This window comes from Bacillus cereus group sp. BfR-BA-01330, from assembly GCF_022663885.1.
Classification (GTDB): domain Bacteria; phylum Bacillota; class Bacilli; order Bacillales; family Bacillaceae_G; genus Bacillus_A; species Bacillus_A cereus.
In genome coordinates, this window is sequence record NZ_JAKUGK010000006.1 from 115,344 (window position 1) to 346,029 (window position 230,686).

Sequence of the window (230,686 nt, forward strand, 5' to 3'; positions counted from 1 at the left end):
CTCATACTGCTAAGTTTTTTAATTTACCAGTTATTTTAACAACAAGTTTTGAAAACGGGCCTAATGGACCTTTAATGCAAGAATTGGTTGATCTCTTTCCTCATGCACCAAAAATAGCTCGACCTGGACAAATTAACGCATGGGATAATGATGATTTTGTAAAAGCAATCGAAGAAACTGGAAAAAAACAACTTATCATCGCAGGCGTAGTTACGGACGTTTGTGTTGCTTTCCCGGCACTTTCCGCTATAAAAGCTGGATATGAAGTATTTGCTGTTACTGATGCTTCAGGAACTTTCAGTAAACAAGTTGCAGATGCTGCCAATACACGTATGGCACATAGTGGCGTGCAACTTATGAACTGGTTTAGCGTAGCTTGCGAATTACAACGCGATTGGCGCAACGATGTCGAAGGTTTTGGCAATTTGCTTGCTAGCAATCTTCCAGGCTATCAAAATATAATTGGAAGCTATAGAGGAGCTCAGCGAGATCTTAGTAAACAAAATGCATAAATGTATCTCAAGGAAATAGCTTTAAATCACCTTTTTTAAAGTAGATAGTATAAATTTAGTGCTGATTAAATCAGCACTAAATTTAAATTAAAAAGTATAGTAGAGCTTCAATTGACAGAAGATACATTACTTTCAATAAACAATTGAAAAAGGAGCGTTTTATTATGAGTAATTTAGAATTGTTAAATCCGGAGAACAGTGCCTTAATTTTAATTGATTTTCAACCTCAAATGACTTTTGGAGTTGCAAGTATTGATAGACAAACATTGATTAATAACGTTATGCTACTTGCTAAATCAGCAAAAACTTTTAACGTACCTACTATTCTTACTACAGTTGAAACACGCAGCTTTTCTGGTTATTTTTGGCCACAAATTCTTGATATATTCCCAAACCATGAAATTATAGAACGTAGTTCAATGAACTCTTGGGAAGATCCGAAATTTGTTGAGGCAGTTAAAGCAACCGGTAGAAAGAAATTAATATTTGCAGCACTTTGGACTGAAGTTTGCCTTGCATTCCCTGTGCTTGAAGCAATTAAAGCTGGCTATGAGGTATATGCAGTTGATGATGCTTCAGGTGGTACTAGTTTGACAGCACATAACGCTGCTATGCGTCGTGTAGAACAAGCTGGTGCAATTCCAGTGACAGCAATTCAAGTTTTACTTGAATACCAACGTGACTGGGCACACAAAGACACTTATGATGCTGTAATGGAGATTGTAAAGGAACACACTGGTGCTTATGGTCAAGGTGTAGAATACGCATATACTATGGTGCATGGCGCGCTTCCAAGCAGGAAAATATGAAACAAGAAGGAGTAGCTGTCGAAGAGACTTATACAGGGAACACGATGGATGCTGGCAATCCAGTAACAACGATTGTTACATGGGAAATTCAAGAAGGTAGAGAAAAACAGTTTGAAACATGGAGACATGAAATTGAGGCTGCGGCTACTAAATTCCCAGGACATTTAGGTGTAAATCTAATAGTCCCAAGTAACGAATCCAGAGAGTATACTGTTATTTTTCGCTTTGATACGTATGAGCATCTACGTACTTGGCAAGAATCAGATGTTCGCCGGGATTTGTTAAAAACGGCGGAGCAATTTCAAGCCACTAATCCAACTTACAAAACTGAAAGCAGTTTGGCTTATTGGTTTGTTACTCCGAAAACGCCAGTTCCACCGCCAAAATGGAAAATGTCTATCGTTACCCTTCTGGGTGTATGGCCTCTTAGCATGTTAGTTCCTAAAGTGATAGGACCTATTATAAAACATATGAATCCTATTATGTCAGCTTTTTTTGTTTCTGTATGTATAGTGTCCTTGCTATCATGGGTAGTCATGCCGATTTTCGGTAAATTATTTCATCCATGGTTACAAAATAATAGAAAGTAGACGAGGTGTGAACATGAGTTTACCGGATATGATCTTATATAACGGAAAAATTACTACCCTTGACCCTTCTCAGCCTGAGGTATCTGCTATCGCCATAACTGATGGTTTAGTCACTGCAGTAGGTGGAGATGAGCTTCTTAATAGTGCCACGGAAAAAACAAAAAAAATAGACCTTAAAAGAAAGAGAGCTATTCCAGGCCTGAATGACTCCCATATACACGTGATTCGTGGTGGTCTGCATTATAATATGGAATTACGTTGGGAAGGCGTGCCATCACTTTTTATTGCTCTAGAAATGCTCAAAGAACAGGCAAGGCGTACACCTGCTCCTCAGTGGGTAAGAGTAGTTGGAGGTTGGTCTGAATTTCAATTTAAAGAGAGACGGATGCCAACATTAGAAGAGATTAATGCTGTTTCTGAAGACACGCCTGTCTTTGTGCTACATCTTTACGATAGAGCACTTGTAAATCGTGCAGGGCTACGTGCACTGGGATACACGAAAGATACCCCAGACCCTCCAGGCTGTTTAATTCAGCGGGATAAAAGAGGTAATCCAACGGGCCTTTTAATTGCTAACCCTAACGCTTCTATTCTTTATTCAAGTTTGGGTAAAGCTCCAGTACTTAATCTTGACGACCAGATTAACTCAACTCGCCATTTTATGCGTGAATTAAATAGATTAGGTATTACAAGTGCCATCGACGCAGGTGGTGGTTTCCAAAATTACCCTGATGACTACAAAGTTGTTGAACATTTAGCCGAGAAGGAACAATTAACTTTGCGTATTGCTTATAATCTATTTACGCAAAATCCTAATCATGAATATGAAGACTTTGCTTCATGGGCAAAAATTGTTTCTCCCGGTCAAGGAAATGATAAGTATAAAATGAATGGTGCCGGAGAAATGTTAGTATTCTCGGCAGCCGATTTTGAAAAATTTCAAATGCCACGGCCCGAACTAGCTACAGTAATGGAAGCCGACTTAAAGAAAGTAATTTCTCTATTGGTGGAAAACCGTTGGCCATTCCGTTTACATGCAACTTATGACGAGTCAATCACACGTTTCTTAAATGTATTTGAGGAAGTTAACAGAGAAATTCCTTTTAATGGGCTACGCTGGTGGTTTGATCATGCAGAAACAATCTCAGATCGTAGTATGGAACGTGTTAAGGCTTTAAATGGCGGTATTGCCATCCAAGACCGCATGGCTTTTCAAGGTGAATACTTTGTTGACTTATACGGAAAGGAAGCTGCAAAGCATACTCCTCCGATTTATCGTATGTTAGACCTTGGTATACCTGTTGGCGCCGGTAGTGATGCAACCAGGGTTTCCAGCTATAACCCTTGGGTTGCTCTTTACTGGATGGTTGCTGGAAAAACCATTGGTGGGCTTTCCATATACGATAAAAAAAATAAACTTGATAGAAAAGTAGCCCTGGAATTATATTCAAAAGGAAGTGCGTGGTTCTCTGGCGATGAAGGTAAAAAAGGAACCCTGGCAGTAGGTCAGTTTGCTGATATTGCTGTATTGTCTGCTGACTACTTTACTGTGCCGGAAGAAGAAATCAAAGACCTCGAATCATTGCTCACCATTATGGGTGGGCAGGTTGTTTATGGAAATAATGAATTTAAAAACTTATCACCTGAATTGCCGCCAGCATCACCTGATTGGTCACCGACGGGCGTTTATGGTTATGGTGGTGCTAACCTAGCCAACACTATACTTTCTCACGATTCCCATGATAACAAGTTACATAGTTGTAGTAACCCTCTCCATCAACACACTCATACCGTAATAGGAAAAGATGGAACTAAATGGGGTATTGGTTGTACTTGCTTTGCTTTCTAAATCAAAACCACCGGTATAATGCCGGTGGTTTTCTTTCTACAATAAGGATATATAAATTCAAAATAGCAGTGTATATCCCTACATGGAATCTGTTACTATGCGATAAGACCGAAGAATTGATTGATTAACTTAACTTGTTTTTGATAGCCTTCTCTCCTTGCAAAGTCTGTCCTTTTTTCCTTAATTAAAAGTCAATGGTATCCCCCTTTTTGATCGACTACACCACACATATAAATCCACTGTCCTTCGACTTTAATATAGATTTTAATTTTTTCAATTGTTACACTAGGATCATTATTATTTCTATTACACTGATACTTTTTGCGAATCATTTAACTTCTGCATAAAGATACGTGCTGCAAAACTTAAAAATTTATCATCAAAGTGAATAAGATTAATATCTTGGCTTGGTGTTGGGTCAGTAATACGAACTATGCTCAAAGTATCATTATTAACAAAGTTAACCAGTGAAAGAGGTATTATGGCAACCCCATGTCCATTGTATACAAGGCTCAATAGAGAAATAGAAGATTTTGTTTCTATATTTGCTTCAGATAAAGATAACCCTAAACTCTCACAATATATCTTAATAGATTCACGACAACTACATGAAACCATTATCCTACTCAGCCCTACTAATTCTCGAAAAGAAACAAATGATTTTTCATTCAAAGGATGATTTTTGGGAATGACAAGGACGAGCTCTTCACTATACAAAAGGGTGTTTGTTAATGTGTCTGGAATTTGAGCACTACGTGTAATCCCGAAATCAATATTTTTGTCAACGATTTGATTTACAGCAACTTCAGATTCTATAATCTTTACTACGATGTTGGGATAATGTTGTTGAAACTTCATAATATAAGGTGTTAAATAAGTGAGATCCTCTAATAAACCTCCTATAGTAATTACACCTCTTTTTACACCCTTTAATTCAAAAATTTCATTATAAACGTCATCAAATTGTTGCATGATAAATTTTCCTTTATCAAATAGCAGCTTACCCGCTTCTGTCATTTTGATACCTCTTCCAACTCGATGAAACAAGGGTGTATCAAGTTCACCTTCTAAAACTCGTATTTGTTGACTTAAAGTCGGCTGTGAAATACCTAAAACTTCCGCAGCTTTAGTGAAACTATTATTATTACAAACTTGAATAAAATACTCTAAATGACGTAATTCCATTCTTGATACCCACTCTCCGCTTTATGAAAGATTTATAATTTAAAGGACGATATGTATACGTTAACATAACAACTTTATTTCATACTATACCAATTGAAATTACATGTTTTATTCATTTTGTATTATAATAAATTTACTACCATTTATTAATTTTTCCTCCTATTTATTTAATTTATATTTAATTAGGACATTACTAATTCGAGATATATTTCTAAAAATTTATAGTTCGAGTGCATAATACCCTAATTTTTTCAACTTTTCGATTATCATTTTTTTCTCAATATAGTCCAAACCACCAAATATTTGCCGAATCGCCTCTTTATGCTGAGGAAAAATAATATCCATCAATTCAATACCTTCTGAAGTAATTGACGCATACGTGACACGGCGGTCTTTAGGACATGGTTTTCGTATTAAGAACCGCTTCTTTTCCAACTTATCCACTACATACGTGATACTACTACTTGCAAGTAATATTTTGTCTCCAATTTTTTGTATAGGCTGATCGCCTTTACTATACAGTAGCTCAAGCACTGCAAATTCAGTTGGATTAAGTCCATAACTTTTTATATCCTCTTCAATACGCTTAGTAATTGACTGTACTGCCCTTGATAATATAACAAATAACTTTAAAGATAAGCTCTCATCGTTAATCACGCTCATAATTACCAATCCTTTACAAGTTATCTTGAATTCGAGATTCATTATATTATCGTCAAAATATTATGTCAATCATTCATTTTAGCTTTATCAATCCAATCATAATTTATTTCTCAACATATGACATATGGAATTAGAAGAAAACAATTGTTACTATATAAGTATCTCAATTACGTTATTTCTTTTAAAGAGAGCTTGTTTTTAATGGCAAGTTCTCTTTTGCCATATTCTAAATTGAATCCGGACAAATTTCAGAGTATATGATATAGTTTTTAAACAAAGATTAGAGCTCTCCTACAGGAAGGAGAGCTCTAATCTTTCATATAAATATTCACCATTTTTATCATTACGGGGACATCAAAACTTTAACTTGATGGGGATATGGTACTATCTCGATTAATAAATATTACAAATCATATATCTATCATATTTTTTATAAACAGGATTAATTAGATTTAAAAAAAGATTTCTTTTTCTTTACTCGTAATAAGTCACCTGTCCATCCTTTGAATCGCATATACATATACATCCCCCCTGTTGTGAAAATAATAAATAAGAGAGCGATTAAATAGCTATATTTCCATTCTAGTTCAGGCATGTATTTAAAATTCATACCCCATAATGCTCCTAAGGCTGTCAAAGGCGTACTCACAGCAGTTAATACAGTAAGAGCTTTCATAATTTCATTCCCACGATGAGAAGAAACAACTTCTTGCAAATGAATCATCGTGTCTAATTCTTCTTGGTACTCTTTAACGAGTTGTAATCCACGCTCTAATTTTACGCTTGTTTGTTTATAACAAAGGGTGTTTGTTAGTTTTTCTAACCAAGCTTCTTTTAGGCCTTGTAACACTTCTTGTATTAAGCGAAACACGTGTGTGTTCATAAATAATTCATGACGAATATGATAAATCCTTTCTAAAACTGCTATGTTATTATGATGATAAAAATCCCATAATACATTTCTGAAATTGTTTTCAAAGTAGTCAACCTTTCGCAAATAATGAGATATAAACATTGATAAGATAGCACATAATCCTTCAGCGGAACTATTACAATTTTTTGTACCCATAGGGAAATTATGTATTAATTTTTTGAAATCCTCTTCCTCTTTTTCCTGAACTGTTATCAGTATTCCATGAGCTACGAAATAATGAAGAAATTTTTGAATTTTGGCGTCCTTTTTATCTTGATCATATAAAAACGAACCATATACACAAGTTTGACTTGGTGATAACGTATAAACATATAATCCATTTTCACAAGGAGAACTTATTTTCTTTACAAATTGAGAGAAATAAGATGTTACATCACGAGGGATTATAGAAGAAAGTTTTTCAAGCTCACTAGTTTTCACATGATACCAACTCCATTTCGTCATTTTTATGCATTCCATATTATTCTTCCTTTCTAAATTGTTTTATGTTTAATCGAATCATAACCGTAATATGACATTTGTATGTAGGTATTCATGTCTTGGAGGAAAAGTTTTTAGATCATCTAAATTACAAAATAAATGACATAGGAGGCCTTATTCTTTTAAAAGGAAGACCCCCTATATTAGTTATTTTCATTCTCAATTTTAAACATTTCCTCTATACAAGCACTTTTTATCTTTTCTTATAAAGAATTTATTATATGTGGAAAAGAAGCTACATAATTTGGCACGTCTATTCAACGAACTCCATTTCAGTCGTTATTATAATTTGGATTCATATGCAGATTGATTGGTGATGTCGTCAAATACTTGACTCCCAATAATGTAGTATCCATGAAGTGCAGCCTCTTTCGAAGCGTCTACCATACGGAAAGAAGAAATTTCACTTTGCATTTTTTTAATTCGTTTTTTGTGGAGATCTACTATTCCTCCTGTCCAAATAATAGTATCATACTGTTCTAACGTAAATTGTTCTTGTAATACACGCACAACGTCTTGGAAGTGTGCATCCAACTCTTTTTGAATCAAAGTATGAACCTGACTTGTCTCAGGATTTTCTTCTCGACATTCATATCCTTTTTCTAATATGTTTGGCATGTCGTTAATATGCAATTGATTACTTTCACCCTCATGATTCTGCACGATATTCTTAATATTTTTCAAAGGCTTGCTACATCCTAGTTCCGTCTCATAATGATTTAAAATGAGATTCTGTTTCATATCTGTCATTTCTAATGTGCGAAATCCACCATCAATAATTAAGATGCGATCTCGTTCCTGAATGATTCCCTCTTTTAAGAAATAGGCATGTAAAGCGACCGGTTGCTGAAGAATCAAAGCATTTTCCACCGTAATATGAATAAATTTCCCATCAATTTGCACGGAAGTTTCTTTTTTTAGTGCACGTTGTAATTGCTCATGCTGACTACCAAAACAACTGATGGGAAGCCCGGTAACAACTAAAGGTAACACGACATTTTCTTTATAATCCTTTGCAATGCAACCAAATATTTGTTGTTTAAATCGTTCGCTTTCATAATAATTTTCTATTTCTTCGTCAAATGGAGGAAGAAATGAAGCGTCAGATTGATGTGCTTCATTTCCCATGTAGTATGCAAAGTCTAAGTCTATAAAACTTACCTTTGTTAAATCTTCACTTTCAGCATGATTAGGTACAGGGGCTAGTGTGGAAGCTTCACTCTTAACCGTCATCTCAGAATCTACATCCTGGCGATATGCCCTTTTGGTAAAGCCAATTCCTACATCAATTGCATACAGAGATTTCATACTTTTTTCCTCACTTTCTATTTTTAGAGTTACATCTAGGCACTCTCTTCTTTCCCTTCTTTCACATATTTCTTTTCATTTTTCGTTTTTTCCCCGTCTAAGTTCTTACTATTTTCATTTATTTCGTAATCCTTTTCATCTGTTTTCTTTTTGTTATTTTCGTTTTCTGTTAAGTCTTTAATGGTAGAAATGACAACTGGTGTGGCTGTAAGCAGTTGTGGTAATGTTTGTTTTGCAACATTAGCTGCAGTTACAGAAAATTGTTTACTTGTCTCAGTTACCTTCTCCAATGTTTCCTTTATGTTTCCTTCTTGTAGTTTTTCTTTTACGCTTTTTCCTTTTGTTTGTATAGCTTTCCGATTTTCTTTTTTTAATAGGGAGACTATGACTCCGGTCGTAATTCCAATTACAGTATATTTAAATATTGTATGTTTCATTTTTCTCATCCTTTTCTATTTTTATTTTCCTCCATGCTACAACCTAAAATAATTACCTTACCTATTTATCAGATGTTGCAATCTATTACAGAGAATGATAGTTTTGCGGCTGCCTAGCATTCGCCATTGGTACTTCAGCTGTTACTAGGAGTAAAATCTTCCCTTGATCTAGTTTTTCTTCATATAAGTTAGCTTCCTCCTTCGACAACCCCATTTCTTCCATTTGATTTCGAAGTTCGTCCCCTTTTTTGGAGAAAAAGTTGATAATACTTGTTCCCAATCCTTGTTCTTTTACTCCAATCGTATTTGTGTTTGTATCATCCGCAATCCTTTTTGTTATATGTTTTTCATGTGCTAAAACATAAATGTCATCGTGGCGAACCCCTTGCAATTCTAGCTCTTTTACTTTCATAACTACTTCCTGTTCATTTTGATATTCATAAACTACCGTTTTTCTTTCATTCGTATGCATGGTATCTTTCCTCCTTTAGATTTTTTATTTTTTATTTAGTTGTTATGTAATATGTAATACACCTATTTTAAAGATGTTAAACCTAAATTTTCAAAAAATTTCATACAATAGGTTATTCATGTTTTTAATATCAAAGAAATGTCACAAGAACTTTGCTTTGATAAAAGCGCTCCAAATAACGATTTGTTTGGAAGGTAAGCCCATTGTTTTATAGAAATCATAGAAAAATAAAAAAGCACTCCTTTTTAAAGAGTGCTTTTAAAAAACATATAACCTAATCAAAATATTTCTATTTTGATTACGGAAAGAAAGTTTTTATTAAAACATATGGTTGCTAATTTAATTGCGATCTGCCTTGCACCCAAGCAGCAATATCATTTATAACATACTCAGGGATATTAGCAGGACTATAATATTCATTTGGCTTACTTATTTCCCCTTCACCCTCTGTAAAGAAATGATTTAACTTTGGATATAGTCGATAATCTACGTTATCTCGTTCTTTTAATTGTTCTTTCCAAAGAGGAATTTCAATTTTTGATTGAACTTGATAGTCTCTTTCTCCTTGAATAATAAGAAGCGGTGTCTTTTGTTCTTTTGACATTTCTGCCGCTTTAATTTTCCGTATAGAATCCCAAAATACTGCTGACCCTAAGTAAAAATCTTTTGGGGGATTCTGACCAGAGAAGTTGGGATCATTTAATAATTCAAATTGCGATTTGTAGAATTTATATTGATCCAGGTTCATTGCTCCAATAGAGAAAAGGTACTCAAATTGATCTAAAACAACGTCTTGGATCGTACGAGCTGGCCCTCCCATTACAATTGCTCCAGCAATATTTTTATTTTGGTCTTTTTCAATCATTTTCGGAAGCATCATTCCACCTTGACTATGACCCAAAATATAAATTTGATTTTTATTTATTAGAGGCTCATTTTTAAGAAATTGAGTTACAAGAAGAGCATCATCTGTTGTCTCTTTATCAACTGTATAAAAGGGACTGAATTGTGTTTTCAACCCATGTTCATAAGTTCTTTTATTATAGCGAAGGACAGCAATTCCCTTCGATGCAAGACCTTCAGCTAAATCGCGAAATGGTTTTAAAGCAAACGCTGTTTCATCCTGATCAGTTGCTCCTGATCCTTGAACAAGAATAACCGCTGGAAAAGGACCCTTTCCTTTTGGAACCGACAATGTTCCTGGTAATGGAAATGCACCACTTCCAACTACTACTTCTTTATCAACAAATGACTCAGGCTTACTATATGATGGACGCTCTGCAACAGGACTAAACGACATGCTGAGTTGAAAATCGTCTATTTTTCCAGATGGATCTAGTTTAATTAGTAAAGGTACAGTCATTTTTTCAAAAACTAATTGAATCTCCACATTTGTATGAACAGGATTTGTCTCTTTTTGTGTAACCTCTCCAATTTCTATAAAAGAACCTGCTTGTAATTGCACTGGGAGTCCCTCCCAATAGCTTTTCAGCCATTCTTCGGATATTATTTTCTGTAATGACCTTGAGGTTAAATCAAATGCAGATTTATAATCTTCACTATTCATATGGCGAATAAATGAAAGAGTAGTAGATATAATAGGATTTTCATCATCACTATTGTCTACTTTTTTTATAGTTGTGTTTGCTTCCTTTAATTTCGAACTAAATTGGTAGTTAAACGGATAGTTATATGTATCAGGATATAAGCTTGTTTTCAATACTTCCGTATTCCGTCCCTCATACAAACTTGAAGAACTCGTAAAATTTTCAGGTGAAATTACTTCCTCCGCATATGAGACTGAAGGAATTGCTATTGTAAAAATTGCACTGATAAGTAATAACTTATTACTTATTCTTCTTTTCTTACCCATACCTATTGATTCTCCCTTCAAAATTTAAAATTTCTAATACAATATGCCAACTATAAGGAAAATAAAAATTACCAAAGAGATTAATAATCTATTTTACGATCCCCCTCTCAAGTTAAAAATCTATCATTAACAAACTTCAATAAAAAACACCTTCCCCCTCTTTTTTTATTGTTGGATTTTCCAATGACCTAGAAGCACAGCACGAAATTACATGTAACCGACCCATGAGATTCTCTGTTTCAAAAGAAAAAAGCACCCCACTAGATGCTTTCTTTAATTGTTCTCACTATCATTTATTCAGGTAATTCTCTTATTACTATAAGATAAATTCATTCTATTTCCTAAACCTCACTTATTTCTTAATTCACTCATACCAATATAAAACCTAATAACCTACCATCAAAAAATAAAGAAAATAGGTTATTTGGCTATTCATTTCGTAAACTTAATGCTCAAATTAGTTTTTTTCACAAAGTTAAACTTTATTAAGAAAAACTTAAAGAATTTCCCTCTATATTCATAAGAACTTTTTTCTATACTCAAAAATGTAAATAGACAAAAGGAGAAACGATCATGAAGAAATTTGTAATTTGCATACTAGGAATAGGCCTCCCTATATACTTACTACCTTTCATATTACGTGGAGATTTAGACAGATTTAATCCGATTGCTGAAGAAAAAAATGTATATGCCGTTGCGAAAGGATATGGTGTTCCAGATTATCATCATAAAGGAAAAGCTATGTACTCACTAAAAGCTGTTGACGAATTAAGTAATGAAAAAGAATATACAGTTGGAACGAACACGCCTAATGATTTTATAAGAAAAACATACTTAAAAATTCATGTGAAAGGAAAATATGTGTATTCTTACGATATTATTTCTAAAGAGGATATTCCGGAGAAAATAAGGGGACAATTGGAGATAGCAAATAAATAAAAGAGCCACTTCGTACGATTTGGCTCTTTATTCTCTCTCCCATCTACCGCTAGGAGAATTCTTTCGGTAGATTTATTAAATTCGTTATCATTGTTTCAATAACCATTCTTCAATTACTTTCACTGTTTCATCTCGTTGTGCTTTTGGCGTAATTAAACTCGCATTATCACCTTTTTGCTCACCGTACATGCCAAAATTAGCATGATTCCCCCCTTTTATCATGTGCATAGTACTATTCTTTGACATTAACTTTTTATTGTTCTCTATTTTTTCTACAGTTGCTAAAGCATCTACTTCCCCGTAAATTGATAACATTGGAATCGATTTGGCAGAGAAATCATCTGCAGGATAAGAACCTAAGAAAATAATTCCGTCTACCTTTTCTTCATGTTGAAAGGCATACCTAGAAATCATAGCTCCGCCCATTGAATGCCCAGCAACATACCATTTTTGAACTTCAGGGTACTTTTCAATTACACTATCTACCTCATTTATTCCAAGTATCGCTAAGTTTAATGGTAACTTAGGCATTACTACAAAATGCCCATCTTTTGCAAGTGCTTCCCCTAAGTAACTATAAGCCTCGGCTTCTACTTTAGCTCCTTGATAAAAAATAACCCCTATATTTGCATCTTTCTCTCCAAAAGCTATATAATCTTCATCTTTTTTATCATCTACTAAAGACAAAGCCTCTTTCGTTGGTTTATAAGTAAACTGAGACCAAGTTAAAAAAGTAATACTTCCGATGAGTAAAATACCTAGTAAAGAGTACAGAACAATTTTTATCCATTTCTTCACATATATGACCTCCCTATGATGTGTATATTCTATACTTTAGATTACCATTAATAAACGTAAAAACTCGAGCATTTTCATTGTGCTCAAGTTTTCATTTACGTCTTTAATTTATACTATAAATTGTCCAAGATAAATATGTAGCAAATGTAGCCCATAAAAAATATGGGATTAGCAACCATGCCGATACTTTAGATAAATTGGAAGAAAACATAATGAGAAGTAACGTAGTAATAGTGACTAATAAACAATCTACTGTTGCTAAAAACAAATTCTTTTGGCTAAATTGAAAGTAGCTGAACGCTTGATTGAATATATAATTTAAAAGGAATAAAAACCAAAATGTTTTTGGCTTGAATCCATAGTTGTTGTAAATAATTGCAACTGATAATGCAATAAGTCCAAATAATACAGCCCATATCATTCCGATTGTCATACCAGATGGTGTCCAAGACGGCTTTTCTAACGCATCATACCAAGTACGATCAATAGGGAATAAAACACTAGAAACATAAAACAAACCATATGTTAGTAAAAATACTATAATACTAGATTTTTTCATAAACATTCTCCTTTTTACTAGAAGACTATAGAAACTTTATATGATTAGTATGTCCTTGTAATGGATAAAATTCTAATATTAAAATTCAAAATACATATTGTTTAACCTATTTCATACAAATTCTTTCATACTTTTATATGCACAAAGGGCTCTCTCCCGTGCTGCCTTATGATCAACAATCGGAAAAGGATATGTATCCCCAAGTTTTATATTGGATTTTTGTAAAATATGCTCAGGTGCTTCCAAAGGCTTATGTATATATTTGTTTGGGATATCTCTTAATTCTGGTACCCATCTTCTTATATACTCTCCATTTTTATCAAACTTTTCTCCTTGTGTGATTGGGTTAAAAATACGAAAGTACGGTGATGCATCTGCTCCACTTCCAGCAACCCATTGCCATCCCATTGTATTATTTGCAATATCAGCATCTAGTAGTGTATCCATAAACCATTTTGCTCCTTCTTGCCACGGAATTAACAAATGCTTTACAAGAAAAGAGGCTACAGCCATTCTTGCCCGGTTATGCATAAAACCTGTTTGCCATAGTTCTCGCATTCCCGCATCAATAAACGGATAACCCGTTTTCCCCTTTTGCCATACTCTTAATAACTCCTCTTCCTTATCCCACGGGAAATTTTCAAAGCTCTTATTAAGAGGTTTATATACTGTAAATGGATAATGATATAGTAAATAATAAGAAAACTCTCGCCAAATTAATTGACGTATAAAGCTATTAACTTGTTTTTCAAAAAGACTACATTGTCTTTCGGTACTTTTATTTATTAAGTAATGAAACATTAGCTTTACTGATATTTGACCAAATGAAAGATACGGTGCCAACATCGAATGGACATTTTGACCTGGAAAATCTCTTCCTTCACTATAAGAGACTAATTTACTAGAGAAAAATTTCTTGAATGTTTTATATGCCCCTTCTTCTGTCGGATCCCATATTACTTCCATATGAGATGTCCACGGTATAGTCGGCAACAATTGTAATTCTGAAACAGATAAGCTTGCTGGTAAAGAGTTTCCCCACTTTATACTCTGCACTCTGCTAAAAGGTTTAGGTATTACCTGCTTTTGAAATGCATTGTAAAAAGGCGTAAACACCTTATATTCAGTGTTATCTTTCTTTTTAATAATCCACGGTTCTAATAATAAATGCGAATTAAATTCTTTACAGATAATACCTTTATCCTCTAACATCATTTTCATTTTTTGATTAGATTGTAATCTGTCCGGATCATAACAAATATTCCAATATACAGCCGTTATATCTAATTGCTCTATGAGAGAAAGTATTTCTTCCTCCGTACGTCCTTTACGAATTATTAAAGTAGAGCCCAATGCCTCAAGTTGCTTCTTTACATCTATTACAGCATGGTGCAACCACCACTTTGACGCACTTCCTATTGAAAAAGTTTCATCTTGTATATATACAGGAAGAACCTCACCAGACTGAACAGCCTCAAATAGAGCTGGGTTATCATATAAACGAAAATCTTTTTGAAACATAACAATAATTTTATTTTGCATGGCTATCCTTTCTAATTCTTAAAGCACAATTCATTCTTTATTAGAACAAATACTTCTGTTATTTTTAAATGATTATAAGAATCATTTTTTGTAATTGCAAACAAACTCTTCTATCTTTAATGGATTTTTCCAACTCTTAATAAAGATAAAAATATAATGCACTTTGTACTTATCTTAAACTCTTATAAAATAAAAAAGAAAATGGAGAGAAAGATGAAAAAACAATTTTATAAACAATCAAACTTAAATACATCTATAGATTCAACAATCCTGTGGACTTTTCAAAACCAAAATGCCATAAATACACTTTTGAATGAAGGTAAGCTTATAGCCGATCCTATTTTGTTAGTAAAGAAGATTGCACAGCATATAAATACATTGTAAGACACATGAAACAGAAAGGTATTGAATTTATTATAGATTTACCCATTTGGGCATGGCATTCATGCAATGGTTACCAAAAGAAGCCTACTTATGAGACTGCAAGAGAATTACTATCAGATATTCAATTAGAGAAAGAAATATACCTCATCGAATTCACATGTCCTAATTTTTTATTCATGTTAACAAACTATAGCGGATGGTGCGACATTTATTTTAAACTTACTGGCAATCCTAAAGCAAGTGTAACAAATGATGAAGAAAAATACTTATTTAATCTTTACCCTACCATTGAGGAAGAATGGGAATATCATCATATCCAAGCAACTCTACCCTACCTAAAAAAAGAATGGATTATACAAATAACTGAACTTAGTAAAATGAATGGATTTAACAAATAATATTGTTTATGAATGCTTTATTTAAGCATTCATAAACATAACAAATAGTCACATGAAACTAATACATTTAAAATAGCTTTTTTATAATGGAATCCTAAATATGCTCCTTACTACTATGATTTTGTATACATGCAGTTTACTCATTTAGTTTTGGTCTAGTTTGTAAATATAAATTCAAATCTGGACTTGAACCGTTAATAATTATATCTCGAACAATTTTAGAAAGTACCATACTATAAACTAATCCATTATCTCCATACGCATAGATAAAGTGACAATTTGGAAACTCTTCATACATTCCAATTATAGGTAAACCATCATGAGTACCACCATAAAAAGCACTTAAATAAAATTCAGGTTCAACTGTTATATTGGGAAAGAGCTTATTAAATTCATTTACTAATTTCTCTTTTTTATGGATTAATTTTGAATCTCTTTCTTGAGCAATGTTTGTATCTTCATCTAACCCACCTATAATAATCCTGTTATCTGCAGTAGTTCTCATATAAATATATGGTCTCGCAGTTTCCCAAATGAGAGTACGTTTATACCAAGAAGATAAATCTTCTACAGGATTAGTAACAACTGCATATGAGCTAATCAGTGTAGCGTTCTTTTCCTTTTTAAATTCCAACCCTTCATATCCTGCAGCCACAATTACTTTATTGGCAGTAATAGAATTGCCCCCCTTTGTATAAAAGATAGCACATTCTTTCTCTAACTTTTTGCCAACAATCTCTGTATCTTCATAAATTTGAACTCCTTTATTAGCAGCTTGTTCTAATAAACTATGTGTAAATTTATAAGGATTTATTTCACCATCATTATACGTATAAATAGCTGCACGTTTTTTAAATGGATATCTCTGTCCAATTTGTTTTTCTGATAACCAAGCCGCTTTAAAATCATGCTTATGTAAATAATACAGTTCCTTTTCTAATTTCTTTATATCCTCTTCATAACTTGCATAATATAAGCTGTCACGTCGTTTAAAGTCAGAGCAATAAGGCAAGTTTTGATCAGCATATTCAATATCATTAATAGCTTGTTCACATAATTTCATATGCTTAACTGCATACTCTTCCCCAAATGTATTTACCAGTTCAAAAAACATCTTATCACCTAAATATTGAATAAGTGCTGTATTTGTAAGGTTACTTCCATGTCCTACCTTTCTTTTATCAACGATAACAATATTTAAATCTGATTCACTCAAATAGTATGCTGATTGAGCACCCGAACTTCCTGCTCCTATTATTAGTACGTCACATTTTATATCTTCGTCCAAACGAGGATAAGAAGGTGTATTAGAAAAAGTCGTGTTCCAATATAATTTCCCTTTCTGTAAATCCATTTTAATTGCACCGTCCTAAATAAAATAGTTATATCCCCATCGGTATCTCCAAATCATTCTTACTATATACTTCTTATCAAAATTATCTTGCTATCATGAATAAAGGTTTTCATAAACCTAAAAGCCTTGTCTTAAAAATTTTTTTCGAAAAAACGTCAAATAATTTTTTATTTTTATTATAAAAAGAGCAAAAGATCTCCATTTATAGAAGATTTCTTTTACTCTTTTTAAAGGAAACAACTCCAAATATTTAACATATTATAGTATCTACCAAATAAAAGTTGCTTATCTATCGATAACTTACACATAAGAATGCATTTGTTTCACTACTTTATTAACAGAAACTTTAACAACCGTTTCTTTTTCCCCTGTTCTATCAATCTTGAAACCATGAACTTTAACATCAGACGGTACTAGTGGATGATGACAAATCATATCTATACTCTTCTCAATATTTTCACTAACATTTTCTTTTCCACTTAGCCATTCATCAAGGCTACCACTTGAAAATTCAGGCATGCAATTTTCAAAGAGATAGTCTAGTTCCCTGTTATTTTTTATGGAATCACGTTGAATTTGTAGATTAACTACATCAGTTTCTTTATCCTCTATTCCTACAACAAAAATTTCTTCAACATTTTCTTGATAAATAGCAATAATAATAGATCTCATTATATCTCCATAAGGATGTACAATTACAGAATCGTAGCTGTGTATAGTCAACATGTTTTCTTGTTGAATGTTAGTTACTTGTTGGATAATAGGCTCTATTTCATGTTTAATGTCTGTTAACAATAAAACTTTTTTATTCTTTGAATTCATATGGAGCACTCCTTCTTCATTATTGTATTTATGAAACTTTTAAGCTAGTAACAATAGTTGATAATTCATTACATGATTGTTACCAGTTTTTCCAGTGTCCCTCTGGATCAACACTTGCAAGTCTAACCCATCCATTTTGAACTTTTTCTCGAAATGTGAAATCATTATTTAGCAAACGTTCTATATATTGACTAGGCGCTTGAATTACAATTAGTAAACGAAGTGGTGAATGATACGTCTCACTATCTGACTGCATAACGGATTGCCAAGGTAAGCCTGGCAACAAATCACTTGCATTTCCCTGCATAACACCTAGACCCGCGGTTACAGTTTGGGTTGTTTTGTTTCCACTACCATAATAATGAGGAGCTACAGTTGAAGCGTAATATTGTAGATTTATCCACTGAGCTACTGTTCCTGGTCCTGCAATAATGTTAGCTAATATATCGCCACTTTCATCCTGTTTCCAATCATAATTATGAAGGAAAGCCCTACCTTCTAAGTCACAATCCTGAGTTAATTCTCGTTGCCCGATAATAAAAGATGCATTACGAGCTAATCCCCATTCTGGACGTATTTCACTCCAATCTTCTGCAAATCGATGTGCCTCTTTACTCGCATTTTTTATTTTCGTTTTAAAATTTGGTAATTGCGTTAAACGCTCTCTATTTGCATGTTGGCTCACATTTGGCATAATCGATTCGATACAATCAAATGCTTCTTGCGCAGTTTCCGAAAGTTCTGGGACGTAAATCCATTCCAATTCGTCCACTGTTGTTTTATGTTCAGCTGCTGCAAAAATGGTATCCTCAGGAATTTTAATACCTTCCGCAAACAACGCCTCTCTCACTTCTGGGAGATTACATAAAGTAGCAAAAACTCTTGCATTGAATCCTCCTGCTGCTCCGCCACAAGCACCACACTCAAGTGCTGCAGCATAAGGATTGTTCGTACTTTGACTACTATGTCCGCACATTACAACTAAAGGAGCAAATTTTTCTGTCAGTCCCACCATTTTTAAAGCTTGACGCACATAGTTCACTTTTTCTTCTTTCGTAAAACCGATAGGTATCTCGCCCTTTGTGTCATGAACATGATTAAGCGAGAATGTTGTATCAGGTTTTTGTAACATAGTTTTACGAAGGTTACGAATGAAACCACCAACTCCTCTTGGGACAAAGCTTCTTGTCACCATCTGTAGACCAAGTAAAGGACCACTTAACTCAGGTAGCGCCATACTTGTCAGTACGTTCTGTTTCATCGTTTTAAACGTATAACGTACCGAACTGCCTACCCTCTTACGTTGCTCATAAGATTTAAGTTCATTTTCATTTGTGAGCTCTTTTATTTGATGTTTCGGTTTGAGTATAACTGGCAAAGAAGGATGGTTGTTATTACTACCTAGTTCACTAGTTGCAATTGGTAACCCAAAGAAACCAGCTATTCCAAATGTTTCAAACGGACCTAATTTTTCAAGGTGGCGACGAAACGGTTCTGAACGTACATCAATACAGAATGCTAATTGAGCTAATACACGCTTTTTATCATTGGTTGCACGTTGTGTAGAAGCAATCTTCTCCCTTAATTGCTCTGCATGCGTTTGTTCCCAAGCTTCCAGCCAAAGTTTCTTGCGAATATTTTCATCAAAACGATAAGCGAATACTAATAATTCACTTTGTTCAGTAGCAGGCATTTGTAACCATTCCCGTGTTGAAATATTCCCCCAATAAATCCAAGAAGCTATAAGTGGGACGATCGAAACTTTTTTCTCAACCTTTTGATTTTTTAAAGGTAAATAAGGTTTTACAATAGCCAGCTCCATAGAAATTCGAACTGCTAAATATTCTATGAGAAGTTCCTGTTCCTGAATTGATTGTTGTGAGCGCCATCGTATCATTCCTGCCCACCCAGGCAAAGAAAGTAAGTGCCCTTCAAGGTAAGATTGTATGTTAGATTCAGAAATTCCTAGTTCAGATAATGCTCTCGCTAAAGCTACTTCGGCATCTTGTGGCCAATTTTTTAAAACTTTACGCTCATTTTTACTGAGCGCTGGATCAAATTTAATAAGGTGTTGCCATGCGCGATAAAAACCTTTCTCTCGATTTGGCATCGTCCAATTTGATCCGGATTCATCAAGATATAATTTACACCATTTAATGATATGATAATTAAGAACATCAGATAGGTTTTCACTATTTTGACTCTCTATAAGCGAACTTATTGGCTGCATAACAGAGGCTTGCATACTTGCTGTATTTATATAATTCATTTCTTCTGCCAATTTATTTACTTCTGGCGATGATAATAGACTAGAAGGTAATTTTTCTAACTTTAAAGCTGCTTGGCAAAATCGCTCTGCTTTCTCTCGCGGAATATGAAAAGATTGTGAATCCAGCCAACGAGACAAACTCATTTGTAAAAATGATTCCTCAATCTCACCTTTCGCTTTTGCCAAATGAATCATGGAGGCACTAGGATAAATATCCACATTACGAGCTTCTTTTAACCAATTTGCGACTTGTTCAAATGATTGCTTTTCAAGTCCCATCCAAGGGTGGTGAGCTGCAAACGTAGAGATAGGCCAAAGTGGCGCAATAACTCGGCTAGCAGATGCAACTAAATCATTTATATTATTTTCTTGCATATCAATGTTTGTATCTTTCTTTAATATTGACGGTATGCTCATCACGAATTACCTCCCTTTGATACATGATGTTTCAGATAGCTTGGGTGACTTTCTACTGACTTTCGTCTCGCCTCACCTACTCGAACTAACCAAAGATAAAGTACAGCGAATAAAGTAGAAGATTGGTGACGAGTAACGAAAGTACTAATAACACTACTAAATAGTAAAATACATATAACAAAGATAACGGCTGGAGCTGAAGGTTGAACACTTTGATAAATATCAGTATGCAACCATTTATAAAGAGAATTATGAACGGTAAAGTAAATGAGAGAAAATCCAATCAAAACAATTACGCCAGCAATTCGTCCCATTCTTCCCTCTCCAAAAACAACAAGCTGTTTCCATGAAAAGTATAGTGACCAGCCTAAGATTAACGCACTAACTAGTTGATACCCCTCTCCAGAAGTCATAAACCAGAAAGTAATTGCTATAAATAATCCTAAAACACGCCCAACTATAATCCATAAATTGGACATCTTTTCATTAGACTGATTCACTACCCCAAAACGTTGCACGGAAGAACCAGCTTGTAAAAATAGTGTAGCTTTAAACAAACCATGTAAAATTAAATGAATAATAGCCGCTAAATAGGCGCCTAATGCACATTGAATAAGCATAAATCCCATTTGTGCAATAGTTGAACCTACTAGCTGACGTTTATAATCAACTTGGACTAAACTAATTCCTGTACCTATTAAGATAGAAATACTAGAGAAAATTAGTAAAATTATTTGTGCAATATCATCATGAAAAAGAGGTGAAAATCTAGTTAACATGATACCACCAGCATTTACTAAACCCGCATGCATAATAGCTGAAACAGGAGTTGGAGCAACAGCAGACTCAATTAACCATCTTTGAAAAGGCCATTGTGCTGCTGGAATCATCACCGCTAATATAATTAATAAGTTAATTCCTGTTCTCTCCAATGTTCCATGTAGCACTACATTTTCATTCGTTAAAACTGATGTTAACTGCCACTGTCCTGTTACTTGAAAAAGCCAAATGATAGCTGATAGTAAGGCAATCCAACTTATTGTAAATAGGTAGCCAGAGATTTTAGTTGCTTCACTAACTACTTTCCACCCTTTATTTAGCCCTATAAGTAGAACCAATCCTATAAGCGTTGCTCCCCAACAAATGAGCATTAAGCGAAGATCATCACTTAACCATGCAACCGAAGATACACCTGTAGTAAATGTAAAAAGTGCAAAGTATTTTCGATATGAGCGATCTCCCATTAAATAACGTACAGAGAAACGCTGAATGATTAAACCAATTGTAAGAACAAAGAAAGCCATTAACCAAGCTAAAGTATCTAGATGCCAAGGCCCCACAACTCTATCTCCATTGTTATTAACAAGTGCGAGTAAAGAAACCAATGAAGGTAAAGCAGCGATACCAATATGGATATGAACAAAACGTAAAGGTATCCTTGCATTTAAAAACAATAATCCACTTAGCCAAGAAGCACTAAGCGCCATAAAAAATAAAGTTAACAGTGTTGATGAACTCAGCGAAATTAACATGTTAAATACTCCCTTCTAAGCGAAAATAGCCTATAAAAATTCCTTTTCATTACGATAGTTTTTTTAATTTCAATTTTCATTCACTCTTTTTAGTACATCGTTTTTTCCCATAAAAAAAACCGACAACTTCCATAATTCAATGATTTTATATCATCATTGAATTATGGAGATTGTCGGTTTCACTTCAACTAACTTCAATAAAGTTTTTTGAAGAGCTCCCATTTTATAGAGGATAGTAATGTATGTATTACTCCTATTAAAAATAACAGTATATCTCTGATCTCCTAGATTATGCAATCAATATATCAATTTATGTTATGCGCTATCTTTCAATTAAGAAACTTTTTCATTTAGTCAATATTACATATTAAAAAAATGCTAAAGCCTTAATTATAGCAAACAGTTAAAATAAGCATCTATTAATTTTTTAAAACAATTATAAGATAAACTATATTAAGCAGTTTGTCAATTTATTTATCAGTTTTTTTGAGCGTTATTCCAATTAAAATTCAGTATACGTAAATAATTTCAAGTTATTAATTATTATCATGTTAATAAATTTAAATAAAGCGCAAAACTTTTAGGTTTCTTAATTATCTCCCACTAACCCTACAGTGGTTTTAATTTTCAAAATTTTTCCTCAAGATTATGAAACAATTTAAAAATCATTACTCGTTCACCAGTACGGGAGCTTATATCCGTATGAAAACTTTTCACTTTTTCTCCAGTTAATTCTAGTATAATCTCTTTCAAATCTTCAATTCCAGATTCAACTAGCTCCGAACGATTTTTCTTTATCGTTAGCATACCGTCTTTTGTTTCGCAAACCGTATATTCAGCCGGCGTTAAAATACCTTGTAAATTTACGATAATCATATCCCGTAATATATCTGTCTTAACGGATATAGACCCGCGTCCTAGGTAGTCCTTTTCCCAGTGAGTAATTGCTTTGCTTATCTCTGATTCAATAGAGCCTTTTGAGTTTTTCATCTTTGTATCCTCCTTCAATAAAATGTAATTACATTTATAATTACAATAACAATATAATAATCTGGATTGATTTTATTTTCAATTATTGAGAAGAATTTATAGGAATCGTTGTCATGTATCCTTTAGTATTAAGGTGAATTTTTATATTGTAATATACATTTTTTGATTATCCCCCGACAAAATACTCTTACTATAAAGAGTCTGTTGCATAGATTTCAAAAAGGACATTCCGGAGAAAATAAGAAATCGACTTTTGGCTTAGTTATTGATTTAGTAATGGAAAACACCTTTTTAAAATAATTATGTTTATACTATAGACGTTGATCTTTCTGGAAGTTTAGTTGAAAATGATCCGCTTCATTGTATACCCCGAATTCATATCCTTTTTCCTTATAAAATTTAATAATTTCCGGAAGCGCTTGTAATGTCTGTAGTTTTTCATGCATTAGAACTACTTCCATATCTTCTGTTGTTGTACGCTTTACATTTTCTATAATTTGCTGTGGGTTACCTTTTAATTTCCAATCATTTGAATCTATCGTCCAATCCCAAACTTTTATTCCTGCTTCTACAATTTTGTTACGAATGTCCTGCCCCTTTAATCCTGGTGCAGATCCATATGGCGGACGAACTAATTTAGGAGTTGTACCCGTAATATTATGAATAAGAGCTAACGTTTCTTTCATCTCCGTTACAAATTGTCCTTTTTTGTATAGCTTATCACTATTATGTGTCATACTATGTGCACCAATATAATGCCCTTCTTTTACTGCTCGCTTTACGTTTTCCTGAAAACCTGTATTTTGTAAATTGCTACCTTGCATAAAAAATGTCGAGGCGACATTTTGCTCTTTTAGTACATCTAAAAATTTCCCAGTTAGTTCGCTAGGACCATCATCGAATGTTAAATAAACAACCTTTCCCACCGGTTTTCCATCAGGTCTTTTCTGTTTTGCTGGTGGTGTTTCTTTTTTATTTTCTTGTTGTTGCGTGTTAACTTGATTACTACTTTCGTTAGCTATTCCCTTCGCTGGGATAGAGTTCCATTTTCCTATTAAAAAGAAGGTGAAAAAGGTCGTGGCTAAAACAACTCCTAGAGATATTATTACCTTAGTTAGTCGACTTGTTTTTTTCTTACTTTGTGATTCTTTCATTATTTTTCGATCCTTTCCCTATTAATTTTTATATTCATTATTTATACAGCTGAGCATTAACTCCAGCTGATGTTTACAATAAATAGATTAATAGATGAAGGTGAAGATAAAATGCAGATAATGTCGAATTTAGTTAAAGAATAACGTATGGCATCCACTCTTTAAAAAAATATTTGTTTCTCTACTACAGTTAAATTTAAAAACTGGATATACATCCAAAATAAAAGATACTACTCTTTCTAAACAATATTTTCATATCAAGATAACAACATGCTGGTATAAAGATAAAATACAAAGATAGCCGTACTATTGAAATTCTATTATAATTTTGTAATTGGAATTCATTTGAACCAAATGAAGAACTAGAAGAAATATTATTATGTGGAGGTGCCCCGATGAACCTTGTAATTAGAGAGTTAGAAACAAATGATTTAGATAATCTCCCGGAGATTGATGACAGTTTTATAGTGAATGCTCGGTTAATTCTTTCTCTTTCCAATGGAAATAAACGTATAGAATATACAGTAGAAGACGTTCCGAGTTATGAAAAAAGTTATTTACAAAATCAAGATGATAATGAAGAACTGGCTTACAATGAATATATAAATAAACCTAATCAAGTCATTTACATAGCACTGTTACATAACCAAATCATTGGATTAATGGTATTGAAAAAGAATTGGAACCACTATGCTTACATAGAAGATATAACGGTAGATAAAAAATATCGTACACTCGGAGTTGGTAAAAGATTAGTTGATCAAGCAAAGCAGTGGGCAAAAAAAGGCAATATGCCAGGTATCATGCTTGAAACGCAAAATAATAATGTCGCAGCATGTAAGTTCTATGAAAAATGCGGATTTGTAATTGGTGGGTGTGATTTTCTTGTTTATAAAGGTTTGGATATTGAAAATGATGAAGTTGCAATTTATTGGTATTTGCATTTCAAATGAAACTGTTTTTAACATTAAACAAAGTCAAAATAAAAACCCCAATCTCTCTATATTAAAATTGAGAAACTGGGGTTAAGTTATTTAACCATATTTTTTATTTAAAACAAATAACTAATTAATAATCCTGCTGATAATAAGAAGCCAAAAATCGTATTTGTCATCGCTGTTGATTTCATTGCGATGCGCATATACCCAGGATCCTTTGCCCCTTTTTGGAAACTTTGAATCGCAGAAATTGGCTTTCTCAAACCTAGGAACATAACTAATGCCCAAGGGCTTATATAACCCATTAATACAATTACGGCAATCCATAAATACGCAATGAAAAAGGCTACCGCTAGTGTTACCACAGCTTTCTCTCTCCCAAGGAGGATTACTAATGTCTTTCTTCCACCTTTAATATCTTCTTCGATATCTCTGATGTTATTCGACATATTGATTGCACCGACTAAAATTCCAATTGGAATGGAAATCAATACACTTTCAATCGTTATCGTATTCGTTTGAATAAAGAAAGCAATGAGTACAAAACATGTCCCCATTAACAACCCAGAAACTAATTCTCCAAACGGGGTGTACGCAATTGGTAGTGGACCACCTGTATATAAATAGCCAACTGCCATCCCAATTAAACCAATAACCACTAACCACCAACTACTATTCATACAAATATAAATGCCAATAAAAGCTGCTACGACATATAATAAAAGCGCAACTGTTAACACATTTTTTGGCTTCAATCCATGACGGACAATTCCGCCACCGATGCCAACGGATTCAGCGGTATCTAATCCACGTTTGAAATCATAGTACTCATTAAATAAGTTCGTTGCTATTTGCAGCGCTAAACATGCAAGCATCATCGCAATAAATAAAAGCCAATCAATTTTGGCAACATAAAGTGATGCCACTGTCCCTAAAATTACAGGAGAAAACGTCGCCGTTAATGTATGTGGGCGCGTCATCTTCCATATTAATTTAGCGGAACTAATTTCCTTTTCATTCCCCATAACTCTGTTCAATCTCCCTACATTTTAAGTATAAATTACTAGCAGTATCTTTCTATCTATTTCCTGCCACGCATCCATTCATTATAGCAATAAATGATTATCCTTTCTAACAAATCAACTTTTAATAAAGTAAAATTTATAAAATGAAACTTTACCATCTTCACATAATATTCTGTATTACTCCTAAGAGTGGTTTTAAAGCGATGCGATAAGTAAATGAAATACATAATAAAAAAGAGCCAATCTCCAACACAATAGAAGATTGGCTCTTTCCTTTATTTATTCCCCAATTTCAGAAAATCGTTTTATACGTTCACCAATTTCATCACGAACACGTTGAAATTCAGACCATTCTTTTCCTGCCGGGTCATCAAATCCCCAGTGAACACGATTTACGTGCGAAGGTGTCGAAGGACAAACAGAATCCGCATGACTACAAAGCGTAACGACTAAATCAGCATTATTTAAAATGTTTGCATCAATTATATCTGATGTTTGATTTGTTATATAGATATTCACTTCATTCATTGCTTTAATTGCGTTTGGATTCACTCCGTGTGCTTCGATTCCTGCAGAATATACATTCCACTTATCTCCTAAATATTGTTTGCCCCATGCTTCTGCCATTTGGCTTCTGCATGAATTTCCTGTACATAAGAAATAGATTGTCTTTTTATTTTCCATGTTGTTTTCCGCCTTTGTTTTTAAATTATACTGGTTGGTCATTAAAATATTTACGCTTAAACCAAAAAGCGACGTTTACAAGTGCAATCATGACAGGGACTTCAACTAACGGTCCGATAACAGCTGCGAATGCTGCGCCTGAATGAATACCAAACACACCAACCGCTACAGCAATCGCTAACTCAAAGTTATTACTACCTGCTGTAAATGCTAACGTTGTAGTCACCGAATAGTTTGCACCAATGTTTCTTCCCATAAAGAAAGAAACAAAAAACATTACAATAAAATAGATTAATAACGGAATCGCTATTCTTACCACATCTAATGGTACGCTAACAATCATCTCCCCTTTTAAAGAGAACATAATGATGATCGTAAATAGCAATGCAAGTAATGTAAGTGGACTAATTTTCGGTATAAACACCTTTTCATACCACTGTCTTCCTTTTAACTTAACGAGTACAAAGCGTGTCAACATACCTGCTATAAAAGGAATTCCTAAATAGATACATACTGATTTTGCTACTTCTATCATTGTAATATCGACAATAGCACCTTCAATCCCTAACCATTCTGGAATTACAGTTACAAATACGTATGCATAAACTGAGAAAAAGAGCATTTGGAATACCGAATTAAAAGCAACTAAACCTGCCGCATACTCTTTATCTCCATCGGCAAGATCGTTCCAAACAATGACCATTGCAATACAGCGTGCTAACCCAATCATAATGAGACCAACCATGTATTCTGGTTTATCAGGAAGAAAAATAATTGCTAACACAAACATAAGTACCGGACCAATAATCCAGTTTTGTACTAAAGATAGAACTAACACTTTTACATCTTTAAATACTCGGCCCATTTCCTCATAGCGAACTTTCGCTAATGGTGGATACATCATTACAATTAAACCAACAGCAAGTGGAATAGACGTCGTTCCAACCTGTAATGTATTTAGTCCGTCTACTACACTAGGAAACACAAACCCTAAACCAATCCCAACAGCCATTGCTAGAAAGATCCATAGTGTTAAATATCGGTCTAGAAAGGATAAACGTTTCATTTTATTTTCCAGCTCCTATTAACAACAAGAATTTTTTTCTACTACGGTAGGAGTCGTACAACAAGATGGATCTTCTATTTTATGAACATCACTATCTGCTTTTGTATAAAAGAACTCCCACTCATTACCATCGGGATCCGTTAGCCAAAACTTATCTTGTACTGCATAGCAACAAGTCGTATCCATCTCATCACGCGCGAAGAAACCTTCTTTTTCTAATCGTTCTTTATGCAATGTAATTTCTTCAGCTGTATCCACTTGGAAACCAAAATGATTTACCTGATTTCCCTTCACTTCATCTCGCACGTTCAGCGTGAAATTAAGTCCTGGCGTCTCTAATAAAAATTTTGCATAATCTGTTTTCACTTTAACTGGTGATACACCAAATACCTTTTCATAAAATTCAATAGACTTCTCTAAATTCGTAACGTTTATACCGATGTGAACATATCTCATACCTTATTCCTCCTCTTTATATATCATTAATCAATTTTTTTTGATTAATAACTCAAAATTTTAACAGCAACTACCTTTCCCTGTTTTTCTAAAGATACAGCACAATTCTTCTGATAATAAATTATTCACTTCCGCATCATTTAAATCATAATAACTCCACGTACCTTTTGTTTCTTTTACAATTAAACCCGCATCTAATAAAATCTTTAAATGATAGGACAACTTAGATTGCGTCATTTCAAAAACTTCTGTTAAATCACATACACACGTCTGGCCCCGCTGGCAAAGTTCATACATGATTTCTAAACGTTTTTGATCAGCCAACGCTTTAAACTTTTTCTCATAGAGCTGAAAATCTTGTACCACTGTAGTTCACTTCCCTTCATCAACTTTTTTTGATATTTATAGTATATACGCTAGTGAGTTCATTATGCAACTTATTAATCAAGTTTTTTTGATTTAGAAAAACTACGGTTCTTTTTACAACTTAATAGTTACAACATTTCCGAGAAATGGAGTCTCTATAACTATTTTAAATTTTAATTTGATCATTATAGAGTAGTGCCCCATCACCCTCAATCTAAGAAAAACAAATACCCCAAAATGAGAAAAATCGATATAACTCTTTCGCAAATAAAGATAACTCTTGTTTTTGGTACATATTCATAAAAAGCACGTCACCCTTTCTCATTAACATAAGAGAATAGTAACGTGCTTTTAATTTCAAAAATAGTCTAAGATGGTTGTGGGACGGGACCCCCATAAGAACGTTATCTAAGATTGTATGAGAGGTGTTAGTTCCATTCCAATGGCCTCAGCCGGCGATTAACTCAAATACCGATTTCGGATGACCCCCATGTGATGAAGCTCGTGTCCTGCGACGCCGTACGCGAGGGCGCGCGCCGTAATGCTTAGGTTGTTGGCTGTGCCCTTACGATTCCATGCCTCCGCCGGTAGCCCGCGCAGCAATGTAACCGTTGATTGCCGTACGGCCCGGTAGTCTTCGGCCAATTGCGCGGTTGTCCAGCTTCCGAAAGGAGGTATGAACAATTCCTGATCGAAACCAGTCAGAGGTGTCTGGTCCCCTCTTGCGAACCGGAGCAGGCGGTAGGTCATGACGCGTTCCGCGTCTGCAATGTGGCCCACGACTTCTTTCAGCGTCCATTTCCCTTCCGCATACCGATATGCGGCCTGGCTTTCGGTCAACGATGCCAGGAGCTCGGTCATTTGCTTTTCCTGGGCGAGCAGAATGTCGATGATGTTACCGTCCGGCACCAAACGGATATATTCGCCGGAGCTTCCGGCGTATTCTTCTTCTGACGGTCTTTGATTCATGCGTAGTCACCTCATTATGTAGATATAGAAAATTATAGCACTCGTCTATGTCTAATAAATTCGCGAAATAATAGAACTTTCCTTCTAATAATTGAGGATAAGCAACTATTTAGTTGGTCGGTCTCCACACTATCCTGATTCGTTAGCACAATAAGCAATTCTAATCAATAATGCATAAAAATTAGAAGTTATACAATATTTCAAAGTTATTAATATATATTGAGTTATTCCGAAACATATATTAATACATTTTGTCGAAACTATTAAAAAGGGAGAATTTCTCTAGCTGGAGAATTAATAATTGTGTTACCAATATGTAAAAATCTCAATTTAAAATTAAAGGAGAATAAAATGGGACAAATAATTGTATCGATGTACCTCTCACTAGATGGTGTCATGGAGGAACCAGCTTGGACTGCTCCATATTTCAATGAAGAAGTAGCAAAGTTTCAATCCGATTTACTGTTTGAAAGTGAAGCGCTTCTACTAGGGCGAGTAACCTATCAAGGTTTTGCAGCTGCCTGGCCTTCTATGACTGATGAAGAGGGTTTTGCTGATAAAATGAACAGCATGCCTAAATTTGTTGCTTCAACAACTTTGGAAGAAACCGAATGGAATGCAAACCTTATCAAGGGGAATATTGTAGAAGAAATATCGAAACTGAAGGAACAGCCCGGTCAGAACCTTTTAATTTATGGTAGTGGTGAGCTTATACAGACATTGATGCAACACGACCTCATTGATGAATATCATTTTATGGTCAATCCTGTTATCGTGGGAAGCGGAAAGCATCTCTTTAAAACCGGAAACGATACAAAGGCTTTAAAACTGATCGAAACAAGAACGACTGGTTCAGGTGTCGTTATTCTTTCCTATCAGCCGGAGAAAAAAGAATAATTATTGATAAATTATATAAAAAAAGATTGACTCTTTCAGATCAGGAAAAGTTAAAAATAACTTCCAATAACGAGAATAATGTAAATAAGCTGTCCATGTAGACAGCTTATCGTTTTTTTGCTTAGCGTGCAAAATTCGCGTCTTGTTCGCGGGACTCCAAACAGTATGATTTTATTTCAAAGACACAACGATCTTACTACACACTTTTTATTTATCCCACACTCTCATTTGCTAGTATTACTATTTTTTATTACTAATGTTGCCGTTTCACTCGGGTGGCTAAGAGGAAAATGATGGCCATATGGAACAAAATCAACCTTACCAAGATGCGATGGAGCAGAATAGGCTCTGTCATAATCCCCCCAAATAATGTGAAGATTATACTTTGTTACTTCATTGAAATCACCTTGATCGTTTTTCAGTAGTAAACTGTTAAGCTGAACCGTAGTATTTAAAATTCTAGGAGAAGTAAAACTTTTACTTATCTTTTCAATATAATGTTCAGGGATGCTCTCCGTACTTTCAAACAAACCATTACTTAATAAATAACGCCCTATCAAATTAGTAGTTGCTAATTTTAATGTCCATTTGTTCATAACTTGAGGAACATTTAGCGATTTAGCATTTTTTTTAGCAACAGGTGGCTGAAGTAAAGTGATTGAATACTTCTTATCTATGTACTCTTGTACCAATGCTTCCAGAAGAATAAACGCACCGAATGAATGTCCAATTAGATGCGCACCATTCGTAGCTTTCTCCAATAACTTTTTCACTACATTCAAATAGATATTTAGAAGATTTTTCTCTTGTTTAAAAGGAGACCGTCCCAAACCTGGAAGATCCAAGATCCATACAGGTTGACCAGTTTTTTCATGAAGCTCTTGTGCTAAAGGAAATAAATCCTCTCCATCACTCAATAAACCATGTAATAAAATAAACGGTTTACCCTTTCCTTGTAATTGGTAAAGGGTAGTGTTATCGCATAATATTCGTTTAAATAAATGATTATGCCGGCCATTTTGATACATTATTCGATAATCCAGATCAGCTACTACGGCAGGGAAAAATTTCATTACACTCGTCTTCTTAAACCAATCTCCTCCCATAATTTTTTTCGCTGAAACATTTGAAAATTTTTGTTTTGTAATAAAATTCAGTCCATCAGAAGGAATTTTTGTTATTTTACTTCCTCCACTATTCATAATTGCTTTCATAAATGGCATTGGAACAGAGATTTTTGGTGCCCTCATATTCATACTTTCCGACATAATACTTAATAATTCAGCAATGTTTTGATCGTGCTGTTTGTCTTCAACAAGTGTATATGTTTGAATAGTCGGTTGCTCCAATCTGAAAACCTGCACAATAAACTTCGCAAGCTCATCGTTTGAAATAAGTGGTAACCTATATCCCTTACCTCCAGGAATCACTGGCATGAGCCCTCTTCGCATACTCATCACAAGCAAACCTAATCCTGCTATCTGCTCTGTACTCCCTGTTTTACTACTACCGACTACAGTTGGCGGATTAATTACAGAAAGCGGATAACCTACTGCTGATGCCTGCTGACGGATATAAAGATCTGCTAAAAATTTTGTTCTCTCATATGGATTTTTTATTTTCAAATAATTGTTTCCTTCTTTAAACACATCAATTGCAATCTTGCTATTTTTATCATCAAAGGGACTCATATAACCTACAACATGAATAAATTGTTGCAAACCCTTCAATTGATGAATACTTTTAGCTAATTCACTAATATGTTTGGCGCCATTTAAAAATACGGAAGCTGCCTCTTTACTTGTCGCTTGAATATCCATGGGGCCTCCTGCATGAATAATCACATCCGTTTTCAATACCCTCTCCTTATCTTCAGCACTTAGACCTAAATCTATTTTCGTCAAATCACCTTCAATAAAGTGCATAACTTCCTTTTTTAAGATGCCTCTTTCTTGAAAAAGGCGTGTTACTTTATTTTTCGACCTCACTAAAAGAAGAATTTTAACATCCTCTTTGGCTAATTCTTTTACTAATTGTTTTCCAATAAAGCCTGTTCCACCAGTTAAAAATACTGTTCTCATATAAAATCCCCCTTTTAGTACTACTTAGTACTAATTTGATGTAAAAAAAATGCTTCTTTTATCGAAGCAATTTTAAAAAATGATCTGCTGTTTTCGTGATTACAGTTGCATCCTTCAATGTTTCTGAAATAAATAACGCTCCTTCAAGATTTGTAATAAAAAGTGATGCAACCTCATCAATATTAATCGTATTTCTGAATTCTCCATTCTCTACCCCTTGTTTAAGTAATAGAGAAACTTTCTTTTGTAATCCTGTAAAAAAAAGACCTATTTTTTCTTTTATTTGCGTGGCCTGTTTAGGACTTTGAATATAAAGAGTAATAAATGGACAGCTCCCCTTATACTCCCTCGACTGAACTCCTTGTGATAATTGCTTTAAAAACAGTTGGATACGATCTTCAACTAAAAATTGGTTCTGAGAAAGTATGTCATCAATTGCAGATTGATACATTTCAATCCAATAATCAACGACCCCTTCTAATAATACTTCCTTATTAGAAAAGTGATAATACACATTAGACTTTGAAACTTTGCTTACACGTACTAATTCATCCATACTTGTATAAGCAAACCCTTTTTCTAAAAATAATGTTGCAGCTACTTCAATCACACGTTTTTGATTCATTAATTTTACCTTTGTCATAACTAGAACTATATAGTACTAATTTAAACATTGCAAGTATTTATGTTAATTTTTAAAAAAGTTTGATTAAAAAAGTTCCACTAACATTGATTTTACTGCAAAAAAATCTTATTTTGAATAAAGTTGAACTGGACCCCGAAATTGTTAATTCACTATCGTCTAATAGAGATCACCATACATACCCATCAACTTAAGAAAAAGAAATGTCCCCTAAACGAAAAAATGAGCGGCTTCTCAGAATAGCTATCTGTAGAAAAAGAATTTTTTAATTTAGGGATATATGAAAGTATTAGCTTGATGGTGATGTGGCGGTACCTCAAATAAAGAAATTTTAAACATCTTAATCTGCCTTTCCTTTATGTAAATATGGGAATAATGAAATTACCCCAAGGATAGCTAAACAAGCTCCAATCCATAGAGGAGATACAAAACCATATCCTTTACTGATCCCAAGACCACCTAGTGACGAACCAATAACAATACCTAGCGTAATAAAAGAACTATGAACGGTATTTATCATTATTCCATTACTAGCTGTTTTCATCACCCTCGCAACCATAGCTGGATTCAATGCTACACCAGTTAAACCAATAAAAATCGTAGAAATCACTGCAATGTATTTATTCTCTGCACTTAAAGCAAATAAAGACAACGCTATGATTAATATAATTAATCCACCCATAAGTATTTTCATTGTAAATTTATCAGCGAACTTGCCAATTATTATATTCCCAATTACGGTCGCACTACCATAGAGAGCAAGTAAATATGGAATACTTGCACTTGAAAAGCCTGTGACATTTGTAAAGATTGGAGTGAAATAACTAAATGCTGCAAACGTACCACCAATAATGAACATACTTGTTACGTACGCTGCCCAAAGATGAATATTCTTAAATCGCAGAAGTTCGTCTTTCCAATTTAATTGCTCTTTATTTGAAGATGATGGTAACAACCGTTGAATCATAATCCCTGATACTAGCACAAGAACAGAAACAGCCCCAAAACTAATACGCCAGCCAAAATATTGCGAAATAACGGTTGTTATAGGTAAACCTAATACAGTTGCGAACATTAAACCTGCAAGTACAATTGATGCAGCTTTTCCCCTTGAATCAGAGTGAACCAATGTCGCAGAAAAGGAAATCGCAACTCCAAAAGCTGAAGCTGAAGCAATACCAGTTATAATACGTGAAATCATCATAATATCATAGTTCCAAGCAATAGCTCCGAGCGATTGACCAATTAAAAATATGAACATTAAAAACAATAATGCTTGTTTGCTGTGCATTCGTAAGAGGATTGCAGTTAAAATGGGGCCTCCTATTACCATTGCTCCTGCATAAGCTGAAATTAAATACCCAATAGATGATACAGGAACCTGAAATGCAAGAGCAAGTTCATTCATCATACCTGCAACCATAAATTCTGATGTAGTCATACAAAAGATTGCTAAAGCTAATAAATAAATAATCGATGGCATAAAAACACTCCTTATTCATTATTGTAATGATCGGTACAAAAATAGTCCGAAAAAAGAGCGCACTAAGCGCCACAAATAGACTCTATTGTTCCTTTGATAACTTGTTCAGACAACATCCGATTTTGCATCGATACATTAAGAACACGGAATCCGTAATAACTGCTTAAAAGCAGACTAGCTAATTCCTCAGCTGATTGCTTCTTTAAAATTTCACCTGTTTGCAATCCTTCCTCCATCACTGTTTCAATAGCTTGTTTAAGAAGTTCAACATGCTTCGAGAAAATTTCTTGTACCATTAAATCGTTTTTAGCACGTTCTATACTGGCATTAATCAATAAACATCCTTTTTGATCCATATTCTCAAAGTCTTCTTTCAATGCCCATTCAAAAAAATTACTTAATCGTTCTTTAACTGGAATTGGAGTATGTAACAATTTCCTTTGTTCCCTAATCCCAATTTCATGGTAGCGTTCTAATACTTGTTTATACAGTTCATGTTTACTACCGAAAGTATTGTATAAACTTCCTTTTCCAAGTCCTGTATCACTGCATAAATCTTGTGTAGAACACCCTTCATATCCTCTTAACCAAAATGTTTTCATTGCAACATCTACAATTGAGGAATAATCAAACTCTCGAGGTCTGCCGCGTTTATTCAATCGTATCCTCCTCTCATTTTAAAGATAACATGAATAGAATACCCTTTTTGTACCATGCGGTCAATAATTTTGTTTTATTGTTACTGTAAAATAAAATTTGATTATTTTAGATTACGAATAATGAAAAATAGCCCCCTTATTCAAATTGCCTAGCGAAAAAATCACGTTTTAATAGACTTCTTTATCATCCCTACCTTTCTATAAATTACTAGTTATGAAACGAGGATCGTTTCATAACTAGTAATTTACTTGATTATCTTGATGGGTATGGAGTAGTGCCCCTATAAACAAAACCCACCAGAAACATCTAAAATCTGCCCCGTTACCCAGCGGCTATCAGAAGAAGCAAGGAATGCTACTGCATCTGCAATATCTTCAACTTGCCCTATTCGTCCGAACACAGATGAATTCGTAGCAAAATTCCGTATTTCTGAATCATCTAGCAATTTCGCATTCATATCTGTCTTCGTATATCCAGGCATAATTGTATTCACTGTTATACCTCTTTCTCCAAGATGTTTAGCTAGAGGAAGTGTCATCGTATTTAGTGCACCTTTACTTAAACCGTATGCAATGGACCCTGTAAAACCAAGTCTTACTTCCGCTGATGAAATGTTAATAACGCGCCCTTCTACTCGTAGTAACGGTAATGTTTGCTGAATTAAAAAGAATGGCGCCTTAATATTTACGGCCATAATTTCATCAAAAACTTCTTCTGTCGTATTTTCAATCGTCCCTTGTGTACCTATCCCTGCATTGTTTACTAAAATATCAATCTCTGATGTACCAACTTTTATTTGTAATTCATGCTTTAACTGTTCTACTAGCTTTTTGACACCATCAATTGAATTGAGTTCAGCTTCAATTAAGAACGCTTTTCCTCCGTTAGATTCAATCTCACTAATCGTTTCATCTGCAGCTGTTTTATTTCGACCGTAGTGAATCGCAACTAATGCTCCATCTTTCGCCAATCTCATCGCAATCGCACGGCCAATTCCGCGACTCGCTCCTGTTACTAATGCTACTTTTCCATTAAGATTCTTCATTTCTTCCATCCTTCCTAAATTTCCGTTTGATGAATGCTATACTTATATTTTCATGCAAAAACCAATCATTTTAAATATAGATTTATAGGTAATTTAGTTCGTTCACTTATGATATTATAGTTATAATTTGCGATTTACTTTAGAAAACAAAATAAGGAGGCTACACAATGCAAAACGCCGTAAAACTGGATGAAATCGATCATAAAATTATGAACTTGTTGTATGAAAATGCGAGAATTTCTGTTTCAGAAATAGGTCGAATTATATCCATGACGCAACCTGCTGTAAAAGAACGTATTAACAAGCTTGAAGATCAAGGAGTTATAGCGGCTTATCGAACGAAATTTGAGCCTGCAAAAATTAATAAAAACATTCAAGCATTCATCATGTTTAAAACGAGCCAATGCTCTGATTTTATCCAGTATTGTAATGCAGCTCCTGAAGTAACAGATTTATTTCGAATTAGTGGGGAATTTAATTATATGATGAAGGTCATGAGCGATTCGATGGATTCTCTCGCTACATTTTTAGACTCTTTAATGCAATTTGGCTTGTCATCTCCTTTAATTGTTTTAAAGAGTGAGTTTGAGGAGAAATTGTCGTTCTAATAATGGATACGTATTATCCTCCGCTAACAGTAAAAGCTTTTCCTTTATGAGAAAATCCAACAAAATTAATGATTATTAAACAAAAAAGAACATTGATATTTCAATGTTCTTTTTTATATCTCTACTTATTAATTAGATTGCTATTCGAAAAAAGTACCTTAATCCCCTTACCCTTGATTCCTCTGCGCCTCTCTAAACTCCTCCTTCACCTTCTCTAACAACCCTTCTTCCGTAATTAATCGATACGCCGTATTTGCTAATGCTTTTGCCGATGTAATTAATGCTTTATCTCCAAGTTCTGAACGTGCTGCTTCTCTAAATTCATTCGTATGTGCAATTAAATCATCTGGTCCGATTTTAATGTACGGATGAATTGTCGGTACGACTTGACTTACGTTTCCTGCGTCGGTTGAACCGATCCCTACTCTTTCTTTACGATTCACATCTTCACCTAATAGTTCTAGTTCTTCCGCTACGATATCGTTATATGTTTTTGTTACGAGTAATTCATCGATTTCATTTTGGAATTGATGAATTTTTACTTTTGTACCTGTTGCTAACGCTGCTCCCTCAGCAATGTTTTTTACTTTTTCTGTTACTTCTGCACATCTTTTTCGCGTTGCTGCGCGGATGAAGAATCTTGCTGCGGCATAGTCAGGAATAATATTAGGTGCTTTTCCTCCCTCTGTAATGACGCCATGAATTCTCACGTCTGACGGAAGTTGTTGGCGAAGTGCATTAATACCGTTATAAAGCTGAATAACCGCATCTAATGCGTTAATCCCTTCTTCTGGCGAAGCTGCAGCGTGAGCTGTTTTTCCGTAAAAATGAAAATCAAGTGGATCGACTGCTAGTGAAGGACTCGTTGTTGCTGTCTTTCCGCTCGGATGAATCATAAGCGCTGCATCAATATTTTTAAATAAGCCTGCCTTTACATAACTCGATTTTGCGCTACCGTTCGGTCCTCCTTCTTCAGCTGGTGTTCCGAAAACGACAACTTCCCCGCCAATTTCTTCAAGCGTTTCTGATAATGCGATCGCTGCTGCAACGCTAATTGTGCCAATTAAATTGTGACCACACGCATGGCCAAGTCCTGGTAAAGCGTCATACTCAGCTAAAAATGCGATTGCTGGTCCTTGTTTTCCAGAGCTTTTTCGCGCGATAAATCCCGTTTCATGTCCAGCTATATTGTGCTGCAACTGAAACCCTGCACTACCTAGTAATAAACTTAACGTTCTTGATGCGTAAAACTCTTGGTTTCCAATCTCCGGATTCGCATGAATATCATGACTTGTTTCTATGTACTTTTCCTTATTTCTTTCGATACTCTCTTCAATTGTTTTTCTTTGTGACGCTACTCCTGTCGCTCCCATTTTTCTTCCTCCTTTTATTTTCACGTAAAAAAGCCTCTTTCTAAAAGATAGAAAGAGGCTTCTGTATATACAATCAAAATGAGCTTCTTTCTTATCTTTCAAGTTACCTTGCTGGAATTGGCACAGTATTCATAACGAATCCGCTGCCGAGGTATCATAGGGCCAGTCCCTCCACCTCTCGTGATAAGAATTTTCATAAAATTATATTAAATTATTTTTTATTCTAAGTTCATTCCAAGTAAAAGTCAAGGAATTCCTATCCGAATTTACCGAATATCTAAAAATCCTTTTAATACACCAATTGTCTCAGGTGCTTGCAGTCTTGCACATACGTACGGAAATTCCATACTACCTTCAAACATCATTTGAGATGTAAGCGGTGCGCCTGCCCAGAAGATTTCATCATCAATTACGATAAACGGGAATGCTTTATTTTGTCTTTGTAACTTTACATTTTTCAGTGGAACTGGTCCATCACTATACACTGTTATTTGCGCATTTGTACGCATTAACGCTTGCCATACTCGCTTATCCACTTGTTTTGTACTTGGAAGTGAAATAATAACTTTTCGTTTTGCGGCTAAAATATCTTTTAATAGCCCTTTCGGCTCTTCAAGATTCATTTCCATAAACCAGCGTAAACGTTTCGAAATTTTCCGTTCCCACAATTGTCTTGATGTCGTGCGATCATACACATCTCCGTGACGTTCTATATGAGCTGTTAATTGTGATAACGCTTGTTTTCTCGAAAGGTTTTTACGCATATAATGGCAATCTGATAATTGAATGAACTTCCCTCTCGCCCTTGTCACTGCTACATTGACGAGGCGATGGTTTTTATGGTCAAAGAATAATACGCCAGGTCGTTCTTGCGGATAACTGTCAACCGTATCAAAGATCATCATATCTCTTTCAGAACCTTGGAACTTATGAACTGTCGCCGCTAAAACTGGTATGTTTTGATATTTCGTTCTCTGCAACATTTCTCTAATACACGTCGATAAAAAGCGTGACTGCGCCCTGTAAGGTGTCACAATACCAATTGATTGAACACCGTCTAACAATCCGATTAACATCATTTGCATTGCTACTAAACCAGACATAATGTTAAAACGTGAACCAGAAGCAGCATCTTTTAACGAAAAAGCTCCCATTTGGCTCGTATCAAATAAAACACTCGCTTCATTTGCAAACGGCTGCAATTGCGCAAGTTCTTTACGCTCTGAAACAGACGGATGATCGTATACTCTATTTTTATAAATAAACGAATTCGTAAACTTCGATATATCCGCATGCATACGTCTTTGTTCCTGCAACATAAATAGGTTTGGGTGTGCTTCTGATTTATTAACAGACTCAACAATTCCAGCATGGTAAAACATATCTTCCCCAAGCCATTTGCGAACAAGTTCATGATTTGCCATCGCAATTGGAGGTAACTGTAAAAAGTCACCGCAAACGACGATACGTTTCCCAAGTGAAGCAGCTAATGCAATTTGCGGAACGAACGCCATACTCACCTCATCTACGACAACTAAATCAAATGTACGCTCATAAATTAGCGCATCAATGGCACATTTCGATAAAGTTGCGCCGATTACTTTCGCATTTTCAATATATTCTTTTTCTACTTCTTTAATTTTAGCCTTTTGCTTTCGAAGATCACTTTCAATCTCCTGCATACGCTTCTTATCAGAGGACGTTGCCTTATACGATAAGATTTTTTCACGAAGCTCTTGGCGTGTTTCTTCCAAGTAGAGTCTTTCCTCACCCCATGATCCGTTCGTCGTTTCAACTAACTTAGATGCAAGTAACGTTTCATGATTTCGTATATGTTCATGTTGACTATAACCGTAACGAACAATTTCGCCAGGCGTCCATTTCTTTTTCTTCTCAATTTGCTTCGTTACTTCACTCATTAATACGTCTACTGCCGCATTACTATGAGCTAACACAAGTACCGATTTTCCTTTTTGATAATGGGCCGAAATAATACGTGATAAATTGTAAGACTTCCCTGTTCCCGGCGGTCCCCATACGTACGTTGTCGGATTATAAAACGCGCGATATGCCAGTTCATTTTTTGGATTTTTCATCTTCTCAATATGTTTCGGGCTGCTCGTCCCATCAACAAGACGCTTTATACGATTACGTTTCAGCTTATCTTTACGTGCTTCTTTCAATCGCTCTTGCAGTTGCTCTAAAAGTTGCCACGGTTCACTGTATAAAACCGCTTCTCTTATTTCACCTTGTATATAATCATTTAATTTCAGTTCTATTTCTAATCCATGTACAGATAATACTTCTCCTGTCGCTTCCTCACCATCGAACTCAATTCGAATCGGTGAACCTTCAGGTAAGCTTACTTCCGAAATAAGCTGAAATACGTATACTGTACTTTCATAATCTGTATATAAAAAACGACCATTCATGATAGAAATTTTACTACCACCTATCGTTTTCCAATGTTTAATTTCATATGCTAATGCATAATGCCACTCTTTCATCGTTTCCGATAATGAAGGAGTTTGAGTAGTTGTATTCATCGTATAATCTCCTTCCTTCTCCCCAAACATACTTTCTCACTATACCATATAACACGCTAAAATTTGTAAGGTTTTTATCTTGCTTATTTTCTTAATTTTCAATAATATATTGTGTATAATTTTCAGAAAGAAGGAATCTACATGCCAGTTAGAAGAATAGAACACGTTGGACTTATGGTTGCAAACTTAGAAGCATCTATCTCATTTTATGAAGAAGTAGTCGGCTTACAGCTCCTTAAACGTATGGGGCACCCGAACCCAGACTTAAAACTCGCTTTTTTAGGTGTGGAAGAATCGAAGGAAACGATACTCGAACTCATTGAAGGTTATAACTCTTCTCTTCCGGCAGAAGGAAAAGTACATCACATTTGCTTTAAGGTAGACTCATTAGAGGATGAAATTGAAAGAATACAAAAACACGGCGTAACCTTTTTACTAGGAGAAGAAATCGAAACATTACCAGATGGAACACGTTACATATTCTTCGCTGGCCCTGATGGAGAGTGGATTGAGTTTTTTGAGACGGAGAGATAAAGTGAAACTTTAGTCAGCCCACAATAAACGGGATAATAACTTTATGATTCACATAAGGAGTAGAAACTGATGAATACAGTTTTTATTATCGTTTTTTGGGTACTTATACTATTTCCACTTCTTAATATAATTCTGATAAAGAAGTGGAATATAAGTCCCATTGATCTCATGGGGGTATTTGGCAATTTAAAAATGCTGTTTACTTATAGCACTTTTACGAATGCAAAAATAGCCAAAATACGCAAGCAGTTTCGCATAAAAACTTGCATATTTTAGGCTGTTTAATTGTACTCCTTATTTTGTTAAAGTTACCCGTCAGTTCAATTCCAAAGATCTCAGCTGACGATTAACTCAAGTACCGATTTCGGATGACCCTCATGTGATGAAGTTCGTGTTCTGTATCCGCTACACTATCTGTAGCAACAGTTGCTACCTCATTTTCTTCAACACTTGACAAGGTAAAACCTTCTTTTCAAATTCAAAGAAAAGTTTTTATTTTTCAGCATAAAGCATTATAACTCAACTGTTTTCATACAAAATTTTATGCAAAAAAAGAAAAGCGAGGCTCCCTCATATCCCCGCTACATCAATGATGTATAAAATCCTATATAAGAGATACATAGACCAAAAAACAAGATCCCCTGTACATACAAGGATTCTATGAAATTATTTGCTATCGATAATGGGACGTTATGTTAACTATATACGAATATCATATTCATCCAAAATTGCCCTTATTGATGGTACAATTAAAGTCTTGGAGGGGGATTATGGGAATTATTTTATATTTTGCATTTTATTTTGGAGTACTGTTTCTTATAATTGGTACTGCATTAGTTTTATTTATTATGGCTGCATTACCAAAAATCTGGAGTAAAAATCTATCATTCGTAATGATCGGTTTAGGGATAAATATACTTACTATTCCGTTGTCTTTTTTTATAGGTGGGATGGCAACAGATTCTCCTGATAGTACTAGGTTAGATTTTTGGAAAGGATTTTTCTTTATTCAAAAAATACCGCTCTTTTTACTGAGTTTTTTATTATTTTTAACTGTGGTGTTGTGGTTTATTCGTAAGAACAAGAAAAAAGTAAACATATAGAATTTCAAAACGACTTCCAATAACAAGAATTATGTAAATAAGCTGTCCATGTGGACAGCTTATTGTTTTTTTTGCTTAGCGTGCAAAATTCGAGTCTTGTTGGCGGTACCCCATCGCTATCAAGCTAAGTTCATACAACATCAAAGTCATTACAGCTCCATGAGTGCCTAATACTACTTTCCTTTTAAACATATAATTACATTTCTATTATTTATTTTACCACTTGTACAGATGCTGGTTTCCACCCTTGATTCTCTACCCAATCAATATTAACCTTATATTTTTTATTACTTTGTTTATCTCGTACATTACCGTAGGCTTTATTATTACCATTATTTCCAATAAAATCGAAAATCAATTGGCTCTCTGGAACATCAACAGCATAAGAGATTGCTTTTTTCATCTCACTCCAATCTACTGTTCCTTCTTTAAATTTCATATCAGGTTTTGCTCCTTGCTCTGTACCAATTGGCTTCCATGAAGGATTAGTTTGAGGATCCTTTTCTTGAGATACCGTTTTTTCTTCCTCTTTATTTTCAGTTCCGTTCGTTTTTACCGATTTTTCTACTTTTTGTTTCCCTTCTAACTGTGCTGCTTCTTTATCTTCGCTTTTCTTTTCTTCTATCTTTGCTATTTCTTTATCTTCAGTTTTCTTCTCTTCTAACTTTGTTGCTTCTTTATCTTCAGTTTTCTTCTCTTCTAACTTTGTTGCTTCTTTATCTTCAGTTTTCTTCTCTTCTATCTTTGTTGCTTCTTTATCTTCAGTTTTCTTCTCTTCTATCTTTGCTGTTTCTTTATCTTCAGTTTTCTTCTCTTCTATCTTTGTTACTTTCTTTTCTTGAGCAATTGCTTTCGTTGATGTATTAGAAGGGGTAAACAATTGGTATGTCACTATACCAACTGTCACTAATACCAAAGTAAATGCAATATTAAAAATTGCCTTTTGACGACGATTCTGTTGTTTTTCTTGAAATCTGCTTACTTGTCCCATTCTTCAAACCTCCGTGTTTACTTTCTCCTCTACTCTTTATGTATTATCCCTAAAATTCTTAATATTTTTATTAAACAATAGAAATAAACTACACTTTCCATACAGGATTTCATATCATAATAAAATTTGTGTTTTTTCAAGTATCTGACATATGTTATTCAAAATAGTTTAATACATTAAAAATTGATAAGCTTCTGCAATTAAGAAACCTTCAATTTTATTCAAAGGTGATTCCAATTACGTCCACATTAGATCTCCTGTAGAAAGCTTTTTAACAATTAAACCTCTTCTTCCCTTATTAATAATTTTAAAATTAAATTTCCCTCTATAGTATAATAAAGATGTTTCGTTTTCTAATGGGGTATGTCGTAAAATCAAAAGAGATTTTATCTCTTTTACCTTCTTTTCAGAGTAAAGTTCACCACTAGGAAATTCTATTATTCCTAATGTAATCTTTAATTCGCTCTCATCAAAAGCCCACTCTTTATTAAGTTCTCTTATCTTTTGTATAAAGCTTCTTTTAGTTTGTCCTATATAGAGCAATGTTACATTCTTAGCATATACTCTAGAGATTGCAAATATCCCCTTCTTAGAAGCTTCTTCCCTATTATAAAAGTCATTTATACTATACATGCCATACCACTTAATATGTACTGTTTCTATGAATCTCACCTCGTTTTTAGACAATATTATAATTTCTGAATGTTCAAATTACTATAGGTACATATGCTTGATTACTTGAATTATAAATTGTGCTTTTCAATAATACATTTTATTATTACTAATTTCAATAATGAAGAAAAAATACAATATTATAGTTTAATTACAAAGCTGTATAAAAACAAAGTGATGTCGTGCCACATATTTTCTTTTTTTACAATTTCAAACTATCGTGAACAAAATTTTAAAATTTATGGAATAAAAATATAATGTGTATGTACATACATTTCTATTAATTGAAGAAAAAGAGTAGAAATTTAATCTCTCTACCCTGTTAAAATTATTCAACTCCCAAAAAACTGTACATCTTCTAGAGATACTAATTTTCTAGTTTTGATGTTTTTATAGTGCTTGAGCGTGATATTATTCAAGTTTTTTCATTGATAATGCATAAATACAAACAAAACCAGTAATACATCTTTTCTGTGCCGTACTGGTTTTGTTTAGATCATCTTAAATTGTAGCTAGTTCACCGAGATTGCAAATTCCGATTTCGGTGCCCCAGCGAATACGATTGTTCCGTTCTTCGGCAGTTTCGCCTTGTTATTGCCACTCACGATGCTAAAGTTGATGCAAACTCCCTTCTCATCATACACCGCAAACGAACCCTTTGGTGGCAACGTCACGGTCATTCTTTTCTCTGTTGCCGCTTGTGGAATTGTAAACCATTTCGCATGCCCATTTGCATCCAACGTAACTTTGGATGATTGGCCTATATCAATTGGTTTTACATTTGATTCACTTACGTATAACAATCCAGCCATCTCCATATATTCATTGCCGCCTTCTGTATAGAAATGCGTTTCCGTCGTATCACGACCATTCATCACGGGTACTTGGATCTGATGCACCGCGGTGTTCGGACCTGTAATTTTTCTGCCATCCCAATAGCCTGCTGGGCCTTCCTTGCGAGTAATTTGAGTACTAAGATGTTTCGACTGAACAAGATATTGAATAGAACTAAATTTCTCGTTTACACGATAAAACTTGACACCTTCCCTCTTTGCCCATGCAGCAGCGGTTTTCTTCGAAAGCACGTTATCTTCTAGTTTCTCAGCTAAATAGTGGGTCATCACACTTTGCCCTAAACCTGGATGAGATTTATATGCGCTCTCCTTCAAATAAGTTCTTCCATTCTTCTCGGTTACGAAGTTGAGCTTGGAAGTACCCCCCTCATTAATAAAGCTTCCATCAGCAGTATATACATATTTTTCTTCTGGATTAGATGGTAAGAATAGTTCACCGTTCTTCGTAATTTCAATCTTGAAATGAGTTTCGCTATTACCATAAAATCCAGCTTTCTTTGCTACGCCTTGAGGCATTTTGACTTTGACCGGCTTACCAAAGGATTTGTTCGGCTTGATTTCCTTAATAGTACCTTTTTCTTTAAGCGTAGCGAGCAGCAATTCAGTTGCCATTAGCTGATTTGTAGAGCTCCGTCCACCAGATGTCAATACAGCCGCTGCTATTTTCTGTTCCGGAAGCACGACTAATATAGCATGTTGCAATGCCGTATCGCCGCCCTTAGCCAAAGCTTTGATCCCATATTCACTGAATGGGTATAGTTTCACACTATCCCAGCCAAGACCATAGTTAAAAATATTCTCGCCAGCCCCCGGCCACATTCCTTTTTTATATTCCTCTTGCTCCATTTCCTTAACTACCTTATCAGAGAGGATTCCTTTTCCCTGTCCCATAAATAGTTGTGAGAATCGCACCATATCTTCTGCCGTGGAAGATATACCTCCCGTACCAATAACATTCACCGATTCAATTGGAAGTTGCCCTTGGTACGCCGGGTAATATAGTCCAGCCCGATTTTCATCCCTCCATTTGTCCTGCGGCGTTTTCGTATGATTCATTTTTAAAGGCCCTGTAAAGTTTTGATGTAGAAATTCAGTAAAGCTCATACCACTAACTCTTTCCACCAAAATTTCGGCCAGCGTAAAACCATCGTTACAGTATACCGAGAAAGCACCAGGGTCCGCCTTCAAGTTTTGATTTGACAATTGCTGTAACAAGGTATCATGGGCATAGGTATCATTATCGTTAAATAAAAATGCATTACCTAACGTAGAACCTTGCAATCCAGAGGAGTGATTCAATAACATACGCGGTGTAATACGTTTGTATCGACCGTCCTTCATCTTAAAATCAGGAACATAGCGGACAACAGGAGCATCCAAATCGACTTTTCCTTCATCGACCAATTTCATTACAGCCGTTGTTGCATACATTTTACTAACTGAACCAATCCCGTATAAAGTATCTTTGGTTAGCGGCTTTTCCCCTTCCATATCGTTCTTGCCAGCCTGACCAGACAAAATAAGTTTTCCATTATCAATTAGTGCATACTGCACGCTAGCTGCCCCATGGGACTTCGTAAGTAGCTCCGCTTTCTCTGCTGCAATCTTCTTCAGTTCCTGACTAGCTACTTCTTCACCAGTTACAACAGTAGTCTTACTTTCAGAAAATGCTTTCGCTCCTGTTGGTAGAATCATAGTTACCGCTAATGCAGTGGCTAACACACCAGTTAGCTTATTTTTCATCACGGAATTACCTCCTTAAATAATTGATCGTTTTCATCATTCCTTTGTTTAACTATGAAACTATGATAAATTTTACCCGTTTTTACTTTTAGACTACTTGCTAAATTCAGCAAGTAAAATATTTTTAAAAGGATCAGGAGTATCAGCTTTAAGGCTGTTCAAATTGACTGCCAATGTATGCTTGCCTCCAAGTGTGCCTCCAGCAAAAGTTAAAAAGCCAGGAATGGTTCCTCCATGCCCCCATATCGATTCACCGTTTGAAAGCTTCATTTTGAAAATTCCAAGCCCGGAATCACCAAGCTCATCTACTCCTGTAGGGACTGTTGTAAGCATTTGCTTTAGTTGCTGTTCTTTCAATAACTTGCCCCCAAGTAAATAAGAAAAGAATTTGTTTAAATCATCAGCTGTAGAAATCATATCTCCGGCCGAGCTCCCCATACTTGGGTTATAATAAGTAACATCTTTTGGCTCACTTGCTCCGTCTAATTGGATATATCCACGGGCATGCTTGGTTCCTGGAATGACGCTTGAATTTCCAGGTAAGAATGTATTCGCTAATTCAAGTGGTTCAATAATTCGATTTTCAATCTCTTCCGCATAGCTGTTCCCAGTTACTTTTTCAATAAGAATTCCTAGTAATACATATCCTGTATTTGAATACGACCAGCTCTTTCCTGGGGCAAAATCTGGAGGCATGGATATTCCCATCTTTACTAATCCTTCAGCAGTATAAGATTTTTTTGTATCCATCATATTAAAATCCTTTGACCTTGTGTAATTAGCGATACCACTTGTGTGATTCAATAATTGCCGGATAGTAATCTGTTTATCATCATATCCATTTCCTTGAATGACACCAGGCAACCATTTTTCAATAGAATCGTCTAAATTCAAGCGGTTTTCTCCTGCTAATTGAAGTACAACTGTTGCAGTGAACGTCTTTGTCACGCTGCCAATTCGAAATCGAAAATCTGTTTTCATTGGTTTCTTGGTACTTAGATCCGCTACACCAGCCGCATAACTCCATGTTTTTCCACCCTTAGAAGTTTTAGCAAGTATCCCTGGATATCCAAGTTTCAAGGTATCCTGCATGGCCTCTTTGACGGAATTTCGATCTCTTTGGTTGCTTGTTTGTAACGAACTAGATACATTTTGAATGGACTCCGCTTTTACACTTGAGGTTGGAGTTGTATAAAACAGGGAACCTCCAGTTATTAAAAGGGCTAAACCTGTACATGTAATTTGACGATGCTTTTTCATCAAAATAATCCTCTCCCCTATTCATATTGTATAAATGGTTATTTGCTGTTTGGAACTAATCACACAGCTTTCTTCTTACCCCACTGCAAAAGGACGACATTGAATCTGTAATGTCTCTTTTCCTCCAAACAAGTCTTATTAATTGATTTGTTTTTTATAGAAATATATAGTATTTTTCTCCTCTCACTCTTCTTTACATTTTCATCTTACACAAGGAAAATCTCTTTTTTCTTACCTCTTCCTTACAAATTCCTTACGTTCAAAATCACTTTTATAATTGATTATTTTTTATGCGAGTCCCCTCACCATCAATTTAAGAATTAAAAAAAGAAGGGGATTATCCCCCTCCTTTTTACGCTTGCTCCGACTTTCGAAATTATTTAATATACCCACGATTCAGTTCCGTTAACTTTTCATTGATGTTAAAAATTTTCACTCTAATATCTTTTACACCAGCTGCTTCAAGTCTGCTCTTGTGCATTTCCGCGTATTTTTCAGCATCTTGTTTTTCTTCAAATACATAAATGCCTCCAGCTTCTTTTGTTTCTTCATTCTCAGTCCATATTTTCCAATGGAATCCTTCTTCTTCGTTAATACTTTTTGCTAAATCCCAAAATCCTTTTTCCATTTCTTCACCAAAAGGACCTTCAAACGGAAAATCGACTTGTAATAAATATGCCATTTTCACTCACTCCTATTTTTAATATAAAATTCTTGCCATTCTTTTACTGATTATGATCCGAATGATCGTAATGTCTAAATTCGTATTGCTATTATTATTCAAGCACTAATTTGAGAATCCCCTTATTTGTAACATAATCACATAATGATAGTAACTTGAACGCATAAAGTGAAAGTTTAATAGTTTTCAGTTATGTTTAAAAAATGTGATACAAACTTATCCCTAAACTAAGGACAAACAAAACAAGTGCAGGTATTGCTTTCTTAAAGGGATCTCTCGCTAATACAATTAGAGTTAATGCGGCTGCAAGCATCGTACCAGCTAATAACAATCCTGCCCATAAAGCTATTACTGGAATCCAGATTCCTATCAACATTCCAATCGCTCCTACAATCTCAAAAGCTCCAGTTAAGAAATTAAAAAACGAAGGTAAACCAAATCGTTTGAACTCATCTGCCATTTTCCCGGATATAATTTTCGTTCCTGTCATTAAAAAGAACAGAGACAACACTACTTTTACAATATTGATGAAAATTAAAATAGTAATCACACCTCTCTTATTATTTGGTAAAAACTCAGTATTGTTCAGATAATAGTCACTACCTTTATCCTATTTCCTGAGATTACCCGTATGGAAGTCGCTTCAATTTACATTACCCTTTTCAATATTAAAGGGCTGAAAATTATATGCTATAGCATATATAATACAAAAATTTGACTGGTACTAGGCAAAAAAGTGAACCTGAATCAGATATCATACAAAATAAAGCTATCTTCCCATTCCTCAAAACAAACAAAAAATTATGTGCTATAGCATATATAATACCTAAAACAAAGTTTGTTCCTTATGAATAGCATAGCATCAATAAGGAACAAATATTAATAGCGTGTATCATACAATTTGTTTAATAACGATTGTAATACTTTAATTTCTTCCTCGCTCAAATTACTCGTAACGAAATGGTGAGCGTCTTTCACTACAGGCAAGATTGTTTTCTTTAACTCGTCACCTTTTTCAGTTAAAAAAAGGTTATGTGAACGCCTATCTTGGTCATTCAAAGCCTTCTTTACAATCCCTTTTCTCTCCATTGACTGTATCATTCTAACAACAGTAGTTTGATCTTTATCAATAGCTTCCGCCAACTCTTTTTGAGTAGTGCTCCTTTGGCTACAAAGAACACTAATAATCCCCCACTGCTCTGGCGTAACTCCATACGGCTTTAATTTCTTCGTAAAATAATTGGTCATTTTCACGTCAGTACGGTGAACAAGATAGCCTATTAAATCATGTAAGTTCATATATCACCTCTATAAATTAAGATATAAAAGGATATAGCATACCAGTCAATCATTCACAATGAATGTATTTGTTTCACCATATATATGCTATGGCACATATATTAAAGTAGATTATTTTAATTGTCAAATGATTTACCTATTATTTTTCGAAAACAAAATCGCACCCTTAGATTATAGCAGGAATAACTAATCTGACGTATTTCTCTGGCGATTTCTCCCCTGTCGTTTTATGATATTCTAATAACATTTGATAAAATATGGTATCTACAGACTGTCAAACACCTTTCAAGATACCTCGTCCAGTTCTTGCTGTTACAAGATAAACAGCATATAATCAGTTAACCACCCACATTAGCAACGAAAACATAAAGAAAAGGCATTCCAAATATGAAACACCTTCTTTCGTTTTATAAAACCATCCACTTAAATCTATTTTACAAATATAACATTCAACACGCTGAAATCTTCTATTTAACGTAATCACTCATTTAACTAAAAAACTTAGTTAATTGCACAATGCTCTTCTCACTTTTCTTGCAAAATTTAGTGGATCATCAACGTCTTCGATATTAACGTAAATCAAATTTGGATCATCACATAACCACTCATTGTGTATAGACGAAACGATTATTCCTTGTTTAATAATTGTCACCACAAATTCAGTGACTTCTTTTTGTAAGAGTGCTACTCGGCCTAGGCATAATGCCCGTCCAGTTTTATTGTCTCGTGATTCGAATGAAAAGGAAGTTGTTACTCTAAAACGTTTTCCTAAGATTGTTGCTCGTATTTCATCCCTGTTTATTGTTGCCACGCATTTCCCACCGGCGAATCCTTCTTGCCCGCCGATAATTCTTGCAAACTGTTGACAAATTAATTCATCATTAAACGCCATACCTTTAATCATCCCCCCTTTTACTGTTAGGTTATGAATGAATACATAGGTCTGAAACGGTAATGAATCTAATCTATAAAAAAATGATGGCAATCTACCGAGAGCTATTAGCTCAATTATTCTTGATCGTATGAATTGTTATCAGAGTTTAAATGGTGCAGAATTTTCATTTTATGTTTAATGGGCATTGGAGACTGAAAGCAAAACTCAGCTATTATATGGTAAGACATTTTTAAAAAGCATAAAAAAGACACCCTAAGGTGCTATCCTCCGACTTGAGAATCGTATCTATGTATGGAGAAATTTAGAAAAGACAAATACAAAAGAGAAGATTCTAACTATAATTTATAGAACTCTTATGCCATGAATTACTTACATATTTCCTTATTTACCAGAAGAAGAATCTCAGTTACATTATTTTCTGAACAGTCTCGTTAAAGCCATCCCAAGAAATCCAATGCCCATTCCTATTAGCCATCCAGTTTGGGCATTACCTAACATAGATCCCACTCCTCCACCAAGAAACATACAGCCAACGAATACTAATCCTCCAATTCCCCAATTCGGCCGTTCCATAATTCAATCACATCCTTTCAATAAAACATATGCGATTAGCTCCCTCAACTTTCTTCTATAGGATAGTTCATTATTTTGCTTAGGTTTAGCGCTATCAGGGAATTCGAAAATTTCTCTTTTTTATATAGACCATTCATTTGCCACATTTCTGTTTACTTATATTTTTTAAAAGAAGGTTTCCATTCTGTTAAATCCTGATAAACAAACGTTATATTGTTACATATTTCCTCTACAACTTCGTACATACGTTTCATATCACTAGTCGTAAATAATATAGATCCTTTGCGTTGAGTGCTATCTACAATAGGTGGTATGATGTCTCCCTCTTTTAGTAATAGATCAATTAATACGACCTCGGATATGTTACTTAACTCCTTATACTTGATTTCTTTTAAGCAACCTGGTTTTGGAATCAAGCTTAAAGACATAGCATGACATTTTGAAGATACACATCTAAATTCATCTATAGTCTCAGTAGCTAACGCATCATAATAGTATCCAAATTGGGATATGCCGGTTGTTAGTTCCACCATCTTCCAGATATTACCACCACCTATCCTAACTTGAGATTCTATAATTATCGGCTTATTTTTTTTGTCTATCTTTACTTCTGTATGAGTAATGCCGTTTTCCATTTGCATGTCGTCCAAAAATAGCATTACTTTTTCCATAATTAATTGTTTTTGAGATTCATCTATAGGTGCTGGCATAATAGTATAGTTTATTATAAACGTACCTTCTTTAAATACTTCAGCTGATATCGCTAGTATAGAATGTTTTTTGTTATAAGAAACGGCTTCGACCGTATAAACTACATCACCTTCAATGTACTCTTCCACTAAAACAGGTAGTTGAATACCATTTTCTTCAAAAAATACCTCTACGTCATCTCCCGTGTCTAGCTTAGATACACCTTTACCACCTGCGCCAATCGGGGGCTTTATTATAATACTATCTTTTTTGTTCAAAAATTCATTAATGTCTTCAATAGTATTGCAAACTGTCGAATCTATCGAAAAGTCTTTACCTGCTAGCATTTCACGCATCATGTCTTTATTGCGGGTTATCATATTAGCATTGTAAGAAGGCCCTTTAACATTAAAAATCTTTGCAATTATGCAAGCTGTATCTAATGCTGTTTCGTTGAAAGATACAACCACATCAAATGGTTTCTCTTTGAATAATTCTTCAGCATAGTATATAGACAAGGGTATATTTGTCGTGTCTAATTCTTTTTTATAGAAACATTTTTCTAAGATAGTCCCATCAAAATATATGTGTTTAGCGTACGATCCTATGTACGAAACAATATAGCCACTGTCTAATGCATCTTGTATAGGCTTTGTCCATCCCCCTATAAATAAAATGTGGGGTTTATTTTCTATGTCAGTTCCTTTTAATACCTTATGCATCACAATCATCTCCTCTAAAATGAACTCGTATATTCAATATCATTTCCTTTTGATACGCCACGTCTTAACAACGCCACTAAACAAAATGTTGTTCCGAATCCCCCTATGAATAACGTAGTTTGAAGCCCAAATATTGAAACTAAAAATGCACTAGCAAAACTTCCTAATGCCCAAGCCCCCCAATTCAGCGTACGTTGTACAGCATTTACTCGGCCTAGCATGTGACTTGGTGAGGCAAGTTGTCGTATGGTTGCAGCGTAAGGGCCAAATACACCTTCTCCCATACCATGTATGATACTTGCAGCTACTATACCGATAATGGTTCCCATATATCCCATTATCGGTATAAAGGCCAAACCAGTAACTGATACAGTAGCGCTATAAATAAGCATTTTTGTATTATTAATTTGTTGACTTTTTTTCATGAGTATCGTGTTACCTATTAAAAATCCCACCGCTGCTGAGCCTACAACAAACCCTATTTCAAGTTCAGATAGACCCATTACCTTATACAGGAATATTACTAAAATACTATTTAGTATGTATTTAAAAAAACCGTAAACAGCGCCACAGGTTACAATTGGTTCTAATACAGGGTGTTTTTTAAAATATACCAAGCCTTCATATATGTTTTGGTATATGGATTTTATATTTACGTCTTTTAAAGAGCCCTCTGTATGCGGTTTAAACTTGGAAATAAATAATACAAATGCAAAACAAACAAAATACGTTACTGCGTCAATAGTAAAAGAGCCTGTTAATCCAAATAGAGTAATGATGATTCCTGCTAGCATAGGACCAATTACTACAGAAAGAGACTCCGAAAGTGCTAGTTGAGCATTTCCTTTTTTTAAATAGTCTTTATCTGTTACTATTTCAGGTAAGAAAGAAGGAATGGCAATGTTGTAAAACGTGGTGAATATCCCATTTAAAAACATGATAAATACCAGTAAAGGGAACGTTATAATATTTGTTACAGTCAGTATGAATACTGATAAAAACAATACTCCTTGACATAAACTACAAATTAGCAAGACATTTTTCCTATGAAAAATGTCTATTAAAGCACCGGCTACTAACCCGAAAATTAGGTAGGGTACAAATATAATCCCACGAAGCATGGCAGCATTTGCCTCGCTTGTTTGTAGCACCTCTAATGCAAAAAGAGGCAAAGCTACCATTGTAAGCTGGGTACCTAACAAACTTATAGACTGTCCTAGCCAAAGCTTGTGAAAATTAAAACGTTTGCTATCTTTCATAATATCCCCCCACTAAATTCATATTTATAAATTATCAAGTTAACGATATAAATAAGAACAGGAAAAGCCTATCTTTCAACTAATGTCTGTACCACATAAAAATTCGAAGCCTAATATAAAAGCGATTTTAGTTTCAAAATGAAGACTTGATCTTTAAAGCTCTCTTGGCTATTAAAAAGCTCATTTTCCGATTTTATGTCACTTTGAATCACCTCCAGCATCAGTATAACCTTGAAGGCACGCTGTTGTACGCATTTTGGAATGTAACAGCAAGATATCAAAGTTACGATGACAAGTTTTTATGTAATTATACGTAATCAAATCTGCACGATTTGAGGAAAAGAACAATCTGTGAATCTAAGGTATCAAGTTTGAATTCAACTCGTCACAAATATACACTTGGATTGGAACGATACTTTTATAGCGGTGATATATCAAGTTACCCTTTCCTAGGATTCTTCAGAAAGAACAGCGTATTTTTTCATATTAGGTGTTATTTTGTTTTGTTAGTTTAATAGCGATGTAGCACTCCCCTTTCAAAATAGTAAAGTATAAACATGAAAAAACTCCAAACAAATTTTGTTCGGAGTTTTTTCAAATACGCGATATTTATTTAATCTTCATTATCAATTTCTATTGTACCTGTCCTTGCACTAACTTTTAAAATATTTAACAGATTATCAGGTGTCTTGATTTCCACTTCATATTCAAATTTTGATTGTGCTAAGTTGTCATCTTCTAATTCGAATTCTTTTTTCACATTCATAATTTCTCCATTTGTATGAGCTAAAGAAATTTCACGAACTTGTTTCTCTGTGTAGTTTTCATTCTTTTTTGCATAATTGTAACCCATGCCATAATATCCACTAATAATAGCAATACCACTTACTAAAATAGCAATTACACTTATAATTATTTTCTTTTTATGTTTTAACATTTTCATCCACTCCTTAATGATTAATCATCTATTCCAAATCTTGCTTCAAGTGCATTTTCTGCTTGCTCTAATTGATCTTCCAGTATATCGTGTTCTTTTTCTTGCGTTTGATATTGCTCAACAGTTATCGTTCCAGCGTGATAATCTGCTTCTAGCTGATTATCAGATAGATCTATCTTGTCATCCAATTGGTCAATTTCTTTTTTTGCTGCTAAGTACGTATTTAAGTTATCTTCTTTTGCTCCAACTGGTTTCGTGTTATTTGCCTTTTCTACAATAGATGAGACTTCGTTTTTGAAATCTTGTATTTGTTTCTTATCATTTGTAGCAGCTTGTGTTTTGTTTGGTTCTTGTTGTAGTTGAGCGACTTCTTTTTGTAATTTATCATTTTCCACTTTCAGTTGTTGTACTTCTGTATTGTTATCAACTTGAGTAGAACAAGCTGTTAAGAATAAACAGGACATTGCTCCAATCAGCATCCATTTTCCCATTCTGTTTTCCTCCCTTTACATGTGCACCTTATCCTTGCCTTTATATTACTGAACAAACATTAAAGGAAGATTAATGTACAAAAAAATAAAGTGAAGGCTTTTACAGGCAGTTAATCCCTACCTCCCTCGCATTCACCGAATTTTGAGGGAGGAGTCTTACTGCCCGTTAATGCGGGATAAAATGATATAATTAACTAGTTTCTAATCTTTTTTTAATGTTTTGGAATTATAGTGATACATATTAATAAGAAGAAAAGGAGAATGTTAATGCGAGTTCTTATCGTCGAAGATGAACAAGACTTACAAAATATATTGGTGAAACGATTAAATGCAGAACATTATAGTGTCGATGCATGTGGGAATGGAGAAGATGCCCTGGATTATATAAACATGGCTACCTACGATTTGATTGTCCTTGACATTATGATTCCCGGAATAGATGGTTTACACGTATTACAAAGATTACGCGCGGACAATAATGCAACTCCTGTCTTGCTTCTTACAGCTAAAGATACAATTGATGATCGTGTAACAGGACTCGACTTAGGTGCAGATGATTATTTAGTAAAGCCGTTTGCTTTTGATGAACTGTTAGCAAGAATTCGAGTGTTAATGCGAAGAAAAACAGGAAATACATCGAATGTGTTTGAAATCGCTGACCTAGTGGTAGATTGCAATATGCATAAAGTAACAAGAGGAGACCAAGTTATCACTCTTTCCAGTAAAGAATTTGCTATTTTAGAATATATGATTCGTAATAAAGAAGTTGTGCTGACACGAGATAAAATTGAGCAACATGTGTGGAATTACGACTATGAAGGCGGATCGAATATTATTGATGTTTACGTCCGCTATCTGCGTAAAAAAATTGATAGCCAGTTTGAAACAAAGTTAATTCATACAGTGCGCGGAACTGGTTACGTATTGCGAGTAGAATCATGAAAAGACTATCAATAAAAATGAGAGTGACCCTGTGGTATACGGGGCTAATTGTAATTATTATGGCACTCGTGTTAGCTTTTATTTTAACTTCTTCAGATAAAATTTTGCTTTTTAATATGAAAGATCAATTAAAGAGCACAGTAAAAGAAAGCATGGAAGATATCGAATATAAGCATGGGCAGTTAAAGATTGACGATGATTTTGAAACCTTAGAAGATGGAGTAAATATTAGTATTTATAGTAAACAAGGTGAGCTGTTGGTAGGACATAGTCCAACAAGCTTTAATAAAAAGATATCGCTTAAATCCGATGAAATACAAACCATTAAAGACGGCAATAAAGAATGGATAGTATATGATTTTCTCCATAATGCAGGCGGCGATGAGCAAGTCTGGGTTCGTGGAATAATGACTATGAACCAATTATCCTCAACGATAAATACGCTTATCGTGGTAACAATCATCTCATTCCCATTACTTATTCTTATTGCGGCATTCGGGGGATATTTTATCACGCAAAGAGCTTTTCGACCTGTGCAACAAATGAGTGATTCAGCTAGTAAAATTGGTGATGGTAAAGACCTTTCGAAGAGAATTAATTTACAAGGTTCACCGAAAGACGAAATATATCATTTAGCACAAACCTTTGACAAAATGTTTGTGCGATTGGAGACATCATTCGAAAGTGAAAAACAATTTACATCTGACGCATCTCATGAATTAAGAACACCAACATCTGTTATTATTTCACAATGCGAATACGCTTTATCGCAGAGGAATCACCCGAAAGAAATGGAAGAATCGTTAGAAGTAATTTTAAAGCAATCACGTAAAATGTCCGCTCTAATCTCTCAACTCTTATTATTAGCAAGAGCTGACCAAGGAAATCATAATACTTTCCAATTTGAATGTATCAATATGAGTGAATTAACGGAAATCGTTGTAGAAGAGCTTTCATTAATGGTTCAAGAAGCTTCGATTGATATAACAACTAATATAGAGGAAGACCTATTTATTAAAGCAGATCAAACATTGATGATGCGTTTATTAATGAATTTACTAACGAATGCGATTGCTTATAGTAAAGCGAGCGGAACTGTGCATATGCAACTATTCCGTGATGAAACCAACATAATAGGTAAAGTCTCCGATAATGGCATCGGCATCAGCGAGCAACATATTACTAAAATATGGGACCGCTTCTATCGAGTTGACGCAGCACGAACATCTTCAAACATCGGAAACACAGGTTTAGGATTGTCGATGGTAAAATGGATTGTCGAACTACATGGAGGAGAAATTACGGTTGAAAGTAAATTAGGAGAAGGCAGTACTTTTACATTTAAACTACCAATTGAAAAAAGAGCATAATTTATACGTGTCTGTCGCTTCAGAATAAAGATTGATTCAAAGGCTCTCAACAATCCTTATGTAAAAATAACTGACGCATTTTAAACATCATCGATTTTATCATTTTGGACAACCTATTCTGTTAAATTAATATACATGCGAAAAAACTATCAAAATAAAACCCCAGAAATCCAATGGTCTCTGGGGCTTCATTATATATTTAGCTCTTTTTGCTTTTTGTTTTGTTTATGTCTATACAGTAACTTTCGACTTATTAGAGAAATCACTAATAAGGTCAGAATTAATAAGATAAGTTGCATAAATGATAAATCAAAATATTTAGCACCTGTAACGATTAAAAGTGTAGAAATCGTGCCTTTTACAACGAAAAAAATAATAACCCATAATCCGCCTTTTTTCCAGTTCATTTTATATTACCCTTTCCTACGTTTAAATTCTTAAAATATTTAATGATAGTTCGTAAATATGACAACTTAATAGAAATCTATTATATTAACAAAAAATTCATGTCTAATTAAATGCGACGATTCTATATTAAGTGAAAATGATATTCATTGTCAATTTTATTGATTATTTGAATACTTATACTTAATCTCTTTCTACTTTGTTTCTTATAAGCAATACACTCTTGTATTCAAACAAAAACACCTCCATTGCATTTGCACACTTAGTATGCGAATGCAAGAGGTGTTTATTCATATACCATCAGATAAGATTTCCTGCTTTGTTTATTTCTTGATACGTAGCTATTTTCTAGTACACGATAACTGGATCATACGTGTTCAAACTATCATATACAGTTTTTGCAACATTAGGAAGAAGGTTCACACATCCACCTGACCCTCCTGTTAAATAAGCATTATTTCCCCAGTCTTTCCGCCAGCCGGCATCGTGGAATCCTTGACCACTATTTGTGAATGGAACCCAGTAATCTACTTTAACCGCATAATCAGCTTTTCCTACTGCGTTACCTCTTAGCGTATATGGTGTTCGTTTATATAGGACGTACCACACACCTGGTGATGTATCTTCACCAGTACTATGTTTACCAGTTACTACATTTGTTGTAACAACTAATTTTCCATCTTTGTAAATCCAAATTTGTTGCTCTGCAATTGAAACTTCCGCATACGTGTCTCCGATGCCATTATTCGCTGTTGTTTTATAACCGATACCTTCCTTCTCCCAACCATTTCCGTGAATATTAGAAGCAGAAAGCGCCTTTTCGCCTTTCTCAAAGGCTTGTTGAACTTGTTTAGTTTCTTTTTCAACATCTAGTGCCCAGCCGTAGCCTTGCCCTTTTACTGATATGACTGAACCGGAATGCGTTTTAAATGAGAAATCTTTATTTAATGTTGATTTGGCATTATTAATTTCAGTAATTTTCTTCTTAATGTCACTCGCATCAATTGTAACTTTCATATCCTTTGACATAGAGGCATTTTGAATTAAATCTTTCGCTTTTAAAGGATAAACTTCATCCTGCACTTTATACTCAACAGACTGCCCAAGAAGATTCTGTAGTGCTTTCTCCTCTTTTTTGACAATCGGATCGTCTTCTTTAATAGGTTTTATGTATGCAGACTTCAGATGAATTTCGCTTTTAGATTTTTGCTTATCGTAATCTTTCAGTAGACTAGTAACGTCATACTGTTTTCCTTCAACACTTTTCGAAATAACAATTTTCCCTTGTTCTAGCTTCGCCATAGCATCTTGAGGCGCTTTTAATTTTTCATTCATAGAGATGAGCGTTTCTTCTACAAGTTTTTTCATCGTTTCACTACGATACTGATCTGCCTTCTCTGGTAGTAATGAATAATTTTCTCCCTTTGAGGAAGGGAAAAATGTCCACTGACTTTTTAATAGTTTCTTAACTTGAGGCAAATCTTTTTCCGTAAGTTCCGTTTTTGTATCTTTTTCATCTAAAATTTGTTGTTGATCAACATAGACTTTGTTTGCTAGTCCAGATGTCTTTAATTTTTGTATTGCCTGATTAGCGCTCAGACCACCAACTTTTGTGTCATTAATTGTAACATTCGAATTGAAGTGAGTTGCCTGATAATAACTCATTCCCCCAATAAGAAGTGCAATTACACCAATACCCGCTGCGATAAACTTCCAATTTGTATAACGTTTTTTTGATCTTACTCGTTTTTGATCAATTTCTTCAACTGATTCATTTGTTGTATTGTTGTTCATCAATCTTTCCCCCGTATGCATTAACGTCAAACGATTTTCAACTAAAATCATAGACTAGTGTACCTTATTTTTCCTAAAATTTCATTATTTCCGACCACATTTTATCGCAATTTAATGATTTAATTTAGATTTTTTAATAGTACGATGCATTGAACAGCCCTTTACAAGTCATAAAGTGAAACTTAAATTAACCGTCACACCAAGATATTTAGCTTAATATTCTAGGGGGAAATTTTTCTCTTTACGTAAAATACGAATTATATTATCCATTTTCATGAACATCAATCCCTAATTTTGTCAAAAAAACAAACGATAGTCCTTCTACATTTTTGATAAAAGGACTATCGTTTTTTCAGTTAGAGTATTTGTATAATCGTTTAACTTTTTATTTCCTGAAGGTCTAATGTGATGAAGATGATGAAATTTCATCTCATAGCCTTTAAATGAAAAACATTATTTTTTTATGACAATCAAGTTTATTTTTATAAATTAAACCCTTAGCTTGATGCCTTCCATATATCCAGCAGCCTAAGATTAAGTAAGAGTCTGTTCAACTAGATTTTTTCTAATATTTTTAGGAGCATCTTATTTCAGCCTCGTCATATTACACTAATTGAATTTAAAACAAATCCGTATGCTATTTAGTAAAATTTACGATTCGAGACATAATTATTGCAGTAGCCAAGATAATAATAGCGGTTATCAAACCAGATTCTCCAATCCAAATCTCAGTTTGATCTCCTGTACTTGCACGTGCGAAAGGTCCTTGAATAACGGCATTCCAAGTAGTATGAATGATAACCGAAGGCCAAACGCTACCTGTGATAAGTCGTAAATAAGCTGTAATATAACTGAATGGCACAATACAAAAATAGATGCCAAGTACTGAAAGTAGGGCAGATGTTCCTTCTACATATAGACCAGCAATAACAATTGGAACATGCCACGTTGCCCAAATCAATCCGCTAATAAGGATTGGGCGTGAAAACTCTGCATCGATTAGTCTTGTAAGCATATAACCTCGCCAACCCATTTCTTCTCCCATAACTGGAATTAAGTTAAGCAAGCTACCTAATACTCCGCTCAATACTACTATAAAAATGAAACTTAATGGTATCGGTAGATACTGAAATCCAAGTATATTGTAAATAGTTTCTAGCATACCACCTTGCGGGGGCTGAAACCTCGCAATTCCGCTCAACCAGGCGATAGAATAAGTAATTCCACAAATAATCATAGGTATTAGCAGAGCAAAACCAATCCCCTTCCATATCTTTAAGTTACCGAGACTAAAAGATACATCTTTAAACCCTTCTTTCAATATTATGCGAGTCAAAATAGAAGAAAATGCCGGGGTAAACATATATACCACAATAAGCGGCATACTTTTAGTAATCATTACTAGTACATTTAGGATAATAGAAGTAATAGTTAAGATACTTAGAAAAAGTTGAAGTCCTATTTTAGCACGATGGATTTTATCTTTATTGTGGAACGATTTTGCGTGTAATAACATTGTAATCCGCCCTTCCCCTTTTATTCATTTGTTTATCAAATTTACTTCCTGTCATTTCAACAGCTACAACTTAGAATAAAAATATTTTGACATACAGATCATTCATCTTTAAAATCCCTCCCAAATTCATAATCTAGTCTTACTTGCGATTCAACAATTTAATTATTATTTATAAACTGTCATAGCCGATAGTACAAAAGTGTAATGATTAACCTATGACTTGTGTCAATTAATCTTATGACAATATGTAACTAGAAAATATGATATGGAATAAATAACAATTAAATTAAGGCAATTGATTCGTGCAAGTACATGAATCAATCTTGTTTATAAAAATAATTCAATTGAGGTGGGCAAAAATGAATAAGAAAATAATGATTGCAATGGTTAGTACAGCTTTATTAGTCACAGGATGCGCGGAAGTAGGAAACGCTCAAACTGTAGCAGTCGAAAATTCAGGTCAATCAGTCCAAAAAAATATAGTTAAATCAATACAATCACAGGCTAACCCATTAAAAACGATAGAGCCGTCAAAACCATTTGAAGATTTAAAACCACTTAAGAAAATGATTGGGAACGCGCAATATGTAGGATTAGGAGAGAATACTCATGGAAGCTCTGAAATTTTTACTATGAAGTTTCGCCTTGTGAAATATTTGGTTACTGAAATGGGTTTTACGAATTTTGCAATGGAAGAAGATTGGGGAAACGGCTTAAAACTAAATGAATATATCCAAACAGGAAAAGGAAACCCTAGGGAATTTTTAAAATTGTTATATCCTACTGATGAAATTATAGCCATGATTGAGTGGATGAAAGATTATAATGCTGATCCATCCAATAAAAAAAAGATCCAATTTATTGGGCTCGACTTAAAGACATTGGACCAAGGTAGCTTTAATAAAGTAATTGATTATGTAAGGCTCCATCGACCAGATTTGCTGGCAGAAGTAGAAGAAAATTATAAAGAATTGTCTTCTTTTACTGGAAGTATACAGGAATATATGAAACTTGCTCCTGAAAGAAAAGAGAAGTTTAAAGCAAACGCTGAGAGAGTAGCCCGATTACTAAAAGATGAGAATGAGCAAGCCAACACAGAAATAATTCCATCCGAGTACATCTGGGCGAAAGCAGCGGCAAGTGCAATAGAGAAATTTACCACAATGCTACTCCCTAACGACTATCCAAGTATAATAAAACTACATGAACAATACTTGGCCGATCATGCAATGTGGGCACAAGAGACATTTGGTGGTAAAACGATGGTATGGGCACACAATATTCATATAGCTAAAGGAATTATCGATGAGAAATTATACCCTTATGTTGCGGGGCAGTTTTTGAAGGAACGTTTAGACAATAATTATGTCACAATTGGTAGTTCAACTACGGAGGGGAATTTTACCTTATACAGCGAATATGATCCTTCCACTGGAGGTAAGATTACAACCGACACTATTCCACAAGATGTAAAAAGTTTCAATTATACTCTCGGAAAAGTGCCATATAAAATGTTTTTATTGGATAACCGTCACCTTAAAGGACAAGCAGAAAAATGGGTTAAAGCAAAAAGACCATTACTAAGTATAGGGGGACAAATCCTCCCGAACAGTTCGGTGTATTTTGATACTTCATTGCTTGAGCAATTTGATATTATTTTTCATATTCGAAAAACAAGTCCATCTCATATTAAATAAAAGTACAAAGCAATCCCGTTCTTGCAGATGTAAGAACGGGATTGTTTTGTGAGGATTAATAAAGTGAAACTTTAATCAGCAGGTTTTTGTTCATCCCCCACTGATTATTAGCCTTCACCAATCGTGCGTTTACCGGCAGCCCGCCCCCCACCTAACGCTGAATTTTGAGGTGGGAGTCTTACTGCCCAGTAAATAGCGGGATAAAAGCATCTTTTTTAACCAGAAGTAAGCTGCTCTCCCCTTTTTAACATCATTTAGAACTGTCATATGACACTTTTACACTAGTGAGAATGACAAAAAAAGCAGTATGATTCGGTTATTACACAGATAGGAGCGATGAACTTTATGAAATCAAGATTCATCCAGAATGGTTATTTTTTATTGCTAACTTTCGGTACAGGATTGTTTTATTTTTGTTTTTACCTAATAGCTCTGCTATTTAGTTTAACCCTTTCATTTACTGTTGTTGGGATTCCATTAATTATGCGCGTACTACAGACTACCACACCCTTTATCCAATTCGAGCGCATACAGACGAAAATTTATACAGATATTTCAACAGACTCTTACGATAGAAGTATAACAATGGATACATCGAACTGGTCTCAGGTGAAATTAGTGCTAACAGATCGTCGCACTTGGTGTGCTGTCTATTGGCTAATGCAGAAATTTACGATTGGCATTTTCAGTCTCATTAGTGCAATCATTTTTTACGTAATGCCACTTATGTTCCTGTTGGCACCACTACTGTATCGATACATCGATATGAATATTATATTTATACAAATAGATACTTTTGCCAAGTCACTCTTTGTAATGTTTATGGGTATAGTATTTACCGCCATAAGTATTAGAATAGTCGATGGTTTGACAAAGAAAATTGGGGGCTATACACGTAGTATGATTCGGCAACTAAATCAATAGAAGTTTGCAGTCTGTGAGTAGTATCGTAGTTTTAAATTAAAAAGTATAATAAGGCAGGAAGGATTAAATTATTATGTAGGAAGTAAAATGGTAGGCTATTTAGGGGGTAAAGGACTTGTTAGATATGGTTAAGTATTGGTTTTGGTATGATTGGATTATGTTAGGGGTACGCCTACTTGCTAGTGTGTCTATCATTCTAGCTACATTAAATTTTCAGGATGGTTTAACATTACCACTTTGGATTATTATTCTTTGGGAAATTATTGCCTTCTCTGTTCCATGGGTAGCCTTACTATTCAATTATAAATATTATTTGTTCACAGAAATACTGCTATATGGTGGACTATGTATATATTTAACCCTATTATTTCCAGAAGCTTACAACACATTTCTTATATCGGTGTTTCTAATTGCTGCGAATAGTAAGCATTTGTCCTATTATTGGACAGCTCCAATAACGGTTTTTATAACAACTGGAATTTTCTATGCGGTTGCGCCAAGTAATAGCTATTGGATTATGGTCACCTATTATGGATTCGCATATGTAATGGGCTTCGCTTTTCATTTATTAATCGTCAATCATAAACAAAATGAATCAATTCGTAAACAAAACGCGGTACTTGAGCAATATATGTCTCAGATTGAACGCATTACACTGGCGGAAGAACGAAACAGACTGTCGAGTGAGCTTCATGATACAGTTGGTCACGCTTATACTTCTATTATTATGGGGATGGAAACGTTGCGCACCGAACTTGCTACTGAAATGGGTATACAGAGGCTAGATTCTCTGCTTGAAATGGGACGTAAAAGCATCGAGGACGTGAGAGGTTACCTACATCAAATGGAGTCTCCTTGTCAATCGCCTTCCTTAATTCAATCTCTCCAAAATCTTGGAGCCGAATTTCAGGAGCACGCTCTGGTTAATGTAAGTTTTCGGGCATACGGAGAGGAATATGAATTGTCTCGGCAAGCGAAGATAGCGTTCATTCGTTGCTTACAAGAGTCCCTTACGAATGCAGTACGTCATGGTCAGGGAACTGAAATTATAGTTTCATTGCAGTTTGAACAACAATATACGAGATTAGAAGTTCAAGATAATGGAAAAGGAAATGTAGAATGGCAAGAAGGCTTCGGTATGAATGCGATGAAAGAACGAGCAATGAATTTGCAAGGTCAATTGTCTGTATATACAAAGCCAGATGAAGGAATGCTTGTTACATGTACCATACCGCGACAAACTGAAATAAAAGATGGACTTATTCGTTTGTTAATTGTAGACGACCAGCCGTTTGTTCGGGAAAGTTTGAGGACACTACTCGATAGATATGAAGATTTAAATGTAGTCGGTTTGGCCGAGGATGGCAATGAAGCCATCGATTTGTGTGGGCGCCTTCAACCTCATGTTATACTTATGGATTTAGATATGCAACACATGGATGGAGTCGAAGCAACCAAAAAGATTAAGCAACAATGGCCACATATCCGCATATTGATTTTTACCACTTTTCAGGATACCGAACAGGCGTTGGAATCGCTTCGCAACGGTGCGGATGGTTTTTTACTCAAATCTATTGAAACATTGGAGCTAGCTAATACGATCCGACTTATTCACAAAGGTGGGACACTGATTGATCAGGGAATGTCTCACAAAATATTTGAAAAGTTTGATGCGCAAAAAGAGACACCACAATCAAAAGCAACCGCTTATGAGCTAACAGCTAGGGAGATAGAAATATTGCAACTAGTAGCCAAGGGACTTCGATACACTACCATAGCATCAAGGTTATATTTATCGAATGGTACGGTCAGAAATTATGCTTCCACAGCTTATACAAAGCTAGGAGTCCGCAACAAAGAAGAAGCTGTGCAAAAGGCTCTAGAAATTGGAATTATTGAATAAGAAAAATGTTTTTTTGTTTCTCTACAGCAAGGTAAAATGTAGTTACAAGGTACAGTAGAAGATAAAGTGAAACTTTAATCAGTGGGGTTTGTTCATCCCCCACTGATTATGAGCCCTCACCAATCGTGCTGCCCGTTAATGCGGGATAAACAACATCATTACATTAATCTTTTTTAGGGAGTACAATTCCTTTAAATAATTGAACAGTAATCCAGTAATACATCGAGTAAATTACTACAAAAATAACAAGTGGTAACCAAATGCGAGAGTACGGATCGATTACAAGAGGGCTAAACATGTTCATACCAACTAATATATGAGTAATCCCTACAATTGCTGGGAATAAGAATATGAAGAATAACTCTTTATAAATCGATTTTGTTAATAACTCTCGGCGAACACCAATTTTATGAAGCATTTGATAACGTGTTACATCTTTTGATGCTCCCGACAGAACTTTAAACATTAAGCAGCTTGCCATCATTGCTAAAAATGCAATTCCAACGAAGAAACCCATAAACATTAGTCCGCTGGCAAAATCATGACTCATAATATATGTTTGATACTTACTACCCAATTCTTCCGCTTTCACATTTTTATATTTTGCTATCTGTAATTCATCAAGTTTTTTCCATTCTTTTATGTATGATCCAAAATCATCTGTTTTCCCCATAAACACAATACTTTCTTTCCCCTTCAATCCATTGTATATGTTATAATCTACAATTTTTATTTCATAATCAGGATATAAATAATTGGGCTGGATCGTTCTGAAAACCTGAATCCATTGTTTTGTGTCTGTCTCTCCTTCAGCCCGTTTTATTGAAAATGCACCAATTGGTATTTCCTCTGAAGCTTTCTCTATTTTCATACCTTGCAAGAAAGGGCGATTTTTCTCTACATCTTCTTTAAGATAATAAACATATCTATCATCAACTTTGTAATGATATTCAAGTTTTTCTTGAAATAAGATACTACCCAAAATTGTCTTTTCTTCCACTGTTGGATTATGAATGACTGAATCGTAAATTTGTATTTGATCTGTAATTTTTAGGATGTTGTTTTTAAATGCCATACCACAAGCAATTCCACCAGCACCAAGAGCCACTAAAATTGCTACTGTTGCAAGCACATTTGTTAGACTATTAATGCGGAAATTTAATTGTGCAAAAGTAAAAGCATTGAGGCCTTTTTCACTACGTTTTTTATTACTCTTTAGCTTGTTAATCATAACTGGAAGAAGTGATCCAAATATAAGGTAAGTACCAACAGTTGCTGAGATTAATCCAACAGCCATTAATCCCAAAACAATTAGCGAATTTGCATATGATATATAAATAAGTGATGCATAACCAATACCCAATAAAAGAATACCAAGGAATGCAACTACAACTGTCATTTTTCCTTTTATGGCAACACGTTCTGTTTGTTCATCAGCATGTACAAGTTGCAGTACAGAAATACGAGATAATTTAATACTATTCATAATTGCAGATAATACAAAGAGTGCAAAGAAGAAGATGCAAGTAATAGCTATAGATGGCAGATAAAAAGCTTTATAACCTTCGCCAGCAAACTCGAGTTGTTTCATTAATAGCTGACCGATACCTTCTGCAAGTCCTACACCAATTGTAATTCCAATCAAAAGAGAGGTGGCACCTAATATGATTGTTTCAATGAACATAAGTAAGGTAACTTTATGCTTTTTTGCTCCTAACATCATATACATACCAAATTCTTTTTGACGAAGAGCTGATAAGAAAGAGTTTGCATATAAAATATAGAAAAATGTGATAATCGCTAACAAAACGGAACCAATTTTAAAGACAGCCACAATATCCCTAATAGAAGAGTTAGATTCAAGGAACGTTTTATTGGATGCTAGCGTTTGAAACATATAAAAAGTTGAAATAGAGACAATAAGACCAACAAGTAAAACAATGTAATCTTGCAACTTACTTTTTAGGCCTGACATAGAAAGCTTAAATAACATGATTGAACTTCCTTCCTTACGCTTTTTGTGTGCCTAAGTTTGCAAGCACATCTAAAATTTCTTTATAGAATTCTTCACGGGTACTACCGCGATGAATTTCTTTATATAACTCACCATCTTGAATGAATAAAATACGTTGACAGTAACTTGCGCTGTAAGGATCATGCGTAACCATCATAATGGATACACCTTGCTCTTTATTTAAGCTTGTCATGGCATTAAGTAAACTCGTTGCATTTTTAGAATCTAGAGCTCCAGTCGGCTCATCTCCCAAAATAATTGCTGGTTCATGAACTAACGCACGTGCTGCTGCGGAACGTTGCTTTTGTCCACCAGATACTTCAGAAGGATATTTTTGAAGTATCGCTGTAATGCCTAACATATCAGCTATTTTTTCTACTTTCTTTCCAATATTACGAGATGAAACACCTTGAAGTGAAAGTGGGAGTGCGATATTTTCATAGATAGATAAATTTTCCAATAAGTTAAAGTCTTGGAAAATGAATCCTAACTTTTGTGAACGAAAATCAGAAAGTTCCCCCTGCTTCATCCTCGTAATATCCGTTCCTGCAATTTCAACAACGCCGCCTGTCGCTTTATCTAACGTTGAAATTACATTTAATAATGTTGTTTTACCAGAACCAGAAGGCCCCATAATACCAACAAACTCTCCCTCTTGAATTGAGAATGATACACCTTTTAATGCGTGTGATTGATTCTCACCTTTTTTACCGTACAATTTTTGAATGTTTTTTACATCTACAACTGGCTTTATCATTTATATCCTCCTACATTTTTTTATTTCATTACAATAAGCTACTAAATTTGTTTACTACTAACAAAATAGACATGTTACCTCCACACTTAAGCTACAATGAAATCTTTCCTTTTATCTTCTTTGCTCACCTCATCACTTTGAATACACCCATGATAAACTATGAAAATTAGGAAACACCCCGTAAAATCCTTAAGATTTCTTAAGTTTTAAAAAAAGCTTATGGAACCTGTAGTTCCATAAGCTTTCTATCTAATTGAATGTTCAACAATAAAAGACATCCAACCATCTTTATATTCTGCATGTATATTACCATGATGAAGTTCAACAATTCTTTTTGAAATAGCAAGTCCCAGTCCATTTCCCTGGTCATCTTTTCTTGCCTTGTCCCCCCTGAAAAACCTTTCAAACAATTTATTTGGATCGCTAACAGGCGGTTTCTCGACTTTATTTGATACTTTCAACATTGCCTTGTTACCTATTAGTTCAAGACATATAGATAATTCGGATGGTTTCATGCTGTACTTTATCGCATTCATAAAAAGATTTTCATAAACACGTACCATTTTTTCTACATCTATGAAGATAGGTATTGTTTCTTGCGTAATTGATTTTTGAACGATTAAACTTTCCTTTTCAAATATAGGTATGTATTCTCCAACTATTTGTTCCAACAAACCTGATAAATCAACTTCATTAAGGTTTAACTTAGCATCTATACCTGATAAACGAGTATACTCAAACAGCTCATCAATTAAATATTTCAGTCTCTGTGACTTTGAATACGTGGTTTCAAGGTATTCCTGTAATTGTATGTTACTGTTGTATTGCCCTCTTTTTAATAAATCTATATAGCCAATAATAGATGTTAAAGGTGTGCGTAAATCATGAGATACATTGGTGATAAGTTCATTTTTTGTACGTTCTAATTGTCTTTCTTGTTCAAATGTATTCTCCAATTCCTTGGACATATAGTTGATATTTTGAGCAAGTTGGGTCAATTCGTCCTTCCCCTTAATCCCAATTGTTAAACCCAGTTTTCCATTTGCAATATCATTCACATTTTCCGAAATGAGCTTCAAATATACTATTTTCTTTCGAACCAATAGCAAAAAGATTACTATAAAGTTTAAGATTGCGAACGTAAATAAGAACAACATTGCGAGTCTCACTTCAAACATGCCAAAATCTTCGTGTTTTATAAAAAATGGATCTATGACGTATTGCACAATGAGGATTGTTAAACCAAATGAAATAAAAAAACTAATTGCAACAGCACCAAGAAGTTTTATAATAATCTTATTTCTGAAACTAACATTCTTCATATTTTATACCCAATTCCCCAAACAGTTTTAATATAAATGGGATGTTTAGAATCTTCTTCAATTTTGTCTCTTATTTTTGTAATATGCACCATGACGGTATTATCTGATTTATAAAAAACCTCTTTCCAAACTGCTTCATATATTTTTGCTACACTCAGGACAATCCCTTTGTTGCGGGCGAGTAGTTCGAGAATAGCAAACTCTTTTGGAGTTAACCTTGTTTCTTTTCCCCTTACCCATACTTGACGAGTATCTGTATTCACGGTTAAGTCACCAATTTCTAGAATACTTTTATTATGTTCTATGGACGTATTGTATTTTTTGAACCTTCTTAATTGGGATTTTACCCTAGCAATTAATTCTAGTGGGTTAAACGGTTTTGATAAATAATCGTCTGCACCAGAGGCTAGGCCCTGAATTTTGTCTATATCCTCAGATTTTGCAGATAGCATAATGATAGGCATATTGCGATCTTCCCTAATTTTCATACATGCTTCAATGCCATCCATATTCGGCATCATAATATCTAAAATAATCAAATCAAAGTCCTTTTCTTCTAACAGTTGTAAAGCTTGTATAGCATCTTCTGCCTTTTGAGTTTTTAGGCCTTCATTTTCCAGATATACCGAGATAAGATTTCTAATCTCTTTATCATCATCAACAATAAGAATTTTCGACTCCATTTTATTCCTCCACATTAAATGCAATAAGTATTCAATAAAGCATATATTTGTTGTTACTTAGTTAATAAACTTAATAGAGATGGTTTCTATCTTCTTTCTTTACTTAAGACGATCTTTTGTAAAATACACAAAAAGACCGTCACAGTATTGTGACGAAAAAACAAGAAAATTTCAATAACTAATACTATTATTATTTATTTTTAGCTTTTAAGACACCCAGCGCTATTTTGGTTGCTTCTGCAATAAGCTTATCATCGTATTTAGCATCCTCTTTATCATGATTAGAAAGTATCGCAAGAATAATTGGCTTTTTATTTGGTGGCCAAATAATTGCGATATCATTTCTGGTTCCATAAGATCCCGAGCCCGTCTTATCAGCTACTTCCCATCCTCCTGAAACTCCAGCACGAATTAAGTTGTCTCCCGTAGTATTCCTTTTCATCCAATCTATTAATAAATCCCGTTTCTCAGTTGAAAGTACATCTCCTAGCGCAAAAGCCTGAAGACTAGTAGCTAATGCCTTTGGGGTACTAGTATCATGTACGTCTCCTGGATGCACTTCGTTTAACTCTGGTTCAAAACGTTCAGGATTTGTAACGGTATCTCCTATTTCTCTCAGTGATTTTTTGAATTCACTAGGTCCACCTAATTGTTTAAGAATAAGATTTTGCGCAGTATTATCACTATATCGAAGGGAAGCATCTGCAAGCTCTTTCAGAGTCATACCCCTATCAACATACTTTTCTGTAATTGGATTGTAATTAACAAGATCTTCACGAGTATACAAAACTCTTTGATTTAGATCTTCTATTGATTTCTTTTGTAAAAGTACTCCCACAGCTAAAGCTTTGTGGGTAGATGCGTATGCAAACCGTTTATCTGATTGATACGTAACGGTTTGATTCGTATCGGTGTCCAATGCATAAATACCGAGTTTAGCATCAAATTCTTTTTCAAGTTTAGCAAAAGAATCATTACCAGTAGTTTCTTGTTTGGTTTGATTTGTTTGTTTTGTTTGTTTAGGTAATTCAGACTGAGTATTGCCATCGGAACAGCCTATAAGCGTTGCACATGAAAGAAATACTACAGGTACCATCTTTTTGTAATGTAAAATGTTAAAAAACTTGTTTAAGACTATCATACATTTTCAACCTCTTTCAAGAATATATAGTTTTTCTAGGTGTTATACATATCGATACAATTAAAGAGTGTATCGGATATCACTCTTCTTGCATCTCACTTTTCATCAAATGATTGAACTATCATGAACACCTGTTTTATACGTATACTTAATAGACAACCTAAGTAACAAGTTTGTTCCATTTTTATCAGTAGTCGTATCTAGAAACCTAAAAAAGTCCATTTAGAAGATCTAAATGGACTTTTTCACTCATATAATCCTATCTATAGTTAAACGAATAAGATTAAATACATTTAAATTTTCTTGTTTTATCTACTAAACTGTTTAGGCATTTCTTTAACGTGCTCATCATCATCACGCCAATCATAGGTTTCTTTCTGTGAAATATCTAAAGTTTGATCTCCAATTCTAACAATATTCTTATTTACCCATTCAATATATGGATCGGTATCTGGATAATTCCAATATATATTTTTCTCTGAATCTGTATCAAGGTTAACTAATTCACCCCTAACAGCATCCGCACTTAATGATCCTGCATTATGAAAATAAGTCTTGATGAGATATTTTCCATCTGGAGATTTCACTGTTCGAATTAATTCCCCTTTTGGAACACCTTGCAAACTAAAAAGTTTCCAATATCCAAATCCAATTATAATTACTAACATAGTAAGTATAGTTAGTAATACTTTTCTTTTTGTTTTTTTAATTTCACCTTTTGTATTTATAATACTCATTCAACTCCATTCCATAATATATCAAAAATAAAAATCCTCCGTTAATACGGGATAAATATGAAAATTCCCATTTAGGAAAACTTTAAAAAATCAGACAGTATACTTGAATTGCTCTCCGCAAGAGAATATACTAATAAAGCAGGCTATGACGTTCCTTCCTTCTAACTTCTTTGGCGAAATAGGGATGTTACTTTCCTGCTAAACACATAGGCTATGACAATTCTTCCTTCTTTGTAGAAATTTCAAATTGTTTTAGAGTTGTCAATTTCCTATGAAAATAATTAGACTATAAAACCTCTTTCTTCTTTGGGATTGAATAAACTTTAGTTTATCAACCATTGATGTAGAGGTTTTCTTTTCTTAATTAACAAATTACCACTTAACAACTAAATGTTATACCCCTAATTTTTCACTAAAAAATAGCTATGTACCCTCTGTGCATTTTTCTACAATTAGTGTGTTTATACATATAAAAATAAAAATCTACCACTGAAAGGAGGACAGTCAGACTATTCCCCTCTTTTATAAGGCGTGAATAGCTGGCGTTCTCATGAAAAATTCTATTTACATAAGAAGAAGTTTGAAAGTAATTATAAAAAGAGAAGAAAATAAACTACCGAACATGTATTTAGCCACTGCTTTAAAAAACTTGGAAAGTTTAGGATTTACTTTTTCTGAGCCTTTAATAGAAGAGTTGCAAACACTTTCGGTTGATGCATTCACATCGTTTTACAAAGAGTTGGTAAAACATTTAAAAGAAATGGTTGGTGCACATATTCAGTTTACTCCTATGTATCCAAACTTTCCGCAACAAATGATGGATTTAAGTGACGCTGATTTATACATCAATGCCGTTATTCATTATGTGACGTTGTGCCTACCTGTATCAAAAGTAGAAGAACGACTTCCTCTTTTAGATAGCGTTGATTTGAAAGTTATTGACTTAGGAAGTGAAGAAGATTTCAATCAAATGATTTCTCAATTGATTCGTGCAAACAGCTCTATTTCCTCAACTGATAAGACAGATGTAGAATGGGCTATTACACACACTGAAGATGTTTCATGTTTTCTACCTAATGTAATTCCTCATAAGGAAAATATGTCTTTTATAATTGGGGTTTTATTAATAAACAGAAAAATATCAGCCGATGCTGCTGCAAAGTATTTTAAAACAGCAACTGATGTTCTTCGCCTTGCAGTTGCTTTATCTGAAGGTGATGTGAGTTTAGCATCCTCCGTTCGATTCAAGAAGTTTAACCGAGTAGAAAGACGCTTCCTTTTAGGATTGTTAGAGCAATGCGGAAACATTACCGAAGATATGATTCGATACAAAAAACGTTGGATTCGTTTAGGTGAAATTCTTCATCCAGCAGAATATCATACTCGTTTCCCAAAAACCCACCGAGCATTTGAGATTCTTCGCAACAACATTAAAGTTGAAACATTTAATGGAAAAATAGAAGCAGCTTTGTTGAATCGTGATATCATGACAGCGAAAAATCTTTTAAAAACTCGCCCGGGGGAATTTGCCAGACGCTTGGATCATTTAATCCGTTTATGTAGTGATACATCAACAGATGTTTTCAATATTCTCGAAGAGTTTCTAAGTATAATAGGAAATGTTTCTACTCCTGTATTACTTCAACTCACGGCTCATTTTAAGCATCGAAATGATAAAAATGAATTTCGCACCTTTTTTCCAAAGGGAAATGTAGCAAAAGCTATAGGTATTGAAAATACACTTCCATTTATCTCAGAGGATATTTGTTTAATGATTGTAAAAATGTGTGAAGATACTTTAAAAAATCGCTTCGCAGAACTTCCAAGTCTCGGAAAAGTATTTTTGGATGAACAGTTAAAAAATCACTTAGTTCCCTTCTCTCAACGTTCAGCCAGCAAAGCGCTTCGCACATTATCTCGAGGAAGTAAAGTAGATTTGCCAGAAGGAGATACGATTCGTTTTTTCCTATGGTGGAAAGAAGGCTATGTGAATGGACAACATACAGGACGTGTTGACATTGATTTGTCTGCTGCAATGTACGACGAAGATTGGCAATACAAAGAACATGTATCCTTCACGAACTTACGTTCAAAAAATTTCAAAGCCTACCATAGCGGAGATATTACTTCTGCACCAAAGGGAGCATCTGAATTCATTGATTTCGATATTCCGTCTGTGCTGAAATATGGTGGACGCTATGTAGTTATGACTTTGCTTTCTTACACAGACCAACCATATAAAGATTTACCAGAATGCTTTACTGGTTGGATGGTTCGTCAATATCCTGGTTCAGGTGAAATATTTGAACCTTCTACTGTTCAAGATAAAGTGGATATTACTGCCGACACCCAAATCTCTATTCCAGTTATTTTAGACTTAAAGGAACGAAAATTGATTTGGACAGATTTGTCTCTTACAAGAGATCTAACTTATGATAATACCATCGAAGCTAATCAAAAAGGTATGATACTAGTTGGAAAGGCTTTAACTAATTTAGTTAAACCGAATTTATATGACTTGTTCCGATTACATATTGAAGCTAGAGGTGAACTCGTTCAAGACATCGAAGAAGCAGAAACTATTTTCTCTTTGAATAAAGGGATTACTCCTTTCGATATCGAAAAAATAATATCTGATTTTATAGCTGACTCAAAAGGCTAACTACATTACAAACATTGATAATGTGTGGAAAATATCGATGTATAATGTCTATGTGAAACAGGACCTGATAGATGTATATCAGGTCCTGTTTTTTATTTAGTAGATACTAAATAATCTGGTTAATCACTATTCATCTAAATACACTATACTAATAAAGTGAAATTTATTCGAAAGAAATTCATTAGTTAATACGTAACTAATTAAGAAACATTCATATACCAGCCCAAACATCTTTTCCATATCGCCCTTCATCTTGCACACGATCCAACCAATTTCTTGCTTCTTGTTCACTGACTTCATGAATTTCTTGATATGCTTGACAAAGGGTATCTTCTACATCCGGAGCCATTTTACTTCCATCACCACATATATAAAGATGAGCTCCATTATCTAATAACGAAATTAAATTGATTCTATCTTGTTTTATCAAATGCTGTACATATGTTTTTGGATGTCCCTCTAGACGAGAAAAAGCTGTGTGTAAAGAGATTAATCCATCTCTTTCATCATTTTCTAGTTCTGTACGATAGAGATAATCTTTTTCAGGATGACGACAACCAAAATATAGATGCGCTTGTCCTAAGTTCATACCTTTTTGCTTTTGAACACGACGCGCTTGCAAGAATCCACGGAATGGTGCAATTCCAGTACCTGGCCCAACCATAATAATTGGTGTTTCTGGATCTTTAGGTAATTCAAAGTTTGATTGTGGCGTTCGAATGAAACAGATAATCTCATCTTTATTATGACGCTGAGCTAAGTAATTAGAAGCGACTCCTTCATATGTCCCTTCCCCACTCCATGCAGGCGCATTAACAACACCGACCGTAATGCTCAGACGATTGTGTGCAACGAGTGGAGAGCTTGAAATAGAATAGTAACGCGGTTTGAGCGCAGGAAGAAGTTCTAAAAAGCGTTCAAATCGAATTTCACAAGCCTCATACCTTTCAAGAAGGTCCAACATTGAAATCCGTTTCTTTAATATTTGTTCATGATAAACTCCTTCTTCTAATAATGCTTCCAATTCTTTTTTATGAGGAGGACATGCTGTGAATGTTACCATTTCTCGTATTTGTGCTCGAGTGGCTGCTTCTTGAACTTCAACACTATAACTAAGAAGGTCCAATAAACTAACAGGACTGTCTAGAGGTATGTGATTTATACTTCGTCCACTTGCACTCAGTATAACTTGATCCTTCCCATTTAATCCAAAACGTTTTAAAATTCGGTTGATATTTTTCTCGCTATTAACTGGCAACACTCCAAGGTGGTCTCCTTCTTTATATGTAGCGCCTTCTGGCAAAGATACCTCGATATGTCGTGTACTTCTATCACTGCTGGATGATTGGAGTTCACGATTTTCTAGTATAGATGCATAAACTGCTTCATATGTTCGTGCAAGAGGAGATCCTCCAAGACGACTGACAAATTGCAGACTCAAAGTACTGCGCTCTTTTTCCATATTTTTGTTGAGCTCCAATCCAAATGCCTTCATCGCATCAGACCACATGCTTTGTTTCCATTGCTCAAGCTGTTCCTCGAAATCACCACTTGCATCTGCTTCTCCGCGTTTAGAAAATCTTGTTGCTCCTTTTTGAGCCATTTGCTCATCAATGTATCTTGGAATCCGTTGGTAGGTACTAGCCCAATTATGATCTCCACAACCAAAAACTGCGTATTGAACCCCTTTTAGCTCATCTGGTTTTAGTTCCTCCAACCATTGCACAAACTGCCCTGCATTACTTGGCGGTTTTCCATTATAAGAAGAAGTTACAATAAGTACCGCTCCTTCTTTTGGCAAATTTCCAATTCGATCGTTAAGAGCTACCACTTCCGTTCGAACTCCTTCTAAACTAGCTGTATCTGCTAATTCTCTTGCAATACCTTCTGCAACACCTGTATCCGAGCCGTACAGAACAAGAAGTGAAAGATTATCGGCCCCAATAATAGAAGGTGTCTTCTGGACGTGCTGCTTAATTTCATCGTTTTTCAGCTTGTCCTCTGTAGATGCAAGAACAGTAGGATGACTAATAGTTTGTTTTCGGGGTAGAATCCTAATCTTAAAATCACCGGGCTTTAGCGTTAATGTTTGTTTTACGTCCAGCTGATAGTTTTGATAATCAATTAATTCAAAATGTTGAAGAAGCATTCCCATTACAAGAGTGGCTTCATGAAGTGCAAATTGCATACCGATACATGCTCTCTGGCCATTTCCAAATGGCTTATAAGCATGATGAGGAACCTTATCTAGCTCTTCAAATCGTTCAGGTTGGAATTCTTCCACATTGTCTCCCCATGCATCTTTATCCCTATGTAGCTGTGGAATAAGAACAGAAATACGATCTTCTCCTTTCTTAATTGGGTATTTCCCGCCAATCACTGTATCTTCTTTTGCATAGAGACTGAATGCTGGAGCGGTAGGCCATAGACGTAGCGATTCATTTAAAATCATCCGTATATACTTCAGTTTCATAACTTGTTGGTATGTTGGAGTAGGATCTGTCAAAACACGGTCTACTTCTTCATAGGCTTTTTTCAACTTATCCGGATTCTTTAATAAAAAGTAAATTGCAAAAGATAACAATCCACTTGTTGTCTCATGCCCAGCTATTAAAAAAGTGATAATTTGGAAACGAATGTTTTCATCATCTAATTTTTCACCAGTTTCCGGATCCTGCACATTTAACATACGGGAAAGTAAATCATTTTCTTCCTGATTCCCATTACTTTTACGTTCAGCAATAATATTATCTACTAAAGAAAACATAGATTGAATATCATGCTGAAATTGACGTTTCGTTCTCCACATGAGTTTATCTTCTATATCCAGCCTCTGTAATTGGTGCATCGCCTCATCTAGAGCACGGGTCATGCTAGTAATAAAAGGATGAGGTGTCTCACGATAAAAGCTATTGAAGCGGTAATTAAAACCACATAGACCAATTGTATCTAACGTAAGACGTGTCATATCCTCCGGAACATCTACGTTTTCATTCGGATTAAGCCGTGCCCATTTTTGAACGAGTTGTACAGCAATATCGACCATCATGGCATGGTAATCTTTCATTGCCCGTTGGCTGAATGTAGGCATCAAAATATTATGAGCTTTTTTCCAGTTAGGCTCGTGAGTCTCGCTAGTAAATAATCCGTCTCCAGCAAAGGCACGAACTTTTGCTAAAGCACCCTCTATACTTTTATCGAACCGTGTTTCGTCACAGACTTCTGCTACCAATTCATGTCCAGAAACGACAATGATGGTATCACTTAAAGTTTGAATTTGAAAAATGGGACCATACTCTTCCGCTATCTTGATAAAGGATAGGGTCGGTTTATCTTTATCGATTAATGGGAGATTACCCAGCGGTCCATATGTTTTCGGCTGAGGAATGGCAGATACTTTTTTTTCCATTTAAAACACCCTTTCAAAAAAGCATGAAATAACATATCCCATTTAATAAAGAGGAAATAGCAACTAATCGCCTGGGATAAAGATATGTAATTGATTACCTTATTTTATCTTTTCCCTAACTATTCATGATTATGATATTGCGTATAAGCTTGGCAATTAGATTTATAACTTGTAGAAAAATACTAAATTAAAATGAAGCGAATAAATATAGTTGGAGCCTTTTAATGTTGGTATTAAAAGATAATCTAAACTTGTAATGTTTATGAGAACTTGCAAACGGATCTCATCTCTTGTATTTGTTCATAAAAATGATTATTTTGATTCATTTTCTTCTAAAACACCCCAAAATAGAGAAGTTGACGAGCTTAAGATTGTAGTATTTGAAAAATCAGTGGTTTAGTTAAACCAATACAATAAGCAATATACCGCGTTACTAATGAAAGAGGACCTGATATGAACATCAGGTCCTCTTTCACTATATAATTATGTCACTGCTTCTTTCAGTTCTTTTCCCATTTTAAATACCAGCGCCTTAGTAGCAAAAATTTGTATTTCTTTTAGTTTATCTAATCAGCAAACAACTTGTAGGAATCATTATCTAACGTTTTATTCTTCTCTACCGATTTAACTTCTCGACGGCTTCCGCACTTGTATCTACACGTTTAACGAAAAAAACTAATAGTAGTGCAACAACATTCATGCCAAGCGCTACATAGAATGAATATTGAATTCCGGATAATAAAGCCTTCTGAGTTACTATTGCCTTCGTAGTTTCTGTGAAGGTTGTTGGATCTATATGAGACATTAAACTTTCAGCTTTTGTTTTTGTTACAGAATTCATAATCGTAACAAGAATAGCAGTACCAATGGAACCGGACACTTGTTGAGCTGTATTATTAACAGCTGTACCGTGCGGATTTAAGCGAGTTGGCAATTGATTAAGACCATTTGTCATAAGTGGCATCATCACCATCGCCATCCCAAACATCCGCAGTGTATAAATAAGAATAATATGTGTATGACTAGAGTCAATTTGCAGACTTGCCAACATATAAGTTGAAACAGCTGTAATGGAAAGCCCTACTATGCCAAGAATCCGAGGACCATATTTATCAAATAGTTTACCTGTAATTGGTGACATAATCCCCATTATTACCGCACCTGGAAGCATCATCAGCCCAGAGCTCAGCGGCGAAATACCACGGACGTTTTGTACATAAGCTGGTGTTAAAATCATACCCGAAAACATGGCCACCGCGTTGACAATTGCAATTACAGACGCAAGTGCAAACATTGGGTACTTGTAAACACGTAAATCCAATAACGGCTCATCCATTTTTAATTGACGGATAATGAAAGCAATTAAGGCAATAGCGCCTATGATTAAGGCTGTTAAGACAACTTTATTCGTCCAGCCATCGGAGCTTGCAGAACTGAATCCATATAACAAACCGCCAAAACCGACAGAAGATAATAGTAATGAGAGATAATCAAGTTTTGTATTTTTATTTTGTTTCATGACATTCTCAGATTTCCAAATCCCTAACAGTAAGCTAATGATTGCTAACGGTAAAATCATTTCAAACAGCAAACGCCAGTCATAATACTCTACAATATAACCTGATAGTGTCGGCCCAATTGCTGGAGCTGTAATCATAACTAGTCCAAAAATCCCCATTGCTGTTCCCCTTTTTTCTCTTGGAAAGCTTACTAGCATAATATTCATTAACAAAGGTCCCATAACTGAAGAGCCTGCCGCTTGAACCATCCGACCAGTAAGTAATAAACCAAAGTTCGGTGCTACAGCCGCTAAGGCAGTACCAAGAATAAAAATCACCATAGATGTAATAAATAGGCTCCTATTTGAAAAACGCGTTATTAAAAATGCTGAGGCCGGAATTAATATACCACTTACAAGCATATACCCTGTAGAAAGCCACTGGATCGTTGAATAATCTTGAATGTTTAAATCTTTCATTATTGATGGCAAGGCTACATTTAAAAGGGAGTTATTTAGAAATGAAACAAATGCCCCAATAAAAAGGATTACAAGCATTACATATGGTGGTTTTCTTTTATGTAATGTTTCACTCATATATTTAATTGCCCCTTCATTATAAATTTCATTGATTCGTTTAAATCGTTTACATATTTGCACAAGAAAACATTACCCTTGCAGTATTTTGCCAAACTCTTCGAATGGATATTCTCTTTTTAGCAATTCCACTTGCTCAACATACCATATTAAAATCTTTTTCTTGATGAAACCTTTATAAAAACGTTTGTTAACGGAATTTAAATTAGGCTGAAATACACAAAATAAGCAACTGAAAATCCCCTTCTAAAATAAAGTGAAACTTTAAATCAATGGGAATTTTACAGGCAGCGAGAAAAATCAAAAAGACCACGCACCCATTCCTTTAAATACAGGCTTGTAGATCTAGTTATGTAACCATCCATAAAAAGGAATATTACATAGGCTAAGTCTAACATTACATTTTTAAAGTGAGGAGAATAAGCGTATGGACCAATATTGGTATTTGAATTCAAAGGGAAACGGGGAACAATATACTAACCAAATTTCATTATATTCACAGCCCGAAATAACTACGTCTGAGGTAATGAATGATTTAAAGCTTCCTGAGAATTGGAGTTACCGAGTCTATCCAGTTAGTTGGGATTCATCAGCCAATTATACGGGGTTCAATCCCCAACCTCCTCCCTTCTCTTTGGGGCAGCAGCCAATTAATTATGCAGGGATAATACCACAAGGTCACCCTGCTAATTGGACTCCATTACCAGGTCATGCAGGTTTTAATTTTCAAAAACCTCCCTTCCCCTGGGCGCAACCATTCAATCATACAGGGATGTTCGCACAAGGTCATCTTGCAGCTTTACTATCGCCGCCAGCCAAGCCTTTTCATTTCAATACCAATAACTCGGGTGTTTTTGGAAACCCTCCAGGATGGGGTGGTCCGTGGGCCCCAATAGGATGGGGAAATAACGGAGGTAACGGTCAGCTAGGACTGCTTGGAAACTTACTTACAGCAGGAAAAGGCACCATGAGTGGAATAGGAATGATCAGTAGTTTAATCGGGATGGGGAAGTTCTTCTTTTAGTTAATTAAAGTGATAGAATTGGTCCGCAGCTCAAATAGTCCAGTATATAACAAAAAAGCATTGGATACCCAATGCTTTTTACACTTACGCAAATAGAGAAGTATTCGCATATAAAGCTGGTGAACCACCTGAATGTACGAATAAAATATTGTCTTCCTTATTAAAATTACCTTTTCTAATTAAGTCGATTAATCCCGCTACTGCCTTACCTGTATACACTGGATCAAGTAAAATACCTTCTGTTTTCGCAAGTAACTGAACTGCCTCTACCATTTCCGGCGTTGGTAACGCATAGCCTGGTCCTACATATTCATCAAAGCACGTAACAGCGTCGCGCGAGATAAAGTTTGGAATACCAACATGTGCTGAAGTTTCATCTACAAGTTTTGCTACTTTCTCTTCTTGCTCAGCTTTTCCTCTACTTACGTTAATTCCAATTACAGGAATATGGCTTTGTGTTCCAGAAAAACCAGTAATTAAACCAGCATGCATACCGCCGCTACCACTTACACAAACAACTGAACTGAAATCAATTCCTTGCTCAAATGATTGCGCCATAATTTCTTGCGCACAAGCAACGTATCCCATAGCGCCTGTAGGGTTTGATCCACCAACTGGAATTACATATGGTGTATTTCCTTTTTCACTTACTTCTTTTGCTACTTTATGCATTTCTTCCATCAGGTCTGCTCCGTTCGGTACAACAATGACGTTTTCAGCACCTAATAAGTGATATAAGAAATAGTTTCCGTTAAAGTCTCTCTTCTCTTCTGGCTCAAGCCCTTCCTCTAATACAAGAATACATTTCATTTTTTCTTTTACCGCAGCAGCAAGTGTCAGGCGGCAATGATTTGACTGAATACCACCAGCTGTAATTAACGTATCTGCACCATTTTCCTGTGCATCTGCAACTAGAAATTCTAACTTTCTCGTCTTATTGCCACCGGCTGTTAAACCAAGTAAATCATCTCGTTTAAAATAAATAGTCGGACCACCAAGTGCTTCAGAAAAGTTGTTTAACTTTTCAATTGGTGTATATGATTCTGTATATTTTTTCCTCGGGAATTTAGCTAAATTCATTGTAACGCTCCTTTTGTACTTCTTTCACAATATATGTAACGTTACTATTATTACACGTAAAAATGGTGAAGTCATCTTTCTCGGTTAAAAATGTATTAGAATTTCATTTTGATAAGTAAAACCGTATTAATGATTTTAACTTAATTATGGTACATGAAATTTATATCAACGATTTTTTAAATATATCGTTCATTACTTACAATATATCAACGATTTTTCAAATATATCGATCGTAACTTGCAGTATATCAACGATTTTCTTAATATATCGATCTATCGACAAAAAACGACAGACAGGCAACCCCTTTCTCATCAACAAAAAAGAGCCCACACATTCAAATGCAGACTCCCTCCAATCACTTATTTACCGAAAAACGAAGTAACTGCGTTAATCCCGGCTCTAAATTCATTTCACCTTTGTGGCGTACGTATACGACTTTATCTCCATCAAATTTCGGAGGATTTGCTTTACTATACGTATGCCACTCATTCGTTCCTTCTATAGTGTACTCCATATATTCAGTTGCACCGACAATTATATTTTTACTATCATCTGCCGTTACATTTGGTGCCATCTGCGCAATTTTTGAATCACTAATTAATAACTTCTTTATATCCTTATCACGTTTGTAATCGTAAGCTGTCACAATTACATCGTTACCATATGCTTTCACTTGTAACCCTTGTTTAAATGAATAGCCATCTGGAGCAGTTTTCTCTCCTCCATTTGGTCCTGCTGACATCCAGCCTGTTTCAATCCCGCCCGTATTTACAACAGTGAAACCTTTTTCATCTCCGCCAGTAATTTTCTTTTTACCAGCCCAGTCAGGTAAGTTTAAATCCCAATGCGTATGACTCGTGAAGAAAACAACTTGCGGATAGTCTTTTAATATATCGTACAATTTATCGACGTTTAAATAATCTTGTAAGTACGGCGATTGCCTTGATCCAGATACTGTATCAGGTAAAACGTGATGAGAGAAAATAAAGATTGGCTTATTTTTATCTTTTTGACTGTACTCTTCTAAATTTTGTTTTAACCAACCTAATTGCTCATCACTCATATATACTTCGTCCCACATTTTTGAATCGTGGTATTTCATATATTTTTCCGTTCCTAAAAATAGAAGCGGATAACCGTCTAATTCTTTTTTATGATATACCTTTTCTTGTCCACTAAATTTCAGATAGCGGTTAAATAAAGTTTCCTCATTTACACCATTTGGCCATGTACTTTGAGAGAGTTTTCCATCTGCTGTCCATTTACCAGCATAAAACTCATGATTCCCAACAGTAGACCATACATTTTCTGGATGCTTATTTTTATTTAACACACGCTTTACATCATCATATTGTGACTGTTGTCCAGTCGGCGTTATATCCCCATTCATAATAAGCGCTCTAGAAAGTGGCGTCACTTTGTTCATATCTTTTAGCACATGATCAAAATCCCCTAAATCCCCTTGAATATCACTAATAACGTTAAAAGTTGTAGCTGATTTTCGGACTTGCTCTTTCCCTTCCGCATGCACTGAAAACGTCGGTAATAATGCAGTCATAACTGCTAACGAAGCAACCGTCTTTTTCATACAAATTCTCCCCCTAATAATAGAATGTACAAACTGACATATTCTGCTTTCTCTTAGGTGCTTGTCCAATTCACATTATAGGGGGCGATTGTAAAGATTAATGGAATAAAAAATTAAGTGTTTTTTAAGAGATTTTGTCTTTTTTACATACTCCATAGCGCTACCTTTTCAAGTATCCTATTAATATTAAATGAATGTAAAGTTACACGATAAATCTCTTGGTTTGGTATGTTGTATTTTAATCTATTTTACACTCTCTCAATAAAGCGCTTTACCCCTTCAAATTTTCTTCATTTAATCTGAATAACTCTTGTAAAATAAAATGTCCATTTTTTCTTATCAGTACATCATCAAACCAAATTTCACCACCTCCATACCCTTGTTTTTGAATGTTTACTAAATCCCAATGTATCGATATTCCCGTTGTCTGCATCATATAATAAATCTCGCATATTATTCATGGATGTAGTATATAAGGATTAAAAACTAGAGCATACTCTACAACTAGATAGATTTATTAAATGAAATAATTTTCCTACAGGGAGAAAAAATATTTTACACTGAATTTTCTGTTTATTTACCCCTTTAAGTTATATAATTAAGTAGTAATATACTTCACAAAAAAAGGATGGTGCCATGTATATGCAAAAGGAAGAATGGGTTCAAAGATTAAAAGAGGGTCGATATTATGTAACTTCTTATGAAAGTATCATGAAAAAGATACACAAACGTCCTAGCCGTATACCTGGGATATTAATTGCATTCGTATTATTGATGATTTTACCAGGAGGATTATTTAGTTATAATGATACAAGTAGTATGTTTATTATGTGGGTTTTTTTAATTGTATTTGTTGCTGCGTGGCCATCTATAATACACGTGTTTAGAAAATTTACTGCTTCTAAATATGACCCTCAAATTCAAGAATATGATCAAAAATTTCAAAGTAGTATACCAATCCCAATTAAGTATTTTTCAGTCAAAAAAATTGATGCATGTATAGTAGCGCTAGAAAGCGGAGCAGCAGATGATTTAAAAGAAGCTTTAGCAATCTGGCAAGTTACTGAAACAAGTACAGTGCAGCATACTTTGTTAGAAGAACAAAATACTCTTTTGAAACAGCAAATACGTACAACAAAACAGGCTGCAAATGCGGCAAGGGATGCGGCAGATGCTGTAGATCAACTCCGCCGTTAGTAATAGAAAACATAAAAAAAGATTCCTTCTGACAGTAGCACTCTACCATACTTTCTAACTCAGGACTTTTCACGTTGGTTAAAAGTCCTGAATCCGGTTATATCATTAGAAAAAAGACACAGAGATTCCTCTCCATGCCCACAAATCATCTACCTCTTCACCGCATGCACATAATGCACCGTCTCAAAAGCTTCTAAATAATCATTTCGTCCTTCAAAATAGAATGTATTTATGTCTTCTGGTGATAAATGCTCATAAATGAGTAAGCCCGCCTTCTCTAACAGTGCTTCCATTTCAGTATAAGAATAACATGATTTCATCGGTTCTCCGCCTACCGCAGCCATTTTCACCATAATTTCAACTCGATTGGACAGTCCCTTTTCCGTAAACAAATTTTCATCGGGATAATCAAAAACGATAGAACTACCTGCCGGAACCATCTCGAATAAACATTCTAATAAACTAGCAAGTTCCTCTTTCGTTAAATAGTACGTAACACCTAAAAGGCTAAAGAAAGTCTTTTTATGTTCAAATCCTTCATTGCGTAACTGTTCATAGGAAAATCCTTTCGTAAAATCCATTGAAACAAAATGAAGGTTTTTTGGAACTTCAAGTTCTACTTCTTTTATTCTTTCCTTCTTAAACGCCTGTGTAGAAGGATGATCCACTTCAAATATTTCTATTTTATTTTCTAATTCTCGGTGTCTAAAACTGAACGTATCTAAGCCTGCACCGAGTATGACGTATTGTTTCGCTCCTAATGTAATTTCATGTAGTAATACTCTTTCACAATATGCGGCACGTGCTAAAGGTGTTGGCGATAACTGAACTTGCGTAATCCATTTTAATATTTCTTTTGGATTATCTTGAAACTGCTCTGCAATGTCTGTATTGAAAAAGTGAATCCCTTGAACCATGTTCGTTTCAATATTGTTACGTTCTTTTTGTGAAATGAAATCTTTAGCTACATAATCATCAAAGATTTTAGGATTATCAAATTCACTATGATACGCCCTTCCGAAAGCTGATACTAACGACGTTACACTTGCTTCACCTTGTTTCACGCACATACACTCTCCTTCATTTTCACAACAAAAATAGGGTTCCCCTGGCCAGGAGAACCCTATTATACACCTTATTTTTATATTGGTAAATTATAGCACAAATAAGTTTTTTTGTCAAGTTTCCAGCCTACTAACGCTCCAACAATTTGTGTAATCTCTAGCAGGAAGATTTCGATCTACACCGAATATTCCAGTTCATAACAATACAAATGGAGGGCGTCATGAAAAGATTAGTCATCATTACAGTTGGAAAAACACACAGTGGAAAAACTACATTTGCAAGAGCATTAGAAAAAGAGTTACCCCACTCTTTCGTTATGGATCAAGATAATCAAGCTGAATTTATTAACACACATTATGAAAAATTACAGCCGACAGAAGGATCAAATACACTAAAGCACAGTCTTTCAAAATTCATTGTTGATTATGCGAAAGAACATACAAATTTACACCTTATTATTTGTAACTCCAATCGCAGTAAAAACGGAAGGTTCTATTTACTAAACGAATTATTTCCACAGAATGAATATGTACGCATATTAGTTCACTTTGACATCCCAGATGATGTACTTTACGAAAGAGTGGCTAGAAGCACGCGAAGTACGAATATTTTTAGAGGTGGATATTCTAGTTTCAAAGAAGTACTTGATCGACAACAAACTGAATCACTTCACGATGATGTGGTAGATCCTATAGAAAACGAGGCTGATTATTTGTTTGTTATTCGTAACAGTAAGGATGTAAACTCTACTATATTAAAAATTGTCCATCTTGCTAAAGAGTTCTCCCCTATCCGAAATAAGAGATTATAAAAATTACATAATCATAGATTATTATGCAAATACTTCCTCTAGACGGCGTAGATGGTATATAATGATGGAAGAATCTACTTCTATATGCTCATTTTTACACAAAATAGCTCATGCATATGAAAGAAAAGAGGTACAAAAATATGAAAACAAAACAAACAATCGCTGCGTCTACACTAGCTTTAGCAATGATTGCTGGCGCAAACTCTGCTCAGGCGGAAGTAAATGATGCTACTCCTCAGCAAAGTACGGGAGATCGATTAGCTGAAATTAAGCAACATAAACAAGAGTTAGATGCGAAATTACAGCAACACAAAGAAAACGTGGATCAAACATTAAATGAACTTAACAAAGTTAAGGAAAATGTTGATACGAAGGTGAATGAACTACATGAACGTAAACAAGTTGCTGATGAAAAAATTAACGAGATTAAACAACATAAACAAGAGTTAGATGCAAAACTTCAGCAAGACAAACAAATCGCCGAAGATAAAATCGCTGAAATTAAAGAGCATAAAAAACAAGTAGAAGATAAAGTTGCTGAAGTAAAAGAGCATAAACAAAATATCGATAACAAAGTGAATGAGATTAAAGAACATAAACAAACTGTCGATGAAAAAGTGAATGAAATGAAGCAACATAAAGAGAACATTGATCAAAAGGTTAATGAACTTAAGGAAGTTAAAAAACAAGTAGATGAAAAATTAGCTGAGTTAAAGAAAGCGAAACAAACTGCTGAAGACAAACTCGCTGAACTAAAAGAAAACAAGCCGAATACTGGTAACACGTTAGAGGAACTTAAGAAAATTAAAGGCAATTTAGACAGTCTTTCCGCTAACTTAGAACTAGCTAAACAAGATGTAAAAAACAAACTAGCTGAATTACAAAAGGCTAGAGAAGATTTACTAAATAAAATTAACGAAATTAAACAATCGAAACAAACTGTTTCAGACGATTTAACAAAGAAAAAACAAGACTTAGATATTAAAATCAACGACTTTAAGCATACTGAGAAAAAAATTGACGACAAATTAGCTGAGTTACATACAACGAAGCAAAATGTTGATAACAAGATTAATGAAGTATCACAGTCTAAACAAACGCAAGCAGATAATGGTACTAAAAACAATAACGCTAAAGAACTTCCTAACGCTGGTAGCGAGCAATCAAACAATATGGCTCTAGGAATGCTATCTGTATTAGGCGGGATTTTATTACTTACTCGTAATAAAATTAAAACGTTATTCTCTAAATAAATCCATTAAAAAAAGGAAAACCGCACATACATGTACGGTTTTCCTTTTTTTATATTAACTGTCCATCTCGAAGCGTCAATATACGATCACATACATCAAGCATTCTTTCATCATGTGTAATCATAATTGCTGCTTTTTGGCTCTCTTTCACTTCACGTTTCATCATTTCAACAACTTCACGTGCGCGTTTTGAGTCTAAGCTTGCCGTTGGCTCATCCGCTAATATTAAATCTGGGTTGTTCATGAACGCACGAGCAATTGCTACCCTTTGTTTTTCCCCACCAGATAGTTGATTTGGATAATGATTTTTTCTTTCTCCTAATCCAAATGCCGCTAATAAATGATCCGCACGCTTTTCTGATTCTTGTTTAATTTCTTTTTTTAACTTAGCAATGTAAAGTAATTGTTCTTTCACATTTAAATATGGAACAAGATTTGCGAACTGGAAAATGAAGCCGATTTTTTTCAAACGAATGTCTGTCATTTCCTTTTCTGATAGCTTCGTAATATTTTGCTCACGAATGTAAATATCCCCTTTTGACGGTGATAATAGTGCACCCGCGATTGATAATAATGTACTTTTCCCTGATCCAGAAGGACCGACGATTCCGATAAATTCTCCGGCTTTCACATCAAGCGATATCGGATGAAGGGCTGTTACTTCCGTATTCCCTTCTCCGTACACTTTACTTACTTTGTCTAATTTTAATAATGAAGTCATTACATCCCGCCTCCAATTGCTTCTAGCGCATCAACTTTTAATACTTGGTATAACGAAATAAGTGTTCCTAAAATACTAATGACGATAAAGATTGCGGCATATTGTGCAATCATCGGTGTTGTTAATAAGAACGGCATACCTGCTGGTAAAATTTGTTCTAATCCTTGTACAAGAACGATACTAATTACCATCGCAACGACTGATAAGAATAACGCCTGTACGACTAAACTATTTGCTAAATACGAGTTCTTCGTACCAATTGCTTTTAATACGCCTAATTGCTGTGTTTTTTGCAGTGTAATAACGTAGAAGAATACACCGATTAATAACGCAGCGATAACAAGTAAGAACGCAATGATCATCGTTAATGTTCCTTGCTCTTCTTTAAATCCTGGAATACTTTGCAGTACTTCTTTTTTATCGATAACGTGAGCATTTTTAATTTCTTTATCTGTGTTAAGTGCAATTGCACTATAATCTTTTTGGTTTGGTTGTGAAATAGATCCCCATACGTCTTCATTTACATAAACGACTGGTGTATGGCTAAACATTTGATCTTTCGTAAATCCGACGATTGTAAATTCTTTCTTTGAAACAGGATCGATAATTGTATCTCCAATATCGATTCCCTTCTCTTTAATCGATTCATCAGCAACCATCTCGTTGTTTGCTGTACCTAATTTCTCACCTTTTACAATGTTCGGTTCTAAAAATGAATCTCGTTCGCTTGAGAAAATAGCGATATCAACCTTTTTCGAGCTATCTTTCTTTTCATACGTTGAAACTTTCACACGAAACGGAACTGCCTCTTTCTCACCTACTTGATTTACTACGTTATCTACATCGTCTTTCTTAATTTGTGAACGAAGTAATTTATTTTCCGCATCATCTGCTAAAACGAACTTATTTGCCCCCATATTTTGAATCGATGAAGCATTATCATATGATAATCCATTTGCTAATCCTGAAATAACAAGGACTAAAAATGATAATAACACCATAATCAATCCGATTAATCCGTATCGTAATTTTGATTGTTTTAATTCACGCAGAGCTAAAAACATTTCGCTCGCTCCTTCCTCTTTCTTTCTATGCACTTATCATAAAAAAGAAATATGAACGGAATATGAACAGAAGATTACAGAGATTAAGATTAAATTTTCAGAAAGTATTGAAAATAATTGAGATCCTTGATACAATTCAGTCAAATAATATTGACCGAGTAATTTTATTCAAGGAGTTGATCATTTTGAAGCCCGTATTAACACTAACTACTTATAGCCAACTAAAAGCATTAAGCGATCCATTACGTGCCGAAATGATGATACGTCTATGCGAACGTCCTTATACTGGACAATTACTATCTGAGAAATTCGGCATTTCAAGGGCGAAAATTCATTATCATTTAAAAGAATTAGAAAAGAATGGTCTTATAGAGATCGTTTATACAGAAGAAAAGAATGGGATTGTTCAAAAGTTTTATCAATCTGTCGCGAAAGGCTTCACCCCTGCCGCAGATCTATTACCTCATTTAGAAATATTAAGCGAATCAGGTCGCCAAATCTTTTTACAAATGATAGAAAGAACGAAAAGCCAAATTCTCGCTGCACCAGAAGAAGCTTTTACATTACGAAATGCAAGTGAAGATCCAGCTAAGTGGAATTACGTTTCATCCTGCTGGGAGTTTGATGCTACGCCAGAACAATTTCAAGTGTGGGTGAAAAAGTTTCATCAATTGATGGCTGAATTAAACGAAATTACAAAAGGTGCAGATAAAGATCCGAATAGTAAACCTTATTATATTTCTACTACTGCACTTCAAATCGCTGAGAGAACAATGCAGCAATTTATTAAAGAAGAAGAAAAATCGTAATACGATTTTTTTTACCGAGACGGTCAATTTTATTTTACCGAATAAATTTCTTATAAAGGAGTAGATTAAATGAACATATTAAAAAACCGGAATTTCCTCTTATTATTTTTAGGGAGAATTTTTACAAACATAGGAGATAGCTTGTATTATGTAGCAGCGATGTGGCTCGTATACAAATTAAGTGGTAATCCTTTTTATTCTGGATTGGCTGGTTCCCTTACGTTATTACCTTCTGCACTACAATTTCTTACTGGTCCATTCGTTGATAGATGGTCCATTAAAAACATTCTCGTCATCACACAAGTTCTGCAATGCATTCTTATTTTAATCATTCCTATTACACACTACTTCGACCTACTAACAGTCCACCTACTACTCATCATCATGCCTATCGTAGCCTTTATTGAACAATTCGCCTATCCCGCACAATCAAAAGCTTTACCACTTCTACTGCATAAAACACAATTATTAAAAGGAAATTCACTCTTCTCATTTGCATATCAAGGCATTGATTTAATTTGTACGACGCTTTCTGGAATATTAGTAGCACTATTTGGCGCGATCACTTTATATGTAATTGACTCTTTCACATTTGCGATTACTGCCCTTTTGTTCTTTTCATTGAAAATACCAAAGCAAACCGAAACGGGCACATCACTTTCAACTAAACAATATTTCTCTGATTTAAAAGAAGGTTTTTCAATTGTCTTCCGTTCCTTAATGGGCGTATTCTTAATCGGTTCCGTTGTCGCTAATTTTTCAATCGGTATGACGATGGCAATACTCCCTTCTTTCGCTGATTCTTTAGGCGGTGTAAAATTATATGGTTTCTTTTTAGCCGCTATATCCGCCGGTTGTTTAATTGGAGCACTATTCAGTTCATGGGTTGGTAAACATAATGTTGGCCGTGTCTCCATTATTAGCTTTGCGACTGGCGCTTTCTTTTGGTTTCTCTCTACAGTTGTACCGTTTCAATGGTTATCCATTTTTTTATTCGGCTTAGCTTGGATACCAATTGGTGCGACCAACATATTATTTGCGACTATTGGTCAAATTGTAATTCCAAACCAATATCTTGGGCGTATCAATTCAGTCACACGAAGCATGGGCACAATTGCTATGCCACTCGGCTCTTTAATTGGCGGATACACTGCGAATGTATATAGTAGCCAACTCATTTTCGCGCTTGCTAGCATTGGGATTTTATTCATTTCCCTCGTATGGCTACTTCATCCGAAATTACGGGCTTTTCCAAAAGCTGATGAAATTACAGCGGATACTTTTGAGCTTCGGTTTAAAGAAGAGTGCGGGAAAGGTGCGGCTTTATAACAGAACAAACATAACCCCGTTCTAAATTGGGGACGGGGTTAAAAATATAATTATTTCATTTTGGATGTAAAATATTTCACTAAAAATATAACAATAAAGTCGTTTGAATATCTAAAATTTATTCAACAATAGCACCAACTAAAAGGTGCCGTTAACGCTTTGATGGCCATGCCCCCTGCATTTTCCTTAATTGAATAATTTGGCCTGTATGATAAGCATCATGAAGCATGATGTCCAGTAATTTACCTTCAAGTGAATTTTGTTCAAGCTCTCTTTCAGAAATTGCACTTAATACCTGTCTTAAATTACGCTGAGCATGTTCAGAGCGTTCAACGACTTCCTTCCATTCCGTATCATTATTAGATTGCTTAGTAAGATAAAAGGTGTCATTACCGTCAAGATTATGTGTCCATTCACGTCCTTCCAAGTTTGCAGCAAGTCTTTCTTTGTAATAAGTGAGATGATTAACATTCTCCCAAATGGTATTCGTTGTCTCTCCAGCTGGTTTCCACATAGCCTGTTCAGCTGTAAGTCCTTCTATAGCATGTTTAAACGGTGCATACCAACTCTCTTTATCGAATGTTGAATCTAGTGTGTTTAATAACAAGTCAATTCGTTTCAAAGTAATTTCCTCCCTACACAGTTCAAGTTTTAATACACTTCCTCTAACTCTGTAGAGATTCTACATTTTTAAATAAACTTCCTCCTAATCCCACTCCATAAACTCATCCGATTATGCAATTAAAATGACTCATATTTTTTCATTTTACACGTATACTAGCGACAAAAAAAGAAGAGCTGTTCCCAAACAGCCTCTTTCATCTATTTAGGAAGTTCAACCCGAACAGTCGTCCCTTCCCCTTTCGTGCTATATACCGAAACGGTCCCTTTATGCAGTTCAACAATCTTCTGCACGATTGATAATCCTAAACCGCTACCTTCTACGTTTCTTGCCCTTGCTGTATCTACTTTGTAAAAACGATCAAAAATACGATCCATTTCTTCTTTTTCCATACCAATTCCGTTATCCGATATAGAGATAATGACACTAGACTCTAACTCTTCGACAAAAAACTCAATCGTTCCACCATCGTTTGAAAACTTGATGCTATTCGTGAAAATGTTACTCCATACTTGATGAAGTAAGTTTTCATCACCTTTTATAGTGATATCCGGCACATCAAATTCAACGGCAATATCTTTCTCGCGCCATTTCCACTCAAGCATAAAAATGACGTCTTTAATTTGCTTCTGCAGATTGAATTCTCTTATTTGTAGAACCTTTTCCTCTTTATCTAATGAAGCGAGCGTAAGTAACTGTTTACATAAACTAGACATCCGCTTACTTTCGCCTTCAATAATTTGTAAGTAATGGTTTCTTTCTTCCTCACTCATCTTTTCTGTTTGCAATGTTTTCGAAAAACCTTGTATAGAAGAAAGCGGCGACTGGAATTCATGTGAAACGTTCGAAACAAATTCTTGTCTCATTTCATCTAGTTCTTTAATACTTTTCGTCATCTTTTGGAAGCTTGTAGATAACGTTCCTATTTCATCTTTTCGTTTTACGTCTAATTCAATTTTATATTCCCCACTCGCAATTTTTTGCGTAGCCTTCGTAAATTTACGGATTGGGCGAACGATATAACCTGCTGCAATCGCTATAAAGATAATACTTAATAGTACGATAAACCCAAGTAATACCGCTAAGAAAATTCGCATCTCGCCAAATTGGTTCTGAATGTCAGGACGAATAAATAACGCGTACTGTTTATCACCGTGCTTTACCGGTACACCAACACTATTTATTAATTCATTATCGAAAAATCCTGTAATAAAAAGACGCGTTGGATACGTAGAAACACCATTAAACGTTTCTCCTTGCAATACTTTATGAACAGTAGCATCGCTAATAGACGTCTTACGAAACGCATTACCAATACGCTTCCCATTCTTTTGATCATCGACAATATAAATTTCATACCCTAACTTTGCAATAGAATGCAAATACGTCTCTTGATTTTCTTCACTTTGCTTTTCATATAACGATTTAACTTCTTCCGCATACTTTAAAATCTTTTCACTATTATACGGTTTTAACTTCACTTGATAATATACGTTCGTTAATAAAAAGCCGATAATACTACTAAGTAGCATAATGCCGACCGTCATAAATACAAATCTAGAATATAGTGATTTCATCTTATTTCAACTCCAACTTATATCCGAGTCCGCGTACTGTCGTAATTTGAAAATCATCCGTTCGTTTTGAGAAACGATCTCGGAGCCTTTTCACATGAACATCAACTGTTCGTTCATCCCCTTCAAAATCCATTCCCCATACTAGTTCAATTAACTCTTCTCTTGAAAATGTTCTTCCAGGATAACTAGCAAGTTGTGATAATAGCTCAAATTCCTTTAAAGGAAGCAAAATTGTTTGACCGTTACACTTTACTTCTACACCTTTTCGATCAATTGTCGTTCCGTGCAACGTAATAATATCTGCACTCAGCATTTGATAACGACGTAATAAAGCTTTCATACGGAAAATGACTTCAGCTGGCTCAAATGGTTTTACGATATAATCGTCTGTACCAGAAATGAATCCTTTTTCTTTATCCACTAACTGGTCTTTCGCAGTTAATAAAATAACAGGAATATCATGATACTTCCGAATTTCTTCACATAACGTATACCCATCAACAAACGGCATCATAATGTCTACAATCGCAAGATGAATGTTTTCCTTCTCTAATACGTCTTGCGCTACCTTTCCATCTTCCGCCTCAAAAACTTTAAACCCCTCTTTTTGTAAATGATAATGCAATAACTCTCTAATATGTTTATCGTCATCAGCTAATAAAATATGTATCATCTTCATTAAACCCTCTCTCTTTCATCCTTCTACATCACTACATTAAGAAACAATTGGATTTTTTGCAAGAAAAAGAAAAAGAATCTATTTTGAAAAAAGATTATTCAAAATAGATTCTCACGTTTTAGTATTAAGATTATTTTAATCAAAAACAATTTTTAAGCCTTCGAAATATCAACAAATCCTTCTCCGAACACATCACGAACATCGTGTATAGCGATGAAGGCAGCCGGATCTGTAGTTTGAACAATCCGCTTTAGCTTCACTACTTCTTGCTTATTAATAACAACATAAAGAATTTCCTTCGGAGTTTTCGTGTAATAGCCATGACCTGAGTACACAGTAACCCCTCTGCCCATTAAGGTAGTTACCTTCCCGGCAATTTCATTCGGATTATCAGAAATAATCGTAATGGCTTTCTTCGGATTTAAACCTTCAATTACAAACTCCATCACTTTCGTTGCTACATATAGCATAATAATTGTTATCATCAGTTTTTCTGCACCAATGATGAAATAAGATGAAAACGCAACGATTAAATCGAAGAACAATAGACCATAGCTAATACTCCAGCCTAAATACTTATGGGTCATTCTCGCTAAAATCGTAGTACCTGCAGTTGTTCCGCCAACACGAATGATTAGACCAATCCCACATCCAATAAATATACCTCCGAAAATGGCATTTACGAGCATTTCATCCGAAGCAATCGTCCAGCCTTCTGTTAAATGAAGAAATAGTGAGTTCGTAACTACAGCGATAATCGTATAAATTGTTGTGATCTTATTTAAAAATTTATAACCGGCTATTAACAAAATCGCATTTAAAATTAAGTTAACTAAGCCCGGTGACCATTCAAATAAATAGTACGTAATAATCGTGATACCTGTTACCCCGCCCTCACCAAACTCGTTCGGGATAACAAATAAATTGACACCTAACGCAAAAAGAAATGCACCGATAATAATAAAAATAATGTCTGTCGTTCTTTTTTTCATACCGTACCTCACTTCTTATGTAAATATTTATTCTGTCATAAACTCTCACCATTATATCGTGGAATATTCAAATCGAACAGTGGTTTGTTTTTATTTTAATATAAGATAAAAAATCAACATTATTTATTATGTACTGCAAATAAAGTTTTGATTTCACCCGTAATTTACTCTTAAAAAGAAATGCTGAACATTGACTTGCACAAATTTCAAATAAAAAAGTACCCATCTAATTGTCATACGCAATGAGAATTAGATGGGTACTGCATGATACATTTAGTTTTTACATGTATTGTTTGGAGAAAATTGCAAATAACGACTTATACTCGCCTTATTAAGACCAAATCCATACATCATCATTATTTTCAACGTTCGTCTTTGCTTCATGAACTTTTTCAATATGGTCAACTGTGTTCCAGTTAATAGAACTTCCGCCCCACCCTACATACTTCATATCAATTTTCACTTTCTCACCCACATTAAATACTTGTCCCTTTGTTAAGAAAACATCAATAATATCTTTCTTCCCATTTAACGATGGATACTCAACTACAACATATTTAGTAGCACTGTCTCCCTCATCTTCCATCGTTCCTACTTTTGATACTTCTCCAATTACATAATTAGGTGAGCCATCTTCTTTCATGTGCATACCTAACTTGTTTGTTGTATTTTCAACTGCAGTTGCAACCATATATTCTGTAAAATTACGCATCATAGATCCAGTAGCTTTTACTTCATCTCCTACTTTCACGTTTGAAAGTGAATCAATATACACACTAACAGGTTCCTCATATTGCTTAGATTTTACAACAATCACACCGTTATCTACTTCTACTACTCGTCCTTCTAACGTCGAGAAATTCGATTCAATAGAAGCTGCACTCGCTTTTGTTAGTTCTAATCCTGGTAAATTTGTTCCTGATAATGCTGCGATTCCTAAAGCACCTGCTAAAATTATTTTTTTCATACCCATATGTAACATCTCCATTCATGATGATTTTATTTTTTTGATTGGTATCGACCAACCTGTAATCATTATAGTTACAGGTTATAAAAATAACAACCGTTTTCCTCATGCAATGATGCATACTTTGATTTTCAAATATAAATCGGTTATTCCTATATTCAACACTAAGACTGAATTCTTGAATCCCAGCAGGTAAACGGATTGATGATGAAGAAACTAATGTCATACATCATGTTTTTCAATGATACAGTTTGTATAATCGTAGTCCATTACATTCTGCAGCAGCGGAGTTAACATGTTAATAAAACCAAAGAGGTTACAAGCAGGAGACACCGTGACAACAGTAAGTCCTTCATGGGGAGGCGCAGGTGATTCTGAGATAAGATAACGATATGACAGGGCTCAAATAAATAAAAACACTCCTATAAGATATGACTGTGAATTAGTACTTTTTAAATGATATGGAGATTACTTATCTAATGATAAAGGGGGATTTACGTGTATGGAAGTAACATTTACAGTAAGTAAATGGGATGAAAAACTAATTGATGATACTAGAAAAGATTTCCCTATTAATATTGCCCATGTTGAATATGATATTGATGGAGAATTAAAAGGAAAAGCTTTTGTTGAATACTTATTATATTATCTAGACTCAAATATAAATGATGGTCACTTGGCTACGGCTAAAATTTCTGGATTTTTACACTTTGAAGGAATTTATAAGGGGCAACAAGGGACATTCACAGCTATAGAGCAAGGAATATTTGATAAAGGAAATTTAGATTCCCCAGGAACAATTATTAAAGCTACCGGTAACTTAGAAAACCTGAGAGGATCCTATAATTATCAGTTTACAAGTCAAACTAGTAAACTAATTTTAGAGTTTGAATTTTAGTAAAATATCCTATAATTTAGTGGAAAGGACATTTCTTGTAATACTAGGAATGCCCTTTTTGTTGACGAGCTTATTCAACTATTTTCTAATAGTTAAGAAAAGAACAGAGTATACGTTATGGAGGGAATTAAAACGCTAAGCCTGGGAGGCATCGGGGGCCCACTTATTCATTACTTTTCCTACCAATCAAAGAATAATGCCTGAAAAGCTTCCCTGCATTACTTCTTTTCCAAGTTGATTCATACATATAAACATCGTAATTATCTTTGGACGTTTTTTCATCAGGTTCTAATTGTTCAATGCTTACGTCACAACGAATGGTTACTATTAATTGGTGACTTTCTATTAAATGAAAATCGCCTCTTATAGAGCGCAGTTTTACTTATGTTCATTCTTATGCAAATTCTGAAGCATATTCTTCGTATGTCTTTAATGTATTAAGCAATCGAGCTGATTCAATCATGATTTCGTTCGATGAATCAGTTACACAAATGACAATAAATCGATTATCATCTCTATCTCCAAACAACCCTTCTGATTCAAGTTCCATTAACACATTTAACGTTTCTTTCAACAGTGTATGTACTCGTATGTTAAAGTCATCTTCGACGATATTATGATATTTCTTAATAATTTTGTTCACTTCATCAAACGTTCCAAAATCGTTCCATTCGCTCCACTCAACAGCTCCGTATCTATAATAATTGTATAAAGGGTCCGATTTATTAACTTTGATTAGTCTTTCTTTATTTGCCACTGGTCCAATGCTATTGACACAATCGTCTGTTAATATGGAGTACCCGTATATTGTGTCAACACCGCATCTTGTTAAAAGTTCGTTATAATGACAACGAATTGCATTTTTCAATTCAACATAAAAACTTTTTTGCAGCTGCATTTTCATCGTATTTCCTCCATTTTTTTTGTAGCGACCTGTTGTTACATATTTCAATCTTAACATTAAAATCAACATTAAACGTTTACTGAGCCAAAATAAGAAAAACCGAAACTAAAAATCATTTCGGTTTTTCTAACTAAAGAAGTCTATTTATTTTAAAGAATGAACAAACAACCCACTACGCAGTTTCGGTTCAAACCACGTTGATTTTGGCGGCATGACTTCTCCGGCATCTGCGATTGCTAATAAATCTTCCATAGATGTCGGATATAATGCGAATGCTGCTTTGTATTCGCCGCTGTTCACAAGGCGTTCTAGTTCTTCTAATCCGCGGATTCCTCCGACAAAATCGATACGTGAATCAGAACGCGGATCATGTATTTCAAGTACTTGGCTTAATAAATGATCTTGCAGGATAGATACATCTAAACCTCTAACAAGATCATTCGCATCAAATGTTTCTTCTTTCACAGTAAGCTTATACCACTTCTCATTTACATACATACCAAATGTTTTTGGCTCATTTGGTTTATACGGAGAAACAGGTGCTTCTTCTACATAAAAGTACTGCGTAATTTGATTTAAAAACTGTTCCTCTGATAAGCCATTTAAATCTTTCACAACTCGGTTATAGTCCCAAATCGCTAATTCATCATGAGGGAATAGAACCGATAAGAAGAAATTAAATTCCTCTTCTCCTGTGTAATTTGGATATTGTTCTCTTCGCATAAGTCCTACTTTTGCAGCTGATGCAGAACGGTGATGCCCATCTGCAATATAAAGATTAGGAATATCTTCAAATGCGTTTACTAAAGTCGTAATTACATCTTCATCTGCAATCTTCCACGCAACATGCTTAACACCGTCTTCTGCTGTAAATGTATAAATTGGCGCATGTTCTTCTTTCCAGCTTCTAATTAAATGCTTTACTTCATCTTTTGTACGGTACGTTAAAAAGATTGGGCCTGTATTGGCGTCACACACATCTACGTGGCGAATACGATCTAGTTCTTTTTCATGACGTGTTCTTTCATGTTTTTTAATTGTATCATCTTCATACTCATCAATAGATGTACAAACAACAAGACCTGACTGCGTTCTTCCTTGCATCGTCAGTTCATAAATATATAGCGCTGGCTCTTCATCTTGTATGAACACTTCTTCTCGTATAAATTGCTTTAAATTGTCACCCGCTTTTTCATACACGCGATCATCATACGGTGACAGTTCAGGATCTAAATCAATTTCTGCTTTATCAACATGCAAGAAAGAATATGGATTCCCTTTTACAACTTCCCTTGCCTCTTCACTATTTAATACGTCATACGGTAAAGCTGCCACTTGTGCCGCTTTTTCCTCTACTGGACGAATGGCCCGAAACGGTCGTATTTTTGCCACATTCCTCTCTCCTTTACACAATCATTCGAACGGCTACAACACCTGTAATTTTGCTTATATTTTCTACAATATTCTCTTTTATTATATCATCAATTCCGTTATCGATATCAATCATTGTGTATGCCCAAGAATGTTTACTACGATTAATCATATCGGCAATATTAATATGATGTTCCGCTAAGCATCCTGTAATTTGCCCTACCATATTCGGGACGTTTTGATGCATAATTGTAATTCGTTTCTTTCCGATATACGGCAATTCTACGTTTGGATAGTTTACTGAATTACGAATATTTCCTGTCTCTAAATATTCACGTAATTGACGTGCTGCCATTACTGCACAATTTTCTTCTGATTCAGACGTAGATGCGCCAAGGTGAGGCGTCGCTGTTACATTTTTCATCTTTATTACATTTTCATTTGGGAAGTCCGTTACGTAATGTGTAATAATATCTTCTTCTAATGCCTTTTGAAGAACCTTTTCATCTACAAGTTCTCCTCTAGAGAAATTAAATAGACGCATCCCTCTTTTCATCTTCTCTACAGCGTGTTCCCCAATAATCCCCTTCGTTTGATTCGTAAGAGGAATATGCAGTGTAATATAATCACACGTTGCAAAAATTTCATCAAGGCTAAATGCTCTTTGCACATGTGTAGAAAGACGCCAAGCTGTTTCAACTGAAATATAAGGATCATATCCGATAACATCCATCCCTAACGCTAACGCATCGTTCGCAACTAAAGCACCGATTGCGCCAAGTCCGATAACACCTAGACGTTTCCCTGCAATTTCTGATCCAACGAATTGTTTTTTTCCTGATTCAACAAGCTGTGGTACTTCTTCACCCTCTAAGTTTTTCGTCCAACTTACACCATTAATAATGTTACGTGAAGACATAATAAGACTGGCAATAATGAGTTCCTTTACAGCGTTTGCATTTGCCCCCGGCGTGTTAAATACTACAATTCCTTTTTCTGTACATCGCTCGACAGGAATATTATTTACACCAGCGCCAGCTCTTGCAATCGCCTTTAAGTCTTTTGAAAACTCTTCTTGATGTAAAGAGTAGCTACGAAGCAAAATTCCATCTGGATGATTGATTCTATCTCCTACTTCATAACGTTCTTCAGTAAAAACTTGCAAACCTTTTTCTGCAATTTGATTTAACGTTTGAACACGAAACATATCCCCATCTCCCTATCTATTCTCAAGCTCAAATTCCTTCATATAATTTACTAATTGCTGTACGCCTTGTACTGGCATCGCATTGTAAATACTAGCGCGCATACCACCGACTGATCGATGTCCTTTTAACGTAACAAGGCCGCGTTCCTTCGCTTTTTGTAAAAACTCATTGTTAAGTTCTTCTGACGGTGTTGTAAATGGAATGTTCATAAGTGATCGATACGCAGGATCAACTGGTGAAGTAAACAATTTTGATTCATCTAAGAAATTATAAAGAAGTGAAGATTTCATTCTATTTTGTTCTTCAATCGCAGATACTCCGCCTTGCTCTTTCAACCACTCTAGTACAAGTTTTGTTACGTAAATACTAAAGGATGGCGGTGTATTATATAAGGAGTTATTTTTACTGTAAGTTTCATAATTTAACATTGTCGGACAAGAGCGATCTGCTCCCCCAATTAAATCTCTTTTTATAATAGCAATCGTTAAGCCCGCAGGTCCTAAATTCTTTTGCGCCCCCGCGTATATAAGACCAAACTTCGAAACATCATATTGTTCTGACAAAATATTTGAAGACATATCCGCAACGAGCGGCACTCTTTCTATATGTGGAATATCCACATATTTTGTCCCCTCAATTGTATTATTCGTTGTAATATGTACATAATCTAGTTTTTCATCGCTTAGTAAACCGTCCAGTTTAGGAATCGTAGTAAACTTCTCTTGCTCGGAAGAAGCAATTACTTGTACTTCCCCAACTTTTTCGGCTTCTTGCAGTGCCTTTTTAGACCATGAGCCAGTTAGTACGTATCCAGCTTTTTTATACGTATTCATTAAGTTCAACGGTATCATAGAGAATTGTAATGATGCACCGCCTTGTAAAAATAAAACTTCATACTCATCAGGGATGCTCATTAATTCACGAAGTAAGTTACTCGCTTCCTCTATAATACTTTGAAAATAAGAAGATCGATGACTCATTTCCATAATAGACATGCCTGTCCCGTTATAATTTACAAGCTCCTTTTGCACTTTCTCTAAAACTGGCAAAGGGAGTATTGATGGTCCTGCTGAAAAATTATAGACTCTCTCCATTACCCTCATAACCTCCCTATTTCTCATTTTTATTAATTTTTAAACTTTCTGAATTATAACCTAAAATATAATATACGGTCAATTTGTTTTCTATTATTAGGTCGCAAGACGCGATGGAATCGCTTGCAAGTGCAGACTTTTTTATGGACATATAAAAAAGTGTTAAGTACATAATCGTACTTAACACTCTAATAATGAAAGAATAATAGCTAGTCGTTCGTAAAGAACCGATCAAAAATTTGATAAATAGCAGAAAGACCAATGAGCCAATAAATAGTGTCCACAAGCGCCGGCATAGAACCAAACCATTTCTCAACTACATTGTAATCTAACGCTACCAATAACCAATTCAAACCGCCAAGAATCACCAAAATTACTGTAAGGTAAGACAAAAATTTCATTATGATTGCCCCCTAGGTGATAAGATGGTGAAAGGCCTTTCACTAAAAATATATGTAGTAAACTTTAAAACTTACCTATTTTATAAAAATTATTTTCGGTACCACCCGTTAATAACTGTCTCTGCTTCTTTACTATGTATTTGATACGCATGTGTACTATCATTAGAGCCAATAAACCAAATTGAAAAACCTTTAAAATATGGTTTCGATTCTAATACATCTCGGTAAGCACGCCATCCATTTAATTGTACATCTTTCGAAAACACATTTGAAACATCTGGATTCCATGGATTTTGTAATCCAAGTTCACGTGCTGGAACGTTAAATCCACCGAAGTAAACTGGCTTTCCTGTTGCATTATGTAATTGTTCCAATTGCTGAACAACATTTTGCCCACGATTATATACTGTTGTCGCAAATAAACTTTGCTTCACTTCTTCATATGTTGGATTTCTTTTTCCTGAAACTTCAAACCAACTGTCTATGCTAACAATATCCACCTTTTTTAAATACGGGCGATTGATTTTCTCTTTAAACTTCGCTTCATAAGAAGGGTCCCAGCTTGCTGTTAACCACCAGTTCATTTGATACAAAACATTTCCTTGATACTGATTACGAACAAAATCAATTGTATCGCTCCAGTATCCTTCTGCATACTCCATATTCACGAAATTAGAAGCAATCTTTAGTCCATACACATTGTATTTACTTGTAATGGAATTAAAAATATCTTGCAGAATAACCGTCTTCCAATTCCAGAAGAAATCATTAATGTTACTTGGGTTCCATTCTGTCTCTCCAACATTCCCCTGCTGAATATACGGGAACGGTTCCACTATAACTTGAATATTACGCTTTAATAATTCTTGAATTAAAATAATAGCTTGTTGCTTTTGCGCTTGATTAATTACCATGTTAGTAGAAGTCACATTTGGGATATCTACTTGAATCGGTACATTTACTGTATTTAAATTTAAGCGCTCTACATCCGCTAATACTTTCGCTACATTTCCAACTTCCCATACTGTTACGTTTCCTGATTTGATTTTTCCAGATTGAACAGTATTTACATCTGCCTGTACATTTCCTTGAAAACAAAAAGAAAACAACATAAGAAACACTCCTAAAAAACTTATTAAACTCTTATTTTTCTTCACAACTTTCCCCCTATAATTTTTGGCTTTCTTGATTATTTTATACAACGTTTCATATATATTCCACAAAAAATCCAATAAATTTTTATTGATAAAAATGCTATTCATCCTTTATTCACATCTTACTCATACTAAGCTCCTAAAAATAGTAAGATAAATAAAAAAGGAACGGATTTCCGCTCCTTTTTTATCTTTTTACAATTATCAATCCATTTCCCTTTTAGGCTCTACCAACATGATATGGGATTCCTTTTCAGTGAAAGGTTTATGCTCAACGCCTCTCGGGACAATAAACATCTCGCCTTTAGAAATTTTCACCTGTCCATCACGAAAATCGATGAACATCTCCCCTTCAAGCACAATAAATAGCTTATCTGTATTAGGATGCTCATGCCATATAAAATCTCCATTAGCTTTAAAAAGCTGAATTTGATCGTCATTCATTTCACCAATCACTTGTGGATACCAATAATCGTTAATTTTAGATAACTCGTCATTTAGTTTAATAGGTTGGTAATGGATAATAATCCCTCCTCACTTTCAAATTCCACTATATTACAGTAATATAAGTAAAAAAGTCGTTATTACGCTTAAAAAGAAAATGCTCCGGCCAGAACTTTTCATTCAGATAGTACAAAGGAGTGATTTCAATGAAAGTACTTTCAATCCAATGTTTCCTTTAACTCTCCATAAGTATAGAACAGTGATTTTCAAATAAGAATGGACCCATGTTGACATTAGTATGGATTATTGATGAACTTCTCGCGATATTTAGTAGGCGAAATGCCAACTCGCTTCTTGAAAACTCTACTAAAATAAAAAGGGTCTGCGATTCCAACAGCCTGCGCAATTTGTTGTACAGGCACATCACTTGTACATAACATTTTTTGAGCCATCTTTATACGATAGTTCAATAAATATTCTGCTGCCCCCATACCTGCATGCTTTCTAAACACGTAAGAAAGACGATTTCGATTAACATTATTTTGTTCTGTAAGTGTATGAATTGTAATATCTTTATAATAGTATTTACGAACGTAACTAGATATTCGTTCGAATAAAGTATGCGACTCATAATTGCTTTCTCTATTGAAAACACTTAATAAAGCTTCATTCAACGCTTCGCGAAACAGCATTTCGGTCTGAAACATCGAAATGCCTCCACGCTGATTATATACATCCCAAAGACGCATAAGTAATTCGACAAGACGAGGAGATTGTCCTGTTAATAATTCAAAATGCTGATGAGTAAAGCCAGAGTCTTCTCGTTCTGAATTGCTTATCCGATATAAAACAAGAATATATTCCCAGTTTATTTCACCAAGCATTTTATGGGCTAATGTCATTTTTGCACCCCCATGTATAACTTTTCCTGGGGAAAGAGTATACGGCGTACCATTAAATTGAAATTGCGTCTTCCCTGTAATTGGAAATACAAATCCTGGGAAAGAATCTGTAGACTCAGCAAAAGGCACACCTGGATTTTTAGCATAACGATATACTCCTTCTACTCGGAAAGGAGTATTGGCAAGATACTCTGCTAACTCATTCACGTCTAACTTCACAATACACGCCTCATTTCAATAATAGTTTTCTTGTAATTCGCGAGATTAATTGGTGTACATTCTGGGAAACGCTAAACTAAAAATAGTACATACAACTTAACAAAATCTGATTATTAACCTATAAATATATTGTTTTTCATTTATTGACCAAAGTATCCTCCCTATATTATTGATAATGATTTTCATTGTAGTTTGATAAAAAAACATTTGTCAAGTTGGCTGGCCTAGAAAAATGATGAAACAAGGGGGATAGAGGAACAGTTCTGTTGCAAATAATACCTAGTCTTTGTTAACTAATTCCCCTCAAAACTGGAATGATCATGTTAATAGTTGTAATGACTTTATTAGTTACAGCACTTACAGCATGTGGAAATAATCGTAATCCTGAAGAAGTTGCTACAGCGTATTTCGAAGATGGAAACAGCCTACTATCAAATTAAATGATAGTAGGCTGGCTGTTAAAATTATTTAAGAACTGGGTTATGTTCTAAATGATAAGCTTTCATTATCAAAAAGAGTATTACTAGTTCCCTCCACAAACAAAAACACCCTATCACTTCGGTTCTAAATTTAGCACCTTCCCCTCTATCCCCTCCGTATTCAATGTAGTCGTATGATACGTGCCATTTACCCAATCATCTATTTGATCATGATACCAATCGCTTCTAAAATGGCCCGACTGTCCTGGCCCTACGATATGATAACCGTTTGACATATCTTTCGTATCAATAATGAATCTCCAAGACGCCCCGTGATTTACAATGCCGTTTTCGCCGTAACTCGCTGCTTGCACGGTAACTTGGCTCCCACCAATCGGAACTGGTTTCTTACGATTAAAAGCGAGTAATGCTAACATACTCGATGATTTCGAAATTGGATGTGTAAAAGCGAGTTGATGGTAATCGCCCCACCTCCACTCTCCAATATCGGGTCCATATTCCTTCTGCAATTTCTTCATTACATTCTCGTACGATGTATGCACAACTTTTGTGAAACCTCCGTACTTCGTAAACCAAACGCTATTTTCTCCCGCTACTTCTTTTCGAATCAATTCATCAACAACTTGTGACTTCCCTTCAAATAACTCCATTACATCTTTCGGTATTTCTTTTGAAAATAACGTATTTGAAATCTCTTTCATTAACAAATGGAATATTAATGGTGCTGCTTCATCTTTACTATCGTAAAAATTCCACTTTGTTAATTGGTCTACGCCTTCTTTCTCTACCTCATTTAAAGATGCTTTATTTAACTCTTTTAAAAATATAGGAGTAAACTCTTTCCCATATAAATTCTTTTGATCCATCTGTAACTCTTCTAAATCTTTCACCGTATACTTTTCCTTCTCTTGCAAAAATTCTTGAATACGCATTTGCCTATATGGCTGCGCCCACGTATTGCTAATATGATACGGATAATCATCATCAACAATTTTATTATTCGCAGTTGAAATAAACCCTTGTTTTGGATTAATTACTTTTGGAAGTTGATCAAACGGGATATACCCTTCCCATTCATATTCATCTGTCCATCCTGGAACAGGTAAGCTACCATCACCTTTTTTACGCACTGGTATATTTCCATTCGCTTTATAAGCAATTGTGCCGTCGTTTGATGCAAACACAAAGTTTTGGGTTGGTGTATGAAAATCTTGAAGAGCGGTTTCAAACTCATTCCAGTCTTTTGCTTTGTTCATATTTAATACAGCTTTTAACTCAGCTGACGGTTCTAAAGCTGTCCACTTTAAAGAGAATACTGTTTTCGTTTTCTCCTTCCCCTTATCCGCAAACTCTGAAATTACTGGTCCATGCCTCGTAATCGTAACGTTATAAGGAATTGTCTTCCCGCCTTTTACTTTAATAGACTCGTCTACAACGGTAGCTTTCTCCCATTTATCGTTATACAGAAATTCATTTTCATTATTAGGATTTCTCTTCTCAATATATAAATCTTGCACATCAGGCCCTGTATTCGTAACACCCCACGCTATTTTGTCATTGTGTCCTAATATAACACCTGGTACTCCAGCGAAAATAACGCCACTCACATTTAAACCTTTCATTTCAAGTCTCGTTTGATACCAAATAGAAGGCGTCGCAAGAGATAAATGAGGATCATCTGCTAAAATTGGCTTACCTGACGCACTCTTCTCACCGCTCACAACCCAGTTATTACTACCGTTAAACTCCGGCGGAATTATCGTTTTTGAAAAACTTTGTGCTACGTCCACATTTGTATTTTTCAGTTCAGCTAGAAATCTAGGAGCATCTTTCGGATATGCAGGAAATAGCTCATTCGCTTGCTCTTTCGGAAGATTTTTCAGCGCCCAATATCGAAATGCCTGTCCGTGCCAATGTCCTCCTAAGTCAAACGCCATATACTTCCCAATCGTTAAAGTATCAACAATTGACCACTCAGCAGGTTCATAACCTAATATAGTAAACTCAACTGGTAATTTCTTTTCCTTTTTCGCCTCACGTATAAAAGCGTTCACCCCATCAGCAAATGACTGCAGGGCATCTTTCGCTTCTCCATTATATTGACTAACTGAAGCTTCGGCCGCTCGCCGTAAACCGAGTGTTCGAAACAATTTATCTCGGTCAACAGCTGCTTCCCCAACAACTTCACTTAACATACCAGAAGCTTGTCTTCTACTTAAGTCCATTTGAAACAAACGATCTTGCGCTTGCACATATCCTTGTGAAAAATATAAATCATGTGCAGTTTCCGATCTAATATGCGGTACACCTTTACTATCACGCTTCACCGTAACAGCCTGTTGTAAATCCTCTAGCTTTATCGTTCCATCTATCTTTGGCATAGATTTCAGCGTATATATGTTCAAAAAAATCGCAGCGGAAATAACTAACAAAAGAACGATACTACTAGCCCAAATAAAAATTCTTTTTCCCCTTTTTCGTTTCTTCTTTATAACGACTTCCATATAACCACCCCTTTCTCACACTATTCGCTTCTATAGTAAAAGAACCTTTTAGACTAGAAAAAATCCTTATCCAAACTATGGATCATACGAACCAAATACTTCTCTCCTATGCATTCCTTCACTAAAATCTACTCGTCCTTTCTTACACCAATTCCTCAAAATCCCCTTCACATAAGCTAACGTTTTCTTATTATTTTCAAACGCAATTTTAAGTGCCTCTAACACTTTCTCTCCAGAAAGTCTTTGTATCCAATTCTTCAATTCCTTCACAATATATGGGGATAAACTACTAATATTTTGTTCATAAAACTTATAAACTTCACTATTTGGAACGTCCTCTTCTATGGTTTCCACCTCTATCTCTTCCGCTTCTTCTTTCTCTTCAATAACTACTTGTGAACTACTATTATCCTCTTCTTTTGGCATACCAAAATGCTGCAGTACTAATGGAATCTTGTATTCTTTTTCAAGGCATTTACGTAAAAATATATGTATGAACTCATTACTTTTTATAGTCTTTAACTCACGTAATACGCACTTCTCCACATTCGTATTTGAAATAGGGTTATAGTGTAACCAATTTATTATGAATACCTCTTTCGTTTCCGTATCATATAGAATCTTTCCATACTCAACAAACCTGTTTAGCAACTTCTCAACAGTCTCCATACTATAACCTGTTTCAAGCTCTGCCACACGCTTCGGTAATATGTAGATACCACATTGCTTCGTTTTCGTACCAGTTAACAAATATATGTAAAAATAACGCTCCTCTGGCGTTAAATCTAATATGAATTCATCTTGCCAAAAGTTCACCTGCACATTACGGTATACCGCCATATGTTTCCCTCCACTCTTTGCTAGTAAATAGGAAAATTTTAATCCTTCATTATAAAGATAGGAATGCGGGAATGGTTTTAGCATTCGAATTACAATTTTTTTACTACTACAACGCCGGTTTCATTTTTTCGCGCTTGTTTTGTTCTTGTAGTTGTTTTTGTTTTTGCTTTTGTTTTTTCTTAGTGATTTATTACTTGGTAGGGGCTTATGAGGGGCTTGGAAGGGCATTCTACATTACAATCTATCAAATACAATTATTCTTCCTACTAAATAGGAGCTATTCCAAATTATTATTTTGGATAGCTCCTTTCAAATTCTTCTTATTTTTTACTTCTACCAATGTCAGCTTCTACATACAATTTCTTCTGCTATTTGCGGGCAGTAAAACTCTCATTTCAAAATTTGGTGAATAAACTGCTTGATTGCAATGCGAGTGGCCCTCACTGATTAAAGTTTCATTTTATTTTTGCATTGAATCTAACATCTTCACAATAAAGGCAGCCGCCTGACCACGAGTTGCTGTGCCTCGAGGATCAAACTCATTATTTCCAATACCATTAACTACCTTTAAACTGTATAATCGTTGAACCGATTCTTTGTATGTTATTAAATGCTTATCTGTAAATGGTAATGCTACTAACTCACCTGTAATTCCTTTATATCGTAATGCTTTGTCAATCATAATAGATACTTCTTCACGAGTAATTGGTGCGTTAGGATCAAAAATCCCTTCACCACGACCATTAATAATTCCTGCACTTGCACAACGTTTAATACCGTCATGAAGTGATGGATGTGCCTCATTAATATCTACAAATGACTTATTTCCCTCTGGTAGTTTAAGAGCATTCGAGATTAATTTCGCAAACTCCGCTCTCGTTACATTTCGATATGGAGCAAATACACCATTGCCTTCGCCTTGCATAATACCTAGACTGTTTAATTTACGAATATGCCCTTCAAACCATCCACCTGTAATATCATCTTTTGTTTTTTGTACTTCTTCCTTAGGCTTTTGTACTTCTTCCTTTGGTACATTGTAGTTAATTTTAATCCAACTTGGGTCATAGAAAATCCATTCTCCATTACCTACTTTATACCAACCATTTTTAACCGCTAATACTTTGTAACGATCTCCGTTTGAAGCTTTACGTACAACACGATGTTCAATGCCCGCATCACTACGTACATTGATGCCACTACCATTTACCACTAGTTCCATGCTAGGTTCAGCTGGATTATTTTCATTTGGATTAAATGAGTCATTTTTATCTTGTAAAGGCGTATCAATCTGCGCATTTATATTTGCATACCACTGAATTCCTTGTACGAAACCAGCCCAATTACCTCGTGAAATTAAAATGTCAGGACATTTTTTCCCACTCCATTGTTGATGCTTGTATATATGATCTGCACCAATTCCTTCTTTGTTCATTAAATAACCTGCAAGTCGTTTTGCATTTTCTAACGCTTTATTGTAATCACCGTCTTGGTTAACCGCAATCTCGATACCGATAGACTCCCTGTTTCCTGAACCATCTCCATCTCCTGCATGCCAACCATTTTCGTTTGTTGGTAAGTGTTGATAAATTTGTTTATCATCTACAGTAAAATGCCATGAAGCTGTTCGGAAAGTGCCTTCAGTTGCTTGCTTGTATAAATATTTCGCATGATTTTCAGCATTAGCACCAGCGGCTGTATTTGCGGTCTCATGGATTGTAATGTAACGTGCTTTCATCGGATTCGCAGGACGAATATCAGGATTTCCTGCTGGAACAATCCACTCCACAAATGGAACTCCTGCAAGTGTTCCATATTTCTTCGTACTCTGTGCACTATATTGAATACCTCTTGGCTTTGCAACAGGTTTCATTTGACGATCAGATCCATCATTTCGACCATCTACAGATTCAAATGCCTTTTCAATGTTTGAAATAGCTTCCTTTTCTGCTACTTGTCCCTTCTTAGCATCCTGCATTTTGTTTAATTCTTCTGTTTCATCATGTTTATGCTTATATTCTTCTAAAAGCATTTTTTCATTTTCAGATACTTCTGCTTCGTTAATTTGTACATGATCAGGAACTTCCAACTTGAAATTAGAATAATTTAATCCGCTCGTTCCGTGTTCTCCTTGGGCAATATTAAGTTGATCAGTTTGAGATTTGTTGATCTCTTCTGCTGATGCTGATAAAGGTACGCTCCCTAAAATCACTAGACTTGTTGATAGTGCGATTACTTGTTGTTTGATTGTCTTATTCATTATTATAATAGATACATACACATTCCCGCCGTGTATGTATCTCAACCTCCCTTTATTGTCACATTAATTTTTTAAAATATGAATCTACTATGTACTTTTAATGCATTTTCTTTTTATTCATATATTTAAATTATCATATTTTATACCCATTAAGAAAATATTTATATGTCATCCCTACAGATGAATTTCATCTAACATACTTTTTATAAAATTCATCAACAAACATTATTTTACAACTAATTACAAATACCGTCAAAATAATCAATTTAAACTTAGACAAATAACTGGCATACAATTTCATAATAAGAGATCCTATACTATCGAAATACATCTATTACAAATTCCCTTTAACGTTTTCAACAATCTCATTTATCGTATTCCGATCAAACTTATCACTAATTTCATATGACTCACGATCTCCTACGAATTGCACGCCTACGATATCATTGCGATCCTTACCGTATTGCACTTCAATAATAGATCCTCGCTCTATTTGTTTCCAAATGAGACCTGCTTCATCTTTATTATCTAAAATAATGCAGTCTTCAATATTTTCATCAATCCCAATTAATTTATTATCATCCATATATCCAATCTCGTATTGTTGCCGTTCTTTCGCTTTGCCACTTACTAATATACCTTTGCTACCATATGAGTAATCCATATAGTCCTTTTTCTCCGTTTGTACCGCTTTCGGCTTTTGTGCTTCAGTTTTTTCAGCAGTCCCACAACCTGTAATAAGACTGATTGGGATAACCACTATTAATACTAATCTAGTAAATTTCTTTATCATTTGTAACCAACCTCATATATTTAATGCAAAACTCCATTTATTACTCTATTAAAGAATAACATGATATTAAGTAAACAGAACGAAAGATAACATATTCTTTACATACCCACTCTTTAATGAAGGACTAGGCCATTTAAACCTAGTCCTACATAACTTTAACTTTGCTTCACATACTTAATTGTATGAAATGACGTCTCATTAAATAATTGCAAGTTTTCCCCATCATAATCTTGAACTTTATATGCTATTTTCTTTTTTTGAATTGTATCTTCTACACCGTCTACTAAACGTTTATTGAGATGTAAATAGATTGTAAAAGCTTCCTTATCATATTCCCAAGTGCCTTCAATATAATTCTTTTTATTTGGATACTCACCTTTACCATACGTTTCAAATGTCTTATCACCTTTTAGAATAAGTGACATAATGAAACCGTCTGTTCCTTTGAATCCCCAATTACCGATTAATTCCGTACCATCTTTCACATTCTTCATAACGTTATCCGTATTAATTCCAGCTTTCTTATCTAACTCTTTCAAATCTTTCACAGATACTGTACCGTCACCGATTTTAATATCCCCTTCAAGATCTTTGAATGCCTTAAGCCAGTAAATATCTCCTTCTTTCACTAACTTTTCGGATTTCTCCATTAACTCTTTATCAGTCTTATCGCCTTTTTCTCTTTTTTCTTTTCGGGTGAATACTTCATTTATTAAAGAAAAAGACTCTCTAAAATAACCAATTGCTTTTTCAAAATCCTTTTGTTGATTTACATACTCTGCAGGGGGATCTATCGACTCAAATTTATCTAACACTTTATTTAATTCTTTCACACTATCTACTATATCTGATTTCTTTTTCTTACCGTCAAAAACCTCTCTTGTAATATTGTTATGCTCCGCAAACAACTTATCAAACTCTACCCCTAATTTATACACTTTATTAGGATAGTCTTCCTTTGAAACTTTTTCTTTCTTACTATTAGACTTCGATTCTTTTACTTTAGACTCTTCCGTTTTCTCCTGTTTAGAAGTGTTCGTTTTCTCAGAAACTCCACAACCAAATAACAACATGACCGGAACTGCTACCCCTAGTAGTTTCTTTGCATTCATGACTGATTTCTCCTTCTACTTGAATAGATTACTCTTACTATACCCATCCTCTTTTTTTATCTTGTAATTAAAGTTACAACTGCAATAACTCCTAAAATTGGTCCCCAATATTCCATTTTTATAAAAAATAGCGAGTGTTTTTTGTTAAACATAACTTTTTCACCAGTTTCGGCATCTATATAAACTTTACCATCTGGCTTATTAATATATTTACCTAAATACCAAGACATAACCCCTGATATAATAAACATTACCGCCATTGGCCAACTATGGTCTTGAAAATATGTAGCGTCCCCCGTTATAGATCCAAAGATAGCCTTACCCAAAAGAGTATTAATAATTACAATAATTGCGACTAAAAAACCCCAACCAGACCAAATAATCATTTATTTCTCCTCCTAAAGCATACAACTTTGTGCTTTATGTTAATTTGAACTGCAAACGAAAACGTTTAAAAAACCGAATATTCAGACGTTAATAATTATATTTAGCTTACATTCGATTCTAACTTTAATGTTCTAAATGCAAATGAACCAGATATAATTTGTAAAATTGTCGGAATAAGTAAAAAGAATAATGACATAAATAACATAACTATAGGAATCACAATCATACAAACTCCATAAACTTTATTATTAACCTTGTTTACTAAACACGATAAAATGAACAACCCTATTTGAACCGTTAAAATAATAGAGTAATAAGCTAAAAGTTCGTAATCAACACCTTCCATAATATTAAACGCTACAACTATTAATATTATAGAAATAATAATTCCCAAAATGCCACCAATTAAACCTAATACAAATTCAGGCGTTCTTTTCAATTCAATCCCCCTTTTTTGAAAAACTAACAACTTGTATATTTTTCCCATTCACCATCATACCAAATATTTATTGGAAAAACTATACAAATCATTTTTATTCTACTGTACTTTACTTCTAACTATAGATAACTTGTAGCAGTTACAAAATTAAAACCTTCACAATTACTTACTGAATTGTCATATTGAAAATTATAAATTAAAACGATAGAATTATAGGATTTATTTAATTTAACTACTTCCTTAATTCGAGAAAGTATTTTATCATCATATGAACATCCCGTTAATAACATAGAAATGTCATCACTCGCTTCTTCTAACACTTCCTTTTCAATAAAATCTTCATCTACATCAATCATATCAATATTAAAATCAACAAAAAATCTTGCTGGTATAGAGTCTCCTTCTTCATCATACGTAACATCTATATATGTATCCAACTGATCTTGCGTTTGCATATTACCGAACCATATTGAAACCATTCCGTGTACTTCCATTAATAGCGTCCTCCATTATGAATATATATTCTCATTCAACTTACGCTTTAAAATTCATGATTTTTATAAAAACCATTTCTTCTTTCCTTTCAGTCAAATAGGATTATTCGGAAATTCATTGTCATACTTATGAATTAGCGCTTTATCATTTTCATCAATTGGTACTTCACCTAAGTATTTATGTTTCCAAATAATCATCTGATCACTAAAACTATATTCTGTATCGAACCAATTTGTATAATCGAAATGCATGTTAAATTCCCCACTATGTTCCAGAGACATTGTAAAAGAGTACCAAAGCTCTTGCTGATTATCTTTGAAAACATTTCTTAATTCCTTACTCAATTTATATAAAAAATCTTCTTTCCTTTCAAACTCCTCTTCATCAACTTCGTATTTAAAAGGAATTTCTACACTATACTTATAATTTTCTTTATTTCTGAAGTTGTTATAGAAAAAGTAAGTTCCCCCTCCATCTTCTGATATTTGTGCATAAAAATAAAATTTCTCCCATTCTTCTGGAATCATGGCATGAACCGTTTCCGCTATCTCTCTATATAATCGATTCAATTTTATTTCCAATTAAATTCCCCCTATTTAATTTTCATCACTTATTTTTTCTATATTATACCATTCTTTTAATTAGCTCTTTATTTCATCTACAATTCAAACCAAGTTTCGATACTTTTAGAAAGTAGACATACCTTTTGAATACAATTAGTATTAACATATGAAATACGAAAAGCTTAAAAAGGCTTTCACATGAAGAAAGGAAGTTGCAAAACTATGGATCTTAAAACAGTTATGCAAGAACTTGAAGCTCTAGGTAAGGAACGAACGAAAAAAATATACATATCTAACGGTGCGCATGAGCCAGTATTCGGAGTAGCTACAGGTGCCATGAAACCAATCGCTAAAAAAATAAAATTAAATCAAGAATTAGCTGAAGAACTTTATGCCACAGGCAACTACGATGCTATGTACTTTGCAGGTATTATTGCCGATCCAAAAGCTATGAGTGAGTCTGATTTTGATCGCTGGATAGACGGGGCATATTTTTATATGCTATCTGATTATGTGGTGGCAGTAACTTTATCGGAGTCAAATATCGCACAAGATGTTGCTGATAAATGGATTGCAAGTGGGGACGAGCTTAAAATGTCTGCCGGCTGGAGTTGCTACTGTTGGCTATTAGGAAATCGCAAAGACAATGAATTTTCCGAAAGTAAAATTTCCGATATGCTTGAAATGGTGAAAGATACAATTCATCATTCTCCAGAACGAACAAAATCCGCTATGAATAATTTCCTAAACACCGTGGCAATTTCATATGTACCACTACACGAAAAGGCAGTTGAGACTGCAAAAGAAGTTGGTATAGTTGAAATCAAACGTGATAAGAAAAAAAGCAGTTTGTTAAATGCTACAGAGAGTATTCAGAAAGAACTTGATAGAGGAAGACTTGGTTTTAAGCGTAAGTATGTAAGGTGTTAAAAAAGATTCGTATTAGGGTGTCAATCTGATAAAGATTGATACCTTTTTCATTCAGGTTATATATCCCCTCATTTACTTTTAACTTATATTAAAAAATAATATCCTGATAACCTACTTCCATTACCTTTTCATTTAATAATCGAACTCCTACACCATTTTCTATATCCCACGTACAATTAAATGTAATTCCAACCTCTCGCCCTTCCGTAATATCTGCATACGGAACAACAATACCCTCTAAACCGATCATCTCTAGTATTTGATCAGTTGTTTCAACTAATGGATAATTTTCTTGCACTCCAATATCATATCCCAATTCACATCTCCTTTGTTTGTAATAGCCTAATATAGACTGTAGTAAACTTGTTTGTACCTCTTCCCAATTTTTTATTAATGATTGATACGCTACATACTGCCCTTCATCAAACATCTCATCTTCTTCACCATCTATCATCAAATCAATCTCAGTTACATTGCCTATAAAAGTTATAAGCATACGCTTACCCCAAGCATAATTATATTCAATCTCTCCAAAAACTGAATCGTTCATTGTCATTTATCCGTCACTCCTCTCGCACTTATTACTAAGGTGGCCCTGCTTATTGTTAACTCCCATCAACACTTAACATTTGAAATATTCTTTCAAAAACATATAAAACGTTGGCCAACTCTCCTTTAATTCTCCATTTAAAAGTAATTCATCTCCACCTTCAAAATTTACTGAGTAAACTTTATCAGTTACACTATCAAGGACCAATGCAGCATTTGCTGTCATTTCCGTTAAAACTAAATACTTATTAGGAAATCCATGTTCCTTTCGAGCAATAATTGTGTAATATTCAATATTATTCTCTTCATCTATAATATCAAGTAATTCATAAGGAACGTGCTCGTCCCAAAAAGGTCCTGCAAATCGATAATAAAACTCTCTAAATGTATTAGACACTTCTACACCTAACCTATTTATTACTTCATTCACCTGACCTTTATCTTCCCGTTTATATATATCTTCTTCCAAGACTTCTTCTAAACGATTTGGCAAAGCATGCATTTGTATCCCTCCTTTACAAGGTTTATCCATGTGTTTATGAAATGAATTTGCAGCTTCCTGCAAACTACCTGTACGGCATAGAACCAATAAATGTAACCTCTAAACCATCAAACATATCCTCTCTTTTCACTTCATTATATTTAAAATCATAAAGAACAATAGCAAAGTTAATATCGTTCGCTAAACTATCTCCATTTACTAGCTTTTTTATTTTAGGAATAATTCGTTCACTATAAGAAAAATCATTTAAAATATGTTCAATTTCCCTTTTATTATTCTTATAAAAACAAATTTCAATATTATCTTCATCATAATAACCGAATTCAAAGCTCGTCCCAAACTTTGAATGAACTGAATCACCATCTATCGTGTAATCTATATCGACATACTCCTCAAGATTTTGGAGTGATTTAGAAATTCCAAACCAAACTGAAGCCATTCCACTATATTCCACTTTTCCACGCCCCTCTAGCCGGTCTATAATTCATATAAACATTCTTCACTTTACTATTTTTGTAATCTCAAACTAGAAATCAACTCATTTAAACTATTCGAAACCTCTATAAACAACCACGTTCGAAATCCTCGAATTCGTTCTTTCCACTTACATTATTTAAAACAAATAGTGAACCATTTCTTTCTACCACTATAGGAACCTTATCTTGTCCCTTAATAACTCGTGATTAAGTCTTCACCCTCATATCTAGGGTCTTTCTCCACTTTACCATCTTTTGTTTTGATGACTTTTAGTCTACCTAACCACTCTGCTCCGTTATATGTCTCTTCACTTACCCATACATTATGCTTTTTACCGTCTACCTCAACTACTAATGTTGGGTGTGTAAATATGAATTCCTCCTCTACATGCCTACCTACAATTTCTGCATGTAATGATGTACCTTCTTCAACTAGTTTACTATTCTGATACCCTTCGATAATAGATAATCCAATAAATACAAAGAATATCAGTCCAAATACGGTCACTTTCTTCTTTGTACTCCATTTATTCTTTTCTTTCACTTCTAATTATTCATATAAGCTCTCAATTTCCATACACCAAAAAGAACCCTTTTCCATACACTTATCATCAATTTTTTTCACTTCTTCCTTCAACCAACTTATTGTACAATCTGGTATATTATTATCGATAAAGGCATCCTCACCATTTATCATTTATCTCTACTGCCTTATCAATCATTTTTGAATATACTAATAAACATGCTGCAAATTGTTGTATAGAAGAATTCATAAACACTTCTTTATACGCATCACTATTATTTAGAAATACTATTTTTTCTTGTTTTTCAATTATACAAATTGGATCTCCAGAACTTGTTGTTCCTAAATACCAATATTTTCGAAACTCTTCTGGCATATGAAATACATTTATAATAGACCTTACGAAAGACTGAGATGAAGTAAATTCTAAATATGGTGGCGGTGTTTCTGGCAAGCCTCCTATAGACAAAAATCGTTTCACTTCAGCTGAAAAGTTTTTGTTTATTAATTCTTTTTCAGGAAATGTAATGAGTGGGCCATCTTTATTAACATCCCATTTCTCCCGAAAATCCTCTGGTAATATCATTTTTTCACCTTCTTGATGTGTTTATGTCTTTTAAGATTTAATTGGGCTACTAGATGTATTTTTATTTTTCCCACACTAAAAATACCATCTAGTATTATCTACACTTATTCACTAAAACTCCCTAGTTCTTCTGTCCAAAAACATCCTTCCGTTAAAGCAACTGCATCAATTTCTTGAAGTGCACTAGAAATCCACTCCACCAAATCTTCAGGTATATTTTTTTCAATATAAGCCTTTCTTCCATTGGCAGCCTTTACTTCTTTTATAAATTCCACATAGACAAGTAAAGATTCTGCAAACTTCTCTATCGTACTATTTATAAGAACGACTTTATTTTCATTGTCATAATCTATATATACGAGTTGTGATTTAGATTCATCAATACAGATTGGATTCCCACTACCAGTAAATCCAAAATATATAAACTTATCATACATCGTACCTAATTCATTTTGTATCTTGCTCAACCTTATCCCGCCACCGTTATCCGCAGATTCAAATGTAAGAAATGGAGGAGCAGACTCGGGAAAACCTGCTTTAATTAAGAAGTCTTTCGTTTCTTTCGAGAAGGAAAACGAGTGAATGATTTTTTCATTATAATGAATTAAACCGTATATTTCTTCATTCCAATTCACTAAAAAATCTTGTGGTGAGATCATTTTATCCTCCTGTATATCATACACTCTGTATTCGATTTTACTCGTATATTGCTTTCTTATACGACTACATGTCCATAAAAATACTTTTTACCAATCTTCCATTCTTTCTTTGTTAAAACATCGATATATGACATCAACTCTCTATTTTTTTCATTTGTTATTATCGTATCGTATTGAATAGGACATTTGATTCCACTCCAAATTGATAAAACGGAAGGTATAGTAACAACATTATAAGTAGTTCTATCTCTTAAAGAACTCATAACTTCCGAAACTAACTCCTTTGCCAAATCTCCAGGAAAAGATAGTCTATTACGATAATAGTATTCTTGCGTATCGTTATTTTCGATAAATTTAGAATAAGCTTCATTAAATTCTTCTAACGATACTTCATAATACTCGTCCTTAATTCCAAGCATCCATGAAAGTTCATTTCTTATAGCTTTTTCAACAAAGGTATCTTCCCACTCTTCTAGTAATGCTAAAAGATATGGTACTACATGATATGAAAGAGTTTCACTAGCACTTACTACAAAATTATGAACTCCATCCTCTGAAGCACTTGAAAGGAATTTCAAATTATTCGTTTCTAATAAATCATCATGAGTAGCTACTGAACAAAATAGTCTAGTGCATAAATGCAAAACAAGCTCATTTCGAGTACTATTCATAAGTTCAATTAGTAACCCCTTTACGGAGAAATCACCTAACTTTAACAATTCGTTAATTAAAATAAAGGATTCTGTCTCTGTTGCACTATCCCTTAAGTTAGACTTAAGAGTTTCAATTGTATGATTAGAAACTTTTCCATACCAAATATCTTTTTTTAAATGCTCTAAGTCCATCATTCTCTCTCCTTTTATTGCTGCTTACATTTATACGAACCATTTCATATGAATAATATTATTAATCATGTAACTTATTTAAAAACTCCGTAAAATTATTAGCAATATGGTATACATTTTCTCTTGCTCTTTCCTCTGCTTCCTCAGCCGTAATCCCTTCACTTTCCATCAATGTTTCCTTTTCCCATGCCCCCTCATGTTCCCAAAAGACGACAATTGGATCTTCTTTATGATTTTTATAATCAAAGCAGATTAAACTTCCTGCTGGGTCAAATGCGAATGGCACCAATTCATTTGGTAGAGTAGAAATATACTGGTTATATACTTTAACGATATATTCTCTACTATCTACATCATAAGAAAGTAAAGTTCCAAATGCCTTTGTTATCGTATCTATTTCAAATTTATAAGGTAATACAGCTGAACCATTATTATTTGTAGCACATTCTACATAGTCACTTGGAAATATATACCCTATCCCTTTTCCCACATTGTCTATATATTCTGCTGAAACTGTCTCATCCGGTACTGGCCATGTTAAATCATTTCTCATTTAACTTCACCTCCTAACAAATCACATCACGTTTATCCGAAATAACTAATTGCATCATCAACCAACCATGCCAGTCGTATGTCTTCTTTTCTAATCGTTTCATTGTTATGTAAGTCTTTTCTTTCCACGCAATCAAATCAATTGACGCAGTCCACAAAATGTTGTCACCGCCTTTTGATGCACCGATTCCTAATGCCCCTGTGACAGCTGCTATTTCAATCACATTTTCTGAGAATCTATTTTCAAATCTACTTATTTCACTTGATTTACTCAATTTCGAATACATTCCTTTCATAGCCCACAGGCATAAGTACTTTGTGAGTTTTCCTGTTTTATTATAATTGGTCATGGTAACGCCTATATAGAATTATAGCTATAATTCTATATAGGCTTTTTTTCACCTGGAATTTTAAATTTATTTACATCATATTCTTTAATTATATATACTTTTATAGCTTCAAAATCTTTACCAAAAGCAAGAAATGGATTTTTTAAGAAATATATTATTTCTTCGTCGTCATAAATTCGGGCTTTAATTATTTCTTTGTCCGAGTGAAACGATAAATTGACTCCTTTGTAAAAATATTCGTAGTATCCTTCTTCATCCTGCTCACTCTTATCTTCAAAAGGAACAGATTCAATATAATATATATTCCCATTTACATTTATTGATTTCATACAGCATGACTTCCTTTTCAAGAATATTCATAAGAAATTAAATAGTCTCTGTCAATCATACCAAAAATAAGGGATTTACTTTTAGAATTTATAAAAAATATATAGGATTAAATTTAAATCTTTATATTTTTTTTCATATTACTTCATTATCTCTGTACAATTGTGTAATGTGTCACAGAAGTAGACATATTGCAATGAGTCGCAGTGAAGTGGGATATCCCTTGAGAATATAAAATAAGAAGATTAATCTAGAAAGACTATCTAGTTCGATCTTCTTTTATTGAATTTTTAATTAATGCATTTTCACCCTTAAAATAATATAATCAACGGGTGGATTATTATTTACATCCTCAACACTGGGTCTAATTTTAAAGTCAAATTCATTTGTTATATTTTTCAATGAATAAAGGTTTGTTCTATCTACACTTGTACGGGGCAATATATCCGAAAACGTAAAACGCATGAAGAATATGTTGCGGAAATATTAGAAAAACGCAGGTACGATATGCCGCAGAGTTTTTAGAAGTTCATAGCGATAATATTGAAGTTATAGAAACATACAAAGGCGCTAGAAATACCACAGAACACAAATGTAACTCATATAAAAATATATGGGAGGCAGCACCAACAAAGATTTTAAAAGGAAAGGGAGAGAAACATTATGTCAAAGTTATTACGTGAATTATCTAAACCGGATAGTGAGGCTCTGCGTTCCGAAGCACTAGAACAGTTGAAAGTTACTTCAGGTAAAATTGTCGCTTGTGATCCTCTTATTTTTAATGAAAATCACTTCGAACAAACAATTCAGCCAGGTACATATCCAATTGTTGCTTGGTGGCATAAGGAAGATGGAGTCATTGCTGGTGCTGAATTGAAATTGTCGGAGTCAAAAGCGGTAGGATGGAAGATGGCAACAAAACCAGGACAAAATGTCAGTGAACTGGAAGACGGATATATTTTTGGTTACCCAGTTGATACAGGCTTAGGCTGCTTTGCAGATGTTGAAGCAATTGGTAAGTTAGAAGAAATAGAAGACAGGTTACAACAAGAACTAGGAGAAGAATTTACTAGTTTGTATGATGATCTTATAGATGACATACTAACAGAACATAATGAAGATTGGGGAAATTGCGTGGTGTGTGAGGAAACAGGAAGTAATATCATTATATTCCGTTCAGGTTATGGAGATGGATTTTATCCTTCCTATTGGGGAATCGATGAAGCAGGAAAAATTGTTTCACTTGTTACTGATTTTCAAGTGCTACATGAGGAAAATTGAGGACAACATCAATAATGATATAAAAGTCAATATTTTTTTCTTTTACAGCGTCTAATATTTGCAAATAACTCGTGGGATAATCTCCTTATATACTACTGGTTCTAATAAATAGGGTTATATTCTTAAGTGAATATAACCCGTCATTAATTCTAGTTGTATATTAACAGTTTTTTATTTAAATAATTTATTAACTCTACTGATGTAGAGTTAACGTCAAGTAACCCCAAAACATACATAATGGTTGATTTTAGAGTTACTAGTGCACTGTTTTATCACGATACAGGTGAACTTCACATACTCTACGCTCCGAAATTACTTTTCTATAATTTCCTGACGGTTATATTCTACCTTCACTGTTTCACAGTTCCTCCAATGAGTAGGAGCAAATTTTTCATTTGACTCCAATACATCTAAAAGACGATTTAATATCTCTTCTTCGTTAAATGCTACTGTAGGATACATTGCGATTGTAAAATTATTCGGTTTCATTTTAATCTCCACTTTATTAGGATCAAGGTTATGTAACTATTTTCATTTATCACTGCCAGATAAGTTTGAATCCTTTCCCACTATTAATCATGTAACTTATTTAAAAGCTCCGTAAAATTATTAGCAATATAGCTTTCATACATCCTCCCTCAAAAAAAATCCCCACACTTATGTAAAAATAATCTTTCAACACAAATATGAGGACTTACTTATTTCATTACTATACTTTATACATTTTATTCGTTAAAATCTTCTTCTTTCAATTTATATACTCTATCTCTTTTCTCATCATTTTTGACAAAAATAAGCTTTTCTTCTTTAACAAAACCTTCTAATAGTAAGCATACTTGCCCATATGCTTTAGGCTTATTCGTTGTGAATCTCTCATCTGATATTTTAACAGCTCGTATTAATTGTTCGCATAACTCAAGTGCACTTATTTCTTCAGAATTAATTAACTCTAAAATATCCTTTTGTAAGGGCGATAAAGGTACGGGGATCTCAGCTACCTCCACCTTTTCTAGTTTGTTTTCTTCTTCAAATAAATCTTCGAATGAAATTTGATTCATACTTCTTTTCCTTTCTAACGATTGATTTGTATACCATGAACTGAATCCTATAGCGTATTTATTATTATGTATTACTTGCCTTTTTTCATAAATCTCAAACTCATGTACATCGTTTCATATAGTATATTTCGATTATACCAAATATACGTTCTATTTTCTATTGTAGAATTCGTTATAATAGGAATAAAATTATATACCTCCTGTAAAAAAATAGAAATATTATCTATAAATTTCTATAATAAAATAGCAAGAGTAAAATTTTATTATAGAAAGGTTCTGGTAACATGTTAGGTATTAATGTCGAAAAAACAAAAGATGAACTAATTATTTCATGGCAATTCTCTAAAATTCATATTCCATTATGTGAAATCACTGAGGTAATGGAAGATAATACATATGCTGGTGTTGAAGAAAAAAGCGCAATCCGAATTGGAACAGCATATGGTACAACTGATCGTATTTTAATTAAGACAGTAAAGCAAAATTATTTACTATTCACTACTAATAAAGTATCCATTTTAAATAAAATAAAAGCTTAATTGTTTTTCTTCCTATATTTAAACGTTAAACACCTACATTCTATTATAGGAAACGCTACAAAAGGTTCGTTGATTACTCCTGCTCCTAATTCGGAAGCATATGGTGAAACTATATAACACAAACACCCTAGCTCTTCGCTAGGGTGTTCTTAGTTTTATCTATAATACAGTAGTTCTACAAGTCTTATTTATTTTTATGAACTTCTTGTAATTGACTAAGAACCTCATTGGCAGTCCTCTCAAATCTTTTAGGGTTATCAGCAATAATTTCATTAAGTAAATTAATTATCATTAGTTGTATATCATGATTCATTCCTACAAGTACTTTAGCATACTCACTTCTATATAAATCATTATTTAAAATTCTTATGTTTAGTAGCATTGCCCACTCTTTTGCACTCTCAACCATTTTTGGTAAAGCTTTAGGCATCTCCGTTAAATATTTTTCCATTTCAAAACTTTCAATAAAATGAACTAGACCAAACATAACCTCTTCCGCTTGTGTTTCATCCTCAAATACTATACACAACTCTTGAATAAGTTCCTTATCAGTACAATCTGCTAAGTTTTCTAATACACTGTCAAACTCTTCACATTCCGATTGATTTTTTAAAAATCTACAACTATATAATCTCTTAACCTCAGATTGATAGTCCATATAAATTTCTCCTTTTAAATGAATTGGATAATTAAATTAATATGATCCTAAGTTTTCAACCTTTATAATCCGCTTAACCCAAGAAAAGGAACAAACCTGAAACATTCATTATATGTAGGGGTTCCACGCTTTTCTATTACCTCAATATATGACCTCAAGTGTACATTTTTAAATATTCAGCAATTTTCCGTCCTCTTTCAGTAGCAAATTCATAAGCTCCCATATCTTTTATAATCTTTCATAGTATCCCCTGTATACTTTACAGTAATATCAATACCATTCTTTACAATATTAAAATGCCTATCATAAATTGCTGAGAATAGTGAATTTCTATTTGGATCACTAACATCTAATATTGCACCATTATCAAATAAGTACTCAACAATAGCCATCTCACCAAAAACTGCATCATTTATAATCATTTTTAACTCTCTCCATTTAATCTCTTGAATCAATATCGATTTCTCTATTCGTATGAAAGCTACCCTCTAACATTAACTGTTTTTTCCAGTCACTTCTATACTCAGTATAGTACTATCAATTGCTAATTTTTCAATGAGTTTTTTCGCCTTCCCGTATGGAAATCTCTCTACTAATATATAAGGAAAATTTTTTGAACCCTTTAACAAATCAATTGCGGAAATCTCAAGCCCTAATACGTTCTTTATTCTTATTAAATCTTTCAAACCTTCATTAGGAGTTTTCACTAAAACTATATTACAAATATCAGATGACTTATGTATTGTTTTCTGTTCTATTTCACTTACACAACCACTATTCACCCATTTTTTAAAATCAGCGGTAATTACAGTAGCATGGCTTGGATTCATGTCCCCAGAATCAATTACTACCACCTCTTTTTCCTCTGCATGTTGAGCCATTAAAAATACATTACCACCACCGTCATCACCAATTGAGACATACCCCCTCGCATACTCATCTACCTCCCAAACCTCGTTCCTCTCTGCAATATGCTCCGTACCATAAATAAGTAACCCACCACCGATTGAAAAGCCATTTGTACATCTCAATAATCCCTTATATACATTAAGTAATGTAACATTCATACGATTTTCTACTGCTTGAATTTCAATATCATTCGCTGCTGACTTTTCTATTAAATCTGGAATATTAAATAGATTAATCATTTAATAATCCCTCCTAAACGATCAAGATATTTAAACGTATCGCCTGTCATCTCTCTATAATCGTTTCACAATAGAGTTTATGAAATTCATAAAGTATGTCGGTATGTAAGCCTTCATTTTTCATTTGGTAAGTAGACAATCATTTTCCCTTTCATGTACTCACCTTTCCATCCACAAGGCCATCCTCCCATTTTATATACCTTAAATACCTTTTCATAAAAATTATCCACTTTTCCATTTACTAAACGATTTAGTGCACACATCTCAAGGTCTCTTTCTACTTCTTCAAGAATATTTATATGGTCAATAGAAATAAATTCCTGATAATAATTATAGTTATCAGAAAAAACTTCATATAACATCTCTTTTTTTGATTCCATAGTAGGATTATAAGTTCCTTCTAATAATTTTGCACTTTCATCCGATTTCATATCATCCCAAATGATTTGGGTAACATCCAAATCTTGAGACCAAGCCAATTCCTGTGCTTTATCAAAATCATGAGTCATTTCAATGTCATGTAATAATTCATGTAACTTTATATCATTCCTATCAAATAAGCTTCTCTTTTGTATATACTCGATAACTTCCTCAACTAACTTAGTATTTTCACCATACTTCATCCCTGTAGCCACCTTTCGCGTCCGTCGTCCTTCATTCCCCTTCTCCATACCGTATTCACTTATGGATATTCTTTTGGATTTCATTGATTTTTTGTAAGTATCTTTACTCATGCAGAGCTACCTCGAAACCCCAATGCCCTCGCTTTGAAATAAAGTCTAATCAAAAACAACTCTTAATCCTAAGTTTTACGATAAATAAAAAGAATCCATTTTGAAAAAAGATTGATCAAAATGGATTCTTCTTCAGCAGATTTTTGTTTGGGCTTTATAAAAAATCCAAGCATTTTCTGCCTGTATCGCTCCATTATCGTGCCTGGTTATTCTCTCTAAAGTGAAGAGGCACTATTAAACTTTCTTAATATACTCATACACTTCTTTAGGTTTTATATTAAGCATGTGGGCAATTTCCGTTATTTTCTTTCCTTCTTCCTTCATCTTTTTTACTTTTTTCTCCATTGTTTGCTCGTATTCTTCTGCAATATCAAATAACGGACTTAATAAAGAGTGCCATATTTCAAAATCAGTAAATTTATTTCTTTTCAAAAACTCATTTAACAATATATCCAATTCTTTAGTTAGTATCATTCTTTTACCTTCTAACACTTGTTTCTCAGTTAGAAAATCACCTATATCTTTCATAAAATTAATAAATGATTCCATGGAATCTGCAAGAAAATCGCCACCACTCCAACTATCCATTCCGTGCATGAGTGAAGATATAGGGTATCCTTCCTCACTTAAGTCAATAATAATTGGATCTCCACACATAGTTTCATATGCAATAACAATCCAATTTGCATCCCAAGTATCTTCCTCATCGGTTACAAGGGAGTTTCCATCGGTGTCAATGCTGTATCCTACTTGAAATTCATCTAATTGCTCAAAAGAAGATACATCAAAATTTACATACTCTCTAATTTTTTTATATTCTAAGTTAATAAGTTCTAAATTTTTCTTTATCTCTACTTTTTGATGATAAGAATTAAATTGTATCATTGTCATTTTTACTACATCCCTATTCATACTTTATATGTATTCTTTTGTATCTGGTTGTTTACTAACAAACTAAGCCAAGAATATTAATAATAGATATTGTTATTTTTTCTTTGCTGTATTCCCTATAGTTATTAGAAAACAAATTACAATGAAACTATAACACCAAATTCTCTACATGTTCTCAAATGTCTAATAAGATATTCACACCAACATTATTTACTAATAACTCGGTTAAAGATGGTGCAATTTTAACTGCATCCTCCATGTCCAAATTTCCAAAACTGTTATAGTATATACCAAAACCATCTTTACCTTGTAGATAAATTAATGCACCCCCACCTTCATCATCACCAATTGCGAGTGAATGAAGAAGGTAATTCTGCACTTTATAAGCTTCATTCATTTCTATGCAGTCCGAAGCTCCCCATATCCTAATATACATTTGGTCATTAACATTAATTTCAACATTTGAAGCTAGCTGAAGCATTTCTATATATTCTGTAGGTACATCTATTACTGAGAAATACTGAAGCGCTTTAATTTCTTTTTCTTTCGAAGGAGGTTCTTTTGTATCAACAGTATACATAGCACTGATATTATGTAGTATGTTCATTTTAATTTTGACTTTCTATTAATCATGTAACTTACTTAAGAACTCTGTAAACGTATTAGCAACAAAAAATACATTTTCTCTTGCCAGTTCTTCTACTTGTGCTTCTGTTAAACCTTCTTGATGCATTAACATTTCTTTCTCGCCAGCATTCTCATGTTCCCAAAAAACTACAATTGGGTTTTCTGTATTATTTTTATAATCTAAACAAATTAAATTTCCAGCTGGATCAATTGCAATAGGGAATACTTTTTGCGGAAGCGTAGGTTTGTATATTTCATACTTTTTAACAATGTACTCACTACTTTCCTCATCAAAACTAAATAAACTACCAAAGCAACGCTCTACATTGCCTACATTAAATTCTTCTGGTAATACACTCGCACCTCCATTTATTTTTACACAATCAATATAATCTTGAGGTAACTGGAAGCCTAATTGTAATCCAATTTCTTTAATCTTAGTTTCTGATACTTCTGCATCAGCATATTCCCACTCTAAATCTTTTCTCATCTAATACCCTCTCCCCATAATTTATTTCCACCAAGATGGTTAACCCCATGAATATCTGTTAATACTAATTGCATCTTTCCAGGAACCTGATGATGGTGCCAAGTAAGCCCCTTTATTCTTGCTCTCCCCTTTTCAATCTGATTAAGCTGTTGTGGAGTAAAAAGTTCCCTTGATACTTTACCTTCTTCAATTGCCTTTTTTAATATCCTTGTACACTCTTTAAACTGATCTGTATCTTTCATAACATAATATTCTTCCTTTAATTTTAACGCAAATTTTAAGTTATCTCCTTTAAAAATAGGAAAACCTAACACATCATAGCCTACACCCTGCACATGTGTTCCTCCTGCCAATCCTTTATTAATTATATTATTTTTAGGTGAAGCGTTTAAAAAGTCATCAACATATCCTACTACTGATTTAAACTCTTCAACACTATCATACCCAAATTCTTTGATAGTAGTATCATCTACTTGTTTTAAGAAATCTTCAACACTATCATATCCCTTAGGCACAATTGATCTATTAATCAAATTTCCGTCTTTATCGTAATTATTTTTAATTACTTCGTCAATTTCAGATCTATGAACAGCGTTACCCGTACCCTTAACCCCTCCACTCTCCAAATTCGAGATCCTACTCTGAATACTCGCCTTTGAGGCGTCATGGGCTTCTTGGAATTTCCCGCTATAGTTTGTTCCAGTTCTAGCGACACTTCCATCTGGCAGTATTTCTACACCTTTAGCGAATGGGGTTACGGAGTCCGCACCTTTTGCTAGTTTAATTTCAATTATATAATACTAGGAATTTATGTTAGCCTTAATTCATAAAAAATTACTTTTTATAAATTTAACCCAAGTTTCTCGTTACCACATTTCTATATTATAACATTAACTCAATCGTATCTTTTAAAGCTTCATTTACATTAATAGCCTTTTAAATAAAAAAACTGAAAGAGGATTAATCCACCTTCCAGTTTCTTCTTTCATTATTCTATCAGCCCCATAAATTGAGTAATTAAATAAACATGCTCGATAAGTTTGACTTTTTGTAAGTTTTCTACTTTTTCTGGTCCACCTAGTGCAAGTAAAGGTGTGTAACCAAAACATTCATCTATTTCAAGCTTTCCGTATTTATTTAATGCCTGCTGATAATGCTTCCAATCCAATACTTTCTCTAAAAAATAATCATCTTTCGTATTTTTAAAGAAAAACTTGAATTTTCCAGCTACTACATCTACCGTACCTTTTCGATACTTAAGTAATAATAAATAGTTATTTTCCCACACAAGAATATCTCCCATACCTGTTGTAAAAATTGGGATAGCTTCTTCATAACGGACATAACTTTCCTTTAATATATCTAAATATTTTTCTGGGTTTATTGCTCTTAAGTATCCATTTAACATACTCCCAAACCCATAGCATTTCCATAAATCTATTATTTGATCTGGAACTTTCCCTGTATACTTTTCAATGACCTCTGTTGATGGTTTTTCGAAAGATATAAAATCATTTATATTTTCCATAGTATCCCCCTACTCCGATTTCAATCTAACATTAAGATATGTCAATTTTTTTCTTCCTCTGATAAGGTGTCAGCAACTCGTCTAATTTCCTTATCCACATTACCAATCCTGCTTTTCCACTGCGAACCTATTGATGAATTAATTCTAGAATCACCCATGCCAGTTATTTTTAATGGATTTCCACCCGCAATTTGATCTGGGTCATGTAATGCAGCTTTATCCTTTATCCACTTTAAAGCTTGCTCTTCTGCTTCCCTAAATGAAAAACCTTCTTCCATAAATTCATCAATCTTATCTTGCACAGCTTGTTTTCGTGTTAATCTTTGAGCTGAATTTGCTTGTTTTGATCTCCCATATTTAAAAAATTGGTTCCGATTCTAAATAAACTCATAAACTGTCAATTTTCCCAGTCCATCTTCTTGGTTTTTTAATTGTCGTATAATCTCATCTTCATTATGTTTCCGATTATGTTTAAATTCGATTCCAATTTCGTCAGTACGCGAGCTATTATTACCCACTCCGCTAGTTTTATTACTTCCTTCTAATTTACTATGCCCATGAGCAAGTTGATAAGCGTCATCCTTAGTTACCGTACTTGCCTTTGAAAACTTTCCAGTTACTTCTCCAACAGTTGAAGGAAGCTTCACTCCTATTCCAGTATCCACCATCCTAACCGTTACTGGAATAGGAGTATTTTTCATAGCATCTAGTGCATTCTTTAAAGTCTTATTTTCCCTAGGCGATTGTACCACATTATTTCAACGCTAAAACACAAAAAAGCACTTGTTGCCTCAAATAGACAATCAAGTGCTTTAAGTTTCATCTGTTTTTAAGCAGCATAAATTTGTAAGTTTTGTAGTAACAGTATGACACCTTTTATATGTGGTAACAACTACTACGTTAAAACTTACGAGTTTGTACGAGTTCGTTAGTTTAATATATATTCCATGTGTTTATATTCAGCACCCAGTAAAATGTCATCTCGCCAAAGCTCGTACTTCTTTTTCTTTTCTATCATTGTACATAGTACTCCATGATGGTACAACCATCATGGAGTTTACTCTTCAAAATAGCCATTTCTTTTTCTACCCACTTCTCATATATGCTTATGCATGTTTACGTTAAACCACTATAAACTTTTATCATATATGGTATTGCACTCAATTTTTTGTATCTTCAAGATTTTTAAGATGCTTTTCTAAGTATTTTTTCCCTGAATTACTTTTAGGCATAAGACCAAGATGTTCATATTCCCAAATAATCATTCTCTCGTGGGAATTTTCATCTGAAAGGTCATCATAATTAAAGTCAATATTAAACTTTCCTGTATTATCAAAAATCATAGTGAAATTTGTCCAAGCTTCTTGATCATTATCAATAAACTCTTTCTTCATTCTCTTAATACAATCTAACAAACGATGCCACTTCTTAAAATATTCTTCTTCTGGGACATTAAAGAGTTCAAAAATACTATGACTGTAAATAGGAGTACTATTCTCTTCAGGGTAGTAATAAAAATATGATTCTTGAGCACCTTCCCCAACCTCACCATACAGGTAAACCTTAAACCACTTCTCTGGAATTGTATCAATTACAACCTCTGCTATTTCATTGTATAACTTGCTTAATTTTTCATCATTCATCTAATTTTCCTCCTGGTACATTATCAAAATTCTTTAATCTCCATCTATCTTCATCACCAATTTTATATCTAATAACAAAACTGTCTGGACGTTTTGAATTCCCGCTATAATTCGGCGTTATTTTCACCCTAACTTTATCACCATCATTAAGAGCATTAGCCCATTCATTCTCTAGTTTTTTCCATTCTCCTCTGTTTAAGTTACTATTCATTGGAACTAAATTATCCATATTACCAGAGCCTTTAAATATAGTTGCAATTAAATGTCCGCCGTCATCATCATCCAAACGGTCATTCCCACCTACCACTCTCTGAGCGTAGTTATTCCGCTTACCATCACCTAATTGAAGGCTACCCTCGCAACTTGCAACACGCCCTTGACTATCTGTTGTATATGTATATCCTTCTTTACTTGTATACTCAACATTTGGCTTTAATATCTTTTTACGTTTTTCCCTAGCATATTGTTCTCCATAGTTTACTTTTACAGGTCCTTCACCCGTACCCTTACTAGCAAGAGAAGCCTCTACACCCTTAATCTTATCATCTATAATCTTATTACTTTCTGTATGATGCTTATTCACCCAGCTTTGGAAATCTGTACCACCTTGTTTAGATAATAGTAAGCCATTTCCGTCAACTTCAAAACTTGCCGATTTGGCTGTCCTATCATCTATGCTTTTGGCTATTTTTTCGCCAAGTTGATACATCTTTTCATTTCCGGATTTCTCCATTTTAAGGCTTGCTAGTTTCAAACGGTCAAGCATAATAGCTTTATTATCACGCAATGATTGTACCACATTTTTACCCAAATTTGGATTAAAACCAGGCATTCCTTCTTTGAATTTTAATAATTTCGCTAAATCAGCTAATTCACTCGTGCCTTTGAATGCTTTTACTCCTTTTCCTACCGCTCCCACAACTGGGATTGCATCTAATCCGCCAAAAATGATGTTTCCTACCCGCTCTTCTTGGCTCAATTTCCGGTGTGTTCCCCAGTCTTCTCCGTCGATACCACTTTTTATTTGTACAGCGCCGTATACTACTGCGGCAGCGGCCCCGAGTGGTGGACAAAGGATTGTTGTGATGATGATTCCTACGCCTATTCCTATGTCTCGCACCATTTCTAGTTTTTTCTGTTCATCTTCTATCGATTTGTATTCAAATCCTCGTGTGGATGGGACTACTTTCTTGTATTCTTCATAATTTAATTTTGCATCTGGATTTTGTTTTTTTAGTTCTTCGTACTCCGCTCTCAGTACGTTATCAAATGCAGGTGAATCTTTAAAAATATCTTCTACTGTTATTTTATCTTTCTTCTTCTGTATTGTTTGTGGTACACTTCCGTAGCCTGCATGCGCACCTGGTAATACTGTCGTTGTTGTAGAGCCAATTCGGTTATTTGTTTCAAAACTGAGAATAGATGTATCTCTCATTTTTTGAGCGAATTTATCCATTTCTACTAAAAAAGGTTTATCTATATGTTCAGAGACTAATCGACCTGCTTCTCCGCAATATTTTTGTAATGTCGAATAGCTATCAAGTAATTCCCCGATTTTTTGCGATTGATCTTTAGGATTAAAATGTATACTACCATCCGAGTCTAAATCTCGTATTCTTCCATCAATTCTTTTTAATGATTCATTTGCTTCCCGTAATTTCATGAGTGCATCTTTTGTAATTCGATTCATACCATCCCCCATGTTTTGCCATGGTTCAGGTCTATATTTCACATCCATCTCGTTTTCATCCCCCCAGCCGTATGGTGATTTCTACAACTTACTTAATATTTCACGTAATTGTTCGTCCTTTTCAAGCATTTCTACACATACATTCCCTACAACTGTCGCTGACCTAGAATAGTGTTCAGCCAATTCTAGTGTTTTGTGTAATATATCAGGATATTTTTCAATTACTCTCATCGCTTCACCTTTTTGATAAAAATCACAGCTTAATAAACTCTCAATATTCGTTCCAATGACGTCTACATGGATTTTATATATATTTTCTAACTTCATTACTATATCTAGTAGTTCTTGAAAATTAACTAATACTTCTTCTCCACCACCAGAACCACTATCTCCCATTGATACTTGCATTATTGAATACCTCCTAACGAGAATTGTCTCGGGTCAATTAACTTTTTATATGGCATTTTTAACACGTCATACAATTTCTTATTAACCGCATAGAGGCTCACCCAGTCATATCGATTACGATCTACATCTATTTGAACGAAATCTTCTCCTTCAGTGAAATATAAGAAACATTCCCATTTTCCTCCTCTATTACTTCGAGGCCTCGTATACGTTTCTATCGCTATAACGTTTTTATTTGATAAATCTTTTTCCTCAAATGTTTGTTGTTCTTCTTCTGTCATTCTCTTTGAGAAAAATGTATCTTCTATTTCCCTCGGTTCTCTCAATAAGAAAGGGATGCGTGTTAATAAGGAAAAATATACGTCTGGCTTTGGTATGTAGTCGATCTCGTATTTTTTATTTGGTTCTATTTCCGTTAATACAGCCACTCGGTCTTTATCCTCTTTCAAAAAGCCAATTAATACATTATTCATTCTCGTGTATTCATGACAACTTTCATATTCCTTTAATAGTTCAATTATTTGAAAAGCTGCAGGGGTAATTCCATTTTCACTTGTAAGTAGGCCTTTTTCTTTTAAACTCGTAGTTGCTTTCGTGACACATTCTGCATCAAGTAAAATAATTGCGTCACGGTTTGGCAATCCAAATATATCGGTAACCCCAGCTGCACCTGCGAGAACATATAATTCAGCAGGTGCAAAACTCATTTCTTTCCCCATTCTTTTATCCCTCGTTTCTCCATCACAGTTGTTTTATCGCCCTTACTTCCGATTTATCTCCGTACGTTTGAATGCTTTTATCTAACTCTTTCAAAGCTTTCGTATGTCCTTCAAATGCCTCTACCATTTCTGAATTATATTGAATGATCAAATCAAGATAACTTAAAAAGGCATCTCTCGTTTTTCCATTCCATTTCGCACCTGTGACATATGCTTTTAAGTCTTTCGCTTGGTTTAAAGAATCCTTCATACCATTTTCAATGTTTTGTGCGTAAGAAATGGCACTTGCGGTGTTACTTCCTATAATTTCAACCTCTTTACCACTCATGTTGGTTCCCTCCATTCTTTGTATGCTTAATGGATAAAGTTTTCAAATTCCTTTTTCTTTTCTTCAAAAGCCTTGGTCGCTGCAGCGTATGCTGACGCTTTCTCCGATTCTGCTTTCGCTTTATATTCCAAATACTTTGCATAAGCTGTACTTTTCGCAGATCCAATATCGCTTAATGCACTTTTAAAATAGGATAATACTGTATTTAAGTCTTCATCCTTTTCATGACGTTTTTGTTCAAATTCAACTGCCGGAATTTTATTAGCTTCTAAGCCATTACTTTTACTCTCATACTCTCTCTTCGCTGATTCAGCCTCTTGAATGAATTGCTTTAACTCTCTTTCTTTATCTTTTAAATAATCATGTAAATCATCATACCGATCTCGTTTCCTCGCACTTTCTGTAAAACCAGACGCATTTAAAAAAGCATTGTACAATTCATCTAACATCTTTCTCCCCCTTTAGCACAATAACTATGTAGTTAAATTCGTATATTTAAACATGAATATTCATTACATTAAGAATTAACAAATAATTATTTTTACATATTGCTATTTTATCAAAGGGATTTTAACATTTCCATATTTTATGAATGGCTTTCGCATTTTTCTTCAATAAAGTGAAACTTTAATCAATATGACTATGTATTTATGTGCAGAAATAATAAAAAACACTGCCAGGCGCAGTGTTTTTTATTACTACCTTCTATCCAATTCATTCATATTAAATTCTTGCTTGAGAGTAAGACCCATTCTTTCTTATTTCATCAACAACTATTTCTGGATAATCCCAATGAAGCGTACGAGTAGACTCCCGGATTCGTTTTACTATTCCTTGGGCTGTTTTATTTTTATATTCATTCCAATATTTTGGCTCAGTCGCTCTTAAAAGAACGATAGAAAAAGGATCTGATATGAATATCAGATCCTTAACTTTAATTTCTTAATACATACATCTTTTTACACGATAACTGGTTCATACGTGCTCAAATTATCATACTCAGTTTTTACAATACTAGGCGGAAGGTTAACACATCCTCAGATTCACCTTTTCCTGTAGCAGTGCATAATGTTTAATAAAATTAAAGCATATTTTTACTTACCAGACTTAATTTTTTCGTTATATTCTTCTAAAGTTAACCCTTTTTCTTTTAGATAAACAGCAACTTCTTTTCCTACATAACGATAGTGCCATGGCTCATACTTAATGCCAGTAATATTCTCTTTATCTTTTGGATAGCGGAGAGTAAATCCATATTCTGCAGCATTCTTATCTAACCATTTGAATGCATCGGTAGTTTCAAATTTTGCATTTAAATCTTCTACAGTATTCTGCCATTCAACTGAAATAATGTCTAACGCTAATCCAGTATGATGTTCACTTGCACCAGGATACTGAAGATATTCCAATGCCTTAGCACTAGCCTCTTTATCCGACAAGCCTTGAGATTTATAGCTTTTAACTGAAGCATCATAATAAGTTTGTTGTAATTTTATAGCTCGATAACCTGATCTTAAATAAAGATTGATTCCCTCTTTTTTTGCAGCTGCTACCATATCCTGATAGGAAGTTGCAATTCTACTATCTATTTTCATATTTGGCTTCGCATTTTGGGTGATACTTGTTAATTCAATTCCTAGTTCCTTTGATAACATATGCTCTCTATTTACAAGGATAATTCTCCAATCATTAACATCAGAGATAGGTAAAACATCTTTTTTCTTCGCATGTATTTCATTTTTATTTTTATCGTTATTATTAGTAGTTGCCTGAGATGTTTGCTTTCCACTACAAGCAGCCAGACTCCATCCCATTGCCAATACCAATGCTAAAATTATAAATTTTTTAATTGTATCTCATTCCCTTTTTGTTTATTAATCTTTATACCAATTTCCCAACACGTCTCTAGGAATCTCCTTGAAATCCTTCAAAGAAACCGGGCCGACAAATTTTTTAATTCCATGTTTTTTAGAATTTTCATCCGAATAATCTTTTAAAAATTGAATTTTAAATTGTTTCTTACCATCAGCATAGTCGGTTACTGTCGGTACGATTGCCGCTTGTCGTATACCAAAAGTTTTATCTTCATACTTAACAAATTGTACATAAGATAATCCTCCAACCAATGTTTCTAGTTTTTCTTGCGCAGAAATAAGATTTCCAAGAGAATAATAGATTAGCGTTTCATGTCCATCTTTATTTTGTTTCCACTCAATTGGTTGAATTACATGTGGATGATTTCCAATTACTACATCTACACCTAAATCTGTTAAATATTGAGCAACTTCTTTTTGTTGCTTTGAAGGTGTTGAGGTATATTCTACTCCCCAATGCACCATAACAATCACCATATCAGAGCTACTCTTCGCCTTTTCCACATCATTTTGTATCTCTTTTTTATCAATTAAATTTAAAGCCCAAGACTTATCAGCTGGAATTTTAATTCCATTCGTACCATATGTATAATTTAGTAACGCAAAACGAATACCATTTTTTGTAATCGTTTTTATTTCATTACGCTCGTTTTGACTCTCATTAATACCTACCGGGATAACATCCGGATATTTCTTCCAGTATTCTCTTGTATTCGCAACACCTTTAATACCCATATCCATAGCGTGATTTGTCGCTTGCGTCACTATATTGAATCCAGTGTCCACTAAAGATTGGCCTACTTCTTCAGGTGTATTGAAAGTCGGATATCCTTGTACTTTTAAATTATTTCCGGCAATCGGAGTCTCCTGGTTCACGATAGCAAGATCACTTGATTTAACAGCTTTTTTGATATTTTCATAAATATAATTATAATCATATGAACCGTCTTTTTGTTTGCCATCTTTAATTACTGCGTCATGATATAAATTATCACCCGTTGCTATTAAATTCACAACCGATTGTACTTTTTTATCTTCCGTAAAATTAGGAGACTGTTGGATAGGACTTTTATCTACCCAATTTGGTGCTTTTAATGATGTATCTATATTGGATTCAGCCGGTGGTAATGAAGCTTTAGATGTCTTAACATCAGTATTACCACAAGCGGTTAAAAGCACTAAAAAAATAAGACATACTAAAAAAAACTTTTTACTTCTCTGTAAAGTATCTAACATGTGATCCTCTTTTCTGTTTTATTCCTTATAACTAGTTCTAACAAATCATTCTTTACAACAACGTATTTTGGTTTTACCCTTAATTATGGAAGGACACTCTATTACACCTGCTTCGGAATATACTAATAATTGTTTTCCGCTTTCTAGCAATCTATCGATTCCATCAGAAGTGATAGATTGCTAGAAAAACATGATCCATCAGGATGTCGACTAGTTTGATATACCTATTCCAATTGCAGTAACTCGTTTAATATTTAAACAAGATAGGAGAATCGTTCATATAGCCTCTTCTCTCGCTTTATGTTTAAGGTGCCTCCAAAAAAAGGGATCGTTGCTGTACCCCTTTACATAGTGCGAAATTTTTGCAACTAATTTCTTTCATTCAAGCGACAAACATTATACCGATAACAATAAGTAAGACCCAAGAACTTATTTTACCAATATACGAAAAAAGTAGCAATCTTTTGTCCCATATAAAGAAGCCCATTAGGAGAAATGAACGAGAGATTCATTCTATTCAATTCCTGCATTGATTAATAAAAAAACAAGCCACCCAACTATTGGATGGCTCTATACTATAAAGAGAATTTGTTATTGGATTACTTCAATTTCCCTTCAAAAACAATCTTCCTACCGCACGGTTCAACTACTGTTTTACCGTCTTTTTTTACTTCATGAAAGATTGGCTCTTCCATACGACGAGACGGAGCGTAGCCTTCTTGTTCCATACGTGCTAAGCAGTCTGTAATTGTTTCATTTTCAAGTACTTCAAATTTCTTTTTATTAGGTTGTTTTGTCATGCCCTAACCTACTTTCTATTTTTCTTGATGCAAATTGATTTTTCATGTAGACCATATATAACATTGCGAGAATTCCCATTATAATCATAACCGCAATAAAAAAGCTTGTATACTGTATTTTTTCTATAAATACGCCGCCTAATACAGGTCCCATAATACTTCCTAAACTAAAAGCGATTCCGGATAATATATTACCTGCCGGTAGTAAATGTCTCGGTAATAAATCAGTCATAAATCCAAGCCCTAAAGAGAAGCACGATCCAATAACCATACCCGCTAAAAGCATGCAGGCAAAGACGATCCAGTAATATTGATCAAATACGGCGGCAAGTAGAAAAATGCCCGTACTTATGCTAAACGTCCACGTTAATATACGGTCCCTTCCGTATTTATCACTCAATATACCGAGCGGAATTTGTGTAATAATACCCCCAACTGCAAATGCTGGTAATAAGAAGGATACATCTGAAACAGACCACCCTTTACGAAGTGCGTATACTGGTAAGTTACTGTTTAACATTGCTTCAAGTACGCCATATGCAAGTGGTCCCAGCAGTGCAATCCATCCTAATCCAACAACTTGTTTATAACGAGAAAATGATGATTCACTCTTCACTTCTCTTTCATCTTGCGCTGGGAATGCATTTTTTGTTGGAAGTAGTAAAAGCCAACCTATTAAACAAAGTATAGTAGATATAATAAATGGTGTCGCAAGACCGTACTGCACAGTGCTTGCTAAATACGGACCAACAGCAAAACCAATTCCGAAGAATACACCGTATATCGATACTTGTCTCCCTATTTTACTTGGGTCTGATGTTGTCGTGATCCATGTTTGTGTTCCGACATGAAGCATATGATCTCCAACTCCAACTAGAAATCTAAGGATAAACCATACCCAAAATGAAAATGTTTGTGTAAAAAAGAATAATGAAATAATAACGAGAAACCCACCTATAACAATAATCGGCTTCATTCCAAACCTTTGCATCGGTTTTTCAAGAAACGGCGAAATAACTAATATCCCAATGTACAATGCCGTCGCATGAATACCATTAATACTTGAACTAACCCCTTCTTGTTCAAAAATCATTGCAATGGCCGGTAAGAGCATTCCTTGTGATAAACCCGAGATTGCTACAATCCCAACCATAATCCAAAAAGTAAAACGCATTGACATCCCTTTCCCTCTCCTTCTCACGCTTCCACTTTTCATTATAAACCGTTTCTGCAAATGCGTGTACGAATATTCGCAATAAAAAACAAGCTAAAAGAATGAATCTTTTAGCTTGTTACCTTATCCTTCCCAAACTTGTGCTTTCACATTGTTATGAAATTGCTTAAAGTATGGATGTTTATAAAAAGCAGTTTCATATAAGTATTGCTGTGCGTTAGCGATTGGTGGCTGCGGATATTGCATTTGTAAAGGAACTACAGCTGGCGAAACTTGCATATACAGCGGTTTTATCATCATTTTTGTATATGCGTAATGATTATATGGCGAATAAGCGATGAAAAATGGTTGATGCATTGATAATCTCCCCTTTAACATACAAATGTTATAGTATATGCAATACTGCTCATTTCGGGGATTATTTCTGTTCTAACCAATTCTCTACATGTTTTATAAATACATCTAAACAATCAATAAACGGCGAGTGTCCGCAATCTTCTAATACCTTCAACTCTGCATTTGGCAAATGTTTCGCTAATTCCTCACCGACTACTTGCGGAACGACATAATCTCTATCTCCTTGTATGACGAGTGTTGGCGCTTTAATACGATGAATTTGTTTACTTCCCTCTACAACCCCATTATGTTCATCTGAAATATTAAATGTAATGAGCGCATAATTCACATCTACGAAATTACGTTGCGTTAACATATCATCTAAATACTTTTCATAACGGTCCGGTTCAGGTTGATTATGTGTATATATTAATAAATTCCATACTGTACGGTAATATAGTTTGTTCATATTTTTTATCGCGTCTAATACTGGAGCAATTTGTACTGGATCTTGCGCAATTTCTTCTTTCGTCTTTACTAAACTTGATACAATTGGCTGCCCATTCGTATCTTTTTTAAAGATTGGGTAACCTTTCATTCCTACTGATTCTACTAAAATTAACTTTTCTACAAAAGTTGGGTGATTCGCTGTAAATTGCATCGCAACGCCACCGCCCATTGACCAGCCCATTAAGGAGAATTTCTCTAGCTTTAACTCGTCGATAAATAATTTTACATCGTCTGCAAAGTCTTGTAATGAATCTATCGACTGATTATACGTTGATTGTCCAAACCCTCTTAAATCAAGAGCGTAAATATGGTATTGATTTTGCAACTTTTCAATGACTAAATCCCAATGTTGTGACGATGTCATGTTCCCGTGAATGAGTACAAGAATATCTGTATTTCGCCTTCCAACTTCCTGATATGCAATCGTTTCTCCGTTCGATAGTGAAACAAACTCCATTGTTGCAGGCTTAATCATCACAAGTTCCCCCATTCTATTTAATAGAAAGAAAATTCTTTACTTAATTAAAGAATAGCACGTAGAATATACGTTCGCAACATAAAACCTATAAGAATTTTTTACATAAATCAACATGTCTATTACTAGACAATTATTATAAAAAAGTATATAGTTAGCTAGGTAACTAATTTGAAAGGATCAAAATACATGGACGAAAAACAACATTTTTTTCACATCGTCAGCCAGACTTCTCGAAAGTTTACGAAGAAATTTAATGAACGTGTATCTCCAACAGGGTTATTTAGTGCGCAATGGGCTGTTATTTTCCGCATTAATCAAACTGGTTCTTGTACGCAAACAGAATTGTGCCAGTATTTAAATGTTGAATCACCAACGATGACTCGTACGTTAACACGTATGGAAACGATGGGATGGATTATTCGTACAGAAGGTAAAGATCGCCGCGAGAAGCTCATTTCTTTATCCGAAACAGCGATAAAGATGATTCCAGTATGGCAAGAAGAAGTTGATACTTTCGAAGAAAAAACGCTAGAAGGTATTAATGAAGATGATTTACATCAAGCATTTCAAGTGTTACAACAAATTATTAAAAATTTAGATTAAATTGGAGGGATGACGATGCAAAGTGAGAAACTTTGGACGAAGGATTTCCTCGGAACTTGTTTTAGTAGTCTATTTCTTTTCTTAACATTTTACATGCTTATGACTACTCTGCCTGTCTATGTCATAGACGGCCTAAAAGGAAAACCTGAGGAAATTGGTTTAGTTGCAACTGTGTTTCTTATTTCTTCTGTTTTATGTAGACCATTCACAGGAAAATGGCTCGATGATTTAGGAAGAAAGAAAATATTATTTATTTCACTTTCATTATTTTTAGCCGCTACTGTTATGTATTTCGGTGCGCAAAGTTTATTCTTATTACTTGCCCTTCGCTTCTTGCACGGTATTGGGTTCGGGATGGCAACGACAGCTACTGGTACGATTGTAACTGATGTTGCGCCAGCTCATCGACGAGGCGAAGCGCTTGCATATTTCGGCGTATTTATGAGTCTGCCGATGGTAATTGGTCCTTTTTTAGGTTTAACAATTATTTCTCATTTTTCGTTTACAGTATTATTTATCGTTTGTTCCGTATTTTCATTACTTGCATTTTTATTAGGACTACTTGTAGATATTCCGCACGAAGCACCTGTTAGCAAACAAAAACGTGAAAAAATGAAATGGAAAGACTTAATCGAACCATCTTCTATTCCGATTGCACTTACAGGATTTGTTTTAGCCTTTTCTTATAGTGGTATTTTATCCTTTATTCCTATTTATGCAAAAGAACTCGGTTTAAGTGAAATTGCAAGTTACTTCTTTATTTTATACGCACTTGTTGTTGTCATTTCTCGTCCATTTACAGGAAAGATTTTTGATCGCTTCGGTGAAAATGTACTTGTTTACCCTGCTATCATTATTTTCACAATCGGAATGTTCATATTAAGCCAAGCACAAACTTCATTTTGGTTCCTTGGCGCAGGTATGCTAATCGGTTTAGGTTACGGAACATTAATTCCGAGTTTCCAAACGATTGCGATTTCTGCCGCTCCAAACCATAGACGTGGTTCTGCGACAGCTACGTATTTCTCATTCTTTGATAGTGGTATTGGTTTTGGTTCTTTCATTTTAGGTATTGTCGCAGCGAAATCCAGTTATCATAATATGTATTTTATCGCAGCTATTATCGTTGCGTTCACTTTACTTTTATATTATGGATTACACGGACGAAAACAAAAATTCAAGAAACAACCTACAGACGGAAAAATTTCCGCTTAACGTTAATAAGGAAAGTAAACTTCCCCGTTTACTTTCCTTATTTTGTATTTCTTTCAAGACGAGCGTATACTTATAGTAGAAATAAAAAGGAGGGCCATATATGAAACTAAAAAAATCTCCCCTACTCTTACTTATACTAACATTCATATTTGTAATTACAGGGCTTGGGTTTACTTACTTCAAACAAAATAAAACGACCCCAACAAAACATAATGTGACAAAAGAAAACTGGTTAAATGACCCTTACTTACGTTGGTCGTATACCCATATGAAAGAATTCACTTTAGTTAATAACGTAAAAAACAACCCTGACCAAATTGCTCACTTCCCTTCCGCATTGCAAAACTTAGATGATTTTGCTGTAGAGCGTAGATTCGGAAATACAACTCCTCTAAAAAAACTTTTAGACGATAACAAAACAGATGCTTTTGTCGTTGTACATAATGGACAACTTGTTTATGAACGATATTTCAATGGGTATAAACAGAATGAACCTCATGGTATGGCATCATTAGCAAAAGTCTTTACCGGGGCAATTATACAATCTCTCGCTGAAGAAAAACGTATTGACTTAGAAAAAACAGCTGACACTTACATAAAAGAATTAAAAAACACACCGTTCGGTAATGCCACACTTCAGCAATTAATGGACATGCAAGTTTCAGCTGAATATCCTACTCATGGATATGAGCAACCTGGGCTAGAAAATCAAGATGCACAATTATATTTAGCTAGCAATATTTTACCCCGCGGCAAAAATTACGACGGTCCGATGAAAATTTATGATATGTTACGGGAAGCCGAAGAAACTGCACCGCCTGGTTCTTCCTTTTCTTACAATAACGGATCAACAGAAACGCTCGCTTGGATTATTAGAACTATTACTGGTAAATCACTAGCTGAAAATGTAAGCGAACGAATTTGGTCTCAAATTGGTATGGAAGAAAACGCGTATTACGTTACAGATGAAACAAAAGTAGAACAAGCTAGTGCTGGATTAAATGCAACTGCTAGAGATATGGCGAGATTCGGACAATTACTATTAAACAATGGGGAATATAACGGAAAACACATTCTCCCTTCTTCTATTACTGAAGATATAAAAAATGTCCAAGAAGGTGAACTTGCAATTGGCCCTGGAGCTTCCATTTCTTATCATAATCAATGGTGGATTCCGCACAATGAACAAGGTGCTTTTGAAGTGTTAGGTAGTTACGGACAAACACTTTACATCGATCCGAAAGCAAATATGGTAATCGTTCATTTCTCTTCTAACGCAACGCCAAGTAATGAAATACATTCGGTTTATTCAAATATGTATATTGATATTGCACATTATTTAGAAAAGCTTCCACAGTAGTGGAAGCTTTTTCTTATTTCGGTGTTTTATTTGAATCCATTATATTATTCCAGGTTTAAAAGCATTCGTAAATCTACTATCCTCATCATAATTATTCATAATTAAACTTTCTATTAGCAATCCAATAAAAAGTTACGAAGAGTGTCAATAAAATCCAAATAATCGTTAGTAACACATTGGCTATTGTGTTTGAATTTACTAATCACGTAATGAATGTTTCCATCATAAAAGAGTTTGATTATTTTTGTGACCTCTCCTCCATTAAAGCGCTCATTTGCTACAGTTTAATTTTCATTATGCTGTTTTGCCGAGTCCAATGCTTTTTTTAGTTCGTCCGGTTTTTGAGTACCTATTACAACTGAATTATATATCAACTTTAACTCTATGCCTTTCTTTCCATTCATGTTATAGACTTTTTCACCCTTAAAATTAAAACGAATTCCCCATCCTCCAAATCTTTTTAACGGACTGTAAGTAATACTTTCATAGTTACGTATATCTTTGAGGAGATACCCCCTATATTGAAAATGAAAAGGTACAAAACGAACATAAAGACCTTTTCCACGAACCTCAATAATTAGCTTCAATACCCCAAGCATTAATATAGGAGAAGCAATCCCAAAAACTAACCACAAGACAATTAATGCACCATTAGGAGCTGGTTTATCTCCAAACGGAATATCAAAGATAATTTGTTGAATAAATCCATACCACATCAGTATGGCGATCCCTAATATGAGTATCCATATCCAAATTTGTTGTGGCCGCTGAACCTCACGAAAGATAACTTGCTCTTGTTGTTTCATTAGCAATTCCACCTCCTAAATGGCTTATTTATTTGATTTCAACACATTTTATTCAACAATCTGGACTGATTGCTAAACAACAAAAAAATTGTACAAAAATTCCGTTCTGGGGTTGGTATAAGATTTTAACTTGATAGGCATGGAGATACTACCATTACTTCAACAATTCGAGTATCCAAAATTTAAATTAAATCTGAATTAACTAAAGCCGACAGCAATTGGATAATATTCATACTCTGACTGGCTGTCGGCTTTAATTTTAAAGTTTAATTAAAAAAATTTTTCTTATTATTTTTGATATAGTTAACGACAATTACAAAATAAGTAACAGCTATGAGATTAATTATACTTAATATTAGACCTGATGGATTGGACCAAGGAAGTACAAAAAGCCAAAATACTACCAAAATCGAACTCATTACATATAACCATTTGAATTGATCTGTCATTTTTAATTCCCCCCTTTTCCCTTCTTTGATGATTTTATCTTTCAAGAAATCATCTCCTTTAATTAATTCGTCAATGCTAATATTGAATAAATCACTTAATGTAATAAGTGTTTCAATATTCGGATAGCCTTTTTCAAGCTCCCATTTAGAAATTGATTGTCTGCTTATGTTTAATTTAAGAGCTAGTTCTTCTTGTGATAAGTTATGCTTTAAACGTTCTTCTTTTAGCTTTTTATAAAATTCCATGATTTTCAACTCCTATAATTTTATTTTTACTATAGATTATAAAAATTCATAAGAATAGAGAAGTAGAATGATGTAACCTAAGAGTAGCAAATGTTTGAAACCGGTGGTTGCATTATACTTCGATGCAAATGAAATAACATTTTTATATATAAGGACAATAATCGTAAATTTCAGAATTTTCTATATGTTTAAAGGTTATCTCCCAAACAACCTCGAATAATTGTAATACATATACATAAGGAGGTTGATCTATTTTGTTTCGTTCCTTTACAAATGGTTGCGTCGCCTTAGTGCAACGCTTCTTACCAGAACCGTTTATTTTATCATGTTTACTAACTGTTTTCGTTATCTTCTTTGGTATGTTTGCGACTCACCAAACACCTGTAGAAATGATTAATCACTGGGGTAATGGAATTTGGGGACTCCTCGCCTTTTCTATGCAAATGGCACTTGTACTCGTGACTGGATCTGCTTTAGCAAATGCTCCTCTTATTAAAAAAGGATTAACGAAAGCTGCCAGACTACCAAAAACAACTGGACAAGGCATTATTGCCATTTCAATTGTAAGTTTACTCGGTGCATACATAAACTGGGGCTTTGGAATTGTTGTATCTGTTTTATACGCAAAAGAAGTGGCAAGGCAGCTGGACGGATTAGATTATAGACTAGCAATCGCCTCTTCTTACTCTGGATTTCTCATTTGGCATGCCGGTCTTTCTGCCTCTATTCCTCTTACGTTAGCAACAGGCGGTGAAACGTTAATTAAAACGACTGCTGGAAGTATTAAAGAGGCGATTCCAATAACAGAAACGTTATTCTCACCATACGCTCTCGTTCCAGTTATTATTTTTCTCATTACGATGCCTCTCATTAATAAAGCGATGCATCCAGATGAAAAACATACGATTACAGTAGATCCTAGCGTTTTCCATGAAGAAGCTGCTGCTCAAGAAGTAGAAAAAAATACGTTCGCTGAAAAGATGGAAAATAGCATTATTATTACACTTTGCGTTGGATTGTTAGGTCTCATTTATATTTTCAATTACTTTTATACGAAAGGTTTTAACCTTACTCTCGATATCGTGATTTTTATGTTATTAATTGCAGGTCTTATTTTCCACCGTACTCCGATTCAGTATATTCGTGCTTTTTCAGACTCTACGAAAAGTGCTTCTGGCATTTTACTTCAATTTCCGTTTTACGCAGGAATTATGGGCATGATGATTGGAGCAAATAGTGAAGGACTTTCACTTGGAGGAGCTATTTCTAATTTCTTTATTAGCATTTCAAATGAAACGACTTTTCCGCTCTTTACATTTTTAAGTGCTGGCATTGTTAACATTTTCGTTCCATCTGGCGGCGGTCAATGGGCTGTGCAAGCACCAATTATGATTCCAGCTGGCGCTGAACTTGGTGTACCTGCTGCAAAAACAGCAATGGCAATTGCATGGGGCGATGCTTGGACGAATTTAATTCAACCTTTCTGGGCATTACCAGCATTAGCGATAGCTGGTTTAGGTGCTCGTGACATTATGGGATTTTGTGTTGTGAACTTACTATATGCGGGTTTTATCATTAGTCTATGTTTCTTATTTATTTAAACAAAAAGCTAGTTTTATACTAGCTTTTTTACATAATAAATCACTTATTTCCCACGCAATTTATAATCTTCTCCCACTCTGATTCCGTAAGATGTAATGACTCAAATGCAAAAAAATCTTCGCAAATTTTTCCGATCAGGTGTGGATGTTCCCTCAAAAAATTCCACTGTAACGCTTTAGGAAGAAAATATGTTTCATATTCTTTACTTCCCCTTACTACCTGATCAACTTCTCTTTCACAAATTCCTCTTATTAAATAATCATTTCTTAACTCTATTTGAATTTGCTGAAATGTTTCGCTGCATTTTTTCAATTGAAGTAAACACGTAACATACTTCCGAAAAAGTTCGCCATCATACTGAACACAGTTTATAATACGATCGACTTCATTCATAATGCACGAGCCTTTTCTTCTATTTGTAATAACCATTTCTCACGCTTTGATACTTTACTCGTTTTCACAGATTGAAACACTGACCGTTTTATATCGCGAATGCCACAAAAACGTAAAATACCTCTCTTCATCATAATCCAATCTGCTGATCGATATAACAATGCGACGTACCATAGAGGCGAGTCTAACGTATTAATAACCCATGCTTTTTTCCCTTGCAATAATCCTTTCGGCAGAGCCCCTTCATATTTATAAGCAAATCCAGCTACGAAAATACGATCGATAAATCCTTTTAAAATTGCTGGCATCCCCCACCACCATATTGGATAGATGAATAGAAGTGTATCTGCTTCTTCTACTAACGTTCTATACCGAGCTGTTTCCTCTTCATTTACTAAATCGCGTCTTTTCTTCTCTTCATTAAATACGAGGACTGGATCAAATTGTTCTTTGTATAAATCAAGTACGGTAACTGAATGATTTGTTTCCTGTAGTCCTTTTTGCACATGATTGAAAATCGCCGCGTTAAAACTTGAAGGGTTAGGATGAGCATATATAATTAGTACGTTCACTACAAAACAACTCCCTCTATACGTTAAAGTTTCTCCTTCTTTAATAACTTCTCTACAATTTGTACGTTTTTCGAACTTTGCAACAATCGATTTAATAATATAAGTAACTCTTCTTTTTCTAAATCTTTCAGTTTCTCTTTAACTGCACTCTCACCAGCACCTTGAATATCATAAACAACTGCCACCATATGTTTACAATAATTTTCATAGGGACACTCACAGTTACTTTCTGAAAAATCTTCGAGATCGATAACTACTTCATAATTCCCTGCATTTCCAGTAACGAAAGCAAACACTTTTTTATCTTGTATTTCAACATCTTCTACATGCCCATCTTCATAATATTCATATCCCTTATCTACAATGTACTTTGGGATCCATTTCGTTATATCTTTTAATAAGTAAGCGTACATAATTGTACCCCTTCCTTTAATTCCCTTTTGACTTCAAAAATCCTGCATGTTATTCTAATTACTGTTAAGTAGCAAGTCTACGTGACAAAACGACTGACACCTATTCGGCGAAGGTGTCTCTTTTCATTTGCAGCCGATATGAATTGCCTCTTTCAGGCACATTCAATTTTTGACACTACACACTCAACACCATTCCCTGTATCAGGCTGCTTTAGCAGTCTTTTACTCTACATACTCCGTTATTTTAAGAAAAAAAGAGAGCTTAGCTCCCTTTTCTCGCCTTATACAATACCCCTTTTTCAGCATAGAGATATTCATCAGCTAATGTAATTTTCCCATCCAGTTTTAGTTCGTCTAATAATCTTGATAAATAAAATTGATGCAACATCTTTTTCGTGAATTTTCCTTCATGATGCGAAACGATATGTTCTTGAATATCTAACAATGATATCGGCTTATCTTGCTCTATCATATATTCATAAACTGTACTACGCAGTTTTACGTATTTTTCGAGTGTCACAGTAATGCGCAACCCCTTTCTTCTTAATATAAATTTTCGTAATCGGTTTTTTTGCAATAAAAAAACCTCTCCGATAAGAAGAAGTTACGTATATATCTTCGTCTTATCTCCCAGAACAAATATGTTCTGCTGGAATTAGCACCTGCATCGCGGTTGCTGGGTTTCATCGGGCCAGTCCCTCCACCTCTCTGGATAAGAAAATATTCACTTAATTCTTACTATACGTAATTCCACTTCAATTGTCAAACAAATATAATAAATATAACAAATTATATTTTCTTCCTTACTGTTCATACTACCCATATACGAACATGCAAGGAGGATTATGAAATGCATCAAAATGCTCGCGGATATGTACAAGATTCTTTTCAATCATTACAAGAAGCTAAAAATTGTTTAGAAGAAGCGCTCGAAACAGTTGAAAAAGATTTTAATCGCGCTCGTATTGAACAATCACTTTATGCTGTTGAACAAGCTATTCAACGTTGCGAGTACACCGTTCACATTTTAGAAAAAGATTAAAAACTTCCCATCAATTGATGGGAAGTTTTTTCAAATGGCATACTTCATAATTATTGCCGGTATGATTAAAAAATATACAGAATTAGCAATTTCTAAAATTCCTACTTTTATAATAGAAATTTTTTTGCCATACAACACAATTGCTCGAATGACACTTGGTATAAAAATAAGAGAACACCACGGATTAATCACAAATATGATTATCGTTAATACGATATGATATCCCCAAGATATAAGACGATACTTCGGGTTATTTTTTTCACGAATCATCGTTTTCACATAGAACGTACTACCTAAAAAGTATAAAAATGAAATAAGCGCAATGAATAATGCTGTATGATCGATTTGCTTCATTGAAAAGTAATAACTAATTAACCCACCGATACAAAACACAATAATCGCACAAATATCATTTAATAGTGCTCTTTCATTTTTTTGACGAGCGTAATACATATTCACTATAAATAATGGAATCATTACTATTACGAATAAAAGAATTCGCCACTCATATAATAAAGAAATCATCCCAAATAGGAACGCAATAAGAAAATAAATAATGGCAACTTGTAAAAACTCTTTTTTTCGTCTTTGCTTTATGTACGTAAGAAATGGGTACGTAGCTAAATAGATAAAGAACCACGCTAAAAACAATGGAATATGATAAATAGTAGGTTTCCCAAGTATGACACTTAATAAAAAAGGAATAACAAGCATGGCCCATGCACCATGTTGCTTCGGAATAACTAACTTCATTAACTATACACCTCCCTTTTGAAAAAAGTTCTCACCTACAATTATACAAATAATTTTATATAATAGCGGATGCATATTGAATCGATTTTTTGACAAAAAAATGCTCCTTACATTATGTAAGAAGCATGAAAGAGGCAAACGAATATGTAAGTCGCGACCCTACCTTATATGAGTATGCTTTTCTATGTCACGTTATGCTCATCTAATATACCGTATTTCTTTTTAAATCTTGTAAGAATTGTAATCCATGAAGTACTAAATAGTAATAAGAAAATAACATTCGAAATCGCATGGCTCAAATCAAAGTAAAAACTTGCGATATAATACGAAATGACAGTTTCCCATGTTGCTTCTCGTATAAAACCGAGAAGGCCCCAGAAATTCATAATCCAGCCAAATAAAAAACCAACAATTACTCCGTAAAGAAGTCTCCCCCATAGCTTTTTCATAAAAAATGTATTACGAAGTAAACCTGCTATAAAACCAATCATGCCCCACGAAAACATTTGCCACGGTGTCCATGGACCTTGCCCCAAAAAAATATTAGATACGATTGCTGCTGTAGCACCAATCATAAAACCAGTTTCACTTCCAAATACAATTGCAGAAACGATAATGACAAAAGAAGTTGGTTGTACACTTGGTAAAATAGAAAATGGCACCCGGCTTACTGCTGCAATTGCCGCTAATACAGCAACGAGAACAATTTCACGTGAAACAAACGCCTTTCTTTCAAAACGGATATAGAAAGGTAACATAATAACCGCTAATATAAACAAACTACTTAACATATAATAACCATCCATAACAAGTGTCGTAAAAAGCAATGTGCCGATTATTACTGCAAAGATACATATTATGAATGCAACATATCGTTTGGACAAGCTTCGTACACATCCTCCCACGTTAATGCATATGGCAAGTCTTTTCGAATGAATCGATTAATAGATGTTGTATAAAAGAAGTTGCCGCTAAAAAATTCTTTCGGTGCATCATTCATAATGACTGTTCCATCAAATAACATCATACATTGATCCACGTATTTCGCTGCAAACTCAATATCATGCGTTGCCATTACAATTGTCGTACCTTCTTTTTGTAGCTTCCTAAATAGCTCTCCTACTCTTTCTTTCTTCCATGGATCTAATCCCTTTGTCGGTTCATCCAGTAATAATAAAGTCGGCTTTGATAACAACGTCGTACATAACGCAAGTAATTGTTGCTCTCCTCCGCTACAATCGTGCGGATGGCGTTCTTTAAGCGAGTACAACCAAAACTGTTTTAGCGTATCTTCTGCTATTTCTTTTCCTTGTTCTCCATATAATTCACGCGCACGTTCATAAACCTCGTCCCATACTGTATCAAATGTAAAATGGTAATACGGATGCTGCGATACATACCCAATACTTTTAAACCGTTCTTTCGAATCGATTTTATGTACCACTTTTCCGTTCCACTTTACTTTTCCTCTTCTCGCTTTTTGTAATCCTGCTAAAATCGTTAACAGTGTAGACTTACCTGTACCGTTCTTCCCAACGAGCGCTACCCATTTTCCTTTTTCAATCGAAACTGATAAATCACGTAAAATAAGCGGACTATTTTTTTCATATTGGAACGAAATATGCTCTGCGCTTAAAATTACCTCTTGCTTTTCACTTTGTGCTATTGGGTCATTTACATATGATATCGCTGCAAAATCATTCATTTTCATTTGCGCCTCTCGCACTGTAAACGGAATATCTCTCACATTCCACTCTAAAAATAGCCTTGGAATTTGCGGAATAAATGGACGGAATGTTTCTACTCCCCACATATCCGTAATAACAATTTTAGGACTACCATCATACATAATACGGCCATTATCCATACAAACAACGCGTGTTGCAAGCGGGATAACTTCATCTAAACGATGTTCACTTAAAATAATCGTAATTCCAAGTTCTTCATTAATCCGTTTTAATAATCCTAAAAACTCTTTTGCAGCGATTGGATCTAACTGCGCTGTCGGTTCATCTAATAATAGCAATTTCGGCTGCATAACTAATACCGCAGCTAAATTGACAAGCTGCTTCTGCCCACCAGATAACGTGTGAACAGATTGATGCAATAAATCTTGAAATCCTAAAAAGCTAATAAGCTCTGCTATTCTTTTTTGAATAATATGTGATGGTAATCCGATATTTTCTAAAGAAAATGCTAATTCTTGAATCACTGTATCCATAACAATCTGGTTTTCTGGGTTTTGAAATACCATCCCAATTTCTTGGGCAGATAACAAATCAGCTACTTCCTCTATTAAAACACCCTCATAAAATATCTCTCCAGAACGCGTACCAATTGGAAGTAACTCCTTTTTAAAATGTTTTAATAACGTCGTCTTCCCAGATCCCGATCCTCCAGCAAGTGCAATAAACTCACCTTTTTGAACAGAAAGAGAAATATGCTGTAACGCTTTTTTATTTTCATCAGCATATACAAATGATAAATTGTTTATTTCTGCATGCGCCACCATATCCATTCCCTTCCTTCCATCATAATTGGTAAACTAATAAACAGTGTAAATAATACAAACATCATTCCATCGTATTGCTGGAATAAAATAGATTCGACTTTCGGATAAATAATCAATTTCCCTCCGCCATAATTACTACATACAATAGCAGCTATAAATAAAATGATTAAATAATTGAGCGTATACCAATCGCGCCTTTCCATTCTATAGCGAATATACGTCGTACGCTTCGTTACACCAAATCCACGAGCTTGCATAGAATCTGCCGTTTGCAGTGCATCTTCTAATGAACAAATTAATAATACTTGCAGCAATTGCATACCATTTTTGACGCGTTCAATTATCGAACCTGAATCTACCTGCACACCTTTCGTTTTTTGGACGAGTGTGATTTTCTTTAATCGTCTTATAAACAAAGGAACAAATCTCACTGTAATCATCGTTAACAATGCAACTTTCGGTGAAATTCTTGAAAACAAATATAAAAATTTATGACTGGAAATAATATCATTGTATGACGCAAACGTAAACATAACTGCAACGAGTAATAACCCCATTACTATTCCAAACATAATCGCCTCAAGCTTAATACGGCTATCACCTAACCAAAATAACGTAGTTCGACCTCTATGCGTTAATAACGAATTAAATAAAATTACCATAAAAAAGAAAACAATTGTGCTCGGTAACATCTTTCTTATCTTTTCGCTATTTCCTTGCATCACATTTAACATAATAATTAATACTATTGCTCCAATTAAAAAAAGAGGATGAAGACACATCGTACATAGTATCATCACCCCGATATAATAGAAAAAATTCACAAAAGGATGTAAAGAAGAAAAACTTATTTTCATAGCCCTTTACCGAATGCCTTTCTTATTGTAATACGTATACCCACTCAATTGTATCTCCTGGTTTTACCGTAGCTACACCAGCACTATGGTTTGGAAAAGCACCGTTCACACGATATTTCCATCCACTAGTATCCGTAATATCTTTTTCATATAAATCATTAATACCTTTTACATAAATACTATCTCTAGATCCGCTTGCATCAACATCTAATCCTGTACGTTGTAATACTTTATACACAGTATCGCCATCTTGTACATCCATCTTTTTCGCACCCATTATATATCCGTTATTTCCTTTTACCGAGATTGTTACTTGTTTTGCTTGTGGTTTCGGTACTGGTACTGGATCTGTTTTTGGTGGTTCAGGTTTTGGTACTGCCGGAGTCGGTATCGTTTTCTCCGCTTTATTCGGATCAACTTTTTGCTCCTGCTTCGGTGTTTCTTTCGGCTGGTTCACAACCTTTGCTTCTTCTTTTACTTCTGGTGCTTTCGGTTGTTGTTTCTCTTCTTGTACTTGTTGCTGCTCTGGTTGCTTATTTACAGCAGGTTGCTCTTTCGGTTGTTCCTGTTGTTTCTCTTCTTTCTTTACCTCTGGTTGTGCCTGCGGCTTTTCCTCTTTCGGCTTCTCTTCTACTTTTTGTTCTTGTTTCTCTTTCTGTTCTTCTTGCTGCTTTTGCTCTGATTCAGCTTGCTTTTCTTCTGCTTTTTCTTCTGGCTTCGCTTCATCTTTTTGTTCTTCTTGTTTCGCTACCTCTTCTTGCTTCGGTTCTACCTTCTTTTCAGGCTTTACAGCTGCCTCTTCACATCCGGCAAGTAGCCCGAGCGAAAGCAGTAAAGAAATGAACCATTTCACCTTACTCATCCTATCTCTCACCTTTCATACGAAAATTAGGAGCAAATAATTGCTCCTAATTTTTTGTTAAGCTGCTTTACGTCTCCATAATACATATGCAGAAGCAATACATAATACACCCATACCTACTTCTGTTGCTGCACTATGAGAAGATGCTCCTGTTTTTGGTAGACTGTTACCGTTTCCGATTTTTTTATTCTTAACCGGTTCGTTATCTACAACTACTTTTAGATTTTCATCTTTTGTTTCTTGTTGTACTTGTTTTTGTTCTTTCGGTTCTTCAGTAACTTCTTTTTCTACTACATTATTTTCTGGTTCAACGACCTTTTCTGGCTCTTCAATCGGTTTTGGCTTAATTACATTACCAGCGTCTACATTAGACCAATCATAAATAGATTTTCCCATTTCCTTAAATTGAAGTAATGCTAAAAGAGCCTGTTCTGTAGCCATTCCGTTACCATTTTGATCACTTGGTAACCATTTAAATTCACCATTTGAAAGTTGATATGATAATAGGTTTTGCATTGCCTTATGAAGACGATTTTGATCTACATCTTTAACAAGCGATAATCCAATAATTGCTTGCGCAGTACTATTTGAATTTTCTTGTCCATCAGCTGAAAAACCACCATTTTGCAGCTGTTCGTTATATAAATATGCAACAGCTTTTTGTATAGCTGGTTTCACATCTGATCGCTCTTGATAAGGAGCTAATGCTGATAAAACCATACCTGTTACATCAACGCTACTAGCACTATCTTTACTACCTGAACTATTATAAGTCCATCCACCGTCTGTATGCTGATTATTTAACAGTGCTTCAACTAAAGCAACTCTGTTCCATTTTGATTCAACTGGAATCTCATACTTCTTCGTATCAAATGCAAGTAAAGCAAATGCATAACCTGTAACAGAATTCACTTTATCTGACTCATACAATTTTTGAACTAAATTATGTCCACCTACATTTTTAGGGTCTGCACTCATTGCATTCATCATAATAATTGTTCTAGCTAAATCTGTCGCTGAAAAACGATTAATGCGCTTTTCTACTTTTTCAGTTACTGACTTAACATAATTTAATTTTGCCTCAATTGGCACATTCTTTCCAGAACGAGAAAGCGCTACAGCTACCCAGTCACTTTCAATTCCATCTTGTAACATCTTATCTGATGTTTTAGAAATGGCTTCGTTTAATTGTGCACTTGGATCTTGAATGTTCTCTTGCTTTGGTTGTTCTGGTTTTTTACTATCTTGGTCACCTTGGTTTTTCACATCTAGCGTTTTACCTTCTTGGTCACCTTGGTTTTTCACATCTGGCGTTTTACCTTCTTGATCACCTTGGTTTTTCACATCTGGCGTTTTACCTTCTTGGTCACCTTGGTTTTTCACATCTGGCGTTTTATCATCTTGACCTTCTGATTTTGGTTCTTCTGTTTTGCCACCGTTAGGTTCTTCTGTTTTACACGTCCCGAACTTATCTAACGTTTCTTTCAATGTTTCCTGGCTTATATTGCTCCAGTCTGAAACAAAGCGAAAGACAACAACATCTCCAGATTTTAATTTATAACTATCTGCTCCGACTTCTGCAGACTTATCATTTACATCATACAGCCAAGCACTTGTAGCCCCGGCCATTAAACCATCGATGCCTTTTACATATGTTCCAAACGACATCGTTTCAGATTCTACCTTGTCCCCCATGACCTTTTGCAGCAAACTTAAAGCTGTTTCCCCATCTTTAATTTGCTCTTCTTTCGGACATAACATAATGCCCTTTTGTGATTCCCCAATAATTGCAAGTTTTGCTGTATTTCCTTCAGCAAACGTAATATGTACTGTATTCGCAAAAGAAACAAATACAAGTGTCACTGCCATTAACGACGTAAGCAGCCACTTTTTCAACATTGCCATCCCAAAATTTCCTCCCTTACTACCATTTACACAAAAAAAGGCCCTTCAAGGGCGTGCGATTGACACTCTCTTTTTGTAAGTGTCGAACAAAAATGTACAACACCTCCTACCCGCATCATTCGCGGCTATATTTGTATAGGAAAAATAATTTTGTTTATGAACGTATCATTGTGATAACATTCACTTTTCTTGGCACAACTTACTCCCATTTAAGTTATCGTAAAACGATAAACCTATACATTCTGTAAATTTTAAATTTCTGTATTATTTTACTATTGACAAAGAATTTTGTCCATGCTTTATCGGATTTATTTTCTAAGAATAATAACTTATTAACTCTTAACGATGTAAACTCTTTTCACTAATAATGACGCCATCTTCATCCGCATAAACATATTCATTTGGATTCCATTCTACTTGTCCAAAGTGCAATGAAATATTTCGTTCTCCTTTTCCTTCTTTCACACTTCTATTTGGCATCGTTCCTAACGCTAAAATACCAATATTAATATTCTTTAGTTCACTAGAATCACGAACATACCCATTCACAATAATTCCTGCTAGCTTTCTTTCTTCCGCAATAGCTGCCAAATTATCACCGAGTAAAGCACAATTCGTAGACGCTCCGCCATCAACAACTAATACTGTTCCTTCTGGTAATGTTTGCAATCCTTCCTTCACTAGTACATTATCATCTTTCACTTTTACAGTTGCAATTTTCCCGTGGAATTGTTCTTTCTTCCCAAAAGACCGAAAAGACTGGCGACATATTTGTAATTCCGTTTCAAATTCATCACATAGATCTGTAGTTTTCCACATCTTGTTCCCTCTTTTCCTTTTTCTTTCTACATAACATATTCTTGGCTTATTATCGTTTCCCTGTCTAATATTGCAATAATTTGTACGTGCGGGAAAAGGATACAAAAACTATTGCCTTAAGAAGCTACCTTTATTATAATCTATTTCACAGATTAAATTCAGAATATTAAAAATTAACCAAGTGAAGAAGGAGGGATTTTATGCAAATACCAACTGAGGCAAAAAAACAACCTAGTAAACCAAAGTTTAAAATGCCTGATGCGTACGTACTGCTATTTTTTATTGCCTTACTTTGCGCCATTGCTACTTATTTCGTTCCTGCTGGAGAATTTAAAAGGGTTACAAACGGGACCGTTACAACGACAATACCAGGTAGCTACCATTCTGTTCCGCAATCACCTGTAGGATTTGTTTCTTTTTTTACCGCTATTGAAAAAGGAATGACACTTGCTGCTCCTATTATCTTTCTAATTTTATTTACAGGCGGTGCCATTGCCATTCTTGAAAAAACAGGTGCCCTTGACGGTTTAATCTATCATGTTATTAACAAATTTCGTAATCAGCAATTACTTTTCATATGTATTGTCGCCGCACTCTTTTCCATTCTCGGAACGACTGGCATTATCGTTAACTCAGTTATCGGCTTTATCCCTATCGGCATCATCGTTGCCCGCACATTAAAATGGGACGCTATCGTTGGCGTAGCAATTATTTATTTAGGCACTTATGCTGGTTTTAATGCTACTATTTTATCCCCCTCACCTTTAGGTATTTCACAAAAGATCGCAGAACTTCCGATGTTTTCGGGAATTGGTTTACGCACAGCAATTTATATATCTTTTTTACTTGCTACCATTCTATATATAAATTGGTATGTAAAGCGCTTGAAAAAATCGAATAAAGGAAGCATCCTTGGCGACAACTGGTTTCCAAGTAACGCTCTTTCAAGCGAAAAAGAAGCAGAGAAAAAGGAAGTTCCTTGGACGATACGTCATAAATTAATTTTACTCGTTTCAGCTTTATCATTAATTGCATTTTTAATAGGCGCTTTTCTTCTGCATTGGACGGACGCAGAAATGACCGCTACTTTTATTTTCATAGCAATTACAGCCGGAATAATAGGTGGCATGAAAGCAAACGATATCGCATCCACTTTTCTAACTGGCTGCCAAAACCTTATCTATGGTGCTTTAATTGTCGGAATGGCTCGCTGTATTTCAGTCATTTTAGAACAAGGCAAATTACTTGATACTATCGTTAACCAGCTCGCACAGTCTCTTGAAGGACAAAGCCCTGTATTTGGCGTTATCGGTATGTACGTAAGTAGTGCTGCATTACATTTCCTTATTTCATCCGGGACAGGAGAATCGGTTATTTTTATTCCGATATTAGCTCCATTAGCTGATTTCATGCACATTACACGCCAAGTTACAGTACAGGCTGTTATGCTCGGAGAAGGTGTAGTAAACTGCTTAAATCCAACTTCCGGTGTTTTAATGGGCGTTCTCGCAGCAAGCGGGATTTCTTATGGAAAATGGATTCGTTTCATGGCTCCACTTGCACTCATTTGGTTTATCATTGGACTTGTTTTTCTTATTGTTGGGGTGAATATTGAGTGGGGACCTTACTAAATACTTAACTAGATAAATAAGTACTATCGTTCCATATAAATATCTATTCTATTTCCCTCACTAGTCCTATAAAAATCATTTATTCTAGTAAAAATATAAGAAGGGATTGATCATAATGATCAATCCCTTTTATCAAAATATAATACCTTTAAAAATCTTAGTTCCAGATTTTATTTACCCATTCTGGATGATCAATAAAAGGGTTGCGGTTATGTTGATATTTTGTAAAAATCACTTCATTACGCTTTCGCTCTAAATCATCGACCGGGTCTTGTTCATTCCATTTTAATAAGACAGATAGTTTCCCCATGTATGGATCTTTATTGTTATTCACTTTTTCATTTAGTTCTAAATCTATTTCGCCGTTGTCTCCCTCGTAACGAACAGCCATATAAAACAGCATTCTAGCAATATCTCCTTTTACACTATCACGAGGTTCCCAAGAATCACTATCATATTTACATTCTGTCGCCTCAGAATGATTCACACCACCATTATCAAAATCTAGATTTCCACGTGAACTATTTACAGATACATCCGTCGCTCTTAAATGATGTAGATCTGTTCCAGGTCCTGCAGTCGTTCCAAAGTTACCGTGAGATTTTGCCCAAACATGCTCTCGGTTCCAGTTATTTACTCCTGATCCATTCGTAAGTTTCCCTTGCGAACGACCAGTATATAAGAGTATCACATTATTTTTATTATTTGGGTCCTCATCAGTATCTCTTAGCGCTTCCCAAACCGCACTGTATGATAGCTTTGTATGATTATCAATAATATTATGCAGTTCCTTCTTTAATTCTAAACCCGTTTTTCCTATTGCGTTATTATAATATGTATCGTCATAATTTTTTACAATAATCTCCTGTGCTGATGCAGGAGCTACTTCACCGTGTATAGTATCTGTGAATGATAGCGATGCAGAACCTAAAATAAAAAATGAAGATAGTGTAACCATAGCAATCTTTGTATTTCGAAACTTCATATACCCATTCCCCTTTAAAATATAATTTAAAGCTATTAACTAAAAAGTGCTTTCTAACCCCCAAAACCTTTTAGAAACCCCTACCCCTTTTCTGTTTATTTAATACAAGACTCTATCCAGTCTGTATCACTTCTAAACTTTTTATTTATTCACATTCCAAACAATTTCACTTTTTACAAGGAATATCCTTTTCTTATAAAGATTATTAACATATTCTTTACAACTAAAAAGTAGTTTAATATTAACTTATAAATTTAAATTTATTTATGCAATAATGCATATTTGATAAATACTTTAAAAAACAGTTTAAATAAAATGCATTCAAAGAAAACCGTGCCACAAAACAGATACGGTCTAAGACAGAAATAATAAAAATCAAGATGCTAGCTCGACTTTTCCTTTTTCCATAACTGTCTTTATTTTTGTGTAAAACCTTTCTTTCTCTGAATAATACGTACAAAAATAGATTGGATACCATGTAGGCACCAATCTATTTTAATTAAAGAAACTGTGTCAATTCTGAGTTCACAATACGTTGTGCAGTAATGATAACACTGTCAGCTGTTAGTCCATAAACACTATATAGTCCACCAGGTTGATTAGGAACAATTTGAACTTCATATTCAAATGCTTGTCCAAGAGCAGGATGAACTAAACTTAGAGTTGCAAAAGTAGAAGCATTAGAATTTACATTGAAGTTTACCTGTTCAATTAATACTAATGAACCGTCAAGTCTAAAAACTCTAGCTACTCCAGTAAGTGGGCCCGCAGTACGGTTAAGGATTTTCACCCTAACTCTATTTGCATTAGCAGGTTGATTTCCTACGTTTTCAATTGGTCCTGTAGTAAGAGCCATATAACATCACCTCCATTATATTATTATTATATTCAATGATGAACATTAATGTTATAGTCTAATTACCTAATTTATTTAAAATAAAAAGAAGCTCCAAATTCTATTATATTTAAGTCATAGATATTAAACTTAATAAAATCAAAGGCAGGAACATATTTGATATGTTCCTGCCTTTTTATTGTGGGATACCGATAAATAGCCCTCTAGCTAAGATTTTAAAGTGCTACAAAATCAAAAATTTTATCTCACCAAAGTTTTCTACGAGAATCCAGTGAACAGCTTATTTACATAATTTTTGTTCTCAGAAGTTGATCTTGTAGCGCTCTTTCTCGTAATTCACTATGTTTTCCAAAGAAAATAGTGAAAAACAGGGCGGTGAATACATTTACAAAATGACAAAACTGTAAGAATACACGAATGTTTGTAAGAAAGTTCGATGTTTTCTTTTTCCTTTTTTTATTATAGTGAAAAAGAAGAACAAAATATTCTCTTATGTAGGAAAGGAAGATAATAATGATCGATCTATTAAATAAATGGATGTTAGAAAGTACAGCCAATTTTAATATCGTTGTAGGACTTACAGCACTTCTATTTTTGGGTTCAGTAATTGCACTTATTATTATTTACAAAAAAATTGGTAAACCGGTTGAAAGAACAAATGCTATTTATTTAAAAATTACTTCTCGTATGTTTACTACTCAAATTCTAATGAATGCTATATTTATTTCTTTAGTTGGTAAAGATATTGAGAATTTCCGTCAAATCTTTATATTATTTGAAGCTTTTGTATTCTTTATTGGAGCTATTTATTCGTTTAAATTATATAGACAGGAGTACAAATGATTCACTTATAAGAAACAATAAAAAACAGTAGTGATTTTACATTACTGTTTTTTATTGTTCATTTTTAATTGTAAACTTTTCATTTTTAGTTAACTGTATATTCTATACATATGAGGTTAACATAACCCATCATTAGCGTTAGCGAGGAAAAAGGACAACCCTGCTCTCACAAGTGAACCCTTTTTTAGTTCTATGAATCTATACATATTATATACATTCCTATCCTAACGTGGTTTTAGTGCTCTTGTTTGTTACTGGATTAGCCAAAAAACTGTATAAAATCTTGCATACTATTAGCGTGTTTTTTCAAAAATACTGGCATCCCCCAATTGGTGCTTTCTATGGATATTTCTTGACTCCTCATTAAAACACTCTCCTGTTCTTTGTCTATCTTTAAGAATAAACCCTGCTTGTTTATTTCAAGTTCTTGCATCGAGGTTTTACCTTCTCCCAAAGCCAAACAAACAATTCAGATTACATGCCTATATCAAACTAAACATTCAATCTTTATCCAGTTTGTAAATAAAAAAGGACAATCAGCCCTCACCAATCGGGCTTTTACGGGCAGTTGATCCCCACCTAATTTCTTTGCTTCCGCTGAATTTTGAGATGAGGGTCTTACCGCCCGGCAAATAGTGGGATAAAACTAGAACTTCTTTTCCTATGTATCATTATTTCGTAATTTCACCAAACTGCGCTCTCGTCACTTTCGCCAAGTCATCTACTTTAAGCTCAATTTGTATACCGATTTTCCCTCCACTTACAATCATCGTTTCAAGTGATTGGGCGCTTTCATCGATACATGTAGAAAATAACTTTTTCATTCCGACTGGCGAACAACCGCCGCGAATATATCCTGAAACTTTCGTAATATCTTTTACAGGAATCATTTCAATTTTCTTTTCACTTACTGCTTTTGCGGCAGCTTTTAAATTTAGTTCCTCATCTACCGGAATAATAAACACATGATAATTTTTACTATTCCCTTGAGCGATTAACGTTTTATATACTTCTCTCACTTCTCGTCCAATTTTCTCGGCTACTGATACGCCATCAATTTTCCCATCGTCTGGATCATATGACATCATCGAATATTCAATTTTTTCTTTATCTAATATTCGCATCGCATTTGTTTTATCTTTTTTCATAGTGATCTCCTTAAAAGGTTATTTCATATTATTAAGTTTTATTATACACCCTTTTCCATTTCTCCTACATAACTTCACGTATATTTCAAAACTAAAAATATTGATAATTCAAAAATCATCTGATATAATTTGGAAAAACTTACGTTAAGGAGAGATTTGCAATGCTAAACTTTAATACTTCTTTCCAACTTCATCATCAAACGTAACGCCGTGTATCCGAAGAAAAATTTTTCTTCGTGGGTACAGGGCTTTTCCTGTTGACCCACGAAGCGTTCATAAAGCTATGTGGGTATTTTTATACCTGCATAGCTTTTTTTAATTTGAAAAAGGAGTGATTATGATAGAAATGAGAAATGTAAAAGGAACGAAAGACTATTTACCAGAGGAGCAAGTGCTGCGAAATAAAATTAAAAGAGCATGTGAGGATACGTTTGAACGTTATGGCTGTAAACCGTTAGAGACACCAACGTTAAATATGTATGAGCTTATGTCATACAAGTACGGCGGTGGTGATGAAATATTAAAAGAAATATATACACTTCAGGATCAAGGAAAACGCGAGCTCGCCTTACGATACGATTTAACTATTCCATTCGCAAAGGTTGTGGCAATGAATCCGAACCTCCGCCTCCCTTTTAAACGTTATGAGATTGGGAAAGTATTTCGAGATGGGCCAATTAAACAAGGAAGATTTCGTGAATTTATACAATGCGACGTTGATATCGTCGGTGTTGAGTCTGTCATGGCAGAAGCTGAACTTATGGCTATGGCGTTTGAGCTGTTCCGAACGTTAAACTTAGAGATAACGATCCAATATAATAACCGAAAATTGTTAAATGGTATTCTTCAGGCCATTAACATCCCTACTGAGTTAACAAGTGACGTCATTTTATCATTAGATAAAATCGAAAAGATTGGGATTGATGGTGTACGAAAAGATGTATTAGAGCGCGGAATTTCTGAAGAAATGGCTGATACGATATGTAATACCGTATTATCTTGTCTAAAGCTTACTATCGCTGACTTTAAAGAAGCTTTCAATAATCCACTCGTTGCCGATGGAGTAAACGAACTACAACAATTACAGCAATATTTAATCGCCCTTGGAATAAATGAAAATACGATATTCAACCCGTTTTTAGCGCGAGGACTCACAATGTATACAGGTACTGTATATGAAATCTTTTTAAAAGATAGATCGATTACATCTAGCATCGGTAGCGGCGGCCGTTACGATAACATTATCGGAGCATTCCGTGGTGATAATATGAACTATCCAACAGTCGGTATTTCATTCGGTTTAGACGTTATTTATACAGCACTATCGCAGAAAGAAACAATCTCATCTACAGCGGATCTATTTATCATCCCACTCGGGACAGAGTTACAATGCTTACAAATTGCCCAGCAATTACGTTCTACCACTTCCTTAAAAGTCGAACTAGAACTAGCAGGACGCAAATTAAAACGTGCCCTTAATTATGCCAATAAAGAGAATATCCCTTATGTGCTTATTATTGGGGAAAACGAACTTAGTACAAACACTGTTGTGTTGCGGAATATGAAGGAAGGTAGTGAGGTGAAGGTTCCGATTTCTTCTTTAAGTAATTATTTATAATACGAACCACCCTCGTTTGGGTGGTTTTTCTATTTTATAGATACCTAACAATTAGTTTACATAAAATTATTATAATCTATTAAAAATACAAATAAACAATATCCAATTACCTATTATTTTTGGTAATATATAGATACGAATTGTTTTAGGAGGATTAACTTTGAAAACCTACATTCAAGCACTAAAGTGGACTACAGGGATCTATCATCTTTTATTACTTCCTTGTTATTATGTATTTCCAAGTCTTGTTAACCTATATGGGTTACCTTTACTACTATTGATTGTTTTACATATCAATACTATTTTATTAGCTAAAAAAGAAGGCATGAATACGTACCCTCATTATATCGGTATTATCGTTACTCTAGTTGCCTTCTTTCCTTATATAGACATCTTTCTACATATGATAGCAGCCATTTTCCTTTTATTAGATGCTGCTTCTACGAATGCAAAAGAAGTGTATGATTCATAACAGGATGAAATGAAACTTTAATCAGTAGAGTTTTGAAGTCGGTTAGCAAATTGCAAAACTTACACAATAACTTCATTGCTAACACCCAAAAAGGATTTACTTTTTAAGTAAATCCTTTTTTAAATTCCCCTCCTTACTCCAGAATAATAAAAGAATATTCTGTTTATTTTTTATAAATTTCTAAATATTTATAATACATTCGAATTAACATACATTTTAGTTATGTAAAAAATCTAAGTTTTAAGGAGATGAATCCATGCTGAAAAAGTTGGTAGCAGGTGCATTATTAACTGTTTCGTCGTTAACTGGAGGAATGGGATTAGTATCAGCTAGTACCGAAAAAGATTATACGATTTCCTCTTTCGAATATGTAACTGTAGATGAAAAGACTGTTGATTCGTTTAACAAATTGAGTGCTCCATCAAAGGAAGACGTAAAAATAACGTTAGTTCTACCGAAACAAAATCAAAATGGAGACTGGTTATCTTATGGATTTTCGAGCAAAGAAAGTTTAGAGTCTTTTATTGAAAAAGATAAACAAAGGTTGAATCATTCAATCACTCCCCTTGGTGTTGGAGGAAGCGGACCTGGTAGTACAGACTTCTATAAACTCACAAATCAAGGTAGCGAGTATTTTTCACTAAGTAGCGGTTATAAAAACTTGTCTGCTAGTTGGCAAAATCAAATTGTTTCTGTACGTACAGCAGCTCCTACTGCTAGCTATTCAACAACACTATGGGAACGTACTTCAACTGACGGATATGGAAAAGGTGTTGTTTTTAAACATGCTGATTGGTATGGTCAAACTGCAAACTTAAATAACTTTCCAACTTCAGCAGTTGAAGTTAAAAAGTAAAAAATATAGAAATAAAAGGTGTTTTCACGTATGAAAGCACCTTTTATTTCTACAATTATTTCTTCTATAACAATTTCAACTCTTAATTATTATTTTTCGTATTCCTACTCTCCAAAACTTTCTCCATATTATGAGTTGCCCATTCCATCATTAATAGAATCACTGGACGTAGTGATTCACCAAGCTCAGTTAACGAATATTCTACTTTAGGTGGCACTTCACGGTATACTTCACGATGTATGATGCCATCTGCTTCAAGTTCTCTCAGCTGAAGTGTTAACATTCTTTGTGTGATATTAGGTTTTAATCTTTTTAATTCATTAAACCTCTTTGTACCATCTAATAAATGATACAAAATTACCCCTTTCCATTTCCCTCCAATCACCTCAACCATAGCTTCAACTGGACAAGAATATTTATTTAAAAATGGGTAATTTATATTATTTTCGTTTGGACAATCCATAATAAATCCCTTCCCTTAACATTAGTATCTTTTTTGATACTATACCACATAAATGTGCGTACTTGTATCTATGTTACTTTAAAAATATAATTTACTTACAAAAATAAATTCATGAAAAGAGGAACTTTTATGACAAATACAAACGAAATTACAAAAGAAAAGATTATGGAGGCTTTTCATTTCAGACATGCATGTAAAGAATTCGATCCTATGCACAAAATTTCAGAAGAGGATTTCAAATTCATTTTAGAAACAGGCAGATTATCTCCTTCTTCTTTTGGATATGAGCCTTGGAAATTTATTGTCGTACAAAATAAAGAATTAAGAGAAAAACTACAACCGTATTCATGGGGCGCTGGTGGGCAACTTGCAACAGCTAGTCATTTTGTTATTGTTCTTTCAAGAAACATTAAAGATATGCATTATGATGCAGAGTATATTAAATATATGATGAACGATATTATTGGATTGCCTGAAGACACTCAAAAAATTAGATATGAATTCTTCAAAAAGTTCCAGGAAACAGATTTTAACTTATTACAATCCGATCGTGCTGTATTTGATTGGGCATCTAAACAAACTTATATTGCTTTAGGTAATATGATGACGAGCGCAGCTCAAATCGGTATTGATTCTTGTCCAATAGAAGGATTTGATAAAGAGGAAGTAGATTCTTTACTTCGTCAAGAAGGCATTATACAAGACGATAACTTTGAAGTATCAGTTATGGGTGCCTTTGGTTACCGTAAAGAAGAGCCAAAGCGTGATAAAACAAGACAGACTATGGATACAATTGTTGAATGGATTAAGTAATATAGCACAGACAAATAATGCTCCTAATAGCTGTATACTCATACTAAAGAAGAATGAATTGTTTTCTTACGTATGAATTTGGTTTTTTATGGAAAGATATGTTAGTATGTATACAGTTTGAGTGCTCTATTTTTTAGAGTCGAACAGGAGGAGAATGAATATGTCTGATATTGAAGTTGGCGAAGTGTTTACTCTTAGTGATGAGAATAACGAAGAGCAAGAAGTAGAAGTACTTGGAGCGATGGATGTCGAAGGTGCAGAATATATTGCAGTTGCCTTTGTTGAAGATATCCAAACAGAAACTGAGGAAGACATTGATATTTTCTTTTTAAAAGTAGAAGAAGATAATGAGTTTTCATACATTGAAAATGATGAAGAGTTTGATAAAGTATCTGCTGCGTTTGAAAAGATTTTGGATGAGCAAGAGCAAGAATAGTATGAATGAAAAACACGAGGGCGGATGCATATCCGCCCTCGTGTTTTTATTCATCACTCATTCAGTGATTTATGCAGTAACTCCAGTACATCTTTCATCGCAAAAGGTCCATCTTTTTTAACATGTTCCGCAAATTCTGAAACGAGGCGTAATGTTCTCACACTTTCGATTGGATGTTCTCCTGATGCACTTTCAGCTGAAAGCATAACTGCATTCGTCCCGTCCAGTACAGCTTGAAACACATCAGTCACCTCTGCCCTTGTTGGAATAGAATGATCTACCATAGATTGAAGCATTTGTGTTGCTGTAATGACATATGTATTCGTTCGATTACATTCCTGAATCATCATTTTCTGTAAAAGCGGAATGCATTGATACGGTAACTCTACTCCTAAATCGCCCCTTGCAATCATAATTCCATCTGCTTCTTTACATATATCTTGAAAATTCTCGATTGCTTCCATCGTTTCTATTTTTGCAATTACATTAGGTGACGTTTCTTTATATTGTTGTATAAAATCTCGTATTTCTTTTATATGACTAGGTTTTCTTACGAAAGAACAAGCGATAAAATCAACATTCTCTTCTAAAAGAAACTGAATATCTTTTTTATCTTTCTCTGTAATAGCTGGTAAACGAACAGCCGCATCTGGTAAATTAACTCCTTTATGAGATGAGATATTGCCACCTGTTTTTACCTTCGTTTCTATTTTATCCGTACTTATCTTTTCAACAATTAATTCAACTTCTCCATCATTAATTAAAATTCTACTGCCTACTTTCACATCATTCGCAATTCCTTCATAATCAACGCTTGCTTCTGTATTACTCCCTGTAACTGGTTGTGTATGTAAAATAAAAGAATCTCCTGCCTGAAGTGTAATTTGCTCTCCCTTCACTTCACCTAATCTTATTTTAGGACCTTGTACATCACCCAAAAATTTAATAGAGTCATCTAATAATTTCACTAAACGAATGATGTCTTTATGACTTTCATGCGTGCCATGCGATAAATTCAGTCGAACAATTTTCATACCATTCTTTATTAACTGTGCTAATGTTTCTTTATTATTACTTGCGGGTCCAATTGTACAAATTCGATCGATTGTCATTTTTGTCACCATCCTTTTTTTAATAAGTTTCCCATATGAACTTAAAAATAACAGAGATTCTGACATGAATAGATTTAAATTTACATAAATTTCATAAAATTAAACCTGTATCCCTTGCTGGCTAAGCATTAGAAGATATATTCGCTTTTTTGCAAATGAAGACATGTTGAATCGAAAGTAAAAGAAAAGTTAAGTATGGGATAAACCATTGAGAGTTTCGAAATTTTCATATATTGTATGAATTGAGTTCGAACTCAAAAATTTAAAAAGGTGGGAAAATTAGTGAATATGAAAAAATCTTTATCGGTGACAACTTTAGGGTTAGCGGTTTTAGGTTTTGGTTTTACTAATAACGCAAGTGCTTCAGAGGTCGATACTGTAGACAAGCAGCCCGTTTTAGTTGACTTTGATACAATTCAATCAACAAAAACATCTAGTGTTCCTAGTTTGACTGTTGCAGTTGCACCTAAGAATGACTCTAACATTAGCGTATATACTCCCTTTTTTGGTAACCCATATGCAGTTGCTAAATCGAATTCAACTACGACCGAAGACTATGTTTATGCAAAAGCAAGAACTTTCAATGGCGATGGCTCATTAGTGAATACGAAAAGTAATAGTGCAAAAAAATCATCCTTTGTAAGTGCTACAGCGACCAACACAAGCATTTATTATGGAGATGATTACGCTATCGGTAATCATACCTATAAATTAAGTGGTTATAATGATGTGAATCACGAAACAAAAGCTTTCTGGTAAGAAAGAGAAAAAAGATATGCATCTTGCATATCTTTTTTCTCTAATATTTTACATATATTGAGGTGCTATTTATGAAACAAATATATATTATTAGCGGTGTTTTACTTATTTCATTACTTACAATTTATATTTTGTTCAATACTTCATTCATACAACCTCATCCACCTTCCATAGAAAATAAACGAGAGCAACAAACCAATACTATTTCTTACGGATTGAAGGATAATCAAGGCCAACATATTAACAATGGTAGTACAATTACTAGTGAGGATAATAAAATTAATGTAACATTATCATTCGTACATACTATTAATGAAAACCGAAAATATGGATTAATTGTTCTAGAAGATTACGAACAAAAACCTTTTAAAATAGAAGATACTACTACTGAAATATCACACTATTTTTTTGATATGAAACCAAACAGTTCAATGACTACGAAAATCTCTTTACACACTTCTCCTAATGCAAGTGAATTAACCTTTTTAATAATTAAAAAACCTGAATACAAATTAAAAGATAATAACTTAAATAAAGCAGCTATTTTAGAAGATATTCTAAGTATGCGATATTCAATGCATCCTCTTCAGAAAGAAAACGAAAAAATAAAACTCTCCCTTATAGATTCAGATGCTATTCTAAAAGATGGTCTTTACGAACCGTGAAGAGAACTTACAAACTGTCTTCTTTGAAAAGGAAGGCAAGCAATTAATTTTATCAAACGGTAATGAAACAAATGATGAAATGACTTACGCAATCGTGGCTTTTAAAGATTGGAAACAAGTTGAAATATTTAACAATAGAAAAGTCGTTTATACTAAGGTTGCACCTGAAACGAGGCAAATCTTTAATTTCACATTGCCTTCAGTGGATCAGGAAAGTAATTTGCAACTCGTCGCTTTTCCATTTCCTTATAAAGTTAGCGAAGAAGATTATATCAGTCAACAAGCATTCAGTTCCTTTCGCATCGTAATTGAAAATGAAAATAAATAAGTTATACTATGCACATTACAACAACCTAAAAAAGGCCTACTCACACGAGTAGGCTTTTGAAACTATGAAAGTTTCGTCAATAACTGATTTAAATCTTTTTTCGTTTTCATCGTTAATGATTTCATTTTATTAATATCGATTTTTTCTTTCTCCGCTCCTACAATTAACGGATACATACTTTGACCGATTGTTTTAGAATCCGTCGGATGTGATGCTTCTAGCTCTTTTTCAATCACATCCCACTTTTCATTAATTTGTTTGCCAAGCTTATTCACTGTTTCCAATTTTGGATTAGCAGCTAACTGCTTGTCCAAGCTATCAATTAATGCTACAACTTCTTTAACATTCGTTTTCACAGCAACACTTTTCTTCGGATCTTTCGTTGTCTTTCCGTTATTGTTTGTGCTTGTACTTGTGCTTTGATCTGTTGTTTTCCCGCTAGTCGTTTGATCATTCGTTTTTCCTGTCGTCTCTTTTTCTTTTGTTTTTACATTTTCGTTTTGAGTTGACGTTTTGCCGTTACTTTCTGTCCCTGATGATTCTTTCGTATTTTTTGCATCCTTATCTGTTTTTTCATTTGAAGAAGTATTTGTTTCTTTTTCAGTATCTTTCGTTGTTTTTGACGCTTCATCTGCACTTGTCGTTTTTGCTTCTCCATCATTTTGCGCAGTTACTTGCTCTTTCTTTTCCGTTTCTTTATCTGCTGAAGGACTACAAGCTGCCATAGTAAGCATTGTACCAATTGTTATCGATGCGATAGCGACCTTTTTCATTTTCATATAAATCCCCCTATGTTTTACATAATTTATCCTCCCCTTTACGATTCGATTCCCCCTTAAAAAATCCCTTTTCATACGAATTATCATCTTTCCGACAGTAATCTTCATAATAATACGTACAAAAACTGATAAACTCATTTTAATATTCGAGTTTCTTCTACTTCATTTTTCTACTCGCAAGTAAAAGAAAAAGAGTATATTGTCACATTAAGAATTACTATCTTCATATGACGATATACTCTTCTATCAAATTTTTATCTTTCTTGACATTTTATTTATACAAAAAAATAAAATTTTCTTTCGTTTTTTGTTTCTCAACATTTGTTAACATAATATTTTTATGAATAACCACCATTCGAGTGAATGACTTGCCCAGTAACCCATTTCGCTTCTTCACTTACTAAAAAAGAAATTAAGCGCGCAGCATCCACCGGCTCTCCTACTTTACCTTGCGGGAACTTCCATACTAAATGATGCTTCAGCTCCTCTGTAATCCATCCTGTATTCGTCGGTCCTGGATCAACAGCATTAACAGTAATCCCCTTCTCCATCGCTACTGGTGCTACTGACTTTGTAAATGCTTCAATTGCCCCTTTCGTTGCTGCATATGCTAGTTCATCTGGCATTGGCCCTACTGACTGTCCTGAAGTAAGATTAATAATACTCCCGCCCGTTTTAAGTGAATAATGGTTTATAAACAATGAACTTAATAGCATAGTAGCCCGAACATTAACTGTATAATGTTTATCCAATTGCTCTACATCTAATTCCTCAATCCTCGTATGAGTAGAATATACTGCATTATTAACTAGAATAGATGGATCACCTAACCGTTCTGATACCATATAAAACAAACGATTTGGCGAATAAGACTGCGATAAATTGATTTCTGCCATTTCACATCGAACATCGTAACTTTCAATTTCCTTTTTCAGCAAAAAGGGTTCTTGATCACTCATTCCCCATGGCATCGCTTTATCATACTTTGGCCAGTACGTGAAAAAAATGTCTATCCCCTTTTGAGCAAGCACCTTGCATACAGCTGCACCAATTCCATTCAGACGAGTTGCCCCTGTTACAATTGCTATTTTCTTCACCTTTTTCTCCTCCATCTATACACAGATCCCCTGCATGAATACAGAGGATCTATCTTTTTATTGAATATTTGACAGTATACGTTCAGCACCTAATTTTAACATTTTAATAAAGATATAATTTACAATCGTAAACATTACAAATAAAACGATAAACATAACCCACAGTCCGACATGAAGGAAGAAGTATAATACACTTACTCCCCCCACAATAATTAAAGCTATTAAAATATTAGCTAAAAAATTCCATAAAGTTGTATATCGACTTTTAAATAATTTCTGCTCTGTATCCCAATGAATATCTGCAGTTTGCGCGTCCCAGCGTGTTCCGATTAAATTAATTAATAACAACCCGTTCGCACTTAGTAAAAACCACAGTATCATAAAGACTGGAGAAATCCCAGCTACAACTGCCATCGTAATACCGAATACTGCTAAAATGATCACATTAATTAACCAAGCAGTGATTGCTTTCGCAAAAAAGATATCCGAAGCCTTTACTGGTAAATAACGATTCACAAACCAAGAGCTTCCATCTCGTGAAAATGACGTTGTTGCAATGACGTTACTCCCCATTAAAAATAACGATGCACAAAGGCCAACACCAATTGCAAATCCCGTTGTCTCTGGATTGTTAATATACTCTGTAATAAACTTTAAATTTCCATCTTGCACAAATAAAATAAAGAACAACATAATTGGCATAACGAAAGTTTGTACAATGCAATTTAAGAAAAATTGTGGTGTACGGAATAACGTTTTAAATTCTTTTTTCACATACGCTTTTAAATGCGAACTTTGTACTGTTGATTTCTGTAAACCTTCCGCCGAAATAACTTGTTTCTTTGCTGTACTCGTTGAAAGTCCAATAACCCCTTTTAAATATGTACGCTCTGCTATGTAATAAAACAACACAAAGAAGACAAATGAAATAACTGCAAAGATTATTACATATAAAGGTCCCTTCCAATTTGCATTTTCTACTAATGCTACTGCTCCAAAATATGTAGTTGGAAAATAGTTTGTCATTTGTACTAAAAGAGAAGACTGGTTGTTTGCAAGGTAATCCGCAATTGCATCTTCAGAAAACGAACTTTTATTTTTCCACTGCAAAAATACGTTAATTCCTACAATAAATAGTATACTTACGATTCCAATAAATATATTTCCTCGGTCTTTATTTTTCGCTATATTTGTATACCTCATAATAACTGTCATCAGTAACGAAGCTAGTACTAACGGCACAATTGGGAAGAGTAAGTAAATGAAAATCATATATATGTAATATGTAATAAATGCTCCACTTTTTAAACCGTACGTAATAAAGATCGGTAATAAAATAAATGAACTCATTACGTATTGTGTAATTAATACTGTTAAAAATTTGGCTGAAATAATTTGCGCTGGTTTTAATGGTAATGGTAATAACATTTCAATGTCATTGCTGTAGTAAAATACAGTTAAAATGTTCGTAATACTCATTAAAAATACCCATATACTCGCAATCGCAAGTCCCATTGCGATAATCATTCCTGGATCTTGCCCTAAATGTATCATTCCCTCATACATTGCATGCGTGATAGAACCAAACAGTAAAAAGCCGACAAATAAAATAGCTGCAAATGAAAATACATACGCCCATCGCTTCTTCTTATCTGTTATAAAATCTGCGTAATTTAACTTTAATAGTACCTTCGTTAACGTCCAAATTTTACTCATTGCCCGTCATCTCCAAGAACATTTTTTCAAGTGATTCATTGGATTTAAAATGATCTCTCATTTCATCTAAATTTCCTTTAAACTGCAAATTCCCCTTATTAATAATAGCAACCCGGTCACATATTTTTTCCGCTACTTCTAATACGTGTGTAGAGAAAAATACAATCTTTCCTTTATCCGCATGCTCTCTCATCATTTCTTTTAAAATATATGCAGATTTCGGATCAAGCCCAGTTAATGGTTCATCTAAAATCCATACATCTGGCTCATGTACGAGCACACCAATAATAACGATTTTTTGTCTCATACCGTGCGAATAACTTTGAATTTGATCAGATAAAGCATTATAAAGATCAAACTTCTTCGCTAAAGACTCTATTCGTTCTTGTCGTACTTCTTTCGGCACTTCATACATATCGGCCATAAAGTTTAAATATTCAATTCCTTTTAATCGTAAAAACATATCTGGACTATCTGGTACATAACCAAACGTCTTCTTCGCTTCCATCGGCTCTTCCATAATATTTTTTCCGTTAATCGTAATAGTCCCTTTGTCCACCCCGTGAATACCAGTAATCATCTTAATTGTCGTGGATTTACCCGCACCATTCGGTCCTAAAAATCCAAAGATTTCGCCGCTAGGTACAGATAAACTTAAGTCTTTTACTGCATAGGTAGACCCATTATAACTTTTTGACACATTCGTAATTTCAATCATTCCATCCAATCCTTTCCTTAATTACCAAATAACTATATTGATATTATAGCATAGTTCTATTTTAAGATTTTTACATTTTTCAGTATATTTAACCTTTAAAATAAATATACACCCCTAATCCAACAACTAAAACGACAGCTAGTATAATATAAATCATTGTTAAGCGTTTAATATTCCCCTTTGTCGCTTTGCTATAATTTGCATCACCATTCCGCCCAATTAACACCGTCGCAATGACAGTAATCACTACAAGTAATACAACGATCATGATCCAAGTTAGCATTTCTTCCTCCCCCTCCTTACAACCATTTTACAATATTATCCTCTTTATTTCGCAGCATATTTCCTCTTTTTACTATTATTATGAAGCAAACTGGAAAACTATTATTACCATTCCTATCCAATTGTGATATGTTTGTAACATAACGTGACTTATTTCTAACAACGTAAGGAGGACCTATCATGAAAACAACTTGGATAAAATATTTAGGATTTCTCGGTTTCTTCGGTTTCCTCGGATTTTTTTATGAAAAAGGATTGTTTACTATGTTCTGTTTCTTCTCCTTTTTCACATCGTATAGAACAGTTCAACACGATGAACTGTTTGAACAAATTGTCAATAAATCGTGCCGCAATGCATTTATCGTTACATTACTAACTACTGCTATCATTATATTTATTGAAATGTTATTTCCAAACTCTACGCTACAAGAGATTGATATCGCTCTTATTTTCGGCACACTCATTCTTACATTCGGTTTTTCTATGTTCTTTTATGATAAACCTGTTGATGAAATGGAAGATGCACCATGGCGTTCGTAACGAAGATAAAAGAATACCGCGCAAAATTGAACATGACACAAGAAGATTTAGCGAAGAGCGTTAGTGTGCGACGTGAAACAATTAGTCATCTCGAAAAAGGTAAATACAATCCTTCCTTACAACTTGCTCACGATATAGCGAAGGCACTACATAGTACGATTGATGAGATTTTTATTTTTGAGGATAAATAAAAAATACCGTCATTCTTTCCAAGAAGAATGACGGTATTTCTCATTGATTATCCATATAAAACCGCATGAAATACGCCTAATAGTAAGTATTGATCCTGCATGTAATCTTCATCATATACATTCATCTCAATGTAATACATATCTTCCTCAAGACGAATATTCCAATCTGCAATTACATAGCCCTTTCGTAATAACTTTCCCATTCCAAATGAAGTTTTATGAACAACATATTCTTCTGCCTTATATGTAAAGGTAAATAAGAAATTTGCATCCAATAACTTTCCGTCACATACAAGTATTTCATGCTCTGCATCATGATTATCTTTGTACGTTACTAAAATCCTTCTTTGGCGCTGCCTACTTACATCCTTTGCAATGACGCGAATATTGTCCTTACTATCCTTTATTTCATAAATAATATTACTACCAATTTTCGGAATAAAATCCAGCACTCTCATCAGCGTATTTTTATAATAGCCCCTTACTACACCTACTTGCTCACTTCCATTATAAACCTCTATCGGTGTCGTATCTGCTTTGCTATCACACGGTCGTTTGTAAGAGAGCTGCATCATTCGCTCTCCTCTTAAGTACTGATCAAACGTCACAGGATATTCTATCATGCGCAGTTCTTTATTTAACTCATACAAATAGCGTTGAACACTCTCTATTAATGTTGTAGTAGCTATACGCTCTTGAAGTTCAAATTCTTGCCAGCTGGAAAAAACATTCCATTGATTATGATCCTCTTCATAGAAGAAACCAAGAATTACCTCTTCACGGTCAGCCGTTTCATATTTCATAGGCACGTTCTGCCCATGTTGCACTTGTTCCATCCACTGTCCTAAATAAATGCCCAGCTCTGCAACCTTCATACATGATTTTTGAAAAAATACGCTGTCACTCGCGCAAATCGTTACATCTCCTTCGATAAAGCCCTTTGAATAAGCATCATACCGTGGCTCATCCTTCTGCGGGAGATTCTTGTCTAACTCAAATAAAAACGTTAACATTCTTTATTCACCTCTAGTTGTTACACTAATCATACATGACATCGCATCACGCTAGGAAACTATTTATATACGCATATTTAATTCACGCATTATAACACGTGAATGACCTTGTATAGTAGCTCTATTTTTTTGTTCTATATCTTAGTATATAAATTTATATGAGCGATTTTTCAAATATATCTATCGCAACTTACAATATATCAACGATTTTTCAAATATATCTATCACAACTTACAATATATCAACGATTTTTTCAATATATCGATTTTTCGACAAATATCAGCACAATTAAAATGAAGCTACCTTTTCTTCCGCCACTTCTACAATTTCTAAAATTTGTAGAAGACTCTCCATTTCATAAGTCGGATTAACACTCGTCTTATTCTCTTTCAAACTCGGATTATACCAACACGTATCAATGCCGTAATCTTCTCCGCCTTTCATATCAGAAGTTAACGAATCTCCAACCATGAGTACGCTTGATTTATCTGTAATCCCAAACTTTTCAAACGCATAATCAAAAATCTCACGTGCTGGTTTTTGATGACCAACTTCTTCAGAAATAATAATGTGATCAAAGAAATTACATAAAGGCGAATTTCCGATTCTTGATTGTTGCACCTTCGTATATCCATTCGTAATAATACCTAACTTGCAATCTTGTAGATTTTCACATAATTGTACTGCGCCTTCTATAAGATGTACTTCTTTCCCTAAGTTTTCAAGATATACATCACTAAATTGCTGTGCATCTACGTCTATATTATGAAGTGCAAATAATTGTCTAAATCGATCTACTGCTAATTCACTTAGCGTAATCATTTTATTTTCTAAATCTCTCCATAATCCATTACTAATCTCTTTATAGCTTGCAAGATAATCATTATACCCTGTAGGCATATCAAACTGTACAAACGCATTATGTAATGCGTGTCTTTCCGTTTCAGGAAAATCTAATAATGTATCATCTACGTCGAATAATATAACTTTGTATTTCATGATGTTCTCCTCAATTCCTATTTTAAAAGCTTCGTTCTCATTGCTTATAAATTTTTATATATTTCGTGATGAAGCGCTTTAACCCGCTCTTTATAGAATACACCTTTATCTTTTATTTTCAAATGTGCTATAAATAAGTTTGCTAGCATGACCGCAGTATCTAGTCTATAAAATAAACTAACAATATGAGGAGTAACATTAAAGATACTATCATTCTTATATCCATCTTTAAATTCATCCCAACTAACCTCATTTGTTTCAGCTATTCTCATAAGCTCCAACAATGGATGACCAATTAAAGCGTTATCCCAATCAACTATTGCTTTAACTTCTCCATTATACCCGATTAAATTGGCTGGTCGAATGTCCATATGTAATAAACATTTTACATGATCTGCTGTACTAAGAATATATTCAATTGTTTTTGTATTCGGAAGATTAATTTTACAGTCCGTGATTGTATTAAACCCTTCTATCCGTTTCACAATTCGTTCTGCTATATACTTACTAATGGGCTCTCTAATATTTTGTTTGTAATACAAACCATCAATTGGCATACTATGAAGCTTGCTCACTAACTCCCCTATTTTGCATGCGGAAATTGGCGTACGATCAGCATACACACAATCCGAAATTAAAAAATCAAGTTCGGTTGAAAGATGCAATCCGTGCATCCTTGGTACTGGAATGCCTTTTGAATGACAATACTTAGACAGCTCCGCTTCCTTTTGCAACGAAATCCGACTGTTAAATAAGTCTTCATTTATATTTTCCACTTCTCTTTCCCACGGTACTCGAAATGCTAAAGACCCCTTTTCTGAATCTCCTTGAAAAACAATATTTTGCACTCCCGTTCCAATCACCTTTAAATCTTGAATAGCTAGTTCCTTATACTCTTGACTTAGTATTGTTGCCAGCTTTTCTCTTAACCCCTCTGCTTTTACACGTGTATAAATCATTTTATCCCCCGATTCTTAAGTTCTTTTCATCCATTTTCTCCTCGGTGCACAACATCCTCATTAACAAAATTATAGCAACAATAGTAAAAGGAGGCTAATCCGCTCAGCCTCCTTCTCATTATTAATCTTCTAGCAATAACTCTTTCATTTCCTCTAACGACTCTTTCGTAAAGCCAAGAGCCCTTTCAGCGTATGCTTCAACTGATCCGTATTGCTTTTGAATTTCACCAATCGCAGCTTGCAAGTATTCAGCACGTGCTTCAAACATTGCACCTAATATCGCTCTGCTCTCATCGTTTTGTAATTTCGCACCTAAAAAGGCCATCATTTTTTCATTTAGCTTTTCACGGAATCCGTTACTTAGTAAGTAGTCTTCCATTACTGTTTTTTCTGGTACACCTAGTAAAAGTAGTAATAATGCTGAACCAAATCCAGTACGATCTTTTCCAGCTGTACAGTGGTTTACTAACGGTAAGTTTTCCGGGTTTTGCGCTAAGTTTAAGAAACTCACGAATGCCTCGTTGCCACTTACGAAATCTTGATTCATTTTCACAAGATACTCACCTGGTTTTCCTAACATAGAAAGGTCACCAACTTGGAAAAACTCATTTATATTTAAGTCTTTCGCTAAGTCTTGCATAACTGGTAAGCACACTTGACGAGCACCTGTAATCTCAGGATTTGGCTTATGCTTTACCTCAAAGTCTGTACGATAGTCACAAATTAACTTTAAACCACACTTTTGTAAATAGTCGATATCCCACTCTGTTAGTCCTGCTAATTCTTCAGAACGGTATAATTTGCCCCATTTCACTTTACGTCCATCTGTCGTTTCATATCCACCCATATCACGGAAGTTAAACGCACCTTGTAATGGCAATCTACGCTCAGCTACTGTTACTGCTTGTCCATTACTTCCTACTAATCTAAAATATGGACGTTCATTTTCACTCGGGTTCTCAATTGTATATGATAATTCTCCATTTACCGTTGCAAGTAATTCTCCAGTTTCTTCAATATGTTCTGGTGAAGTACTCCAATAAATACAAACTTCTTCTATATTATTTTCCCATTTTATTTGTAACGTATTATCTTCATTTCTCTCTACAGTTGCTTGTAGCCAATTTCTTTGCTGCTCCATTCTTTCACCAACGCTTTCTCTTATAATTGAATCTTACCCTATTGTATTATGGGAATATCCATTTTGTCGTTCTCATTTTTCTTTTTATCTTACAAACAGGCGAAAAGTTCTTTTACTTGTTCAAAATTTGTACATGGATTACCGCGAAATACGTATGCGATTTGTTCATTACCTAAATCTTCGTATACAACTGTTCCGCGATTAGGGTGCGAATAAAACTCTAACCCGTTTATAATTTGTTTTGGGCCATAGTTCATTGTCCATGAAGAAATAGGATAATACGCTTTGTTTTTATGTCTACAAACCCAAAGTGCATATAGTTTATTAACTTCGTCCCAGTATACATACTGCGTTTCGTCATTTCCGAAACCGACCGATTCAAGTTTCCAATTTAGTTTTTCATGAATTAACAAATTTACATAGGATACGTCATCTGGAGCATTCCACTCTCTACATCTTCCTATCTCACCCATTTCACTTCTCTTCGCTTGAAAGCTTAATAAGTGAAATGATGTATGTAATATCGTTTTCCCAAGCTCCATATTTACTGGTTGTAATTCAAATAGAAATCGTTCCATTTCGTCTTGGTTTACATATCCATGATCAACAGAAATTTCAACTTGTGTTTTCCATATAGATGTAACGTAACTTTCTTTTCCTTTATAATTTATACCTTTCCAATACACAAGCCCTTTATATTGAAAACAATCTCCTTTTGCTTGAGAAATACAGCTATCCGGAAATACTGGTTCCATTATATCGAGAAAAAATTCCTTTACTCGAAACATCCCAGTTGGAGTAACAACCTGAAACCAAAAAGTTCCCCACTTTTCACCTTCATAACGTTCTGAAACTTTTTCAACATTCCAGCCTTCTAACAATACATTTGGATACAGTAACACGAATGAATGCATGGATTGCTTTAACATATATAGTCCCCTCCCGCTATACGAGTTCGAGAGTATACATCATTCATCCTCCTAAAACTTTCTCACATATCTCTCAGTTGAACTAAACAACTGACATCCGTTCTTTTCAAAAACATCCTTCATCCACTCATTTTGCATATTTGTCTCACCAATATAATAAGATGCACCTATTTCCTTTAAGACAAACATCGCACCTGCAAATAATGCGGCTTCATATCCCTTATTACGCACATTTGGAGTAACTGCGAAGTACATAAGTTTTCCTTCTTCTAACGTACCTCTTTCAATATGCGGGATTACAATTCCTATCGGCTTTTCATCGACACTCGCTGTTAAGCAATGTTCTTTCCATTGCTCACCAATTTCTTGTAGCATCATATGCACAAATTGATCATGAGCGACTGGTTCTCCCGTCGCTTCATTCCACAGTGAATAAAAAGCCTCTTCTCCAACTTCTTCAATAAGCTTAAAATCAATTTCACTTTCTACATCTTCTACTTCGTATATATCTTTAAATACAATCATGTTTTCCGTAACATATTCAAATGAATACGTTTCAAAACATTTTTTATACACATCATAATTTGGACTTTTTGAAGAGATTTCAAAATGTAGTTTTTCTAATCCATCTTTTTTAGCTTCAGCAACGCAATATTGCATCATTTCCTCTAATTGCTCTTCTGTAAAAATCTCTGCATTATTTTCTTTTATCATAATAGAAGAAGCACTTCTTCTTATTTTAAAATGTTTTTCTAACTGTTCTATCGTCGTCATATTCTTCCCTCATCTATATCATACTCGAATTTCTAATCGTTCTCCTTGCATGAGCAGGATTGTCCTTGAATATATAGAATACTAGAAAAGATCGCATCTTTAAAGCGCGGAGGAGGTTCTCCATTGGATATTACAGCATTGCAACAACAGTTAGAGCTTATACAACAAAATGACTACACGCAACTGCAACATATAGACGTAAATGAGTTAACTTTGAACATGCTTCAGTATATCGGAACGACTGATAGCTACGTTCGTTACCAACTTATATATAAATGTTTTGCGCATTTCATTCATCATGAATTCCTTATGGACGATCAACTGAAATTACTTCTGCAAACTTGTTTAAGTGATGAGTATTTATATTATGACATTTACTCCCCACATACAGATGGGGTTTTCACACGTTCTTACACTGTTTCGTTAATTGCGTTAATACTCCAATTCGCTAATTCGCACTACTTTTGTACAGAGGAGGATATCGAAGAAATAAAAAATAAACTCATTATATACACAAACTTAGAAACGGATTTTCGGGGCTATATTGAAAATAAAGGATGGGCTCATTGTCTTGCTCATGTATCTGATGCCTTTACTGAAATTGTTCATAATACGTATACAACTTTTGAATGGTACGAAGAATTAATTCATTGTTTATTAAATAAAATCTTTATTCCATCTGACCTTTTTCATAATAACGAAGATGAACGCATCGTTACTCCATTACTAGCAATGCTGTATCATGATTTTCCTCAGAACGATTTAATTTCTATTATTCATAAAAAAATAAAAAGGCTTCCTCAAATTAGAAAACGCCTTTCGCTTAATGAGTATTGTATTTTATGTGCCAATATTAAAACCTTTTTACGCACATTATTTTTCAGAACGAAAGATGACCATAACTTAGCCTTTACAGCACGTAAAACAGAAAGAATGTTAAAAGAACTTCCTAACTATTATTAAATACAAGGAGCAATGACATGGGTTATATTGAAGATATGAGAAATCTAGTAGGAAATCATCCACTTATTCTAATAGGATCACACGCCATTATATTAAATGAAAAAGATGAAGTATTGCTGCAGCTCCGTACAGATTTTAACCGCTGGGGCATTATTGGCGGTGCCTTAGAATATAACGAAACGTTAGAAGATGCTTTAAAACGAGAAGTGTTTGAAGAAACTGGACTTATTATTAAAAATCCAGAACTATTCCGTACATACTCAGGACCAGATTTCTTTCAAATCTATCCAAATGGCGATCAAGTACACGGCGTACTCGTTGTTTATATTTGCCGAGAATTTTATGGTGAACTTGTATGCGATCAAAGTGAATCAAAAGAACTACGATTCTTTTCACTTGATGAATTACCTAATAATCTTCCTCCTGTTATCGAGAAGATTATTATAGATTATCTAAAAAAATAAGGGAACGCTTAACGTTCCCTCTCAAATCCAATCCGTTTTTTAATTTCTGCTAAATTTATCTTCGCAATAGCGCGTGCCTTCTCAGCACCGTTTTCTAATGCTTCATATAATAAATCCGGCTCATTCATATACATTGCGTACTTTTCACGAGGTCCAGCTAACTCTCGATCTACAACGCGAAACAACGCTTTTTTCACATCGCCCCATCCGATTCCAGTCTCATATTTTTCACGTAATGACTGTACTTCGTCTTCTGTCGCAAATTCTTTATAAATTGTAAATAAGGTTTCTAGTTCTTTCGGTTCATTTGGAAGTGAAGAATCTGTTTTGATTTTAAATATTAATTTTCGTAGTTTTTCTTGCTCTGCAAATAATGGGATTACATTTCCGTAACTTTTACTCATTTTCCTTCCATCAAGACCAGGTAAAATAGCTCCTTCTTCTTGCACTACATACTCCGGTAGTGTAAATGTCGTGCCAAATGTATGATTAAAATACGTCGCAATATCACGCGCGATTTCAATATGCTGAATTTGGTCTTTTCCAACTGGTACATGAGTAGCTTGAAATAATAATATGTCAGCTGCCATTAAAATCGGGTACGTATATAACCCCATATTCACTCCCGCATCGACCTCTAACCCTGCTTCTTTATTTTGCTCCACCTTCGCTTTATACGCATGAGCACGGTTCATAAGACCTTTCGGAGTTAGGCAAGCTAAAATCCAAGCTAATTCTAGAATTTCCGGTACTTCTGTTTGCCGATAAAAAACAACATCTTCCCCAAGTCCAAGCGATAACCAAGTAGCTGCTACCTCTTTCGTATAACTGCTGAACTTTTCTGAATCATGCACAGCATTTAACGCATGATAATCAGCTATAAAGTACAATGCTTTTCCTTCATTATTCTTTGACATTTGTAATGCAGGTTTAATCGCACCAATATAATTCCCTAAATGCGGATAACCTGTCGGCTTAATTCCTGTTAACATTATTTTTTCACTCACACTAACTCCTCCTTTCTCAAAATAAAAAGAGCCCCTCATCCTTAAAAAAGGACGAGAGACTCCCGCGGTACCACCTTAATTAGCTATCATTAGCTCACTTCATACTTCAATAACGTGAAGTAACCGTCTTTACCTACTCATTTCAGTTAGAAGCTCCAGAGCCCATTCCATATTCATCCCTTACTGATTCTCACCACATATCAGCTCTCTGAAAAGTTTCGAATATGTACTCTTCTCTTTCATTGCTTTTTCGTTATTTTTTACAGTTTATCACATTTCACTTCCAAACAAACCCTAATTTTCTATTTTATATAGCAGGAATTTCCACTTCAATTGTCTAATGTTATATAGGTTTGTTGAAATATTCGAAACAACTTTGGAGGTTTTTTCATGGTAAAATATATATCAATTTTAGGTTCAACAGGATCCATCGGCACATCTGCATTAGATGTCGTTTCAGCTCATCCTGAACATTTTAAAATCGTCGGTTTAACCGCAAATTATAATATCGATCTTCTTGAGCAACAAATCAAAACGTTTCAACCTCGTATTGTAAGCGTTGCGACAAAAGACTTAGCAGACAAGCTTCGTACGCGTATTTCAGCAAATACAAAAATCACACACGGGACTGATGGCTTAATTGCAGTAGCTACTCACCCTGATTCAAATCTTGTATTAAGCTCTGTTGTAGGTGTTTCAGGATTACTTCCAACAATTGAAGCATTAAAAGCGAAGAAAGATATCGCTATTGCTAATAAAGAAACTTTGGTTGCAGCTGGACATATCGTAACTGAACTAGCGAAACAAAACGGATGTCGCTTAATTCCAGTAGATAGTGAGCATTCAGCTATTTTCCAATGTTTAAACGGAGAAAATAATAAAGAGATTGAGAAGTTAATTGTAACAGCTTCCGGTGGTGCTTTCCGTGATAAAACACGTGATGAAATGCAAACATTACAAGCAAAAGATGCTTTAAAGCACCCAAACTGGTTAATGGGCGCAAAACTAACGATTGATTCTGCCACATTAATGAATAAAGGGTTCGAAGTAATGGAAGCGAGATGGCTATTTGATATTCCATATAAAAAAATTAATGTAATGATTCATAAAGAAAGTATCATTCATTCTTTAGTAGAATTTATTGATGGATCAGTTATGGCACAGCTCGGTGCTCCTGATATGAGAATGCCGATTCAATATGCGTTTCACTATCCTACTCGGCTACCTTCTTCCTATGAAAAATTAAATTTATTAGAAATCGGTAGTTTACATTTTGAAAAACCAGATTTAGAGAAGTTCCCTTGTCTACAATACGCATATGAATGTGGCAAAATCGGTGGTACTACTCCCGCTGTATTAAATGCAGCAAATGAAATTGCGAATGCGCTATTCTTAAAAAATGAAATTGCCTTTTTCGATATTGAAAAAACAATTTACAAAACAGTTGAAGCTCATCATAACGTAAAAGATCCTTCACTAGATGCTATATTAGAAGCAGATCAATGGGCACGCCAATATGCAAATGAATTGTTAATAAAAAAGCGCTAAAACAGTTCCAACTGTTTTAGCGCTTTTTTTCACGTATTCAACTTAACAAATCTATAACCGTGCGTAACTAATACTTTCAATATCGCATATCCTGGAATCGCTAAAATAATCCCCATAATCCCGAATAAGTTTCCGGCAGTTAAAATGATAAAAATGATAGTAATCGGATGAATATCTAACTTTTTACCCATAACTTGCGGAGAAATAAATTTACCTTCTGCTAATTGTACAACCATCATAACGATAATTACTTTTAACACCATTGCTGGCGAGTCGATAAATGCGATAATTAACGCTGGTGTAATCGCGATAATTGGTCCCACGTACGGAACGATATTTACAATCATCGCTAAAATCGCAAGTAATACCGCATATTTAATACCAATAATAAGATAACCAATTAATAGCATAATACCGATAAATAAGCTGACGATAATTTGACCTCTAATATACGAGCTAATCGCATAATGCATATCATCTAGTATTCTCATTGCTGCTGGTTGTCTTTGCTCTGAAATAAACTTTAAAAAGTGATTCGGCAATTGCTCACCATCTTTTAAAAGATAGAACAATATAAATGGAACCATTACAAATGTCAAAACAACCTCTGTAACAGTACTCAAAAATCCAGTTACATTCCCAGTTACTGATGATAATGACTTTGTAAAATCAACTGTGTATTCTTTTACCATATTCGCAACATTAATATTTAAATTCTCCTGAATTTTACCGAGTAAATTACTTTCCCCGAATCTACGTGCTGCTTGTTCAATCTCATGGCCAAAATACGGTAAGTTATCAATTAATGCATCAATTTGATCTTTAATAATAGGGATAACCGTTACAACTAAAAATACAAATAATCCTAGTACGATTAAATATATGGAAGCTATCGATACGATTCTTGAAACACCTTTCTTTTCTAAAAGCGAAACGAATGGATGCAAAATATAAAATAGCACGCCTGCTAATAGTACTGGGAAGAAAATTGTTTTTAAAAATACGATAAACGGTGTAAAAACAAATGATATTTTTGTTAGCAATAAAATATTAATGAACAATAACGCAAATCCAAGTAATACCGCCAAATAATTTTGTTCTCTAAAAAACTTTCTTAACTTATCTCTTTTTCTTATATTTATTTTCTCCAATGAAACCACCTCTTCGAATGATGAAAAGCCCTTATTCAGGGCTCTTCATCATAATCTATATCTCTATTTCCTTGCAGCTTTCACTACAAATGATACAATAAGAATTAACACGATTGCACCTAATAATGCCGGCACGACATGAATCCCACCAAATGATGGCCCAAAGGATCCAAATAATCTACCACCTAACGAAGCACCTAATAAACCTGCGATAATATTTCCGAACATACCACCTGGGAAATTTTTACCTGTTATAGAACTAGCAATTGCACCTATAATAGCACCAACTATTAATGTGATAATCCATCCCATTTTTAGTCCTCCATTTCTATTATAGTTTGTATGATTCAATACAAACATATGTATTTATCATTGCTAATCATATTTCACTATAGAAATATATTTACTACTATTTTACATATGGAGATACATATATTATATGCAAAAAAGAAAAATATTGTCAAACTCACCCATAAAGCAATTATATTCATATACCATATTTAAAGGAGGCTTCATTATCTATGATTCTTAAGTTAAATTCCACTTCTTTTGAAGTAGCAACATCCATTTTACAGGTTCAAATTCCAGCTTATAAAGTTGAAGCAGACTACTTAAATAGTACTGCCATACCTCGTTTATATGATACTGTAAACGATATTCAAAATTGCGTTGAAACATTCTATGGATATTTTTCTGAAAATAAACTTGTCGGTTTTATTTCTTTTGTACAAGAAGAAAAACTAATCGATATCCATAGGCTAGTTGTATCGCCCGATTTTTTTCAAAAAGGAATCGCAACGAAACTCCTAATTTATATATTTAACATGTTTCCCTCTCCAATGACATATATTGTACAAACAGGTAAAGCGAATACCCCTGCTATTACTTTATATAAAAAACACGGATTCATTACAGTATCAGATACAATACTTCCTGACGGTATGATTCTTACGCAATTAAAAAAGACAGAATACACAAAATAATTTGACTTGTTTGCTCCTTTATGTTATTTTTTACTTTATAAAACCTTTTGCTGAGTCCAAATTTTGGAGCGGGGGAACCATTTTTGTAGCTATGCTACTTGGGGCGAATCTTTTTTAAGTAGGGAAACTCTCACTTCCCGAGTCCGACAGCTAACCTCGTAAGCGTAATGGGAGAGGAAGGTGCTTTTTGCCTATGTTACACATTTTGCCTCCTTAATTATAAATATGGGATCGATATCAAATAGTCACCTATATTTATAGAAAAGGAGAATGTATTATGTTACGTTTATCTGATCACGCAATTAAAATGATGGAGCAAAGACTTCGAATTGAAAAACAACGCACATATCAAGCAAATAAGGTTGTAGATAACTTACATCACAAATACTTCTTTCAGCATATTTTTCAACCGAAAAGATAAAGAAAATGTTTATTTAATATTAAAAAACACAAGGTGTGTCTTACAAAGACATTCCTTGTGTTTTTTATATTCTTTATAAAATTCTCACTACATTTAAGCTTGCTGTAATCGCACCTGCTATAGTAGTCACATGCCCTACACCTAACGGGCCATTTTGTAATATTAATGTTGAATTGGCACTCGTCACATTCACAAGAAGTGTATTTGAAATGGCTGGTTCGATTACTACAGTTGATGTCGTTACGTTTTGTATAAAACTCCCTGTTAGTTGCGTTCCATTTAATAGCAATCTAACAGATACTGTCTCATTCCCACCATTTGCATCCCCTTGAAAATAGTAGCTTACTAAATATATTCCTGGCGTCGTTACTGTGACTGTCGTAGCACTAGTTAAAGATACACCAGTTCCATATACAGTGGATCCAGAATTAATTGGGATGTTGGCATTTGCTGCAATTGTGCTTGTTGATGTAGAAAAGAAATATCCGCCACCTGTCGATATAGCAGATGATCCTGTTGCTCCAGTTAAGCCTGTTGGACCCGTGGCACCTGTTGGGCCTGTTACTCCTGTTCCCCCTGTCGCTCCTGTTATTCCTTGTATGCCTTGTATTCCGGTCGGTCCAGTTGCACCAGTCAATCCCGTCTGGCCCGTTACTCCTGTTGGACCCGTTATCCCTTGTGGTCCTTGGATTCCTTGTGGACCTTGAGGACCCGTTGCTCCCGTCTGGCCGGTTGCTCCCGCCTGCCCCGTTGCTCCTTGTGGTCCTTGGATTCCTTGTGGACCTTGAGGACCCGTTGCTCCCGCCTCGCCGGTTGCTCCTGTTGGACCGGTTGCTCCTTGTGGACCTTGAATTCCTTGTGGACCTTGAGGACCCGTTTCCCCTGTCGGGCCCGTTGCTCCTGTTGGACCTGTTGCCCCCGACTGGCCAGTTATTCCTTGTAGACCTTGAGGGCCGGTTGGGCCGGTTGGGCCTTGTGGACCTTGCACGCCTTGTATCCCCTGAATTCCTTGGGGGCCGGTTGGACCAATTGGACCTTGAATTCCCTGAATTCCTTGAGGACCCGTTGCTCCCGCCTGACCGGTTGGGCCTTGTGGACCTTGCACACCTTGTATTCCTTGAGGACCGGTTGGGCCTATACTTCCTTGTGGTCCCTGAATACCTTGTATTCCTTGAGGACCAGTTGGACCTGTTATGCCACTCGGACCTTGTACGCCTTGCACTCCTTGAGGACCGGTTGGACCACTCGGACCTTGGATTCCTTGTAGCCCCTGTAAACCAGTTGGACCGGTCGCTCCCCTTACTCCTTGCTCACCTTGTATGCCTTGTATCCCTTGAGGGCCGGTTGGACCGATTGGCCCCTGTGCCCCTTGCACTCCTTGTGGACCAGTCGGACCGGTTGCTCCTACCGGTCCCTGGATTCCTTGTAGACCTTGCGGACCAGTCGGACCGGTTACTCCTTGTATCCCTTGTGGACCTTGAATGCCTTGATCACCCGTTGGACCCGTTGCCCCCATCGGTCCCTGTACTCCTTGCAAACCTGTTACACCAGTTGCTCCGGTCGGTCCCTGGATTCCTTGTACCCCTTGAATTCCAGTCGCTCCTGTTGCTCCGGTCGCTCCTGTTGCCCCTGTTGCTCCAGTCGGACCAGTTGGACCCCCTGGTGATCCTGCTGGACCGGTTGGACCAGTTGGACCTCCTGGTGGACCAGTTGGACCGGTTGCTCCAGTCGGGCCAGTTGCAGAACCTGTCGGACCAGTTATCCCAGTGGCTCCTGTTGGGCCGGTTGGACCTGGATCACCTTGTAAACCGGTTGGACCTGTCGGACCGATTACACCTTGCACTCCTTGTATTCCTTGTATTCCTGTTGGACCTACCTGCCCCATTTCTCCCTGGGGACCTTGTAAACCTTGAACACCAGTTTCCCCTTGTGGACCCATTGGTCCTTGCTCCCCTTGAATTCCTTGAGAACCAGTTGGCCCGGTTGGACCAATCGGACCCTGTATTCCTTGTATTCCGGTTACACCTTGTAAACCACTACCTCCTAAATTACCTTGCACACCTTGTATACCAGTATTTCCAGTTGGTCCAGTCGGACCAATTTCCCCTTGCACTCCTTGTATGCCTTGTATTCCTGTTGGGCCGGTTGGACCGATTTCTCCTTGCATTCCTTGTATGCCTTGTATTCCTGTTGGACCGGTCGGACCGATTGGGCCAGGAATTCCTTGTATCCCTTGAATACCAGTTGGACCAGTCGGACCTCTTTCTCCTTGTATTCCTTGAACACCTTGTATTCCCTGTGGGCCTCGTTCTCCCATAGGTCCTTGATTACCTTGAGAACCTTGTGGTCCAGTTAAACCAGTTGGGCCGGTTGGACCATTTTCTCCTTGCACCCCTTGCACTCCTTGTATTCCTTGTGGGCCGGTTGGACCGATTGGACCTTGTACGCCTTGTATTCCTTGCGGTCCAGTTGGTCCACCTAAAGCACCAGTTGGACCGGTTGGACCAGTGGGCCCCGTAATACCTGGCGGTGGAAAAGGAATAGGTGCTTGAAACTTACTACACTTATCTTGATTCTTCACAAGCATCTCCCCCGTTATAACTAACGTATCAAACTATTTTTAATACATTTAAACTAGCTGTTATCACACCAGATAATGTCGTTACATGCCCGATAGCTAACGGACCATTTTGTAAAGACAAAGTTGCATTTGAAGAAGTAACTTCAATGACCATCGTATTCGAAACTGCTGGTTCTAATATAAAAGTACCTCCTGTAACATAAAAAATAAAACTCCCTGCGACTTGTGTTCCATTTAAAGTAAGCCTCACTGAAATTGTTTCATTTCCGGCAGTTGGATCACCTTGAAAATAATAGCTTACTAAATAAATTCCCGGCGTACTTAACGTTACAGTTGTTGCATTTGTTAAACTGACATCAGAACCAAAAACTGTAGATCCAGAATTAATTGGTATTAACGCATTCGCTGCAATTGTACTCGTTGAAGTAGAAAAGAAATAACCGCCCCCACTAGGTAAACCAGTCGCTCCTGTCGCTCCCGCTATTCCAAAGAAACCTATTGAACCTGCACTACCAGTTGCTCCTGTCGGTCCCACCACGCCACTTGGGCCCTGACTACCTTGTGCTCCAACTGGGCCTATACTACCACTAGCACCTGTCACCCCACTTGCTCCAATTGGGCCTTGCAACCCTTGAATACCTTGTATCCCTTGTATTCCTTGCGGACCCGTTGCACCTGTATTGCCTGTCGTTCCCGTTATTCCTTGTATTCCCGTAATCCCTTGAACACCTTGCACTCCTTGTAGTCCAGTTGCCCCAGTTGCTCCTGTGGCTCCAGTTTCACCCGTTGCACCTGTAATTCCAACATTTCCTTGTGGGCCTTGTGGGCCTTGACTACCTTGCGCCCCTTGGACTCCTTGTGGGCCTGTTATACCGACTTCCCCTGTATTTCCTTGGGGACCTCTAATTCCTTGTGCACCTGTTGGACCGATAATTCCTTGCACACCTTGTATTCCTTGCACTCCTTGCGCTCCTGTTGGACCCGTTATTCCTTGTAATCCTTGAGGACCTTGCAAACCGATAGCTCCAGTCGGTCCTATTATTCCTTGCACTCCTTGAGGACCTTGGGCACCTTGTGTACCTGTCAATCCGGTAGTCCCTTGTATCCCTTGAACACCTTGAGGACCTTGTGTTCCAGCTGCTCCTGTTTCCCCTTGAATTCCTTGTACGCCTTGGATTCCTTGTGCTCCAGCTGGGCCGGTTGCTCCTCGGATTCCTTGTGCTCCTTGAGCTCCTTCCGCTCCTGTAACACCAACTGGACCAGCTATCCCTTGTATTCCCACCATTCCTTGTGCACCTGTTGGACCTATCACACCTTGAATACCTTGAATACCTTTAGGACCTTCTGCACCAGTTGGACCAGTTACTCCCAGCGGACCTTGTATTCCTTGAGAACCTTCTGCACCAGTTGGACCTGTTATACCTTGGTTACCTTGAGGACCTTGTGCTCCTTGTACTCCAACTGCTCCAACTACACCTTGGGCACCTTGCGCTCCCCTTACACCTTGATGACCTGTTGGACCTGTTATACCTTGCACACCTTGCCCTCCAATTGGACCTATCCCTCCGCTTACACCTGTTGAACCGGTCGCACCCGTTGGACCTGTTGGACCTCCTGGTGGACCGGGTGGGCCAGCTGGTCCAGTCACTCCACTAGAAGGGCCAATTGGACCGGTCACTCCCGTCGGACCGCCCGGTGGTCCTTCTGAGCCTTGAGTACCAATACTACCCGTCGCTCCTGTTATACCTCTTATTCCCTTTATCCCTTGAAAACCTGTTGCTCCCGTTATACCTTGTATTCCTTGCACACCTTGTGGTCCTTGTAAACCTATTACACCTGTTATCCCCTTTATTCCACTTATACCTTGGGCACCTTGCATTCCAGTAGAACCAGTTGGACCCACTTCACCTTGTATTCCTTGAGCTCCTTGTGGGCCTTCCTCTCCAGTAATTCCTTGTATACCTTGGAAGCCGTCTTCTCCTTGTATACCAATAGCCCCTTGCTCTCCTTGTATTCCTTGAACACCTTGAGGGCCTTGTGGACCAGTTACACCCGAGACTCCAGTTACGCCTCTTTCTCCCTGCATTCCTTGTGCCCCTGTTTGTCCTCGCTCACCTATTTCCCCTTGTATTCCTTGTATACCTTGTATTCCTTGACTACCAGCAGGACCCGTAGCTCCTTGTATTCCTTCTAATCCTTGTACTCCAATATCACCAATTAGACCTTGGTTTCCGATTAATCCTTGAGCACCTTGGAGACCAGTTGGGCCAGTTATACCTTGCTCTCCTGTATCACCAATAACTCCTTGTATTCCTTGTGCTCCTGTTGTCCCTCGGGGACCTTGTATCCCCCTGATACCTTGAGGACCTTGGGGCCCAGTTGCTCCCGTCGGTCCAGTCACCCCTGTAGGACCAACAGGACCTTCATGCCCTCCAGTTGGACCGATTGGACCACTATTACCTGTCGGACCCGTTGCTCCTATAAGCGGAAGAGGCAGTGCCACTCCAAATTTTTTGCACTTTCTATGATGACGCACAACAATCCCCCTTCCCCAAAATAATTACACCTTTTATATGAAATGCATTTTTATAAGAAAAGTACACCTTTGACCTCATTTTTTTAAAATAAAGAAGCCTATCATTTCATCTATTTGAAATCATAGGCTTCTTTTATAAAAACACTTTACTTTCTAGCTTTAATAATAAAAGTAGTCGGCACCATTCTAGCTTTATATAAAGAATAATACTTCGTAGACGGCTCAGCTAGTTCTCCATCAAACGAGCTTGATGGTTCAGGCTCTTCTATTCTCTCAATTTTAAATCCCACTCTATTTAACTCATTTATGTATGTACTTATTTTTCTCTTATATAATGTCGCTTGTACATTTTCTCCTTTAAATGTTTCAAACGTAATGGGCGTTTCCTCATGATAAGAAGACTTTATAGCAACTTCTTCCGTACCATACTGTAAGTTTGAATATACCGGGTGCTCCCAACTAAAAATAAAACTTCCCCCTGGCTTTACATATGAATAAATCAGTTCCAACGTTTTTCTTAAATCCGAAGTCCAACCTAATGCATAAATGGAATATACAATATCAAAATATCCTTTCGGAATATCGCCTTCTTCTTCCATTGCTCCGCATACTAACTTTGGATTCCAATCCTTTAACGTCTTATTCGCTATTTCAATTTGTGTACTCGAAAGATCAAGCCCCCATAATTCCTCTGCCCCTTGTTCCGCCATATATTGCAACGAATGCCCACTTCCACAGCCAATATCAAGAACCTTTTTCTTTCTGATTGAATCGAACAAACGAATCTCATCTTCAGACGCCGTATACGGACCATATTTAGGTAAACAATCCACTTGAAAGAAATAAGGTGCAACTGTATCCCAACACTTTTTATTTAAAGCTAACATTTGCGTACCTTTCATATTCTACATTCCCCCATCCATTTTTCTTTCTCTAATATTAATTACATATCATAACCAGATCGCCCTTTTCTCTTCGCCCGGTAGTTTTTCACTTTCGCAATCGTACCGCATGCTCTTCCTCCTTCTTCTCCAGCATACATACCGCACCATCTTTTACTTCCATTTCGCGAATGATCATAAAATACCCAGCGACAATCTGGACATGCTTTTAACCTTCCCCATACATTTTCTTGAATTGACATTAACACAATGCTTAACACTTTTGTATACACATTCTCTTCATATACCGGTTCATATGTAATACCTTTCATATCATCCTTTATATGTACATGAAATGGGTATTTCTCTAACCATTTTTGCAATGATCCTTCGCCTTCAATTGTCATCCGAATATCTTCTCGAAAACCTCTTAATTCCTCTATCGTATGAAATGGAAAATCTTCATCAAAATATTCTTTCATAAAAAGCTTTATGTCTTCTTCTGTTTGCAGCAAATCAATTGGCTCTCTCGTATCGTTTGGTATTCTCCATGTATTTAAAAATTCCCGAATATATTCTAGTTCATTTGGAGCGTTTTGATTCAATTCGATCCACCTTCTTCTTAAAATTTACTTTTTTCTGACTTTATGTATAATTATAGTATAAAATAGTTAACCATCAAATGATTTTACTGGTTACATAATTAGGAGGATTTCTATGAAAAGTTTCTCAACACCGATACGTTTCATGCTTATTTCTTCATTTTTTATGTCTTTTGGGTATTTTGCAGTATACGCATTTTTAGCTATTTATCTATTAACCTTTCTTCATTTTTCTGCTGTCCAAGTAGGAACAGTGTTGACGGTTATGACAATTACATCACGAGTTATCCCATTATTCTCAGGGTTAATTGCTGACAAAATAGGCTATATCATTATGATGATAGCCGGTTTATTTTTGAGAGGAATCGGATTTATCGCTTTAGGAATATGCTCTGATTTCTATACAATTTCTATTTCTTCTGCACTTATTGGCTTCGGAACTGCATTTTACGAACCTGCTGCGCGCGCCATATTCGGTTCACAACCAGCTCATTTGAGAAAAAATTTATTTACATATTTAAACCTTAGCTTTAATTGCGGTGCAATAATCGGACCAATTGCAGGAGGGTTCTTACTCTTACTTGATCCAATCTATGCCTTCTCTCTAACAGGATCACTTATGCTGTTATTCGCTTTTATCTTTTACTTACTTAAAAATCACTTCCAAGTCACTACTGAAAACACGTCTATTACATTAGGAATACAGGCCATCTTACAAAACAAGTCTTTCCTTCTGTTTTCCTTTATCATGATTTTCTTCTATATTATGTTTACTCAACTTACTGTCGCACTTCCACTTCATATGAAAAACATTAGTAGTAGCAATCAACTTGCTACACTCGTTATTACGATAAATGCGATAACAGGCGTCATATTTATGGTATTATTCCGAAAATTATTCCACAAATACAACACACTTTCAATTATTAAATACGGTGTTTTATTAATGAGTATTTCCTTTTTACTCATTCCTTTATTTCAACACCCATATTGGCTCTTTATTTGTGTAATTTTATTTACAATCGGTGAAACACTCGTATTACCTAACGCTGATATCACTATTGCAAATTACAGTAATGAATCATATACAGCCACTTTCTTCGGATTTTATCAACTATCACTCGCATTTGGTTTTATCATTGGTAATTATACCGGTACATCTTTTACATCCAACTTAAGCGGAATGTATACACCATGGCTTATTTTTGGCGGAATAGGACTTATTGGTTTTATTTCACTACATATTTTGAATATAAAAAAAGTGGCCTCTAAAGAGGATATACACCTATGTAATACAAGCGACCTATAACGAAAAAGATTCGACCATCATATGTGACAGTCGAATCTTTTTATTGTTCATATTCAAGATGATTATGCCTTTTACAACCAAACAAATAGCACCCACCTATAAAATCCGTTTCAAATTCTAACCCTGGAACATATCCAGATTTGATACGTTCTACCATTGTTTTATAACAATTATTCTCTTCTGTATATTCCTCAATTAACTCTTTCTTATCATTTTCTGTCCAGTTTTCTTCTACTTCTTCATTCTGAACATCTTCTATTTCTGCTTTTTTCGCTTCGATAGATTCCCGTATAACTTCATTAATACGGGAGAAATTATTCGTTTTATATAGAGCATACACAAATCTACTAATCCAATTAGGACTTTTCCAGCATTCTTTATATCCCTTTTCGAACCATTCAATTGCTTCTTTATAGCAATTCAACTCAACATATAAATCTGCTACATTAATTTCCCCTAAAAAATTATCAGATTCCCTGTTAAAAGTATCTAACTTCTCTTTTGCTTCTGTCGTTCGTTCTAAATCAATTAAACATTTTACATAGCTATACATGATATAGTCCGAATCCCCTGCAACTCGCAAGAAAAAGTCTGAAGCTTTTTCCAGCTCTCCAAGGTTATAATGCGCTACAGCTACATTATGATATGCTTCATCTGATGGTTGAATCGAAATAGACTTTTGTAATGCTTCTTTCGCTTCTGTCCATTTTTCTTGTTTCATGTAAATGTCCCCTAAGATGTTATAAGGAAAGTATGAAGAAGGATTAAACTTAACAACTTCTCTTATTAATTCAAGAGCTTTATCATCATTCTCTTCCTCATAAAAGTACATCCAAGCCAGATTATTGAGAGATTGTACGTCTCTAGATTCATGTACTGCTTGTTGAAACAGTTCCATTGCTTCCTCATATTTATTTTGTTCAAACATTTCAATTGCCTTCTCATTAATGTTCAAATAACTACCTCCGAAGTAAATGAATTCATCTATTCCCTATCATTATTGTAAAATGTAAAAATTATAATTTCTATAAAAAAATTTCTTTCTCTCGTCTACATTTCGATTGAAATAGAAGCTAAAACATACGAATTTACAAAAATCAGTAAATTTTTCATTCTCCCTTAAATTGGATATACCTCCTGTTTCATTTTACATATTATGGTACAATTAAGAGGGTACTAACTAAACATTTACGCTCCGCACTAGTAATCTAGCAATACAAAAATCAAAAATCACATGGAATTGAGGGATGTTATGAAACAGAAATTAGCTGTTCTTCTATTCACTGGAATCATATTATCAGGATGTTCAACTATAGCAGAGAATTCTTTAGAAAGCGGGAAAGGCAGTATGGAATTATTAACACCAACGATTACAGCAAAAGACAATGAATTAGAAATTAAAACTAAAGGCATTGATGAAAATAAAGTAACTTTTATTTATGTTGCTAATAAAAAAGTGTTGGAACAAAAACTAAAAAATGGTGAATCCTACAAACTTAACATTAAAGATATCGAACACGCTCATAGGACGGACTACAAACCAAAAGTTCAACTTTTACAAACGAAAGACGATGATGATGATGGAGAAATAGTAACCTTCAAACAAGTTAGATATACAGTTAAAAACTGATTTTAAAGTTGTTTCATTATAAATGTAACAAAAGAAAATATACTTTTAACAGTAGATAAATGTAGGGGGTGCTAACATGAAAAAACGATGGATTTCTTGGTGGATTGGTAACATATTTTGGATTATCGTTTTTGGAATATGGGCCGCTATTATTTGGCTACGAGATGTTGATGGTGCTGGTGTTATTCAAACACCTGAAATTAAATCCATATCACTTATCGTTTTATTAATCACGTTTATCATACCGGTATTTTTTCAAATTATATGGCTAATCATTAATTTGAGAATGAGTAAAAAACATAATTATACGATTTAGTTTTTTTGAATTAATAGATGAATATTTTTCATAAAAAAAGAGAGAAATCTACATAAAAATAGATTCCTCTCTTTTACATTTGGACTTATACTGCACTTTTACTGCAGCACTACTCCTCTTTTTTTACGATGCATGTTCATCTTTCTTCTTCATTAACGCTCTTTTCTTCATCGCCTTCGTTAAATATCCACCCTTAAACGAGCGAATTTCATACGAAGACATAAACGCTTTCGGTGCAATTTCATTAATGATTTCTAAAAGCTCTTTCTCTCTAGAACGCTTTGCGACGATATCTAAGCGATAACGTATAGAATTAATACCTTCGCCTTCAAATACTGTAACGCCAAATCCAGAGTGACGTAACTCATCTACTAATTCATTACAACGGTCTAGTAAACTAACTTGATACGTAATATAACCAATTGCTAATTTATTCTCTATATAACCGCCTAATAACAGTCCCGCACTAAAGCCAATGACATAGGCAACGATGTTCATCCAATTTGATAAATCTTGAAACACAATACCTAAACTGACAATGTAAATAGCTCCTTCTAACAATCCAACACCAGCAGCGGATCTTGTTTGATTCTTTACAAGCAAAATCGTACGGATTGTTAATATTGGAACGTAAATAATTTGAAGCACAAAAATAAGTAGCGCTTGTAACATTGGTATCCACCTCTTTCAAAAAGTCTTTTGTCATAATAACATACATAACCTTTAGAAATCGATGGGTTTTTTAAAATTTTTTTATTATTTTTCATACTATTGAAAAACACAAAAAAGAAGCGTATTATATTTGTCATTAATTTGATTACTTGTATCATATCGCTAAACTAAAAAAGGAACCTGATTAGGTCCTTTTCATCATAGCTCTATATTTTTCGAAGCATGTTCTCTTTGCTTCTCTTCTTCTTTCACTAACTGCATATTTGCGTACGCTAAATTTGCAATCATTAAAAAGTGACCACCTAAAATACCTGTACCGAATGCCCACATTTCCATTTCATGCTCAATTTCATACATGATGATAGCTCCTAAAATAGCAGCTGCAAATCGGTTTAAAACTCCTAATCCAGGAGCCTTTTCCTTCATTACGATACTTTTCCCGAGTTTCTCCACTCTGCGAGCTAATAACCAAAGACAATAAGCACTTACTGCTAATCCAATACCGAACCCTGTCACTTGTTTTCCAAACGGAGTAATCGTCCACATAAGTAGTAAACCACTAAAGATCACATACAATTGTAATCGATATACACGTAAGGCTTCTTGAATCAAAATATCCGCTCCTAAGTTCTCATTTTTTGTACTTTAGAAGAAAAGCAGCAACTTACACAGTTGCTGCTTTCTCTTCTTCTTGTTCTTGTTCCATCTTACGAATTTCAACACGTTTAATTTGGTAAGCGTCTTTTTCTAACACTTTAAATTCATAACCTTCCGCCTCAACGTGTTGTCCTTCTTCGATTTCATGATTTTGCATCATAATCCATCCACCGATTGTATCCACATCATCTTCTTCGATGTGTAATCCAAATAAATCTTTCACTTCTGAGATAAGCACTTTTCCATCAACAATAATATGTTGCTCGTTCACATGTTGAATTGGTGGTGCTTCATCTTCATCATATTCGTCACGAATTTCGCCGACGATTTCCTCCAAGATATCTTCAAGCGTTACAATTCCAGCTGTTCCTCCGTACTCATCATATAAAACAGCCATCGGAATTCGCTTCTTCTGCATTTGAAGTAATAAATCGTGAATTGGAGTCGTTTCCATCACTTCAATAATCGGACGCATATACGAGCGAATAGATGATAAATCTTTTTGATCCTCGGTCATATATCGAATAAAGAAATCTTTTACGTTGACCATACCGATAATATCATCTTTATCTTCTCCAAAAATCGGATAACGTGTGTATCGCTCATTTTGGATTACTTTCATGTGTTCTTCTACTGAATCTTCCAGGTAGAAACCAACGATTTCTGTTCGCGGTACCATAATCTCTTTTGCAATACGATTATCAAATTCAAAAATGTTATTTACATACTTGTATTCAGCTTGATTAATTTCGCCACTTTCATAGCTATCTGAAAGGATAAGACGTAATTCTTCTTCTGTATGAGCTACTTCATGTTCTGAAGCTGGCTTTAAACCAAATAAACCAGTTATCACACGAGCTGAACCGTTCAATACCCAAATAAATGGATACATTACTTTATAGAACATCATTAATGGACCTGCCAATAATAACGTTACCCTTTCAGCCTTTTGAATTGCCATCGTTTTTGGAGCTAATTCTCCTACTACAACGTGTAAATACGTCATAATCATAAAAGCAAGACCAAATGTTAATACTGATGAAATAGAAGGATTTAAGTTCCATTTCTCAAATAACGGGTGTAATAACTTTTCAATTGTCGGTTCACCTAACCAACCTAATCCCATAGCTGTAACTGTAATACCTAATTGACAAGCAGATAAATATTCATCTAAATTTGTTGTTACCTTTTTCGCTGCTAAAGCACCGCGTTTTCCTTCCGCAACAAGCTGATCGATACGGCTTGAACGTATCTTTACAATCGCAAACTCTGCTGCTACGAAAAATCCAGTAAATGCGATTAAAATCGCAACCATGACTAAATTAAATATTTCCAATGAATCCCCTTAGTTAAAAAACTAAGGTGTCCACCTCCTGTATACTATAATGTTTTCTTATTTGTTTGTTAGAAAACATAGCCCGATACAAAAATTAAAGAGGTCGGATTTCACTTATTCTATAATAATAGAGCAAGTGTCTGTATTAAAGCTGTCGTTTGACCTGATAAAGATTTCGATATTTTTTCACGTTGTGAATCAGTCAATTCATCTAAAAGCGGTTTTAACTCAGTAAGCTCCACTTCTAATCGATGAATATGGTCTGTCACTTCATTCACTTGTTTCGAAACGTGTTCATTGATACCGAGCAGCTTCTTCTTCTCCTCGATTTTCTCTTTAATCTCACAAAGCGGCATATGCATTTCTTTGCACTTCTCAATAAATTGTAATGTCTCAAATGCTGTTTCGTCGTAATAGCGATAATTAGATTGAGATCGCTCCGCTTTTAAGATACCTAGATTCGTATAATAATCAATCGTTCGTTTCGACACGTGAGCCATGAGAGCCAACTGTCCGATTCGATACACCTTCCCAACGATCTTCCCCCCTTGTTTATATTACTTACATCATACAATACATAAACTGTACAGTCAAACGTGACGGTTTATTATTCACAATTTATACAAAATTCCAATCTCCTCCTATGATGATTCAATACGAGTAATCTACACTTATACAATAAAATTACTAAACTACTACCTAATCACTACATTATCTGCCACTTTTAACCTTTCTTATTTAAAAGCATATCCTACTAATAATGATTGCTTGTATAGGAGGGAATTAATATGAAAAAGACAATCATTTCTCATTTTTATAATGAAGAATACCTACTTCCATGGTGGCTTATGCATCACACGAAAATATTCGATCACGGCATTTTAATTAATAGAGGGTCTACAGATCGTTCCGTAGAGATTTGTAAACTATTAGCACCCCACTGGGAAGTACGAAATTCAAGATTTCTTGAGTTTGATCCAACTAATACTGATATTGAAGTGATGGAAATTGAAAGAGAAGTTTCAGGTTGGAAAATCGTTTTAAATACTACTGAATTCTTTTGTTGTAATAATACTGAAGAATTTTTTTCATCTCTTCATACACTAGGCCAAAACATGTATGCGATTAGAATGATTTTAATGATAGATAATCATAATTATAATTATTCAAAGCCTAGATATTCTATCCCCTTAGTAGAACAGCGATACCACGGTGTCTTCCCTTATAACCCAAATCTCGGATGTGCTTGGAGATTTATTCACAATCATCTAGACGGTGCATATTTACCTGGTAGACATCATTCGCGGCACGGATATATAATTTATGACTATCCTTCATTTATTTTAAAATTTTATTTTAGCCCTTGGAATGAACAATCAAAGGCAAGAAAATTACAAATTACACCTACCCTTTCAAAAAGGGGTGTTCAAATGGGACTTCAAACACATTACGGTCAATCTCCTGAAGTACTGGACATACGTTTTTTAGAGCTTAGTAACCTAACACAAGACCTCCGTCATAACCCTGAATATCAAGAATTATTCCCAAAATTCAAACCGTAATACTTTCTGCATCGTCATCACCTCAAACATTTTCATTCACTTAATCAAAAACAATCTCATTTGCATAAAACATGAATACTGTATAAATAATAAATTTTTATTTTAGGAGGAAAAAATGAAAGCTGTTATTCTTGCTGGTGGGTACGGTACAAGAATTGGGGAAGAAACACATTTAAAACCGAAACCTATGATTGAAATTGGAACAAAACCCATTCTATGGCACATTATGAGTTTGTATAGTCATTACGGAATTACTGAGTTTATTATTTGCTTAGGCTATAAAGGATATGCAATTAAAGAGTTCTTTCTAAATTACAACTTACACATGTCTGATTTCACAATACAATTAAACGATAATACAATTACTAGCCATTCTCATCGTGTAGAACCATGGAAAGTTACACTAATCGATACTGGTGTAAATACCGAAACGGGTGGCCGAGTGAAAAAGATTCAAAATTATGTCGGAGACGAACCTTTCTGCCTCACTTATGGTGATGGATTAAGTAATGTAAATATAAAAGAACTTATTACATTCCATAAAAAACATGGAAAAATGGCTACTGTTACTGCCGTACAACCTCCTGGTAGATTTGGTTCTCTCATATTAGATAAACAGTCTGTAACATCTTTTCAAGAAAAACCATTAGGTGATGGCGGATGGGTTAACGGTGGATTTTTCGTTTTAAATCCTGAAGTTTTCAATTACATTAGTGGAGATAAGTCTGTTTTTGAAACAGACACTTTAGTTCAGTTAGTAAACAAAAATGAATTGACCGCATATCAACATTCTGGTTTTTGGCATCCGATGGATACATTGCGCGATAAAAATAAATTAGTCGAGCTATGGGAAAGTAATAGCGCTCCGTGGAAGGTTTGGTAATATGGCTTCATCATCTTTTTGGAATAAGAAAAAAGTATTTATTACAGGACATACTGGATTTAAAGGCTCCTGGCTCACCCTTTTCTTAAATTCTTTAGGTGCAGAAGTAGTAGGCTTTTCTTCTCATCCCCCATTCATTCCTAACATTTTTGAACAAGGTAACGTAGCAAAAGAGTGCACGACAATGAAAGGCGATATTACAGATTACCATTCTTTATTTCATGCTATGAAGCAGCATAAACCTGACATAATATTTCATTTAGCAGCTCAGCCAATCGTAACCGCTTCATACAAAAATCCTATCGATACATTCAAAACGAATGTTTTAGGTACTGTCCACGTGCTAGAAGCAGCAAAGTCCGTCGAAAGCGTACGTGCCATTATTAATGTGACAAGCGATAAATGTTATGAGAATGACGGTAGTGGCGACCGAGCGTTCGTGGAAAATGACCGACTAGGAGGTTTCGACCCTTATAGCGCTAGTAAAGCTTGCGCTGAAATAGTAGCAACATCCTATCAAAAATCATTCTTCCGCACTAATACCCAGAAACTCGCCTCAGTCAGAGCTGGTAACGTCATCGGCGGTGGTGATTGGGCAGAAGATCGATTATTCCCTGATATCATTCGGGCATATTTGCACAATCATACTTTGTGTATTCGAAACAAATATGCCGTCCGTCCGTGGCAACATGTTTTAGATCCTCTACATGGCTATATCCTTTTAGCTGAGAAACTTTGGAATGATGCTAAATATGCAGAAGCGTGGAATTTCGGCCCAATGAATGAACCTAACAGAACCGTTCATGATGTCATTGAATCTGTAATAAAATTATGGAATAACCCACTAACAATCATTTCCTCCTCTACAAATACTCCTTATGAATCACCTGTTTTAACACTCGATAGTACAAAAGCAGTAAACAAACTCGGCTGGACTCCTAAGTTATCAACAGATGATGCTATCGCTTGGACTGTTGATTGGTACAAAAAATATGCATCTGGTGAAAATATAGAATCTTTCACACGACAACAAATCGATGCATTCAAAAATTTATAAGGAGGCTATAAAATGGAACAGAACAAATGCCGTTTTTGCCACTCATTACTAACCAACACTTTTTTAGATTTGGGCGTTTCCCCTCTTGCTAATTCATTTGTAGCTCCTGAAAGCTCATATAAAATGGAACCTTTTTATCCGCTGCACACATTTGTTTGTAACTCTTGTTTACTCGTACAGCTAGATGAATTTGAATCCCCACAAAATATTTTTCATAACTATTTATACTTCAGCTCTTACTCCTCAAGTTGGCTACTACACGCTAAACAATATGTAGAAATGGCGATTAAGCGTTTCAACTTAACGAAACATTCAAAAGTGATTGAAATCGCAAGTAACGATGGGTACTTATTACAATACTTTAAAAAAGAAAATATCGAGACATTGGGAATTGAACCCGCGAAAAACGTAGCAGAAATTGCTATCAAAAAAGGAATTCCTACTCATGTGAATTTTTTCAGTAATGACTTAGCAAAAAAATTGCCACAAGCTGATTTAATCGTCGCAAATAACGTATTAGCACATGTTCCAAACTTGCATGATTTTGTTGCCGGTTTAAAAACGTTATTAAAACAAGATGGCACGATAACAATTGAATTCCCACACTTATTAAACCTCATATCCTTTAAACAGTTCGATACTATCTACCATGAGCACTTTTCCTACTTCTCACTTATAAGCCTTCAAAAAGTTTTAAGTTATCATCATTTACAAATTGTTGATGTAGAAGAACTTTCAACGCATGGTGGTTCCTTACGGATTTTTGTAAACCATCTAAGTGCCCAATCAACTATCCATTCCAATGTTACAAAATTAATTCAAAAAGAAGTCGACCACGGGTTAGATACTTTAGATTGCTATCTCCTTTTTTCTAAACGCATCGAACAATTGAAAATAAATATTTTAAAGTTTTTTATTGAAGCGAAAGCTTTAAACAAACAAATTATCGGTTACGGTGCTCCAGCTAAAGGAAACACCCTTTTGAATTATTGCGGGATAGGTAAAGAATTTCTAGCTTATACAGTAGATAAAAATCCTCACAAACAACATCTCCTTTTACCAGGAACTCGTATTCCAATAAAATCTCCAGCAGAAATTAAACGTACAAAACCGGATTACATTTTCATACTTCCTTGGAATTTGAAAGACGAAATTATGAAAGAATGCTCTTTCATTTGTGAATGGGGCGGTAAATTTTTAGTGACGGTTCCAGAAGTTGAGGTGATCGAGCCATGAAGAAAGTTGTTGTAACAGGTGGTAGTGGCTGGATAGGTAAATATGTTGTACATTCACTTATACAAGAGGGATATGAAGTGCACGCTACGTATAATAAAAATAAACCCTCTCACCTCCCTTGCCATTGGCATAAAGTAAACTTGCTTCGCGATGACGAAGTAAAACAATTCATTTCGGATGTTCAGCCTAGCCATCTCATTCACCTTGCTTGGGAAGCAGTGCCACCAGCATGCTATGTATCTATTAATAATTACTATTGGCTAAAGTCTAGTATTTCATTGATTCAACACTTCACAACATGCGGTGGAAAGCGTGTTGTCGTTGCAGGTACTGGCGCAGAGTACGAATGGTTTAACGGCGTATTATTTGAAGATTCACCGCTCCTTTCCTATAAAACCCCGTATTCTTTATGTAAAAATGCACTGCACTCCTGGCTAGAAACGTATGCACAACAAACAGGCCTCAGCATGTGTTGGGGCCGCATTTTTCATATGTATGGACCTCACGAACAAGGTAATCGGCTCGTTTCTAACATTATCACTTCCTTATTAAAAAACGAGGAGGCACTATGTACACATGGAAAACAATCGAGAGATTTCCTCCATGTGAGTGACGTCGCTGACGCTCTCGTAACAATATTAGAACACAGCGTTACAGGCACCATCAATATCGCTTCTGGTCAATCTGTACAAATTAAAAAGTTAGCTTCTATCATTGCTAAAAAGATAGGAAAAGAACATTTAATTAAACTAGGTGCAATCCCTTTCTCTAAAGATGAACCTTTATTTGTCGGGGTTAATGTAGAACGTTTAAAAACTGAAGTAAACTGGAAACCAACATACGATCTAAATACAGGAATTGAAGAAACAATTTTATGGTGGAAATCATTTATACAAAAACATAACGATATGCATCATTAAAACGTAAATCCTTCGTTCCTCTCGCTAATTCCTTATACCATTCTTCTAATCTTTCCGACGTAACAATATGTTGCGTCCCCATTCCCCCATGCTTACTAGCTTCAGAAAGAGTCGGACCAATTTGTAACTTTCTCTTTCTCATCGCATCGTTCCACGGACTAAACCCAAACCATAATATACAGGCAAGAGGTGGATAAATCATCGATTCATGCGCAGATAAATGTCTTCCAACCGTATAACTTCCATGCTCATGATTATGAATAAATCTACCTCTTCTCCATAACGGCCAATCTTCTGGTAAATAACCATGAAATCTCTGTTTCATTAAAGGTATTCCAAAGTTAAGGTCCGGATAGTTGTAGTTAGGATCATCAACCATAATAAGCCCGTCCAGCCAATACATCCTCCCCCCCAATTCATGTAGCGATTTCCAAAACTGATTTTTATCTTGCACGCAAAGAAACTCAGTCGTATTTAAAATCATTTTCCATCCTTGTACTTCTTGTTCTATCCTCATCACTTCATGATCTGTCGCATATGCATCAAACTCTGGATTTACAGAATCTCGCACCTCCCAATGCGGTGCGAATTTTTTACAAATCTCAACGGAACGATCTGTTGAACCTTTATTAATTAAAATACCATGATCAAAAAGTTTCGTATGATGCATAAGCCACCATGGCAATAAATACTCTTCATTGTAAAAATGTGAAATAACGGTTGTAGTTATAATAATCTCCTCCTCTTTCTCTATTAATCTACTTTTTATCCTACAACCAATATACTCATAAGCAAAAATATGTTTCCTAATTATTGATCAAATATTATTATTAATATTTTTGTAAGTTTTCCTTTGGTACCCAGCCCTTCTCACCACCTCTTCCTTCGCACCAAACCCATCCATTCAATTCTTCTAATCCGATCAATCTTTCTCCAATACTCACATTTAATTCTTTCGCAGTATATTGTTTTATAATAATTCCTGTTCCATTCATATCTTTTCTTATAATTTGCTCCGGAACCCATCCTTTCCGGTTATACTTCTCTTCGTGACAAAACATCCAGTTTTCCCAGTTTTCCGGACCAGCGTAACTCTCTATCATTTTCACTACATCCCCCTCTTCTAAGCGAATTGGATTAGGATAATTGCTAACATGTGATTTTATAACGATATATTTCATAACAACCTTCAATAATCAGAAAATTAAGTTATAATATCATTATAACTTAAAGAGGAGGAATGCACTCATGTACTACAACACTTCATTCGAAAACGATCAACCTGTAGGCCGTCTATAAACTAAGACGGGCATTCATTTAGCACATACACTATGCCTCGTCTTAGGGAGCACATATTACCCTAAAAATAGACGGAGGTATTTCAAATGAAACAAACAATTTTAGGAGCTATATACTTATCACTAGCAGCAAGTATATGGGGCGGTATGTATGTTGTTAGCAAATACGTACTCGATTTCATTCCACCACTAACACTCGTTTGGCTACGCTTTATTATCGCTTTTATTGTTTTATATGGCATTTTGAAACTAGCTGAGAAAAAGCAAAAGAAAAAAGTAACCCTTCGCAAAAAAGATTGGCTCCTATTCGCTTGGATTGGATTTATCGGCTATTTCATTTCGATCACATGCCAATTTATCGGAACAAAATTATCCGACGCTCATACAGGCTCGTTAGTTACATCAGCTACACCTGCATTTATGATTATATTTGCAGCGCTCATTTTGAAAGAAAAACTAACTACTCGTAGACTTTTATCTACTATAATAGCGACAATCGGTGTCATTATTGTAATCGGATGGGATATTGAAATTGGCTCCTATTTTATTGGAACAATCATTTTAGTTGGAGCCGCTATTACGTGGGCTTTACTATCTATTTATGTAAAAATCGCTTCAATCCAATTTTCATCCTTAGTTATTACAACGTACGCAATTTTCTTTTCACTCTTTTTTATTACACCTTTTATGATATGGGAGCTACAAGCGGCCTCTATCGGAACAGTAAATACGTACGTAATATTAGGCGTATTATACTTAGGAATCGTCTCAACAGCAGGTGCCTTTTTCCTTTGGAATAAAGGATTAGAATTACTGGATGCAAGCATAGGTTCCTTATTTTTCTTCTTCCAACCTATCGTTGGATCATTACTTGGTTGGCTCTTATTAAATGAAACATTAAATAGTAACTTTTTTATTGGTGGTATTCTTATTATATGTAGTGTTTTCATTACTACTTTTGAAAAGAAATGAAAAACAGGCAGAGATTAAGAATCTCTGCCTATTCGTATACACTCTTTACGCACTCCAATGCGATGGACGAGACAATAATTTCGGTAATTTCGTATGTTTGTCCCCTCTAGCAGCATTAACTTGAACTTGCGTCAGAAAAATACTATTAGTAAAATCAGCCCCGCGAATATCTGCATCTCGCAAATCTGCTCCGATGAGATCTGCTCCTCTTAAATCTGCACCATTTAAGTTAGCCGCAATTAAGTAAGCTCCTCTTAAATTTGCACCTTGTAAATTTTTCTTTTTCAGATTCGCTCCCATAAGGTCTGCTCCGCGGTGAATGATTCGTTTCTTACGCGCAGTATTCATTTCCTTCCATACTAATTCGCTCGTTTCTAAAAGAAGAATGTTCACCTCTGCCCTATGCATTGGAACATTTATTTTCATTAACTCATCTGGATTTAAATTCGAAAGTCGCTCTGTCTCCTCAATTGCGGTCTCCAGCTCTTTATGAATTGGCTGTGTTGCCTTTAAAAGAATCGCTTCATTCAAATACCAAAGCATTTCATGAAGTTGATGCATAACCGGAAAAGCATCGTACATTTTTCTTGCATGCTTTGCATCTTCCCTCCAATCAATCCCTTTAAACGTACCCTGAGAAATCTTCTGCCCAGCACCGAAACATTCAAATACTGTACAACCTTTATAACCTTTTCCTCTAAGATTTTTATGTATACTACATTTAAAATCTGATTGTAAGTTGGAACATGGTTTACCACCATCTTTATTCACTGCAAAATCTACCGATGCTGCAAACGGTAATGCAACGCAACATAGACCGAAGCATTTTTCGCAGTTTGCTTTTAAATGATCGTTATGATTAGTCAAAATCTATACCCCCTGTTGTCTTTTGACTATTTCATAATATTCCAACTGTAATAAATAATCAATTTTAAAATAAACCAGCATCTTTCGTTTCAATTCATAACTTTATCATTCGATTTCCTTTCAATTGAAAAGGACTATTTCTATTTAATGAATTATAATTAAATTATAAATTTTCTAACTAAAAAGGAGACTTATTATGGCACTAGAAATGAAAACAAACTGTCAAATTTGCGATCAATCGCTCGAACAAAATTCTGAAGCATACATTTGTGTATATGAATGTACATTTTGCGCACCATGTACAGAAGAAAGACATAACGTTTGTCCAAACTGCGGCGGCGAATTAGTACGTAGACCGAAAAAGAAATAATAAAAAGCAAAGCGATATCGCTTTGCTTTTTATTATTTTCTGAGTTTATGAAATTATATCGAACACAACTTAAACATTTACAAACTTCACACAAACAGGCTCTGGCACAGCAACATCAGATTGTAAAAGTGTTAACTTACCTGTAGATTCATCTCTTGAAAATAACACAAGATTATGTGACTTTTCATTTGTAGCAACAAGGAACTTTTCAGTAGGATCTAATACAAAGTCTCTTGGCCAATTTCCTTCTGTAGATGTGTGTTCAACAAATGTAAGCTGACCTGAATTTTGATCTACGCTATAAACAGCGATACTATTATGACCACGATTACCTGCATATACAAAACGGCCGTCAGAAGAAATATGAATCGCACTTCCTTGATTATTTTCATCAAACTCTTCTGGAACAGTAGAAATATACTGTAATTCTGTAAAGGATCCTTCTGCAGGATTATAGGTTAACACAATAACCTCTGAACTAAGCTCCGTCATCACATATGCATACTTTCCATTCGGATGAAAAGTAATATGTCTTGGACCACTTCCTGGATTTACAGATAAACGATTCACTTCTGTTAATGTACTATCTTTTACTTCATACGTAATTATTTTATCTATCCCTAAATCAACGCCCACTACATATTTTTCATCAGGAGTGTACCCCGCGTAATGTGCATGTGGTTTTTCTTGTCTTTCTTTATTCGGACCTGAACCTTCATGTGCCATAATAGATGAAGCAGGATTTACAGTTCCATTTTCTTCATTTATTTCAAAAGACTCAATCGTTCCTTTATGGTAATTCGCTGTAACTACTGTATGATTTCCACTATCAACACTAATATGACAAGGAGAAGCACCTTCTACTACTTGTCTATTTTTCACTTTTAGTTCTCCAGTATGACTATCAATGGAATACGCAGCTACACCGCCAGATTCGCCTTCCTTAACAACGGAATAGAGATATTCATTATTTCGGTTAATCGTTACATATGTAGGGTTATCCAGCTTAGCGGCAAGTGTTACATTACTAATTTTTTTTGCTTCTACATCTAGCGTAAATTTATATATTCCTTCGCTATTTTCTTTCGTGTAAGTTCCAACATATCCAATAAACTCTTTGTTATCCTTCATTTTCATAACCCTCTCTCCCTATATTTTTCGTTCATCATGCTTCTTAAAATATTTTATGTTGAAAGAGTATCCTAAAAAATCGGAGTACCTCTTTATACGTTACCATATTTTCTTGGTAAATAGCTTTTAAACCCACTTTTTTTGATACGCTGCTATACTTTCATATTCTTCTTCCAATTGACGGGACAGACGGATATAGATTGGCGTTAAATCTTTATATTTTTCCACACTTTCCATGTTTGGCTCATGATGGAAATCTGCACCTACCATTTCAGAAACTACATGCAACGTATCTACTTCACCTAAACTATATAAACCGAGGATTGCAGCTCCTAAGCAAGAGCTTTCGAAACTTTCCGGAACATATACGTCTTGATGGAAGATGTCCGCCATCATCTGTCTCCAAAGTTCCGACCTTGCAAAGCCGCCTGTCGCTTGAATTTTTTTCGGTTCGCCAATTAACTCTTTTAAAGCGAGAAGAACCGTATATAAATTATAAATTACTCCTTCTAAAACAGCACGGATAAGATGTTCTTTCTTATGATGCAATCCGAGTCCAAAGAAAGATCCTCGTGCATTTGCATTCCATAAAGGAGCTCTTTCCCCTGCTAAATACGGGTGAAACAATAAACCGTCAGATCCAGGATTCACTTTTGCTGCTATTTCAGTAAGTACTTCATATGGATCTTTCCCTAAACGCTTTGCAAGCTCAATCTCTGAAGTACCCAATTGGTCACGAGCCCATCTGAAAATCATACCGCCATTATTAACTGGTCCACCGATTACCCAATGGTCTTCAGTTAACGCATAACAAAAAATTCTACCTTTTGGATCTGTTACAGGACGATTTGTTACAGCACGAATCGCACCGCTTGTACCAATTGTAACAGCCACAACGCCAGGATCTATTGCATTTACACCTAAATTAGATAGTACTCCATCACTCGCTCCTACTACAAAAGGCGTAGAAACAAGTACATTCATCTCTTTGGCAAGCTCTTCATCTAATCCTGTTAAACTGTGCGTTGTTGGAACAAGCTTTGAAAGCTTTTCATCTGTAATTCCCGCAACATGTAAAGCCTCTTCATCCCATTTTAAAGATTTCAAATTAAACATCCCTGTTGCTGACGCTATAGAATAATCAATTACATACTCTTTATATAACTTGTAAAAAACATATTCTTTAATAGAAATGAATTTATAACTTTTTGCGAATAAATCTGCCTGCTCATTCTGTAGCCAAACTAATTTCGAAAGTGGTGACATCGGATGAATTGGTGTCCCAGTACGAAGGTAAATTTCATGACCATTCATATCATTCTTTATTTTCTCCGCCCAGCTTGCACTTCTATTATCTGCCCAAGTGATACATCTCGTTAACGGCTCTCCCTTTTCATCTACGGCAATGATACTATGCATTGCCGAACTAAAAGAGACACAAAGAATATCACTTGGCTGTACACTACTTGATCGTACAGTTTCTTTAATCGTATTTATTACTGCACGAAAAATTTCTTCTGGGTCTTGTTCCGCTGTTTCAGGCGTAGGAGAATATAAAGGATATTCAATTCCATGACTAGCAATAACAGATCCATCAGTAGAAAATAGAACTGATTTTGTACTAGTTGTCCCAATGTCTACACCAACCATATATTTTGAGCTCACCATTTCTTCCTCCTAACAAAAAATTGTTACAGTATCCCACCATAAAAATACATACCTTTTATCTATTGATAACGTTGTATGCCACAATTATCTAAATAGAAACATCTTTATCTTAAACAAACATATCGAGTAGTAAAACTCCTCCAAAAGCGATAAATGAAAGTAACGTTTCTAATACAGTCCATGTTTTAAATGTTTCTTTCACTGTTAACCCTAGGTATTCTTTTACCATCCAAAAACCAGCATCGTTTACGTGTGAAAACATAAGTGCTCCTGCACCTGTTGCAATAACGAGTAACTCTAAATTCACACCTGTCGTATTTTCAACGATTGGTGAAACGATGCCCGCCGCTGTTGTTAAAGCGACTGTCGCTGACCCTGTCGCAATTCGAATTAATCCAGCTACTATAAATGCTAATACAATTGGGGATAGAGCTAAATGCTCAGACATTTGAGCAATAGCATTCCCTACGCCACTATCGATAAGAATTTGCTTAAATCCCCCGCCAGCACCAATAATCGCAACAATTGAACCGATTGGTAATAAGCTATCTTCTGTTACCTTCTTAATAGCCTTTTTATCGATACCTTGGCGAAATCCAAGAAAATAAAACGCTGCAAAACATGCAATCAATAGTGCAATGATAGGACTACCGATTAATGTGACAGTCTTCATCAAAGTAGTAGAAAGAGGCACATAAGGAGCTGCTGCAGCTAAAACCATTAACATAACAGGTAACAAAATAACTAAAAATGAAACTCCTATTCCTGGTAATTTCGTTGATTTTGTATTTACACGAATCAATTCTGGCTCATTTTCAGGAATTACACGTTTGTGAATCCATTTCGCAAATATAGGACCTGCAATAATCGCTGCAAAAAATGTAATAATGAGTGAATACAATAGTACCTTCCCAAGATTCGCTTTATAAATACCAATTGCTACAATTGCCCCTGGATGCGGAGGAACAAGGCCGTGTACGACAGATAGCCCAGCAATTGCTGGTAATGCTATCAATAAAATATTTTGTTTCGTTGTTTTATGAATTGAAATTACTAACGGCAGTAATATTAAAATACCTACTTCAAAAAACACCGGAATTCCAATAATAAAACCTGCAATTAACATAGCCCATGGTAAGTTTTTTATCCCAAAGGATTTAATAAAGAACTCTGCCACCTGCATTCCAGCACCTGACTCTGCCATCATTTTCCCTAAAATTGTACCTAATACTAAAATACCTACTAAATGCCCGAGAACACTTCCGACTCCCGTTTCATAAGCACTCACTATTTTATCCATTGGCATTCCAGACATAATTGCTAAAAACAAACTTGCAACCGTTAAACTAATAAACGCATGCCATCTCCACCACGATACCCCTAAAATAACAATTACAATTGATAATAATGTAATAATTAAAAGGTACATATTCATACTCAATCCCCCTTTATGTAAACCCTTTCATAATTACTATATAATTAAAAGAACCTATATAGTTCTTACTTGAGTAAAAGATACCTTTACATATTGCTATACGTTTAAAAGCATCTTCACATCATAATGATTTATATAAAAAGAATCTCCCTTATTAGAGATACACTATAACTCATCTCTCTAATAAGGGGATTTCTCTTTCATAATTATAATGTTATTGTGATAAACGCTTCGCGCGATCAACTTTTCCTTTTTTAAAAGTGAATGACACTTTCATCTCTGCTTTTTTCACGTAGTAAGACTACAAAATCAGGATCCAGTTTAAACGATGAAGTTACTTAGGATTTGTCCTCTCATGAAAAGCAATTTTCGGAAAGCACCTTCACTTTCATGCATTATAATTTAGGAGCTTTCGCCCAATCCGCAGCAAATTTCTCAATACCTTGGTCTGTTAATGGGTGCATAGCAAGTTGCTCGATTACTTTATAAGGGATTGTTGCAATGTGAGCACCTGCCATCGCTACACGAGTTACATGATCTGGATGTCTGACAGAAGCTGCAATAATTTGTGTATCTAATTGATGAACATCGAATAATTCAGCAATTTTAGCAACTAATAGTACACCATCTTCAGAAATATCATCTAAGCGTCCTAAAAATGGAGAAACATACGTTGCACCTGCTCGAGCAGCTAAAAGTGCTTGGTTCACAGTGAAAATAAGTGTAACGTTCGTTTTCACACCTTTTTCAGTAAGATAGCGACAAGCTTCTAATCCTGCTAGCGTCATTGGAAGTTTTATCGTGACGTTTTTATCGCCACCGTTAATTTTAATTAATTCTTCTGCTTGAGCAATCATTTCTTCAGCTGTAACAGCATCTGGCGTTACTTCTGCCGAAACAGACTCAACTTTAGGTACTGCCTGACAAATTTCTGCGATACGGTCTTCAAACTTAACGCCCTCTTTTGCTACTAAAGAAGGATTCGTTGTAACACCAGCTAAAACTCCAAGTTTATATGCTTTTTTTATGTCCTCAAGATTTGCAGTATCAATAAAAAATTTCATGATCAATTCCCTCCAGTTTTTAAACGTTGATGAGTTACATGTTTAATATGCTTATCCCGTAAAAGCCCGATTGATGTGGAATAAAGCCCCTACTTATTAAAGTTTCACTTTATTTCTTTTCTACTGCATGTCCGCCAAATTCATTACGCAGAGCTGCTACAACTTTTCCTGTAAATGTATCATTGTCTAATGAGCGGTAGCGCATTAATAGAGACATTGCGATAACAGGAGTTGCTGTTTGAAGGTCTAATGCTGTTTCTACTGTCCATTTTCCTTCACCAGAAGAATGCATAACACCCTTAATTTCATCCAGTTTTGCATCTTTAGAAAATGCATTTTCTGTTAATTCCATTAACCAAGAACGAATGACTGAACCGTTGTTCCATACTCTTGATACTTTTTCATAATCGTAGTCAAATTCACTTTTCTCTAGAATCTCAAATCCTTCACCAATAGCAGCCATCATACCGTATTCAATTCCGTTATGAACCATTTTTAAGAAGTGACCACTACCAGCTTTTCCAGCATATAAGAATCCATTTTCTACAGAAGTATCGCGGAAGATAGGTTCAACGATGTCCCAAGCTTCTTGATCTCCTCCAATCATGTAACAAGCACCATTACGAGCGCCTTCCATTCCGCCAGAAGTTCCTGCATCCATAAAGTGAATGCCATCTTTCTTTAATTGTTCATATCGGCGGATAGACTCTTTATAATGTGAATTACCTGCTTCAATTAAAATATCTCCTTTTGATAAAAGTGGTGTAACCTCATCAATAACAGAATCAACAACAGCGTGTGGTACCATTACCCAAAGAATTCTTGGTGTTTGTAATGACTGAACAAGTTCACTTAAACTAGATGTACCTGTAGCCCCGTACTCTTTCATTTCTTCCACTGCACTTGCATTTAAATCAAATGCTGCTACTTCATGTTTATGATCCATTAAATTTTTCCCTAAATTTAATCCCATTTTACCTAACCCAATTAATCCTACTTGCATAATATAATTCCTCCTCAAATTATCTTTTATTAAAAATTCATATCACTACAATCTGGAATACCTTTCAGCACTGAAATGTTAGTATGTACAGAAAGGTATTCACAGTCATAGCTTAAGAATTCAACACATTTTTTGTAATTTGAACAACATTTTCTGTCGTAAATCCAAATAGATTCATGACTTCAGTTCCAGTTCCTGAAGCTCCAAATGTTTCAATTGATAGTACTTTTCCTTCTTGTCCTGCATAACGTTCCCACCCGAGAGATACACCCATCTCAAGAGATACTCGTTTCGTTATAGAAGACGGAAGAACGGATTCTTTATATTCGTTCGATTGGCGATCGAATAACTCCCAGCTCGGCATTGCCACGATGCGAACAGAAACTTGTTCTTCTTCTAATTTTGCTTTCGCACTAGCAGCTAAGGATACTTCAGAACCTGTCGCAATTAAAATTACATCCGGATTTTCATTTGTTTGTGTTAATACGTAAGCTCCTTTAGAGAGATTCTCTATGTTCGCTTTCGTTTCATTAAACACCGGTAAATTTTGACGGCTCAGTACTAAAACGACTGGACCATCCGTTTGCTGTAAAGCATACGCCCAAGCACTTGCTGTTTCATTTGCATCTGACGGACGGATAACTGTTAAACCAGGAATTGCTCGAAGCGCTGCCAATTGTTCAATTGGTTCATGCGTTGGACCATCTTCTCCTACAGCAATCGAATCATGTGTAAATACGTAAGTAACAGGTAAATTTTGCAGTGCAGCCAGTCGAATCGATGGACGAAGGTAATCATTAAATACAAAGAATGTACTTACGAAAGGTTTTACTCCTCCGTGGAGAGCCAGTCCATTCGCTGCCGCGCCCATTGCATGTTCACGTACACCGAAGTATATATTTCGTCCAGCATATGATTCTACTGCATATACTGCTTCACCTTTTATATCTGTCATCGTAGAATGAGAAAGATCCGCACTTCCACCGAAAATAGAAGGAATCGTTTTCACATAATGATTAATAGCTTCCCCACTTGCAACACGAGTGGAAATCGTTTTTTCAGTATCAAAAGATAGAATGTCTTTCGCTTCAATTAAAACATCGCCTGTAATCGCTTTTTCTAATTCATCTGCTAGTGCAGGGTTCGACTCTCTGTATGAGTTGAACTGCTCATTCCAGTCATTTTCTTTTTCAATACCTTTTTGTTTCAGTTCATTAAAATGAGCTGTTACTTCTTCAGGCACAAAGAAGTCTTCCTCATAGTGCCAACCATACACTTGTTTTGTCGCTGTCGCTTCTTCTACTCCAAGCGGATTACCATGTGCTTTGTTCGTTCCAGCAACTTTTGGACTTCCATAACCTATAATGGTTCTAATTTCTATAAGAGTAGGTTGATCCGTATTTTCTTTCGCTGATTGAATAGCTTTTGTAATAGCATCGACATCGTTTCCATCTTCAACTCTTACATATTGCCAATGTACAGATTCTGCCCTTTTCTGAATATCTTCAGAGAAAGCAATGCCTAATTCACCATCAAGTGAAATTTCATTTGAATCATACAGTACAATTAACTTGCCAAGTTTCATATGTCCTGCCATTGACATCGCTTCATAAGCGACACCCTCCATTAAGTCACCATCTCCGACTAAAGCGTACGTATTGTGATCTATAATAGAGTGACCATCCTTATTGAACTTCGCTGCTAAATGCGCTTCTGCCATTGCCATTCCGACAGCATTAGCAATCCCTTGTCCTAACGGGCCTGTCGTCGCTTCAACTCCAGGAGTATGACCAAACTCAGGATGTCCTGGTGTTTTACTATTTAACTTTCTGAAGTTTTTCAAGTCATCAATTGAAACGTCATATCCAGCTAAATGAAGTAAGCTATACAGTAGGCTCGATCCGTGTCCCGCTGATAAAACGAATCGATCACGGTTAAACCATTTCGGATGATTAGGATTGTGATTTAAATGATTCGCCCATAATGCATAAGCCATCGGTGCTGCTCCCATCGGAAGACCTGGATGACCTGAATTTGCCGCATTAATAGCATCAATTGATAATGTACGAATTGTATTCACTGCTAATTGATTTATGTTTTGTGTCATAGTAATCGTCCCCCTACATGCTTTCATGAAAGAAAGTACTTATTTTTCCGTCTCTTGATCTAACCACCATTTAAATCCACTTTCTTGCAATAATTCATTAGACGCATCTGGACCATATGAACCAGACTCATATTCATGAAGTGGTAATAAGTTCTCCTCGAATGCTTCAAGAATTGGTTGTACCCATTCCCATGACAATTCAACTTCTCTCCAATGTGCAAAGAATGTAGCGTCTCCACTCACCGCATCATGAATGAGTCTTTCATACGCTTCAGGTACTCCCACATCCGCTTGCTCACAAGTAAAGTTAATACGCATCGGTTCAATTTCTCCATTTTTCAATGGATTTTTACTATTTAACTGTAATGAAACGTTCTCACCTGGACTAATTTCAATTATTAATAAGTTAGGTGCTGCATTTGGATTACTATCTTGATATTGCTGTTTTAACGTATTTTTAAATTCGATTACAATACGAGTAGACTTTTCTTTCATTCGTTTTCCTGTTCGTATATAAAATGGAACGCCAGTCCAAAATGGATTATCGATCCACAGGCGAGCAGCAACAAATGTGTCTATGTTAGAAGAAGGATTTACTCCTGGCTCCTCTTTATACGCTACAACTTGTCCGCCTTTTATTTCTCCTGAAACGTATTGACCGCGAACGATATGGTTTTGAACGTCTTCTTTTTTCACTTTACGAAGCGTCTCCATTACCTTTCGCTTTTCCTCTCGAATTTCACATGCATTAACCTTTTCCGGCAGATTCATAGCAGTCATCATTAATATTTGTAACATATGATTTTGAACCATATCTCGAATGGCTCCTGCCTGGTCATAATATCCTGCCCTTTCTTCAACCCCAACTGTTTCACTAGCTGTGATTTGTACATTCGCTATATGTTCTTTATTCCAAATCGACTGGAGAACAGGATTTGCAAATTCTAGCGCTTCAAGGTTTTGAATCATCGGTTTACCTAAATAATGATCAATACGGTATATCTCGTCTTCTTCAAACGTGCGACTAAGCTTATCATTCAGCTCACGAGCAGATGCAAGGTCGTGCCCAAACGGTTTCTCAATCATCAGGCGTTTCCATCCATCTGTTTTATCAAGTCCGCTTTCCTTAATATTTAAAGCAATCGTCTCGAAAAATTCAGGAGCAACTGAAAGATAGAACATTCTATTACCTTTTATATGTAGTTCTTCTTCCCTTTCACGAACGACTTGTAATAATCTCTCATAGTCTTCCGGCTTACTGACATCTAATGGACAATAGCGAAAATTATCTAAAAAACCTTCCAGTTCCGGAGTACCTTCTTCCCTCTGACGAGAAAACGTCTCTATTGATTCTTTTATTCTTTCTTGAAAATCTTCGTGAGATACTTGACGTCTTCCAAGCCCGATAACGGATATTTGCTTTGGAAGCTTTTGATCTCTATATAAGTTATATAGTGCGGGGTAAATTTTGCGTTTCGCTAAGTCCCCTGTCGCTCCAAATAAAACAAAGGTCATTGATTCCAATTTCAGTCCCCCTCTTGTTGTATAATCCTTGTCAATATTTTAAAAATGAATTGTACAGAAGCCCCTGTTTTTATAAAAAAACAAAGAGTTATCAAATTCCAATTCCTTTTATACCTTTCGCTTTCTAATTGTCCCCAATATTAATAGTGGCAATTCAAAGCACTTCTACCACAGATTACTTATTTATCGAACCCAACAAACAAATGTATATCCGATTACTTTTAGTAATTAAATAATCTTATGTCTAGTATATTAACCATATAAATTATTATCGTCAATAAAAATGTCTTGCATTACATACTATTTATTTCGTAATACTTTTCTAAGTGTATTCCTAATTACCATTCATTTTCAAAGATAATGATTGATATAACAAATGTCAGTTTCATCAAAATCTTCAATCATTTTTCCATTAAACTCACGAGCAGACGTTACATGATAACCAAAAGGCTTCTCTATAATAAGACGGTTCAATCCTTTTGTAGCCCACAATCCACTTTCCTTAATATTTAAAGCAATGACATCAAATACTTCTGGTATAACAGATAGGTAAAACATGCGGTTTTCAGGAATGTTTAATTCTGTTTCACGCCTCTTTACAAGACGCAACAAATCTTGATAGTCCTCTATATTCGCTGTATTTAATTGACAATAACGAAATGTGCTAATAAATTCTTCTACTCCTAATTCATCATCAGTAGATCTTCTAGAAAATGTAGCAAGGGATTGTTCTACCTTTGTTTGAAATTCCACATCTGACATTACCCTTCTGCCTATACCGATAATCGAAATAGATTGTGGTATATTTTGATTACTAAATAGCTTATATAAAGCAGGATAAATTTTGCGTTTCGCTAAATCCCCTGTCGCTCCGGATAAAGTGAAACTTTAATCAGTGGGGGTTTTGTTCATCCCCACTGATTATTAGTTGAACCAATCGGGCTTTTACAGGCAGTTGCCCCCACCTAACTTCTATGATATCGCTGAATTTTGAGGTGGGGGTCTTACTGCCTGTTAATGCGGGGTAAAAGAAATGTCATTGAATCCATTTGTTCTCTCCCTTTTAAAACAATTGCTAGAATAGAATATATAAGTTCATTCGCTACTTAGCACAATACTGTCTCTAAAACCTCATACTTTACCAATGTTTCTTCAATACAATTTTCCCAAGAGCACGTTCTGACTCACTTATGTGGTGTGCTTTTTTTACACCTTCTACATGTAAAGGCAACACATGCGTGACAACAGGTTTAATCTTCCCGCTCTCAATTAATTCTGTAATAAGAGAAAGTTCATATCTGTTAGGTTCAGTAAATATATGGTCACTCTCAATATTTTTCTCTCTTGATATCTCGGTTTGCGGAATTTCCATACCTTTCGGACCATAAATAGACGCTAACTTTCCATTTGGTGCAAGTACTTTATAACTATTCTTTAGTACATCCCCACCTAACACATCAAATACAATATTGTAATTATGCAAAAGCAAAGAAAAATCTTCCGTTTTGTAATCGACGACAGTATCAGCGCCTAGATCCTTTACAAATTGCATGTTTTTCGTACTAGTCGTAGTTGCAACATGTGCACCGAAACTTTTCGCTAGTTGAATAGCAAACGTACCTATCCCGCCAGATCCAGCATGAATTAAAACCTTATTACCCTTTTGAACATTAGCGAATTTCACTAAACTTTGCCAACTTGTCAAACCTACTAGAGGGATTGATGCCGCTTCCTCAAAAGATAGATTTCTCGGTTTTTTCGCTACATACTTCTCATCTACTGCCACGTACTCTGCATACGTACCATTTCGTTCAATATCTGGACGACTATATACTTCATCCCCCACTTTACATACTGTTACGTTTTTTCCTATAGCAGCAACTACACCTGCAACATCCCATCCTAAAACGAGCGGGAAGTCATAAGAAATTACGTCTTGAAGTAAACCCTCACGTATTTTCCAATCCACAGGATTTACACCAGCTGCATATACTTCAATCAGTACATCGTTGTCTTCCAATAGCGGTGTCTGCATTTCAATCTCTTGTAGTACACTTTTATCTCCATATTGCATAAGTCCTATTGCTTTCATTCTTTTCACTCCTTTACAAGGCTGGGAAATGCGGTAGCACTTCTTCTCCTAGCTCATCCAATACTTCGTCAGCTGGACGTTGACCATCAAATAGAGCAAGGAATAAATGATTCACACCAATACTTTTATATATATCAAGTAATTCAATTAGTGCCTTACGCCCTGTACGGTAACCTAAACGTATCGGTGTAGGACGTTCATTTGGATCTTCAGATAAATCTAAATGCATCGGTTGTATAAATGGTTTGAATACATCTGGATGATAATCCTCTACTAGTTCTCTCCATTGTCCAATTGCTCCCGCCTGATGCACCGGACTACGTGGATAATACATCCATCCATCTCCATGTTCAGCAAACCATTCCATATTTTGCTGACTAAAACCTGTAATAAAGGTTGGAACACGTTTAGACGGTTTTGGAACTAAATTCGCACCATGAACTTCTCCTAGTGTCGACTGGATAGACGGGAAGTTTTTATACAAAATTTCTTCCAAGTAAGCAAATGCTTCTCTAAACTTTTCACCTCGTGTTTCATGACTAACACCTAACGCTTTGAAATCGGCACGTCTGTCACCGGATGAAACGCCAAGCATAATTCTTTCTGGAAATAGTTGATCTAATGTAGCAATTTCTTTTGCTACACGCAATGGATGACGAAGTGACAACACTGTTGCCGACGTTCCAAATGCGATTTTCTCTGTCTTGCTTGCTAAATACGTCAAATAAATCATCATATCGTAAATTTGACCTGTTGCAGGATCACCAAAATCAGGGTCTTGCAGCAATACATCGCGAAGCCATACACCTGTAAAACCGTATTGTTCCGCTTTTTGTACTAACTCTACTTGTTTTTCCATCGTTGGAGCATGAAACTGATAATTTTCAATCGGAATGTGAACTCCTAACGTAAGTTGATCTTTCGCAAACATACGATTATATCCAAAATGGTTCGCAAACTTTTCCATGTGTTTCACTCACTTTCCCTCATTCATATAAACCTATACTTTTCATATTTCTTCTCAAAATTTATAAGCAACACTGCAACACCACATTGTTGCCGATTGTAATCGTTATAACTTTCTTTGTGCTACGAGTGTTATTATAAATCGGCCATAACATGAATAACAGTACGTACTTTAAAGTGATGTAGGCACTTTAAAGTACCTATACTAAGTGAGTAATAATAAATCATGCTGCAAAAATAACATCTACCCTTTCTTCAAAAAGCTTTACTGTTGCTTTTGCAAATACGTTTCATTATTTCACGTACTTTCCCTTTCTTTATATAAAATTGTTACTAACCAAATTCAAAATATTATACTTATTTTTCGTACTTTGCTATGCTATAACCACAAACAGGAGGTATAAACTATGAAAGCACAAATTATCCATTCTTTTGGGGGTTCATCTGTATTTCAATTAGAAGAAGTTTCAAAACCAAAACTTTTACCAGGTCATGTTCTAATCGATGTAAAAGCAACAAGTGTAAATCCAATCGATACAAAAATGCGTAGTGGTGCCGTTTCAGCAGTCGCTCCTGAGTTTCCAGCTATATTACACGGCGATGTAGCTGGTATTGTTATTGAAGTAGGAGAAGGTGTTTCGAAATTTAAATGTGGGGATGAAGTATACGGATGTGCCGGAGGTTTTAAAGAAACTGGAGGTGCACTTGCAGAATTTATGCTTGCTGATGCACGATTAATTGCTCACAAACCTAAAAATTTAACAATGGAAGCAGCTGCTGCTCTACCATTAGTTGCAATTACAGCTTGGGAATCTTTATTTGATCGTGCAAATATTAAACCTGGTCAAAATATTCTCATTCATGGAGCTACTGGTGGCGTAGGACACGTAGCCATTCAACTAGCTAAATGGGCAGGCGCTAAAGTTTTTACAACCGCTTCTCAGCAAAGCAAAATAGACATCGCCCATCGTCTAGGAGCCGACATAGCTATTAATTATAAAGAAGAATCTGTTCAAGAATATGTACAAAAACATACGAACGGAAACGGATTTGAAGTTATATTTGATACAGTAGGCGGCAAGAATCTTGATCATTCTTTTGAAGCTGCTGCGGTCAACGGAACTGTCGTAACAATTGCAGCTCGTTCAACCCATGACCTCTCTCCTTTACACGCAAAAGGACTCTCTCTGCACGTTACTTTTATGGCGTTAAAAATATTACATACAGATAAACGTGACGCTTGCGGGGAAATTTTAACTAAACTAACGCAAATAGTAGAAGAAGGACACCTTCGACCATTGCTAGATTCTAAACTTTTTACGTTTGATGAAGTTGCACAAGCACATGAATATTTGGAGTCAAATAAAGCAATTGGGAAAATAGTGTTGAAAAACGTTTGGTAACTTTCACTAAATAATACAAATAACAACGGGATTGCTTCGCCTTATCTTTGTCTTAAGAGGCGTGCCACAATCTTAAAAGCTTTCCATCCTTTACAACAAGTAAAAAAAGAACAGCCGAATTTTTCTTATAGTAGAAAATTCGGCTGTTTGCATGTCGCAATTTGCTTTTTATATATTTCCATTAATAGATAAAATACAACTCATTTGCCTTACCATCTTTACCTTCAACAGAATATTATGTTGTTTTTAATTTTTTAAAACACACTACGTACTAATCCCCCGTCTATTCGCAACGCGGAACCATTAATTGCTGAAGAAAGTGGGCTGCTTAAGAACGTGACAAGATTGGCAATTTCTTCGGGTCGAATAAGTCTTTGAATAATAGAGGTTGGTCGATTCTCTTTCATAAATCGCTTCTCAGCTTCTTCTATTGTCAATTGCTCATTAGGATAAAGACTATTTAACATAGTCTCCACTCCTTCCGTTAAAGTCGAACCAGGCATTATAGTATTAACAGTCACATTCGTTCCTGTCGTCAGCTCAGCTAAACTGCGAGAAAGTGAGAGTTGCATCGTTTTAGTCGCACTATAGTGAGCCATTTCTTGAGATGGCATAATAGCTGCTTCGCTAGCAATAAAGATGACTCTTCCTTCTTTTCTTTCAATCATTTTTTTCAAGTACGAGCGAGTAAGTCGAACACCACTCATAATATTGACTTCAAACAATTTAAACCAATCTTCATCAGGGATATCAAAATATTCTACAGGTTCAAAAATTCCTAAGTTGTTAATAAGAATGTCTACTTCAGGGTACTTTTCAATCACATTTTGGCACCCTTGTTCTGTTCCTAAATCAGCTACTACAGGTTGAAGAATAGCATCCGGATACTGCGCTCGAATTTCGTTTATCGTTTGATTAACATTTTCTTCACGGCGTCCATTAATAAGTACAGTAGCTCCTTCCGCTACTAATGAAGTGGCAATTGCTTTTCCAATCCCTGCCGTAGATCCAGTAACCAGTGCTGTTTTTCCTTTTAATTGCATATGCATATAGATTCCTCCAAATTCATGTGCTACATGATTGACTTACGTTGGAATAAATAATTACGTTTATATTGTGGTTCACTTCTCTTATCTTTAACAGAAAATAAGCAGATCCACCCTTTTTTCGAAAGAGTATAAACGAAAATTATGTAGCTATTGGACTCTGTACGGAATTAAAAATCGAAATTATCATCATTTAGATCTACTCGATAATTCTGATTCTAATCATTGTCATGTTAAAAAATCACATCAACAGCAGAGTAAAGCTAAAACCAACTAATAAATACCATTATGATATATATTAACGATAAAGAAAATTACGCACTTTAAAGTTCCATAGGAACAAAAAAGTGCCCTATAAACTATAATTTCTAACTCTTTATATTTGCTAAAGTAGTATCTTTTTTTATCATAGAAAAGGTTGTAAAATCACACATTCTTACATACAGTTATAGGATTATTTTTATCCTAATTAACTAAAAACCATATAACACATTTGTAAAATAAAATTCTAAAAAAACCTTGCAGAAAAATTCTACAAGATTTTTGCCTATACACACAAATTAATCACTATATTAAAATAAAAGGGTTTATAATTCATCGCAATATTATTAAATATAAGCTGCTTTAAAGGCTTGTTGGACAGCTTGTACTTCTAATGAGTCTTTACCATATAAGTTCGTTGCTACACGAATACAAGCTTCTTTTAATTCTTTAAAGTTAGAAGTCATATTTAATTCATCCGTATTTGCATAATAGAAAATATCAAACATTTTATCTTCTCCAATGCCATGTACGTTTACTCCATTATGGTTTCCACCACTAGCAATCAAGTAAGCTACTTTATTAATAATGCTAGAGTTCGTGTGTACACCACCATGATCGTGGTCAGCATCAATAGGTAAGTTATTATAATGTCTATAGTCCTCCGGATATCTAGAAGAGATAGATGATGGGTTTTTCATATCTCTAAAAATACGACCTGATTGTTCTCCCATTGTCCAATTGAACTTTCCGTTATTAGCATACTTTTCAACTGCTACTCCTAAAATATCAGATAGAGCCTCATTAATTGCACCAGCTTCTCCTGCATACTCAAGTCCAGACTCATTTCTTGTAACCGCGTGTGTAAATTCATGTCCTGCCACATCAAATGCTCTAACAATTGGATCTCCGTATACTAGCATAGCTCCATTACTAAATGCATTAAACCACTGCTTAGGATTTCCTTTATTCGTACCATTTGTGTTCCAACCATGAACGACAGAAATTACTTTTTGTCCGTTATTATCAAAGCTGTTACGGCCATATTTTTCTTGATAAAAATCATATACTTTCGTTGCTAAATAATGAGCACTAACTGCTTTAGGATCAGTAAAATTTGTAGAATTACTTGTTACTAAATCATCGAGATAACCCCATACATTTCTTCTATAATTATTATAATCTTTATAATTAGCAGTATATGTTTCAATTCCCTTACCACGAGAATAATCTGCAAGCATGTACGTTCCATCACTTCGCTGCGTAATTCCAAACGTACGATTAATACCTAAGTCATCTTTTCCTGTACCTGTTAATCTTGAAGAATCTTGTGATTTATTTGCTGGCGTAGATTGGACAATACTACTATCTACTTGTATACCCAATTTTTGAACGAGTTCTTTTAATAGATTACCACCAAAAGCATCAATTAATACTGTACCAGATACATATTCAGGTGTAGATGCACTAAAAGTAATTTGATATGCGTTTGTAGCTTTATTTGTATTTTCATCTACATATACCACTTGTTTAATTTCTGGTTCTTCAATAAATGTGAGATTATTTCCATAGATGTTGAAAAGCTGTTTTTTTGCATCCTCTTCTGATAAAGTAATAGGTTGTTTCAAATCTTCCTGTTGTTGTAGATCTTGGGCACTATCCCCTGAAACGCTCGTAAGTACACCATCATCATTAATATGTGCTGTTAGTTGATATCCGTATACATCACGTCCTTCATACGTTTGTTGAAGACGTACCATTGTAGTACCATCATAAGATTTACGACTTTGCGTAACATTATAATTAACTTTGGATTCCGTATTAACTTGCTTTGATGATAGTGCTTGTTCTGTTTTTCCTTTTAGTGCATCCTTTGCTACATTTTCTGCCGAATTTTGAGAAGGTGCTGTTAAATTACCTGTTCGGAACGTATCTTCCTTTGTTTCCACTTTTAAATCTTCTGTTTCCGCATGCACTCCTCCATAGGGCATAATCGCCGATAACACCACTCCTGTAGTTAAACCTACCTTTACGAAATTATTCATATTCTTACTCCTTTATAATCTTATTATTAAGTTAAATAAATGTTTTTTCAAAATTGGAAACATAGATATTTCAAACTATCTATGTTTATCTACTGTTTATGAATTGTGATTCCTCATAATATAGATAGATTGCGTCTTTACTTTTAGATTCATTTCATTCCTCAAAAATTACTCATTATATAAGCTATCTTTATATTTATTTATATACGTTATTTTTTGTGGTTCTGATAACATATTTATCGCCATCCACACATTCTTTTTCATTTCTAATTTTTGCATTGGTATCTCTTTTAAAACCGGATTACTTATAATTTCTTCCATTTCTTCATCAATTCTTTTCATAAGATTTTCTTCTGGATTATTTTTTAAATAAGTATTTTTCAGTCCCCATTTTGTCATTATAAATTCATTCGTTTTATTCATAGGATTAATAATAGTAGCTTTACTAGTTAATCGTTTTTTTATTTCATCATGATAGATTTTAATTTTATATCCTTCTTTTAGTGGAATAGTATCTTTTACAATCGTTACATTTGTCCCTTCCATTTCCTTCGTATAAATTTTTTCACCTTTCTCATTAAACACCTCTATTGATGCGTATTTTTCATCTGCATAATAGCTATGAGGCGTTTTAGTAGTAACCGTAAAAACAGCCCGCTTTTGCTCTAAGTCTGTATTTAATTCGGCAAACTGATCATCTCCTAATCCTAGGAATTGAATCGTTTCATTTACCAAATTGCTCACTTTCATTTCGTTAACATCAATCGTTAGACTATTATCCTTTTCCTTTACATAGGCATAATACGAACGGAAATGATACATTCTATCCATTTTCTCACCTGAAATTTCAACCGTATAAACCCCATTTGGTACGTCTTGTAAATTGATATCTGCTGTTTCAATTGTTTTTTCTTGAACAACTGTATTCCCTTCTTTTAATTTAATCTTTCTTCCTTTCAATGTATCTATTTCATTTGTATTTAAATGGATATGCAAATTCCCTTTTAACCCAAGTGAAGCAATTTGCTGATTCGTAACTATTTCAAAGTTAGAGTTTATCGGAATATCAGGATCAACTAGAGCTCTCGCCTTAGCTAATTGTGATTCAGGCACTATATACGCTAAAGAAGTAACTGCCGGATAACCTTTCGCCCTATTCATCTCTATTTGTTTATGATTAAGCTTAAAGCCCCATCTTTCAAAAACGGGTGTAAAATCAACTTGTACATTCTCGCTATAATACTGATTCATTAAATCTGGTAAAGAATGGTCACCTTTTTTAAAAGCAGCATTACTAGCTAGTTTTCGATAACCTTGATACATTTTTGCAAAAGCTTCATCGCCAG

222 protein-coding genes, 12 pseudogenes, 3 riboswitches and 1 other annotated feature (2 of these 238 only partly in view) are annotated in these 230,686 nt (G+C 34.9%); of the genes and pseudogenes, 59 read left to right on the forward strand and 175 right to left on the reverse strand.

Going from position 1 to position 230,686, the window contains the following annotated elements; translation table 11 throughout:
* From ycaC to MR112_RS17985, 4 genes are all read left to right on the forward strand, one after another.
* Positions 1 to 512 carry the 3' portion of an isochorismate family cysteine hydrolase YcaC gene (ycaC, locus tag MR112_RS17970; RefSeq protein WP_000131227.1) on the forward strand. Its footprint begins 133 nt before the window's first position, so the window shows 512 of its 645 coding nt (coding positions 134–645); the start codon falls outside the window, past its left edge; its stop codon occupies positions 510 to 512.
* 164 nt (positions 513 to 676) lie between these two features.
* Positions 677 to 1,321, forward strand: a complete 645-nt coding sequence (locus tag MR112_RS17975; RefSeq protein ID WP_000067162.1) for a hydrolase — start codon at positions 677 to 679, stop codon at positions 1,319 to 1,321.
* Complete coding sequence (locus MR112_RS17980) at positions 1,318 to 1,911, forward strand: antibiotic biosynthesis monooxygenase (RefSeq protein WP_000806860.1); 594 nt, start codon at positions 1,318 to 1,320, stop codon at positions 1,909 to 1,911. The genes MR112_RS17975 and MR112_RS17980 overlap by 4 nt, the downstream gene beginning before the upstream one ends.
* Before the next feature lie 13 nt (positions 1,912 to 1,924).
* Positions 1,925 to 3,760: an amidohydrolase gene (locus MR112_RS17985; protein WP_242245178.1), complete on the forward strand. Its 1,836-nt coding sequence runs from the start codon at positions 1,925 to 1,927 to the stop codon at positions 3,758 to 3,760.
* 306 nt (positions 3,761 to 4,066) lie between these two features.
* Here the strand turns inward: MR112_RS17985 and MR112_RS17990 are convergent, their stop codons facing one another.
* The 7 genes from MR112_RS17990 to MR112_RS18020 all read right to left on the reverse strand — a co-directional run bounded on the left by MR112_RS17990 (position 4,067) and on the right by MR112_RS18020 (position 11,112).
* Positions 4,067 to 4,945 carry a LysR family transcriptional regulator gene (locus tag MR112_RS17990; RefSeq protein WP_000423187.1) on the reverse strand — a complete coding sequence of 293 codons (879 nt, stop codon included), beginning with the start codon at positions 4,943 to 4,945 and terminating at the stop codon, positions 4,067 to 4,069.
* A 219-nt stretch (positions 4,946 to 5,164) separates the two neighbouring features.
* Positions 5,165 to 5,608 carry a MarR family winged helix-turn-helix transcriptional regulator gene (locus tag MR112_RS17995; protein ID WP_000111426.1) on the reverse strand — a complete coding sequence of 148 codons (444 nt, stop codon included), beginning with the start codon at positions 5,606 to 5,608 and terminating at the stop codon, positions 5,165 to 5,167.
* Between the two features lie 442 nt (positions 5,609 to 6,050).
* Positions 6,051 to 7,001: a magnesium transporter CorA family protein gene (locus MR112_RS18000; RefSeq protein ID WP_000388933.1), complete on the reverse strand. Its 951-nt coding sequence runs from the start codon at positions 6,999 to 7,001 to the stop codon at positions 6,051 to 6,053.
* A 303-nt stretch (positions 7,002 to 7,304) separates the two neighbouring features.
* The gene (locus MR112_RS18005; protein ID WP_078186635.1) at positions 7,305 to 8,330 is read right to left on the reverse strand and encodes a ParM/StbA family protein; all 1,026 of its coding nucleotides are present in this window, start codon (positions 8,328 to 8,330) and stop codon (positions 7,305 to 7,307) included.
* Between the two features lie 35 nt (positions 8,331 to 8,365).
* The gene (locus MR112_RS18010; protein ID WP_242245179.1) at positions 8,366 to 8,767 is read right to left on the reverse strand and encodes a peptidase U61; all 402 of its coding nucleotides are present in this window, start codon (positions 8,765 to 8,767) and stop codon (positions 8,366 to 8,368) included.
* A gap of 85 nt (positions 8,768 to 8,852) precedes the next feature.
* Positions 8,853 to 9,239 carry a YflT domain-containing protein gene (locus MR112_RS18015; RefSeq protein WP_000557320.1) on the reverse strand — a complete coding sequence of 129 codons (387 nt, stop codon included), beginning with the start codon at positions 9,237 to 9,239 and terminating at the stop codon, positions 8,853 to 8,855.
* Positions 9,240 to 9,573: 334 nt separating this feature from the next.
* The gene (locus MR112_RS18020; protein ID WP_242245180.1) at positions 9,574 to 11,112 is read right to left on the reverse strand and encodes an alpha/beta hydrolase; all 1,539 of its coding nucleotides are present in this window, start codon (positions 11,110 to 11,112) and stop codon (positions 9,574 to 9,576) included.
* Between the two features lie 573 nt (positions 11,113 to 11,685).
* Between MR112_RS18020 and MR112_RS18025 the strand changes: the two genes are divergently transcribed.
* Positions 11,686 to 12,051 carry a YxeA family protein gene (locus MR112_RS18025; RefSeq protein ID WP_000714887.1) on the forward strand — a complete coding sequence of 122 codons (366 nt, stop codon included), beginning with the start codon at positions 11,686 to 11,688 and terminating at the stop codon, positions 12,049 to 12,051.
* An 87-nt stretch (positions 12,052 to 12,138) separates the two neighbouring features.
* Here MR112_RS18025 and MR112_RS18030 read toward each other — a convergent pair whose 3' ends face one another.
* From MR112_RS18030 to MR112_RS18040, 3 genes are all read right to left on the reverse strand, one after another.
* Positions 12,139 to 12,849 carry an alpha/beta hydrolase gene (locus tag MR112_RS18030; RefSeq protein ID WP_174766985.1) on the reverse strand — a complete coding sequence of 237 codons (711 nt, stop codon included), beginning with the start codon at positions 12,847 to 12,849 and terminating at the stop codon, positions 12,139 to 12,141.
* Positions 12,850 to 12,952: 103 nt separating this feature from the next.
* Entirely contained in the window at positions 12,953 to 13,408 is a 456-nt protein-coding gene (locus MR112_RS18035) for a TspO/MBR family protein (RefSeq protein ID WP_242245181.1), read from the reverse strand.
* 111 nt (positions 13,409 to 13,519) lie between these two features.
* Positions 13,520 to 14,950 (reverse strand): cryptochrome/photolyase family protein, encoded by a 1,431-nt coding sequence (locus MR112_RS18040; RefSeq protein WP_078186637.1) that lies wholly within the window; start codon positions 14,948 to 14,950, stop codon positions 13,520 to 13,522.
* A gap of 213 nt (positions 14,951 to 15,163) precedes the next feature.
* On the opposite strand from MR112_RS18040, the pseudogene MR112_RS18045 reads away from it, so the two are divergent.
* Positions 15,164 to 15,732: pseudogene (locus tag MR112_RS18045) on the forward strand (DUF3841 domain-containing protein).
* Between the two features lie 136 nt (positions 15,733 to 15,868).
* Here the strand turns inward: MR112_RS18045 and MR112_RS18050 are convergent.
* The 6 genes from MR112_RS18050 to MR112_RS18075 form a co-directional block, all read right to left on the reverse strand.
* Positions 15,869 to 17,086 (reverse strand): NAD(P)/FAD-dependent oxidoreductase, encoded by a 1,218-nt coding sequence (locus tag MR112_RS18050; protein ID WP_078186638.1) that lies wholly within the window; start codon positions 17,084 to 17,086, stop codon positions 15,869 to 15,871.
* A 300-nt stretch (positions 17,087 to 17,386) separates the two neighbouring features.
* Positions 17,387 to 17,908, reverse strand: a complete 522-nt coding sequence (locus tag MR112_RS18055) for a carbonic anhydrase (RefSeq protein WP_001086255.1) — start codon at positions 17,906 to 17,908, stop codon at positions 17,387 to 17,389.
* Positions 17,909 to 17,987: 79 nt separating this feature from the next.
* Positions 17,988 to 20,594 carry a DUF2309 domain-containing protein gene (locus MR112_RS18060; protein WP_174766983.1) on the reverse strand — a complete coding sequence of 869 codons (2,607 nt, stop codon included), beginning with the start codon at positions 20,592 to 20,594 and terminating at the stop codon, positions 17,988 to 17,990.
* On the reverse strand, positions 20,594 to 22,126 hold the full coding sequence (locus MR112_RS18065) for an NADH dehydrogenase subunit 5 (RefSeq protein WP_078186640.1): 1,533 nt from the start codon (positions 22,124 to 22,126) through the stop codon (positions 20,594 to 20,596). The genes MR112_RS18060 and MR112_RS18065 overlap by 1 nt, the downstream gene beginning before the upstream one ends.
* A 627-nt stretch (positions 22,127 to 22,753) precedes the next feature.
* Entirely contained in the window at positions 22,754 to 23,116 is a 363-nt protein-coding gene (locus MR112_RS18070; protein ID WP_000798162.1) for a Na-translocating system protein MpsC family protein, read from the reverse strand.
* A gap of 311 nt (positions 23,117 to 23,427) precedes the next feature.
* Positions 23,428 to 24,270, reverse strand: coding sequence for a polysaccharide deacetylase family protein (locus tag MR112_RS18075; RefSeq protein WP_242245182.1), 843 nt, complete (start codon positions 24,268 to 24,270; stop codon positions 23,428 to 23,430).
* Between the two features lie 395 nt (positions 24,271 to 24,665).
* On the opposite strand from MR112_RS18075, the gene satA reads away from it, so the two are divergent.
* Positions 24,666 to 25,223, forward strand: coding sequence for a streptothricin N-acetyltransferase SatA (gene satA, locus MR112_RS18080; RefSeq protein WP_078186642.1), 558 nt, complete (start codon positions 24,666 to 24,668; stop codon positions 25,221 to 25,223).
* A gap of 98 nt (positions 25,224 to 25,321) precedes the next feature.
* On the opposite strand, the gene menA is transcribed toward satA, so the two are convergent.
* The 6 genes from menA to MR112_RS18110 form a co-directional block, all read right to left on the reverse strand.
* Positions 25,322 to 26,233: a 1,4-dihydroxy-2-naphthoate polyprenyltransferase gene (gene menA / locus MR112_RS18085; RefSeq protein WP_074555250.1), complete on the reverse strand. Its 912-nt coding sequence runs from the start codon at positions 26,231 to 26,233 to the stop codon at positions 25,322 to 25,324.
* Between the two features lie 279 nt (positions 26,234 to 26,512).
* Positions 26,513 to 26,917 (reverse strand): arsenate reductase (thioredoxin), encoded by a 405-nt coding sequence (gene arsC / locus MR112_RS18090; RefSeq protein WP_074555253.1) that lies wholly within the window; start codon positions 26,915 to 26,917, stop codon positions 26,513 to 26,515.
* Positions 26,918 to 26,942: 25 nt separating this feature from the next.
* The gene (gene arsB, locus MR112_RS18095; protein ID WP_074555256.1) at positions 26,943 to 27,983 is read right to left on the reverse strand and encodes an ACR3 family arsenite efflux transporter; all 1,041 of its coding nucleotides are present in this window, start codon (positions 27,981 to 27,983) and stop codon (positions 26,943 to 26,945) included.
* An 18-nt stretch (positions 27,984 to 28,001) separates the two neighbouring features.
* Positions 28,002 to 28,439 carry an ArsI/CadI family heavy metal resistance metalloenzyme gene (locus tag MR112_RS18100; RefSeq protein WP_074555258.1) on the reverse strand — a complete coding sequence of 146 codons (438 nt, stop codon included), beginning with the start codon at positions 28,437 to 28,439 and terminating at the stop codon, positions 28,002 to 28,004.
* A gap of 60 nt (positions 28,440 to 28,499) precedes the next feature.
* Positions 28,500 to 28,805, reverse strand: a complete 306-nt coding sequence (gene arsR, locus MR112_RS18105; protein ID WP_002182884.1) for an arsenical resistance operon transcriptional regulator ArsR — start codon at positions 28,803 to 28,805, stop codon at positions 28,500 to 28,502.
* Positions 28,806 to 29,264: 459 nt separating this feature from the next.
* Positions 29,265 to 29,774 carry a DinB family protein gene (locus MR112_RS18110; RefSeq protein ID WP_242245183.1) on the reverse strand — a complete coding sequence of 170 codons (510 nt, stop codon included), beginning with the start codon at positions 29,772 to 29,774 and terminating at the stop codon, positions 29,265 to 29,267.
* 351 nt (positions 29,775 to 30,125) lie between these two features.
* Between MR112_RS18110 and MR112_RS18115 the strand changes: the two genes are divergently transcribed.
* Positions 30,126 to 30,671 carry a dihydrofolate reductase family protein gene (locus MR112_RS18115; protein WP_075717170.1) on the forward strand — a complete coding sequence of 182 codons (546 nt, stop codon included), beginning with the start codon at positions 30,126 to 30,128 and terminating at the stop codon, positions 30,669 to 30,671.
* Between the two features lie 224 nt (positions 30,672 to 30,895).
* Here the strand turns inward: MR112_RS18115 and MR112_RS18120 are convergent, their stop codons facing one another.
* The 5 genes from MR112_RS18120 to MR112_RS18140 all read right to left on the reverse strand — a co-directional run bounded on the left by MR112_RS18120 (position 30,896) and on the right by MR112_RS18140 (position 36,583).
* Positions 30,896 to 32,752: an alpha/beta fold hydrolase gene (locus MR112_RS18120; RefSeq protein WP_078186643.1), complete on the reverse strand. Its 1,857-nt coding sequence runs from the start codon at positions 32,750 to 32,752 to the stop codon at positions 30,896 to 30,898.
* Positions 32,753 to 32,810: 58 nt separating this feature from the next.
* Entirely contained in the window at positions 32,811 to 33,377 is a 567-nt protein-coding gene (locus tag MR112_RS18125) for a TetR/AcrR family transcriptional regulator (RefSeq protein ID WP_001072312.1), read from the reverse strand.
* A gap of 358 nt (positions 33,378 to 33,735) precedes the next feature.
* On the reverse strand, positions 33,736 to 34,878 hold the full coding sequence (locus MR112_RS18130; RefSeq protein ID WP_134208247.1) for an MFS transporter: 1,143 nt from the start codon (positions 34,876 to 34,878) through the stop codon (positions 33,736 to 33,738).
* Between the two features lie 62 nt (positions 34,879 to 34,940).
* Positions 34,941 to 35,537, reverse strand: coding sequence for a TetR/AcrR family transcriptional regulator (locus tag MR112_RS18135; RefSeq protein ID WP_001042193.1), 597 nt, complete (start codon positions 35,535 to 35,537; stop codon positions 34,941 to 34,943).
* A 281-nt stretch (positions 35,538 to 35,818) separates the two neighbouring features.
* Positions 35,819 to 36,583, reverse strand: coding sequence for an SDR family oxidoreductase (locus tag MR112_RS18140; protein WP_142292945.1), 765 nt, complete (start codon positions 36,581 to 36,583; stop codon positions 35,819 to 35,821).
* Positions 36,584 to 36,750: 167 nt separating this feature from the next.
* Here MR112_RS18140 and MR112_RS18145 point away from each other — a divergent pair, with 167 nt between their 5' ends.
* The gene (locus MR112_RS18145) at positions 36,751 to 37,191 is read left to right on the forward strand and encodes an Lrp/AsnC family transcriptional regulator (protein WP_001178564.1); all 441 of its coding nucleotides are present in this window, start codon (positions 36,751 to 36,753) and stop codon (positions 37,189 to 37,191) included.
* Between the two features lie 167 nt (positions 37,192 to 37,358).
* Here the strand turns inward: MR112_RS18145 and MR112_RS18150 are convergent, their stop codons facing one another.
* Positions 37,359 to 38,564 (reverse strand): M20 family metallopeptidase, encoded by a 1,206-nt coding sequence (locus MR112_RS18150; protein WP_078187616.1) that lies wholly within the window; start codon positions 38,562 to 38,564, stop codon positions 37,359 to 37,361.
* An 88-nt stretch (positions 38,565 to 38,652) separates the two neighbouring features.
* Positions 38,653 to 38,754, reverse strand: a riboswitch (SAM riboswitch).
* Between the two features lie 76 nt (positions 38,755 to 38,830).
* The gene (locus MR112_RS18155) at positions 38,831 to 41,140 is read right to left on the reverse strand and encodes an AAA domain-containing protein (RefSeq protein WP_139362521.1); all 2,310 of its coding nucleotides are present in this window, start codon (positions 41,138 to 41,140) and stop codon (positions 38,831 to 38,833) included.
* Positions 41,141 to 41,251: 111 nt separating this feature from the next.
* Here MR112_RS18155 and MR112_RS18160 point away from each other — a divergent pair, with 111 nt between their 5' ends.
* Positions 41,252 to 41,644 (forward strand): VOC family protein, encoded by a 393-nt coding sequence (locus tag MR112_RS18160; RefSeq protein ID WP_001145268.1) that lies wholly within the window; start codon positions 41,252 to 41,254, stop codon positions 41,642 to 41,644.
* A gap of 770 nt (positions 41,645 to 42,414) precedes the next feature.
* The gene (locus MR112_RS18165) at positions 42,415 to 42,747 is read left to right on the forward strand and encodes a hypothetical protein (RefSeq protein WP_000511402.1); all 333 of its coding nucleotides are present in this window, start codon (positions 42,415 to 42,417) and stop codon (positions 42,745 to 42,747) included.
* 211 nt (positions 42,748 to 42,958) lie between these two features.
* Here the strand turns inward: MR112_RS18165 and MR112_RS18170 are convergent, their stop codons facing one another.
* The 13 genes from MR112_RS18170 to MR112_RS18230 form a co-directional block, all read right to left on the reverse strand.
* On the reverse strand, positions 42,959 to 43,738 hold the full coding sequence (locus MR112_RS18170; RefSeq protein ID WP_074555274.1) for a YrrS family protein: 780 nt from the start codon (positions 43,736 to 43,738) through the stop codon (positions 42,959 to 42,961).
* Positions 43,739 to 43,975: 237 nt separating this feature from the next.
* A complete protein-coding gene (locus MR112_RS18175) occupies positions 43,976 to 44,410 on the reverse strand; it encodes a hypothetical protein (RefSeq protein ID WP_002164503.1) in 435 nt (144 codons plus the stop codon).
* Positions 44,411 to 44,922: 512 nt separating this feature from the next.
* Positions 44,923 to 47,007 (reverse strand): serine hydrolase domain-containing protein, encoded by a 2,085-nt coding sequence (locus MR112_RS18180; RefSeq protein ID WP_074555277.1) that lies wholly within the window; start codon positions 47,005 to 47,007, stop codon positions 44,923 to 44,925.
* Between the two features lie 93 nt (positions 47,008 to 47,100).
* Entirely contained in the window at positions 47,101 to 48,267 is a 1,167-nt protein-coding gene (locus MR112_RS18185) for a serine hydrolase domain-containing protein (RefSeq protein WP_074555280.1), read from the reverse strand.
* A 376-nt stretch (positions 48,268 to 48,643) separates the two neighbouring features.
* Positions 48,644 to 48,949 (reverse strand): monooxygenase, encoded by a 306-nt coding sequence (locus MR112_RS18190; protein WP_000323757.1) that lies wholly within the window; start codon positions 48,947 to 48,949, stop codon positions 48,644 to 48,646.
* A gap of 196 nt (positions 48,950 to 49,145) precedes the next feature.
* Positions 49,146 to 49,496, reverse strand: coding sequence for a DoxX family protein (locus tag MR112_RS18195; RefSeq protein WP_074555409.1), 351 nt, complete (start codon positions 49,494 to 49,496; stop codon positions 49,146 to 49,148).
* A gap of 332 nt (positions 49,497 to 49,828) precedes the next feature.
* The gene (locus MR112_RS18200) at positions 49,829 to 50,248 is read right to left on the reverse strand and encodes a MarR family winged helix-turn-helix transcriptional regulator (protein ID WP_078187011.1); all 420 of its coding nucleotides are present in this window, start codon (positions 50,246 to 50,248) and stop codon (positions 49,829 to 49,831) included.
* 505 nt (positions 50,249 to 50,753) lie between these two features.
* Positions 50,754 to 51,152: a DUF1259 domain-containing protein gene (locus tag MR112_RS18205; RefSeq protein ID WP_242245184.1), complete on the reverse strand. Its 399-nt coding sequence runs from the start codon at positions 51,150 to 51,152 to the stop codon at positions 50,754 to 50,756.
* Positions 51,153 to 51,554: 402 nt separating this feature from the next.
* Positions 51,555 to 51,716, reverse strand: a complete 162-nt coding sequence (locus MR112_RS18210; protein WP_000441009.1) for a hypothetical protein — start codon at positions 51,714 to 51,716, stop codon at positions 51,555 to 51,557.
* Between the two features lie 152 nt (positions 51,717 to 51,868).
* Positions 51,869 to 53,137 (reverse strand): ATP-grasp domain-containing protein, encoded by a 1,269-nt coding sequence (locus MR112_RS18215; protein WP_078187009.1) that lies wholly within the window; start codon positions 53,135 to 53,137, stop codon positions 51,869 to 51,871.
* A gap of 5 nt (positions 53,138 to 53,142) precedes the next feature.
* Positions 53,143 to 54,387: an MFS transporter gene (locus MR112_RS18220; protein ID WP_078187008.1), complete on the reverse strand. Its 1,245-nt coding sequence runs from the start codon at positions 54,385 to 54,387 to the stop codon at positions 53,143 to 53,145.
* Positions 54,388 to 55,000: 613 nt separating this feature from the next.
* Positions 55,001 to 55,324, reverse strand: a complete 324-nt coding sequence (locus MR112_RS18225) for a PepSY domain-containing protein (protein WP_242245185.1) — start codon at positions 55,322 to 55,324, stop codon at positions 55,001 to 55,003.
* Between the two features lie 20 nt (positions 55,325 to 55,344).
* Positions 55,345 to 55,815: a hypothetical protein gene (locus MR112_RS18230; protein WP_000521301.1), complete on the reverse strand. Its 471-nt coding sequence runs from the start codon at positions 55,813 to 55,815 to the stop codon at positions 55,345 to 55,347.
* A 267-nt stretch (positions 55,816 to 56,082) separates the two neighbouring features.
* Here MR112_RS18230 and MR112_RS18235 point away from each other — a divergent pair, with 267 nt between their 5' ends.
* Entirely contained in the window at positions 56,083 to 56,757 is a 675-nt protein-coding gene (locus MR112_RS18235) for a response regulator transcription factor (protein ID WP_001264516.1), read from the forward strand.
* Positions 56,754 to 58,127, forward strand: a complete 1,374-nt coding sequence (locus tag MR112_RS18240; RefSeq protein WP_078187005.1) for a sensor histidine kinase — start codon at positions 56,754 to 56,756, stop codon at positions 58,125 to 58,127. The genes MR112_RS18235 and MR112_RS18240 overlap by 4 nt, the downstream gene beginning before the upstream one ends.
* Positions 58,128 to 58,318: 191 nt before the next feature.
* On the opposite strand, the gene MR112_RS18245 is transcribed toward MR112_RS18240, so the two are convergent.
* From MR112_RS18245 to MR112_RS18255, 3 genes are all read right to left on the reverse strand, one after another.
* The gene (locus MR112_RS18245) at positions 58,319 to 58,534 is read right to left on the reverse strand and encodes a hypothetical protein (RefSeq protein ID WP_001104104.1); all 216 of its coding nucleotides are present in this window, start codon (positions 58,532 to 58,534) and stop codon (positions 58,319 to 58,321) included.
* A gap of 346 nt (positions 58,535 to 58,880) precedes the next feature.
* Positions 58,881 to 60,326: a L,D-transpeptidase family protein gene (locus MR112_RS18250; protein WP_139362469.1), complete on the reverse strand. Its 1,446-nt coding sequence runs from the start codon at positions 60,324 to 60,326 to the stop codon at positions 58,881 to 58,883.
* Positions 60,327 to 60,963: 637 nt separating this feature from the next.
* Positions 60,964 to 61,842, reverse strand: coding sequence for a CPBP family glutamic-type intramembrane protease (locus MR112_RS18255; RefSeq protein ID WP_242245186.1), 879 nt, complete (start codon positions 61,840 to 61,842; stop codon positions 60,964 to 60,966).
* A gap of 359 nt (positions 61,843 to 62,201) precedes the next feature.
* On the opposite strand from MR112_RS18255, the gene MR112_RS18260 reads away from it, so the two are divergent.
* From MR112_RS18260 to MR112_RS18270, 3 genes are all read left to right on the forward strand, one after another.
* On the forward strand, positions 62,202 to 63,539 hold the full coding sequence (locus MR112_RS18260; protein ID WP_078187001.1) for an erythromycin esterase family protein: 1,338 nt from the start codon (positions 62,202 to 62,204) through the stop codon (positions 63,537 to 63,539).
* A 345-nt stretch (positions 63,540 to 63,884) separates the two neighbouring features.
* The gene (locus MR112_RS18265; protein ID WP_000842192.1) at positions 63,885 to 64,463 is read left to right on the forward strand and encodes a sensor domain-containing protein; all 579 of its coding nucleotides are present in this window, start codon (positions 63,885 to 63,887) and stop codon (positions 64,461 to 64,463) included.
* A gap of 115 nt (positions 64,464 to 64,578) precedes the next feature.
* Positions 64,579 to 66,366, forward strand: a complete 1,788-nt coding sequence (locus tag MR112_RS18270; protein ID WP_000886428.1) for a helix-turn-helix transcriptional regulator — start codon at positions 64,579 to 64,581, stop codon at positions 66,364 to 66,366.
* Positions 66,367 to 66,529: 163 nt separating this feature from the next.
* Here the strand turns inward: MR112_RS18270 and MR112_RS18275 are convergent, their stop codons facing one another.
* The 6 genes from MR112_RS18275 to MR112_RS18300 all read right to left on the reverse strand — a co-directional run bounded on the left by MR112_RS18275 (position 66,530) and on the right by MR112_RS18300 (position 73,020).
* Positions 66,530 to 68,359 (reverse strand): FtsX-like permease family protein, encoded by a 1,830-nt coding sequence (locus MR112_RS18275; RefSeq protein ID WP_000897821.1) that lies wholly within the window; start codon positions 68,357 to 68,359, stop codon positions 66,530 to 66,532.
* A gap of 16 nt (positions 68,360 to 68,375) precedes the next feature.
* Positions 68,376 to 69,137 (reverse strand): ABC transporter ATP-binding protein, encoded by a 762-nt coding sequence (locus MR112_RS18280; protein ID WP_242245187.1) that lies wholly within the window; start codon positions 69,135 to 69,137, stop codon positions 68,376 to 68,378.
* Between the two features lie 245 nt (positions 69,138 to 69,382).
* Positions 69,383 to 70,459 carry a HAMP domain-containing sensor histidine kinase gene (locus MR112_RS18285; protein WP_000800285.1) on the reverse strand — a complete coding sequence of 359 codons (1,077 nt, stop codon included), beginning with the start codon at positions 70,457 to 70,459 and terminating at the stop codon, positions 69,383 to 69,385.
* Positions 70,456 to 71,142, reverse strand: coding sequence for a response regulator transcription factor (locus MR112_RS18290; RefSeq protein ID WP_075678214.1), 687 nt, complete (start codon positions 71,140 to 71,142; stop codon positions 70,456 to 70,458). The genes MR112_RS18285 and MR112_RS18290 overlap by 4 nt, the downstream gene beginning before the upstream one ends.
* A 190-nt stretch (positions 71,143 to 71,332) precedes the next feature.
* Complete coding sequence (bla, locus tag MR112_RS18295) at positions 71,333 to 72,283, reverse strand: class A beta-lactamase (RefSeq protein WP_242245188.1); 951 nt, start codon at positions 72,281 to 72,283, stop codon at positions 71,333 to 71,335.
* Between the two features lie 308 nt (positions 72,284 to 72,591).
* Positions 72,592 to 73,020, reverse strand: coding sequence for a DUF5412 domain-containing protein (locus MR112_RS18300; RefSeq protein WP_134266297.1), 429 nt, complete (start codon positions 73,018 to 73,020; stop codon positions 72,592 to 72,594).
* Positions 73,021 to 73,570: 550 nt separating this feature from the next.
* Here MR112_RS18300 and MR112_RS18305 point away from each other — a divergent pair.
* Complete coding sequence (locus MR112_RS18305) at positions 73,571 to 75,682, forward strand: TerD family protein (RefSeq protein ID WP_139310394.1); 2,112 nt, start codon at positions 73,571 to 73,573, stop codon at positions 75,680 to 75,682.
* Between the two features lie 211 nt (positions 75,683 to 75,893).
* On the opposite strand, the gene cypD is transcribed toward MR112_RS18305, so the two are convergent.
* On the reverse strand, positions 75,894 to 79,091 hold the full coding sequence (cypD, locus tag MR112_RS18310; RefSeq protein ID WP_242245189.1) for a bifunctional P-450/NADPH--P450 reductase: 3,198 nt from the start codon (positions 79,089 to 79,091) through the stop codon (positions 75,894 to 75,896).
* A gap of 616 nt (positions 79,092 to 79,707) precedes the next feature.
* Positions 79,708 to 81,186: a DHA2 family efflux MFS transporter permease subunit gene (locus MR112_RS18315; protein WP_242245190.1), complete on the reverse strand. Its 1,479-nt coding sequence runs from the start codon at positions 81,184 to 81,186 to the stop codon at positions 79,708 to 79,710.
* 427 nt (positions 81,187 to 81,613) lie between these two features.
* On the opposite strand from MR112_RS18315, the gene MR112_RS18320 reads away from it, so the two are divergent.
* On the forward strand, positions 81,614 to 82,210 hold the full coding sequence (locus MR112_RS18320; RefSeq protein ID WP_242245191.1) for a hypothetical protein: 597 nt from the start codon (positions 81,614 to 81,616) through the stop codon (positions 82,208 to 82,210).
* Positions 82,211 to 82,294: 84 nt separating this feature from the next.
* Here MR112_RS18320 and cuyA read toward each other — a convergent pair whose 3' ends face one another.
* The 3 genes and pseudogenes from cuyA to MR112_RS18335 all read right to left on the reverse strand — a co-directional run.
* Positions 82,295 to 83,290 (reverse strand): D-cysteate sulfo-lyase, encoded by a 996-nt coding sequence (gene cuyA, locus MR112_RS18325; protein WP_001046615.1) that lies wholly within the window; start codon positions 83,288 to 83,290, stop codon positions 82,295 to 82,297.
* A gap of 355 nt (positions 83,291 to 83,645) precedes the next feature.
* On the reverse strand, positions 83,646 to 84,878 hold the full coding sequence (locus MR112_RS18330; protein WP_242245192.1) for a DUF4073 domain-containing protein: 1,233 nt from the start codon (positions 84,876 to 84,878) through the stop codon (positions 83,646 to 83,648).
* A 271-nt stretch (positions 84,879 to 85,149) separates the two neighbouring features.
* Positions 85,150 to 85,377, reverse strand: a pseudogene (locus MR112_RS18335) (aminopeptidase); the annotation flags it as partial.
* A 137-nt stretch (positions 85,378 to 85,514) separates the two neighbouring features.
* On the opposite strand from MR112_RS18335, the gene MR112_RS18340 reads away from it, so the two are divergent.
* Positions 85,515 to 86,075, forward strand: a complete 561-nt coding sequence (locus tag MR112_RS18340; protein WP_049108434.1) for a hypothetical protein — start codon at positions 85,515 to 85,517, stop codon at positions 86,073 to 86,075.
* 149 nt (positions 86,076 to 86,224) lie between these two features.
* On the opposite strand, the gene MR112_RS18345 is transcribed toward MR112_RS18340, so the two are convergent.
* A complete protein-coding gene (locus tag MR112_RS18345) occupies positions 86,225 to 87,145 on the reverse strand; it encodes a class I SAM-dependent methyltransferase (RefSeq protein ID WP_242245193.1) in 921 nt (306 codons plus the stop codon).
* Between the two features lie 215 nt (positions 87,146 to 87,360).
* On the opposite strand from MR112_RS18345, the gene MR112_RS18350 reads away from it, so the two are divergent.
* Together MR112_RS18350 and MR112_RS18355 are read left to right on the forward strand one after the other, a co-directional pair.
* A complete protein-coding gene (locus tag MR112_RS18350; protein WP_242245194.1) occupies positions 87,361 to 87,951 on the forward strand; it encodes an ATP-binding protein in 591 nt (196 codons plus the stop codon).
* Positions 87,952 to 88,091: 140 nt separating this feature from the next.
* Positions 88,092 to 89,204, forward strand: coding sequence for an LPXTG cell wall anchor domain-containing protein (locus tag MR112_RS18355; RefSeq protein WP_025686849.1), 1,113 nt, complete (start codon positions 88,092 to 88,094; stop codon positions 89,202 to 89,204).
* A 49-nt stretch (positions 89,205 to 89,253) separates the two neighbouring features.
* Here the strand turns inward: MR112_RS18355 and MR112_RS18360 are convergent, their stop codons facing one another.
* Positions 89,254 to 89,925, reverse strand: coding sequence for an ABC transporter ATP-binding protein (locus MR112_RS18360; RefSeq protein ID WP_242245195.1), 672 nt, complete (start codon positions 89,923 to 89,925; stop codon positions 89,254 to 89,256).
* Positions 89,925 to 90,989, reverse strand: a complete 1,065-nt coding sequence (locus tag MR112_RS18365) for an ABC transporter permease (RefSeq protein ID WP_227899719.1) — start codon at positions 90,987 to 90,989, stop codon at positions 89,925 to 89,927. The genes MR112_RS18360 and MR112_RS18365 overlap by 1 nt, the downstream gene beginning before the upstream one ends.
* 185 nt (positions 90,990 to 91,174) lie before the next feature.
* On the opposite strand from MR112_RS18365, the gene MR112_RS18370 reads away from it, so the two are divergent.
* Positions 91,175 to 91,798 (forward strand): ArsR/SmtB family transcription factor, encoded by a 624-nt coding sequence (locus MR112_RS18370; RefSeq protein WP_227899720.1) that lies wholly within the window; start codon positions 91,175 to 91,177, stop codon positions 91,796 to 91,798.
* 69 nt (positions 91,799 to 91,867) lie between these two features.
* Complete coding sequence (locus MR112_RS18375; protein WP_048657075.1) at positions 91,868 to 93,127, forward strand: MFS transporter; 1,260 nt, start codon at positions 91,868 to 91,870, stop codon at positions 93,125 to 93,127.
* A gap of 151 nt (positions 93,128 to 93,278) precedes the next feature.
* Here the strand turns inward: MR112_RS18375 and MR112_RS18380 are convergent, their stop codons facing one another.
* The 5 genes from MR112_RS18380 to MR112_RS18400 form a co-directional block, all read right to left on the reverse strand.
* Entirely contained in the window at positions 93,279 to 93,749 is a 471-nt protein-coding gene (locus tag MR112_RS18380; protein ID WP_071739611.1) for a DinB family protein, read from the reverse strand.
* 200 nt (positions 93,750 to 93,949) lie between these two features.
* Positions 93,950 to 95,326: a sensor histidine kinase gene (locus tag MR112_RS18385; RefSeq protein WP_088345397.1), complete on the reverse strand. Its 1,377-nt coding sequence runs from the start codon at positions 95,324 to 95,326 to the stop codon at positions 93,950 to 93,952.
* A gap of 1 nt (position 95,327) precedes the next feature.
* Positions 95,328 to 96,005 (reverse strand): response regulator transcription factor, encoded by a 678-nt coding sequence (locus tag MR112_RS18390; protein WP_000781961.1) that lies wholly within the window; start codon positions 96,003 to 96,005, stop codon positions 95,328 to 95,330.
* 152 nt (positions 96,006 to 96,157) lie between these two features.
* Positions 96,158 to 96,997 carry a YitT family protein gene (locus MR112_RS18395; RefSeq protein ID WP_000747488.1) on the reverse strand — a complete coding sequence of 280 codons (840 nt, stop codon included), beginning with the start codon at positions 96,995 to 96,997 and terminating at the stop codon, positions 96,158 to 96,160.
* Positions 96,998 to 97,328: 331 nt separating this feature from the next.
* Positions 97,329 to 97,970, reverse strand: coding sequence for an ATP F0F1 synthase subunit alpha (locus tag MR112_RS18400; protein WP_048657072.1), 642 nt, complete (start codon positions 97,968 to 97,970; stop codon positions 97,329 to 97,331).
* Positions 97,971 to 98,466: 496 nt separating this feature from the next.
* Between MR112_RS18400 and MR112_RS18405 the strand changes: the two genes are divergently transcribed.
* Positions 98,467 to 98,862 (forward strand): DUF3224 domain-containing protein, encoded by a 396-nt coding sequence (locus tag MR112_RS18405; protein ID WP_242245196.1) that lies wholly within the window; start codon positions 98,467 to 98,469, stop codon positions 98,860 to 98,862.
* A 394-nt stretch (positions 98,863 to 99,256) separates the two neighbouring features.
* Here MR112_RS18405 and MR112_RS18410 read toward each other — a convergent pair whose 3' ends face one another.
* The 17 genes from MR112_RS18410 to MR112_RS18490 form a co-directional block, all read right to left on the reverse strand.
* Positions 99,257 to 99,766: a DUF4303 domain-containing protein gene (locus MR112_RS18410; RefSeq protein ID WP_000783836.1), complete on the reverse strand. Its 510-nt coding sequence runs from the start codon at positions 99,764 to 99,766 to the stop codon at positions 99,257 to 99,259.
* Positions 99,767 to 99,910: 144 nt separating this feature from the next.
* Positions 99,911 to 101,158, reverse strand: coding sequence for a DUF1015 domain-containing protein (locus MR112_RS18415; RefSeq protein ID WP_227899727.1), 1,248 nt, complete (start codon positions 101,156 to 101,158; stop codon positions 99,911 to 99,913).
* A 13-nt stretch (positions 101,159 to 101,171) separates the two neighbouring features.
* Positions 101,172 to 102,344 (reverse strand): 3-phosphoglycerate dehydrogenase family protein, encoded by a 1,173-nt coding sequence (locus MR112_RS18420; protein ID WP_000490228.1) that lies wholly within the window; start codon positions 102,342 to 102,344, stop codon positions 101,172 to 101,174.
* A 12-nt stretch (positions 102,345 to 102,356) separates the two neighbouring features.
* Positions 102,357 to 103,439 (reverse strand): 3-phosphoserine/phosphohydroxythreonine transaminase, encoded by a 1,083-nt coding sequence (serC, locus tag MR112_RS18425; protein WP_242245197.1) that lies wholly within the window; start codon positions 103,437 to 103,439, stop codon positions 102,357 to 102,359.
* A gap of 209 nt (positions 103,440 to 103,648) precedes the next feature.
* Positions 103,649 to 103,840, reverse strand: coding sequence for a DUF378 domain-containing protein (locus tag MR112_RS18430; RefSeq protein WP_000670805.1), 192 nt, complete (start codon positions 103,838 to 103,840; stop codon positions 103,649 to 103,651).
* An 89-nt stretch (positions 103,841 to 103,929) separates the two neighbouring features.
* On the reverse strand, positions 103,930 to 104,997 hold the full coding sequence (locus MR112_RS18435) for a glycoside hydrolase family 113 (protein WP_242245198.1): 1,068 nt from the start codon (positions 104,995 to 104,997) through the stop codon (positions 103,930 to 103,932).
* Positions 104,998 to 105,198: 201 nt separating this feature from the next.
* Positions 105,199 to 105,438 carry a cupin domain-containing protein gene (locus tag MR112_RS18440; protein ID WP_000997182.1) on the reverse strand — a complete coding sequence of 80 codons (240 nt, stop codon included), beginning with the start codon at positions 105,436 to 105,438 and terminating at the stop codon, positions 105,199 to 105,201.
* A 293-nt stretch (positions 105,439 to 105,731) separates the two neighbouring features.
* Entirely contained in the window at positions 105,732 to 106,559 is an 828-nt protein-coding gene (locus MR112_RS18445; protein ID WP_000762815.1) for a helix-turn-helix transcriptional regulator, read from the reverse strand.
* A gap of 553 nt (positions 106,560 to 107,112) precedes the next feature.
* Complete coding sequence (locus tag MR112_RS18450) at positions 107,113 to 109,503, reverse strand: penicillin acylase family protein (protein ID WP_242245199.1); 2,391 nt, start codon at positions 109,501 to 109,503, stop codon at positions 107,113 to 107,115.
* Between the two features lie 75 nt (positions 109,504 to 109,578).
* Positions 109,579 to 110,427, reverse strand: a complete 849-nt coding sequence (locus tag MR112_RS18455; RefSeq protein WP_242245200.1) for a DnaD domain-containing protein — start codon at positions 110,425 to 110,427, stop codon at positions 109,579 to 109,581.
* A gap of 376 nt (positions 110,428 to 110,803) precedes the next feature.
* Entirely contained in the window at positions 110,804 to 112,603 is a 1,800-nt protein-coding gene (locus MR112_RS18460) for an S-layer homology domain-containing protein (RefSeq protein ID WP_031312946.1), read from the reverse strand.
* Between the two features lie 334 nt (positions 112,604 to 112,937).
* Positions 112,938 to 113,396 carry a hypothetical protein gene (locus MR112_RS18465; protein ID WP_000591637.1) on the reverse strand — a complete coding sequence of 153 codons (459 nt, stop codon included), beginning with the start codon at positions 113,394 to 113,396 and terminating at the stop codon, positions 112,938 to 112,940.
* 155 nt (positions 113,397 to 113,551) lie between these two features.
* Positions 113,552 to 114,508: a DUF3994 domain-containing protein gene (locus MR112_RS18470; protein WP_000992202.1), complete on the reverse strand. Its 957-nt coding sequence runs from the start codon at positions 114,506 to 114,508 to the stop codon at positions 113,552 to 113,554.
* Between the two features lie 56 nt (positions 114,509 to 114,564).
* A complete protein-coding gene (locus tag MR112_RS18475) occupies positions 114,565 to 114,894 on the reverse strand; it encodes a hypothetical protein (RefSeq protein WP_000587854.1) in 330 nt (109 codons plus the stop codon).
* Positions 114,895 to 114,995: 101 nt separating this feature from the next.
* Positions 114,996 to 115,334 carry a DUF4064 domain-containing protein gene (locus MR112_RS18480; protein WP_000831724.1) on the reverse strand — a complete coding sequence of 113 codons (339 nt, stop codon included), beginning with the start codon at positions 115,332 to 115,334 and terminating at the stop codon, positions 114,996 to 114,998.
* Between the two features lie 119 nt (positions 115,335 to 115,453).
* A complete protein-coding gene (locus MR112_RS18485) occupies positions 115,454 to 115,828 on the reverse strand; it encodes an immunity 22 family protein (protein WP_000451794.1) in 375 nt (124 codons plus the stop codon).
* Positions 115,829 to 115,921: 93 nt separating this feature from the next.
* On the reverse strand, positions 115,922 to 116,410 hold the full coding sequence (locus MR112_RS18490) for an antitoxin YezG family protein (RefSeq protein ID WP_000403547.1): 489 nt from the start codon (positions 116,408 to 116,410) through the stop codon (positions 115,922 to 115,924).
* A 204-nt stretch (positions 116,411 to 116,614) separates the two neighbouring features.
* Here MR112_RS18490 and MR112_RS18495 point away from each other — a divergent pair, with 204 nt between their 5' ends.
* Positions 116,615 to 117,322, forward strand: coding sequence for a DNA alkylation repair protein (locus MR112_RS18495; protein ID WP_000364669.1), 708 nt, complete (start codon positions 116,615 to 116,617; stop codon positions 117,320 to 117,322).
* An 88-nt stretch (positions 117,323 to 117,410) separates the two neighbouring features.
* On the opposite strand, the gene MR112_RS18500 is transcribed toward MR112_RS18495, so the two are convergent.
* From MR112_RS18500 to MR112_RS18550, 11 genes and pseudogenes are all read right to left on the reverse strand, one after another.
* Positions 117,411 to 117,878 (reverse strand): DUF6985 domain-containing protein, encoded by a 468-nt coding sequence (locus MR112_RS18500; RefSeq protein ID WP_074555345.1) that lies wholly within the window; start codon positions 117,876 to 117,878, stop codon positions 117,411 to 117,413.
* A gap of 66 nt (positions 117,879 to 117,944) precedes the next feature.
* Positions 117,945 to 118,373 (reverse strand): SMI1/KNR4 family protein, encoded by a 429-nt coding sequence (locus tag MR112_RS18505; RefSeq protein ID WP_000543093.1) that lies wholly within the window; start codon positions 118,371 to 118,373, stop codon positions 117,945 to 117,947.
* 64 nt (positions 118,374 to 118,437) lie between these two features.
* Positions 118,438 to 118,827, reverse strand: coding sequence for an immunity 22 family protein (locus MR112_RS18510; protein ID WP_242245201.1), 390 nt, complete (start codon positions 118,825 to 118,827; stop codon positions 118,438 to 118,440).
* A gap of 53 nt (positions 118,828 to 118,880) precedes the next feature.
* A pseudogene (locus tag MR112_RS18515) lies at positions 118,881 to 119,035 on the reverse strand (SecY-interacting protein Syd); the annotation flags it as partial.
* A gap of 7 nt (positions 119,036 to 119,042) precedes the next feature.
* Positions 119,043 to 119,396 (reverse strand): annotated as a pseudogene (locus MR112_RS18520) (hypothetical protein); the annotation flags it as partial.
* 3 nt (positions 119,397 to 119,399) lie between these two features.
* Positions 119,400 to 119,958: pseudogene (locus MR112_RS18525) on the reverse strand (SUKH-4 family immunity protein).
* Positions 119,959 to 120,062: 104 nt separating this feature from the next.
* Positions 120,063 to 120,617, reverse strand: a complete 555-nt coding sequence (locus tag MR112_RS18530; RefSeq protein ID WP_048525241.1) for an SUKH-4 family immunity protein — start codon at positions 120,615 to 120,617, stop codon at positions 120,063 to 120,065.
* Positions 120,618 to 120,673: 56 nt separating this feature from the next.
* Positions 120,674 to 121,462, reverse strand: coding sequence for an Imm47 family immunity protein (imm47, locus tag MR112_RS18535; RefSeq protein WP_130055583.1), 789 nt, complete (start codon positions 121,460 to 121,462; stop codon positions 120,674 to 120,676).
* A 61-nt stretch (positions 121,463 to 121,523) separates the two neighbouring features.
* Entirely contained in the window at positions 121,524 to 122,015 is a 492-nt protein-coding gene (locus MR112_RS18540; RefSeq protein ID WP_078186525.1) for an SMI1/KNR4 family protein, read from the reverse strand.
* Positions 122,016 to 122,065: 50 nt separating this feature from the next.
* A pseudogene (locus MR112_RS18545) lies at positions 122,066 to 122,310 on the reverse strand (DUF7021 domain-containing protein); the annotation flags it as partial.
* 86 nt (positions 122,311 to 122,396) lie between these two features.
* Positions 122,397 to 122,693, reverse strand: a complete 297-nt coding sequence (locus tag MR112_RS18550) for a hypothetical protein (RefSeq protein WP_002024464.1) — start codon at positions 122,691 to 122,693, stop codon at positions 122,397 to 122,399.
* A 661-nt stretch (positions 122,694 to 123,354) separates the two neighbouring features.
* Here MR112_RS18550 and MR112_RS18555 point away from each other — a divergent pair.
* Complete coding sequence (locus MR112_RS18555) at positions 123,355 to 123,972, forward strand: DUF4241 domain-containing protein (protein ID WP_074555360.1); 618 nt, start codon at positions 123,355 to 123,357, stop codon at positions 123,970 to 123,972.
* A 259-nt stretch (positions 123,973 to 124,231) separates the two neighbouring features.
* Here the strand turns inward: MR112_RS18555 and MR112_RS18560 are convergent.
* Positions 124,232 to 124,461, reverse strand: a pseudogene (locus MR112_RS18560) (hypothetical protein); the annotation flags it as partial.
* Positions 124,462 to 124,697: 236 nt separating this feature from the next.
* The gene (locus MR112_RS18565; RefSeq protein WP_242245202.1) at positions 124,698 to 125,030 is read right to left on the reverse strand and encodes a DUF3895 domain-containing protein; all 333 of its coding nucleotides are present in this window, start codon (positions 125,028 to 125,030) and stop codon (positions 124,698 to 124,700) included.
* 284 nt (positions 125,031 to 125,314) lie between these two features.
* Between MR112_RS18565 and MR112_RS18570 the strand changes: the two genes are divergently transcribed.
* Positions 125,315 to 125,569, forward strand: a complete 255-nt coding sequence (locus tag MR112_RS18570) for a SunI/YnzG family protein (RefSeq protein WP_025708727.1) — start codon at positions 125,315 to 125,317, stop codon at positions 125,567 to 125,569.
* Between the two features lie 184 nt (positions 125,570 to 125,753).
* Here the strand turns inward: MR112_RS18570 and MR112_RS18575 are convergent, their stop codons facing one another.
* From MR112_RS18575 to phaZ, 22 genes and pseudogenes are all read right to left on the reverse strand, one after another.
* Positions 125,754 to 126,227 (reverse strand): Imm30 family immunity protein, encoded by a 474-nt coding sequence (locus MR112_RS18575; RefSeq protein ID WP_078186761.1) that lies wholly within the window; start codon positions 126,225 to 126,227, stop codon positions 125,754 to 125,756.
* 154 nt (positions 126,228 to 126,381) lie between these two features.
* A pseudogene (locus tag MR112_RS18580) lies at positions 126,382 to 126,634 on the reverse strand (ankyrin repeat domain-containing protein); the annotation flags it as partial.
* An 87-nt stretch (positions 126,635 to 126,721) separates the two neighbouring features.
* The gene (locus MR112_RS18585) at positions 126,722 to 127,375 is read right to left on the reverse strand and encodes an SMI1/KNR4 family protein (RefSeq protein ID WP_078186760.1); all 654 of its coding nucleotides are present in this window, start codon (positions 127,373 to 127,375) and stop codon (positions 126,722 to 126,724) included.
* A gap of 113 nt (positions 127,376 to 127,488) precedes the next feature.
* Positions 127,489 to 127,998 (reverse strand): cytoplasmic protein, encoded by a 510-nt coding sequence (locus MR112_RS18590; protein ID WP_098915041.1) that lies wholly within the window; start codon positions 127,996 to 127,998, stop codon positions 127,489 to 127,491.
* A 345-nt stretch (positions 127,999 to 128,343) separates the two neighbouring features.
* Positions 128,344 to 129,000 (reverse strand): SMI1/KNR4 family protein, encoded by a 657-nt coding sequence (locus MR112_RS18595; protein ID WP_242245203.1) that lies wholly within the window; start codon positions 128,998 to 129,000, stop codon positions 128,344 to 128,346.
* Between the two features lie 175 nt (positions 129,001 to 129,175).
* The gene (locus MR112_RS18600; RefSeq protein WP_078186758.1) at positions 129,176 to 129,607 is read right to left on the reverse strand and encodes an SMI1/KNR4 family protein; all 432 of its coding nucleotides are present in this window, start codon (positions 129,605 to 129,607) and stop codon (positions 129,176 to 129,178) included.
* An 18-nt stretch (positions 129,608 to 129,625) separates the two neighbouring features.
* Positions 129,626 to 130,117, reverse strand: a complete 492-nt coding sequence (locus tag MR112_RS18605) for an SMI1/KNR4 family protein (protein WP_078186757.1) — start codon at positions 130,115 to 130,117, stop codon at positions 129,626 to 129,628.
* A complete protein-coding gene (locus MR112_RS18610; protein ID WP_242245231.1) occupies positions 130,114 to 130,902 on the reverse strand; it encodes an HNH endonuclease in 789 nt (262 codons plus the stop codon). Before MR112_RS18610 ends, MR112_RS18605 begins: the two co-directional genes overlap by 4 nt.
* Before the next feature lie 203 nt (positions 130,903 to 131,105).
* Positions 131,106 to 131,645 carry a T6SS immunity protein Tdi1 domain-containing protein gene (locus tag MR112_RS18615; protein WP_000427867.1) on the reverse strand — a complete coding sequence of 180 codons (540 nt, stop codon included), beginning with the start codon at positions 131,643 to 131,645 and terminating at the stop codon, positions 131,106 to 131,108.
* A gap of 9 nt (positions 131,646 to 131,654) precedes the next feature.
* Positions 131,655 to 132,400, reverse strand: a pseudogene (locus tag MR112_RS28915) (polymorphic toxin type 15 domain-containing protein); the annotation flags it as partial.
* Between the two features lie 405 nt (positions 132,401 to 132,805).
* On the reverse strand, positions 132,806 to 133,288 hold the full coding sequence (locus tag MR112_RS18630) for an antitoxin YezG family protein (protein WP_000997350.1): 483 nt from the start codon (positions 133,286 to 133,288) through the stop codon (positions 132,806 to 132,808).
* Entirely contained in the window at positions 133,281 to 135,026 is a 1,746-nt protein-coding gene (locus tag MR112_RS18635; RefSeq protein WP_242245204.1) for a DNA/RNA non-specific endonuclease, read from the reverse strand. The genes MR112_RS18630 and MR112_RS18635 overlap by 8 nt, the downstream gene beginning before the upstream one ends.
* A gap of 33 nt (positions 135,027 to 135,059) precedes the next feature.
* Positions 135,060 to 135,386: a hypothetical protein gene (locus tag MR112_RS18640; protein WP_001198201.1), complete on the reverse strand. Its 327-nt coding sequence runs from the start codon at positions 135,384 to 135,386 to the stop codon at positions 135,060 to 135,062.
* Positions 135,386 to 136,105 (reverse strand): DUF5081 family protein, encoded by a 720-nt coding sequence (locus MR112_RS18645; RefSeq protein ID WP_000514125.1) that lies wholly within the window; start codon positions 136,103 to 136,105, stop codon positions 135,386 to 135,388. Before MR112_RS18645 ends, MR112_RS18640 begins: the two co-directional genes overlap by 1 nt.
* A gap of 22 nt (positions 136,106 to 136,127) precedes the next feature.
* Complete coding sequence (locus MR112_RS18650) at positions 136,128 to 136,433, reverse strand: WXG100 family type VII secretion target (protein WP_000014535.1); 306 nt, start codon at positions 136,431 to 136,433, stop codon at positions 136,128 to 136,130.
* Positions 136,434 to 136,459: 26 nt separating this feature from the next.
* Positions 136,460 to 136,882 (reverse strand): hypothetical protein, encoded by a 423-nt coding sequence (locus MR112_RS18655; protein ID WP_000883462.1) that lies wholly within the window; start codon positions 136,880 to 136,882, stop codon positions 136,460 to 136,462.
* A gap of 645 nt (positions 136,883 to 137,527) precedes the next feature.
* Positions 137,528 to 138,259: a M15 family metallopeptidase gene (locus tag MR112_RS18660; protein WP_000241986.1), complete on the reverse strand. Its 732-nt coding sequence runs from the start codon at positions 138,257 to 138,259 to the stop codon at positions 137,528 to 137,530.
* Positions 138,260 to 138,307: 48 nt separating this feature from the next.
* On the reverse strand, positions 138,308 to 139,543 hold the full coding sequence (locus tag MR112_RS18665; protein ID WP_242245205.1) for a CapA family protein: 1,236 nt from the start codon (positions 139,541 to 139,543) through the stop codon (positions 138,308 to 138,310).
* A gap of 599 nt (positions 139,544 to 140,142) precedes the next feature.
* Complete coding sequence (locus MR112_RS18670) at positions 140,143 to 140,343, reverse strand: NETI motif-containing protein (protein WP_000166303.1); 201 nt, start codon at positions 140,341 to 140,343, stop codon at positions 140,143 to 140,145.
* The gene (locus MR112_RS18675) at positions 140,327 to 141,523 is read right to left on the reverse strand and encodes an MFS transporter (protein WP_000062798.1); all 1,197 of its coding nucleotides are present in this window, start codon (positions 141,521 to 141,523) and stop codon (positions 140,327 to 140,329) included. The genes MR112_RS18670 and MR112_RS18675 overlap by 17 nt, the downstream gene beginning before the upstream one ends.
* A gap of 117 nt (positions 141,524 to 141,640) precedes the next feature.
* Complete coding sequence (locus tag MR112_RS18680; protein ID WP_000554159.1) at positions 141,641 to 141,874, reverse strand: hypothetical protein; 234 nt, start codon at positions 141,872 to 141,874, stop codon at positions 141,641 to 141,643.
* Between the two features lie 61 nt (positions 141,875 to 141,935).
* Positions 141,936 to 142,838, reverse strand: coding sequence for an intracellular short-chain-length polyhydroxyalkanoate depolymerase (gene phaZ / locus MR112_RS18685; protein ID WP_048657056.1), 903 nt, complete (start codon positions 142,836 to 142,838; stop codon positions 141,936 to 141,938).
* 189 nt (positions 142,839 to 143,027) lie between these two features.
* Here phaZ and MR112_RS18690 point away from each other — a divergent pair, with 189 nt between their 5' ends.
* The 3 genes from MR112_RS18690 (at position 143,028) to MR112_RS18700 (ending at position 146,019) form a co-directional block, all read left to right on the forward strand.
* Positions 143,028 to 143,444 carry a MarR family winged helix-turn-helix transcriptional regulator gene (locus MR112_RS18690; RefSeq protein ID WP_000343680.1) on the forward strand — a complete coding sequence of 139 codons (417 nt, stop codon included), beginning with the start codon at positions 143,028 to 143,030 and terminating at the stop codon, positions 143,442 to 143,444.
* A 15-nt stretch (positions 143,445 to 143,459) separates the two neighbouring features.
* Positions 143,460 to 144,659: an MFS transporter gene (locus tag MR112_RS18695; RefSeq protein ID WP_001190318.1), complete on the forward strand. Its 1,200-nt coding sequence runs from the start codon at positions 143,460 to 143,462 to the stop codon at positions 144,657 to 144,659.
* A gap of 100 nt (positions 144,660 to 144,759) precedes the next feature.
* Positions 144,760 to 146,019 carry a serine hydrolase domain-containing protein gene (locus MR112_RS18700; RefSeq protein WP_071739595.1) on the forward strand — a complete coding sequence of 420 codons (1,260 nt, stop codon included), beginning with the start codon at positions 144,760 to 144,762 and terminating at the stop codon, positions 146,017 to 146,019.
* 284 nt (positions 146,020 to 146,303) lie between these two features.
* Here the strand turns inward: MR112_RS18700 and MR112_RS18705 are convergent, their stop codons facing one another.
* Positions 146,304 to 146,825 carry a DUF6141 family protein gene (locus MR112_RS18705; RefSeq protein WP_242245206.1) on the reverse strand — a complete coding sequence of 174 codons (522 nt, stop codon included), beginning with the start codon at positions 146,823 to 146,825 and terminating at the stop codon, positions 146,304 to 146,306.
* 266 nt (positions 146,826 to 147,091) lie between these two features.
* The gene (locus MR112_RS18710; RefSeq protein WP_053512606.1) at positions 147,092 to 147,520 is read right to left on the reverse strand and encodes a helix-turn-helix domain-containing protein; all 429 of its coding nucleotides are present in this window, start codon (positions 147,518 to 147,520) and stop codon (positions 147,092 to 147,094) included.
* Positions 147,521 to 147,774: 254 nt separating this feature from the next.
* Between MR112_RS18710 and MR112_RS18715 the strand changes: the two genes are divergently transcribed.
* On the forward strand, positions 147,775 to 149,121 hold the full coding sequence (locus MR112_RS18715; RefSeq protein WP_000490030.1) for a short-chain fatty acid transporter: 1,347 nt from the start codon (positions 147,775 to 147,777) through the stop codon (positions 149,119 to 149,121).
* Positions 149,122 to 149,161: 40 nt separating this feature from the next.
* Here MR112_RS18715 and MR112_RS18720 read toward each other — a convergent pair whose 3' ends face one another.
* The 4 genes from MR112_RS18720 to MR112_RS18735 form a co-directional block, all read right to left on the reverse strand.
* Positions 149,162 to 149,515, reverse strand: a complete 354-nt coding sequence (locus MR112_RS18720; protein WP_001006479.1) for a hypothetical protein — start codon at positions 149,513 to 149,515, stop codon at positions 149,162 to 149,164.
* Positions 149,512 to 150,087 carry an NAD(P)H-dependent oxidoreductase gene (locus tag MR112_RS18725; protein WP_001101572.1) on the reverse strand — a complete coding sequence of 192 codons (576 nt, stop codon included), beginning with the start codon at positions 150,085 to 150,087 and terminating at the stop codon, positions 149,512 to 149,514. Before MR112_RS18725 ends, MR112_RS18720 begins: the two co-directional genes overlap by 4 nt.
* Positions 150,088 to 150,110: 23 nt before the next feature.
* Positions 150,111 to 150,500, reverse strand: coding sequence for an SWIM zinc finger family protein (locus MR112_RS18730; protein WP_025966664.1), 390 nt, complete (start codon positions 150,498 to 150,500; stop codon positions 150,111 to 150,113).
* A gap of 262 nt (positions 150,501 to 150,762) precedes the next feature.
* Positions 150,763 to 151,020, reverse strand: coding sequence for a hypothetical protein (locus tag MR112_RS18735; protein ID WP_000171476.1), 258 nt, complete (start codon positions 151,018 to 151,020; stop codon positions 150,763 to 150,765).
* Positions 151,021 to 151,120: 100 nt separating this feature from the next.
* Positions 151,121 to 151,219, reverse strand: a riboswitch (SAM riboswitch).
* A gap of 131 nt (positions 151,220 to 151,350) precedes the next feature.
* On the opposite strand from MR112_RS18735, the gene MR112_RS18740 reads away from it, so the two are divergent.
* Positions 151,351 to 151,542: a hypothetical protein gene (locus MR112_RS18740; protein WP_000554032.1), complete on the forward strand. Its 192-nt coding sequence runs from the start codon at positions 151,351 to 151,353 to the stop codon at positions 151,540 to 151,542.
* A gap of 30 nt (positions 151,543 to 151,572) precedes the next feature.
* Here the strand turns inward: MR112_RS18740 and MR112_RS18745 are convergent, their stop codons facing one another.
* From MR112_RS18745 to rraA, 7 genes are all read right to left on the reverse strand, one after another.
* Entirely contained in the window at positions 151,573 to 152,295 is a 723-nt protein-coding gene (locus tag MR112_RS18745) for a YwiC-like family protein (protein WP_242245207.1), read from the reverse strand.
* A gap of 182 nt (positions 152,296 to 152,477) precedes the next feature.
* Complete coding sequence (locus tag MR112_RS18750; RefSeq protein WP_000044901.1) at positions 152,478 to 153,179, reverse strand: ECF transporter S component; 702 nt, start codon at positions 153,177 to 153,179, stop codon at positions 152,478 to 152,480.
* Positions 153,152 to 154,813, reverse strand: coding sequence for an ABC transporter ATP-binding protein (locus MR112_RS18755; RefSeq protein ID WP_242245208.1), 1,662 nt, complete (start codon positions 154,811 to 154,813; stop codon positions 153,152 to 153,154). The genes MR112_RS18750 and MR112_RS18755 overlap by 28 nt, the downstream gene beginning before the upstream one ends.
* Positions 154,786 to 155,664: an energy-coupling factor transporter transmembrane component T gene (locus tag MR112_RS18760; protein WP_033687044.1), complete on the reverse strand. Its 879-nt coding sequence runs from the start codon at positions 155,662 to 155,664 to the stop codon at positions 154,786 to 154,788. The genes MR112_RS18755 and MR112_RS18760 overlap by 28 nt, the downstream gene beginning before the upstream one ends.
* A 22-nt stretch (positions 155,665 to 155,686) precedes the next feature.
* A complete protein-coding gene (locus MR112_RS18765; protein ID WP_000048880.1) occupies positions 155,687 to 156,526 on the reverse strand; it encodes a DUF4430 domain-containing protein in 840 nt (279 codons plus the stop codon).
* 57 nt (positions 156,527 to 156,583) lie between these two features.
* A complete protein-coding gene (locus MR112_RS18770) occupies positions 156,584 to 158,431 on the reverse strand; it encodes a DUF4430 domain-containing protein (RefSeq protein WP_242245209.1) in 1,848 nt (615 codons plus the stop codon).
* A 339-nt stretch (positions 158,432 to 158,770) separates the two neighbouring features.
* The gene (gene rraA, locus MR112_RS18775; protein WP_048657048.1) at positions 158,771 to 159,250 is read right to left on the reverse strand and encodes a ribonuclease E activity regulator RraA; all 480 of its coding nucleotides are present in this window, start codon (positions 159,248 to 159,250) and stop codon (positions 158,771 to 158,773) included.
* A gap of 200 nt (positions 159,251 to 159,450) precedes the next feature.
* On the opposite strand from rraA, the gene MR112_RS18780 reads away from it, so the two are divergent.
* Positions 159,451 to 160,881, forward strand: coding sequence for a YfcC family protein (locus MR112_RS18780; RefSeq protein WP_242245210.1), 1,431 nt, complete (start codon positions 159,451 to 159,453; stop codon positions 160,879 to 160,881).
* A 157-nt stretch (positions 160,882 to 161,038) separates the two neighbouring features.
* Here MR112_RS18780 and MR112_RS18785 read toward each other — a convergent pair whose 3' ends face one another.
* The 3 genes and pseudogenes from MR112_RS18785 to MR112_RS28920 form a co-directional block, all read right to left on the reverse strand.
* Positions 161,039 to 161,866: an endonuclease I family protein gene (locus MR112_RS18785; RefSeq protein ID WP_242245211.1), complete on the reverse strand. Its 828-nt coding sequence runs from the start codon at positions 161,864 to 161,866 to the stop codon at positions 161,039 to 161,041.
* 499 nt (positions 161,867 to 162,365) lie between these two features.
* Positions 162,366 to 162,722: a hypothetical protein gene (locus MR112_RS18790; RefSeq protein ID WP_001229424.1), complete on the reverse strand. Its 357-nt coding sequence runs from the start codon at positions 162,720 to 162,722 to the stop codon at positions 162,366 to 162,368.
* Between the two features lie 287 nt (positions 162,723 to 163,009).
* Positions 163,010 to 163,096 (reverse strand): annotated as a pseudogene (locus MR112_RS28920) (transposase); the annotation flags it as partial.
* Positions 163,097 to 163,235: 139 nt separating this feature from the next.
* On the opposite strand from MR112_RS28920, the gene MR112_RS18795 reads away from it, so the two are divergent.
* Positions 163,236 to 163,565 (forward strand): hypothetical protein, encoded by a 330-nt coding sequence (locus MR112_RS18795; RefSeq protein ID WP_000566271.1) that lies wholly within the window; start codon positions 163,236 to 163,238, stop codon positions 163,563 to 163,565.
* 259 nt (positions 163,566 to 163,824) lie between these two features.
* Here MR112_RS18795 and MR112_RS18800 read toward each other — a convergent pair whose 3' ends face one another.
* Positions 163,825 to 163,998, reverse strand: coding sequence for a hypothetical protein (locus MR112_RS18800; protein ID WP_242245212.1), 174 nt, complete (start codon positions 163,996 to 163,998; stop codon positions 163,825 to 163,827).
* Positions 163,999 to 164,236: 238 nt separating this feature from the next.
* Positions 164,237 to 164,713: a Cys-tRNA(Pro) deacylase gene (ybaK, locus tag MR112_RS18805; RefSeq protein ID WP_001992643.1), complete on the reverse strand. Its 477-nt coding sequence runs from the start codon at positions 164,711 to 164,713 to the stop codon at positions 164,237 to 164,239.
* A gap of 337 nt (positions 164,714 to 165,050) precedes the next feature.
* On the opposite strand from ybaK, the gene MR112_RS18810 reads away from it, so the two are divergent.
* The 3 genes from MR112_RS18810 to MR112_RS18820 all read left to right on the forward strand — a co-directional run bounded on the left by MR112_RS18810 (position 165,051) and on the right by MR112_RS18820 (position 167,659).
* On the forward strand, positions 165,051 to 166,331 hold the full coding sequence (locus MR112_RS18810) for a histidine--tRNA ligase (protein ID WP_255772725.1): 1,281 nt from the start codon (positions 165,051 to 165,053) through the stop codon (positions 166,329 to 166,331).
* 160 nt (positions 166,332 to 166,491) lie between these two features.
* Positions 166,492 to 166,803, forward strand: a complete 312-nt coding sequence (locus MR112_RS18815; RefSeq protein ID WP_000860725.1) for a hypothetical protein — start codon at positions 166,492 to 166,494, stop codon at positions 166,801 to 166,803.
* 256 nt (positions 166,804 to 167,059) lie between these two features.
* The gene (locus MR112_RS18820) at positions 167,060 to 167,659 is read left to right on the forward strand and encodes a hypothetical protein (RefSeq protein WP_130055535.1); all 600 of its coding nucleotides are present in this window, start codon (positions 167,060 to 167,062) and stop codon (positions 167,657 to 167,659) included.
* Positions 167,660 to 167,741: 82 nt separating this feature from the next.
* Here the strand turns inward: MR112_RS18820 and MR112_RS18825 are convergent, their stop codons facing one another.
* Complete coding sequence (locus MR112_RS18825; protein ID WP_000340580.1) at positions 167,742 to 168,122, reverse strand: winged helix-turn-helix transcriptional regulator; 381 nt, start codon at positions 168,120 to 168,122, stop codon at positions 167,742 to 167,744.
* Between the two features lie 129 nt (positions 168,123 to 168,251).
* On the opposite strand from MR112_RS18825, the gene MR112_RS18830 reads away from it, so the two are divergent.
* Both MR112_RS18830 and MR112_RS18835 read left to right on the forward strand, forming a co-directional pair.
* Positions 168,252 to 168,935 carry an NAD(P)H-dependent oxidoreductase gene (locus MR112_RS18830; protein ID WP_242245213.1) on the forward strand — a complete coding sequence of 228 codons (684 nt, stop codon included), beginning with the start codon at positions 168,252 to 168,254 and terminating at the stop codon, positions 168,933 to 168,935.
* 154 nt (positions 168,936 to 169,089) lie between these two features.
* Complete coding sequence (locus MR112_RS18835; protein ID WP_002005464.1) at positions 169,090 to 169,371, forward strand: DUF1292 domain-containing protein; 282 nt, start codon at positions 169,090 to 169,092, stop codon at positions 169,369 to 169,371.
* Positions 169,372 to 169,424: 53 nt separating this feature from the next.
* Here the strand turns inward: MR112_RS18835 and MR112_RS18840 are convergent, their stop codons facing one another.
* Positions 169,425 to 170,483 carry a pyruvate kinase gene (locus tag MR112_RS18840; RefSeq protein ID WP_226368934.1) on the reverse strand — a complete coding sequence of 353 codons (1,059 nt, stop codon included), beginning with the start codon at positions 170,481 to 170,483 and terminating at the stop codon, positions 169,425 to 169,427.
* Between the two features lie 282 nt (positions 170,484 to 170,765).
* On the opposite strand from MR112_RS18840, the gene MR112_RS18845 reads away from it, so the two are divergent.
* Both MR112_RS18845 and MR112_RS18850 read left to right on the forward strand, forming a co-directional pair.
* Positions 170,766 to 171,242 (forward strand): hypothetical protein, encoded by a 477-nt coding sequence (locus MR112_RS18845; RefSeq protein ID WP_001056358.1) that lies wholly within the window; start codon positions 170,766 to 170,768, stop codon positions 171,240 to 171,242.
* A 71-nt stretch (positions 171,243 to 171,313) separates the two neighbouring features.
* Positions 171,314 to 172,235, forward strand: a pseudogene (locus MR112_RS18850) (hypothetical protein).
* Between the two features lie 62 nt (positions 172,236 to 172,297).
* Here the strand turns inward: MR112_RS18850 and MR112_RS18855 are convergent.
* From MR112_RS18855 to MR112_RS18875, 5 genes are all read right to left on the reverse strand, one after another.
* Entirely contained in the window at positions 172,298 to 173,014 is a 717-nt protein-coding gene (locus MR112_RS18855; protein ID WP_000782544.1) for a hypothetical protein, read from the reverse strand.
* A gap of 338 nt (positions 173,015 to 173,352) precedes the next feature.
* A complete protein-coding gene (locus MR112_RS18860) occupies positions 173,353 to 174,111 on the reverse strand; it encodes an SDR family oxidoreductase (protein ID WP_226368935.1) in 759 nt (252 codons plus the stop codon).
* A gap of 57 nt (positions 174,112 to 174,168) precedes the next feature.
* Complete coding sequence (locus MR112_RS18865) at positions 174,169 to 175,827, reverse strand: putative ABC transporter permease subunit (protein ID WP_000036884.1); 1,659 nt, start codon at positions 175,825 to 175,827, stop codon at positions 174,169 to 174,171.
* Positions 175,820 to 176,545: an ABC transporter ATP-binding protein gene (locus MR112_RS18870; protein WP_000570204.1), complete on the reverse strand. Its 726-nt coding sequence runs from the start codon at positions 176,543 to 176,545 to the stop codon at positions 175,820 to 175,822. The genes MR112_RS18865 and MR112_RS18870 overlap by 8 nt, the downstream gene beginning before the upstream one ends.
* An 88-nt stretch (positions 176,546 to 176,633) precedes the next feature.
* Positions 176,634 to 176,828, reverse strand: coding sequence for a hypothetical protein (locus tag MR112_RS18875; RefSeq protein WP_000958863.1), 195 nt, complete (start codon positions 176,826 to 176,828; stop codon positions 176,634 to 176,636).
* A gap of 179 nt (positions 176,829 to 177,007) precedes the next feature.
* Here MR112_RS18875 and MR112_RS18880 point away from each other — a divergent pair, with 179 nt between their 5' ends.
* Positions 177,008 to 177,367, forward strand: a complete 360-nt coding sequence (locus tag MR112_RS18880; RefSeq protein WP_000859210.1) for a DUF3796 domain-containing protein — start codon at positions 177,008 to 177,010, stop codon at positions 177,365 to 177,367.
* Entirely contained in the window at positions 177,355 to 177,558 is a 204-nt protein-coding gene (locus MR112_RS18885; protein WP_000896308.1) for a helix-turn-helix transcriptional regulator, read from the forward strand. The genes MR112_RS18880 and MR112_RS18885 overlap by 13 nt, the downstream gene beginning before the upstream one ends.
* A gap of 47 nt (positions 177,559 to 177,605) precedes the next feature.
* Here the strand turns inward: MR112_RS18885 and MR112_RS18890 are convergent, their stop codons facing one another.
* From MR112_RS18890 to MR112_RS18915, 6 genes are all read right to left on the reverse strand, one after another.
* On the reverse strand, positions 177,606 to 178,571 hold the full coding sequence (locus MR112_RS18890) for a tubby C-terminal domain-like protein (protein ID WP_048538236.1): 966 nt from the start codon (positions 178,569 to 178,571) through the stop codon (positions 177,606 to 177,608).
* A gap of 288 nt (positions 178,572 to 178,859) precedes the next feature.
* Positions 178,860 to 179,570 carry a YjjG family noncanonical pyrimidine nucleotidase gene (locus tag MR112_RS18895; RefSeq protein WP_017657573.1) on the reverse strand — a complete coding sequence of 237 codons (711 nt, stop codon included), beginning with the start codon at positions 179,568 to 179,570 and terminating at the stop codon, positions 178,860 to 178,862.
* 44 nt (positions 179,571 to 179,614) lie between these two features.
* Positions 179,615 to 180,529, reverse strand: coding sequence for a phosphotransferase family protein (locus MR112_RS18900; protein ID WP_226368937.1), 915 nt, complete (start codon positions 180,527 to 180,529; stop codon positions 179,615 to 179,617).
* A gap of 121 nt (positions 180,530 to 180,650) precedes the next feature.
* Positions 180,651 to 181,670, reverse strand: coding sequence for a tyrosine-protein phosphatase (locus tag MR112_RS18905; RefSeq protein WP_226368938.1), 1,020 nt, complete (start codon positions 181,668 to 181,670; stop codon positions 180,651 to 180,653).
* A gap of 89 nt (positions 181,671 to 181,759) precedes the next feature.
* Positions 181,760 to 182,599 (reverse strand): hypothetical protein, encoded by an 840-nt coding sequence (locus MR112_RS18910; RefSeq protein WP_011110255.1) that lies wholly within the window; start codon positions 182,597 to 182,599, stop codon positions 181,760 to 181,762.
* Positions 182,600 to 182,650: 51 nt separating this feature from the next.
* Positions 182,651 to 183,373 (reverse strand): GNAT family N-acetyltransferase, encoded by a 723-nt coding sequence (locus MR112_RS18915; protein ID WP_242245214.1) that lies wholly within the window; start codon positions 183,371 to 183,373, stop codon positions 182,651 to 182,653.
* A 123-nt stretch (positions 183,374 to 183,496) separates the two neighbouring features.
* On the opposite strand from MR112_RS18915, the gene MR112_RS18920 reads away from it, so the two are divergent.
* Both MR112_RS18920 and MR112_RS18925 read left to right on the forward strand, forming a co-directional pair.
* Positions 183,497 to 184,336 (forward strand): DUF2785 domain-containing protein, encoded by an 840-nt coding sequence (locus tag MR112_RS18920; protein ID WP_242245215.1) that lies wholly within the window; start codon positions 183,497 to 183,499, stop codon positions 184,334 to 184,336.
* A gap of 17 nt (positions 184,337 to 184,353) precedes the next feature.
* The gene (locus MR112_RS18925) at positions 184,354 to 184,800 is read left to right on the forward strand and encodes an NUDIX hydrolase (RefSeq protein WP_242245216.1); all 447 of its coding nucleotides are present in this window, start codon (positions 184,354 to 184,356) and stop codon (positions 184,798 to 184,800) included.
* Between the two features lie 8 nt (positions 184,801 to 184,808).
* On the opposite strand, the gene MR112_RS18930 is transcribed toward MR112_RS18925, so the two are convergent.
* Positions 184,809 to 185,807 carry a tryptophan--tRNA ligase gene (locus MR112_RS18930; protein ID WP_078421341.1) on the reverse strand — a complete coding sequence of 333 codons (999 nt, stop codon included), beginning with the start codon at positions 185,805 to 185,807 and terminating at the stop codon, positions 184,809 to 184,811.
* Between the two features lie 44 nt (positions 185,808 to 185,851).
* Positions 185,852 to 186,059, reverse strand: a binding site (T-box leader).
* Positions 186,060 to 186,197: 138 nt separating this feature from the next.
* On the opposite strand from MR112_RS18930, the gene MR112_RS18935 reads away from it, so the two are divergent.
* Positions 186,198 to 187,355 (forward strand): 1-deoxy-D-xylulose-5-phosphate reductoisomerase, encoded by a 1,158-nt coding sequence (locus MR112_RS18935; RefSeq protein WP_000241787.1) that lies wholly within the window; start codon positions 186,198 to 186,200, stop codon positions 187,353 to 187,355.
* Between the two features lie 29 nt (positions 187,356 to 187,384).
* On the opposite strand, the gene MR112_RS18940 is transcribed toward MR112_RS18935, so the two are convergent.
* Positions 187,385 to 188,506 (reverse strand): AI-2E family transporter, encoded by a 1,122-nt coding sequence (locus tag MR112_RS18940; protein WP_000411484.1) that lies wholly within the window; start codon positions 188,504 to 188,506, stop codon positions 187,385 to 187,387.
* Between the two features lie 63 nt (positions 188,507 to 188,569).
* Positions 188,570 to 188,818, reverse strand: a complete 249-nt coding sequence (locus MR112_RS18945; protein ID WP_000539733.1) for a GlsB/YeaQ/YmgE family stress response membrane protein — start codon at positions 188,816 to 188,818, stop codon at positions 188,570 to 188,572.
* A gap of 209 nt (positions 188,819 to 189,027) precedes the next feature.
* Between MR112_RS18945 and MR112_RS18950 the strand changes: the two genes are divergently transcribed.
* Positions 189,028 to 189,489 carry a GNAT family N-acetyltransferase gene (locus MR112_RS18950; protein ID WP_000601226.1) on the forward strand — a complete coding sequence of 154 codons (462 nt, stop codon included), beginning with the start codon at positions 189,028 to 189,030 and terminating at the stop codon, positions 189,487 to 189,489.
* A gap of 38 nt (positions 189,490 to 189,527) precedes the next feature.
* A riboswitch (cyclic di-AMP (ydaO/yuaA leader) is annotated at positions 189,528 to 189,670 on the forward strand.
* Between the two features lie 96 nt (positions 189,671 to 189,766).
* The gene (locus MR112_RS18955) at positions 189,767 to 189,910 is read left to right on the forward strand and encodes a hypothetical protein (RefSeq protein ID WP_000945243.1); all 144 of its coding nucleotides are present in this window, start codon (positions 189,767 to 189,769) and stop codon (positions 189,908 to 189,910) included.
* A 73-nt stretch (positions 189,911 to 189,983) separates the two neighbouring features.
* Here the strand turns inward: MR112_RS18955 and MR112_RS18960 are convergent, their stop codons facing one another.
* The 4 genes from MR112_RS18960 to MR112_RS18975 all read right to left on the reverse strand — a co-directional run bounded on the left by MR112_RS18960 (position 189,984) and on the right by MR112_RS18975 (position 196,513).
* Positions 189,984 to 192,497: a BC_3345 family exosporium-associated protein gene (locus MR112_RS18960; protein ID WP_226368942.1), complete on the reverse strand. Its 2,514-nt coding sequence runs from the start codon at positions 192,495 to 192,497 to the stop codon at positions 189,984 to 189,986.
* 22 nt (positions 192,498 to 192,519) lie between these two features.
* A complete protein-coding gene (locus MR112_RS18965; protein ID WP_130055493.1) occupies positions 192,520 to 195,027 on the reverse strand; it encodes a collagen-like protein in 2,508 nt (835 codons plus the stop codon).
* Between the two features lie 146 nt (positions 195,028 to 195,173).
* Complete coding sequence (locus MR112_RS18970) at positions 195,174 to 195,929, reverse strand: class I SAM-dependent methyltransferase (protein ID WP_000679198.1); 756 nt, start codon at positions 195,927 to 195,929, stop codon at positions 195,174 to 195,176.
* A 41-nt stretch (positions 195,930 to 195,970) separates the two neighbouring features.
* Positions 195,971 to 196,513, reverse strand: coding sequence for a CGNR zinc finger domain-containing protein (locus tag MR112_RS18975; protein WP_140348551.1), 543 nt, complete (start codon positions 196,511 to 196,513; stop codon positions 195,971 to 195,973).
* Positions 196,514 to 196,625: 112 nt separating this feature from the next.
* Between MR112_RS18975 and MR112_RS18980 the strand changes: the two genes are divergently transcribed.
* A complete protein-coding gene (locus tag MR112_RS18980; protein ID WP_000834867.1) occupies positions 196,626 to 197,819 on the forward strand; it encodes an MDR family MFS transporter in 1,194 nt (397 codons plus the stop codon).
* Between the two features lie 40 nt (positions 197,820 to 197,859).
* Here the strand turns inward: MR112_RS18980 and MR112_RS18985 are convergent, their stop codons facing one another.
* Positions 197,860 to 198,774 (reverse strand): tetratricopeptide repeat protein, encoded by a 915-nt coding sequence (locus MR112_RS18985; protein WP_226368943.1) that lies wholly within the window; start codon positions 198,772 to 198,774, stop codon positions 197,860 to 197,862.
* Positions 198,775 to 199,053: 279 nt separating this feature from the next.
* On the opposite strand from MR112_RS18985, the gene MR112_RS18990 reads away from it, so the two are divergent.
* Together MR112_RS18990 and MR112_RS18995 are read left to right on the forward strand one after the other, a co-directional pair.
* Positions 199,054 to 199,449: a hypothetical protein gene (locus MR112_RS18990; protein WP_002041528.1), complete on the forward strand. Its 396-nt coding sequence runs from the start codon at positions 199,054 to 199,056 to the stop codon at positions 199,447 to 199,449.
* 76 nt (positions 199,450 to 199,525) lie between these two features.
* Complete coding sequence (locus MR112_RS18995) at positions 199,526 to 199,765, forward strand: DUF3923 family protein (RefSeq protein WP_000747681.1); 240 nt, start codon at positions 199,526 to 199,528, stop codon at positions 199,763 to 199,765.
* 123 nt (positions 199,766 to 199,888) lie between these two features.
* Here the strand turns inward: MR112_RS18995 and MR112_RS19000 are convergent, their stop codons facing one another.
* The 4 genes from MR112_RS19000 to MR112_RS19015 form a co-directional block, all read right to left on the reverse strand.
* Positions 199,889 to 200,437, reverse strand: a complete 549-nt coding sequence (locus MR112_RS19000; protein ID WP_000938438.1) for a DUF2179 domain-containing protein — start codon at positions 200,435 to 200,437, stop codon at positions 199,889 to 199,891.
* A 198-nt stretch (positions 200,438 to 200,635) separates the two neighbouring features.
* Positions 200,636 to 201,049, reverse strand: a complete 414-nt coding sequence (locus MR112_RS19005) for an ATP synthase subunit I (protein ID WP_000613876.1) — start codon at positions 201,047 to 201,049, stop codon at positions 200,636 to 200,638.
* Between the two features lie 52 nt (positions 201,050 to 201,101).
* Positions 201,102 to 202,430, reverse strand: coding sequence for a hemolysin family protein (locus MR112_RS19010; RefSeq protein ID WP_000402258.1), 1,329 nt, complete (start codon positions 202,428 to 202,430; stop codon positions 201,102 to 201,104).
* Positions 202,431 to 202,549: 119 nt separating this feature from the next.
* Positions 202,550 to 202,957, reverse strand: coding sequence for a MerR family transcriptional regulator (locus MR112_RS19015; protein WP_000285639.1), 408 nt, complete (start codon positions 202,955 to 202,957; stop codon positions 202,550 to 202,552).
* 261 nt (positions 202,958 to 203,218) lie between these two features.
* Here MR112_RS19015 and MR112_RS19020 point away from each other — a divergent pair, with 261 nt between their 5' ends.
* From MR112_RS19020 to MR112_RS19040, 5 genes are all read left to right on the forward strand, one after another.
* Entirely contained in the window at positions 203,219 to 203,992 is a 774-nt protein-coding gene (locus MR112_RS19020; RefSeq protein WP_000750973.1) for a glycosyltransferase family 2 protein, read from the forward strand.
* 115 nt (positions 203,993 to 204,107) lie between these two features.
* Positions 204,108 to 204,875 (forward strand): glucose-1-phosphate cytidylyltransferase, encoded by a 768-nt coding sequence (rfbF, locus tag MR112_RS19025; RefSeq protein ID WP_000648808.1) that lies wholly within the window; start codon positions 204,108 to 204,110, stop codon positions 204,873 to 204,875.
* 1 nt (position 204,876) lies between these two features.
* Positions 204,877 to 205,932, forward strand: a complete 1,056-nt coding sequence (rfbG, locus tag MR112_RS19030) for a CDP-glucose 4,6-dehydratase (RefSeq protein WP_226368945.1) — start codon at positions 204,877 to 204,879, stop codon at positions 205,930 to 205,932.
* A 12-nt stretch (positions 205,933 to 205,944) separates the two neighbouring features.
* Entirely contained in the window at positions 205,945 to 207,168 is a 1,224-nt protein-coding gene (locus MR112_RS19035) for a methyltransferase domain-containing protein (RefSeq protein WP_226368946.1), read from the forward strand.
* Positions 207,165 to 208,088 carry an NAD-dependent epimerase/dehydratase family protein gene (locus tag MR112_RS19040; RefSeq protein ID WP_226368947.1) on the forward strand — a complete coding sequence of 308 codons (924 nt, stop codon included), beginning with the start codon at positions 207,165 to 207,167 and terminating at the stop codon, positions 208,086 to 208,088. Before MR112_RS19035 ends, MR112_RS19040 begins: the two co-directional genes overlap by 4 nt.
* Here MR112_RS19040 and MR112_RS19045 read toward each other — a convergent pair.
* On the reverse strand, positions 208,057 to 208,857 hold the full coding sequence (locus MR112_RS19045) for a glycosyltransferase family 2 protein (protein WP_071739851.1): 801 nt from the start codon (positions 208,855 to 208,857) through the stop codon (positions 208,057 to 208,059). The two genes, MR112_RS19040 and MR112_RS19045, sit on opposite strands and share 32 nt — an antisense overlap.
* 61 nt (positions 208,858 to 208,918) lie before the next feature.
* Complete coding sequence (locus tag MR112_RS19050; RefSeq protein WP_226368948.1) at positions 208,919 to 209,269, reverse strand: SH3 domain-containing protein; 351 nt, start codon at positions 209,267 to 209,269, stop codon at positions 208,919 to 208,921.
* Positions 209,270 to 209,473: 204 nt separating this feature from the next.
* Here MR112_RS19050 and MR112_RS19055 point away from each other — a divergent pair, with 204 nt between their 5' ends.
* Positions 209,474 to 210,358 carry a DMT family transporter gene (locus tag MR112_RS19055; protein WP_226368949.1) on the forward strand — a complete coding sequence of 295 codons (885 nt, stop codon included), beginning with the start codon at positions 209,474 to 209,476 and terminating at the stop codon, positions 210,356 to 210,358.
* Positions 210,359 to 210,403: 45 nt separating this feature from the next.
* On the opposite strand, the gene MR112_RS19060 is transcribed toward MR112_RS19055, so the two are convergent.
* Positions 210,404 to 211,225 (reverse strand): pentapeptide repeat-containing protein, encoded by an 822-nt coding sequence (locus MR112_RS19060; RefSeq protein ID WP_000181423.1) that lies wholly within the window; start codon positions 211,223 to 211,225, stop codon positions 210,404 to 210,406.
* 196 nt (positions 211,226 to 211,421) lie between these two features.
* On the opposite strand from MR112_RS19060, the gene MR112_RS19065 reads away from it, so the two are divergent.
* Entirely contained in the window at positions 211,422 to 211,595 is a 174-nt protein-coding gene (locus MR112_RS19065; protein ID WP_001162792.1) for a DUF1272 domain-containing protein, read from the forward strand.
* 69 nt (positions 211,596 to 211,664) lie between these two features.
* Here MR112_RS19065 and MR112_RS19070 read toward each other — a convergent pair whose 3' ends face one another.
* From MR112_RS19070 to MR112_RS19115, 10 genes and pseudogenes are all read right to left on the reverse strand, one after another.
* The gene (locus tag MR112_RS19070) at positions 211,665 to 212,732 is read right to left on the reverse strand and encodes a lactonase family protein (protein ID WP_226368950.1); all 1,068 of its coding nucleotides are present in this window, start codon (positions 212,730 to 212,732) and stop codon (positions 211,665 to 211,667) included.
* A gap of 120 nt (positions 212,733 to 212,852) precedes the next feature.
* Positions 212,853 to 214,394: a gluconokinase gene (gene gntK / locus MR112_RS19075; RefSeq protein WP_226368951.1), complete on the reverse strand. Its 1,542-nt coding sequence runs from the start codon at positions 214,392 to 214,394 to the stop codon at positions 212,853 to 212,855.
* 109 nt (positions 214,395 to 214,503) lie between these two features.
* Positions 214,504 to 215,829, reverse strand: coding sequence for a gluconate permease GntP (gene gntP, locus MR112_RS19080; RefSeq protein WP_001057601.1), 1,326 nt, complete (start codon positions 215,827 to 215,829; stop codon positions 214,504 to 214,506).
* Positions 215,830 to 216,224: 395 nt separating this feature from the next.
* Entirely contained in the window at positions 216,225 to 216,893 is a 669-nt protein-coding gene (gene fsa / locus MR112_RS19085) for a fructose-6-phosphate aldolase (RefSeq protein WP_000667692.1), read from the reverse strand.
* Positions 216,894 to 217,002: 109 nt separating this feature from the next.
* A complete protein-coding gene (gene gnd / locus MR112_RS19090; RefSeq protein WP_001195914.1) occupies positions 217,003 to 217,896 on the reverse strand; it encodes a phosphogluconate dehydrogenase (NAD(+)-dependent, decarboxylating) in 894 nt (297 codons plus the stop codon).
* Positions 217,897 to 218,008: 112 nt separating this feature from the next.
* Positions 218,009 to 220,003, reverse strand: a complete 1,995-nt coding sequence (gene tkt, locus MR112_RS19095) for a transketolase (RefSeq protein ID WP_242245217.1) — start codon at positions 220,001 to 220,003, stop codon at positions 218,009 to 218,011.
* Between the two features lie 39 nt (positions 220,004 to 220,042).
* Positions 220,043 to 221,527 carry a glucose-6-phosphate dehydrogenase gene (gene zwf, locus MR112_RS19100; protein ID WP_017673871.1) on the reverse strand — a complete coding sequence of 495 codons (1,485 nt, stop codon included), beginning with the start codon at positions 221,525 to 221,527 and terminating at the stop codon, positions 220,043 to 220,045.
* 351 nt (positions 221,528 to 221,878) lie between these two features.
* A pseudogene (locus tag MR112_RS19105) lies at positions 221,879 to 222,415 on the reverse strand (glucose-6-phosphate dehydrogenase); the annotation flags it as partial.
* 250 nt (positions 222,416 to 222,665) lie between these two features.
* Positions 222,666 to 223,619 carry an NADP-dependent oxidoreductase gene (locus tag MR112_RS19110; RefSeq protein ID WP_226368954.1) on the reverse strand — a complete coding sequence of 318 codons (954 nt, stop codon included), beginning with the start codon at positions 223,617 to 223,619 and terminating at the stop codon, positions 222,666 to 222,668.
* 13 nt (positions 223,620 to 223,632) lie between these two features.
* Entirely contained in the window at positions 223,633 to 224,586 is a 954-nt protein-coding gene (locus MR112_RS19115; RefSeq protein WP_002195683.1) for an LLM class oxidoreductase, read from the reverse strand.
* A gap of 406 nt (positions 224,587 to 224,992) precedes the next feature.
* Between MR112_RS19115 and MR112_RS19120 the strand changes: the two genes are divergently transcribed.
* Complete coding sequence (locus tag MR112_RS19120; RefSeq protein ID WP_000647269.1) at positions 224,993 to 225,988, forward strand: zinc-dependent alcohol dehydrogenase family protein; 996 nt, start codon at positions 224,993 to 224,995, stop codon at positions 225,986 to 225,988.
* A gap of 254 nt (positions 225,989 to 226,242) precedes the next feature.
* Here the strand turns inward: MR112_RS19120 and MR112_RS19125 are convergent, their stop codons facing one another.
* From MR112_RS19125 to MR112_RS19135, 3 genes are all read right to left on the reverse strand, one after another.
* Positions 226,243 to 227,037 (reverse strand): SDR family NAD(P)-dependent oxidoreductase, encoded by a 795-nt coding sequence (locus MR112_RS19125; RefSeq protein ID WP_000551092.1) that lies wholly within the window; start codon positions 227,035 to 227,037, stop codon positions 226,243 to 226,245.
* A gap of 605 nt (positions 227,038 to 227,642) precedes the next feature.
* Entirely contained in the window at positions 227,643 to 229,340 is a 1,698-nt protein-coding gene (locus tag MR112_RS19130) for a M4 family metallopeptidase (RefSeq protein ID WP_078186362.1), read from the reverse strand.
* A gap of 168 nt (positions 229,341 to 229,508) precedes the next feature.
* On the reverse strand, positions 229,509 to 230,686 hold the 3' portion of the coding sequence (locus MR112_RS19135; protein WP_071741111.1) for a putative mucin/carbohydrate-binding domain-containing protein. It continues 1,051 nt past the right edge of the window; the window shows 1,178 of its 2,229 coding nt (coding positions 1,052–2,229); its start codon lies off the right edge, out of view; its stop codon occupies positions 229,509 to 229,511.

Excerpts from the sequence above, each read along its gene's own strand:
- MR112_RS17975 (WP_000067162.1), top strand. The coding sequence starts at position 677 with ATGAGTAATTTAGAATTGTTAAATCCGGAGAACAGTGCCTTAATTTTA.
- MR112_RS17980 (WP_000806860.1), top strand. The coding sequence starts at position 1,318 with ATGAAACAAGAAGGAGTAGCTGTCGAAGAGACTTATACAGGGAACACG.
- MR112_RS17985 (WP_242245178.1), top strand. The coding sequence starts at position 1,925 with ATGAGTTTACCGGATATGATCTTATATAACGGAAAAATTACTACCCTT.
- MR112_RS17990 (WP_000423187.1), bottom strand. The coding sequence starts at position 4,945 with ATGGAATTACGTCATTTAGAGTATTTTATTCAAGTTTGTAATAATAAT.
- MR112_RS17995 (WP_000111426.1), bottom strand. The coding sequence starts at position 5,608 with ATGAGCGTGATTAACGATGAGAGCTTATCTTTAAAGTTATTTGTTATA.
- MR112_RS18000 (WP_000388933.1), bottom strand. The coding sequence starts at position 7,001 with ATGGAATGCATAAAAATGACGAAATGGAGTTGGTATCATGTGAAAACT.
- MR112_RS18005 (WP_078186635.1), bottom strand. The coding sequence starts at position 8,330 with ATGAAATCTCTGTATGCAATTGATGTAGGAATTGGCTTTACCAAAAGG.
- MR112_RS18010 (WP_242245179.1), bottom strand. The coding sequence starts at position 8,767 with ATGAAACATACAATATTTAAATATACTGTAATTGGAATTACGACCGGA.
- MR112_RS18015 (WP_000557320.1), bottom strand. The coding sequence starts at position 9,239 with ATGCATACGAATGAAAGAAAAACGGTAGTTTATGAATATCAAAATGAA.
- MR112_RS18020 (WP_242245180.1), bottom strand. The coding sequence starts at position 11,112 with ATGGGTAAGAAAAGAAGAATAAGTAATAAGTTATTACTTATCAGTGCA.
- MR112_RS18025 (WP_000714887.1), top strand. The coding sequence starts at position 11,686 with ATGAAGAAATTTGTAATTTGCATACTAGGAATAGGCCTCCCTATATAC.
- MR112_RS18035 (WP_242245181.1), bottom strand. The coding sequence starts at position 13,408 with ATGAAAAAATCTAGTATTATAGTATTTTTACTAACATATGGTTTGTTT.
- MR112_RS18040 (WP_078186637.1), bottom strand. The coding sequence starts at position 14,950 with ATGCAAAATAAAATTATTGTTATGTTTCAAAAAGATTTTCGTTTATAT.
- MR112_RS18050 (WP_078186638.1), bottom strand. The coding sequence starts at position 17,086 with ATGGATTTACAGAAAGGGAAATTATATTGGAACACGACTTTTTCTAAT.
- MR112_RS18055 (WP_001086255.1), bottom strand. The coding sequence starts at position 17,908 with ATGAATTCAAAGAATAAAAAAGTTTTATTGTTAACAGACATTAAACAT.
- MR112_RS18060 (WP_174766983.1), bottom strand. The coding sequence starts at position 20,594 with ATGAGCATACCGTCAATATTAAAGAAAGATACAAACATTGATATGCAA.
- MR112_RS18065 (WP_078186640.1), bottom strand. The coding sequence starts at position 22,126 with ATGTTAATTTCGCTGAGTTCATCAACACTGTTAACTTTATTTTTTATG.
- MR112_RS18070 (WP_000798162.1), bottom strand. The coding sequence starts at position 23,116 with ATGAAAAACTCAAAAGGCTCTATTGAATCAGAGATAAGCAAAGCAATT.
- MR112_RS18075 (WP_242245182.1), bottom strand. The coding sequence starts at position 24,270 with ATGAAAGAATCACAAAGTAAGAAAAAAACAAGTCGACTAACTAAGGTA.
- satA (WP_078186642.1), top strand. The coding sequence starts at position 24,666 with ATGAACCTTGTAATTAGAGAGTTAGAAACAAATGATTTAGATAATCTC.
- menA (WP_074555250.1), bottom strand. The coding sequence starts at position 26,233 with ATGGGGAATGAAAAGGAAATTAGTTCCGCTAAATTAATATGGAAGATG.
- arsC (WP_074555253.1), bottom strand. The coding sequence starts at position 26,917 with ATGGAAAATAAAAAGACAATCTATTTCTTATGTACAGGAAATTCATGC.
- arsB (WP_074555256.1), bottom strand. The coding sequence starts at position 27,983 with ATGAAACGTTTATCCTTTCTAGACCGATATTTAACACTATGGATCTTT.
- MR112_RS18100 (WP_074555258.1), bottom strand. The coding sequence starts at position 28,439 with ATGAGATATGTTCACATCGGTATAAACGTTACGAATTTAGAGAAGTCT.
- MR112_RS18110 (WP_242245183.1), bottom strand. The coding sequence starts at position 29,774 with ATGAATCAAAGACCGTCAGAAGAAGAATACGCCGGAAGCTCCGGCGAA.
- MR112_RS18115 (WP_075717170.1), top strand. The coding sequence starts at position 30,126 with ATGGGACAAATAATTGTATCGATGTACCTCTCACTAGATGGTGTCATG.
- MR112_RS18120 (WP_078186643.1), bottom strand. The coding sequence starts at position 32,752 with ATGAGAACAGTATTTTTAACTGGTGGAACAGGCTTTATTGGAAAACAA.
- MR112_RS18125 (WP_001072312.1), bottom strand. The coding sequence starts at position 33,377 with ATGAATCAAAAACGTGTGATTGAAGTAGCTGCAACATTATTTTTAGAA.
- MR112_RS18130 (WP_134208247.1), bottom strand. The coding sequence starts at position 34,878 with ATGCCATCGATTATTTATTTATTAGCTTTAGCAATCTTTTGTATGACT.
- MR112_RS18140 (WP_142292945.1), bottom strand. The coding sequence starts at position 36,583 with ATGAAGAATCTTAATGGAAAAGTAGCATTAGTAACAGGAGCGAGTCGC.
- MR112_RS18145 (WP_001178564.1), top strand. The coding sequence starts at position 36,751 with ATGCAAAACGCCGTAAAACTGGATGAAATCGATCATAAAATTATGAAC.
- MR112_RS18150 (WP_078187616.1), bottom strand. The coding sequence starts at position 38,564 with ATGGGAGCGACAGGAGTAGCGTCACAAAGAAAAACAATTGAAGAGAGT.
- MR112_RS18155 (WP_139362521.1), bottom strand. The coding sequence starts at position 41,140 with ATGTTTGGGGAGAAGGAAGGAGATTATACGATGAATACAACTACTCAA.
- MR112_RS18160 (WP_001145268.1), top strand. The coding sequence starts at position 41,252 with ATGCCAGTTAGAAGAATAGAACACGTTGGACTTATGGTTGCAAACTTA.
- MR112_RS18165 (WP_000511402.1), top strand. The coding sequence starts at position 42,415 with ATGGGAATTATTTTATATTTTGCATTTTATTTTGGAGTACTGTTTCTT.
- MR112_RS18170 (WP_074555274.1), bottom strand. The coding sequence starts at position 43,738 with ATGGGACAAGTAAGCAGATTTCAAGAAAAACAACAGAATCGTCGTCAA.
- MR112_RS18180 (WP_074555277.1), bottom strand. The coding sequence starts at position 47,007 with ATGAAAAATAAGCTAACTGGTGTGTTAGCCACTGCATTAGCGGTAACT.
- MR112_RS18185 (WP_074555280.1), bottom strand. The coding sequence starts at position 48,267 with ATGAAAAAGCATCGTCAAATTACATGTACAGGTTTAGCCCTTTTAATA.
- MR112_RS18190 (WP_000323757.1), bottom strand. The coding sequence starts at position 48,949 with ATGGCATATTTATTACAAGTCGATTTTCCGTTTGAAGGTCCTTTTGGT.
- MR112_RS18200 (WP_078187011.1), bottom strand. The coding sequence starts at position 50,248 with ATGAACTTACATGATTTAATAGGCTATCTTGTTCACCGTACTGACGTG.
- MR112_RS18205 (WP_242245184.1), bottom strand. The coding sequence starts at position 51,152 with ATGATTAAAGGTATGGCGTTTAATGATGAATTAATTTGTCAACAGTTT.
- MR112_RS18210 (WP_000441009.1), bottom strand. The coding sequence starts at position 51,716 with ATGGAACGGCCGAATTGGGGAATTGGAGGATTAGTATTCGTTGGCTGT.
- MR112_RS18215 (WP_078187009.1), bottom strand. The coding sequence starts at position 53,137 with ATGATTGTGATGCATAAGGTATTAAAAGGAACTGACATAGAAAATAAA.
- MR112_RS18220 (WP_078187008.1), bottom strand. The coding sequence starts at position 54,387 with ATGAAAGATAGCAAACGTTTTAATTTTCACAAGCTTTGGCTAGGACAG.
- MR112_RS18225 (WP_242245185.1), bottom strand. The coding sequence starts at position 55,324 with ATGTTAAAACATAAAAAGAAAATAATTATAAGTGTAATTGCTATTTTA.
- MR112_RS18230 (WP_000521301.1), bottom strand. The coding sequence starts at position 55,815 with ATGGGAAAATGGATGCTGATTGGAGCAATGTCCTGTTTATTCTTAACA.
- MR112_RS18235 (WP_001264516.1), top strand. The coding sequence starts at position 56,083 with ATGCGAGTTCTTATCGTCGAAGATGAACAAGACTTACAAAATATATTG.
- MR112_RS18240 (WP_078187005.1), top strand. The coding sequence starts at position 56,754 with ATGAAAAGACTATCAATAAAAATGAGAGTGACCCTGTGGTATACGGGG.
- MR112_RS18245 (WP_001104104.1), bottom strand. The coding sequence starts at position 58,534 with ATGAACTGGAAAAAAGGCGGATTATGGGTTATTATTTTTTTCGTTGTA.
- MR112_RS18250 (WP_139362469.1), bottom strand. The coding sequence starts at position 60,326 with ATGAACAACAATACAACAAATGAATCAGTTGAAGAAATTGATCAAAAA.
- MR112_RS18255 (WP_242245186.1), bottom strand. The coding sequence starts at position 61,842 with ATGTTATTACACGCAAAATCGTTCCACAATAAAGATAAAATCCATCGT.
- MR112_RS18260 (WP_078187001.1), top strand. The coding sequence starts at position 62,202 with ATGAATAAGAAAATAATGATTGCAATGGTTAGTACAGCTTTATTAGTC.
- MR112_RS18265 (WP_000842192.1), top strand. The coding sequence starts at position 63,885 with ATGAAATCAAGATTCATCCAGAATGGTTATTTTTTATTGCTAACTTTC.
- MR112_RS18275 (WP_000897821.1), bottom strand. The coding sequence starts at position 68,359 with ATGTTATTTAAGCTTTCTATGTCAGGCCTAAAAAGTAAGTTGCAAGAT.
- MR112_RS18280 (WP_242245187.1), bottom strand. The coding sequence starts at position 69,137 with ATGATAAAGCCAGTTGTAGATGTAAAAAACATTCAAAAATTGTACGGT.
- MR112_RS18285 (WP_000800285.1), bottom strand. The coding sequence starts at position 70,459 with ATGAAGAATGTTAGTTTCAGAAATAAGATTATTATAAAACTTCTTGGT.
- MR112_RS18290 (WP_075678214.1), bottom strand. The coding sequence starts at position 71,142 with ATGGAGTCGAAAATTCTTATTGTTGATGATGATAAAGAGATTAGAAAT.
- bla (WP_242245188.1), bottom strand. The coding sequence starts at position 72,283 with ATGATAGTCTTAAACAAGTTTTTTAACATTTTACATTACAAAAAGATG.
- MR112_RS18300 (WP_134266297.1), bottom strand. The coding sequence starts at position 73,020 with ATGAGTATTATAAATACAAAAGGTGAAATTAAAAAAACAAAAAGAAAA.
- MR112_RS18305 (WP_139310394.1), top strand. The coding sequence starts at position 73,571 with ATGAAAAATTCTATTTACATAAGAAGAAGTTTGAAAGTAATTATAAAA.
- cypD (WP_242245189.1), bottom strand. The coding sequence starts at position 79,091 with ATGGAAAAAAAAGTATCTGCCATTCCTCAGCCGAAAACATATGGACCG.
- MR112_RS18315 (WP_242245190.1), bottom strand. The coding sequence starts at position 81,186 with ATGAGTGAAACATTACATAAAAGAAAACCACCATATGTAATGCTTGTA.
- MR112_RS18320 (WP_242245191.1), top strand. The coding sequence starts at position 81,614 with ATGGACCAATATTGGTATTTGAATTCAAAGGGAAACGGGGAACAATAT.
- cuyA (WP_001046615.1), bottom strand. The coding sequence starts at position 83,290 with ATGAATTTAGCTAAATTCCCGAGGAAAAAATATACAGAATCATATACA.
- MR112_RS18330 (WP_242245192.1), bottom strand. The coding sequence starts at position 84,878 with ATGAAAAAGACGGTTGCTTCGTTAGCAGTTATGACTGCATTATTACCG.
- MR112_RS18340 (WP_049108434.1), top strand. The coding sequence starts at position 85,515 with ATGTATATGCAAAAGGAAGAATGGGTTCAAAGATTAAAAGAGGGTCGA.
- MR112_RS18345 (WP_242245193.1), bottom strand. The coding sequence starts at position 87,145 with ATGTGCGTGAAACAAGGTGAAGCAAGTGTAACGTCGTTAGTATCAGCT.
- MR112_RS18350 (WP_242245194.1), top strand. The coding sequence starts at position 87,361 with ATGAAAAGATTAGTCATCATTACAGTTGGAAAAACACACAGTGGAAAA.
- MR112_RS18355 (WP_025686849.1), top strand. The coding sequence starts at position 88,092 with ATGAAAACAAAACAAACAATCGCTGCGTCTACACTAGCTTTAGCAATG.
- MR112_RS18360 (WP_242245195.1), bottom strand. The coding sequence starts at position 89,925 with ATGACTTCATTATTAAAATTAGACAAAGTAAGTAAAGTGTACGGAGAA.
- MR112_RS18365 (WP_227899719.1), bottom strand. The coding sequence starts at position 90,989 with ATGTTTTTAGCTCTGCGTGAATTAAAACAATCAAAATTACGATACGGA.
- MR112_RS18375 (WP_048657075.1), top strand. The coding sequence starts at position 91,868 with ATGAACATATTAAAAAACCGGAATTTCCTCTTATTATTTTTAGGGAGA.
- MR112_RS18385 (WP_088345397.1), bottom strand. The coding sequence starts at position 95,326 with ATGAAATCACTATATTCTAGATTTGTATTTATGACGGTCGGCATTATG.
- MR112_RS18390 (WP_000781961.1), bottom strand. The coding sequence starts at position 96,005 with ATGAAGATGATACATATTTTATTAGCTGATGACGATAAACATATTAGA.
- MR112_RS18395 (WP_000747488.1), bottom strand. The coding sequence starts at position 96,997 with ATGAAAAAAAGAACGACAGACATTATTTTTATTATTATCGGTGCATTT.
- MR112_RS18400 (WP_048657072.1), bottom strand. The coding sequence starts at position 97,970 with ATGGGTATGAAAAAAATAATTTTAGCAGGTGCTTTAGGAATCGCAGCA.
- MR112_RS18405 (WP_242245196.1), top strand. The coding sequence starts at position 98,467 with ATGGAAGTAACATTTACAGTAAGTAAATGGGATGAAAAACTAATTGAT.
- MR112_RS18410 (WP_000783836.1), bottom strand. The coding sequence starts at position 99,766 with ATGAAAATGCAGCTGCAAAAAAGTTTTTATGTTGAATTGAAAAATGCA.
- MR112_RS18420 (WP_000490228.1), bottom strand. The coding sequence starts at position 102,344 with ATGTTTCGTGTTCAAACGTTAAATCAAATTGCAGAAAAAGGTTTGCAA.
- serC (WP_242245197.1), bottom strand. The coding sequence starts at position 103,439 with ATGGAGAGAGTCTATAATTTTTCAGCAGGACCATCAATACTCCCTTTG.
- MR112_RS18430 (WP_000670805.1), bottom strand. The coding sequence starts at position 103,840 with ATGAAATTTTTGTCTTACCTTACAGTAATTTTGGTGATTCTTGGCGGT.
- MR112_RS18440 (WP_000997182.1), bottom strand. The coding sequence starts at position 105,438 with ATGAATGACGATCAAATTCAGCTTTTTAAAGCTAATGGAGATTTTATA.
- MR112_RS18450 (WP_242245199.1), bottom strand. The coding sequence starts at position 109,503 with ATGGAAGTCGTTATAAAGAAGAAACGAAAAAGGGGAAAAAGAATTTTT.
- MR112_RS18455 (WP_242245200.1), bottom strand. The coding sequence starts at position 110,427 with ATGCTAAAACCATTCCCGCATTCCTATCTTTATAATGAAGGATTAAAA.
- MR112_RS18460 (WP_031312946.1), bottom strand. The coding sequence starts at position 112,603 with ATGAATAAGACAATCAAACAACAAGTAATCGCACTATCAACAAGTCTA.
- MR112_RS18465 (WP_000591637.1), bottom strand. The coding sequence starts at position 113,396 with ATGATAAAGAAATTTACTAGATTAGTATTAATAGTGGTTATCCCAATC.
- MR112_RS18470 (WP_000992202.1), bottom strand. The coding sequence starts at position 114,508 with ATGAATGCAAAGAAACTACTAGGGGTAGCAGTTCCGGTCATGTTGTTA.
- MR112_RS18475 (WP_000587854.1), bottom strand. The coding sequence starts at position 114,894 with ATGATTATTTGGTCTGGTTGGGGTTTTTTAGTCGCAATTATTGTAATT.
- MR112_RS18485 (WP_000451794.1), bottom strand. The coding sequence starts at position 115,828 with ATGGAAGTACACGGAATGGTTTCAATATGGTTCGGTAATATGCAAACG.
- MR112_RS18495 (WP_000364669.1), top strand. The coding sequence starts at position 116,615 with ATGGATCTTAAAACAGTTATGCAAGAACTTGAAGCTCTAGGTAAGGAA.
- MR112_RS18500 (WP_074555345.1), bottom strand. The coding sequence starts at position 117,878 with ATGACAATGAACGATTCAGTTTTTGGAGAGATTGAATATAATTATGCT.
- MR112_RS18505 (WP_000543093.1), bottom strand. The coding sequence starts at position 118,373 with ATGCATGCTTTGCCAAATCGTTTAGAAGAAGTCTTGGAAGAAGATATA.
- MR112_RS18530 (WP_048525241.1), bottom strand. The coding sequence starts at position 120,617 with ATGATCTCACCACAAGATTTTTTAGTGAATTGGAATGAAGAAATATAC.
- imm47 (WP_130055583.1), bottom strand. The coding sequence starts at position 121,462 with ATGGACTTAGAGCATTTAAAAAAAGATATTTGGTATGGAAAAGTTTCT.
- MR112_RS18540 (WP_078186525.1), bottom strand. The coding sequence starts at position 122,015 with ATGAGAAATGATTTAACATGGCCAGTACCGGATGAGACAGTTTCAGCA.
- MR112_RS18550 (WP_002024464.1), bottom strand. The coding sequence starts at position 122,693 with ATGAAATCAATAAATGTAAATGGGAATATATATTATATTGAATCTGTT.
- MR112_RS18555 (WP_074555360.1), top strand. The coding sequence starts at position 123,355 with ATGTCAAAGTTATTACGTGAATTATCTAAACCGGATAGTGAGGCTCTG.
- MR112_RS18565 (WP_242245202.1), bottom strand. The coding sequence starts at position 125,030 with ATGAATCAAATTTCATTCGAAGATTTATTTGAAGAAGAAAACAAACTA.
- MR112_RS18570 (WP_025708727.1), top strand. The coding sequence starts at position 125,315 with ATGTTAGGTATTAATGTCGAAAAAACAAAAGATGAACTAATTATTTCA.
- MR112_RS18575 (WP_078186761.1), bottom strand. The coding sequence starts at position 126,227 with ATGGACTATCAATCTGAGGTTAAGAGATTATATAGTTGTAGATTTTTA.
- MR112_RS18585 (WP_078186760.1), bottom strand. The coding sequence starts at position 127,375 with ATGATTAATCTATTTAATATTCCAGATTTAATAGAAAAGTCAGCAGCG.
- MR112_RS18590 (WP_098915041.1), bottom strand. The coding sequence starts at position 127,998 with ATGAAGTATGGTGAAAATACTAAGTTAGTTGAGGAAGTTATCGAGTAT.
- MR112_RS18595 (WP_242245203.1), bottom strand. The coding sequence starts at position 129,000 with ATGACAATGATACAATTTAATTCTTATCATCAAAAAGTAGAGATAAAG.
- MR112_RS18600 (WP_078186758.1), bottom strand. The coding sequence starts at position 129,607 with ATGAACATACTACATAATATCAGTGCTATGTATACTGTTGATACAAAA.
- MR112_RS18605 (WP_078186757.1), bottom strand. The coding sequence starts at position 130,117 with ATGAGAAAAGATTTAGAGTGGGAATATGCTGATGCAGAAGTATCAGAA.
- MR112_RS18615 (WP_000427867.1), bottom strand. The coding sequence starts at position 131,645 with ATGGAAAATATAAATGATTTTATATCTTTCGAAAAACCATCAACAGAG.
- MR112_RS18630 (WP_000997350.1), bottom strand. The coding sequence starts at position 133,288 with ATGAATGATGAAAAATTAAGCAAGTTATACAATGAAATAGCAGAGGTT.
- MR112_RS18635 (WP_242245204.1), bottom strand. The coding sequence starts at position 135,026 with ATGGATGTGAAATATAGACCTGAACCATGGCAAAACATGGGGGATGGT.
- MR112_RS18640 (WP_001198201.1), bottom strand. The coding sequence starts at position 135,386 with ATGCAAGTATCAATGGGAGATAGTGGTTCTGGTGGTGGAGAAGAAGTA.
- MR112_RS18645 (WP_000514125.1), bottom strand. The coding sequence starts at position 136,105 with ATGGGGAAAGAAATGAGTTTTGCACCTGCTGAATTATATGTTCTCGCA.
- MR112_RS18650 (WP_000014535.1), bottom strand. The coding sequence starts at position 136,433 with ATGAGTGGTAAAGAGGTTGAAATTATAGGAAGTAACACCGCAAGTGCC.
- MR112_RS18655 (WP_000883462.1), bottom strand. The coding sequence starts at position 136,882 with ATGTTAGATGAATTGTACAATGCTTTTTTAAATGCGTCTGGTTTTACA.
- MR112_RS18665 (WP_242245205.1), bottom strand. The coding sequence starts at position 139,543 with ATGTTAGATACTTTACAGAGAAGTAAAAAGTTTTTTTTAGTATGTCTT.
- MR112_RS18670 (WP_000166303.1), bottom strand. The coding sequence starts at position 140,343 with ATGACAAAACAACCTAATAAAAAGAAATTTGAAGTACTTGAAAATGAA.
- MR112_RS18675 (WP_000062798.1), bottom strand. The coding sequence starts at position 141,523 with ATGTCAATGCGTTTTACTTTTTGGATTATGGTTGGGATTGTAGCAATC.
- MR112_RS18680 (WP_000554159.1), bottom strand. The coding sequence starts at position 141,874 with ATGCATCAACCATTTTTCATCGCTTATTCGCCATATAATCATTACGCA.
- phaZ (WP_048657056.1), bottom strand. The coding sequence starts at position 142,838 with ATGATTAAGCCTGCAACAATGGAGTTTGTTTCACTATCGAACGGAGAA.
- MR112_RS18690 (WP_000343680.1), top strand. The coding sequence starts at position 143,028 with ATGGACGAAAAACAACATTTTTTTCACATCGTCAGCCAGACTTCTCGA.
- MR112_RS18695 (WP_001190318.1), top strand. The coding sequence starts at position 143,460 with ATGCAAAGTGAGAAACTTTGGACGAAGGATTTCCTCGGAACTTGTTTT.
- MR112_RS18700 (WP_071739595.1), top strand. The coding sequence starts at position 144,760 with ATGAAACTAAAAAAATCTCCCCTACTCTTACTTATACTAACATTCATA.
- MR112_RS18705 (WP_242245206.1), bottom strand. The coding sequence starts at position 146,825 with ATGAAACAACAAGAGCAAGTTATCTTTCGTGAGGTTCAGCGGCCACAA.
- MR112_RS18710 (WP_053512606.1), bottom strand. The coding sequence starts at position 147,520 with ATGGAATTTTATAAAAAGCTAAAAGAAGAACGTTTAAAGCATAACTTA.
- MR112_RS18720 (WP_001006479.1), bottom strand. The coding sequence starts at position 149,515 with ATGAATGAAGTCGATCGTATTATAAACTGTGTTCAGTATGATGGCGAA.
- MR112_RS18730 (WP_025966664.1), bottom strand. The coding sequence starts at position 150,500 with ATGTACGCTTACTTATTAAAAGATATAACGAAATGGATCCCAAAGTAC.
- MR112_RS18740 (WP_000554032.1), top strand. The coding sequence starts at position 151,351 with ATGCATCAAAATGCTCGCGGATATGTACAAGATTCTTTTCAATCATTA.
- MR112_RS18745 (WP_242245207.1), bottom strand. The coding sequence starts at position 152,295 with ATGAAGTTAGTTATTCCGAAGCAACATGGTGCATGGGCCATGCTTGTT.
- MR112_RS18755 (WP_242245208.1), bottom strand. The coding sequence starts at position 154,813 with ATGGATATGGTGGCGCATGCAGAAATAAACAATTTATCATTTGTATAT.
- MR112_RS18760 (WP_033687044.1), bottom strand. The coding sequence starts at position 155,664 with ATGAAAATAAGTTTTTCTTCTTTACATCCTTTTGTGAATTTTTTCTAT.
- MR112_RS18765 (WP_000048880.1), bottom strand. The coding sequence starts at position 156,526 with ATGAGTAAGGTGAAATGGTTCATTTCTTTACTGCTTTCGCTCGGGCTA.
- MR112_RS18770 (WP_242245209.1), bottom strand. The coding sequence starts at position 158,431 with ATGGCAATGTTGAAAAAGTGGCTGCTTACGTCGTTAATGGCAGTGACA.
- rraA (WP_048657048.1), bottom strand. The coding sequence starts at position 159,250 with ATGTGGAAAACTACAGATCTATGTGATGAATTTGAAACGGAATTACAA.
- MR112_RS18780 (WP_242245210.1), top strand. The coding sequence starts at position 159,451 with ATGCAAATACCAACTGAGGCAAAAAAACAACCTAGTAAACCAAAGTTT.
- MR112_RS18785 (WP_242245211.1), bottom strand. The coding sequence starts at position 161,866 with ATGAAGTTTCGAAATACAAAGATTGCTATGGTTACACTATCTTCATTT.
- MR112_RS18790 (WP_001229424.1), bottom strand. The coding sequence starts at position 162,722 with ATGGCTCTTACTACAGGACCAATTGAAAACGTAGGAAATCAACCTGCT.
- MR112_RS18795 (WP_000566271.1), top strand. The coding sequence starts at position 163,236 with ATGATCGATCTATTAAATAAATGGATGTTAGAAAGTACAGCCAATTTT.
- MR112_RS18800 (WP_242245212.1), bottom strand. The coding sequence starts at position 163,998 with ATGCAAGAACTTGAAATAAACAAGCAGGGTTTATTCTTAAAGATAGAC.
- ybaK (WP_001992643.1), bottom strand. The coding sequence starts at position 164,713 with ATGAAAAAAGATAAAACAAATGCGATGCGAATATTAGATAAAGAAAAA.
- MR112_RS18810 (WP_255772725.1), top strand. The coding sequence starts at position 165,051 with ATGATAGAAATGAGAAATGTAAAAGGAACGAAAGACTATTTACCAGAG.
- MR112_RS18820 (WP_130055535.1), top strand. The coding sequence starts at position 167,060 with ATGCTGAAAAAGTTGGTAGCAGGTGCATTATTAACTGTTTCGTCGTTA.
- MR112_RS18825 (WP_000340580.1), bottom strand. The coding sequence starts at position 168,122 with ATGGATTGTCCAAACGAAAATAATATAAATTACCCATTTTTAAATAAA.
- MR112_RS18830 (WP_242245213.1), top strand. The coding sequence starts at position 168,252 with ATGACAAATACAAACGAAATTACAAAAGAAAAGATTATGGAGGCTTTT.
- MR112_RS18835 (WP_002005464.1), top strand. The coding sequence starts at position 169,090 with ATGAATATGTCTGATATTGAAGTTGGCGAAGTGTTTACTCTTAGTGAT.
- MR112_RS18840 (WP_226368934.1), bottom strand. The coding sequence starts at position 170,483 with ATGACAATCGATCGAATTTGTACAATTGGACCCGCAAGTAATAATAAA.
- MR112_RS18855 (WP_000782544.1), bottom strand. The coding sequence starts at position 173,014 with ATGAAAATGAAAAAGGTCGCTATCGCATCGATAACAATTGGTACAATG.
- MR112_RS18865 (WP_000036884.1), bottom strand. The coding sequence starts at position 175,827 with ATGAGTAAAATTTGGACGTTAACGAAGGTACTATTAAAGTTAAATTAC.
- MR112_RS18870 (WP_000570204.1), bottom strand. The coding sequence starts at position 176,545 with ATGATTGAAATTACGAATGTGTCAAAAAGTTATAATGGGTCTACCTAT.
- MR112_RS18875 (WP_000958863.1), bottom strand. The coding sequence starts at position 176,828 with ATGCTAACTTGGATCATGATCGTTGTATTACTTGTAGTGATTACTGTC.
- MR112_RS18880 (WP_000859210.1), top strand. The coding sequence starts at position 177,008 with ATGAAAACAACTTGGATAAAATATTTAGGATTTCTCGGTTTCTTCGGT.
- MR112_RS18885 (WP_000896308.1), top strand. The coding sequence starts at position 177,355 with ATGGCGTTCGTAACGAAGATAAAAGAATACCGCGCAAAATTGAACATG.
- MR112_RS18890 (WP_048538236.1), bottom strand. The coding sequence starts at position 178,571 with ATGTTAACGTTTTTATTTGAGTTAGACAAGAATCTCCCGCAGAAGGAT.
- MR112_RS18895 (WP_017657573.1), bottom strand. The coding sequence starts at position 179,570 with ATGAAATACAAAGTTATATTATTCGACGTAGATGATACATTATTAGAT.
- MR112_RS18900 (WP_226368937.1), bottom strand. The coding sequence starts at position 180,529 with ATGATTTATACACGTGTAAAAGCAGAGGGGTTAAGAGAAAAGCTGGCA.
- MR112_RS18905 (WP_226368938.1), bottom strand. The coding sequence starts at position 181,670 with ATGGAGCAGCAAAGAAATTGGCTACAAGCAACTGTAGAGAGAAATGAA.
- MR112_RS18910 (WP_011110255.1), bottom strand. The coding sequence starts at position 182,599 with ATGTTAAAGCAATCCATGCATTCATTCGTGTTACTGTATCCAAATGTA.
- MR112_RS18915 (WP_242245214.1), bottom strand. The coding sequence starts at position 183,373 with ATGACGACGATAGAACAGTTAGAAAAACATTTTAAAATAAGAAGAAGT.
- MR112_RS18925 (WP_242245216.1), top strand. The coding sequence starts at position 184,354 with ATGGGTTATATTGAAGATATGAGAAATCTAGTAGGAAATCATCCACTT.
- MR112_RS18935 (WP_000241787.1), top strand. The coding sequence starts at position 186,198 with ATGGTAAAATATATATCAATTTTAGGTTCAACAGGATCCATCGGCACA.
- MR112_RS18945 (WP_000539733.1), bottom strand. The coding sequence starts at position 188,818 with ATGGGATGGATTATCACATTAATAGTTGGTGCTATTATAGGTGCAATT.
- MR112_RS18950 (WP_000601226.1), top strand. The coding sequence starts at position 189,028 with ATGATTCTTAAGTTAAATTCCACTTCTTTTGAAGTAGCAACATCCATT.
- MR112_RS18955 (WP_000945243.1), top strand. The coding sequence starts at position 189,767 with ATGTTACGTTTATCTGATCACGCAATTAAAATGATGGAGCAAAGACTT.
- MR112_RS18960 (WP_226368942.1), bottom strand. The coding sequence starts at position 192,497 with ATGCTTGTGAAGAATCAAGATAAGTGTAGTAAGTTTCAAGCACCTATT.
- MR112_RS18970 (WP_000679198.1), bottom strand. The coding sequence starts at position 195,929 with ATGAAAGGTACGCAAATGTTAGCTTTAAATAAAAAGTGTTGGGATACA.
- MR112_RS18980 (WP_000834867.1), top strand. The coding sequence starts at position 196,626 with ATGAAAAGTTTCTCAACACCGATACGTTTCATGCTTATTTCTTCATTT.
- MR112_RS18990 (WP_002041528.1), top strand. The coding sequence starts at position 199,054 with ATGGAATTGAGGGATGTTATGAAACAGAAATTAGCTGTTCTTCTATTC.
- MR112_RS18995 (WP_000747681.1), top strand. The coding sequence starts at position 199,526 with ATGAAAAAACGATGGATTTCTTGGTGGATTGGTAACATATTTTGGATT.
- MR112_RS19000 (WP_000938438.1), bottom strand. The coding sequence starts at position 200,437 with ATGTTACAAGCGCTACTTATTTTTGTGCTTCAAATTATTTACGTTCCA.
- MR112_RS19020 (WP_000750973.1), top strand. The coding sequence starts at position 203,219 with ATGAAAAAGACAATCATTTCTCATTTTTATAATGAAGAATACCTACTT.
- rfbF (WP_000648808.1), top strand. The coding sequence starts at position 204,108 with ATGAAAGCTGTTATTCTTGCTGGTGGGTACGGTACAAGAATTGGGGAA.
- rfbG (WP_226368945.1), top strand. The coding sequence starts at position 204,877 with ATGGCTTCATCATCTTTTTGGAATAAGAAAAAAGTATTTATTACAGGA.
- MR112_RS19035 (WP_226368946.1), top strand. The coding sequence starts at position 205,945 with ATGGAACAGAACAAATGCCGTTTTTGCCACTCATTACTAACCAACACT.
- MR112_RS19040 (WP_226368947.1), top strand. The coding sequence starts at position 207,165 with ATGAAGAAAGTTGTTGTAACAGGTGGTAGTGGCTGGATAGGTAAATAT.
- MR112_RS19050 (WP_226368948.1), bottom strand. The coding sequence starts at position 209,269 with ATGAAATATATCGTTATAAAATCACATGTTAGCAATTATCCTAATCCA.
- MR112_RS19055 (WP_226368949.1), top strand. The coding sequence starts at position 209,474 with ATGAAACAAACAATTTTAGGAGCTATATACTTATCACTAGCAGCAAGT.
- MR112_RS19065 (WP_001162792.1), top strand. The coding sequence starts at position 211,422 with ATGGCACTAGAAATGAAAACAAACTGTCAAATTTGCGATCAATCGCTC.
- MR112_RS19070 (WP_226368950.1), bottom strand. The coding sequence starts at position 212,732 with ATGAAAATGAAGGATAACAAAGAGTTTATTGGATATGTTGGAACTTAC.
- gntK (WP_226368951.1), bottom strand. The coding sequence starts at position 214,394 with ATGGTGAGCTCAAAATATATGGTTGGTGTAGACATTGGGACAACTAGT.
- gntP (WP_001057601.1), bottom strand. The coding sequence starts at position 215,829 with ATGAATATGTACCTTTTAATTATTACATTATTATCAATTGTAATTGTT.
- fsa (WP_000667692.1), bottom strand. The coding sequence starts at position 216,893 with ATGAAATTTTTTATTGATACTGCAAATCTTGAGGACATAAAAAAAGCA.
- gnd (WP_001195914.1), bottom strand. The coding sequence starts at position 217,896 with ATGCAAGTAGGATTAATTGGGTTAGGTAAAATGGGATTAAATTTAGGG.
- tkt (WP_242245217.1), bottom strand. The coding sequence starts at position 220,003 with ATGACACAAAACATAAATCAATTAGCAGTGAATACAATTCGTACATTA.
- MR112_RS19110 (WP_226368954.1), bottom strand. The coding sequence starts at position 223,619 with ATGAAAGCAATAGGACTTATGCAATATGGAGATAAAAGTGTACTACAA.
- MR112_RS19115 (WP_002195683.1), bottom strand. The coding sequence starts at position 224,586 with ATGGAAAAGTTTGCGAACCATTTTGGATATAATCGTATGTTTGCGAAA.
- MR112_RS19120 (WP_000647269.1), top strand. The coding sequence starts at position 224,993 with ATGAAAGCACAAATTATCCATTCTTTTGGGGGTTCATCTGTATTTCAA.
- MR112_RS19125 (WP_000551092.1), bottom strand. The coding sequence starts at position 227,037 with ATGCATATGCAATTAAAAGGAAAAACAGCACTGGTTACTGGATCTACG.
- MR112_RS19130 (WP_078186362.1), bottom strand. The coding sequence starts at position 229,340 with ATGAATAATTTCGTAAAGGTAGGTTTAACTACAGGAGTGGTGTTATCG.